Annotated in this window: 240 protein-coding genes, 2 pseudogenes and 1 riboswitch (2 of these 243 running past the window's edge); of the genes and pseudogenes, 112 read left to right on the top strand and 130 right to left on the bottom strand. The window is 68.6% G+C overall.

Features of this window, described 5'->3' with window-relative positions:
* Positions 1-505, top strand: partial view of an ABC transporter permease gene (locus ABZW96_RS06765; RefSeq protein WP_355071999.1) — the 3' portion only. Its footprint begins 329 nt before the window's first position; 505 of the gene's 834 nt are visible here — the last part of the coding sequence; its start codon lies off the left edge, out of view; the stop codon is at positions 503-505.
* Between the two features lie 110 nt (positions 506-615).
* On the opposite strand, the gene ABZW96_RS06760 is transcribed toward ABZW96_RS06765, so the two are convergent.
* Positions 616-3,954: a BTAD domain-containing putative transcriptional regulator gene (locus ABZW96_RS06760; protein WP_355071998.1), complete on the bottom strand. Its 3,339-nt coding sequence runs from the start codon at positions 3,952-3,954 to the stop codon at positions 616-618.
* Between the two features lie 131 nt (positions 3,955-4,085).
* Between ABZW96_RS06760 and ABZW96_RS06755 the strand changes: the two genes are divergently transcribed.
* Positions 4,086-4,550: an SRPBCC family protein gene (locus ABZW96_RS06755; RefSeq protein ID WP_355071996.1), complete on the top strand. Its 465-nt coding sequence runs from the start codon at positions 4,086-4,088 to the stop codon at positions 4,548-4,550.
* 126 nt (positions 4,551-4,676) lie between these two features.
* Positions 4,677-5,546, top strand: a complete 870-nt coding sequence (locus ABZW96_RS06750) for a 1,4-dihydroxy-2-naphthoate polyprenyltransferase (protein WP_355071994.1) — start codon at positions 4,677-4,679, stop codon at positions 5,544-5,546.
* Positions 5,547-5,635: 89 nt separating this feature from the next.
* Here ABZW96_RS06750 and ABZW96_RS06745 read toward each other — a convergent pair whose 3' ends face one another.
* The 5 genes from ABZW96_RS06745 to ABZW96_RS06725 all read right to left on the bottom strand — a co-directional run bounded on the left by ABZW96_RS06745 (position 5,636) and on the right by ABZW96_RS06725 (position 8,382).
* Positions 5,636-6,019, bottom strand: coding sequence for a phage holin family protein (locus ABZW96_RS06745; RefSeq protein WP_355071993.1), 384 nt, complete (start codon positions 6,017-6,019; stop codon positions 5,636-5,638).
* A gap of 74 nt (positions 6,020-6,093) precedes the next feature.
* Complete coding sequence (locus ABZW96_RS06740) at positions 6,094-6,675, bottom strand: Clp protease N-terminal domain-containing protein (RefSeq protein ID WP_355071991.1); 582 nt, start codon at positions 6,673-6,675, stop codon at positions 6,094-6,096.
* Positions 6,675-6,896, bottom strand: coding sequence for a helix-turn-helix domain-containing protein (locus ABZW96_RS06735; RefSeq protein WP_355071989.1), 222 nt, complete (start codon positions 6,894-6,896; stop codon positions 6,675-6,677). The genes ABZW96_RS06740 and ABZW96_RS06735 overlap by 1 nt, the downstream gene beginning before the upstream one ends.
* A gap of 116 nt (positions 6,897-7,012) precedes the next feature.
* Complete coding sequence (locus tag ABZW96_RS06730; protein WP_355071987.1) at positions 7,013-8,098, bottom strand: PLP-dependent cysteine synthase family protein; 1,086 nt, start codon at positions 8,096-8,098, stop codon at positions 7,013-7,015.
* Positions 8,095-8,382 (bottom strand): DUF4229 domain-containing protein, encoded by a 288-nt coding sequence (locus ABZW96_RS06725; protein WP_355072142.1) that lies wholly within the window; start codon positions 8,380-8,382, stop codon positions 8,095-8,097. Before ABZW96_RS06725 ends, ABZW96_RS06730 begins: the two co-directional genes overlap by 4 nt.
* A gap of 260 nt (positions 8,383-8,642) precedes the next feature.
* Here ABZW96_RS06725 and ABZW96_RS06720 point away from each other — a divergent pair, with 260 nt between their 5' ends.
* Entirely contained in the window at positions 8,643-8,855 is a 213-nt protein-coding gene (locus tag ABZW96_RS06720; protein WP_039802103.1) for a BldC family transcriptional regulator, read from the top strand.
* A gap of 117 nt (positions 8,856-8,972) precedes the next feature.
* Positions 8,973-9,179 carry a hypothetical protein gene (locus ABZW96_RS06715; RefSeq protein ID WP_355071985.1) on the top strand — a complete coding sequence of 69 codons (207 nt, stop codon included), beginning with the start codon at positions 8,973-8,975 and terminating at the stop codon, positions 9,177-9,179.
* Positions 9,180-9,371: 192 nt separating this feature from the next.
* Here the strand turns inward: ABZW96_RS06715 and ABZW96_RS06710 are convergent, their stop codons facing one another.
* Positions 9,372-9,980, bottom strand: coding sequence for a hypothetical protein (locus ABZW96_RS06710; protein WP_355071983.1), 609 nt, complete (start codon positions 9,978-9,980; stop codon positions 9,372-9,374).
* A 309-nt stretch (positions 9,981-10,289) separates the two neighbouring features.
* Between ABZW96_RS06710 and ABZW96_RS06705 the strand changes: the two genes are divergently transcribed.
* Positions 10,290-10,940: a hypothetical protein gene (locus ABZW96_RS06705; RefSeq protein ID WP_355071981.1), complete on the top strand. Its 651-nt coding sequence runs from the start codon at positions 10,290-10,292 to the stop codon at positions 10,938-10,940.
* 292 nt (positions 10,941-11,232) lie between these two features.
* Here ABZW96_RS06705 and ABZW96_RS06700 read toward each other — a convergent pair whose 3' ends face one another.
* Entirely contained in the window at positions 11,233-12,303 is a 1,071-nt protein-coding gene (locus tag ABZW96_RS06700; protein ID WP_355072140.1) for a GNAT family N-acetyltransferase, read from the bottom strand.
* Positions 12,304-12,624: 321 nt separating this feature from the next.
* Between ABZW96_RS06700 and ABZW96_RS06695 the strand changes: the two genes are divergently transcribed.
* The 7 genes from ABZW96_RS06695 (at position 12,625) to ABZW96_RS06665 (ending at position 17,180) form a co-directional block, all read left to right on the top strand.
* Positions 12,625-13,860, top strand: coding sequence for a helix-turn-helix transcriptional regulator (locus ABZW96_RS06695; protein WP_355071979.1), 1,236 nt, complete (start codon positions 12,625-12,627; stop codon positions 13,858-13,860).
* 191 nt (positions 13,861-14,051) lie between these two features.
* Complete coding sequence (locus ABZW96_RS06690) at positions 14,052-14,513, top strand: hypothetical protein (RefSeq protein WP_355071977.1); 462 nt, start codon at positions 14,052-14,054, stop codon at positions 14,511-14,513.
* A complete protein-coding gene (locus tag ABZW96_RS06685; protein WP_355071975.1) occupies positions 14,510-14,998 on the top strand; it encodes a DNA-directed RNA polymerase subunit beta in 489 nt (162 codons plus the stop codon). The genes ABZW96_RS06690 and ABZW96_RS06685 overlap by 4 nt, the downstream gene beginning before the upstream one ends.
* Positions 14,995-15,261, top strand: coding sequence for a hypothetical protein (locus ABZW96_RS06680; protein WP_355071973.1), 267 nt, complete (start codon positions 14,995-14,997; stop codon positions 15,259-15,261). Before ABZW96_RS06685 ends, ABZW96_RS06680 begins: the two co-directional genes overlap by 4 nt.
* Before the next feature lie 250 nt (positions 15,262-15,511).
* Positions 15,512-15,979 carry a hypothetical protein gene (locus ABZW96_RS06675; RefSeq protein WP_355071972.1) on the top strand — a complete coding sequence of 156 codons (468 nt, stop codon included), beginning with the start codon at positions 15,512-15,514 and terminating at the stop codon, positions 15,977-15,979.
* Positions 15,966-16,319, top strand: coding sequence for a hypothetical protein (locus ABZW96_RS06670; protein ID WP_355071971.1), 354 nt, complete (start codon positions 15,966-15,968; stop codon positions 16,317-16,319). The genes ABZW96_RS06675 and ABZW96_RS06670 overlap by 14 nt, the downstream gene beginning before the upstream one ends.
* 279 nt (positions 16,320-16,598) lie before the next feature.
* Positions 16,599-17,180, top strand: coding sequence for a hypothetical protein (locus ABZW96_RS06665; protein WP_355071969.1), 582 nt, complete (start codon positions 16,599-16,601; stop codon positions 17,178-17,180).
* Positions 17,181-17,196: 16 nt separating this feature from the next.
* Here ABZW96_RS06665 and ABZW96_RS06660 read toward each other — a convergent pair whose 3' ends face one another.
* The 8 genes from ABZW96_RS06660 to hemL all read right to left on the bottom strand — a co-directional run bounded on the left by ABZW96_RS06660 (position 17,197) and on the right by hemL (position 24,637).
* Complete coding sequence (locus ABZW96_RS06660; protein WP_355071967.1) at positions 17,197-17,850, bottom strand: Uma2 family endonuclease; 654 nt, start codon at positions 17,848-17,850, stop codon at positions 17,197-17,199.
* A gap of 71 nt (positions 17,851-17,921) precedes the next feature.
* On the bottom strand, positions 17,922-18,887 hold the full coding sequence (gene ccsB, locus ABZW96_RS06655; protein WP_355071966.1) for a c-type cytochrome biogenesis protein CcsB: 966 nt from the start codon (positions 18,885-18,887) through the stop codon (positions 17,922-17,924).
* A 2-nt stretch (positions 18,888-18,889) separates the two neighbouring features.
* On the bottom strand, positions 18,890-20,536 hold the full coding sequence (locus ABZW96_RS06650) for a cytochrome c biogenesis protein ResB (protein WP_355071964.1): 1,647 nt from the start codon (positions 20,534-20,536) through the stop codon (positions 18,890-18,892).
* Positions 20,533-21,360 carry a cytochrome c biogenesis CcdA family protein gene (locus ABZW96_RS06645; protein WP_355071962.1) on the bottom strand — a complete coding sequence of 276 codons (828 nt, stop codon included), beginning with the start codon at positions 21,358-21,360 and terminating at the stop codon, positions 20,533-20,535. Before ABZW96_RS06645 ends, ABZW96_RS06650 begins: the two co-directional genes overlap by 4 nt.
* A gap of 40 nt (positions 21,361-21,400) precedes the next feature.
* Entirely contained in the window at positions 21,401-21,655 is a 255-nt protein-coding gene (locus ABZW96_RS06640; protein ID WP_355071960.1) for a hypothetical protein, read from the bottom strand.
* Positions 21,652-22,293: a TlpA disulfide reductase family protein gene (locus tag ABZW96_RS06635; RefSeq protein WP_355071959.1), complete on the bottom strand. Its 642-nt coding sequence runs from the start codon at positions 22,291-22,293 to the stop codon at positions 21,652-21,654. The genes ABZW96_RS06640 and ABZW96_RS06635 overlap by 4 nt, the downstream gene beginning before the upstream one ends.
* Positions 22,290-22,940 (bottom strand): histidine phosphatase family protein, encoded by a 651-nt coding sequence (locus ABZW96_RS06630; protein WP_355072138.1) that lies wholly within the window; start codon positions 22,938-22,940, stop codon positions 22,290-22,292. Before ABZW96_RS06630 ends, ABZW96_RS06635 begins: the two co-directional genes overlap by 4 nt.
* Positions 22,941-23,299: 359 nt before the next feature.
* On the bottom strand, positions 23,300-24,637 hold the full coding sequence (gene hemL, locus ABZW96_RS06625) for a glutamate-1-semialdehyde 2,1-aminomutase (protein ID WP_355071957.1): 1,338 nt from the start codon (positions 24,635-24,637) through the stop codon (positions 23,300-23,302).
* A gap of 174 nt (positions 24,638-24,811) precedes the next feature.
* Here hemL and ABZW96_RS06620 point away from each other — a divergent pair, with 174 nt between their 5' ends.
* The gene (locus tag ABZW96_RS06620) at positions 24,812-25,198 is read left to right on the top strand and encodes a hypothetical protein (protein ID WP_355071956.1); all 387 of its coding nucleotides are present in this window, start codon (positions 24,812-24,814) and stop codon (positions 25,196-25,198) included.
* 21 nt (positions 25,199-25,219) lie between these two features.
* Here the strand turns inward: ABZW96_RS06620 and ABZW96_RS06615 are convergent, their stop codons facing one another.
* From ABZW96_RS06615 to hemB, 6 genes are all read right to left on the bottom strand, one after another.
* Positions 25,220-25,441, bottom strand: coding sequence for a hypothetical protein (locus ABZW96_RS06615; protein WP_355071954.1), 222 nt, complete (start codon positions 25,439-25,441; stop codon positions 25,220-25,222).
* Positions 25,442-25,610: 169 nt separating this feature from the next.
* The gene (locus ABZW96_RS06610) at positions 25,611-25,841 is read right to left on the bottom strand and encodes a hypothetical protein (protein WP_355071952.1); all 231 of its coding nucleotides are present in this window, start codon (positions 25,839-25,841) and stop codon (positions 25,611-25,613) included.
* 57 nt (positions 25,842-25,898) lie between these two features.
* Entirely contained in the window at positions 25,899-26,159 is a 261-nt protein-coding gene (locus ABZW96_RS06605; RefSeq protein WP_355071951.1) for a hypothetical protein, read from the bottom strand.
* Positions 26,156-26,638, bottom strand: coding sequence for a hypothetical protein (locus tag ABZW96_RS06600; protein WP_355071949.1), 483 nt, complete (start codon positions 26,636-26,638; stop codon positions 26,156-26,158). Before ABZW96_RS06600 ends, ABZW96_RS06605 begins: the two co-directional genes overlap by 4 nt.
* A 321-nt stretch (positions 26,639-26,959) precedes the next feature.
* The gene (locus ABZW96_RS06595) at positions 26,960-27,475 is read right to left on the bottom strand and encodes a hypothetical protein (protein WP_355071947.1); all 516 of its coding nucleotides are present in this window, start codon (positions 27,473-27,475) and stop codon (positions 26,960-26,962) included.
* Between the two features lie 5 nt (positions 27,476-27,480).
* Positions 27,481-28,458 (bottom strand): porphobilinogen synthase, encoded by a 978-nt coding sequence (gene hemB, locus ABZW96_RS06590; RefSeq protein WP_355071945.1) that lies wholly within the window; start codon positions 28,456-28,458, stop codon positions 27,481-27,483.
* Between the two features lie 206 nt (positions 28,459-28,664).
* On the opposite strand from hemB, the gene ABZW96_RS06585 reads away from it, so the two are divergent.
* The 3 genes from ABZW96_RS06585 (at position 28,665) to ABZW96_RS06575 (ending at position 30,685) form a co-directional block, all read left to right on the top strand.
* The gene (locus tag ABZW96_RS06585) at positions 28,665-29,450 is read left to right on the top strand and encodes a hypothetical protein (RefSeq protein WP_355071943.1); all 786 of its coding nucleotides are present in this window, start codon (positions 28,665-28,667) and stop codon (positions 29,448-29,450) included.
* A 36-nt stretch (positions 29,451-29,486) separates the two neighbouring features.
* Positions 29,487-30,296, top strand: coding sequence for a tetratricopeptide repeat protein (locus tag ABZW96_RS06580; protein WP_355071941.1), 810 nt, complete (start codon positions 29,487-29,489; stop codon positions 30,294-30,296).
* A gap of 116 nt (positions 30,297-30,412) precedes the next feature.
* A complete protein-coding gene (locus ABZW96_RS06575) occupies positions 30,413-30,685 on the top strand; it encodes a hypothetical protein (protein ID WP_355071939.1) in 273 nt (90 codons plus the stop codon).
* Between the two features lie 167 nt (positions 30,686-30,852).
* On the opposite strand, the gene ABZW96_RS06570 is transcribed toward ABZW96_RS06575, so the two are convergent.
* The 5 genes from ABZW96_RS06570 to ABZW96_RS06550 all read right to left on the bottom strand — a co-directional run bounded on the left by ABZW96_RS06570 (position 30,853) and on the right by ABZW96_RS06550 (position 36,370).
* On the bottom strand, positions 30,853-32,415 hold the full coding sequence (locus ABZW96_RS06570; protein ID WP_355071937.1) for a bifunctional uroporphyrinogen-III C-methyltransferase/uroporphyrinogen-III synthase: 1,563 nt from the start codon (positions 32,413-32,415) through the stop codon (positions 30,853-30,855).
* A 61-nt stretch (positions 32,416-32,476) separates the two neighbouring features.
* Positions 32,477-33,532, bottom strand: a complete 1,056-nt coding sequence (gene hemC / locus ABZW96_RS06565) for a hydroxymethylbilane synthase (protein ID WP_355071935.1) — start codon at positions 33,530-33,532, stop codon at positions 32,477-32,479.
* Positions 33,529-34,971 carry a glutamyl-tRNA reductase gene (locus ABZW96_RS06560; protein WP_355071933.1) on the bottom strand — a complete coding sequence of 481 codons (1,443 nt, stop codon included), beginning with the start codon at positions 34,969-34,971 and terminating at the stop codon, positions 33,529-33,531. Before ABZW96_RS06560 ends, hemC begins: the two co-directional genes overlap by 4 nt.
* Before the next feature lie 70 nt (positions 34,972-35,041).
* Positions 35,042-35,869, bottom strand: a complete 828-nt coding sequence (locus ABZW96_RS06555; RefSeq protein ID WP_355071931.1) for a redox-sensing transcriptional repressor Rex — start codon at positions 35,867-35,869, stop codon at positions 35,042-35,044.
* A gap of 240 nt (positions 35,870-36,109) precedes the next feature.
* A complete protein-coding gene (locus ABZW96_RS06550) occupies positions 36,110-36,370 on the bottom strand; it encodes a glutaredoxin family protein (RefSeq protein WP_355071929.1) in 261 nt (86 codons plus the stop codon).
* A 223-nt stretch (positions 36,371-36,593) separates the two neighbouring features.
* On the opposite strand from ABZW96_RS06550, the gene ABZW96_RS06545 reads away from it, so the two are divergent.
* Positions 36,594-37,541, top strand: a complete 948-nt coding sequence (locus ABZW96_RS06545) for an HAD-IB family hydrolase (protein ID WP_355072136.1) — start codon at positions 36,594-36,596, stop codon at positions 37,539-37,541.
* Positions 37,542-37,549: 8 nt separating this feature from the next.
* Here ABZW96_RS06545 and ABZW96_RS06540 read toward each other — a convergent pair whose 3' ends face one another.
* From ABZW96_RS06540 to ABZW96_RS06500, 9 genes are all read right to left on the bottom strand, one after another.
* Positions 37,550-38,557: a lysophospholipid acyltransferase family protein gene (locus ABZW96_RS06540; protein WP_355071927.1), complete on the bottom strand. Its 1,008-nt coding sequence runs from the start codon at positions 38,555-38,557 to the stop codon at positions 37,550-37,552.
* Positions 38,554-39,627, bottom strand: a complete 1,074-nt coding sequence (locus ABZW96_RS06535) for an NAD-dependent epimerase/dehydratase family protein (RefSeq protein ID WP_355071925.1) — start codon at positions 39,625-39,627, stop codon at positions 38,554-38,556. Before ABZW96_RS06535 ends, ABZW96_RS06540 begins: the two co-directional genes overlap by 4 nt.
* Positions 39,628-39,836: 209 nt before the next feature.
* On the bottom strand, positions 39,837-39,938 hold the full coding sequence (locus ABZW96_RS06530; RefSeq protein ID WP_003402602.1) for an AURKAIP1/COX24 domain-containing protein: 102 nt from the start codon (positions 39,936-39,938) through the stop codon (positions 39,837-39,839).
* A 226-nt stretch (positions 39,939-40,164) separates the two neighbouring features.
* The gene (locus ABZW96_RS06525) at positions 40,165-40,353 is read right to left on the bottom strand and encodes a helix-turn-helix domain-containing protein (RefSeq protein WP_039802155.1); all 189 of its coding nucleotides are present in this window, start codon (positions 40,351-40,353) and stop codon (positions 40,165-40,167) included.
* Between the two features lie 259 nt (positions 40,354-40,612).
* The gene (proC, locus tag ABZW96_RS06520; protein ID WP_355071923.1) at positions 40,613-41,431 is read right to left on the bottom strand and encodes a pyrroline-5-carboxylate reductase; all 819 of its coding nucleotides are present in this window, start codon (positions 41,429-41,431) and stop codon (positions 40,613-40,615) included.
* Between the two features lie 32 nt (positions 41,432-41,463).
* Positions 41,464-42,351: a thioesterase family protein gene (locus ABZW96_RS06515; RefSeq protein ID WP_355071921.1), complete on the bottom strand. Its 888-nt coding sequence runs from the start codon at positions 42,349-42,351 to the stop codon at positions 41,464-41,466.
* A 139-nt stretch (positions 42,352-42,490) separates the two neighbouring features.
* On the bottom strand, positions 42,491-43,369 hold the full coding sequence (locus ABZW96_RS06510; protein WP_355071920.1) for a sugar phosphate isomerase/epimerase: 879 nt from the start codon (positions 43,367-43,369) through the stop codon (positions 42,491-42,493).
* A 110-nt stretch (positions 43,370-43,479) separates the two neighbouring features.
* Positions 43,480-45,084, bottom strand: coding sequence for a hypothetical protein (locus ABZW96_RS06505; protein ID WP_355071918.1), 1,605 nt, complete (start codon positions 45,082-45,084; stop codon positions 43,480-43,482).
* Positions 45,081-46,112: a Ppx/GppA phosphatase family protein gene (locus tag ABZW96_RS06500; RefSeq protein WP_355071917.1), complete on the bottom strand. Its 1,032-nt coding sequence runs from the start codon at positions 46,110-46,112 to the stop codon at positions 45,081-45,083. The genes ABZW96_RS06505 and ABZW96_RS06500 overlap by 4 nt, the downstream gene beginning before the upstream one ends.
* A gap of 65 nt (positions 46,113-46,177) precedes the next feature.
* On the opposite strand from ABZW96_RS06500, the gene ABZW96_RS06495 reads away from it, so the two are divergent.
* Positions 46,178-47,050: a hypothetical protein gene (locus ABZW96_RS06495; protein WP_355071915.1), complete on the top strand. Its 873-nt coding sequence runs from the start codon at positions 46,178-46,180 to the stop codon at positions 47,048-47,050.
* A 109-nt stretch (positions 47,051-47,159) separates the two neighbouring features.
* Positions 47,160-47,489, top strand: a complete 330-nt coding sequence (locus tag ABZW96_RS06490) for a hypothetical protein (RefSeq protein ID WP_355071913.1) — start codon at positions 47,160-47,162, stop codon at positions 47,487-47,489.
* 73 nt (positions 47,490-47,562) lie between these two features.
* On the opposite strand, the gene ABZW96_RS06485 is transcribed toward ABZW96_RS06490, so the two are convergent.
* The 3 genes from ABZW96_RS06485 to ABZW96_RS06475 all read right to left on the bottom strand — a co-directional run bounded on the left by ABZW96_RS06485 (position 47,563) and on the right by ABZW96_RS06475 (position 50,033).
* Positions 47,563-48,252: a response regulator transcription factor gene (locus tag ABZW96_RS06485; RefSeq protein ID WP_355071912.1), complete on the bottom strand. Its 690-nt coding sequence runs from the start codon at positions 48,250-48,252 to the stop codon at positions 47,563-47,565.
* The gene (locus ABZW96_RS06480) at positions 48,249-49,484 is read right to left on the bottom strand and encodes an ATP-binding protein (protein WP_355071911.1); all 1,236 of its coding nucleotides are present in this window, start codon (positions 49,482-49,484) and stop codon (positions 48,249-48,251) included. Before ABZW96_RS06480 ends, ABZW96_RS06485 begins: the two co-directional genes overlap by 4 nt.
* A gap of 111 nt (positions 49,485-49,595) precedes the next feature.
* Positions 49,596-50,033, bottom strand: a complete 438-nt coding sequence (locus ABZW96_RS06475; RefSeq protein ID WP_355071910.1) for a helix-turn-helix domain-containing protein — start codon at positions 50,031-50,033, stop codon at positions 49,596-49,598.
* Positions 50,034-50,124: 91 nt separating this feature from the next.
* Between ABZW96_RS06475 and ABZW96_RS06470 the strand changes: the two genes are divergently transcribed.
* Positions 50,125-50,784 carry an NAD(P)-binding domain-containing protein gene (locus ABZW96_RS06470; RefSeq protein WP_355071908.1) on the top strand — a complete coding sequence of 220 codons (660 nt, stop codon included), beginning with the start codon at positions 50,125-50,127 and terminating at the stop codon, positions 50,782-50,784.
* 87 nt (positions 50,785-50,871) lie between these two features.
* Here ABZW96_RS06470 and ABZW96_RS06465 read toward each other — a convergent pair whose 3' ends face one another.
* The 6 genes and pseudogenes from ABZW96_RS06465 to ABZW96_RS06440 all read right to left on the bottom strand — a co-directional run bounded on the left by ABZW96_RS06465 (position 50,872) and on the right by ABZW96_RS06440 (position 57,768).
* Positions 50,872-52,926, bottom strand: a complete 2,055-nt coding sequence (locus ABZW96_RS06465) for a CocE/NonD family hydrolase (protein ID WP_355071906.1) — start codon at positions 52,924-52,926, stop codon at positions 50,872-50,874.
* Positions 52,927-53,133: 207 nt separating this feature from the next.
* Complete coding sequence (locus ABZW96_RS06460) at positions 53,134-53,871, bottom strand: phosphoglyceromutase (protein ID WP_355071904.1); 738 nt, start codon at positions 53,869-53,871, stop codon at positions 53,134-53,136.
* Positions 53,872-53,953: 82 nt separating this feature from the next.
* Positions 53,954-54,856, bottom strand: coding sequence for an ROK family protein (locus tag ABZW96_RS06455; RefSeq protein WP_355072134.1), 903 nt, complete (start codon positions 54,854-54,856; stop codon positions 53,954-53,956).
* Positions 54,857-54,923: 67 nt separating this feature from the next.
* Positions 54,924-55,427: a YbjN domain-containing protein gene (locus ABZW96_RS06450; protein WP_355071902.1), complete on the bottom strand. Its 504-nt coding sequence runs from the start codon at positions 55,425-55,427 to the stop codon at positions 54,924-54,926.
* Positions 55,428-55,630: 203 nt separating this feature from the next.
* Positions 55,631-56,869 (bottom strand): annotated as a pseudogene (gene mshA, locus ABZW96_RS06445) (D-inositol-3-phosphate glycosyltransferase); the annotation flags it as partial.
* 77 nt (positions 56,870-56,946) lie between these two features.
* Positions 56,947-57,768: an alpha/beta hydrolase gene (locus ABZW96_RS06440; protein ID WP_355071900.1), complete on the bottom strand. Its 822-nt coding sequence runs from the start codon at positions 57,766-57,768 to the stop codon at positions 56,947-56,949.
* 70 nt (positions 57,769-57,838) lie between these two features.
* Here ABZW96_RS06440 and ABZW96_RS06435 point away from each other — a divergent pair, with 70 nt between their 5' ends.
* Both ABZW96_RS06435 and mscL read left to right on the top strand, forming a co-directional pair.
* The gene (locus ABZW96_RS06435; RefSeq protein WP_355071899.1) at positions 57,839-58,576 is read left to right on the top strand and encodes an SDR family NAD(P)-dependent oxidoreductase; all 738 of its coding nucleotides are present in this window, start codon (positions 57,839-57,841) and stop codon (positions 58,574-58,576) included.
* 110 nt (positions 58,577-58,686) lie between these two features.
* Positions 58,687-59,175 carry a large conductance mechanosensitive channel protein MscL gene (gene mscL, locus ABZW96_RS06430; RefSeq protein ID WP_355071897.1) on the top strand — a complete coding sequence of 163 codons (489 nt, stop codon included), beginning with the start codon at positions 58,687-58,689 and terminating at the stop codon, positions 59,173-59,175.
* Between the two features lie 6 nt (positions 59,176-59,181).
* On the opposite strand, the gene ABZW96_RS06425 is transcribed toward mscL, so the two are convergent.
* Entirely contained in the window at positions 59,182-60,405 is a 1,224-nt protein-coding gene (locus ABZW96_RS06425) for an Ig-like domain-containing protein (protein WP_355072132.1), read from the bottom strand.
* Between the two features lie 83 nt (positions 60,406-60,488).
* Complete coding sequence (locus ABZW96_RS06420) at positions 60,489-61,586, bottom strand: UDP-N-acetylmuramate dehydrogenase (protein ID WP_355072130.1); 1,098 nt, start codon at positions 61,584-61,586, stop codon at positions 60,489-60,491.
* 198 nt (positions 61,587-61,784) lie between these two features.
* Between ABZW96_RS06420 and ABZW96_RS06415 the strand changes: the two genes are divergently transcribed.
* The 3 genes from ABZW96_RS06415 to ABZW96_RS06405 all read left to right on the top strand — a co-directional run bounded on the left by ABZW96_RS06415 (position 61,785) and on the right by ABZW96_RS06405 (position 63,689).
* A complete protein-coding gene (locus tag ABZW96_RS06415; protein WP_355071896.1) occupies positions 61,785-62,270 on the top strand; it encodes a DUF2505 domain-containing protein in 486 nt (161 codons plus the stop codon).
* Between the two features lie 121 nt (positions 62,271-62,391).
* Positions 62,392-62,913 carry a DUF2505 domain-containing protein gene (locus tag ABZW96_RS06410; protein ID WP_355071895.1) on the top strand — a complete coding sequence of 174 codons (522 nt, stop codon included), beginning with the start codon at positions 62,392-62,394 and terminating at the stop codon, positions 62,911-62,913.
* Positions 62,883-63,689: a class I SAM-dependent methyltransferase gene (locus tag ABZW96_RS06405; RefSeq protein WP_355071893.1), complete on the top strand. Its 807-nt coding sequence runs from the start codon at positions 62,883-62,885 to the stop codon at positions 63,687-63,689. The genes ABZW96_RS06410 and ABZW96_RS06405 overlap by 31 nt, the downstream gene beginning before the upstream one ends.
* Before the next feature lie 10 nt (positions 63,690-63,699).
* Here ABZW96_RS06405 and ABZW96_RS06400 read toward each other — a convergent pair whose 3' ends face one another.
* Positions 63,700-64,308 carry a hypothetical protein gene (locus ABZW96_RS06400; RefSeq protein ID WP_355071891.1) on the bottom strand — a complete coding sequence of 203 codons (609 nt, stop codon included), beginning with the start codon at positions 64,306-64,308 and terminating at the stop codon, positions 63,700-63,702.
* A 99-nt stretch (positions 64,309-64,407) separates the two neighbouring features.
* Here ABZW96_RS06400 and ABZW96_RS06395 point away from each other — a divergent pair, with 99 nt between their 5' ends.
* Positions 64,408-65,130 (top strand): DUF2993 domain-containing protein, encoded by a 723-nt coding sequence (locus tag ABZW96_RS06395; protein WP_355071890.1) that lies wholly within the window; start codon positions 64,408-64,410, stop codon positions 65,128-65,130.
* A gap of 42 nt (positions 65,131-65,172) precedes the next feature.
* Here the strand turns inward: ABZW96_RS06395 and deoC are convergent, their stop codons facing one another.
* Positions 65,173-65,841: a deoxyribose-phosphate aldolase gene (gene deoC, locus ABZW96_RS06390; RefSeq protein ID WP_355071888.1), complete on the bottom strand. Its 669-nt coding sequence runs from the start codon at positions 65,839-65,841 to the stop codon at positions 65,173-65,175.
* Between the two features lie 154 nt (positions 65,842-65,995).
* Between deoC and ABZW96_RS06385 the strand changes: the two genes are divergently transcribed.
* Together ABZW96_RS06385 and purU are read left to right on the top strand one after the other, a co-directional pair.
* A complete protein-coding gene (locus tag ABZW96_RS06385; RefSeq protein ID WP_355071887.1) occupies positions 65,996-66,538 on the top strand; it encodes an N-acetyltransferase in 543 nt (180 codons plus the stop codon).
* Positions 66,539-66,838: 300 nt separating this feature from the next.
* A complete protein-coding gene (gene purU, locus ABZW96_RS06380) occupies positions 66,839-67,729 on the top strand; it encodes a formyltetrahydrofolate deformylase (RefSeq protein WP_355071886.1) in 891 nt (296 codons plus the stop codon).
* 22 nt (positions 67,730-67,751) lie between these two features.
* Here the strand turns inward: purU and ABZW96_RS06375 are convergent, their stop codons facing one another.
* From ABZW96_RS06375 to ABZW96_RS06355, 5 genes are all read right to left on the bottom strand, one after another.
* Positions 67,752-68,795 carry an alpha/beta hydrolase gene (locus tag ABZW96_RS06375; protein WP_355071884.1) on the bottom strand — a complete coding sequence of 348 codons (1,044 nt, stop codon included), beginning with the start codon at positions 68,793-68,795 and terminating at the stop codon, positions 67,752-67,754.
* A gap of 92 nt (positions 68,796-68,887) precedes the next feature.
* Entirely contained in the window at positions 68,888-69,193 is a 306-nt protein-coding gene (locus ABZW96_RS06370) for a DUF2516 family protein (RefSeq protein WP_350906782.1), read from the bottom strand.
* Between the two features lie 67 nt (positions 69,194-69,260).
* Entirely contained in the window at positions 69,261-69,935 is a 675-nt protein-coding gene (locus ABZW96_RS06365; protein WP_355071883.1) for a heparin-binding hemagglutinin, read from the bottom strand.
* Positions 69,932-70,438, bottom strand: coding sequence for a helix-turn-helix transcriptional regulator (locus tag ABZW96_RS06360; RefSeq protein ID WP_355071881.1), 507 nt, complete (start codon positions 70,436-70,438; stop codon positions 69,932-69,934). The genes ABZW96_RS06365 and ABZW96_RS06360 overlap by 4 nt, the downstream gene beginning before the upstream one ends.
* A 104-nt stretch (positions 70,439-70,542) precedes the next feature.
* Positions 70,543-71,886 (bottom strand): DUF445 family protein, encoded by a 1,344-nt coding sequence (locus tag ABZW96_RS06355; protein ID WP_355071879.1) that lies wholly within the window; start codon positions 71,884-71,886, stop codon positions 70,543-70,545.
* A 249-nt stretch (positions 71,887-72,135) separates the two neighbouring features.
* Here ABZW96_RS06355 and ABZW96_RS06350 point away from each other — a divergent pair, with 249 nt between their 5' ends.
* The 4 genes from ABZW96_RS06350 to ABZW96_RS06335 all read left to right on the top strand — a co-directional run bounded on the left by ABZW96_RS06350 (position 72,136) and on the right by ABZW96_RS06335 (position 76,366).
* The gene (locus ABZW96_RS06350; protein ID WP_355071877.1) at positions 72,136-72,804 is read left to right on the top strand and encodes a TetR/AcrR family transcriptional regulator; all 669 of its coding nucleotides are present in this window, start codon (positions 72,136-72,138) and stop codon (positions 72,802-72,804) included.
* A gap of 213 nt (positions 72,805-73,017) precedes the next feature.
* Positions 73,018-74,430, top strand: a complete 1,413-nt coding sequence (locus tag ABZW96_RS06345) for an AarF/ABC1/UbiB kinase family protein (RefSeq protein WP_355071875.1) — start codon at positions 73,018-73,020, stop codon at positions 74,428-74,430.
* A 36-nt stretch (positions 74,431-74,466) separates the two neighbouring features.
* Positions 74,467-75,717 (top strand): saccharopine dehydrogenase NADP-binding domain-containing protein, encoded by a 1,251-nt coding sequence (locus tag ABZW96_RS06340; RefSeq protein WP_355071874.1) that lies wholly within the window; start codon positions 74,467-74,469, stop codon positions 75,715-75,717.
* Between the two features lie 13 nt (positions 75,718-75,730).
* Complete coding sequence (locus tag ABZW96_RS06335) at positions 75,731-76,366, top strand: methyltransferase domain-containing protein (RefSeq protein ID WP_355071872.1); 636 nt, start codon at positions 75,731-75,733, stop codon at positions 76,364-76,366.
* Here ABZW96_RS06335 and ABZW96_RS06330 read toward each other — a convergent pair.
* Together ABZW96_RS06330 and ABZW96_RS06325 are read right to left on the bottom strand one after the other, a co-directional pair.
* Complete coding sequence (locus ABZW96_RS06330) at positions 76,363-76,911, bottom strand: TetR family transcriptional regulator (RefSeq protein WP_355072127.1); 549 nt, start codon at positions 76,909-76,911, stop codon at positions 76,363-76,365. The two genes, ABZW96_RS06335 and ABZW96_RS06330, sit on opposite strands and share 4 nt — an antisense overlap.
* 124 nt (positions 76,912-77,035) lie before the next feature.
* A complete protein-coding gene (locus tag ABZW96_RS06325) occupies positions 77,036-77,806 on the bottom strand; it encodes a hypothetical protein (RefSeq protein WP_355071870.1) in 771 nt (256 codons plus the stop codon).
* Between the two features lie 318 nt (positions 77,807-78,124).
* Here ABZW96_RS06325 and ABZW96_RS06320 point away from each other — a divergent pair, with 318 nt between their 5' ends.
* Positions 78,125-79,015 carry an SDR family oxidoreductase gene (locus ABZW96_RS06320; protein WP_355071869.1) on the top strand — a complete coding sequence of 297 codons (891 nt, stop codon included), beginning with the start codon at positions 78,125-78,127 and terminating at the stop codon, positions 79,013-79,015.
* Positions 79,016-79,156: 141 nt separating this feature from the next.
* Here the strand turns inward: ABZW96_RS06320 and ABZW96_RS06315 are convergent, their stop codons facing one another.
* Both ABZW96_RS06315 and ABZW96_RS06310 read right to left on the bottom strand, forming a co-directional pair.
* Positions 79,157-79,348 carry a hypothetical protein gene (locus tag ABZW96_RS06315; RefSeq protein WP_355071867.1) on the bottom strand — a complete coding sequence of 64 codons (192 nt, stop codon included), beginning with the start codon at positions 79,346-79,348 and terminating at the stop codon, positions 79,157-79,159.
* A 61-nt stretch (positions 79,349-79,409) separates the two neighbouring features.
* On the bottom strand, positions 79,410-80,156 hold the full coding sequence (locus ABZW96_RS06310; RefSeq protein ID WP_355071865.1) for a GntR family transcriptional regulator: 747 nt from the start codon (positions 80,154-80,156) through the stop codon (positions 79,410-79,412).
* Between the two features lie 177 nt (positions 80,157-80,333).
* Between ABZW96_RS06310 and ABZW96_RS06305 the strand changes: the two genes are divergently transcribed.
* The 4 genes from ABZW96_RS06305 to ABZW96_RS06290 are packed head-to-tail and all read left to right on the top strand — an operon-like array spanning position 80,334 to position 83,035.
* A complete protein-coding gene (locus tag ABZW96_RS06305) occupies positions 80,334-80,726 on the top strand; it encodes a hypothetical protein (protein ID WP_355071864.1) in 393 nt (130 codons plus the stop codon).
* A gap of 41 nt (positions 80,727-80,767) precedes the next feature.
* Positions 80,768-81,430: a hypothetical protein gene (locus ABZW96_RS06300; RefSeq protein WP_355071862.1), complete on the top strand. Its 663-nt coding sequence runs from the start codon at positions 80,768-80,770 to the stop codon at positions 81,428-81,430.
* A complete protein-coding gene (locus ABZW96_RS06295; protein WP_355071861.1) occupies positions 81,427-82,152 on the top strand; it encodes an ESX secretion-associated protein EspG in 726 nt (241 codons plus the stop codon). The genes ABZW96_RS06300 and ABZW96_RS06295 overlap by 4 nt, the downstream gene beginning before the upstream one ends.
* Before the next feature lie 34 nt (positions 82,153-82,186).
* A complete protein-coding gene (locus ABZW96_RS06290) occupies positions 82,187-83,035 on the top strand; it encodes a polyphosphate kinase 2 family protein (RefSeq protein WP_355071859.1) in 849 nt (282 codons plus the stop codon).
* Positions 83,036-83,037: 2 nt separating this feature from the next.
* Here the strand turns inward: ABZW96_RS06290 and ABZW96_RS06285 are convergent, their stop codons facing one another.
* Positions 83,038-83,901, bottom strand: a complete 864-nt coding sequence (locus ABZW96_RS06285) for an LLM class flavin-dependent oxidoreductase (protein WP_355071858.1) — start codon at positions 83,899-83,901, stop codon at positions 83,038-83,040.
* A gap of 194 nt (positions 83,902-84,095) precedes the next feature.
* Here ABZW96_RS06285 and ABZW96_RS06280 point away from each other — a divergent pair, with 194 nt between their 5' ends.
* A complete protein-coding gene (locus ABZW96_RS06280; protein ID WP_355071857.1) occupies positions 84,096-84,875 on the top strand; it encodes a thioredoxin domain-containing protein in 780 nt (259 codons plus the stop codon).
* Complete coding sequence (locus ABZW96_RS06275; RefSeq protein WP_355071856.1) at positions 84,872-85,438, top strand: vitamin K epoxide reductase family protein; 567 nt, start codon at positions 84,872-84,874, stop codon at positions 85,436-85,438. Before ABZW96_RS06280 ends, ABZW96_RS06275 begins: the two co-directional genes overlap by 4 nt.
* A gap of 6 nt (positions 85,439-85,444) precedes the next feature.
* On the opposite strand, the gene ABZW96_RS06270 is transcribed toward ABZW96_RS06275, so the two are convergent.
* Positions 85,445-86,569 (bottom strand): trypsin-like peptidase domain-containing protein, encoded by a 1,125-nt coding sequence (locus tag ABZW96_RS06270; RefSeq protein WP_355071855.1) that lies wholly within the window; start codon positions 86,567-86,569, stop codon positions 85,445-85,447.
* Positions 86,570-86,727: 158 nt separating this feature from the next.
* Here ABZW96_RS06270 and ABZW96_RS06265 point away from each other — a divergent pair, with 158 nt between their 5' ends.
* Entirely contained in the window at positions 86,728-87,780 is a 1,053-nt protein-coding gene (locus ABZW96_RS06265) for an NAD(P)-dependent alcohol dehydrogenase (RefSeq protein ID WP_355071853.1), read from the top strand.
* Between the two features lie 72 nt (positions 87,781-87,852).
* Positions 87,853-89,049: an AI-2E family transporter gene (locus ABZW96_RS06260; RefSeq protein WP_355071851.1), complete on the top strand. Its 1,197-nt coding sequence runs from the start codon at positions 87,853-87,855 to the stop codon at positions 89,047-89,049.
* Between the two features lie 121 nt (positions 89,050-89,170).
* Here ABZW96_RS06260 and ABZW96_RS06255 read toward each other — a convergent pair whose 3' ends face one another.
* Complete coding sequence (locus ABZW96_RS06255; RefSeq protein ID WP_355071850.1) at positions 89,171-90,466, bottom strand: hypothetical protein; 1,296 nt, start codon at positions 90,464-90,466, stop codon at positions 89,171-89,173.
* Positions 90,467-90,583: 117 nt separating this feature from the next.
* On the opposite strand from ABZW96_RS06255, the gene ABZW96_RS06250 reads away from it, so the two are divergent.
* Complete coding sequence (locus tag ABZW96_RS06250; RefSeq protein ID WP_355071849.1) at positions 90,584-91,150, top strand: TetR/AcrR family transcriptional regulator; 567 nt, start codon at positions 90,584-90,586, stop codon at positions 91,148-91,150.
* 112 nt (positions 91,151-91,262) lie between these two features.
* Positions 91,263-92,588, top strand: a complete 1,326-nt coding sequence (locus tag ABZW96_RS06245) for a tetratricopeptide repeat protein (protein WP_355071847.1) — start codon at positions 91,263-91,265, stop codon at positions 92,586-92,588.
* On the opposite strand, the gene ABZW96_RS06240 is transcribed toward ABZW96_RS06245, so the two are convergent.
* The 8 genes from ABZW96_RS06240 to ABZW96_RS06205 all read right to left on the bottom strand — a co-directional run bounded on the left by ABZW96_RS06240 (position 92,578) and on the right by ABZW96_RS06205 (position 100,138).
* Complete coding sequence (locus ABZW96_RS06240; protein WP_355071845.1) at positions 92,578-93,144, bottom strand: TetR/AcrR family transcriptional regulator; 567 nt, start codon at positions 93,142-93,144, stop codon at positions 92,578-92,580. The genes ABZW96_RS06245 and ABZW96_RS06240 overlap by 11 nt on opposite strands.
* Positions 93,144-93,566, bottom strand: a complete 423-nt coding sequence (locus ABZW96_RS06235) for a VOC family protein (protein ID WP_355071843.1) — start codon at positions 93,564-93,566, stop codon at positions 93,144-93,146. The genes ABZW96_RS06240 and ABZW96_RS06235 overlap by 1 nt, the downstream gene beginning before the upstream one ends.
* A gap of 106 nt (positions 93,567-93,672) precedes the next feature.
* A complete protein-coding gene (metE, locus tag ABZW96_RS06230) occupies positions 93,673-95,979 on the bottom strand; it encodes a 5-methyltetrahydropteroyltriglutamate--homocysteine S-methyltransferase (protein WP_355071842.1) in 2,307 nt (768 codons plus the stop codon).
* 286 nt (positions 95,980-96,265) lie between these two features.
* Positions 96,266-97,138 carry a 3-hydroxybutyryl-CoA dehydrogenase gene (locus ABZW96_RS06225; protein WP_355071840.1) on the bottom strand — a complete coding sequence of 291 codons (873 nt, stop codon included), beginning with the start codon at positions 97,136-97,138 and terminating at the stop codon, positions 96,266-96,268.
* Positions 97,139-97,360: 222 nt separating this feature from the next.
* Entirely contained in the window at positions 97,361-98,650 is a 1,290-nt protein-coding gene (gene aceA / locus ABZW96_RS06220; protein WP_355071838.1) for an isocitrate lyase, read from the bottom strand.
* Positions 98,651-99,165: 515 nt separating this feature from the next.
* Positions 99,166-99,297, bottom strand: a complete 132-nt coding sequence (locus tag ABZW96_RS06215; RefSeq protein WP_355071836.1) for a hypothetical protein — start codon at positions 99,295-99,297, stop codon at positions 99,166-99,168.
* Positions 99,298-99,503: 206 nt separating this feature from the next.
* Entirely contained in the window at positions 99,504-99,875 is a 372-nt protein-coding gene (locus ABZW96_RS06210; protein ID WP_355071835.1) for a hypothetical protein, read from the bottom strand.
* Positions 99,875-100,138 carry a hypothetical protein gene (locus tag ABZW96_RS06205; protein ID WP_355071833.1) on the bottom strand — a complete coding sequence of 88 codons (264 nt, stop codon included), beginning with the start codon at positions 100,136-100,138 and terminating at the stop codon, positions 99,875-99,877. The genes ABZW96_RS06210 and ABZW96_RS06205 overlap by 1 nt, the downstream gene beginning before the upstream one ends.
* Positions 100,139-100,499: 361 nt before the next feature.
* On the opposite strand from ABZW96_RS06205, the gene ABZW96_RS06200 reads away from it, so the two are divergent.
* The 3 genes from ABZW96_RS06200 to ABZW96_RS06190 all read left to right on the top strand — a co-directional run bounded on the left by ABZW96_RS06200 (position 100,500) and on the right by ABZW96_RS06190 (position 102,384).
* Positions 100,500-101,393 carry a helix-turn-helix transcriptional regulator gene (locus tag ABZW96_RS06200; protein ID WP_355071831.1) on the top strand — a complete coding sequence of 298 codons (894 nt, stop codon included), beginning with the start codon at positions 100,500-100,502 and terminating at the stop codon, positions 101,391-101,393.
* On the top strand, positions 101,390-101,599 hold the full coding sequence (locus ABZW96_RS06195; protein ID WP_355071829.1) for a DUF397 domain-containing protein: 210 nt from the start codon (positions 101,390-101,392) through the stop codon (positions 101,597-101,599). Before ABZW96_RS06200 ends, ABZW96_RS06195 begins: the two co-directional genes overlap by 4 nt.
* A gap of 386 nt (positions 101,600-101,985) precedes the next feature.
* The gene (locus ABZW96_RS06190) at positions 101,986-102,384 is read left to right on the top strand and encodes a hypothetical protein (protein ID WP_355071827.1); all 399 of its coding nucleotides are present in this window, start codon (positions 101,986-101,988) and stop codon (positions 102,382-102,384) included.
* Between the two features lie 84 nt (positions 102,385-102,468).
* On the opposite strand, the gene ABZW96_RS06185 is transcribed toward ABZW96_RS06190, so the two are convergent.
* Positions 102,469-103,317, bottom strand: a complete 849-nt coding sequence (locus ABZW96_RS06185; RefSeq protein WP_355071826.1) for an alpha/beta fold hydrolase — start codon at positions 103,315-103,317, stop codon at positions 102,469-102,471.
* Between the two features lie 72 nt (positions 103,318-103,389).
* Here ABZW96_RS06185 and ABZW96_RS06180 point away from each other — a divergent pair, with 72 nt between their 5' ends.
* Entirely contained in the window at positions 103,390-103,830 is a 441-nt protein-coding gene (locus ABZW96_RS06180) for a helix-turn-helix domain-containing protein (protein WP_355071825.1), read from the top strand.
* A gap of 85 nt (positions 103,831-103,915) precedes the next feature.
* On the opposite strand, the gene ABZW96_RS06175 is transcribed toward ABZW96_RS06180, so the two are convergent.
* From ABZW96_RS06175 to uraD, 10 genes are all read right to left on the bottom strand, one after another.
* The gene (locus ABZW96_RS06175; protein ID WP_355071823.1) at positions 103,916-104,107 is read right to left on the bottom strand and encodes a hypothetical protein; all 192 of its coding nucleotides are present in this window, start codon (positions 104,105-104,107) and stop codon (positions 103,916-103,918) included.
* Between the two features lie 207 nt (positions 104,108-104,314).
* Entirely contained in the window at positions 104,315-105,217 is a 903-nt protein-coding gene (gene puuE, locus ABZW96_RS06170; protein WP_355071821.1) for an allantoinase PuuE, read from the bottom strand.
* 157 nt (positions 105,218-105,374) lie between these two features.
* Positions 105,375-106,352 carry an allantoicase gene (gene alc, locus ABZW96_RS06165; protein WP_355071820.1) on the bottom strand — a complete coding sequence of 326 codons (978 nt, stop codon included), beginning with the start codon at positions 106,350-106,352 and terminating at the stop codon, positions 105,375-105,377.
* A gap of 44 nt (positions 106,353-106,396) precedes the next feature.
* A complete protein-coding gene (locus ABZW96_RS06160) occupies positions 106,397-107,611 on the bottom strand; it encodes an aldolase/citrate lyase family protein (protein WP_355071819.1) in 1,215 nt (404 codons plus the stop codon).
* Positions 107,608-110,370, bottom strand: coding sequence for a molybdopterin cofactor-binding domain-containing protein (locus tag ABZW96_RS06155; RefSeq protein WP_355071818.1), 2,763 nt, complete (start codon positions 110,368-110,370; stop codon positions 107,608-107,610). Before ABZW96_RS06155 ends, ABZW96_RS06160 begins: the two co-directional genes overlap by 4 nt.
* A complete protein-coding gene (locus ABZW96_RS06150) occupies positions 110,370-111,212 on the bottom strand; it encodes an FAD binding domain-containing protein (RefSeq protein ID WP_355071817.1) in 843 nt (280 codons plus the stop codon). Before ABZW96_RS06150 ends, ABZW96_RS06155 begins: the two co-directional genes overlap by 1 nt.
* Positions 111,213-111,776: 564 nt before the next feature.
* On the bottom strand, positions 111,777-113,138 hold the full coding sequence (locus ABZW96_RS06145) for an 8-oxoguanine deaminase (protein WP_355071816.1): 1,362 nt from the start codon (positions 113,136-113,138) through the stop codon (positions 111,777-111,779).
* A complete protein-coding gene (gene pucL, locus ABZW96_RS06140; RefSeq protein ID WP_355071814.1) occupies positions 113,126-114,031 on the bottom strand; it encodes a factor-independent urate hydroxylase in 906 nt (301 codons plus the stop codon). Before pucL ends, ABZW96_RS06145 begins: the two co-directional genes overlap by 13 nt.
* A gap of 2 nt (positions 114,032-114,033) precedes the next feature.
* The gene (uraH, locus tag ABZW96_RS06135) at positions 114,034-114,351 is read right to left on the bottom strand and encodes a hydroxyisourate hydrolase (protein ID WP_355071813.1); all 318 of its coding nucleotides are present in this window, start codon (positions 114,349-114,351) and stop codon (positions 114,034-114,036) included.
* A complete protein-coding gene (uraD, locus tag ABZW96_RS06130) occupies positions 114,348-114,851 on the bottom strand; it encodes a 2-oxo-4-hydroxy-4-carboxy-5-ureidoimidazoline decarboxylase (protein ID WP_355071811.1) in 504 nt (167 codons plus the stop codon). Before uraD ends, uraH begins: the two co-directional genes overlap by 4 nt.
* 136 nt (positions 114,852-114,987) lie before the next feature.
* On the opposite strand from uraD, the gene ABZW96_RS06125 reads away from it, so the two are divergent.
* Both ABZW96_RS06125 and ABZW96_RS06120 read left to right on the top strand, forming a co-directional pair.
* Entirely contained in the window at positions 114,988-115,584 is a 597-nt protein-coding gene (locus ABZW96_RS06125; RefSeq protein WP_355071810.1) for an NTP transferase domain-containing protein, read from the top strand.
* Between the two features lie 13 nt (positions 115,585-115,597).
* Positions 115,598-116,629 (top strand): XdhC family protein, encoded by a 1,032-nt coding sequence (locus tag ABZW96_RS06120; RefSeq protein WP_355071809.1) that lies wholly within the window; start codon positions 115,598-115,600, stop codon positions 116,627-116,629.
* Here ABZW96_RS06120 and ABZW96_RS06115 read toward each other — a convergent pair whose 3' ends face one another.
* From ABZW96_RS06115 to ABZW96_RS06100, 4 genes are all read right to left on the bottom strand, one after another.
* On the bottom strand, positions 116,630-117,718 hold the full coding sequence (locus ABZW96_RS06115; protein ID WP_355071807.1) for an ABC transporter substrate-binding protein: 1,089 nt from the start codon (positions 117,716-117,718) through the stop codon (positions 116,630-116,632).
* A gap of 69 nt (positions 117,719-117,787) precedes the next feature.
* Complete coding sequence (locus ABZW96_RS06110) at positions 117,788-118,585, bottom strand: ABC transporter permease subunit (RefSeq protein ID WP_355071806.1); 798 nt, start codon at positions 118,583-118,585, stop codon at positions 117,788-117,790.
* A 46-nt stretch (positions 118,586-118,631) separates the two neighbouring features.
* Entirely contained in the window at positions 118,632-119,378 is a 747-nt protein-coding gene (locus ABZW96_RS06105; RefSeq protein ID WP_355071804.1) for an ABC transporter permease subunit, read from the bottom strand.
* Positions 119,379-119,493: 115 nt separating this feature from the next.
* Positions 119,494-120,297: an ABC transporter ATP-binding protein gene (locus ABZW96_RS06100; RefSeq protein ID WP_355071802.1), complete on the bottom strand. Its 804-nt coding sequence runs from the start codon at positions 120,295-120,297 to the stop codon at positions 119,494-119,496.
* A gap of 143 nt (positions 120,298-120,440) precedes the next feature.
* Between ABZW96_RS06100 and pnuC the strand changes: the two genes are divergently transcribed.
* The 3 genes from pnuC to ABZW96_RS06085 all read left to right on the top strand — a co-directional run bounded on the left by pnuC (position 120,441) and on the right by ABZW96_RS06085 (position 122,686).
* Positions 120,441-121,136, top strand: coding sequence for a nicotinamide riboside transporter PnuC (pnuC, locus tag ABZW96_RS06095; RefSeq protein ID WP_355071800.1), 696 nt, complete (start codon positions 120,441-120,443; stop codon positions 121,134-121,136).
* Between the two features lie 258 nt (positions 121,137-121,394).
* Positions 121,395-121,871 carry a hypothetical protein gene (locus ABZW96_RS06090; protein WP_355071799.1) on the top strand — a complete coding sequence of 159 codons (477 nt, stop codon included), beginning with the start codon at positions 121,395-121,397 and terminating at the stop codon, positions 121,869-121,871.
* Positions 121,868-122,686 carry a hypothetical protein gene (locus tag ABZW96_RS06085; RefSeq protein WP_355071797.1) on the top strand — a complete coding sequence of 273 codons (819 nt, stop codon included), beginning with the start codon at positions 121,868-121,870 and terminating at the stop codon, positions 122,684-122,686. The genes ABZW96_RS06090 and ABZW96_RS06085 overlap by 4 nt, the downstream gene beginning before the upstream one ends.
* A gap of 4 nt (positions 122,687-122,690) precedes the next feature.
* On the opposite strand, the gene ABZW96_RS06080 is transcribed toward ABZW96_RS06085, so the two are convergent.
* The 5 genes from ABZW96_RS06080 to ABZW96_RS06060 all read right to left on the bottom strand — a co-directional run bounded on the left by ABZW96_RS06080 (position 122,691) and on the right by ABZW96_RS06060 (position 127,444).
* Complete coding sequence (locus ABZW96_RS06080) at positions 122,691-123,482, bottom strand: DeoR/GlpR family DNA-binding transcription regulator (RefSeq protein WP_355071795.1); 792 nt, start codon at positions 123,480-123,482, stop codon at positions 122,691-122,693.
* A 111-nt stretch (positions 123,483-123,593) separates the two neighbouring features.
* Entirely contained in the window at positions 123,594-124,328 is a 735-nt protein-coding gene (locus ABZW96_RS06075) for a TetR/AcrR family transcriptional regulator (RefSeq protein WP_355071793.1), read from the bottom strand.
* Positions 124,329-124,420: 92 nt separating this feature from the next.
* The gene (locus tag ABZW96_RS06070) at positions 124,421-125,314 is read right to left on the bottom strand and encodes a carbohydrate ABC transporter permease (protein ID WP_355071791.1); all 894 of its coding nucleotides are present in this window, start codon (positions 125,312-125,314) and stop codon (positions 124,421-124,423) included.
* On the bottom strand, positions 125,311-126,192 hold the full coding sequence (locus ABZW96_RS06065; protein ID WP_355071789.1) for a sugar ABC transporter permease: 882 nt from the start codon (positions 126,190-126,192) through the stop codon (positions 125,311-125,313). Before ABZW96_RS06065 ends, ABZW96_RS06070 begins: the two co-directional genes overlap by 4 nt.
* Position 126,193: 1 nt before the next feature.
* On the bottom strand, positions 126,194-127,444 hold the full coding sequence (locus ABZW96_RS06060) for an extracellular solute-binding protein (RefSeq protein WP_355071787.1): 1,251 nt from the start codon (positions 127,442-127,444) through the stop codon (positions 126,194-126,196).
* A 160-nt stretch (positions 127,445-127,604) separates the two neighbouring features.
* On the opposite strand from ABZW96_RS06060, the gene ABZW96_RS06055 reads away from it, so the two are divergent.
* The 5 genes from ABZW96_RS06055 (at position 127,605) to ABZW96_RS06035 (ending at position 133,308) form a co-directional block, all read left to right on the top strand.
* Complete coding sequence (locus ABZW96_RS06055) at positions 127,605-128,516, top strand: sugar isomerase (RefSeq protein WP_355071785.1); 912 nt, start codon at positions 127,605-127,607, stop codon at positions 128,514-128,516.
* Between the two features lie 160 nt (positions 128,517-128,676).
* A complete protein-coding gene (locus ABZW96_RS06050) occupies positions 128,677-129,747 on the top strand; it encodes an ROK family protein (RefSeq protein ID WP_355071783.1) in 1,071 nt (356 codons plus the stop codon).
* A gap of 385 nt (positions 129,748-130,132) precedes the next feature.
* Positions 130,133-131,290: an amidohydrolase family protein gene (locus ABZW96_RS06045; protein ID WP_355071781.1), complete on the top strand. Its 1,158-nt coding sequence runs from the start codon at positions 130,133-130,135 to the stop codon at positions 131,288-131,290.
* Positions 131,287-132,240 (top strand): hexose kinase, encoded by a 954-nt coding sequence (locus ABZW96_RS06040; RefSeq protein ID WP_355071779.1) that lies wholly within the window; start codon positions 131,287-131,289, stop codon positions 132,238-132,240. The genes ABZW96_RS06045 and ABZW96_RS06040 overlap by 4 nt, the downstream gene beginning before the upstream one ends.
* Before the next feature lie 243 nt (positions 132,241-132,483).
* Complete coding sequence (locus ABZW96_RS06035; RefSeq protein WP_355071778.1) at positions 132,484-133,308, top strand: class II fructose-bisphosphate aldolase; 825 nt, start codon at positions 132,484-132,486, stop codon at positions 133,306-133,308.
* A gap of 241 nt (positions 133,309-133,549) precedes the next feature.
* Here the strand turns inward: ABZW96_RS06035 and ABZW96_RS06030 are convergent, their stop codons facing one another.
* The gene (locus ABZW96_RS06030; RefSeq protein ID WP_355071776.1) at positions 133,550-133,750 is read right to left on the bottom strand and encodes a DUF397 domain-containing protein; all 201 of its coding nucleotides are present in this window, start codon (positions 133,748-133,750) and stop codon (positions 133,550-133,552) included.
* A 10-nt stretch (positions 133,751-133,760) separates the two neighbouring features.
* Positions 133,761-134,621, bottom strand: a complete 861-nt coding sequence (locus tag ABZW96_RS06025) for a helix-turn-helix transcriptional regulator (RefSeq protein ID WP_355071774.1) — start codon at positions 134,619-134,621, stop codon at positions 133,761-133,763.
* Positions 134,622-134,805: 184 nt separating this feature from the next.
* Between ABZW96_RS06025 and ABZW96_RS06020 the strand changes: the two genes are divergently transcribed.
* The gene (locus ABZW96_RS06020; protein ID WP_355071772.1) at positions 134,806-135,108 is read left to right on the top strand and encodes a hypothetical protein; all 303 of its coding nucleotides are present in this window, start codon (positions 134,806-134,808) and stop codon (positions 135,106-135,108) included.
* Between the two features lie 49 nt (positions 135,109-135,157).
* A complete protein-coding gene (locus ABZW96_RS06015) occupies positions 135,158-135,598 on the top strand; it encodes a DUF4254 domain-containing protein (RefSeq protein WP_355071770.1) in 441 nt (146 codons plus the stop codon).
* Here ABZW96_RS06015 and ABZW96_RS06010 read toward each other — a convergent pair whose 3' ends face one another.
* From ABZW96_RS06010 to ABZW96_RS05985, 6 genes are all read right to left on the bottom strand, one after another.
* A complete protein-coding gene (locus tag ABZW96_RS06010) occupies positions 135,599-135,883 on the bottom strand; it encodes a DUF3349 domain-containing protein (RefSeq protein WP_355071768.1) in 285 nt (94 codons plus the stop codon).
* A gap of 15 nt (positions 135,884-135,898) precedes the next feature.
* Positions 135,899-136,234, bottom strand: a complete 336-nt coding sequence (locus ABZW96_RS06005) for a DUF3349 domain-containing protein (protein ID WP_355071767.1) — start codon at positions 136,232-136,234, stop codon at positions 135,899-135,901.
* A gap of 11 nt (positions 136,235-136,245) precedes the next feature.
* A complete protein-coding gene (locus ABZW96_RS06000; RefSeq protein ID WP_355071765.1) occupies positions 136,246-136,524 on the bottom strand; it encodes a hypothetical protein in 279 nt (92 codons plus the stop codon).
* An 11-nt stretch (positions 136,525-136,535) separates the two neighbouring features.
* A complete protein-coding gene (locus ABZW96_RS05995) occupies positions 136,536-137,774 on the bottom strand; it encodes an inorganic phosphate transporter (RefSeq protein ID WP_355071763.1) in 1,239 nt (412 codons plus the stop codon).
* A gap of 90 nt (positions 137,775-137,864) precedes the next feature.
* Entirely contained in the window at positions 137,865-139,121 is a 1,257-nt protein-coding gene (locus ABZW96_RS05990) for a lipase family protein (RefSeq protein WP_355071761.1), read from the bottom strand.
* A 156-nt stretch (positions 139,122-139,277) separates the two neighbouring features.
* Positions 139,278-140,789: an ATP-dependent DNA ligase gene (locus tag ABZW96_RS05985; protein WP_355071759.1), complete on the bottom strand. Its 1,512-nt coding sequence runs from the start codon at positions 140,787-140,789 to the stop codon at positions 139,278-139,280.
* A gap of 93 nt (positions 140,790-140,882) precedes the next feature.
* Between ABZW96_RS05985 and ramB the strand changes: the two genes are divergently transcribed.
* Together ramB and ABZW96_RS05975 are read left to right on the top strand one after the other, a co-directional pair.
* Entirely contained in the window at positions 140,883-142,289 is a 1,407-nt protein-coding gene (ramB, locus tag ABZW96_RS05980; RefSeq protein ID WP_355071757.1) for an acetate metabolism transcriptional regulator RamB, read from the top strand.
* Between the two features lie 26 nt (positions 142,290-142,315).
* Positions 142,316-142,600: a hypothetical protein gene (locus ABZW96_RS05975; protein WP_355071755.1), complete on the top strand. Its 285-nt coding sequence runs from the start codon at positions 142,316-142,318 to the stop codon at positions 142,598-142,600.
* A gap of 53 nt (positions 142,601-142,653) precedes the next feature.
* Here the strand turns inward: ABZW96_RS05975 and ABZW96_RS05970 are convergent, their stop codons facing one another.
* Positions 142,654-143,877, bottom strand: coding sequence for an MFS transporter (locus tag ABZW96_RS05970; protein WP_355071753.1), 1,224 nt, complete (start codon positions 143,875-143,877; stop codon positions 142,654-142,656).
* 74 nt (positions 143,878-143,951) lie between these two features.
* On the opposite strand from ABZW96_RS05970, the gene ABZW96_RS05965 reads away from it, so the two are divergent.
* Positions 143,952-144,797, top strand: a complete 846-nt coding sequence (locus ABZW96_RS05965) for a TetR family transcriptional regulator (RefSeq protein WP_355071752.1) — start codon at positions 143,952-143,954, stop codon at positions 144,795-144,797.
* Between the two features lie 237 nt (positions 144,798-145,034).
* On the opposite strand, the gene ABZW96_RS05960 is transcribed toward ABZW96_RS05965, so the two are convergent.
* Positions 145,035-146,864 carry an acyl-CoA dehydrogenase gene (locus ABZW96_RS05960; protein ID WP_355071750.1) on the bottom strand — a complete coding sequence of 610 codons (1,830 nt, stop codon included), beginning with the start codon at positions 146,862-146,864 and terminating at the stop codon, positions 145,035-145,037.
* Between the two features lie 373 nt (positions 146,865-147,237).
* On the opposite strand from ABZW96_RS05960, the gene urtA reads away from it, so the two are divergent.
* The 6 genes from urtA (at position 147,238) to ABZW96_RS05930 (ending at position 153,230) form a co-directional block, all read left to right on the top strand.
* Positions 147,238-148,512, top strand: a complete 1,275-nt coding sequence (gene urtA, locus ABZW96_RS05955; protein WP_355071748.1) for an urea ABC transporter substrate-binding protein — start codon at positions 147,238-147,240, stop codon at positions 148,510-148,512.
* Between the two features lie 451 nt (positions 148,513-148,963).
* Positions 148,964-149,848 (top strand): urea ABC transporter permease subunit UrtB, encoded by an 885-nt coding sequence (urtB, locus tag ABZW96_RS05950; protein WP_355071747.1) that lies wholly within the window; start codon positions 148,964-148,966, stop codon positions 149,846-149,848.
* Positions 149,845-150,984, top strand: coding sequence for an urea ABC transporter permease subunit UrtC (urtC, locus tag ABZW96_RS05945; protein WP_355071746.1), 1,140 nt, complete (start codon positions 149,845-149,847; stop codon positions 150,982-150,984). The genes urtB and urtC overlap by 4 nt, the downstream gene beginning before the upstream one ends.
* Positions 150,981-151,835, top strand: a complete 855-nt coding sequence (urtD, locus tag ABZW96_RS05940; RefSeq protein ID WP_355071744.1) for an urea ABC transporter ATP-binding protein UrtD — start codon at positions 150,981-150,983, stop codon at positions 151,833-151,835. The genes urtC and urtD overlap by 4 nt, the downstream gene beginning before the upstream one ends.
* The gene (gene urtE, locus ABZW96_RS05935) at positions 151,828-152,520 is read left to right on the top strand and encodes an urea ABC transporter ATP-binding subunit UrtE (RefSeq protein WP_355071742.1); all 693 of its coding nucleotides are present in this window, start codon (positions 151,828-151,830) and stop codon (positions 152,518-152,520) included. The genes urtD and urtE overlap by 8 nt, the downstream gene beginning before the upstream one ends.
* Positions 152,521-152,528: 8 nt before the next feature.
* Complete coding sequence (locus ABZW96_RS05930) at positions 152,529-153,230, top strand: GntR family transcriptional regulator (protein WP_355071741.1); 702 nt, start codon at positions 152,529-152,531, stop codon at positions 153,228-153,230.
* Between the two features lie 4 nt (positions 153,231-153,234).
* On the opposite strand, the gene ABZW96_RS05925 is transcribed toward ABZW96_RS05930, so the two are convergent.
* Positions 153,235-154,107 carry an NERD domain-containing protein gene (locus ABZW96_RS05925; RefSeq protein WP_355071739.1) on the bottom strand — a complete coding sequence of 291 codons (873 nt, stop codon included), beginning with the start codon at positions 154,105-154,107 and terminating at the stop codon, positions 153,235-153,237.
* Positions 154,108-154,335: 228 nt separating this feature from the next.
* Here ABZW96_RS05925 and ABZW96_RS05920 point away from each other — a divergent pair, with 228 nt between their 5' ends.
* Entirely contained in the window at positions 154,336-154,869 is a 534-nt protein-coding gene (locus ABZW96_RS05920; protein ID WP_355072125.1) for a carboxymuconolactone decarboxylase family protein, read from the top strand.
* Here ABZW96_RS05920 and ABZW96_RS05915 read toward each other — a convergent pair.
* Complete coding sequence (locus tag ABZW96_RS05915; protein WP_355071737.1) at positions 154,866-155,642, bottom strand: TetR/AcrR family transcriptional regulator C-terminal domain-containing protein; 777 nt, start codon at positions 155,640-155,642, stop codon at positions 154,866-154,868. The two genes, ABZW96_RS05920 and ABZW96_RS05915, sit on opposite strands and share 4 nt — an antisense overlap.
* Positions 155,643-155,770: 128 nt before the next feature.
* Between ABZW96_RS05915 and ABZW96_RS05910 the strand changes: the two genes are divergently transcribed.
* Positions 155,771-156,148 (top strand): VOC family protein, encoded by a 378-nt coding sequence (locus ABZW96_RS05910; protein WP_355071736.1) that lies wholly within the window; start codon positions 155,771-155,773, stop codon positions 156,146-156,148.
* Positions 156,149-156,274: 126 nt separating this feature from the next.
* Here ABZW96_RS05910 and ABZW96_RS05905 read toward each other — a convergent pair whose 3' ends face one another.
* Positions 156,275-157,126 (bottom strand): SDR family oxidoreductase, encoded by an 852-nt coding sequence (locus ABZW96_RS05905; RefSeq protein ID WP_355071734.1) that lies wholly within the window; start codon positions 157,124-157,126, stop codon positions 156,275-156,277.
* A 96-nt stretch (positions 157,127-157,222) separates the two neighbouring features.
* On the opposite strand from ABZW96_RS05905, the gene ABZW96_RS05900 reads away from it, so the two are divergent.
* Together ABZW96_RS05900 and ABZW96_RS05895 are read left to right on the top strand one after the other, a co-directional pair.
* Positions 157,223-157,621, top strand: a complete 399-nt coding sequence (locus ABZW96_RS05900) for a helix-turn-helix domain-containing protein (protein ID WP_355071732.1) — start codon at positions 157,223-157,225, stop codon at positions 157,619-157,621.
* Between the two features lie 36 nt (positions 157,622-157,657).
* Positions 157,658-158,086 carry a PPOX class F420-dependent oxidoreductase gene (locus ABZW96_RS05895; protein ID WP_355071731.1) on the top strand — a complete coding sequence of 143 codons (429 nt, stop codon included), beginning with the start codon at positions 157,658-157,660 and terminating at the stop codon, positions 158,084-158,086.
* Between the two features lie 376 nt (positions 158,087-158,462).
* On the opposite strand, the gene ABZW96_RS05890 is transcribed toward ABZW96_RS05895, so the two are convergent.
* The 3 genes from ABZW96_RS05890 to ABZW96_RS05880 all read right to left on the bottom strand — a co-directional run bounded on the left by ABZW96_RS05890 (position 158,463) and on the right by ABZW96_RS05880 (position 161,749).
* A complete protein-coding gene (locus tag ABZW96_RS05890) occupies positions 158,463-159,170 on the bottom strand; it encodes a polysaccharide deacetylase family protein (RefSeq protein ID WP_355071729.1) in 708 nt (235 codons plus the stop codon).
* 127 nt (positions 159,171-159,297) lie between these two features.
* Positions 159,298-160,701: a dihydrolipoyl dehydrogenase gene (gene lpdA, locus ABZW96_RS05885; RefSeq protein WP_355071727.1), complete on the bottom strand. Its 1,404-nt coding sequence runs from the start codon at positions 160,699-160,701 to the stop codon at positions 159,298-159,300.
* 73 nt (positions 160,702-160,774) lie between these two features.
* On the bottom strand, positions 160,775-161,749 hold the full coding sequence (locus ABZW96_RS05880; protein ID WP_355071725.1) for a membrane dipeptidase: 975 nt from the start codon (positions 161,747-161,749) through the stop codon (positions 160,775-160,777).
* Positions 161,750-161,971: 222 nt separating this feature from the next.
* On the opposite strand from ABZW96_RS05880, the gene ABZW96_RS05875 reads away from it, so the two are divergent.
* Both ABZW96_RS05875 and ABZW96_RS05870 read left to right on the top strand, forming a co-directional pair.
* On the top strand, positions 161,972-162,514 hold the full coding sequence (locus ABZW96_RS05875; protein WP_355071724.1) for a hypothetical protein: 543 nt from the start codon (positions 161,972-161,974) through the stop codon (positions 162,512-162,514).
* 33 nt (positions 162,515-162,547) lie between these two features.
* Positions 162,548-164,605 carry a prolyl oligopeptidase family serine peptidase gene (locus ABZW96_RS05870; protein ID WP_355071723.1) on the top strand — a complete coding sequence of 686 codons (2,058 nt, stop codon included), beginning with the start codon at positions 162,548-162,550 and terminating at the stop codon, positions 164,603-164,605.
* Between the two features lie 21 nt (positions 164,606-164,626).
* Here ABZW96_RS05870 and ABZW96_RS05865 read toward each other — a convergent pair whose 3' ends face one another.
* From ABZW96_RS05865 to ABZW96_RS05855, 3 genes are all read right to left on the bottom strand, one after another.
* Entirely contained in the window at positions 164,627-165,484 is an 858-nt protein-coding gene (locus ABZW96_RS05865; protein WP_355071721.1) for an alpha/beta fold hydrolase, read from the bottom strand.
* A 48-nt stretch (positions 165,485-165,532) separates the two neighbouring features.
* Positions 165,533-166,165 (bottom strand): TetR/AcrR family transcriptional regulator, encoded by a 633-nt coding sequence (locus ABZW96_RS05860; protein WP_355071720.1) that lies wholly within the window; start codon positions 166,163-166,165, stop codon positions 165,533-165,535.
* Positions 166,166-166,473: 308 nt separating this feature from the next.
* Positions 166,474-167,298 carry an HAD-IIA family hydrolase gene (locus ABZW96_RS05855; protein WP_355071718.1) on the bottom strand — a complete coding sequence of 275 codons (825 nt, stop codon included), beginning with the start codon at positions 167,296-167,298 and terminating at the stop codon, positions 166,474-166,476.
* A 54-nt stretch (positions 167,299-167,352) separates the two neighbouring features.
* Here ABZW96_RS05855 and ABZW96_RS05850 point away from each other — a divergent pair, with 54 nt between their 5' ends.
* Entirely contained in the window at positions 167,353-168,036 is a 684-nt protein-coding gene (locus ABZW96_RS05850) for a ZIP family metal transporter (RefSeq protein ID WP_355071716.1), read from the top strand.
* 13 nt (positions 168,037-168,049) lie between these two features.
* Here the strand turns inward: ABZW96_RS05850 and ABZW96_RS05845 are convergent, their stop codons facing one another.
* Positions 168,050-168,370: a helix-turn-helix transcriptional regulator gene (locus ABZW96_RS05845; RefSeq protein WP_355071715.1), complete on the bottom strand. Its 321-nt coding sequence runs from the start codon at positions 168,368-168,370 to the stop codon at positions 168,050-168,052.
* On the opposite strand from ABZW96_RS05845, the gene ABZW96_RS05840 reads away from it, so the two are divergent.
* A complete protein-coding gene (locus tag ABZW96_RS05840) occupies positions 168,330-169,589 on the top strand; it encodes an MFS transporter (RefSeq protein ID WP_355071713.1) in 1,260 nt (419 codons plus the stop codon). The genes ABZW96_RS05845 and ABZW96_RS05840 overlap by 41 nt on opposite strands.
* 60 nt (positions 169,590-169,649) lie before the next feature.
* Here ABZW96_RS05840 and ABZW96_RS05835 read toward each other — a convergent pair whose 3' ends face one another.
* Entirely contained in the window at positions 169,650-170,102 is a 453-nt protein-coding gene (locus tag ABZW96_RS05835) for a MarR family transcriptional regulator (RefSeq protein WP_355071711.1), read from the bottom strand.
* A 122-nt stretch (positions 170,103-170,224) separates the two neighbouring features.
* Here ABZW96_RS05835 and ABZW96_RS05830 point away from each other — a divergent pair, with 122 nt between their 5' ends.
* Positions 170,225-171,223, top strand: a complete 999-nt coding sequence (locus tag ABZW96_RS05830) for a superoxide dismutase (RefSeq protein ID WP_355071709.1) — start codon at positions 170,225-170,227, stop codon at positions 171,221-171,223.
* 75 nt (positions 171,224-171,298) lie between these two features.
* Here ABZW96_RS05830 and groL read toward each other — a convergent pair whose 3' ends face one another.
* Together groL and ABZW96_RS05820 are read right to left on the bottom strand one after the other, a co-directional pair.
* Positions 171,299-172,924 (bottom strand): chaperonin GroEL, encoded by a 1,626-nt coding sequence (groL, locus tag ABZW96_RS05825; RefSeq protein WP_355071708.1) that lies wholly within the window; start codon positions 172,922-172,924, stop codon positions 171,299-171,301.
* A gap of 212 nt (positions 172,925-173,136) precedes the next feature.
* Positions 173,137-173,430, bottom strand: a complete 294-nt coding sequence (locus tag ABZW96_RS05820; RefSeq protein WP_355071706.1) for a hypothetical protein — start codon at positions 173,428-173,430, stop codon at positions 173,137-173,139.
* Positions 173,431-173,619: 189 nt separating this feature from the next.
* On the opposite strand from ABZW96_RS05820, the gene ABZW96_RS05815 reads away from it, so the two are divergent.
* The gene (locus tag ABZW96_RS05815; RefSeq protein ID WP_355071704.1) at positions 173,620-175,677 is read left to right on the top strand and encodes an NAD(+) synthase; all 2,058 of its coding nucleotides are present in this window, start codon (positions 173,620-173,622) and stop codon (positions 175,675-175,677) included.
* A 59-nt stretch (positions 175,678-175,736) separates the two neighbouring features.
* Positions 175,737-176,411, top strand: a complete 675-nt coding sequence (locus ABZW96_RS05810) for a suppressor of fused domain protein (protein WP_355071702.1) — start codon at positions 175,737-175,739, stop codon at positions 176,409-176,411.
* Here ABZW96_RS05810 and ABZW96_RS05805 read toward each other — a convergent pair whose 3' ends face one another.
* From ABZW96_RS05805 to ABZW96_RS05775, 7 genes are all read right to left on the bottom strand, one after another.
* A complete protein-coding gene (locus ABZW96_RS05805) occupies positions 176,412-176,648 on the bottom strand; it encodes a hypothetical protein (RefSeq protein WP_355071700.1) in 237 nt (78 codons plus the stop codon).
* Between the two features lie 5 nt (positions 176,649-176,653).
* Complete coding sequence (locus ABZW96_RS05800; RefSeq protein WP_355071699.1) at positions 176,654-177,379, bottom strand: Clp protease N-terminal domain-containing protein; 726 nt, start codon at positions 177,377-177,379, stop codon at positions 176,654-176,656.
* A 55-nt stretch (positions 177,380-177,434) separates the two neighbouring features.
* Entirely contained in the window at positions 177,435-178,523 is a 1,089-nt protein-coding gene (locus tag ABZW96_RS05795; RefSeq protein WP_355071697.1) for an FAD-dependent oxidoreductase, read from the bottom strand.
* Positions 178,524-178,605: 82 nt separating this feature from the next.
* Positions 178,606-179,535 (bottom strand): RNA polymerase sigma-70 factor, encoded by a 930-nt coding sequence (locus ABZW96_RS05790; protein ID WP_355071696.1) that lies wholly within the window; start codon positions 179,533-179,535, stop codon positions 178,606-178,608.
* 135 nt (positions 179,536-179,670) lie between these two features.
* Positions 179,671-180,615 (bottom strand): phosphatidylcholine/phosphatidylserine synthase, encoded by a 945-nt coding sequence (locus ABZW96_RS05785; RefSeq protein WP_355071694.1) that lies wholly within the window; start codon positions 180,613-180,615, stop codon positions 179,671-179,673.
* Entirely contained in the window at positions 180,615-181,343 is a 729-nt protein-coding gene (locus ABZW96_RS05780; protein ID WP_355071692.1) for a phosphatidylserine decarboxylase, read from the bottom strand. Before ABZW96_RS05780 ends, ABZW96_RS05785 begins: the two co-directional genes overlap by 1 nt.
* A 103-nt stretch (positions 181,344-181,446) precedes the next feature.
* Complete coding sequence (locus tag ABZW96_RS05775) at positions 181,447-181,719, bottom strand: GlsB/YeaQ/YmgE family stress response membrane protein (RefSeq protein ID WP_355071690.1); 273 nt, start codon at positions 181,717-181,719, stop codon at positions 181,447-181,449.
* Between the two features lie 219 nt (positions 181,720-181,938).
* Between ABZW96_RS05775 and ABZW96_RS05770 the strand changes: the two genes are divergently transcribed.
* Positions 181,939-182,967 carry a beta-ketoacyl-ACP synthase III gene (locus ABZW96_RS05770; protein ID WP_355071688.1) on the top strand — a complete coding sequence of 343 codons (1,029 nt, stop codon included), beginning with the start codon at positions 181,939-181,941 and terminating at the stop codon, positions 182,965-182,967.
* A gap of 77 nt (positions 182,968-183,044) precedes the next feature.
* Here the strand turns inward: ABZW96_RS05770 and ABZW96_RS05765 are convergent, their stop codons facing one another.
* On the bottom strand, positions 183,045-183,500 hold the full coding sequence (locus ABZW96_RS05765) for an SRPBCC family protein (protein ID WP_355071686.1): 456 nt from the start codon (positions 183,498-183,500) through the stop codon (positions 183,045-183,047).
* Between the two features lie 209 nt (positions 183,501-183,709).
* Between ABZW96_RS05765 and ABZW96_RS05760 the strand changes: the two genes are divergently transcribed.
* The 13 genes from ABZW96_RS05760 to mnhG all read left to right on the top strand — a co-directional run bounded on the left by ABZW96_RS05760 (position 183,710) and on the right by mnhG (position 197,914).
* Complete coding sequence (locus ABZW96_RS05760; RefSeq protein WP_355071685.1) at positions 183,710-183,910, top strand: hypothetical protein; 201 nt, start codon at positions 183,710-183,712, stop codon at positions 183,908-183,910.
* Between the two features lie 53 nt (positions 183,911-183,963).
* Entirely contained in the window at positions 183,964-185,631 is a 1,668-nt protein-coding gene (locus tag ABZW96_RS05755) for an FAD-dependent oxidoreductase (RefSeq protein WP_355071683.1), read from the top strand.
* Positions 185,632-185,645: 14 nt separating this feature from the next.
* The gene (locus ABZW96_RS05750; RefSeq protein ID WP_355071681.1) at positions 185,646-187,136 is read left to right on the top strand and encodes an ATP-binding protein; all 1,491 of its coding nucleotides are present in this window, start codon (positions 185,646-185,648) and stop codon (positions 187,134-187,136) included.
* On the top strand, positions 187,133-187,486 hold the full coding sequence (locus ABZW96_RS05745; RefSeq protein WP_355071680.1) for a UBP-type zinc finger domain-containing protein: 354 nt from the start codon (positions 187,133-187,135) through the stop codon (positions 187,484-187,486). Before ABZW96_RS05750 ends, ABZW96_RS05745 begins: the two co-directional genes overlap by 4 nt.
* Positions 187,487-187,559: 73 nt before the next feature.
* Positions 187,560-188,000 (top strand): hypothetical protein, encoded by a 441-nt coding sequence (locus tag ABZW96_RS05740; RefSeq protein ID WP_355071679.1) that lies wholly within the window; start codon positions 187,560-187,562, stop codon positions 187,998-188,000.
* A gap of 75 nt (positions 188,001-188,075) precedes the next feature.
* Positions 188,076-190,340: an AAA family ATPase gene (locus ABZW96_RS05735; protein WP_355071677.1), complete on the top strand. Its 2,265-nt coding sequence runs from the start codon at positions 188,076-188,078 to the stop codon at positions 190,338-190,340.
* 131 nt (positions 190,341-190,471) lie between these two features.
* Positions 190,472-191,773: a hypothetical protein gene (locus ABZW96_RS05730; RefSeq protein ID WP_355071676.1), complete on the top strand. Its 1,302-nt coding sequence runs from the start codon at positions 190,472-190,474 to the stop codon at positions 191,771-191,773.
* Between the two features lie 110 nt (positions 191,774-191,883).
* Complete coding sequence (locus ABZW96_RS05725) at positions 191,884-194,787, top strand: Na+/H+ antiporter subunit A (RefSeq protein ID WP_355071674.1); 2,904 nt, start codon at positions 191,884-191,886, stop codon at positions 194,785-194,787.
* The gene (locus ABZW96_RS05720) at positions 194,784-195,161 is read left to right on the top strand and encodes a Na(+)/H(+) antiporter subunit C (RefSeq protein WP_355071672.1); all 378 of its coding nucleotides are present in this window, start codon (positions 194,784-194,786) and stop codon (positions 195,159-195,161) included. The genes ABZW96_RS05725 and ABZW96_RS05720 overlap by 4 nt, the downstream gene beginning before the upstream one ends.
* The gene (locus tag ABZW96_RS05715; protein ID WP_355071671.1) at positions 195,158-196,762 is read left to right on the top strand and encodes a Na+/H+ antiporter subunit D; all 1,605 of its coding nucleotides are present in this window, start codon (positions 195,158-195,160) and stop codon (positions 196,760-196,762) included. The genes ABZW96_RS05720 and ABZW96_RS05715 overlap by 4 nt, the downstream gene beginning before the upstream one ends.
* Positions 196,759-197,325 carry a Na+/H+ antiporter subunit E gene (locus ABZW96_RS05710; protein WP_355071670.1) on the top strand — a complete coding sequence of 189 codons (567 nt, stop codon included), beginning with the start codon at positions 196,759-196,761 and terminating at the stop codon, positions 197,323-197,325. The genes ABZW96_RS05715 and ABZW96_RS05710 overlap by 4 nt, the downstream gene beginning before the upstream one ends.
* Complete coding sequence (locus ABZW96_RS05705; protein WP_355071669.1) at positions 197,322-197,582, top strand: monovalent cation/H+ antiporter complex subunit F; 261 nt, start codon at positions 197,322-197,324, stop codon at positions 197,580-197,582. Before ABZW96_RS05710 ends, ABZW96_RS05705 begins: the two co-directional genes overlap by 4 nt.
* Complete coding sequence (gene mnhG, locus ABZW96_RS05700; protein WP_355071667.1) at positions 197,579-197,914, top strand: monovalent cation/H(+) antiporter subunit G; 336 nt, start codon at positions 197,579-197,581, stop codon at positions 197,912-197,914. Before ABZW96_RS05705 ends, mnhG begins: the two co-directional genes overlap by 4 nt.
* 14 nt (positions 197,915-197,928) lie before the next feature.
* On the opposite strand, the gene ABZW96_RS05695 is transcribed toward mnhG, so the two are convergent.
* The 5 genes from ABZW96_RS05695 to ABZW96_RS05675 form a co-directional block, all read right to left on the bottom strand.
* Positions 197,929-199,287 carry a DUF5933 domain-containing protein gene (locus tag ABZW96_RS05695; protein WP_355071665.1) on the bottom strand — a complete coding sequence of 453 codons (1,359 nt, stop codon included), beginning with the start codon at positions 199,285-199,287 and terminating at the stop codon, positions 197,929-197,931.
* Between the two features lie 76 nt (positions 199,288-199,363).
* Positions 199,364-200,509, bottom strand: coding sequence for a glutamate--cysteine ligase (locus tag ABZW96_RS05690; protein ID WP_355071663.1), 1,146 nt, complete (start codon positions 200,507-200,509; stop codon positions 199,364-199,366).
* An 11-nt stretch (positions 200,510-200,520) separates the two neighbouring features.
* A complete protein-coding gene (locus ABZW96_RS05685; RefSeq protein ID WP_355071662.1) occupies positions 200,521-201,207 on the bottom strand; it encodes a superoxide dismutase family protein in 687 nt (228 codons plus the stop codon).
* A gap of 162 nt (positions 201,208-201,369) precedes the next feature.
* Positions 201,370-201,927 (bottom strand): LytR C-terminal domain-containing protein, encoded by a 558-nt coding sequence (locus ABZW96_RS05680; RefSeq protein WP_355071660.1) that lies wholly within the window; start codon positions 201,925-201,927, stop codon positions 201,370-201,372.
* Positions 201,928-201,975: 48 nt separating this feature from the next.
* Positions 201,976-202,329, bottom strand: coding sequence for a DUF3263 domain-containing protein (locus tag ABZW96_RS05675; RefSeq protein ID WP_355071658.1), 354 nt, complete (start codon positions 202,327-202,329; stop codon positions 201,976-201,978).
* Between the two features lie 181 nt (positions 202,330-202,510).
* Between ABZW96_RS05675 and ABZW96_RS05670 the strand changes: the two genes are divergently transcribed.
* The 10 genes from ABZW96_RS05670 to ABZW96_RS05625 all read left to right on the top strand — a co-directional run bounded on the left by ABZW96_RS05670 (position 202,511) and on the right by ABZW96_RS05625 (position 211,989).
* On the top strand, positions 202,511-203,101 hold the full coding sequence (locus tag ABZW96_RS05670; RefSeq protein ID WP_355071656.1) for a peptide deformylase: 591 nt from the start codon (positions 202,511-202,513) through the stop codon (positions 203,099-203,101).
* Positions 203,091-204,092, top strand: a complete 1,002-nt coding sequence (locus tag ABZW96_RS05665; RefSeq protein ID WP_355071654.1) for a GNAT family N-acetyltransferase — start codon at positions 203,091-203,093, stop codon at positions 204,090-204,092. The genes ABZW96_RS05670 and ABZW96_RS05665 overlap by 11 nt, the downstream gene beginning before the upstream one ends.
* 32 nt (positions 204,093-204,124) lie before the next feature.
* On the top strand, positions 204,125-204,955 hold the full coding sequence (locus ABZW96_RS05660) for an exodeoxyribonuclease III (RefSeq protein ID WP_355071653.1): 831 nt from the start codon (positions 204,125-204,127) through the stop codon (positions 204,953-204,955).
* Positions 204,956-205,026: 71 nt separating this feature from the next.
* A complete protein-coding gene (locus tag ABZW96_RS05655) occupies positions 205,027-205,653 on the top strand; it encodes a TetR/AcrR family transcriptional regulator (RefSeq protein ID WP_355072123.1) in 627 nt (208 codons plus the stop codon).
* A 65-nt stretch (positions 205,654-205,718) separates the two neighbouring features.
* Positions 205,719-206,915 (top strand): homogentisate 1,2-dioxygenase, encoded by a 1,197-nt coding sequence (locus tag ABZW96_RS05650; RefSeq protein WP_355071651.1) that lies wholly within the window; start codon positions 205,719-205,721, stop codon positions 206,913-206,915.
* On the top strand, positions 206,912-208,090 hold the full coding sequence (fahA, locus tag ABZW96_RS05645; protein WP_355071649.1) for a fumarylacetoacetase: 1,179 nt from the start codon (positions 206,912-206,914) through the stop codon (positions 208,088-208,090). Before ABZW96_RS05650 ends, fahA begins: the two co-directional genes overlap by 4 nt.
* A gap of 160 nt (positions 208,091-208,250) precedes the next feature.
* Positions 208,251-208,697, top strand: a complete 447-nt coding sequence (locus ABZW96_RS05640) for a hypothetical protein (RefSeq protein ID WP_355071648.1) — start codon at positions 208,251-208,253, stop codon at positions 208,695-208,697.
* A gap of 88 nt (positions 208,698-208,785) precedes the next feature.
* A riboswitch (TPP riboswitch) is annotated at positions 208,786-208,908 on the top strand.
* Positions 208,898-210,550: a phosphomethylpyrimidine synthase ThiC gene (thiC, locus tag ABZW96_RS05635; protein WP_355071646.1), complete on the top strand. Its 1,653-nt coding sequence runs from the start codon at positions 208,898-208,900 to the stop codon at positions 210,548-210,550. Its footprint overlaps the riboswitch before it by 11 nt.
* 325 nt (positions 210,551-210,875) lie before the next feature.
* Positions 210,876-211,313: a helix-turn-helix domain-containing protein gene (locus ABZW96_RS05630; protein ID WP_355071645.1), complete on the top strand. Its 438-nt coding sequence runs from the start codon at positions 210,876-210,878 to the stop codon at positions 211,311-211,313.
* A gap of 52 nt (positions 211,314-211,365) precedes the next feature.
* Positions 211,366-211,989, top strand: a complete 624-nt coding sequence (locus ABZW96_RS05625) for a PIN domain-containing protein (protein WP_355071643.1) — start codon at positions 211,366-211,368, stop codon at positions 211,987-211,989.
* A gap of 75 nt (positions 211,990-212,064) precedes the next feature.
* On the opposite strand, the gene ABZW96_RS05620 is transcribed toward ABZW96_RS05625, so the two are convergent.
* Positions 212,065-212,466, bottom strand: a complete 402-nt coding sequence (locus ABZW96_RS05620; RefSeq protein WP_355071642.1) for a VOC family protein — start codon at positions 212,464-212,466, stop codon at positions 212,065-212,067.
* Positions 212,467-212,523: 57 nt separating this feature from the next.
* Here ABZW96_RS05620 and ABZW96_RS05615 point away from each other — a divergent pair, with 57 nt between their 5' ends.
* Positions 212,524-212,985 (top strand): MarR family winged helix-turn-helix transcriptional regulator, encoded by a 462-nt coding sequence (locus ABZW96_RS05615; RefSeq protein ID WP_355071640.1) that lies wholly within the window; start codon positions 212,524-212,526, stop codon positions 212,983-212,985.
* 300 nt (positions 212,986-213,285) lie between these two features.
* On the opposite strand, the gene ABZW96_RS05610 is transcribed toward ABZW96_RS05615, so the two are convergent.
* The gene (locus tag ABZW96_RS05610; protein ID WP_355071639.1) at positions 213,286-213,843 is read right to left on the bottom strand and encodes a TetR/AcrR family transcriptional regulator; all 558 of its coding nucleotides are present in this window, start codon (positions 213,841-213,843) and stop codon (positions 213,286-213,288) included.
* A gap of 39 nt (positions 213,844-213,882) precedes the next feature.
* On the opposite strand from ABZW96_RS05610, the gene ABZW96_RS05605 reads away from it, so the two are divergent.
* Together ABZW96_RS05605 and ABZW96_RS05600 are read left to right on the top strand one after the other, a co-directional pair.
* Positions 213,883-215,127 carry a KasA/KasB family beta-ketoacyl-ACP synthase gene (locus ABZW96_RS05605; RefSeq protein WP_355071638.1) on the top strand — a complete coding sequence of 415 codons (1,245 nt, stop codon included), beginning with the start codon at positions 213,883-213,885 and terminating at the stop codon, positions 215,125-215,127.
* A gap of 149 nt (positions 215,128-215,276) precedes the next feature.
* Positions 215,277-216,071, top strand: coding sequence for a thioesterase family protein (locus ABZW96_RS05600; RefSeq protein WP_355071637.1), 795 nt, complete (start codon positions 215,277-215,279; stop codon positions 216,069-216,071).
* Positions 216,072-216,108: 37 nt separating this feature from the next.
* Here the strand turns inward: ABZW96_RS05600 and ABZW96_RS05595 are convergent, their stop codons facing one another.
* Entirely contained in the window at positions 216,109-216,516 is a 408-nt protein-coding gene (locus ABZW96_RS05595; RefSeq protein WP_355071635.1) for a VOC family protein, read from the bottom strand.
* 62 nt (positions 216,517-216,578) lie between these two features.
* Positions 216,579-217,223, bottom strand: coding sequence for a TetR/AcrR family transcriptional regulator (locus tag ABZW96_RS05590; RefSeq protein WP_355071634.1), 645 nt, complete (start codon positions 217,221-217,223; stop codon positions 216,579-216,581).
* A gap of 86 nt (positions 217,224-217,309) precedes the next feature.
* Here ABZW96_RS05590 and ABZW96_RS05585 point away from each other — a divergent pair, with 86 nt between their 5' ends.
* Positions 217,310-218,392: an epoxide hydrolase family protein gene (locus ABZW96_RS05585; RefSeq protein ID WP_355071633.1), complete on the top strand. Its 1,083-nt coding sequence runs from the start codon at positions 217,310-217,312 to the stop codon at positions 218,390-218,392.
* A gap of 106 nt (positions 218,393-218,498) precedes the next feature.
* On the top strand, positions 218,499-219,122 hold the full coding sequence (locus ABZW96_RS05580) for an SDR family oxidoreductase (RefSeq protein WP_355071631.1): 624 nt from the start codon (positions 218,499-218,501) through the stop codon (positions 219,120-219,122).
* Positions 219,123-219,167: 45 nt separating this feature from the next.
* On the opposite strand, the pseudogene ABZW96_RS05575 reads toward ABZW96_RS05580, so the two are convergent.
* A pseudogene (locus ABZW96_RS05575) lies at positions 219,168-219,329 on the bottom strand (GTP-binding protein); the annotation flags it as partial.
* Positions 219,330-219,479: 150 nt separating this feature from the next.
* Between ABZW96_RS05575 and ABZW96_RS05570 the strand changes: the two are divergent.
* The 3 genes from ABZW96_RS05570 to ABZW96_RS05560 form a co-directional block, all read left to right on the top strand.
* Positions 219,480-219,713, top strand: a complete 234-nt coding sequence (locus ABZW96_RS05570) for a hypothetical protein (protein WP_355071629.1) — start codon at positions 219,480-219,482, stop codon at positions 219,711-219,713.
* A 368-nt stretch (positions 219,714-220,081) separates the two neighbouring features.
* Complete coding sequence (locus tag ABZW96_RS05565; RefSeq protein WP_355071627.1) at positions 220,082-220,333, top strand: hypothetical protein; 252 nt, start codon at positions 220,082-220,084, stop codon at positions 220,331-220,333.
* 101 nt (positions 220,334-220,434) lie between these two features.
* A protein-coding gene (locus ABZW96_RS05560) for a hypothetical protein (protein ID WP_355071626.1) crosses the window boundary here: on the top strand, positions 220,435-221,006 show its start. The gene runs 787 nt beyond the window's last position; only the first 572 of its 1,359 coding nucleotides appear in the window; it begins with the start codon at positions 220,435-220,437; the stop codon falls past the right edge of the window.

The raw sequence follows: 221,006 nt of genomic DNA, 5'->3' as shown, positions 1-221,006 counted from the left end.
GGGCGTCTTCGACCGGTTCAAATCCCTCCCGATCGCCCGCGTCTCGGCGCTGGCCGGCGCTCTGCTGGCGGATATGGTGCGCTACGCCCTCGCCACCGTGCTCACCATCGTCGTCGGCGTCGCCATCGGTTATCGCCCGGAGGGCGGTGTGCTCGGGGTCGTCGCGGCGGGTCTGGTCATCGTCTTCTGCTCGTTCGCGATCAGCTGGATCTGGGCGCTGGTCGGGGTCACCGGCAAGAGCGCGGCGGGCGTGCAGGGCATCTCGATGATGATCATGTTCCCGCTGACCTTCATGTCCGGCGCCTTCGCGCTGGTGAGCACGATGCCGGGCTGGATGCAGGGCCTCAATCACGTGAACCCGGTGTATTACATGGTGAACACGTGCCGCGGGTTGATGAACGGCGCCGCCTTCGGCAGCGATCTGGCTTGGTCGCTGATCGGCTCGCTGGTCGTCATCGCGATCTTCGCCCCGCTCACGGTCAAGGCGTACATGCGCCGCGCGTGACCGATCACCGCACCACAGCGGGCCGGGTGACATCGTCACCCGGCCCGCTTTCGCTGTGCTGCCGCGACGGTTCGATTCCTCGCGCAAACCAGATCACCGCCGTCGACTGATCAGCGAGCGTCGACCAGGCCTTGCAGCAATTCCATGATGCGATCCGCGGACCTGTTCCGGCGCAGGTGGCCGAGGCGGCGGCGGGCTTCGGCGACCGGGCCGGGACCGAGCTTCGCGGTCGCCGCGTCCAAATGCCGTTGCCACCGCATCGAGGGAAAGTCCTGTCGGCAGACGACGTTCGGGGCCAGGATGAGCAAGTCGAGCCCCACCGTGACCTCGCGGTCGACGGCGATGAGATACGAGCCGATCGCGCAGGCGACGCCGCCGATCTGCGGCAGGTCGCGGTACTGGGTCATCGTCGGCACAGCCGTCTCGGCAAGCTGCGTGGGCAGAGTCGCGTCCGGGTCGGCAGCGCCGTTTATCACCTGCGCGGCGAGCGCCGCCGCGGCCAGCATCAGGGCGCCGGGCCCGGGGCCGAGCGCGTTGTCCGGCCAGCCGAACAGTTCCAGCGCGCGTTCGTAGCGAGTGAACCCGCCCGCGATGTCACCTTCCGCGAACGCCAACTCCGCCGAGCTCTGCATCACGGTGGACAGCAGCCGGTTCTGTCCGAGGGACGAGTTGTCCAAGTCCGGCGTGCCGAACGCGAGATCGAGTTCCCGCCGCGCCTGCTCCAGCTCGCCGATTCCGACCAGTGAAGCCACCAGCAGGCTGCGGATCTCCACCGTGTCCTCGTAGGCGCCGAGCCGCTGCAACACCTCGAGCGCGCGGCGGTAATAGGTCACCGACTGGTCGTAGCGGGCGATCTGTCCACAGACCTGTCCGAGGTGCCTGCTCACCATGGCCACGCTCCAGACGTTCTCGCGCCCGAGCACCTCCAGCGCCTTGATCGCATCGATGGTGGAGCCGCGCACATCGCCGAGGTTCTCCCGGATGTTGGCTCGCAACAACAGCGCCGAACCCCTGGTCTCCGGATCTGCCGAACGCGCCGCCTCGGCGAGCAGCCTGCTGAAGCCGCGTCCGTCGGCCCTGGTGAGCACGACCCGGGCGATGAATCGGCTGTTCTCGGTGAGTTCGACGGGAAGATGAAGCAATCGGCGCACGCGCCTGCGGAGCACGGCGATCTCCCTGGCGCTGCCGTTGGTGTAAGCGAGATGCAGGAACGTCATCTGGTAGGTGACGAGCACCAGATCCGGACGCGGACCTTCCGGCCCGAAGTCGGCCGGCTCCAATTCGATGACCCGCTGAGCCCAGGCGATCACTTCCAGGTGCGATCCCCGGATGATCCACAGCGTGGCGACGACCGGGAACACCGTGTAGGCCGTCGCGGCATCCCGCCTTTCGATCGCGCAACGCAGCGCGGCGAGCAAGTTGTCCACCTCCGCCGCCACGGAGAGCGCGAGGTGGAACTGATCGCCGGTCATATACCGGCTCGCCACGTCATCGGCGTAGTCCTTGGCCCACCGCATCATCCGGGTATCGACCGATTCCGGCTCTCCCGCCGCGGCGGCCAGCTGCTCTTCACCGTATTCCCGCACCGTCTCCAACATCCGGTAGCGGGTGCCGAGCACTTCGTCGTCCAGCACGGTGAGCAGCGATTGGTTGACCAGGCCGTCGACGGCCGCGGCGACATCGACCACGTCGGCTCCGCCCGCGACCGCCTCGGCCGCCGACAGCGTGAAACCGGCGGGAAATCGGCACAACCGGCGCAACGTGGCTTGCTGTTCGGTGTCGAGCAGGTTCCAGCTCCAGTCGATCACCGCGTGCAGCGTGCGATGCCGTTCGGGCGAACTGCGATCGCCGTGGCGCAGCAGCGCGAACCGATCGGCCAGCCGCTCGTTGATCTCCTCGACGCTCATCACGCGCACGCGGGCCGCCGCCAGTTCGATGGCCAGCGGCAGCCCGTCGAGGGTGTGGCACAACTGGGCGACCACGTCCGGATCCAGCCGGACGCCGGGCCGCACCGCCCTGGCGCGCGCAGCGAACAGCTCGGTGGCGGGCGAGCCCGCCGGATCGATGGTCAGCGGCGGCAAAGGATAGACCGTCTCGGCGGTGATGGTCAGCGGCGAACGGCTCGTGGTGAGCACGGTCAGCCTCGGTGCGACGCCGATCAGATCGGCGACCACCACGGCGACGGCGTCGATCAGATGCTCGCAGTTGTCCAGGATCAGCAGCATCGAGCGCGCCGACACCGCGTCGTGCAGCCGCCCGCGCAGATCGACGATCTGCCCGGAACGCAGCGTGGCCGCGTCGAAGGTGACCTCGCTGAGCCCGAGTACCGCGGCGATCGCCGCCTCGATCTCGACCCTGGCTTCGTCGCCTTCGGCGCGCACCGACGCCAGCTCGACCAGCGCCACCGGACAGGTGGCCGCCGCCTGCCAACCGATCTCGTTGGCGACCCTGGTCTTGCCCGCACCGCCGGGGCCGAGCACGGTCACCACCCGGGCATCGCGGAGCAGCTCGATCAGCTCGGTGATGTCGGCGGCCCGGCCGAGCAGTGCGTTGGGCGCGGCACGCAGGCCGATCGCGGCGAGGTGCGGTGTCGGTACGTCAGCGGCCGAGGGTGTCGCCTCGGCCGCGAGCGCGCTTCGGGAACCGCCGTCTTCGCTCGCCGCGCTGCCCGAGCGCGGCGGCGCGACGCGGCCTATCCGCTCCCCACGCAGGATCGCCGTATGCATCTCGGTGAGCGCGGGCCCCGGGTCCGTGCCGAGTTCCTCGGCCAGCCGGGAGCGGAAAGCGGCGAACGATTCCACCGCCTCGTTGGGCCGCCCCGCCGCCGCCAACAGGCGCATCAGGGTCTGCTGCGCGGGCTCGTCCAGCGGTTCCGCGGCGGCGCGCAGCCGAGCGAGACGCAAGGCTCCATCGACGTCGCCGCCGTCCTCGCGTGCGGCGAGTTCGAGTTCGTCCAGTTCGGCCAGACGCCGCCCGGCCGCTGCGCGAAGCTCGTCGGCGAGGTCGCCCGGCGGCAGATCCGCACCGGGATCCCCGCGCCACAGCCCCCGCGCCCGGGTGATTTCCGCCAGGCACCCCGGAAGGTCTCCCGCCGCGCGCAGCCCGTGCGCCCGCGCCACGCGCTCGCCCACCGAGGACAAGTCGACCTGATCGGCGCCGAGGGTCAACCGATAGCCCGCAGGGCCGATTTCCAGCGCGCCCTCCGGCAGCGCCGAACGCAACCGGGAAACCTGGGTGTGTAGCGCGTTCATCGGCGAGCGCGGCGGCTGCTCGCCCCAGACCTCCTCGATCAGGGCCTGCGCGCCGCGGCTGCGACCCGGCCGCAGGGCCAGGGCGGTGAGCAGCAGCCGGGAGCGCGCACCGGGCAGCGGCGTCAGCGTGCCGTCGCGGCGCAGCGCGACCTCGCCCAGCAAGGCCACCACGACCGATTCGCCTGCGGGCGTCGTCACTGCTCGACTGTGGCCGTGCGGGCCGCTGTGCTCCGGAAACATCCCGCGGTCATCGTAGGCGAGCAGACCCGAGAAGCTCGACACGAATTCTTTGCCGCGACTGCGAGCGGTCGGTCGCATAGTGTGACCCCATGGCTGAGTTCGAGGTGGTCCGATCGGCCGTGATCACGGCCGACCCCGCGCGCGTGCACGGGCTGATCAACGATTTCCACAAGTGGGTCGAGTGGTCGCCGTGGGAGGACCTCGACCCGCAGCTCCAGCGCAGTTACTCCGGCGCGGAATCCGGCGTCGGCGCGCGCTACGCCTGGAGCGGCAACCGCAAGGCGGGAGCGGGCAGCATGGAGATCGTCGGCAGCGCCGAGCGCGAGATCGGCGTGCGCCTGGAGTTCATGAAGCCCATGAAGGCCACCAACATGGTGACCTTCATCCTGGACCCGGTCGAGACCGGCACCGAAGTGACCTGGCGGATGACCGGCCGGCAGACCGGGCTGATGGCCGTCATCGGCAAGCTCATCCCGATGGACAAGTTCGTCGGCCGGGATTTCGAGAAGGGACTCGCGCGGATGCAGGAGGCGGTGACGGCCGAAACGGCCTGATCGCCGCGCGCGGGCTGAGGACGGACTGCGTCCGACTGCGCCGATTATGCGGAACCTCCGCCTTCGCTGCGGCCATGCGCGAGCTGAGGACGGACTCCGTCCGACTCTGCCGATTATGCTGCGAACATGGCTACTGCAGCGCAATGGATCGAGGGCGCGCGACCCCGTACCCTGCCGAACGCGATCGCCCCGGTGCTCGCCGGGACCGGCGCCGCCGCGTCGATCGATGGTGCGGTGTGGTGGAAAGCGATTCTCGCGCTGTTCGTTTCGCTGGCGCTGATCATCGGCGTGAACTTCGCCAACGACTACTCCGACGGCATCCGCGGCACCGATGACGTCCGGGTCGGCCCGCTGCGCCTGGTCGGGCAGAAATTGGCCTCGCCCACCGCGGTGAAGACCGCCGCGATCGTCAGCTTGGTCGTCGGGGCCATCTTCGGCCTGGTGCTGGTGCTCACCAGCGCCTGGTGGCTGCTGCTCGTCGGCGCGGCCTGCCTGGCCGGCGCCTGGTACTACACCGGCGGCAGCAAGCCCTACGGCTACAGCGGATTCGGTGAAGTGGCGGTGTTCGTCTTCTTCGGCCTGATCGCCGTGCTCGGCACCCAGTTCGTGCAGGCGGGCCGGATCGACTGGGTCGGTGCGCTGCTGGCGATCGCGGTGGGCGCGTTCTCCAGTGCCGTGCTCGTCGCGAACAACCTGCGTGACATCCCCACCGACACCGGGTCCGGAAAGGTCACACTCGCGGTCAAACTCGGCGATCCGCGCACCCGCACGCTGCACCTGGCCCTGCTCACCGTCCCGTTCCTCGTGACGTTGGCGCTGGTCGCCCGCACGCCATGGGCACTGGCCGGGCTGCTCGCGATACCGCTCGCCGTCCGCGCCAACGCGCCGGTGCGCGGCGGCAAGGGCGGGCTGGAACTGATTCCCGCGCTGCGGGATTCCGGCCTGGCGCTGCTGGTCTGGTCGGCGGTCACCGCGCTGGCGGTCGGGCTGGGTTAGCGCGGCCCTCGCGGTCGCGGATCGCGCCGACCAGGTGGACTCGATGGCGCGATGCGCGATCGAGCGTCGTCCGTTCGCGGCGGCGCGGACTAATCCTCGTCCGGAACCAGGATGCCGAGCACCCAGTTCACCAGCGAGACGATGATGCCGCCGAACACCGCGGCCCAGAAGCCCTCGACGCGCAGGCCGTAATGGCTGAATGCTCCGGTGATCTCGGCGGTCAGCCACAGCATGAGCGCGTTGATCAGAAGCAGGAACAGGCCGAGCGTCACGATCACCAGCGGTAGCGACAGCAGTTTCACTATCGGCTTGACCAGGGCGTTCACCGCCGTGAACACCGCGGCCACCGCGAGGACCACACCGATCTTGGCGCCGTTGCCGCCTTCCGGAGCGAGAATGTCGATCTTGTCGACCCAGACGGCGGCCAGCCAGATGGCCACCGCGTTGATGATCAACCGAATCACGAGCTGCATGGCCCAATGCTAGGCGTCGGAGGCGGACACACGCCGCTGGAAAACACGAACTCCCGCAGCGCATGTCCGCCTGCTCAAGCCGCACGGTCGAGCAGGGCGTGCACCTTGGGCCGCAATTCACCGATCGCGTCGGAGCCGCCGAGCAGGCGCACCGTCGTCTGGTTCGGGGCGCGCAGGATGCCGAGCAGCATGTGCCCCGACTCGATGGTCTTGTCCTTGCGACCGAGCGCCTCACGCAGGGAGAGCTCGAGCACCTTCTTCGCTTCCTTCGTGAACGGAATGTGCCCGTAGTACCCACCGCGGCTCCACGGGAACGGCCCACGGCGCGGGTCCGGCGCGGCGCGGTCGAGCGCGTCCTCGCCGAAATGCGTGTCCAGCGACTCCCGGACGGCGTCCAGATCAATGCCGATGGAGCGCAAGGCCTCGGCGTCCTCGGGGCCGAGCGGTATCCCGTTGCCCTGCTCGGCCAGCGCGCTGCGCACGCCGTCGCGAGTGAGTCCCGCGTCCGCGAGCAACGCTGCCAATTCCGGCTCGGCATGCGCGAGCACACCGAGCAATACGTGCTCCACCTCGATATTCGACGCGTGGAGTTCGCGCGCGTCCTCCTGGGCGACGATGATCGCCGTGCGCGCAGACCTGCTGAACCGCTCGAACATCAGTGGATCCTGCCTTTCCGGTTGTACTTCTGGTGGACTGCTTGCCTGCTGACCTCGAGCGCCTCCGCGATCGCTTGCCACGACCAGCCCTGAGCACGGGCGTTGGCCACCTGGATCGCCTCGAGACGTTCGAGCAGCCTGCGTAGCGCGAGCACCGCGCGCAGCCCGACCTTCGGATCGGGGCTGCCCGCGGCTGCCGCGAGTGTGGTTGCTTCCGTCATGACGTCAATTTTGATTGACACATGCTCGCGATGTCAACAAAAATTGACAAGCACGGACGCGATTCAACCCCGTTCCGCCTCAGGCGAACAAAACCCCTGGCCGGGGCACGAACCGATCAGGCGTCCCAGATTCCGGTCGCCACGAACTTCTCCAGGACAGCGGTGGGCTCCGCGAGCTCCAGCCCCTGGGACGCCACCCACGCGTCGTCGAAATACGTTCCGGCATAGCGATCCCCGCCGTCACACAGCAGGGTGACGACACTGCCGCCGCGCCCTTCGGAGAGCATCTCGGCGATCAAGGCGAAAACGCCCCACAGGTTGGTGCCGGTGGAGCCGCCGACCCGGCGACCGAGCCGCACACTCGCGAACCGGGCCGCAGCGATGGACGCCGCGTCGGGCACCTCGAACATGCGGTCCACGATCTGGCCGACGAACGAGGGTTCCACGCGGGGGCGGCCGATGCCTTCGATCCGGGAGGGCATTCCGGTCTGGTAACCCGCATCGCCCGTCTCGTAGCCGCCGTAGAAGGCGGAGTTCTCCGGATCGACCACGGCCAGCTTGGTCGCATGCCTGCGATACCGGATGTAGCGGCCGATCGTGGCGCTGGTGCCGCCCGTGCCCGCGCCGACCACGATCCACTCCGGCACCGGATTGGTCTCCAACGCCATCTGCTGGAAGATCGACTCGGCGATGTTGTTGTTGCCGCGCCAGTCGGTGGCGCGCTCGGCGTGGGTGAACTGGTCCATGTAGTGACCGCCGCACTCGGCCGCCAGCCGCGCCGCCTCGGTGTACATGTCCGGCGGGCGTTGCACGAAATGACAGCGCCCGCCCTGCGCCTCGATGAGCGCGATCTTCTGCGGAGAGGTGCTCGCGGGCATCACCGCGACGAAGTCCAAGCCGAGCAGTTTCGCGAAATAGGCCTCGCTGACCGCCGTCGAACCCGAGGACGCCTCCACCACGGTCGTCCCCTCGCCGACCCAGCCGTTGCAGATCGCGTACAGGAACAGCGAGCGAGCCAGGCGGTGCTTGAGGCTGCCGGTGATGTGGGTGGACTCGTCCTTGAGATAGAGCTGGATGTTCCACTCGGCGGGCAGCGGGTAGCGCAGCAAGTGGGTGTCCGCGCTGCGCTGGGTGTCGGCGTCGATCAACCGCACCGCGTTGTCGACCCAGTCGCGCGGAGCGGTGTGATCGCAGGACTTCACGAAGAAGTCCCGGACTCCGGCGGAGCGGGCGGCTCGTCGCCGCGCAACCGCGCCCGTAGCTCGGCCTTGTCGCGGCGCCTGCGCTCGTCGACCAGGGCGATGTCCTCGTTCACCTTGGCCCGCAGCCGCTTGAACAGCACCAGCGACAGCGGCATCGCGATGATGAGCGCGAACAAGGCTGCGACCACGATGGGGATGTCCACCGACACCAGTCGCGCGGCCAGCACGATCAGCGCGGCGAGCACTACCACGAGACCCAACCTGGCGACGGTGTAAAGGGCCAGATTGCGGGCCAGACGACGACCAGCGCCAGCCGTTTGCTGTCCGGAAGCACCTTTTGGTGGATTCGCGTCACGCACATCCCTCAGCCTATGCGAAGCTGTTGCCCGCCCCCGGTGCACGCCCAACAGCCGGGGGTGGGGCGCGCATCCGTTTTGTCTATTACCTCCCCTTTACCAACTGTAGGTGGTTCGAGTACCTAGGGGTTTCAGTGCGACGATGGCGCCATCTGATGAGGGAACTGTCGAGAACGGAGAGGTTTGCTATGACTGCGATCACCGTCGGCGGCCAGGACACCCTGCTGACTCCGGGCCAGGTTGCTGCCCTGTTCCACGTCGACCCCAAGACCGTGACGCGCTGGGCTCACGCCGGGCGCCTCGGGTCGCTTCGCACACCGGGCGGACATCGCCGGTTCCGCGAATCGGAAGTACTCCAGCTGCTCAAGTCGCTGACCACCGAAGCGACCGCAGCACGCTGATCGCAGGGCGCGCGGACCTGTCGTGCTCGGGTCCGCGCTCGCCCGCAGACCATTTTCGCGTCTGCGGTGTGCTGGAGTCACGTCCGCGGCTACCCTCGTAATCAGGAGGTGAGCGACGTGACGTACCTGTTGGCACTCATCGCGGTGGTGGCTATAGCGGTGTTGTGCTGGAAGGCGTTCGGCCCCGAGCGGACTGGACCCACTGCCCCGCAATCGCGTTCACCACGGCGCAAGCGCGTCATCGGACCCGACGACGACCCGGAGTTCCTCTGGCGACTATCTCGCCAGCACCGTGACGGCGAGTCCGGTTCCGCCGAGCGTTGATCTTCGCAGTACCCGCGCGATAGCACGCGTCCAGCGGTATCCGGCGTTCGCGCGATTTCATCGCTCTGCCGTGGCGCCGTCCCGGCGGGGGCCGACCCTCCGCCCTCGACGAACGCCACGACGATCGACAACCCGGTCCGGGTGCGGCAGGCGCGCTGCGGTGCGCCTGCCGCATCCGATCCGCGCCATCGATCAGGGTTCGCCGTTGACGACCGCCATCAGCGCGTCGGTGAACGGCTGTCCACCCTGAATGGCTCCGCCCGCGATCGCGCCGACGACCAGGCCGATCGGGCCGGTGATGATGCTGAAGAAGCCCAGGCCGATCAGGGCCCCGAGCAGTCCGCCGAGCAGCGCGCCGCCGACCACGCCGACCACGTTCTGGTTCAACTCGGCGATGAGACGGTTCATCGAGCTGATCGGCTGCATCTCGCCGATCTCCTTGGCGCCTGCCACCGGGGTGAGCGCGAGACGCCGTCCGCTGTCGCTGATTTCGTGCGCGACCGACAGCTTGCTGCCGGAAACCTGGAAGGTGAGCGGCACTTCGGCCACCACGGCCCCGGTATCGGAGGTCAGCTTGATCTTGGTGCCGTCGTCGGCCACCGCGAAGGTGCCGTGCTCGACGGCGGTCGAGATGGCTCCGGTCTCGCGTGAGACCGTGGTGTGGTAGTCGACCCCCTGCTCTACCCCGGTTGTCGTGATCTCACGCTGCGGTTCTACGGGTTTCGCGTTCGCGGCCCCCGCTGTGATGCCCACTGCGGCAACCGCGCCGAGCGTAATGGCGGCAATAGTGCCGAACTTCATTCTGGAATTCCTTCTCACCGAGACACCGGCTCCGGAGGCCGGATGGCGTGTGACTGTACAGCGCCCGTGACTAGTTTCCAGACTTGGCGACCGGCACACCTGATCGCGAAGTTCGTTATCCGATCGTGATCACACCGGGCCCGGATACCGACACGTACGTGAATTCCCAGCGCGGATCGCTACGCCTGGGAAGGAAAACTCGACGCGGACGTGCCGCGTAGTGTAAGCATGGCGTGGTCTTCAATCCGCAAGATTCACAACTTCGGGTCGCTAGGTGGGTCGAAGGGTTCACAGCTCTGGAGGACGTACGTGTCGCGCCAACGTGTCCGCGCCGGTATCACCCTGGCCGCCTTCATGGTCGGGACCGGACTGGCGGCCACCATCGTGGTCGTCGCCGCGCTATCGATGTCCGGCCCCGCCGATGAGCCGGCCAAGGCCGCCGCTCAGAACGCCGCCGCGGCAACAACCTCGGCTCCCCCGCCGACCACCGAGGAGCCGCTGCCGACCACCACGGAAGCGCTGCCGACCACGTCGGCGATGCGCGGCGCGTCCAACAAGAGCGCCACCAGCATGCAGGTGAACATCGGCGACTGCGTACAGCTCGGCGGAGCAGGCGCGATCGACAAAACCGCTTGTGGCAGCCAGAACTCCGTCTACAAAGTCGTCGATAAGGCACCGGCGAACGCCACCTGCCCCACCGACGCCGACCACACCTACAACGAAACTTTGCACGGGGCGACACAGGCCGCGCTGTGCCTGGACATCGACTGGGTCGTCGGCGGCTGCATGGAACTGACACCCGGCAGCCCCAAGCGTCTCGACTGCGCCGCCCACACCCCTGGCGCGGTCCGGGTCATCGACATCAAGCAGAACACCGTCGACGTCAACGCGTGCGGGTCGGCCGACAGTGGAATCGTCTACCAGCAAAGGCATTTCGTGGTTTGCGTGGCGCGGCTGTAGGCGCCGTTACACCTCCGCGATACGGACTTTCCGCCCACGGGGGAGCCGCGACTTTGCGGCCGATTAACAGACATGCGAAGTCTTGTGTCCCTTAAGGCGAGGCTCGGAACGTTATTTGTTCTGCCGGTGGTGAATTCGCGTGCTGCCACTCGCGCGTTACAAGCGTCGTAAACCAGCGGCGATCTCACACAATTCGGGCCGCACAGTCTGAAACGTGCGCATTCAATTATTTCCGCGCAATCGCGCCAATAAAAACCCTAGTTTTCCGCGAAATACTCCAGGCGTGCGCTCGTCAGCCCACACCGTCGAGTGACAGGCCCATGAGCACCGCGTCCCACAGCTCGCCGCTGCGGCGTCGGTAATGCCCGCGCAAGACGCCCTCGACCTCGAAACCCGCTCGGTCGTAGAGCGTCATCGCGCGCTGATTGTGCGGCCATACTTGCAGACTCACCTTGTGGGCGCCCCGATCCCGCGACCAACTGATGACTCGCTCGAGCAGCGCCGACCCGATGCCACGTCCCCGCCGGTCCGCCGCGACCATCATGCCGAAGGCCGTGACGCCAGGTGTGCCGAAGTAGACCGTCGCCGTGCCCACGACGCATCCGTCGATCTCCGTCACGAACACACCGCGCTTCTCGTCGCCGAGATTCGCTCGTATCTGCCGTGCGGCGTCTTCCTCGTCCAACGGCGCTTCGGCCCCGATCCATTTGCCCTCCGCTGCCACCGCGACGCGCAGTTGGACGATCCCGTCGACATCGGCTTCCTCGGCGACACGAGCCGTGGGGCCGGTCAGCGACCGCGGTCTCGCCGACGGGCGGCTCGGGGCGAGCCGCGCGTACACGAACATGTCGCGACGACTTTCGCCGACTTGCCGCCACCCGCGCAGCAGCCCCTCACGCCGGAATCCCGCCCGCTCGGCAGTCCGGATGGAGGCGGTATTCCACGGTTCCACGTAGAGCTGCACCCGGGCAACGGCCAGTTGCTCGAACGCCCAGTCCGCGACCGCCCGCAGCGCGTGGGCGGCCACACCCTGCCCACGAGCGGACCGCACCAGCCAATACCCGACCGATGCCCGGTCCTCTCCGAGATCCTTGGTCCAGATTCCGATACTGCCGAGCGGCTTACCGTCCGTCGCTCGCGCGATCACGAAGGGGTACCCGCTTCCGCTCCCGGGTCGTTCCCACTGCCGCTCGACGAACTCCGTCGCCGCTTCCTCGGTGTACATCGACGGCACAGTGGTGATCAACGGGATCGTGTCGTCGTCCGACGCTTCCCGAACCAGGTCGAGATCCGGAGACGACATCGACCAAGGTCGAAGTACCAATTCGTCTGCTGCTGCGGTCAATTCCGGTACGCGGCGCATCCGGACCGTATCCGAGCTATTCCCCACCAGATGATGATCACCGTCCGCGATCGCGACGGCTAGTGGATTCGGCCGTACCCGCGCAGCTCCGGCTCGGCATCAGCCGCGCCTGTGTAGATCATCCTCGCGTTGCACCCACGCGTTGGCGCGTCGGCCAACTGGTCAGCGCGTAACTTGCCTTGGTTCTATGCCGCTTGTCGGAAGTCGCTTGGTGGCTGATGCGAGAAGACCCGCCCACATTGTCTTGCCTGCTTGCCACCTGCACGGCGGATATCGACAGGTACCTTCGGAAGTGGATAGCCATCGGCGGAGGAGTACGCCATGAACGACATCCCCCCGAACGAAGTCGGGCGGAGACTGCGTGAAATCCGCGTTTGGCGCGGGCAAAGCCTCGAGGTAGTCGCTGGCCTAGCAGGTATCAGCTTCGGATATCTCGGCCGCCTCGAGCGCGGCGAGCAAGCCTTGTCCAACCGCGCCACCCTGGAGGCGCTGGCGCGGGCGCTACGCGTCTCCCCGGCAGAGTTCTATCCGGCAGCTGGACAGTCTGGTTCGCGAGCCGAAGGCAACGAGTCCGCCCATGCCGGAGTCGTCGCGATCGAACGCGCACTAGATGTATACGAACTCGGCGACGACCCCGGCGGCGCAGTACGCGAATGGCCCGCCATCGCCACGGATCTAGAGCGTCTGACCGATCTTCAGCAACGCGGCGACTACGCTGGACAAGCACGAATGACTCCCGACCTGCTTGCCGAGTTGCATGCGGTCTATGCCCGATCGCCGGAATACCGTCGCAACACGCTCCTTGGCCTGATTCTTTGCTATTCGTCGGCGATGTGGATCACAAAACGGCTTACTGGGCGTGGCCTTCCGCTGCTGGCCGCCAAAGCTGCACAAGAGTGTGCCGCCGCGCTCGATTCGCCCGCGTGGATCGGGTTTGCCACGTGGCTTCGTGGCGACGCTACGGGCGGTTTGTCCCGGCCTGAACAGTACCGGCGCGCTGTACGGTGCATTGATGCGCTAAGCCCGCACTTGGACGACGGCCAAGTCCTGCAAACGGCCGGAATGCTGCATCTTTCGGCCGCGCTCGCTTCGGCTGTGCAGCGCGATCGGTCCACGGCTGAGACGCATTTGGACGAAGCCGCCGCTCTGGCAGGACGCATGGATACCGAGACCGGAACATTCGGCCGCATGTGGTTCGGCGCGCCGAATATTGGGATCTGGCGCGCGTGCATCGGCATGGAGTTCGGCGACGGCGTGAAAGTGGCCGAAAGCGCACGCGGAGTCAACGTGCACAGTATTCCCAGCAAGTCGCGGCAAGCTGAGTTCTACATGGAAGTCGGCCGTTCCCTGTTGACCGATCCCACTCGCCGTGAGCAAGGCGTGCAAGTACTCCTGCGCGCCGAGCACCTTGCGCCGCAGCGTGTCCACGCCGATGTGCTGGCCCGTGAAGCCGTGGCCGATGTGCTCCGCGCTGCACGGCGCGATGCGGGCGGACGTGAATTGCGCGGCTTAGCATGGCGACTGGGTATCGCTCCCGAACACGCGCCCAAGAACTGATCGTGTCCTCGCGTTTGTCCTTCGTGGACAAATCTGTTGTGGCCCAGCTCATAACGTCTGCTCCGGCCCCGACGCCGGGGTGAGCCGGCCACCTCGTCATCTCGGCCGCGCCAGTACGGCTATGACCGCTGGCTGGTGCTGCGCCCTCGGCGTCGGGTGCTTTCCAATCGGATCGCAGGGAGGCGCAGGGGATGGATGCGAGCAGTCGGCAGGGGTTGTATCGGGCGGGAGTTCCTGAGCTGGAGCGGATCGCGGCGTATCTGAAAGACGAGTCGACGCCGTTGCGCGGCTCGCTGACAGATACGCACGGCGCACTGGCCATCGGGATGCGGTGCGCGGCGGTCGCGGGGGCGGCCGCCGTGCACGATCGAGCGACGATCGAGGCGCTCGCACGGCGGCACGGTTACACACTGGCCGCGATCTATGTGGTTGCGCCGCACACGGTATCGCCGGTGACGGCGGCGCGTGTGTTGGAAATGGTGCACGTCGCCCGCGCGAGTGCGGTGATAGTTCCGGGGATGACGCATCTGGGCGGCTCGGTTCCGGCCGACTTCACGCGAGTGTGCAGCGTGATCATGCCGGGACACGTGATGCTCGGCCGCGCCCTGTACCCCACCCCGGCACCGTCGGGGGACGCGGAGGCTCAGTCATGAGCGCGCCAGGTATCGAAGGCTTCGATCTGGCAACCCCATCCGGGCGGTGCGCGTACTACAAGATGATCTGTCAGCTGCCTGCCGAGGTAGAACCCGAAGCACTCGGCCGAATCGTGGTGCGAGCAGGTTCGCTGGTGTGGGGTGTCTCGGTGCCGGAGCCGTTGGGGCGGGCAGCGACGGACCGGTTGCGCAGCGGCGGATACGGTCTCGGCCCGATCATCACGCACCCGCATTCCCTGACCTGGACATTCCTGGTGCGGCCTGATCTGCCCGACGAACCTCGAATCTTCGCGGGCCTGTTCCGGGATCGCGTGAAGGTGATCCGCGACGGCGGATTGATCGCCCTCCCTTCCCCGGCCGACAGCAACGCCGCATACCGCGCATGGCTCGAGGTTCCCTGCGACACCTACCGGCCCTCAGGACGGCTGGTGGTGGATGCAGTGCAAGCATCCCTGCTCACAAGCGCGGTCAGGACAGGCCGATGAACTCGCACGGCGAATCGATCACGCCGCCGATTCGCAGTCTCATGACCGGCCGCACCCAGTCCCCGCACCCAGAGGAACCCGACGTACACCTTTCGGTCTACCTGCACGACCAGCGCATGGACTTCGCCGCATGCCTCACCGCCGCATTGGTATTCGTCCAGGACTGGAACGCCTGCCACCGCCCCGGCGCGGTAACCGTCCTACCCGGCGACCCCACCGGCCTCCCCCGCCTCCCGAACGAGCGGCTCTACCTCGAATGTTGATAAGGCCAGCCGGGTGCCCGTCGACACCAGAGAAGGGATCGAGTCACTCAAGGGAACCGATCGAGGGAACCAAAGTCGTGGCCGGTGCGTCAAAGCATGTTGAAAAGCAATGAAGTTGGCAGTCAGGACGGCGCGCTACCACCACCCGCTGGAGGCGATTGAGCCGTATCGGGCCGCTGACGCGCCATCACCGGGGAAGCAACGAAATTTCAGATAGGCACCGATCCGGTGCGACTACGTGGGGGTTGAGATGAAGATACGCACATTGATCGTCGCCGCAGCAGCGGTGTTCAGCCTGATCGGCGGGGCGGTCCAAAGCCCACTGGCTCATGCGTCATTCCCCTGGGGAGCGTGCGGAATCAGCTCGCCTGCGGACAAGGTCGTCACAACCTTCGGCGACTGGAAACTGCTGTGTGGAGACGAAGAATCAGGCTATCGACACATCCAGCAGAGACACATGAGCGAGTGGGAAGGCCTTGCAGGAATCGAAGGTCGCAATTGGAGGGACATCGCCGACATGGCGATCGCCAAAGCTCACGACGCACCCGACTGGCATGGCTCGGTCGGGAGCGGCAAGTACTGTTACACGGGGCAGATCTATCTCGTCAACCGCACCACGGGAGCGATAGCCAAGACGGTTCAGCCCACCGTGATCGTGAACGAGAGAGGCAAGATCATCACCGCCTACCCAGGAGGAGCCTGTGGTGGAAAAGTCTGATCCGAATCTGGCTGAACTCACCGATTCGGTGATTCGTGCCGGTAACGAGTGGGGATACCAGATCGGCCGCGGCAGCGCAGGTCGGCTGCTACTCACGGCTGTAGGCGAATCACCGGTGGTTCCCCCCGTAGAGTTCCGCTTCACCGACCAGGAACTTCATGACTACTATTCGCGCCTCGCGGCGAAAGCTGGAACTCCCAATGGCGAGAGCACGCCGTGGAAGACGTGGATGGTTCTGATGTCGACTCACCTCAGCGAGGCCGTCTACAAGGCGGGGGTGCTCAACCAGCCATGCGCCATCGTGATCGATAGGGCTGGATTCTGGGCCGAACCGGCATAGCCAGCGGCTCGAAGTGTCTCAGAGGAATGCTTGCGGCAAGCCGTCCCCTGCGACGACCCCAGAATCACCGCGACAGCAGGCTCTATTCGAGCGCACGAACATGTTCCCGGAGGGGCATCCGCTGACCAAGGAGGTGACTCGGTGCCCAACGCAGACGCGGATGGCCGGTTCGATCTGCTGCTGTGCCGCACTATCTCGCTGATCCTCGCTCCGGCCGGTACTGCAGTCGGTCCGCGGGTGCGGGGAGTCGTACGCGCGGACTCCGGACATGCCCGCATCGTGCTGTCGCCGGACGCAGCGATGGTCTCAGGAATCGCGGTTAACTACGAATTAAATTTTGGCACAAGACTATTCGATGTCACCGGCGCTATCGACCACGCGCGGATCACCCTCGCGCCCGCTGTCACACAGCTACTGGCTGACCACGAGGACCAACCGCGTGACAGCCACGGCAACACCGTCCTCGCCGCAGCCGATACCGGGTTCGACTACACCGCCGGAGCCGATTCCGGTGACCAACGCCTGTTCAGTCTGTTCAGCCTCCTGGTCGGCGGCGGCCTGCCCTGGTTCGCCGACGAGTACACGTTCGCAGGATTCTTTTACACCGACGCCGACACCTGCCGCATCTACATCCATGTCACCCGCGCGGACCGCACCTACGGCATCGACCTGACCGTCAGCGGCGACGACGGCCGCCCGACCGGATACGCCTACCTCGCCCAAGAGTTGGCACCGCTGGCCAGTACAGGCGACATCGCTCGACAGCCAGTTCTCGATGACACCGACGACTATTGCAACAGCGTTGTGGATTTGAGCGCCTGGATGGGACCGGCAGGGTCCCGCACCGCTACCACTGTCTGAGGTTGAGTGTTCGACGTCAGTATTCGAGTTCATCCCATGGGATGGTGATCGGGAACGGGCGGTCGAACTCGATACCGTCCAGGTTCTGGTGGGTCCATTCGGCGGCGACGATGTAGTTGGCGGCACGGAGCGGATGAACCCCGTCCGGGAGTTGTGCATGGCCGATGTCGAGACCGTACGCGCGAACGGTGGCGATCGCGCTGACCTCACGAGCCAACGTCACTTCCCAGTACCAAGGGATGCCCGCGCTGGCGTACCGTCCCTTCTTGGCTTCGATATCGGTCTGCGTGTTGCCGGGCGACAGGACCTCGCCGACCAAGACGACGTCACCGCCGCGCACGTCTTGATAGGCGGATCCGAGACAGCGGTGGACCAGAAAATCCGGAGTCAGGAAGTTGGACTTGCCGGCGTCCCCAAGGAATACGTTCGTCTCGGTGGTCACGCGCCAACACTGTTCGGGATTCTCCGACATGTCTTTCCGTGCGCAGCGCTCGAGCGTGGCCCAGAGCCGGTTGGAGAAAGTCTGATGCTCGGCCGGACCGCGGCGCACCCAGACCACATGTCCGTCCCACAACTCGATCTGCGCCGCGAGCTCCTCGGGGAGCCGCTCCAGCTCCTCCCAAGTCATGAACTCTGGGAGGTCAGAGCGTCCTGTGTTCGGAACAGACATGCCGCAATGGTAGTGGGCGAAGCTGTCCCGCTGGATGGCTATTTACCCCGGCAGGGGCTGATCAAGCCCGGTTAGTTCAACCCCGCATACGAATGCAACCCGCTGATCACCATGTTGATGATGAACAGGTTGAACAGCATCGCGACGAAGGCGGCGATGTTGATCCAGGCGGCCTTGGTGTCGCGCCAGCCGGAGGTGGCGCGGGCGTGGAGGTAGGCGGCGTAGAGGACCCAGGCGATGAAGGAGCAGGTTTCCTTCGGGTCCCAGCCCCAGAAGCGGCCCCAGGCGGCTTCGGCCCAGATGGCGCCGAGGATGACGCCCGCGCCGAACAGCGGGAAGCCGATGATGGTGGCCTTGTAGGCGAGCCGGTCGAGGGTGCGGGCGTCGGGCAGGCGGCGGGCGATGGCGCCGAGCACATTGGCCGACTCCTGGCCGTCCGGCTGACGCAGGCGGTAGAGGAAGAGCATGCTCGCCACGCCCGCGAACAGGAAGACGCCGCTGCCCACGCTGACGATGGTGACGTGCACCGGCAGCCAGAACGACTTCAACGCGGGCACCACGGGTGCGGCGTCGGCGTAGAGCACCGTGCCTGCGAGGAACAGCAGGATCAGCACCGGCACCAGCAGGAAAACCCACATGGCGCGGTAGCGCTGCTCGCGCAGGAGCGCGATCCCGACCAGCACGGCGGCCGCCGTCGCCATGGTGACGAACTCGTACATGTTGCCCAGCGGGAAGCGGTGGGTCGCGAAGCCGCGCAGCACGATCGCGCCCACGTGCAGCGCGATGGCCACCATGAGCACCGAGAACGCCATGTTGCCCAGCCGCTCCGACAGCGGCCGCCCCTCGGGCTCGCTGACGCGGCCGGGTCCCTGCGGTGTCGATCCGCCGCCCACCGTCACCAGCTCGCGCTCGGAGACCTGGCGGCTGCGCGCCGTCGCGTACTGCCAGATCAGCAGCACCAGCACCAGCGCGTACACCACGATCGCCGTCTTGAAGGCGAAATCGCTGTACCTGGCGATGGTCTCGTCGATCGGCATCGTCACTCTCCCGTGGTCTCGGCGTGCTCATCGAGCAGGCGCGCGCGCAGCCGGTCGAACTCGCCGCCCCAGCCCGCCTGGTCGGTCCTGGCGAGCCCGCCCATCTCTACTACAGTGCGTCGTTGGTCCACGGTACCGGCTGTGTCCTCGGCCGGGTAGACCCGCACCCAGATCCGCCTGCGCTTGATCAGCAGCGAGACCAGCAGGCCCGCCATCATCAGCAGCGCGCTCACCAGCACCCACTGCTGGGCCGGGTCGTGCGAGACCTGGAGATTCACGAACTCCTGCGCGCCGTCGAAGGTGACCTTGGTGCCGTTCGGCAGCGTGGTCGACTCGCCGGGGCGGAGATTGACCCTGGCCTCCTTGGCGAGCCTGCCCTGCTTGACCTGCTCGGGATCGAGGGCGAACAACGATTGCGGCTTACCGGTGTCCAAGCCGGTGTCGCCGCGATAGATGTCGACCGCGACAGCGGGATCGTTCATCGCGGGGTACGCGGAGGACAGCAACGATCCGTGGAACATCGCCGTGGGCGCGAACAAGCCCTCGATCGCGATCTGGTTCTTGCGGCGCTCCTCGTCGGTGGCGTACATCCCACCGGGCGGGTCGATCCGCAGCACGCCGCTGGACAGGAACGTCGAGGCGTCGTCGGGCCGCCACTGAATGGACTCGGTGCGGGTCTGGCCGTTGGGGAAGGTCACCGTGAAGGTCGGCGCGTAGCCGTGTCCTTGCAGGTAGAGCCGGTCACCCGCGACGCGGAGCGGATGGTTGACCTGCACCCTGGTGTCGCGCCAGGTGTTCGTCCGCAGATCGTCGCCCGCCTGGTAGGAGAGGTTCGCGGTGAACATCTCCGCCTGCCCGTTGGTCAGGTAATCGGCCTGGAAATCCTTCACCCGCACACAGACCGGGGTCATGCCGGTGCCGTCGTTGACGTTGCCCGCCTTGAACGAGTCGAACACCGCGGGCGAGGTGGTGCAGAAGCCGGGGCCGTTGTTCGCCAGCACGATGACGCTGCCCTCGTAGCCGAACAGCTTGCCCATCGCGATGGCGACCAGCAGCCCGACCAGCGCGAGGTGGAACACCAGATTGCCGAGTTCGCGGGTGTAGCCCTTCTCCGCGGACAGCGCCAGTTCACCCTCGCGGGGGCCGGGGCGGACCTCGCTGCGCCAGCCGCGCAGCTGGGCGCGGGCGTGGTCGATCAGCTCCTGCGGCGACCGCTCGACCCGGGCCGCGTAGTGGTGCGGAAGCCTCGTCAGATTGCGCGGCGCGCGCACCGGCGGTGTACGCAGAGCGCGGTAGTGGTCGAGCGTGCGCGGCAGGATGCAACCCACCAGTGAGATGAACAGCAGCACGTAGACGGCCGTGAACCAGAAACTGGAGAACACGTCGAACAGCTCGAAGCGGTCCATCCACGGGCCGAGCGTGGGCCGGCTCGCGATGTACTGCTCGACCTTCTGCTCGTTCAGGTTCCGCTGCGGCAGCAGCGCGCCGGGAATCGCGGCGAGGGCGAGCAGGAACAGCAGCACCAGGGCGGTGCGCATGCTGGTGAGCCCGCGCCAAGTGTTGCGCAGGAACGCCCAGGCCCGCCCGATCAGCGATTGACGCGGCGGACGCTCGGGGCTTTCGATCGTGGGGTGGTCGGTCACGGTCATATCGGCAGGGTCACCTCGGAGACGAACGCGTCCCGCACCCAGGCGACGAACTGGTCCCACGCCCCGGTGACCAGCGCGGCGCCGACCGCGACGAGCAACATGCCCCCGATGATCTGAATGGTGCGGGAATTGCGGCGCAGCCACCCGACCCCACGCAGCGCGCTCGCCGACCCGAACGCCAGCACCACGAACGGCAGACCGAGGCCGAGACAGTAAGCGACGATCAGCGCGACCCCGCGCACCGCCGTGGTCCCGTCGGTGCCCGCGGCCACGGCCATGACGCCCGACAACGTGGGGCCGAGGCACGGCGTCCATCCCAGCGCGAACACCCCGCCCAGCAGCGGAGCGCCCATGAGGCTGGTGAGCCTGCGCGGTTCCATCCGGGTGTCGCGCTGCAACGCGGGCACCAGGCCGATGAAGACCAGGCCCATCAGGATCGTCACCACACCGCCGATGCGTTGCAGCAGTTCCCGATTCACGTTGAGGGTCTGGATGACGCCGAACACGGTCGCGGTGGCGAGCACGAAGACCACGGTGAAACCGGCGACGAACAAACCGGCCGCACCCGCGACCCGCATCCGTCCCGACCGAAGCGGCCGCGCGGCAGTCGCGACGCGTCCGCCGGTGGCCTCCGCCACCGTGGCAGGCGGCGCCTCCGCGCCGACGAGTCCGGCCAGATAGGACAGGTACCCCGGCACCAGGGGCACCACACACGGCGAGGCGAACGACACCAGACCCGCGAGCAGGCACGCGCCGAGCGCCAGCAGCAGCGGCCCGGAGGCCGCCGTCTGCTGGAACGAATCACCGACTGCGGCGAGCACCATCACAGGTCCTCCCCGGTACGCGGCGCGGTGCGCGCGAGGGTCACACCGAGTCCTCCTGCGTGTCCTCGGACGATCGTCCGGCGCCGCGGCGTGGCGCTACCGTGCGCTCGGTGGCCGCGGGTTCCTCGGCCGCGTCGAACGCCGGGAAGTCCAGCAACGACTCGGCCGCGACGCTGCGCGGCACGGTGGCGATGCCCGCCCACCGGTCGTCGACGGCCCATCCGCCGCCGATTCGTCGGGCGCCCTGCCGTGGCCGACAGGCACGCAGGTGGCGGGTACGACGGTCGCGATTCACTGTGATTCCTCCGCGGCGATACTTTCGACCACTGACTGCAGATCTTCGGCCAGCAGGGACCGCAGGAATACCGCGGCGACCCGGTGTTGCCGGTCGAGGACGAGCGTGGTGGGGATGACACTGGTAGGGAAATTCCCGCCGAGCGCCAAGAGCGTGCGCATCGACGGGTCGTAGACGGACGGGTAGCCGACCTTGTTGTCGACCACGAAATCTTGGGCCTTGTCCTGTTGCGGGTCGCGGACGTTGATGCCGAGGAAGGCGACGCCTTTGTCCTTGGTCGCTTCGTAGACCTTTTCCAGGGCGGGCGCCTCGGCGCGGCACGGACCGCACCACTGGCCCCACAGGTTGAGTACCACGACCTTGCCCGCGTAGTCCTCCACCGAGGTGGTCTTGCCCGCGATCATCAGGTCCGGACCGGCGAGTTTGCCGATGGTGCCGCGCGCGGCGGGCGGGTCGTAGCGGATGTCGGTCTTGCCGCCGGGCGAGACGAATTCGAAGGTGCCGCCCGAGGCCACCGCGTCCGAACCGGTCGAACAACCCGCGAGCGCGGCGATCAGCGCCACGCACGCGAGCAGAGCCGGCAGCACCCGCCCGGCGCGCGCCGAAGGCGGGATGGGGAACGCGGTGCGGTGCGTCATGCGCCGTGTACCGAGGGGTCCGAGCCGCCCGCGGGCTCGGAGTAGACGATGTCGACCAGCGTGTCGCCGTGATAGACGAGCGAGGTCAGCGAAGCGAGCGAGCACTGCCGTTGCCGGGGGTCGTGCCATAGGCGCTGGCCTTGGAGGAACCGCCGAAGCGTCCAAACGGGTAGCTGGTGGGAGACGAGCACGGCCTCCCGCCCGGCCGCTTCGACCCGGGCTTTGTTCACGGCCGCCAGCATGCGGTGCGCGATCTGGAGGTACGGCTCGCCCCAGGACGGGGTGAAGGGGTCGCGCAGCTTCCACCAGTGCCGCGGCTTGCGCAGCGCGCCGTCGCCGACCGAGACGCGCAGGCCTTCGAAGGTGTTGCCCGCCTCGATGAGGTTCTCGTCGGTGCGCACGATGACGTCGTGCTGCGCGGCGATCGGCTCGGCGGTCTCCTGAGCACGCTGCAGCGGCGACGCGATGACCACGGCGATGTCGTGATCGGCCAGGGTCCGCGCGACAGCGGCGGCCTGCGCACGGCCCGCCACCGAAAGGCTGAAGCCGGGCAGGCGGCCGTAGAGGATGCCGTTCGGGTTGTGCACCTCGCCGTGGCGCAGGACGTGCACGATCGTCTCGATCGCGGCGGCGCCGCCGTCGTGCACCCGGTCGGTGGCGCTGGTCCGCGCGTCGGCGTGCTCCGCCGCCTCGGTTCCATTGGTCTCGGTCTCGGCCGGAGCCGGCTTGTCCCCTTTACGCGCCGCGACGACCTGCGCGTCCGACGACGCGGCAGCCGCCGCGAACTGGGCGCCCGCGTCGACCAGGCTGGATTCCTCGGATCCTGGCTCGGCGGTCTGCGTCCCGGCGCTCGCGGCGGCGAACTGCTCACCAGCGTCGATCACGGTCGCGTCCGCGGCCGGATCGACCGCGACGGCGGTCGCGCCGTGCGTCGCGGTCACCTCCGGCGCGGCGGACGGCTTGGCCGGCTCGCGCCGGTCGGCATCGGGCTGATCGAGGTCGGAGGTCACGCGCGGGATCCTTCGGGGGTGGCGGCCGCCGCCGCGTGCGCGGCGGCGGGCAGGGCGGCAGCGATACGGTCGAACGCGTCCTCGTCGAGCGCCGCGGAGACGAACCACGCTTCGAACGCGCTCGGCGGCGCGTACACGCCACCGTCGAGCAGGGCGTGGAAGAACGCTGGATAGCGCCAGGTCTCGCTCGCCTTGGCGGCGGCGTAGTCGGTGACCGGGCGTTCGGCGAAGAACACGCTCACCATATTGCCTGCGAACTGGACCTGATGCCCGACCCCCGCGGCGGTCAGCGCCGAGGTGAACAGCTCGCCGAGCCGCCGCGCGTTGCGGTCCAGCGCGGCGTACACCGCCTCGTCGGCCGCGCGCAGTGTGGCGAGGCCCGCGGCCACCGCGACCGGGTTACCGGACAGCGTCCCGGCCTGGTAGACCGGCCCGAGCGGCGCGAGGTGGTTCATGATCTCGGCGCGACCGCCGAACGCGGCCGCGGGCAGACCGCCGCTCATCACCTTGCCGAAGGTGTAGAGGTCGCCCGCGACGCCTTCCCGGCCGAACCAACCCGCGGCGCTGACCCGGAATCCGGTCATCACCTCGTCCATGACGAGTAGCGCCCCGTGCTCGGCGGTGAGCGCGCGCAGTCCCGCGTTGAATCCGGGCAGCGGCGCCACCGCGCCCATGTTGCCCGCCGCCGCCTCGGTGATCACGCAGGCGATCTGACCCGGGTTCGCGGCGAACGCGGCGGCGACGGCGTCGATGTCGTTGTAGGGCAGCACGATGGTGTCGGCGGCCTGCGCGCCCGTCACGCCGGGCGAGGTGGGCAGCCCGAGCGTGGCGACGCCGGAGCCCGCGTCGGCGAGCAGCGCGTCGACGTGGCCGTGATAACAACCGGCGAACTTGATGATCTTGGTGCGTCCGGTGTAGCCGCGGGCCAGCCGGACCGCGCTCATCGTCGCCTCGGTGCCCGAGTTCACCAGCCGTACCCGCTCCACCGGCGTGACCCGCCGCACGATCTCCTCGGCGAGTTCGATCTCGGCTTCGGTCGGCGCGCCGAAGGACAGACCCCCGCTCGCCGCGCCGCGCACCGCCTCGACTACCGCCGGATGCGCGTGGCCGAGGATCATCGGCCCCCAGGAGCAGACCAGGTCGACGTACTCGTTGCCGTCCGCGTCGACGAGCCTCCAGCCGTCGGCCGAGGCGATGAATCGCGGTGTGCCGCCGACGGATCGAAATGCCCGCACCGGAGAGTTGACGCCACCCGGAATCACCGAACTCGCCCGGTCGAAGAGCTGAGCGGAAACCGGCACAGCGGCACTGGTCACGCGCGGAGAAGAACTCACGAGTTCCAGTCTCTCAGCACCGGAAAATCGGCTTGACGACAGGGTGTAGTGCAGTGATGCAGGCCGCAGCCGCCCGGCAACACGCCGAGGTGGGGTTCGCGCGGATTTCGATCGCTGAACGGTTGCCGGTGCGTAGTCTCAGCTCACATTCGTCCATCGTTCGGGAGGGTCTGCATGCGGATTGCCATCGTCAGCGTGGGTGTGCTCGCCGTCGTCGCGGGGGCCGCAATGGCACTCGGCGCCGGATCCGCCGCCGCGCAGCCGCTCGATCAAATCGATGACGTGCGGCTGGCCATCCCCTTGGACCACACGGCGACCGCAGCGCTGGCCGGCGGGCCGATTCCCGCCGTGGTCACCATGTTCGTCCCGCCCAGCCGGATCGGCGCCGGACTGAAGAACGACTCCGCGATCTACCGCGACGACCGCGGTGCGGTGCACGCCACACTGCGCCAGGTGGTGCTGGAGGCGGCGGGCCATCCGGACGGCACGGTCACCGTCTACCTGAACGCCCCCGGCACCCGCGACGGCCGTGTGCTGGACATCTACCAGCACTGGAACTGAACGGGCGCCGGGCCGCCGCAGTCAGGCGTACATGCAGGGGACCTGCGCCGACATCGTGTGCAGGAAGCACATGAACCCGTTGTAAGGGCCGGCGGATCCGGAATCCGGCACCAGGATCGGCGCATCGACCGGGTTCGCGTCCTCCAGTGGCAGTCCCGGGGTCGCGCCTGCGGGCGCGGCCCCGAGTCCGAGGGCGGCGGCCACGGCAAACGCGGCACAAATCTTCACGGCGAACCGGTTCATCGAACACTTTCCTTCATCGACGCACGTACCAGATACGGCCGAAATACTAACGGCCCCAGGGCCATTCCAACCAAAGCGCACGGTCGGCGGGCGTCGGGCGCCGAACCGGGGGCGGTAGCACGGTAACCCGCCTGCGCGCGGTCCGCAGCGGTTAGCAGGCAATCCGTGGCTACGTGATGCCCAGACAGAACGCGGCGAAGCCGGTCGTCACCAGGCACGCCAACGGCGTCGGCAGCGCGTGCAGCAGCGGTGCCGGCGGCGTGGCCGCGAAGGCGGGTGTCACCGGAACAGGCTCTTGCGGAACGGTTTCGGCGGACGCGGTGGCTGGTACGGCTGCGGCCGCGCCGATCACACCGGCCGCCACCGCACCGAAAAGTGTTCGCTGGACAGTTGGTTTCATGTGATCGGCGTTCCCGCTGCGCGCGGCATGAAACGATCGCAGACGAATTCGCGTCGATCAGCGCACGGCTCCGGCGCCACGCAGTCCACGCGCGAGCCGGGCCGCGGCGTCGATGGCGAGCACACCGGCCACCGCGACGAGCAGCGTGGCCAATAGCCACCAAGGCGCGGCATAGCGGATCGCGGTGAAACCCGGGGCGTCGCCGGACGGCGGGAAATCGGTGGTGCGCATGCCCGCGCGTGCGCTCAACGCCGCCCCGATCAGCGCGAGCACGAACAGATCCACTTCCACCAGCACCGCGACCAGCCAGCGCCTCATCGGTCCACTCCGTCCGAACTGCGTTGAACGGCCTCGGTCAACGCCGCGCGCAGCGCCTTGTGGTCTCTGGCCCAGGCCTGCACCAGGCTGCCGTCGGCCAGCCGCAGCCCGATGCCGGTACGGCGGCGCGGCACGCCGCTCAGCTCACCGAGCGCCCTGGCCGACTCCCACTCTTCGTCGTCCCAGGAGTTCTCGTCCCGTTCCGGCATGACCTCCGCGATCGAGCTCAGCGGGAGCGACTCGGTGCCCGAACGCAGCGTCTCCGCGGTGAGTTCGACGCCGACGTGCCGTTTGCCCGCGACCACTTGCAGTGCGACGAAACCGGCGATCAGCGCGGCACAGAACAGCAGGGCGAACCAGTGCACGTCACCACCGGTGACGAGTTCCAGGACGAGAACGGCCAGGCACAGGATCGGCCCGTAGGCCACGGCGCGCCAGCGGGCGCCCGGCTCGGTGAACAAGACGGCTTCGGCGGTCACGCCGGAGCCCCCGCGGCAGCGTGGACCAAGGCGGAGAGCGGAATCAGCGACTCAAGCCGGGCAGCAACAGCACGGCGACGGTCAGCACGGCGAACAGAATCAGCAGACTCAAGACGGCCAGATCCCGCCGAATGCTGTGCGGCTGCTGGATCACCACTCGCATCGATGCCTCCGATCCTCCGGAGCCATTTGCCGAGTTCGCGCGCGTAATAAGCGCCAACGAACGGCAGACGACTACCGGTTTCCACGTCCACTGTGACAACCCTCACCATACATGCCGGACTGTCTCGGACAAATTGGAAACCTGTTCCATTCAGAGCCTCAACGCCTGCCCGGCTGGAAGTAAGCGGTGGCTTCGGGTCGGTGGGACAGATAGATGGCGCCGACCGCGAGCACGCCCTGCACGATGGAAGCACCGCCCGCGACGAGCGAGGCCGTCCCGGTCACCGCGTCGATTGCCAGCAACGCGCCGACGCCGATCACCACGGACCAAGCGCCGAGGACCGTCAGCACGGTGCGCGCCCACGGTTTGCCACGCCCGAACTGGTGCACGATCACCAGAGCGAGCGCGGACAGACCGAGCCCGATCAGCACCACGACTACGTAGACCAGCGACACCATCAGCTCGGCGCTTGCCATCGTGACCTGCGGATCTTGCGTCCTGGCCTGCTCGAAGACCTGCTCGGCGAACGTGCGCCGCTGATCCAGGGCAGCGACGATCGAGGCGATCAACTGCACCACGCCGAATCCGACGACACCCCACCACAGCTGCCGCGCGGTACCGACATCCTCCGGCATCGGGGGCCGGGCCGAGCCCGCGGCGAACGGTCCCGCCATATTCGTCACGACAGCCAGTTCGCGGCCTCGGTCGCCCAGTAGGTGAGCACGAAGTCCGCGCCGGCCCGGCGAATGCTCAGCAGCGACTCGAGGACGGCGCCGCGGCGGTCGATCCAGCCGCGCTCGGCGGCGGCGGTGATCATCGCGTACTCGCCGGAGATCTGGTAGGCGGCGACCGGGACCGTCGAGTGATCGGCGACCTCGCGGAGAATGTCCAGATACGACATGGCCGGCTTGACCATGACGATGTCCGCGCCCTCGGCCAGGTCCAGTTCGAGCTCGCGGATCGCCTCGCGCCGATTTGCCGGGTTCTGCTGATAGGTGCGCCGGTCGCCTTCCAGCGAGGAAGCGACCGCTTCCCGGAACGGTCCGTAGAACGCCGAAGCGTATTTGGCGGAGTAGGCCAGGATGCCGGTATCGATGCGCCCGGCCGCGTCCAGACCGCGCCGGATCGCGCCTACCTGGCCGTCCATCATGCCGCTGGTGCCGAGCAGGTCGGCGCCCGCATCGGCCTGGGCGAGCGCCATCTCGACGTAGCGGTCCAGCGTCGCGTCGTTGTCGACCGCGCCGTCGGCCGCGAGCACACCGCAGTGCCCGTGATCGGTGAACTCGTCCAGGCAGGTGTCGGCCATGACCACGGTCGAGTCGCCCACCTCGTCGGCGAGGGCGCGCAGGCCGCGGTTGAGGATGCCGCGCGGATCGCTGGCCGCGCTGCCTACCGCGTCCTTGTCCTCCGGACGCGGCACGCCGAACAGCATGATGCCGCCGACACCCGCCGCGACCGCCTCGACCGCCGCCTTGCGCAGCGAGTCGAGCGAATGCTGCACCACGCCCGGCATGGAGCCGATCGGACGCGGCTCCGCCAAGCCGTCGGCCACGAACATCGGCAGCACCAATTGCCGTGGTTCGAGCGTGGTTTCGGCCACGAGACGGCGCAGAGCGGGAGTACGGCGCAACCGCCGTGGGCGGTCCATTCCGGTCATGAATCGCACGATACGCCCGGCGCGATCCGCTGTCGCGAGCGCCCGTGGCCCGCTCCGCGACGCCGGGCCCGACCCTCTGGGACAGCTGCCGCGCGTTACCCGGCGATCACTCATGCCATCCGAGTGATAACAGTGTGCGAAATCACACATTACCCCCCTGACGAAGGCGCATACTCCGACTAGGCGAGACCCGCTGGGGGACAAGCATGACCGATCCGCACATCGACATCTCGCTGGCCAGAGCCGCCGACTTCGAGTCGTGGGCGGCGGTGTTGCTGGCCGACTGGTGGCCCGTGCTCACCGACGGTCTGCCTCCGCCCGCGTTCATGCTGCGGGTCTGGCGTGCCACCGACGCCACCGGGCAGAACTTCGCCGTGGAGTTCGTCGCACGACAATCGGCCGCGCCCGAGGTGATGCCGGGCGCGCACGTCGCCTTCCGGATGCTCGGCATCCGGCCCGACGAGCCCGAGTGGATACGCAGCCGGGGGACGCACCTGGCCGGCGGCACCGAGGACGCCATCGTCCAGTTGCGCTTCTCCGACACCGCCCGCTGCGTCTTCCTCCGCCTGCAGAGCAGGCCGTGCCAGGTGACGGAGGCGGCGGGCCGACGACTGTGCGCAGGGGCGGAGACCAGCCTCCGGTTTCCGGACACCGCTTCGGGGCCGCTGGACGTGCGCGTGGCCCGCAACAGCGCACGGCATCTGCTCGCCCAGCACAGCGCACGGCATGCCACCCCGGTCGACCCCTTACAGCTCGGGCCGCCGCAGCGGGTCGCCGACATCGGCTGGGCCTTCATCTTCCCGTGGTCGACCACGTCCTGGTACCTCGACGGCTCGGTACCCACGCTTCCGCCGGGCAGCCGGGGGCCGATCGTGGTGGTCAAGGACACCGGACACACCTGGCTGCTGGACAGCCTCCGCAACTACGACGCGCAGCTGACCGCTTACGCGCACGCGAACGGGTACCGCGTCCCGATGGAACAGGCGCGATGATGGACGGCGTGGTGTTCCGCGAGACGGGCTGTTGAGATGACCGAGCCGCCGAGCGAGGTCGAGTTGGTCGCCATGCAACGGCGCGCCGAAGCGCTGTGGCACGCGGGCGACGCGGCGGGCGCCGAACGCTGGCTGCGCCGGGCCGCCGCGGGTGGCAGCGCGCCGGCGATGGGCATGCTCGGCGCGCTGCTGGGAGCCGACGGGCGGATCGGCGAGGGGATCCACTGGCTGGAGACCGCCGCCGGCCGCGGCAACGAAGCGGCGGGGATGCAGCTGGGCCTGCTGCACACCGAGCGCGGGAATATCGATGAGGCGGAGCGCTGGTTGCGGCCGGCCGCCGAGCGCGGGTTGCCGGAAGCCCTCTGCAATATGGGCGTCATCGCCAACCGGCGTGGACGCGACGAAGAGGCCGAGCAGTGGTACGAACGAGCTGCCCGCGCCGGAAACCCCACGGCCATGCGCAGTCTCGGTTTGCGCTTGGCGCGCCGCGGCGAATTCGACCGCGCGATCGACCTGCTCACCGAGGCCGCGCGGCGGGGAAGGACCGATGCGATGGCGGTGCTCGGCGCCTTGCATCTGGACCGCGGCGAGCCGATCGAGGGTGAGCGGTGGTTGCGCAAGGGCGCCGAAGCGGGCGACCCGGACTCGATGTTCCACCTCGCGCTATTGCTGCGCGCCGCCAACACCCCCTACCTCGCAGGCGATTTCGCCGACCCCGAGGTGCTGCGGACCGCCGCCGCCATCGCGACCGGCCGCACGCCGGCGCAGCGGGAAGCCAGGCAGTGGCTGGAACGCGCGGCCGCGCTCGGCCATCCGCAGTCGATGCGACTGTTGCACGATCTGTGAGCCACTGGACGCTCGAAAACCCTTCTGGCCAGCCAAGTTTGTCGGTCCCCCCGGGTACAATCGAAGGTACGTTCGAGGGGGCTCGCCCGCCCCCGATCGCCACGGGAGGGATGCCAATGCGCACACCACAAACCGTTCTCATCGATCGCCCCTACACCCCTTTGCAGAAGCGCCCGCTGCCTCCGGGCCGCCCCAAGGCGTGGTACGTCCTGCACAACCGGCGGCTCAAGGCGATGCGCCTGGCGATCGCACTGCTCGACTCCGGCGTCTACGCACCGAGTTACGCCACGAACAAGCGAATCAGGCACACCGCCGAGGTAATCGGCATCCGCCCACCCTCCGACGCCACCTGCTCCATGGTCCGCACCTTGATGCGCAGACGGTACTGAGATCCGATCGCTGGTTCGGGTCGCGGTCGCGAAGCCGCATAAGCGAGCCTTCGCGACCGCGAATCACCCCTGGCGCCCAGCGCACCGCAACCACGTCTTTCGAGCGAAGCGAGACCGGGCCGCGAACACCCAGCGCCGCAGGCGCTGGAAAGACCGACACAGCAAAACTACCTACTGCGGCGGCTCTTCTTGCGCGGCGGCGGCAGGAGTCCTTCGGCGCGCAGCCGGGCCGCGTGCTCGGCCAGCGCTTCGACCAGGGGACCGACTTGGGCCACATCGGGCTGCACGTCAACGCGCAAGCCGAATTCGATGGCGGTTTCGGCGGTCTTGGGGCCGATGCAGGCCACGATGGTGCGGGCGTGCGGCTTGCCCGCGATGCCGACCAGGTTGCGCACCGTGGAGGACGAGGTGAACAGGACCGCGTCGAAACCGCCGGTCTTGATCATCTCGCGGGTCTCCGCGGGCGGCGGCGAAGCGCGCACCGTGCGGTAGGCCGTGACGTCGTCGATCTCCCAGCCGCGATCGCGCAAGCCCTCGGCCAGCGTCTCGGTGGCGATGTCGGCGCGCGGCAGCAGCACCCGGTTCACCGGGTCGAACACGTCGTCGTAAGGCGGGAAGTCGGCCAGCAGGCCCTCGGAGGACTGCTCGCCGCTGGGCACCAGCTCGGGGTTGATGCCGAACGACCGCACCTTGTCGGCGGTGGCCTCCCCCACGCAGGCGATCTTCACACCGGAGAACGCCCGCGCGTCCAGACCGAATTCGGCGAACTTCTCCCACACCGCGCGGACCGCGTTGGTGGAGGTGAACACCACCCACTGGTAGCGACCGTCGACCAAACCCTTGACCGCGCGCTCCATCTGGGCGGGGCTGCGCGGCGGCTCGACCGCGATGGTCGGCACCTCCATCGGGATGGCGCCGTGCGTGACGAGCCGTTCGCTCATCTCCGCGGCCTGGTCCTTGGTGCGCGGCACCAGCACGGTCCAGCCGTACAGCGCGCGCGACTCCCACCAGGACATCTTCGAGCGCTGCGCGACCACCTTGCCGATGGTCACCACCAGCGGGCCGACCAGTTCGGAGGCGGCGCTGTTCAGCGTGGCCAGAGTGGCCTCGATGGTGCGCTGCTGACGGGTGGTGCCCCGTACCGTCACCGCGACCGGGGTCTGCGGCGCCATGCCGTGCTCGACCAGGGCGCTCGCGGTCTCCGCGAGATGACCCGAGGTCGAGTGCAGGACCAGCGGGCCGGGCGCGGCCGCGAGCGCGGCCCAGTCGACCTCGCCGCGCACGTCCGCCTCGGTGTGCCCGGAACCGAGCGCGATGCCGGCGTAGCTGGGCACCGCGGAACCGTTGGGCAGGCCGGGCAGCACCTCGAAGACCATGTGCGAGCGGGTGACGGCGTTGACCTCGGCGATCACCGAATCGGTGGTCAGCGGGTCGCCCGCGACCACGCGCACCACGTCGTGCCCGGCACGCGCTTCGGCGATGAGCGTCTTGGCCACCTCGGCCGGCTCGCCGAGCGCGGGCCGCACGTCGACGGGACGTTCGCCGTCGGGCCCCGGCTCGACCGAGGTGCCGATCAGGGCGAGCACACCCTTGTCGACATCCGGGTCGGTGAACGCCAGCGTCGCCCGCCCGATGACCTCACGGGCCCGCACCGTGAGCAGCGCCGGGTCACCCGGACCCGATCCGACGAAAAGGATGCGACCGGGGTGCTTCTTCGTGGCTCGGCTCATGCCTGCACCTCGCTTGCGCTCGGCTCCGGCATACCCGAAGGCACGGTGCCTATGCTTCCGCTCATCGGCTGTTCTCCATTGGGCTGGGGTTGGGCAAGTCTGTGGCGGGCGAACTCACCGCCCGGGTGGGGGAACCATCGTCCGGTTCGGTGGCGAGCAACTCGCGCGCACCCATGTCGAGCAACTCGCGGGCAAGTGCGCGGCCGAGCTCGGCGGCGTCGTCCGGGGCGCCGACCACCGATGCGCGCAGCACGTCGGATCCGTCGACGGCCGCCGCGCACGCGCGCAGCGACAGTTCGTCCACGATCCGCCCTTCGTCGTCGAGCGATTCGACCACCTCGGCGAGCGCACCGATCGGTGCGGTGCAGCCCGCCTCGAGTTCGGCCAGCAGCGACCGCTCGGCGACGACCGACGCGCGGGTGGCCGCGTCGTCGAGGCCGGAAAGGATCTCCACCAGCGCGGTGTGGTCGCTGCGGCATTCGACCGCGAGCGCGCCCTGCGCGGGAGCGGAGAGCATCTGCACCGGCTCCAGCGACTCGGTGACCGCGTCCAGCCGATCGATGCGAGCCAGTCCGGCTCTGGCCACCACCACGGCGTCCAGCTCGCCCTCCCGGACCTTGCGCAGCCGGGTGTCCAGGTTGCCGCGCAGCGGGACGATGTCCAGGCCCAGCCCGAGCGCCCGCAACTGAGCGGCGCGACGCGGCGCGGAGGTGCCGACCTTCGCGCCCGCGGGCAGCTCGCCGAGGACCAGTCCGTCGCGCGCGACCAGCGCGTCACGCGGGTCCTCCCTGGGCGGGATGGCGGCGATGGTGAAGCGCGGGTCCTGCGCGGTCGGCAAATCCTTGTAGGAGTGCACGGCGATGTCGATCGCGCCCGCCGCCAGCTCGTCGCGTAGCGCGGAGGTGAACACGCCGACGCCGATCTTCTGCACCGGGTCCGACGACAGGTCACCGGCGGTCTTGATGACGACCAGCTCGGCGGGCTGACCGGCCGCGATCAGCGCGTCGCGCACCGTGCCCGCCTGGGTCAGCGCGAGCAGGCTCCCGCGGGTGCCGATCCGCCACGGGGCACGAGTGCCTTCCGCGGTGGCGTTGCCTTCTCGGTGAACCATGGTCATGCCGTCTGCCCCTGTTCCTCGCCGCGATGGCCCGCGGTGAAGTCGTCGGCCAGCGCGATCTCCCCGTCGGCCAATGTGATCTCGGCGCGGTCGTCCGCGAGCGCGGTGATCTCCATCGGCGCGGCGACCGCCTGGGCCGCGCCCGGCTTCAGTTCGAACAATTCGCGCAACGCCTCGGCGTAGCTGTCGCCGCCCGGCGTGGAGGCGAGCTGCTTGACCCGCACCGTCGGCGCGTGCAGCAGCTTGTCGACCACCCGGCGCACCGTGCGCGCTACCTCGTCGCGTTCCGGGTCGGCGAGGCCGGGCAGCCGCGAATCCAGACGCAGCAGTTCGGCCTCGACCACCTCCGCCGCACGCTGGCGCAGCGCCGCCACCGTCGGGGTGACCTCGGCCATCCGCTGTCCGGCGAGATACTTCGCGAGCTCGTCGGCGACGATCGATCGGGCGGCTGCCGTGTCGTCGGCGGCGGCGCCCGCGGCCGGATCGCGCTGCAAGGTCTCGATGTCGATGAGTGTGACGCCGGGCAGTCCGGCCACGGCGTGCTCCACATCGCGCGGCAAGCCGAGATCGCAGAACACCAACGGCCGGTCCACCGTGGCGAATTCCTCGCCGCGCTCGCGGTCGGTGAGCGCGCGGTGGGTGTCGGCGAGCGTCACGACCGCGCCGACCGCGCCGGTACAGGTGACCACCACGTCGGTCGCGGACATCGCCTCGGTGAGCCGCGACAGCTCCATGGCCTCGGCCTCGACGCCGTGCGTCCGCGCGGTCTCGGCGAGCCTGCGCGCCCGCGCGATGGTGCGGTTCACCACGATGATCCGGCCGATCCCGGCTCGGGAGAGATGCGCGACCGCGAGACCGCCCATGGCCCCCGCTCCGACCACCGCGGCGGTCCGGCCGGCCAGGGGGCCGAGCACCTGCTGCGCGCGATCGAGCGCGACCGACACCACCGACGCGCCCGCGCGGTCGATGCCGGTTTCGGCGTGCACCCGCTTGCCGACCCGCAGCGCGTGCTGCGCCAGCTCGTGCAGGGTCCGCCCGACCGCGCGCTGCGCGTCGGCGGAGGCGTAGGCCCCGCGAATCTGGCTGAGCACCTGCTGCTCGCCGACCACCATCGAGTCCAGGCCACTGGCGACCGCGAACAGATGCTCGGCGGCGGCCTCGGAGTAGCGGACGTAGGCGTGCTTGGTCAGATCCGGCATCGGCAGGCCGGAGTGCTTGGTCAGCAGATCGCCGATCTCGGCGAGACCGCCGTGGAAGGCGTCGACCACCGCGTAGACCTCGACCCGGTTGCAAGTGGAGACGATCATCGCCTCGGACACATGACTCGAGGAGATCAGGCGGTCGATCAGCTTCGGCCGGTCGGTGTCGGTGACGGCCACCTTCTCCAGCACGGGAACCGGCGCGCTGCGGTGCGAGATGCCGACGAGGAGAACGCTCATGCCGTCACCGTCCCGGCACGAACGGAATCCTCCGCCGTGCTGAACTGCATGATTCGCTCGCTGCGCTCACTCATGGTGTGACCACCGATCCCTTGCTGCTTGGCTCCGTTGCCGTATGCGAGGTTGCCGTATGCGGGGTTGCCGAGTGCTGGAGTGCCGGATGCGAAGTCGGCAGGCGGTGCGCGATGCGACCCGACCCGGCGTGCGCGACCGGCAGCGGAGCCTGCTCCGCGTTGCGCACCCGTTCGAACGACAGCATCTGCATCTCGACGGCCAGGTCGACGCGACGGACCTCGACCGTGGCCGGTGCGACCAGCTCGCAGGGGGCGAAACTCAGAATCGACTGCAGTCCGAACGCGACGAGCCGATCGCACACGTCCTGGGCCGCGTCGTCGGGAACGGTGATCACCGCGATGGTCGGCTCCAGCTCGGCGACCGCCGCGGCCAGCTCCGCGACGTCGCGCACCACCAGTCCGGCGACCGGCATGCCGATCACCGCGGGGTCGCTGTCGAGAATGCCGACCACGGTGAAACCGCGCCGCTGAAACCCGCCGTAGCCAACCAGTGCCCGGCCCAGGTTTCCCGCGCCGACCAGCACGACACGGTGGCCCTGCGACAGACCGAGCACATCCTCGATCCGGGAGCGGAGCTTGGCCACGTCGTAGCCGACGCCGCGAACGCCGTTGGGGCCGAGGAAGGATAGATCCTTGCGCAATTTGGCCGAATTGACACCCGCCGCGACAGCCAGTTCCTCACTCGATACGATGGCAACACCGTCGTCGGCCAACATGGCGAGGACCCGAAGATAGGTAGCCAGCCGCGCGACGGTGGCCTGCGGGATGTCCTTCTGCAGAGCCCTGCCGGAGACGCCGCCTGGCGCCTCATGCTGCTCTGTCACGTCGTCGGCTCCTCGTCCCGGGCCTCGGGCTCCGGTTCGTCGCTCGACCCTTCTGACCCGGGGGCGGTCCGGTGCCATGGTGTCGAAGTTTCGGATTTCGGGGCGGCTCCGCAGCCTCGGCATGCGGGTCGCGTTGCCACCACCGTAACTGCTTGTGAAGCCCTGCACAAAGTCGGTGAAATTGGCCTCATTTTCCGCCGCGACCAGCACAGTGGCCGAATCGGACGGAAAACGGCGCGCTCAGCGCTCCAGGTCGGCCCGCAATCGAGTCTCGTCGACATCGAAATAGCTGTGTTCGCGGCCGTCGAGCAGGACGACGGGAAGCCGGTCGCCGTACTCCGCGCGCAGGCCAGGGTCGGTAGCGGCGGCTTCGTCGACGTCGACGGTCGCCGGTTCGAAACCGAATTCGGCGCAGATCACGCGCAGCTGTTCCAGTGCCGTCGCACACAGTCCACAGCCCGCGCGAGTCAGCAATGTCACCGAATGTGTGTGATTGGTCATGACCGGAATTCAATCAGCGGCCGGAACGCCATGCGGGCTCGGTGCGCGCCACGCGATTGTGTCGCGCGCCGCCTTCTGCCGTGACTGTCGGCCGATCCGGCTACTGTTGACATGGTTCGCGCGACGGGCGGAGGTACTGGTGCCGGAACGATCGAAGGTGGCGAGGGCCGGATTCATCGCGGGACGATTCGGTGAGTTTCCGGCGCGGTGGAATCTGAGCCAGATGGGCCAAGGTCTGCAGGACCAGCTCGCCCGCATCTCGCGCAGCCCCTTCGGCCCGACTGAAGAAGAATTGCGGGCCAATCTGGCCGGTGAGGCGAGCGCGGACGCGGCGCTGACCCTGCACGACGCCGAGCTCGCCGCGGGCGAGGTGGAGGCCGCTGGTCCCGAGGCGCCGCGCGACCTGACCGCGGCGGCGTTCTTCGACGTCGACAACACGATGGTGCAGGGCGCCTCGATCGTGCATTTCGCCCGCGGTCTGGCGGCGCGCAAGTACTTCAAGACCTCCGATCTGGTGGATGTCGCCTGGAAACAGGTGAAGTTCCGGGTCACCGGCAAGGAGAGCAGCACCGACATGGCCAGCGGCAAGGAGAAGGCGCTGGCGTTCATCGCCGGGCGCTCGACCGCCGAACTGGCCGCGCTGGGCGAGGAGATCTACGACGAGATCATCGCCGACAAGATCTGGCCCGGCACCCGCGCGCTCGCGCAGATGCACCTGGACGCGGGCCAGCAGGTGTGGCTGGTGACCGCGACCCCGGTGGAGCTGGCGCAGGTGATCGCGAAGCGGCTCGGGCTCACCGGAGCGCTGGGCACCGTGGCCGAGAGTGTCGACGGGAAGTTCACCGGCCGCCTGGTTGGCGACATCCTGCACGGACTCGGCAAAGCGCATGCGGTGCGCACCCTGGCGATCCGCGAGGGCCTGAACCTCAAGCGGTGCACCGCGTACTCCGACAGCCACAACGATGTGCCGATGCTCTCGCTGGTCGGCACCGCCGTCGCGATCAACCCGGACTCGGATCTACGCGAGGTCGCCAAGAACCGCGGCTGGGAGATCCGCGACTTCCGAACCGGCCGCAAGGCGGCAAAGATCGGCGTACCCACCGCCCTGGCCCTCGGCGCAGCGGGCGGTGCCGTAGCGGCGGCGGTAACCCGCCGCCGCGACGGTCACTAGCGCATCCGCTACCCCGTGAAAACGTTGCGGCGTTTGGTGAGCAGTTTGTAGAGCGTCTGCTGGATGGTCTCGCGCACTTGGTCGGTGACCTCGAACATGGTCATCGGGTCGTCGGCGGCCTCGGGCTCGTACGGCGCGGTCGGGATGGGGGCGCCGAATTCGATGTACCACTTCGACGGCAGCGGCACCGCCCCCAGCGGGCCGAGGTGCGGGAAAAGCGGCGTCACGGGGAAATACGGGAGACCCAGGAGCCGGGCCAGCGGCTTGAGGTCGGCCAGCTTCGGGTAGATCTCCTCGGAGCCGACGATGGAGCACGGGATGATCGGCACGCCGGTGCGCACCGCGGCGGCGACGAAGCCGCCGCGACCGAAGCGCTGCAGCTTGTAGCGATCGGTGTACTGCTTGCCGACGCCCTTGAACCCTTCGGGGAACACGCCGGTCAGCTCGCCGGAGCGCAGCAGCCGTTCGGCGTCCTCCCGGCAGGCCAGCGTGTGGCCCGCCCGGCGAGCCAGCACCCCGAGCACGGGCGTCTCGAAGATCAGGTCGGCCGCCAGCAAGCGCAACGCGCGCTGCTTGGGATGCCGATCGTGCACGGCCAGCTGCAGCATCAGACCGTCGATCGGCACGGTGCCCGCGTGGTTGGCCACGATCAGCGCGCCGCCGGCTTCCGGGAGATTGTCCATGCCGCTGACCTCCACCCGGAACCACAGGTCCGACAGCGGACGCAGGGCGGGCAGGATGACCGACTCGAGCAGATGCTCGTCGAAACCGAACTCGTCGACCTGGTAGTCGCCGGTGAGCCTGCGGCGCGCGAAATCCGCGGTCTTGGAGATCTGCTTGCCGAGCGCGCCGCGCAGCATTCCCGACAGCGACTGGGGCGCGGCGGGCGCGACCGCCGCGCGCCGCTCCACCAGCGACGTCACCGGACTCGGAGCGGCCAGCCTGCGTGGCGCCGGCCGCTGGCGCGCCTCGGTCTGGAGGTCGTGGAGTCGGATGACTTTCGCTACGTCGTTCATTGGTGTGCTCCCGTACCGGCCCCGAGCAGGCCGAGCAGTTTGTGTTCTGCGGCGTCGATCCACGCTGGATCGACCACGGGCCGCAACGCTGCGCCCCCGATGAAGTCGTCGAATGCCTGCACGGTCGTCCAGCGCGGCACGAACCCGAATTCGGTGCGCATGCGCGTGGTGTCCAGGCCACAACCGAAGTGGAAATAGTCGAGCTGTTCGGCGGAGAACTCCCGCAGCACCGGGCCCATGAGCAGGCGACCCGCGGTGCGGAACACCGTGAAGGGAACGGGCAACTCGATCCGGCCCGCCCGCCGGACCGCCTGCGACAGCGACAGCGCGCCGTCGCCCGCGATGTTGTACGTGCCACCTGCCGCGCCGCGCGCCGCGTGGGTCAACGCGGCCACCGCGTCCTCCTCGTGCAGCAGCTGCATTCTGGCGTCCCGGCCGAATACGGTTGGGGTCACCGGCGAACGCAGATATTGCGCCCCGCGGGCGGCCAGCCGCGGGCCGACGATGGGGGCGAATCGCAGAATTGACGTGGCGATATCGGGGCGCCGCCGGGCCAGCCCGCGAACATAACCCTCTATATCGATCATGTCCCGCGCGAAGCCACCGCGCGGCGGTGTGCGCGCGCTCATTTCCTCGGTGAATTTCGCGGGATCCTTGGCGCTGCAACCGTAAACCGCCGACGAGGAGCGCAGCACCACCCGGCGCACCGAAGCCACCTTCTGGCACACCGCGAACAGCTGCATCGCGCCGAGGACGTTGTAATCCTTCATCACCGCGCGACCGCCGCCCGCGGGCGGGCGCGTCAGCAGCGCGGTGTGCACCACGGTATCCACCTCGCCACCATCGATCACCTTACGGATCAACGGATTTCGAATGTCCGCCCGGACGAATTCCGCGCGGCCCATGCGCCGCTGCAACTCTCGGCTCGGCGTCATCGTGTCGACGGCGAGGATCCGTTCGATCGCGGGTTGCTGGGCGAGGCGGGCGACGACCGTGCCGCCGAAGAACCGGCTGGCCCCGGTGACCAGCACGACCTTCGGCGCGTACACTTCCCGACCCTCAGAACTCACCGGCACCCGCTTTCCCTTGCCAGCCGCCCTTGTGATTATTCCCAGTGCCCAGCGTAGCGGTTACCTACCCGCGCACCGAGAGTATTAACCAGGATCTAACGATGACTTCAGTCACGTGATACAAACGGTGATTCCAAAATTTCAAGTTTCAAATAAAAGAGCCCGTCACCTATTGGTGACGGGCTCGCGCAGCTACCACGCAGCGATGCCTACTTGCCGAGTTTGCGCCGCTGAACACGCGTGCGGCGAAGCAGCTTGCGGTGCTTCTTCTTCGACATGCGCTTGCGGCGCTTCTTGATCACAGAACCCATAGGGTTGTCCTCGCGTTCTCTCTACTCGGCGCGCACGCTGCCCGTGCGCGATTGCCGGACGCCCGTCTGCCGCGCCCCGGCCGACGGGCCGGGGTCACTCGGCAAGCCTCACGCCCCGTGTTCGCGCCGCCGGATACCACGGGGCAACGAACAACGATGCCACCGGCGGGCGAACACGAACCGAGGAGCTATCGTACCGTCACGCCCCAGCGGTACCGAAACCGCCTCATCCGGCGTCGAAATAGGACGTTTCCAGATAGTCGTGCACCGCCTTGGCGTGCACCCGGAACGATCGTCCGACCCGCACGGCGGGCAACTCGCCCGAGTGCACGAGCCGGTAGACCGTCATCTTGGACACCCGCATCAGACTCGCCACTTCGGCGACGGTGAGAAACTGGGTGCCGCCGCCGAGCACAGGTTGCCCCTGTGTCGCGGCTTCACGTTGTGCGCGGGAATTCCCCCGACTTGCTGCGGAACCGGAGCCGCCGGACGCTCCGGAATTCGCAGACATCTTGTTCGCAGACATCATTGCACCATTGACCTCCGGCACGTCCGCGCCGCCGGCTTCCCCACCGGCGGAACAGACACGCACGTGCTCCTTGAAGCTTAGCGGGACCAGTGGTGTTACTGCGACGGGTGTGAGAAATCGGGTTTTCCGATTTTAAACAGACCGGTCACTCCGCTGATGCGCCCTGTTCGACCGACCGTTCCTTCGATGCGAAGAGGGCTTCCCAGAATGCCGAGCGTAGTCCTCCGCGCTCGAGTTCGCGGATCGCGGCCGCGGTGGTGCCCGCGGGCGAGGTCACCGCGGCGCGCAATTCCGCCGCGGTCTGGGTCGAACTGTCCAGCAGGGCGGCCGAGCCGACCATGGTCTGCACGACGAGCTGGGTGGCCACATCCCTGGTGAGCCCGAGCCCGACGCCCGCGTCCACCAAGGCCTCGACGACCAGGAAGAAGTAGGCGGGCCCGGATCCGGACACCGCGGTGACGGCGTCCATCTGGCTCTCCGCCACGGTGACCACCTTGCCGACCGCGCCGAGCACCTCGGTCACCAGTTCCAGATGCCGCTCGCGCGCATAGCGCCCCGGCGCGATGACGCTCATCCCCTGCCCCACCAGCATCGGCGTATTCGCCATCACCCGCACCACGGGGAACCCGGCGGGCATTTTGCCCTCCAGTCGAGCGGTCGGCACACCGGCGGCAAGCGACACCAGCACCTGATCGCGGTCGCTGCCGATCTCCGCCTTGCCCAGCGGCGCGAGCACGGCGTCCACATCGCCCGGTTTCACCGCGATCACCAGCAGATCCGCGCCGACCGCGGCATCGGCGAGGTCGTCGGTGACCCGGACGCCGAAGCGGTCGGCGAGCTGATGGGCCCGTTCCCGATGCGTCTCCACGACGACCAAATCCTTGGTCAGCCGCCCGGACTCCAGCAACCCGGCGACCAACGCCTCCCCGATGCGCCCGCCACCGATCACCGCAATTCTCGTCATGGGCCTCAAGGCTAGACGGCGCGCGCGGCGGCTCAGCGCTGGGGAACGAGCGCCAGCTGACGACTCTGCGCCACGACCGCGCCGGTCGAGTCCAGCACCAGCTGATCTTCGTCGAACATGCGCTCGCCCACCTCGTGCGTGGTGGCGACGATCCGCAGCCAGCCCGGCGCGGGCCTACGACGCAGGTAGGTGGTCATCTGCACGGTGGGCGCCCAGCCGAAGTGGCCGAGGTTCATCGGGACCGGCGGGCTCATGTCGGCGCTCATCATGGCGAAGTACATCGCGACGTCCGGGTCCTGCTCGTCGCCCGGTCGCGGACGAATCCACAGCCGCAGGCGCGGCTCGCCCTTCGCGCCCGCGAGGAAGCGGGCCCAGTCGCGGTCGAGATAGATGTCGGCGCCTCGGCCGACGTGCACGATGTCGCCCATCTGGGAGCCGGGCTCGTAGCCGATGGCATCGGCGGGCGGCTCCGTGGGCATGTCGGAGTGCTCGGGCGCGTAGATCGGGTTGGCGTCGTCGAGGCGGCTGAACGTCAGCGCCGTGCGCACCAGGACGCGGCCGTTCTGGACGAGGTCGGCGTCGGCCAGGCAGATCTGGCGACCGATCTTCCGCAGGCGCACCTCGTATTCGACCTCGCCGGGGTTCGGCGCGCCGAGGAAATCGGAACTCGCGGCGACCGGCGCCATCCCGACCAGCGCGGGATCGGCGGCGCGCAGCCAATTTGTCGCCGCGGCCGCGCTGCCCGCGACCATCGTCCCGCCGTGCACCTTCGGGCCGATGGTCCAGATGTCGTCGATGAAGCCCAGGTAGCGGCCGGTGTCCGGCGTCCGCGGTGGCGCCGGTTCCAGCGCGCACACCTGGCTGAACGGTGCGTCGGTCGTGGCCGCCGGGCCGAATTCGGCCGTCAGCTCCGTCGTCATCCTCACTCCTGTCCTGCGTCGACCGCACCCGATGGCGTCGTTCGCGGCCTCGCGACCACACTGTCGGCAACGGGTTCGTACAACGTACAACGCAACCGGCGACCAACCCCATGGCCACATACCGGAGTAGCGACGAGCGTCACATCGGCGGTTCGGGCGAGCTGTGCCGCGCGCCGGCGGGAGTGGGCGCGGCGGCCTCGGTCAGATGCTTGCGGGCGAAGGCCAGCGTGCGATGCAACATCTCGGCCCGCTCCTTGGTCGTGCGCGCGTTCTGCGTGTTGATCTCGGCGACGACCTGGCCGGTGAAACCGCTGCGGACCATGCTCGCGCACACTTCCACGCACGGCTGGGTGCCATCGCCCGGAACGAGATGTTCGTCGTGCGCGGCGCCTCGGCCGTCGGCAAGGTGCAGATGGACCAGACCCGCGCCCATGCGGGCCGCCAGCGCCAATGGGTCGGCTCCTGCGGTGGCGGTATGGGACAGGTCCAGGGTGTAGTGGCGGAACCCGGTGTCGGTCGGGTCGTAGGAGGGGCTGAAGGCGGTGAGCGCCGGACCCGGGCCACCACGGCGCTCCAGTCGGCGCACCGCGCCTTCGCGTCGGCCGAACAGCGTGTCCGCCCGCATCGGGAACATGTTCTCCACTGCCACGATCACCGGGCTGCTCTCCTCGAGCTCGGCCACCTGCGCCGCGAACCCGGCCGCATAGCGGCGCTGCCAGCGGAACGGCGGGTGCACGACGACAGTGCCCGCGCCGAGCGCCTGGGCGGTGTGCACGCTGCGCTCGAGCTTGGCCACCGGATCCGAACCCCATACCCGCTGCGAGATCAGCAGGCACGGAGCGTGCAACGCGAGCACCGGAACGCCGTATCTGCGCGAATACGCCTGCACGGTGGCGATGCTCTGGCTGGCGGGCTCGGCCCAGACCATCAGCTCGACGCCGTCGTAGCCGAGTTCGGCGGCGTAACGGAACGCGGCCTCCGTGTTCTGCGGGTACACCGAGGCGGTCGAGAGCCCCACCCGGATCTCCTTCGGCCGGGATGCGCCCCCGGTATCTCCTGGCGATCCCTCGCCCGTACGCGACCCGGTCTCGTTCGCCTGCCCGATATTCGCCACGACTTGCTCCATGCTCAGTTCGTGCTGAGAAGAAAGGCCAGTGGCCCCAGGGTGACGAAGATGCCCACGACGACGGCGATCACCGTGCTGAGGATGTCGTCGGTCCTGCGCAGGATCCGCACGAGGGCCACCAGGCCGAGAATCACGATCATCGCCAGGGCCAGCGCGACCCAGGGCAGCATCTCCCACATCCGCTCGAAGCCCTTGAACAGCAGCATGCCCGCGACGGCGGCGCCGGTGCTCTGGCCGCCGAGGATCATCCACTGGCGCCGGTTCTCGTCGTCCTCCGCCTTCTTGACGGCCCGGGACCGACGCGAGGTGGCCCGGCTGGTGACGCGAGGTTCGTCGACGATGTCGTCCTCGTCGTCTTCGTCCTCGTCCAGCGCGATCGGCTCGTAGACGTCGGTGACGCCGTCCAGTTCCGCGGCCTCGGCCGCGGCACGCCTACCGCGACCGCCTCTGCCGTTGCGCGCCGCCGCGCCGCGTTCGGCCCGGTCGACGCCGTCGCGCAGCAGGTCGCCCGCGACCGTCTGGCCGGAGAGCAACTGCTGATCCTGGCTAGCCAGCGACCACGCGGCGGTCGGGATGCCGACGGATTCCGGCGCGGAATCGGCCTGCGGCTTGTGCCGGCGGGCCGACCAGGCCGGTAGTCCGTTCTCGCCGACGCCCTCGCGGCGGGCTGATCTTCGATGTGCCTCCTGCTGCGGCTCGGGCGGAGCGGGCCTGGTCGGCTTCGGTCTCGGATCGGGCGGCGGCGGAAGGGGCAGCGGTTCCGATTCCGGGGCGAAACCGCCGGTGGACGGGGACCAGGCCGCGGTGGACGGACCGAGATCCTCGGCGGCTTCCGCGGCCTCCGCCGCTCTGCGCCTGGCCGCGCGCCCGCCCCTGGCGCCGTTGCGTTCGGGCAGCGGCGAACGGCCGAAGCCGGGTGCGTCCCGCTCTCCGTGGCCGTTGCGGCCCGGTTCACCGACCCCGCGGTCGGACAGCGCGTCCCGGCCGAACGGCTCGTGCGGGGCCTCGTGCCAGGACCGTACCTGGGTGGCCTCTTCTTCGGGTTCCTCCCGCCTGCGCCTGCGCCCCGAGCGCGGGGGCGTCTCGGGCACACCCGCCAGCGGGTCGGGGGCGTACGGACCGGGCGCGACCGAGAACAGATCGGACACCGGAGTATCCGGCGACAGCGGATCGAAGGACGTGCCGTGCCGCGAAGAGGGCATCTCCCGGCCGGGCATGACCCGGTTGGATCGCCCGGGCGGCGGATCGGCCTGCGGCGGGTTCGGCTGCGCGTAACCGGCCAGCGGGTCGTACATCGAAATCGGGCCCGACATGGGCGAATACGACGACGGATCGGGCTGTGGCTCGGGTGAGTAGGAAACCGGTTCCGGCGCGGGCGGATCGAACGAGGGGGGCGCGTAGGCGGGCTCCTCCGCGTCGGAATCCGGCGCCGCGTGCGCGGAGTGGCCACCGCCGTCCCGGATGACCGGCAGGTCGCCGGTCAGTTCGGCGACGGAGATGCCACGGCCACTGCGGCGACGTCTGCCACCGCCGGACGAGCCTCCGCTCTGCTGGCCGTTACGCGCCAGCAGTTCCGCGACCGACAGCTGTTTGGAATCCTCGCTCATGACGACACCGTCCCGATCGAGCCCGGCGAAGGCGCGCCGCCGGGCGCGGGCCGACCGTCACCGGTCGCCGTGCCCGCTGAGTACGTTGCTTCGGGTCCACCATTCATATCGGTATCCAGTTTGCGCAGGATCAGCCCTTCACGCAGCGCCCACGGGCAAATCTCCAAAGTATCGAGCGAAAGTGCCCGCATACTCGCCTCCGCGACCAGTGCGCCGGCCACCAATTGCTGTGACCGATCGGAACTTACGCCTTCCAATTCTGCACGGTCCGCCGCCGTCATCCGCGAGATGAACGCAATCAGTTGGCGCAGACCCGAGCTCGTGAGTGTACGACGCACCCGCGGACCCGCCGCGGAGGGTGCCGCTCCGGTGAGCCGTGCCAGCGACCGGAAGGTCTTCGAGGTACCAACGGCGAGATCGGGCTTGCCCGGCTCGAGCAGCTTCTTCGCCGGTACCACCAGCTCGGCGTCGAGCCAGTCCCGCAGCACGGCGACCCGGCGCTTGCCCGGCGGGTCCTCGCGCAGCCACTCCCTGGTCAACCGGCCCGCACCCAGCTGCAAGGACAGCGCGACGTCGGGTTCCTCGTCGCCGCCGTTGGTCATCTCGAGCGATCCGCCGCCGATGTCCAGGTTGAGAATGCGCCCGGCGCTCCAGCCGTACCAGCGGCGCACCGCGAGGAAGGTCAGCCGCGCCTCGTCGACGCCGGACAGCACCCGCAGGTCGACTCCGGTCGACTCGCGCACGCGACCGAGTACCTCCTCGGAATTGGCCGCCTCCCGCAGCGCCGAGGTGGCGAACGGCATCAGTTCGACGCATCTGGACGTCTCGGCGATGCTGGCGAATTCGGCCACGGTGTCGATCAGCCGCTGCGCGCCCGCCTCGGTGATTCGACCGGCGACGTCGATGTTCTCCGCGAGCCGCAAGGTGGCTTTCGTCGAGCTCATCGGCAGGGGGTGACCGCCACGATGCGCGTCCACCACGAGCAGGTGAACGGTATTGCTTCCGACATCGAGTACCCCAAGCCGCACATGAACACGGTACTGGGTGGTGTGGCACTTCAGCCCAGGCGACTGAACTGTTAGCGTCCTATTTCGTGACGGTAGGCGCATCACCGAGCAGCCCGACCCGGCCCCGACCAGCGGGGAAGATCGACCCGGCCCCGGAAGTCGATCCGGACTTTCCCCGTGAGTGGATCGAGTTCGTAGATCCGGCAAATGACGAGCATCTGATCGTCGCGGATCTGACTTGGTTGCTGTCGCGGTGGACGTGCGTGTTCGGCACCCCGGCCTGTCAGGGCATCCTGGCCGACCGGCCGGACGACGGCTGCTGCTCGCACGGCGCGTTCCTCTCCGACGAGGACGACCGCAAACGACTGAGCCGCGCTGTGAAGATGCTCACACCCGAGGACTGGCAGCTGCGGGACGAGGCGACCAACGCGCAGGGCAAAGTCACCAAGAGCGGCTACCTGGAACTCGACGAACTGGACGACGAGCCCGCGCTGCGCACGCGCCGGTTCGACGGCGCGTGCGTCTTCCTCAACCGTCCCGGCTTCGCAGGAGGCATCGGCTGCGCCCTGCACTCCATGGCGCTGCGGCGGGGCATCGAGCCGCTGGAGGTGAAGCCGGACGTGTGCTGGCAGCTGCCGATCCGCCGCACCCAGGACTGGGTGGACCGGCCCGACGGCGTGCAGATCCTGCGCACCGTGATCACCGAATACGACCGCCGCGGCTGGGGGCCGGGCGGCGCCGATCTGGACTGGTACTGCTCCGGCTCTCCCGACGCCCATGTCGGCTCCAAGCCGGTGTGGCAGTCCTACGCACCGGAGCTGACCGAACTGATCGGCGCGCCCGCCTACGCGGAGCTGGCCAGGCACTGCAAGCGCCGCGAGGGCCTCGGCCTGATCGCCGTCCACCCGGCGACGGTGCACGCCGAGCGGATGCGCGAATCCACGGATCCGTTCGCCTGACCAGTTTGCCGGTCGGGCGCTCGGTCGGCCGCGGTCGGCGGACCGATTCGCCGGGCGGTTCACCCCGTCGCCATGCGAGCTTTACCCGGATCGGGTTTGATGTGCCGTTATGTCCAAGAAAGTTCTCACCGCGGCCACCATCGCCCTGGGCGCCGCCCTCTCGCTGACCGGAGTAGCCCACGCCGAGCCGAACGGCGACCCGCACAAGTTCTTCGACTTCACCACGGAGTTCGTGTCGGCCACCGATCCGGCCGCGGTCAACGCCAAGGCCGCGGGCAAGCTCCTGATCGCGAGCCCGTACGGCACCTCCCACACCATCGCCTGCCGCGGTACCAACACCGTCGATCTCTACGACTGCATGCAGGAAGACGATCTGGGCTGGATCACCCTGCAGAAGACCGAGACCCCCCTCGGCACCACGTGGATCTACGTCCCCTGACACACCGCTGAACGCAACGGCCGAGAGCACCGCAGTGCTCTCGGCCGTTGCGGGTTCTCGCCGCGCGGAGCGCTCACGCCTCCAGTTTGTAGCCCAAGCCGCGCACGGTGACCAGGTGTTCCGGCTTGGCCGGATCCGTCTCGATCTTCGAGCGCAGCCGCTTGACGTGCACGTCGAGGGTCTTGGTGTCGCCGACGTAGTCGGCGCCCCACACGCGGTCGATCAGCTGGCCGCGGGTGAGCACCCGCCCGGAGTTGCGCAGCAGGTATTCGAGCAGGTCGAACTCCTTGAGCGGCAAGGTGACCGGCTTACCGTTCACCATCACGGTGTGCCGGTCGACGTCCATCCGGACCGGACCCGCTTCCAGCACGCCGCTCTCGTTGGAGCCCTCCAGCTCGTCGCCCGCGCCTCGGCGCAGTACGGCGCGGATGCGCGCGATGAGCTCGCGGGCGGAATACGGTTTGGTGACATAGTCGTCGGCGCCCAGCTCCAAGCCGACCACCTTGTCGATCTCGCTGTCGCGCGCGGTGACCATGATCACCGGGACGCCGCTGCGGGTGCGCAACTGCTTGCACACGTCGGTGCCGCTCATGCCGGGCAGCATCAGGTCGAGCAGGACGATGTCCGCACCGGACCGGTCGAACTCGGCGAGCGCGGATGGCCCGTCACCGACGACGGTGACCTCGAAACCCTCCTTGCGCAGCAGGAACGCGAGCGGATCGGCCAGCGACTCCTCATCCTCGACGATCAGAACACTCGTCATCTGCGTGCCTCCACACCATTCGGTCGGCCCGGTCCCGGAGGACGCGGGCTTGTTTCATTCGTGCCAACCACGGCGTCGTCGTGGTCGTCGTCGGCGCCTGCTTCGTGATGGGCGGGTATGCGCAAGGTGAACGTCGATCCGGTGCCCAACTTGCTCCACAGGGTGATCTCCCCGTTGTGGTTGGCGGCCACGTGTTTGACGATAGCCAGGCCTAGACCGGTGCCGCCCGTCTGGCGCGAACGCGCCTTGTCGGACCGGAAGAATCGCTCGAACACCCGCTCCTGGTCCTCTTTGGCGATGCCGATGCCGCGGTCGGTGACCGCCATCGCCACGTGATCGCCGCGCAGTGAGCGGCTCACCGACACGTGGGAACCGGCCGGCGAGTAGGCGATCGCGTTCTCCACCAGGTTGGACAGGGCGGTGACCAGCAGGGTTTCGTCGCCGAGCACCTCGAGCCCGCTCGGGCGGTCGGTGCTGACCGTGATCCCGGCGGCTTCGGCGGCGGTGCGGGAACGGTCGACCGCCTGCATCACCACGGTGTCCACGTCCACCACCTCGAGTTCGGGCAGTTTCTCCGCGCCTTGCAGGCGGGAGAGCGCGATGAGCTCGGTCACCATCTTGCCGAGGCGGCGGGATTCACCGAGCACGCGCTGACCGAAGTGTCGCACGGCGTCGGGGTCTTCGGCGGATTCCAGCAAAGCTTCGGCCAGCAGGCTCATGGCGCCGACCGGGGTCTTGAGTTCATGACTGACGTTGGCCACGAAGTCGCGGCGGGTGGCCTCCATGCGCGCCTGTTCGGAATCGTCGTCGGCGAACAGCACGGTGAAGGTGGTCTCCTCGCGCGACAGTTGCCTGGCGACGCCGCGCACCGCGATGCGGCCGCGGCCGGGGACCGGATTCTTGGCGGTGAGGTCGAACTCCGCGGATTCGCCGGTGGCCAGCACCTTCTCCACCGCGGCCCAGGCCCGCTCGTCGAGCAGGCGATTGCGGACCAGGCCGAGTTCCTCCGCGCGCGGATTGACCAGCACTACGTCGCGGTACTCGTCGACGACCGCGATCCCGCTCTCGGAGGCGAGCACGATCAGGTCGAGAACCTGGGACATGGTGAGACCGGAGTCGGCCTGCCTGCGCGCGGCCTGCCTGGCATTCACATACGGGATCAGTAGCCCGCCGACTGCCAGGCCGACGACAGCCGCCAAGATGGCCAGCAGCACGGCCTGGGGAACACTCACACTTGAATCGTACGGTCGCCGACCGGTCGGCCAACGCGGGGTACACGAAGTTTCGCGCAGGTCATAGGCCCTTCCGGCCCCGTTAGCCGCATGTTTACGCGCTGTTCGACGTCACGTATCCGCCTCGTATTCACCGAGCGGTCGGTTTTCTTCGTCGTCGGCCTCGGCCTGGGCCGCGTTCACCGACGCACCGTGCTTGTCCACCCACTCGCCCAGGGCGTAGATCGGGGTCAACAGGTCCACGCCCGCCTCGGTCAGCTCGTATTCGACCCGCGGCGGGGCCTCGGCGTAGCGGTGCCTGCGCACCAGCGTCATCTGTTCCATCCGGCGCAGCGTCTGCGTCAGCATCTTCTGACTGATGCCGCCGATGGCCGCGCGCAGCTCGCCCGGACGCATCGGCCCCTCGCGCAGCAGGTAGACGAGCACCGGTAGCCAGGAGTTGCCGAAGATGTCCACACCCATCCGGGCCGGGCAGTCGGATTCGAAGTCGCCGTAGGGCGCGTATTCCACCCGCTCGGCGCTGACCGGGTCGATCGGTGCTGCGTTCACGGCTCCAGCTTGCCAGCGCCGTTGCGCACCTCCGGGTGCCTTTCGGATTTCCTAGCGTCGTCGTCGAACACATTTCGAGTCAGGAGTTCGAATGCGAATCGGAATCATCGGCGCGGGCGCGATGGCGCGGGCGCTCGGCGGCGGCTGGAGCGCGGCGGGGCACGAAGTACTCATCGGCGCCCGCACCGCCGCCGCCGCGGCGGAATCGGCGGCCTCGATCGGCGGGCGCGCCGGGAACATCACCGACGCGGCGACGTTCGGCGACGTCGTGCTGCTCGCGTTACCGGTGCCCGCGCTGTCGGAGGTGCTGCACGCGACCGGAGAGCTGCTGGCCGGACGCACGGTGGTCGACTGCACCAACGCCTTCGCCCCGGATGCGGCGGCGCCGGAAGGAGCCACCGCCTTCGTCCTGGCGGAAGACGCTGTCGCGGAACGGGTCGCTGCGCTGGCGCCGGGAGCGCACGTGGTGAAGGCCTTCAACCTGTGCGCCGCCGAGGTGTGGCAGGCGAAGGCGCGCGTCTTCGACGAGCGCCGCCTGGCGGTGCCGCTGTGCGGTGACGACGAGGCCGCGCTGCGGGTGGTCGCGGGGCTGGCGGAAGACCTGGGATCGCGGGCGCTCCCGGCGGGCGGGCTGCACCGGGCCCGGTACCTGGAGGCGATGTCGGTGTTCACCGTCGGTCTCTGGTTCGCCGGGCACGACGCCCGCGCGATGTTCCCGCCCGTGGAGGCCGCGTTCGCCGTCGTCGACTGACCGCACGACGATGAGGCCGGAGCGTGCACCCTCGCCCATACCCCGCGACGTCGATGCGCGGAGTGCACGCCCGGACCCGCCCCGGATCTACCAGCCCGGATTGCCGCTGACCGGGATGTTGACGAAGCTCGGACGGCCGGGGTCCAGCTCCAGATGCTGAGGCCGCAAGCCGGTGTCGATCAGCATCGGCAGGATCGGCAAGCCCTTGGGGAAGTTGCCCGCGTAGACGTCGACGCGCAGACGGTGACCGGGTTGCAGGATCGCCTCGGTGGCGGGCAGCGCGATGTCCAGCGTGGTCACCTCGCCGGGGACCGTGGGCTGCCGCTGCTCCAGCGAGGTGTACGGCCGCGGATCGGTGTAGTCGCCGTTGGCCGACTTGCTGCTGTTCGCCTCATCGATCGCCCGCAGCGAAGCCATGAGCTGACCGGACGACAGCACGCTGGACTGCCCGTCCGGCGCGACATCGTTCACCGTGACCACCCAGTACCCATCGGCGGCATCTTGAACGGTGTTGAGCCGCACCGCGATCCGCCCCGAAATCGTGGTCGGCTCGCCGACCGGGGCGCTGGTGAAGGTCAGCCCGTTGAGTTCCTCGACCCTGGAGTCCTTCGCACAGCCGTCGATGACCGAAAGCACACCGGCACTGCCCTGGGCGGCGTCGTTGGAACACAGGCTGGTCAGGCCGGGCGCCACGGTCAGACGCGCGGGCTCGCCGGTGCCCGTGGCATCGAGCGAACCGTCGTAGCGGCTGTTCGCGGTGCCGCTGGCGGCGGCGGACAGGTACATCCTGCGATGCACCGCCTGCCCCGGATTCGCGGCGGTCGACGCGGCGAACGAGTCGGTGGTGATCCAGCCACCGCCCTGCTGACGCAGGGTGATCGGGCCGTACTGCTCGATGCCGTTGTCGATGTCTTTGAGCCACCGGTCGAACCACGCGCGCTGCAACACGTCCAGCCGCGGCGGCAGGCCCGGCTTGCCGTACTCGTTGCCCGAGTTGAGGTGATAGGTGTTGCCCATCAGCAGCTGCTTCTGGCCCGGCGGCAGCGGAATCTCGTTGTAGATCTTGGATTCCGAGTAGGTGAACAGGTCGTGCCAGCCGCCGGTGACGAAGGTCGGCGTCCGGATACCGCTGGGATCACCGAGCCAGTCCTGGCGCGGGCCGGAGCCGTCGGTCAGCAGTTCCTTGGCGCGCGGGTCGAGATCCTCGATGCGCGCGGTGGTATAGACGTTGAGCAGGACGTCCATGAAGGTCAACGGATCGCGGGCGCGGTCGGCCAGCCACGTGGTGTCCAGTTGCCCGTTGAGCACCGAGGCGAGATCGGGAATCAGCTTGAGCCCGTTGACCGCGGTGAGCCACAGCGGGATGAAGTTGAAGCCGAAGCCGCCGCCGGGTGCGAGCACGTCGTTGACCAGGTCGCTGCCCGGCACGACCGGGAAGATCGCCTGCAAGGCGGGCGGGCGCTTCTGCGCGACCTGCACCTGATTGATCCCGGAGTAGGAGATGCCGTTCATGCCGACGCGTCCGTTGGACCACGGCTGCCGGGACGCCCAGTCGATCACCTCGAGCGTGTCCTGTTGTTCGCGTCCGCGCAGCATGTCCCAGACGCCCTGAGAGAAACCGGTGCCGCGCACGTCGACGACCACCTGCGAGTAGCCGCTCTTGATCAGTTGCCGGTCGACGGTGAAGTTGCGCAGTTCGCCCCCGCCGAACGCCTTCGTCAGGTCGGTGACGCCGGACAGCGGCGTGCCGCTCATGTCGATCTGCCGGAAGAATTCGATCAGCGCGTCGGACAGGCCGGGGATCGACTGCGCGTGATCGGCCAGATTCGACACCAGCTTGGTGTACGGCGTGAGATTGACGATCGTCGGCGTAGGGGTGTCGACGGGGCGGCCGGAGGCGTCCGCGGGCCGGTAGACGTTGCCCTTCAGGACCGTTCCGTCACTCATCGTGATGGGGACGTCCCACTGGATGTTGATGTTCGGGTACTGCTGCGGATCATCTTGGGTGGCAGTCCAAGCCGCTCCGGCAGCGCCGCCGTCCGGGCCGGTGGGCGGCACGACGGCATCGGCGCCGGCGGCGAGCAAGGGGACGAGCATCGTGACGGCAACCGCCGCCACCGTGGCCCGCAGCGCGTTCTTCATCGGACGTGATCCACCTCTCGGCTGGTCGAACGACCAGAGTGTACCTACTTACTTGCCGGTAGAAATAGTGGGTAACTTAAATCGCCGACATAGCGCCGCGGATCGACCGGCATCCCTCCGGCGTGTCGCACGGCAACACCTCATCGAAACGACGACGCGCTGCCACCCGGGCGGGTGACAGCGCGTCGAGAGTGCTCGGTATGCGGGTTACTTGCCGCCCTGACCGGCGACGGCGGCGGCGCCCGCGGCGGCCGCCTCCGGGTCGAGGTACTCGTGCGGGCGCACCGGGCGCAGGTTCTCGTCCAGCTCGTACCGCAGCGGGATGCCGGTGGGGATGTTCAGGCCCGCGATGTCCTCGTCGGAGATCTGGTCGAGGTGCTTGACCAGCGCGCGCAGCGAGTTGCCGTGCGCGGCGACCAGCACGGTCTTGCCGGACAGCAGGTCCTTGGAGATGGTCGACTCCCAGTACGGCACCATCCGGTTGACCACGTCGAGCAGGCATTCGGTCTTCGGGACATCGATGCCCGCGTAGCGCGCGTCGCCCTCTTGGCTGTACTCGTTGGCCGGGTCGATCGGCGGCGGCGGGGTGTCGTAGCTGCGGCGCCACAGCATGAACTGCTCGTCGCCGTACTTCTCCCTGACCTGCGCCTTGTTCTTGCCTTGCAGCTCACCGTAGTGGCGCTCGTTGAGCCGCCAGTCCCGGATCACGGGGATCCAGTGCCGGTCGGCGGCGTCCAGCGCGATGTTCGCGGTGGAGATCGCGCGACGCAGCAGCGAGGTGTAGACGACGTCCGGCAGGATGCCGTGCTCGGCCAGCAGTTCCCCGGCACGCTTGCCCTCGGCGATGCCCTTGTCGGTCAGGTGCACGTCCACCCAGCCGGTGAACAGGTTCAGGGCGTTCCATTCGCTTTCGCCGTGGCGCAGCAGCACGAGGGTGTACGTCATGCGGCCATCCTCCCATGCGCGCTGCGCCGGGTCGCATCGGTTCCCGCCTCCGCCGCCCCGGTCCTGGCGCGAAAGCGCGATGTCAGACCGGTTCGTCGGCGGTGTGCTCCGCGGCGAGCACGCCCGCGCCCGCCAGGGTGGCCCCGTGGGTGATCTCGGAGAGTTCCACGCGCAGTCCGCGCAGGAATTTCAGCCCGGCGTGCGCGTCCACCGCGGCCCGCAACGGATCCCACAGCGGCGCACCGGATTGCGCGAACCCGCCGCCGATCACCACCCGGTCGACGTCGAGCAGGGCGGCGGCCGAGGCGACCGCCGCGCCGAGCGCGGTGCCCGCCCGGTGCAGCGCGGCGACGGCGATCTCGTCGCCCGCGTGCGCGTCCGCGGCCAGCCGCACCCCCGTGGCGCCGGGCCAACCCTGCTCGCGCGCCCAGCGCACCGACGACATGCCACTCGCGACCGCCTCGACGCAGCCGCGGCCGCCGCAGCCGCAGGGCGTGTCCCACCCGGGCACGACGATGTGACCCACGTGCCCGGCGTTGCCGGTGCGCCCGAGCAGCACCTTGCCGCCCGCGACGATCCCGCCGCCGATGCCCGACGACACCGTCATGGCCAGCGCGTCGGGCACCCCGCGCAGCGCGCCGAGGCGATGTTCGGCCAGCGCGAGACAAGCGCCGTCGATGGCGAAACGAATCGTGGCGGCGGGAAAGAGTTCCCGCACGGCGGCGACGATCGGGAATCCCGTCTTCCACTCCGGGATGTTCAACGGACCCGTGACGCCGGTGCGCACATCTACCGGCCCGGCCGCACCGATACCTACGGCGCTGACGCGTTCCGGCCCCGCGACCGTGCGCAGCAGTTCGCGACAGACGTCCCACACACCCGCGTCCGGCACGTCCACCCGGCGCACGTCGCGCACCTCGGCACCGGGGCCGACCACCCCGGCCGCGAACTTCGTCGCGCCGATGTCCAGAGCGAGAATCGCCAATGCCGTCCCTTCGCCGATCCGAGCCACCTGCGATTGTCACCCGGGAGCCGGACGGCGCGACGACCGGCTACGGCTTGTCGGCGGAATCGACCAGATGCTCGAAGGCGCGCAGGTTCTGCAGCGACTCGCCGCGCGAGACGCGCCACTTCCATTCCCGCCGAATGGATTCGGCGAATCCGAGTTCCAGCAGCACGTTGAAGTCGGCGTCGACGGCCTCGAGAATCTGGCCGAACACCCGGTCCAGTTCGTCGGCGGTGACGGCGTGCGCGGACATCCGGCCCACCAGATAGATGTCGCCGACCCGGTCGAGGGTGTACGCGACGGCGTAGAGCCTGCGGTTGCGGCGCAGCAGGAACTTGTACACGCCTTCGAAGTTCTCGTCGGGCTTGCGGCAGACGAACGCTTCGAAGCGGACCCCGTGCTTGCCCACCGTGACCATCACCGTGGTCTTCAGTTTGCGCTCACCGGGCAGGACGACGACGAAGGTCTCCTCCCCCGGCCGGGTGTATTCGATCTCCCTGTCCCGCAGCGTCTCATCGATGAGCCGCGCGGTCGTCTGTACCTCGTTCACCGGCGCACTCCCATCCGGCGCCGCCACAGCGCCCGCGATCTCGCCTGACTGTTCTCGCCGAGCAGGGCGGCCGTCCGCTCCGCGGCGAGACCGGTGTGGTCGTCGGACACCCGGTCGTAGGCATCCTCCCGCACAGCGCTGTGCGCCAGGCCGCGTCCGCCGAAAGCCGCCCGCTCGTCCCGGAAACCGGCCATGGCCGCGGCGTAGCTGGCGAGCAGCCCGTCGGCGGTGTGCGCCCAAGAGAAGTTGGCCGCGTGCGCGACGGCCTGCTCGCCCATCCGGTGCAGCCGGTCCGGGTCGTCCAGCAGGTGGCGCAGCGCGTTCGCCCAGTCCACGGTGCGGTGGCCGGGGACGAGCAGGCCGGACACCTCGTGCCGTACGGCCGTGCCGAGACCGCCCACGTCGGCGGCGAGCACCGGGGTGCCACTGGCCTGCGCCTCGATCGCGACCAGGCCGAAGGACTCGTTGTAGCTCGGCACCGCGACCAGATCGGCGGCGCGGTAGACCAGCACCAGCCGTTGCGGCGGCTGCGGGGGCAGGAAACTGACCCGCTCGGCGATGCCGAGTTCGGCGGCCAGATCGATCAGCGCGTCCGGCCGCTCCAGCCCGCTGCCGGACGGGCCGCCCACTATCAGCACGCGCAGTTTGCGCTCCGGGTCGGCGCGCAAGACCTCGGCCGCGGCGCGCACCAGCACATCGGGCGCCTTCAGCGGCTGGATCCGGCCGACGAACGCGACGATCCGCTCGTCGGCGGCCAGCCCGAGCGCGGCGCGGGCGGCGGCCTTGTCACCGGGGCGGTAGCAGGTCAAGTCGGCACCCGGCGGGACGACATCGATGCGCTCGGGGTCGGCGCCATAGAGTTCCACCAGCTGGCGGGCTTCCTCAGCGGTGTTGGCGACCAGGCGGTCGGATTCGGCGATCACCTGCTTCTCGCCGATCTCGCGGGTCGCCGGTTCGGGACAGTCGCCCTCGGCCAGCGCGGCGTTCTTCACCGCCGCCAGGGTGTGCGCGGTGTGCACCAGCGGCACCCGCCACCGGTCCCTGGTCAGCCAGCCGACCTGGCCGGACAACCAGTAGTGCGAGTGCACCAGGTCGTAGTGGCCGGGCAGGTGCCTGGCCTCCTGACGCAGCACCTCCGCGGTGAAGGGGCACAGCTGGGTGGGCAGATCGTGCTTGTCCAGCCCCTCGAACGGGCCTGCCACCACGGTGCGCACCAGCACGCCGGGCGCGGCCTCCTGGACCGGCGGGACGTTCGACGCGGTGGCCCGGGTGAAGATCTCCACCTCGGTGCCGCGCCGGGCCAGCTCGACGGCCGTTTGCAGGACGTAGACGTTCATGCCGCCCGCGTCGCCGGTGCCCGGCTGAGCGAGTGGTGAGGTGTGCACCGATAACACGGCGATACGGTTCGGCCGTAGGTCCAGGCGCTGACTCACACTATCCATAGTGCACGTTGCGTTCCCCGGCCCAGACACGCTATCCGCGGCAAGTGAGAGCTATCACAGAGCAGACATGAATCCGATCACAGACTCTCGATAAACGCGCGCACCTCGGCGACGAACCGGGAACGGTCCTCGATGAACAGGCCGTGCTGGGCGTCCTCCCAGAACGACACACGCGCGTCCGGCACGGCCTCGGCGATGTAGCGGCCGTTGTCGACGGGAACGACCCGGTCGGCGGTCCCGTGCAGGACGAGCACCGGAACGTCCAGTGTGCGCAGGGTCTCGGTGTTGTCGACGGTCCGGTAGAACAGCGCTTTGCGCACCGCGGGCGGGGTGGCGAGACTGGCCCCGAACAAGCGCTGCGCGTCCGGCCCCTTGTCCGCGCCCGGTCCGGTGTTCGCATTGCCGAACACACCGAAGGCGCGCACCGCCCGCCCCGCGCTCTCCTCGAAGACGCCCGGAATCGCCTCCCGCATCATGCTGCCGGTCGCCGCGCCGGGCACACCGGGGCCGATATTCGCCATCGAGCCGGTGTAGACGACGCCCGCCACGGCGCCGGTGCCATAGGCGGTCAAGTAGTCGGTCAGCACGATCCCGCCGTAGGACCAGCCGAGCAGCACCGCCCCGGACGCGATGCCCTCGGCCGCCAGCACCGCCGCGACGTCGGCCGCCCAGTTCTTCGGATCGTCGTAGCCCGCCGCGGGCGCGTCGGAGTAACCGTGGCCACGCAGGTCGACGGCGACCACCCGCATGTGCGCGGCGAGGTCGTCGGCGGCTCCACCCCAGCAGCGCAGATTCGCCGACCAGCCGTGCAGCAGCACCAGCGGCCTGCCGTGCGCCGGGCCGCTCACCCGGTAGACGATGTTGGTTCCGTCCGCGCTCACCACGTCCCGAATAGCCATGCACCGAGGCTAACCGTGCTCGCGGGACCGCCAGGACCCGGCAAACCTCGCGCACCTAGGATCTGTTCGCATGAGCACTCGCACCGCCGTCGTGACCGGAGCCAGCTCGGGGATCGGGGAGGCCACCGCCCGTGAGCTGGCCGAGCAGGGCTATCACGTCTACGTCGGTGCGCGCAGGCTCGATCGCCTTGGCCGCCTCGCCGACGAGATCGGCGGCACCGCACTGGAACTCGACGTCACCTCGGACGAGTCGGTGCGGGCGTTCACCGAAGCGGTCGAGCGCGTCGACGTGCTGGTCAACAACGCGGGCGGCGCGAAGGGCCTGGCTCCGGTGGCCGAGGCCGACCTGGACGACTGGCGCTGGATGTGGGAGACCAACGTGCTCGGCACACTGCGCGTCACCAAGGCGCTGCTGCCGAAGCTGATCGCCTCCGGTGACGGGCTGATCGTCACCGTCACGTCGGTGGCCGCGTTCACCGCCTACGACAACGGCGCCGGGTACACCTCCGCCAAGCACGCGCAGGCCGTGCTGCACCGCACGCTGCGCGGAGAGCTGCTCGGGCAGCCGGTGCGCCTCACCGAGATCGCGCCCGGCGCGGTGGAGACCGAGTTCTCGCTGGTGCGTTTCGGCGGCGACGCCGAACGCGCGGCCAAGGTGTACGAGGGCATCGATCCGCTGGTCGCCCAGGACATCGCGGAGGTCATCGGGTTCGTCGCGTCGCGACCGGCGCACGTCGATCTGGACCAGATCATCATCAAGCCGCGCGACCAGGCCGACGCGGGTCGGTTCGCCCGCCGCACTTCATAGCTGAAGCGCATTACTCGTTCGGCAGCGCTGGCCCGGCCGCGAATCGCTGGGCCTTCGCTGTTCGCCCGTAGCCGTTAACATCCGAGAAGCCGCACGCGTAAGGACATCGGATGGGAGTGATTCGGCTCATGTTCAAGGGCTTCAAAGAGTTCCTGATGCGCGGGAACGTCATCGATCTCGCGGTCGCCGTCGTCATGGGCACCGCGTTCACCTCCGTGGTGACCTCGGTGACGAAAGGTGTCGTCAATCCGCTACTCGCGGTGTTCGGCAGCACCAACCAGCTGGGCCTCGGCGTGCAGCTGATCCCCTCCAAGCCCGCCACCTTCATCGCCGTCGGCCCGATCATCACGGCCGCCATCGATTTCTTCATGGTCGCCGCGGTGCTGTACTTCGTGCTGATCCTGCCCATGAAGACGATCAAGAATCGCTTCGGCACGCCGAAGGCGGCCGAGCCCACCCAGATCGAACTGCTGACCGAGATTCGCGACCTGCTCGCCGAGCGGCACGAGGCGGTCCGCGCCCAACGCCAGGCCGACCGAGAGGTCGAAGAGGAACACGCCGACGACGCGACCGAAGAACAGAACGTGAAGGTGCGCTAGACCCGGTCAGCGCGCCCCCGCGGGCTGCGGGGGCAGGGGTGTGGCGGAGACCACGGCGGACGGCGCGCCCCGCAACGCCGACATGGTTTTCCAGGTGTCCCAGTCGATGGTCCAGTCGTAGAGGTCGCCGTCGGCGGCCGAGAGCGGGATCGAGGTTCCGGTCACCTCGACCGGATCGCCGTACAGGGACGTGGGGAAATAAGCCTGGGCATCACCGGGCGACAGATTGATGCAGCCGTTGGTGACGTTCGCCGACCCTTGCGCCGACAGCGATTCCGGGTTGGCGTGGATGAATTCGCCGTTGTTGGAAATGCGTACCGCCCAGCGTTCGCGAACATTGGTGTAGAACGGCGGGTTCGACATCATGAAGTCTTCGTACTTCTCGGTGACCACGTGGACACCGGAACGAGTCACGTTGCGCGCCTCGTTGCCCTCGCCGTAACTGACGGCGAAATCGAAGACCGTCCGTCCGTCGCGGACGACCTGCATGCGGTGACTCGGGGCGCTCGCCTTGACGATCTGGCTGCGGCCGATGCGGAAATCGGTGGTCAGATCGGAATCGCCGTAGTTGCCGCCACCGAGGTCGAGGCCGTAGAGCCGGGCCGAGACGTGCACGGCGGTCCCCGGTGTCCAGTAGTTTTTCGGACGCCAGTGCAGGCGGGAGCCGCCGTCGTCCGGGAACCAGGCCCACGCGCCCTCGGTGGGCGGGTCGGTGGTGATCGTGAGCGCCTTCTCCACCGCCGCCTTGTTCGTGACGGAGGACTTGAACTGCAGGATGATCGGCGCCGCGATGCCGACCTCCTGGTTGTCGCCGATGTTCAGGGTCGCGGGGACGGTGCTCTTGGGCTTCAGGGTGTGGAACGAGCCGTCGATCGGGATCGGCTTGCCGTCGGCGCCGACGGCGGTGCCGGACCAGGCGTAGGTGGCGTCGTAGCCGAGCGGCTCGGTGATGGTGTAAGCGCGCCGGTCCGGCGCGAGTTCGCCGCGGACCTGCTTGCCCGCGACGTTGGTCAGCGCGACCTGATCGATCGTGCCGTCGCTGATCGTCACCGAGACCGGCGTTGTCGGGTTGACGTTCGTGGCGTCGGCGGCGGGGGTCAACGTCGCTTTGGCGATCGGACCGGCAGCGGCACGCGGCTTTCCGGAGCCGCGGTCTATCGTGCAACCGGCCACCAGAGCGACGACCACGAGCAGGAGGGCCGACACCACGGCAACCGATCGGCGGATCATCGTGCGGTGGTTCACTTCGTCGAATCTACGCGCGGCGCGCGCGCCGACCCGTCGACGCAGCGTGTGGTGTCGGCCTCAACGGGTCAGAGGGTGAGACCCACCGTGACCGGTTCGGGTTCCAGCCGGATCCCGAAACGCTCGGCCACGCCGTCGCGGACCGTCCTGGCCAGCGCCACCACATCGGCCGCACTGGCGCCGCCGCGATTGGTCAGCGCCAGTGTGTGTTTCGTCGACAGCCGGGCGGGCGCACCGTCGCCGGGGAAGCCCTTGGCGAAACCGGCCCGCTCGATTAGCCAGCCCGCGGAGAACTTGACTCCGTCCGGCGCCGGATAGGTCGGGACCGCGACGTCGCCCAGATGAGCGGCGATCGCGGCGCGCACCTGGGCCACCCGCTCCGGCGCGACCACCGGATTGGTGAAAAACGAACCCGCGCTCCAGGTGTCGTGGTCGGCCGGATCGAGAACCATGCCCTTGCCCGCACGCAACCGCAGCACCGCTTCCCGCACCTCGGCCGCGGGGCGGGACTCGCCGTCCGCGGCGTCCAGCGCCGAGGCCAGCTCGCCGTAACGCAGCGGCACGCTGGAACCGTCTGCGCGCAGCGCGAAATCGACCGCGAGCACGACGGCGTCGTCACGGTGCTTGAGCACGCTGGTGCGGTAACCGAAACCGAGTTCCGCGGGCTCCACCCACCGGATCTCACCGCTGGCGCGATCCAGCAGGCGCACCCGGCGCAGCAGATTCGCCACCTCCGCGCCGTAGGCGCCGACGTTCTGCACGGGCGTCGCACCCGCCGAACCGGGAATGCCGGACAGACACTCCAATCCTCCGAGACCCGCCTCGACCGTCGCCCGCACCACGGCGTCCCAGTCCGCGCCCGCCTCGGCGACCACGCCGCCGTCGCCGATCTCGACGCCGCCGGTGGCGATCCGCACAACGACGCCGTCGAAGCCGTCGTCGCCGATCAGCAGATTCGAGCCACCCGCGAGCAGCAGCACCGGGACACCCGCCGCGTCCAGCGCACGGACCGTCGCGACCAACGCTTCGGTCGTCGCGCATTCGGCGACCAGGGCGGGTCCACCCACTCGCAGCGTGGTCAGCTCCGCCAACCGCACGTCGGCGCATAGCCGCGCGCCGGTATCGGCGAGGAGATCCGACGGCACCACTCGTGAAGTTCGCACGATGCTAAACGGTAGCGTGCGCGCCGACAGCTACACGCTGGTGTATCAGCCCGCGAGCGGATCGGATAGCACCGCTCGGGTAGCTCGAATGCCGAACAGCAGCGGGTGCGCTGACAGCTACACGCTGGCATTCTCCGCCCGCTAGCAGATCCGACAGCATGACTCGTGTGACTCGAGCGCCACACGGTAGCGTGTGGACCCATGGCTACACCGCTGGCGTACACGGCCCGCTACACCCATCCGACCGCCGCGGTGCGCGCGGCGTTCGCGAACGACCAGTACTGGAAGGATCGCATCGCGGAGGTCGGCGGCCCCAATGCCCGGCTGGAGTCGGTCACCATCAGCGGTGACGAGGTGCGCGTCGAGATGGTGCAGGCCATCCCCGCCGAACAGCTCCCCGCCGCGATCACCGCGGTGCGGCCCGGCGATCTGATCATCCCGCGCGTCGAGCACTGGACCGGGGACCAGGCCACCTTCGAGGCCCGCGTCGAGGGCGCGCCCGCCGAGGTCCGCGGCGCCATCGCCTTGGCCGCCGACGGCTCCGACGCCGTCACCACGGTCGACGGCACCATCGAGGTGAAGATTCCGCTGTTCGGCAGCAAGATCGAGAAGGCGATCGCCGAGCACCTCACCGAGCTGCTGAAGAACGAGGCGGAGTTCACCGGCAAGTGGCTCACGGCGCACTGACCGGCCTCGAGAGCACGGTCACTGTTCGACGTCACATCGCGCGGTCCCGGCCTTCGTGTCAGTTCCGCACTCCACCCGCCCATCGAGGTCGGCGCCGCCGGACCCAGTAACGTGTGAGCCCATGGCACGCCGATTGGACTACTCCGCCCGCTATCCGCTGCACACCACAAAAGAGCTGTACGCGGCGCTGTCGAACCGCGATTACTGGGACGCGCGGATGGGCGAGATGCGGAAGTACACCCCCGGCAACGAGGTGGTCCGGCTGGAGGCGGGCGACGACGGGATCACGGTCGAGCTGCACCACGTCCTCCCCCGCGACATGCTGCCGGAAATCGCGCAGACGGTGATGCGCAAGGACATGGTGATCACTCGCAAGGAGTTCTACAGCCCGTACGCCGCGGAGGAGACCACCGGCAAGTACTCGGCGTCCATTCCCGCAGGCCCCGGCAGCCTCGGCGGCACCATCCGCCTGTTCCCCACCGACACCGGCTGCACCATGCGCTTCTCGTCGGAGGCGAAAGTTTTCATCCCCATGGTGGGTCCGCGCCTGGAACAGCTGATGCTGGTGAACCTGGTCGACCTGTTCCGCGGCGAGGCCGAGTTCACGGTTCAGTGGCTGGAAGAACAACACCCCACTCGCTGACCAAGCCGGTCGGCAATATCACTCGTGGCACCACCGCCGTCAATCGTCTCCGCCGCAGCGACCGCTGGCTGATCAACGACGAATTCGTCGCCGACCGGTTGCGCGGTGCGCCCGATCCGCTGGTCGTCGATCTCGGGTACGGCGCGAGCCCGTGGACCACGTTCGAGCTGGCCGCTCGGCTGCGCACGATCCGCGCCGACGTGCGAGTGGTCGGATTGGAGATCGACCCGCAGCGCGTGGTGCCCGGCCGCGACGGCGTCACCTTCGCACGGGGCGGATTCGAATTGGCCGGGCTGCGGCCGGTTCTGGTGCGCGCCTTCAACGTCCTGCGGCAGTACCCGGAAGCGGCGGTCGGCGAGGCATGGTCGACGGTGCTGGCCGGGCTGGCGCCGGACGGGGTGCTGGTCGACGGCACCTGCGACGAATTGGGCAGACGCTGCGCATGGATCCTGCTCGACCGGGACGGGCCGCGCTCGCTCACGCTGGCCTGGGATCCTTTCACCGTCGAGCGTCCCTCCGACCTCGCCGAACGCTTGCCGAAGGCGTTGATCCACCGCAACGTTCCCGGTGAACCGATTCACGCGCTGCTGACCGCCGCCGATCGCGCGTGGGCCCACGCCGCGCCGATGGCACCATATGGCCCCCGGATCCGCTGGCGCGCGGCGGCGCGGGCGCTGCACGCGGAAGGCTTCCCGATCCGCCACTACCGCCGCCGCCTGCGCGACAGCGTGCTCTCGGTGCCGTGGTCGGCGGTCGCGCCGCTCGGTACGAGCTAGCGCGGTTTCGTCACGCTACGGCAAGCGCCTGATATACCCGTCGCGCGGCGCGCGGCGACAAGCGCGCACCCGCGTCGGTGATCTCCTCGCCCGCGCACCGGTGGATCGCGACCGCGTCGGCCACCACCTCGTTCAAGGCGGACTGCCCGATATCGGCCTCGGCCAGGTCGAGCACCGTGCGGACCGGCGTCGTCACCAGGAACGCACCCGCCGATTCCACGTCGGCGCCTGCCAGCGTTCGGCGCACGACCACCAGCCGCGGCGTCACCGGCGGACGTCCCGCGCGCGCCGACAGGTGCAGGAACCGCGGGCACAGGCTGCCGAGCCCGTGCAACTCCGCCGCACTCTGATGGGAGACGACCGCGGCGCCGTCGAACCAGGCCGCCCACATCGCGTACTCGTCGAGCGGGCCGTCCGGCCACCCGGCCAACCGGAGCATGCCGACTCCGGCCCTCGTCACCGAACCATCACCAAGGGCTGCTCGCACCCGCGCTCCGCACCCGGTGCGCAGCACCTGGCGAGTCGTGAAGAAACCGGCGTGCCGACCGGCCCAGCGGCGCAGAACACGCCATCCTTGTTCCGCGGATCCGATCGCGCGGCTTGCCTCATCGCCGGCCATGGGCATCAGGCTACGCTCGATTTTTGTGCTTCATGTCACATTCGAACCCCTCACGACCTCCTCAGAGACGGCACAGAAAGGTCGGGAAGAATTTTGGCCATGAGTACGAACGCAACCTCGCCCTCGACGATCAACCGGCGGACCCTGCTGATCGCCCTGACCGTGGTAGCGATTCTGCTCGCCACGGTCTTGGTCGGCGGCGAGGCCTACGCCAGGCACACGGTGTCGAACTGCATCAGCTCGCAGTTCGAGAAGGAGATGGGGTCGAAGATCGATGTGAGCTTCGGGCCCAAGCCGATGCTGCTCACCTGGATCGACGGCAAGGTGCCGACGGTCAAGGTGAACAGTGCCGACACCAAGTTCGGTCCCGCCGTCGGGATGGTGGTGCACGCCGTCTTCCGCGACGTCGACGTCGCCGACCAGAACGGCAGCGAGATCGGCAGTTCCTCGGCCGACGTCACCTGGAGCAACGAGGGGATCAAAGAGACCCTCGGCGGCATGGTCAGCGGGGTGAGTTCCTCGGCGAGTACCGGCATGCTCACCCTGTCGGTGCTCGGCGGCTTCGCCGAACTCCAGTTGAAGCCGCAGATCGTGAACGGCATGGTCAAGGTGGAGACGATGTCGGCGGAGTTGCTCGGCATCGGCCTGCCCTCCGACCTGGTGCAGAGCATCGTCGACCTGTTCACCAAGAGCCTGCAGAGCTACCCGCTCGGCATGGCGGCGACCGACCTGAAGGTCACCGACTCCGGCGTCGACGTCCACCTCTCCGGCGGGCGTACCCAGCTCGAGCAGGCGGGCAACGGCTCCGACACGCGCTGCTGAACGCGCACCGCCGCACGGCCTCCGGGCCTTGCGCTTTGACGGTCAGCTCGGGAAACCATCGAGCACTTCACGCGATTTCGACAGCCCGAGCCGGGTCGCGCCCGCCGCGATCAGCTCCGCGGCCGCCTCGGCGGTCCGGATGCCGCCACTGGCCTTGACGCCGAGCCTGTCGCCGACCGTCTCGGCCATCAACCGCACCGCGTGCGCGCTCGCGCCGCCCGCGGGGTGAAATCCCGTGGAGGTCTTCACGAAATCGGCGCCCGCGCGTTCGGCGACCCGGCACACCTGCACGATCGCTTCGTCCGGCAGCGCGGCGGACTCGATGATCACTTTCAACAGCGCCCGATCCCCGATCGCCTCGCGGACCGTGACGATGTCGGACAGCACCGCCGTGTAATCACCCGCGCGAGCCGCGCCGACATCGATGACCATGTCCACCTCGGCGGCGCCCTGATCCACCGCGAGCCGCGCCTCGGCGCCTTTGACCAGCGAATGATGCTTCCCCGAAGGGAATCCGGCGACCGTCGCGACCACCAGTCCGGGCGCGCGCACCGGCAACATGGACGGCGACACACAGATCGCCAGGACGCCAAGCGTCCGTGCGTCTTCGATCAACGCGCCGACCTGCGCGGGCGTCGCCTCCGGGGCGAGCAGCGTGTGATCGATCATGGCGGCCACTTCGGCCCTGGTCAGCGACGTGGAACTTGCCATGGGGTGAGAGTCTGGCACACCGGAATCGAATTCCGTTGCGCGCCTGGCGGCAGTTCGCGCACACTCGTAGCTGATGGCGCATCGGACAACGTGACGCCACGGTCGCTGACTAACGTGTGCGGATGGGCCCTACTTCGTTCGGGAGGAGACGACCGTGCTGATCCGTCGCGAACGCGTCGACGACGCCACTGCCATCGCGGCGGTGCATCGCAGCGCATTCGCACCGCGCTATGCCCCCGCCGCCGCGTCCGGTGGCCGCCCCGGCGCCGACCCGCCCGAGGTCGACCTGGTCGCCCAGCTGCGCAGTGACGAGGGTTGGATCCCGACGCTCTCGCTGGTGGCGATCGAGCACGACAGCGTGGTCGGCCACCTGTGCTTGACCAGAGCCGCCGTAGGCCCGTTCCCCGTGCTGGCGCTCGGCCCGATCGGCGTTCTCGCCGACCATCAGGGCGCCGGAGTCGGCTCCGCCCTCATGCACGCGGCGCTCGGCGCCGCGGACGCCCTCGACGAACCACTGATCGGCCTGCTCGGCAGCCTGGAGTTCTACCCGCGCTTCGGTTTCGTCCCCGCCGCCCGCCTCGGCATCACCCCCGACGACCCGTCGTGGATCAGCCACTTCCAGGTCCGCTCCCTCTCGGCCTACGACTCCCAGATCGCCGGCGAATTCCACTACGCCGAACCGTTTTACAACCTCTGAGCACCACCGCTCGACTCGGACGCATACTGCACAGACGGCCTGCGCCGCAGCCGACCTGATGCTCAGCTTCCGGCTCACCCTGCGGGCGAACGGTCCCGGCGCTAGTCCCACGGGTCGATGACAGACACCCCGGCTGCTCGGAACGGCGCGGTATCGCGAGTGGCGACGGCCATCCGAGCGGCGCCGGCCGTCGCGGCGATATAGCCGTCGGCAGTCGGCGATCGCACTTGGGGACACCTTGTCGAGCGCTCGGCGAAGGCGCGGCAAATGCCCGGCGGTGCACCTGGGAGGATGAACCCCATGAGTTCCGCTCCACCCGTCTCGGACGAACGCCGCTACGTGCTGACTCTCGGCTGCCCGGATCGGCCGGGCATCATCGCCCGGATCACGTCGTTCATCGCCGAGTTCGGCGGCTCGATCGTGGAGGCGGGGTATCACTCCGACGCGGATACCGGCTGGTTCTTCACGCGTCAGGCGATCAGGGCCGCGACGGTGCCGTTCGGCATCGCGGAGCTGCGTGACCGGTTCGCCGGGGTGGCGGCGGAACTGGGGCCGGAGAGCGAATGGCAACTGCTGGACTCCGGCGCGCGCCGTCGCGCGGTCCTGCTGGTCAGCAAGGACGGCCATTGTCTGCACGATTTGCTCGGACGCGCCGCCAGCGGTGAACTGCCCGCCACCATCGAGGCGGTGATCGGCAACCATCCGGATCTGGCGGCGATGACCGAGGCGCACGGGGTGAAGTTCCATCACGTGCCGTTCCCGAAGGACCCGGCCGAGCGCGGTCCCGCGTTCGAAGAGGTCCGCGCCCTGGTGGACGCGCACGATCCGCACGCGGTGGTGCTGGCGCGGTTCATGCAGGTGCTGCCGGCCGAGTTGTGCGAACACTGGGCGGGCAAGGCGATCAACATCCATCACAGCTTCCTGCCCTCGTTCGTCGGCGCTCGCCCGTACCACCAGGCTTTCGCCCGTGGCGTGAAGCTGATCGGAGCAACCTGCCACTACGTGACCCCGGAACTGGACGCGGGCCCGATCATCGAGCAGGACGTCATCCGCATCGACCACGCGGACGAAGTGCGCGACATGGTCCGCCAAGGTCGCGACATCGAGCGGGTGGTTCTGGCGCGCGGGCTGCGCTGGCATCTGGAGGGCCGCGTCCTGGTGCACGGCCGCCGGACGGTCGTCTTCTCCTGACCGGCGCGAGCGCCTGGGCGCGTCAGCCCGCGAGGTCGGCGCGGCTGGACTTGCGCGTGGCGGCGAGGACGCGCGCGAGTTCCTCGTTGAACCGCCCGTAGGCCTCGGCATTGCCGAGATGCCCCGTGGGCAGCACCTGATAGCGCGCGAGACTGCCGGTCTGCCGGAGCATTTCGACGATCCGCTCGGAGTGCACCGGCGGCGTCATGTCGTCGAACTGCCCCGAGATCACCGTCGTGGGGACCACCAGATTCCGGGCCGACTCCCCGACATCCATCGTGGCCAGCAGGAAACCGAACTTGGCGCGCACCCGCGCGGGACACGACCGCACGATGGCCATGCTGAAATCCAACAGCTCGCCTTTGGCCGCGGTGCTGAGGATCTGACGCGCGAACAGCCAGCGCACCGGCGCGATGGGCGGGAAGACCATCGGGGCGCCGAGCCCGAGCCTGCCGAACAGGAACGGCAGCGGCACCTTCAACTGCAGCAGCCGCAGCGGACGGTTCAGCAGCGGCACGACCGTCGTCTCCAGGATCAACCGGTCCGCCGCGGTATTGGTCAGCAGCACCGCGAGCGCCTGATGCGCGACCCGCTCGGGATAGCGTCCCGCCCAGGCCTGCAGTGTCATGCCGCCGAGGCTGTGGCCGACGAGCACGGCCCGCTGCCCGGGCGCGAGCGCGGCGTCGAGCACGGCGGCCAAGTCGTCGGCCAGCAGCTCCATGGTCAGCTCGCTCGACCCGTATTCGCTTTCGCCGTGACCGCGCTGGTCGTAAGCGATCACCCGATAGTCACCGGCGAACGCGTTGATCTGCGGATTCCAGTATTCCAGGCAGCAGGTCCACCCGTGGACGAGCACGATGGCGGGGGCATCCGACGGGCCGTAGGCGTGTACGCGCAGCCGGACGCCGTCACCGGTCTGGACCGGAATCACCTCGCGAGGCGCGGTCGGCGGGTTGAACGCGGCGGTCTGGTAGGTACGCGACCGCAAGTCGGCGCTGTGCGCGTCGCGCCAGCTCCGGAGCAGGCCCCGGAAGCTCGTCAACGCGGTCGGCAGCATGGCACGCATCGGACACTCCTTTGTGTTACTGCTAGATACAGTAACCCCGATTTGCGCCGCTTGCTAGTGCAAGCACCCTTACCTGTCGGCGAACTCCGCCCTCACCAGCGCGGACCCCGCTGCACCTCGTCCACCTTGGGCCGGACGTCGGCCAAGTAGACGCCCGTGGCGATGATCGCCGCGAAGGAGAGCAGGCCCAGACCCGCGGGGGAGAGCAGGAGCACGAGCACAGCCGCCCCGAGAATCGCCAGCCAGATCGGCTTGGTCAGTTTGTCCACCGCGGTGAACGCGTCCGGACGCTGACGCACGGCGTGGATCAGCGCGAAAATCGTCGCACCGAGCGCCGCCAGCCACAGCACCAGCAGGATCATCCCGGTCAATCCGTGCACCATATTCACCTCACCCATCATAGAAGCAACGCCCTCGCACACCAGGGGTGCGCGAGGGCGTCGAATCGCTTCAGCCGCGGGCCGTTCAGGGCTTCTTGGGAGCGGCCTTCTTGGCCGGAGCCTTCTTGGCCGCGGGGGCCTTCTTGGCCGGAGCCTTCTTGGCCTCACCGTTCACGACCGGAGCCGGGGTGGCCTCGGTGGTCACCTCGACGACCTCGGCCTCGACGACCGGCGCCGGGTCGATCTCTTCGTCGGCCGCGAGCTCGGCCTCCTTCGCCGGGCGGCCGATCAGTCCGTTGACGCGCCCGAGCACGTCCTCGGCGCGGCTGACCGCGTCGCCGTACAGCGTCTCGACCTTGCCGATCCGCTCGTCGACGACCTGGTTGGCGCGCAGCCGCTCGATCGTCTCCTCACCGCGGACGGCGAGGTCGGCGTAGATGTCCAGCGCCTGCCGGTAGTACTTCTCGGCCAGCGCCCGCAGCTCCTCGGCGGTGAACCGCTCGCGCAGTTCGGCGAGGTCGTCCGGCAGCTCCGACGGCAGGCCGGACAGCCGCTCACGCAGCGACTCGAACCGGTCCTGGACGTCGGCGGGAACGTTGGCGAAGCGCTCGCGCGCCTCCTCCACCCGGGCCTGCACCTCGGTGGCGGCCGCACGCTCGCGCACCTGCGCGAAAACGTCGTTGACGGCGGCGTAGAGGGCGTCACCCGCGCCGACGGTGGCGAGCAGGGGCTTGGTGACGGTGGCGTTCTTCTCGGTCATGGTGTTTCGTTCTCCTGGCGTGGCGGAGTTTCGGTTGTCGTGCGCGGAACGTCGCTGTCCCATACGTCCCCCCCTACCTCGTTTCCTCCGTTTTCCCGGCGAAACGATTCATAGATGTCCAGCAGCACCTGCTTCTGCCGCTCACTGATGAACGTGTCGGCGAGCAGTGCGTCCCGGACCGGACTGTGCGGCCGCTGCTCGAGATAGCCAGCCCGTACGTACAAGACCTCCGAGGAGACCCGCAGCGCTTTCGCGATCTGCGTGAGCACTTCGGCGGATGGATTTCGCAGTCCGCGCTCGATCTGGCTGAGATACGGATTGCTCACCCCCGCCAGCTGGGCGAGTTGACGCAACGAGACTTGCGCGGCTTCCCGCTGCGCCCTGATGAAGCCTCCGATGTCGTGCGCCGCACTGACGACGCGACCCCCTCGTTCGCCGATGCCGGACGAATGCTCGTCCGATCTCTCGGTGTACTCGGCGGAAACCTCGGGCTGGTCAGCCATCACTCACCTTCTGGCGGTTGTACGAATTCGATTCTAGGTCAGGGTGCTAGCTATTGCAAGCAGTCTGCTAGCAGCGTTTCGGCAAACGTTCCGCACGCCGCGGATCAACCGCCGAACATCAAGTGGGAAATCGTGTAGATCGTCAGTCCGGCAAGCGAACCGACGACGGTTCCGTTGATGCGGATGAATTGCAGATCCCGGCCGACCTGCAATTCGATCTTCTTGCTGGCTTCCTCGGCATCCCACCGGGCAACCGTGTCGGTGACCAGGGTGCTGATCTCACCGGCATAGTTTTCCACCAAGTAGCGCGCGCCGCGATCGATCCAGTTGTCGACCTTGGCCCGCATGTCCGCGTCGTCGCGCAAGCGCTCGCCGAGCTGCTGCACGTTCTCGGCGACCTTGCGCCGCAGCGTGCTGCTCGGATCGTCGGCGGACTCCAGGATCAGCCGCTTCGCCGCGCGCCAGGTGGCCGACGCGAGTCCGGTGATCTCCTCCCGGCCCATGATCTGCGCCTTGATCCGCTCCGCCTTTTTGATCATGGCGTCATCGAATTGCAGGTCCTCGGCGAATTCCTCCAGGAACCGGTTCGCGGCGAGACGAACCTCGTGCTCCGGATTGGAGCGGACTTTCCAGGTGAACTCGACCAGTTCCCGGTAGATCCGTTCGGAAAGCAAGATGTTGACGAATTTCGGCGCCCACTGCGGCGCGTCCCGCAAGACGATCCGATCGATCGTCTCCTGGGATCCGAGCGCCCACTGGTGCGCGCGCTCGGCGAGCAGATCCAGCAACGCCAACTGCCGGTTGTCGGCGAGCAGTTCCGCCAGCACCCTTCCGATCGGCGGACCCCACAGCGGCTCGGCGATCCGCTTGACGATGGTGTTGTCGATGACCTGCTCCACGTCCTCGTCGCGCAGTACGCCGACGACGGCGCGCAGGATGGTCGAGCTCTCCTGCGCCACGCGCGCGGCATGACCCGGATCGGCCATCCAGCGCCCGACCCGCCAGGAGATCTGCGCCGAGTTCACCTTGGCAGACACCACCTCGGGCGCCAGGAAGTTCGTGCCGACGAACGTACCGAGACTGGCGCCGAGCTGGTCTTTCTTCCGCCGGATGATCGCCGTGTGCGGGATGGGCAGGCCGAGTGGATGACGGAACAGGGCGGTCACCGCGAACCAGTCCGCCAGGGCGCCGACCATGCCCGCCTCCGAGGCCGCCCGCAGGTAGCCGACCCAGTCGCCGCCCGCCCCGCGCGATTCGGTCCAGCGGCAGAACAGATAGATCGCGGTGGCCAAGGCGAGCAGCCCGGTGGCGAACGCCTTCATCCGCCAGAGGTCACGACGCTTGGCCGCCTCGTCGAGCACGGCGGCGAAGCCGAGGGGCGCGGCGGCGTCTCCGGCGCGGTCGCCCCGGGCGTTCAGCACCGCGGTGTTGCCGGGAGCTTTCTCCATGCCTCCCATTCTGCTGTGCGCGGCGAAGTGAGCGAGCGGGGTGAGTGCCTGCGCACAAACCGGACGTGCCGGGCGCCGGACACGCCCGGACTGTGGTTCCTACCGCATCCGGGCTCAAAAGCGCATATCACGGGTATCGGGGACCTAAGCTGGTAGCTACCGGAGCACTTACGAACGAGGGAGCCCACGCTGTCCACCGAAGACCTTGTCGATGTCGGCGAGCGACCGTCGGCGGTGCGCGGCGGCCGGATGGACGGCCGCAAGCGCCGGTGGCGGCAACACAAGATCGACCGCAGGGAGGAACTCGTCGACGGCACTCTCGCCGCCGTGCGCGCCCGCGGCAGCAACGCGGGCATGGACGAGATCGCCGCGGAGATCGGCGTCTCCAAGACCGTGCTCTACCGCTACTTCTCCGACAAGAACGACCTCGTCCACGCGACCATGCAGCGGTTCATCGAGACCACGCTGATGCCGCGGGTGTACGGCGCGATCAGCCTGGACGCGGACGAATACCAGCTGGTGCGCTCGGCCCTGGCCGAGTACGTCGGCACGGTCGACGAGGACCCCGAGGTCTACCGCTTCATCATGGGCAACGGCTCGGCCGACCAGTCCTCGCTCGCGGAGTTCGAGAAGCTCTTCGCCGAGGTGGTGTGCGCGGTGATCACCGATCGCGCCAAGGACCGGGGCGTGGCGACCGAGGGCGCCGCGCTGGCGTCGTACGTGCTGGTCGGTGGCATCCAGCTGGCCACGCACTGGTGGACCACCAACAAGTCGCTGTCCCGCGAGGACGTGATCGATTACCTCACCATGCTCGCCTGGAGCGCCATCGAGGGCATGGCCCGCGCGGGCGGTTCGCCCGCCGCGTTCAACGCGCAGCAGCATGTGCTGCCCGCCCCCGAGACGCCGGCGCAAGACTGAATCGAGCCATCGACCCTGGTGCTAGCTGGAGCGCTTGCAAAAGTTCACCAGCACTCTCGACTTTGCCGAATCCTTGGCTAGTCTGAACCCGAGCGGTGCGCCGAGTGCGTTGCGTCACCGCAGGCGCCGTACTCGACGGCGGTCCGTGCGGGTGTCCCGCACGCTGCCGCCCGCGTCCGTCGCTCCGACCGCGGCACCAACGGAGGTACCTCGATGGCGAAGCAAGTACCGACCTCTCGGCTTGCTCGTGGCACGAAGCTGGGCGCGGTGGCAGCCAGTTCGGTGCTTCGCACCCAGCGCGCGCGGTTGACCATGCGGGGCAGATCCGAGGCCGTCCGGGCGAAGATGGCCGAGGAATCGATGATCCGCACCACCGAGCAGGTGGTCACGGTGCTGGGCACCATGAAGGGCGTCGCCATGAAGCTCGGCCAGATGATGTCGGTGCTCGATCTGGATCTGGTGCCAGAGGACCATCGGGAGCGGTTCCAGAAACGCCTGGCCGTGCTGCGCAACGCGGCCCCGACGGTCTCCTTCGCGGCCATGCGCCAGGTGATCGAGGACGATTTCGGAAAGCCGCTCGACGCGGTCTTCGCCGAGTTCGACGCCGAGCCCGTCGCCGCCGCCTCGATCGGCCAGGTGTACCGGGCGCGACTACACGACGGCCGCCAGGTCGCGGTGAAGGTGCAGTATCCGGGCATCGATGCCGCGGTGCGCGCGGATCTGAAGAATCTCGCGATGTTCCGGCGCGTGCTCCAGTCCGCGATGCCGTGGGTGACGCCCGCGGTGCTGGACGAGCTGCGGCTGAACATGGAGGCCGAGCTGGACTACCGGGCCGAAGCGGCCACCCAGTTGCAGATCGCCGAGTTGTACGCCGGGCATCCGTTCGTCATCGTCCCGCGCTCGCTGCCGGAGTTCTCCACCACGCGGGTGCTGGTCACCGAATACGTGGAGGGCAAGGGCTTCGAAGAGATCCGGCAGCTGCCCCAAGCGGAGCGCAACCGGATCGGCGAGATCATCTACCGGTTCTACGTGGGATCGCTGTTCACCTTCAACGAATTCTGCGGCGACCCGCATCCGGGCAACGTGCTGCTGGCCGACGACGGCCGGGTCGGCTTCCTGGATTTCGGATTGTTCAACCGCATGGACGCCGAGCACGTGCAATTCGAGCTGGTCTGTCTGCGTGCCGCGGCAGAAGATCGCGCGGAAGACCTGCGCGAGTTGATGATCCAACGCGGCGTCATCGATTCGCCGCAGGAGATCGGCGCCGAGGAGTGCCTGGAATACGTACTGGCCGCCTCGGAATGGTGTCTGATCGACGAGGAACTGACCATCACTCCCGAGCTCGCCAGCGGCGCCTTCCTGCTCGCGGTCGATCCGAGGGCCAGCGAGTTCACCGGTATGAAGCAACAGAATCTGCCGCCGGAGCACCTCTTCTCCCGCCGCGCCGACTTCCTGACCTTCGGCATGCTCGGCCACCTCGGCTGCACCGCGAACTGGCATCGCATCTCCAGGGAATGGCTCTACGACGAACCACCGGTCACCGAGCTCGGCCGGGCCCATCACGCCTGGCTTGCCGACCGCCCGCGCGCCGCGCCGCAACGGCCGCGCAAGAAGACCACCAAGTAGCCGCCGAACGGCGGCACGACCGCAGAACGGAAGACCATGGCAGACACACGGGAATTCGACCTAGTGCTCTTCGGCGCGACGGGTTTCGTCGGCAAGCTGACCGCGGAATATCTCACCGAGGCCGCGCCGGAATCCGCGCGAATCGCGCTGGCGGGACGATCGCTGGACAAGTTGACCGCCGTACGCGACGACCTCGGACCGACGGCCGCGAACTGGGGTCTGGTGGTGGCCGACTCGACAGACCAGAGCTCGCTCGACGAGCTGGCGGCGCGCACCAAGGTCGTGGTCACCACCGTCGGCCCGTACCTGCGCTACGGGATGCCGCTGGTAGCGGCGTGCGCGAAGGCGGGCACCCATTACGCCGACCTCACCGGCGAGCCGCTGTTCATCCGCGACGCCATCGACAACTATCACGAACAGGCCGTCGCCACGGGCGCGAAGATCGTGAATTCCTGCGGCTACGACTCGATTCCGTCCGATCTGAGCGTATATCAGCTCTACCGCCGCACGGTCGAGGACAACACCGGTGAGCTCGTCGACGTCACGCTGGTGGCTTCGCTCAAGGGCGGCGTCAGCGGCGGCACCATCGATTCCGGCCGCGCGATGATGGAGGCGATCGCCGCCGACCCGGCCAAGGGCAAGGTGATGTCGCACCCGTACTCGCTGAGCCCGGACAGGTCGATGGATCCCGACGTCGGCCGCCAGTCCGATCAGGCGCTGTCGCGGGCGAGCGCGATCGACCCCAGCCTGGACGGGTGGGTCAGCACGTTCGTCATGGCCGCGCACAACACCAAGATCGTGCGCCGCAGCAACGGCCTGCTCGGCTGGGTGTACGGCAAGAACTTCCGCTACCGCGAAGTGATGAGCGCGGGGAAGTCCCGGGTGGCGCCGCTGGTAGCGGCGGGCATGGCGGGCGGCATCGTGGCGGGCATGACCGCGGGGGCCCTGCTGTCGCGGGCATCGGCGGGTCGCAAGCTGCTCGATCGCGTGCTGCCCAAGCCGGGCACCGGACCGAGCGAGCAGGCCCGCAAGAGCGGCTGGTTCAGCATGAAGACGTTCGCGCACACCACCTCGGGCGCGAAGTACGTGGCCACCTTCTCCGGCACCGGCGACCCGGGATACCAGGCCACCGCCGTACTGCTCGGCGAGAGCGGTCTGTGCCTGGCGTTCGACACGGAGAAGCAACCCGAGCTCGCGGGCATTCTCACCCCGGCCGCGGCGATGGGCGACGCCCTCACCGAGCGACTGCGCGCGGCGGGCATGACGATCACCGTCGACCGCGCCTGAGGGACGCGCTCCGGTGAATCTCGCACGCAAGACGATGAATGCCCCCGCGCTCGCCGCGGTGTACGAGCGCGCCTGGCGGCCGGCGCTGTTCTATCTCGCCAGTGGGCGGACGACCGCGTCCGACCGCCGCGACGCGGTCACCTCCCTGCGGCTCGGCGGCGCGCAGAAGGTGCTCGACATCGCCTGCGGACCGGGCAATTTCACCAGATACCTGAGTGAGGCGCTGTCCGGCGAGGGCTATGCGATCGGCGTGGACTATTCGGAGCCGATGCTGGCGCGCGCCGTCGCGGACAACGCCGGACCGCGCGTCGGGTATCTCCGCGGCGACGCGCGCAGGCTCCCGTTCGCGGACGGAACCTTCGACGCGGTCTGCTGTTTCGGCGCGCTCTACCTCATTCCGGACCCACTCGTCGCCGCTCGCGAGATGATTCGCGTTCCCGCTCCCGGTGGCCGGATCGCCATCACCACCAGCCACCGGGCGGCCAACCCCATCGGTGAGATGAGCCGCGTGGTCGGCGGTTTGAGCGGGCTGCGGGTGTTCGGCGCCCGGACCTTTCCCGCCCTGTTCGCCGAGGAGGGTTTGGTGGAGATCGACCAGCGGGTCCATCGCCTGCTCCAGTACGTCAGCGCGACGAAGCCCGCGCACTAGACCTCCGCGGTGACGGCCCGGATCAGGAACTCGAGCTTGTCCACGGTCCGATCGAGCGCAAGGGTGCTGCGCTCCACCCGGCACATCGCCACCGTGCCCTCGACCGCGGCGACGATCAGGGTGGCGGTCCGCTCGGCGTCGGCCTCGCTCGCGCCGTGGTCGCGCAACGACCGCGTCAGCAGGCCGGTCCAGTTCTCGAACGCGGCCGCGGCGGCCCGCTGCGGCTCGTCGTCGTCCCCCGGGCCCTCGATCGCGACCGCGAGCACCGGGCAGCCGGCCTGGAAATCATTGTCCGCCAGAACCTTCCGCCACATGTCGACGAACGACCGCAATCCCGCGACCGGCCCGGCGGGCAGCCCTTGCGCGAGTTTGCGGGCGGCCAGCGCATCGGCGAAGCGCACGGCTTCGGCCGCCAGCTGCGCTTTGCCGCCGGGGAAGTAGTGGTAGGTGGATCCCAGCGGAGCCTGGGCGTGCTTGGCCAGTTCCCGCACGCTGGTCGCGTTCAGACCGCGGCGGCGGATCATGTCGGCCGCGCCTGCCACCATTCGATCCCGCGCCTGCGGCGTTTCGGCCACCTTTCTCCTCCCATGTTCATGACGACTGTCATAGCCTATCGCGCGCAGGCGTGCGCGCGGCCGTGCGCGGTGGAACGTGACCCGCCGCGCGCGGTCAGCCGATGTCCTGCAATACCCGGCGCTGCGGGTCACCGGTATCGCAGCCGGTTCCGACGACCAATGCGGTGACGGCGGGCGGGTGCGGGCCATTGAGCAGGATGAGCACCGCGTCGCCGCCCTGGAACGCGATGTCGGCCGAGCCGAGGACGGTGCGGTCGAGCCCGTTCGCGTGGACACAGCGTTGCAGCGCTTCGGGGTCGGCGAGGGAGCCGCTGACGGTGTGGCGGCCCAGCGCGCCGAAGGCCATGGTGGCGGTGACTTCGTCATTTCCGATGGCGGGTCGCGCGGTGGGGGCTGGGCGGTCACGGCCGTCCATCGTCGAGATGGCCGAGCCGGCTGCGGCAAGGGCGACGATCGCCGCGGCTGCCGCGGCGAACCAGCGCGCCCTGGCGCGGCGATGCTCGTCGACAGCGACCGAAGGAGCCGCGCCGCGTTGGGAATATCCGATATCGAGCCGGGCCTCGCCCGCCCGCCCGCGCGCGATCGCGTGGACCGTGGTGTCCTGGGGTGATCGGAGCGCTTCGATGAATTCGGTCAGCCGGGCGGTGACGTCCTCGGGCATGGAGTGGATGACGCGTTCCTCCCGGCTCAGTGCACCCAATTCCGCGCTGATCTCATCCAGCCCGCGCAGATACCGCACCGCCTGCGGATCACGCGAGACGATCGGCCACAACTGCTCGCGCTGCGCGGCCGTCACATTGCCGGCATGCAGATCGGCCAGCAACCCCGGCGGGAACGGAGGCTGCGGCACCGTCCGGGTCGCCATCGCACCTCCGTTGTTAGCGTCCGACATCGCACCGATCCCCTCACCCCCAGGCCCGCCTGTGCATCGTTCAAAAGGTCGTCACTGTTATTGGACGCATCCCGACTGCTCTCGGTTCCCCGGATCGCCGAGAAAATCCAATTGCATTTTCAACCACTGCCGCGTATGAACGCACCGTCTTCGATCGTCCCATCGGGCACGGCGAGCAACCGCCCGCAAGCCGCTGTAAACAGCTCGGGGACAACGGATCTGTCACGCTCCCGGCGGATGCCAGCTAGCCTCACTCCACAAGATCGCGTATTCCAGCCAGAGGACCCCGCCATGAACAGTCCCCTACCCACGCCCGCGTCCACCCGAGGAGAGGCCACCGGGGATCTGCTCGCGGGAAGGACCGCCGTTGTCACCGGGGCGAGCCGTGGCATCGGCCTGGCGATCGCGATCAGGTTCGCGTCGGAGGGCGCGAACGTCGCGATGATCGCCCGCACCCAGGAGCCGCACCCCAAGCTGCCCGGCACCATCCACACGGCCGCCGCGGAAGCGGAGGCCGCGGGTGGCGCGGTACTGCCGCTGGTGGCGGATGTCCGCGACGACAAGGCGATGGCGGAGGCGGTCGATCGGATCGCCGAGCGCTTCGGCGGCATCGATATCCTGGTCAACAACGCGGGATCGGTCGATCTCACCGGCGCCGAGCAGATCGGCATGCAGCGTTACGACCACATGCAAGCCGTCAATCTCCGCGCGCCGTTCCTGCTGTCCAAGCTGGCGCTGCCGCATCTGCGCGCCTCGGCGACGGCCGGGCGGAATCCACATATCCTCACCCTCTCTCCGCCGCTCAACATGAACCCCGAGCACGTGGGCAACGGCGTGGCCTACACCGTCTCCAAATACGGTGTCAGCATCGCCACCGTCGGTCTGGCACACGAGTTCCGGCCCTACGGCATCGCCGTGAACTCCCTGTGGCCGCGCACGAAGATCGACACCGCCGCGGTGCGCAATCTGCTCGGCGGTGCGGAAGCCGTCGCCGCGTCCCGCAACCCGTTCATCTGCGCGGACGCCGCTTTGCTGATCGTGACCAGCCCCGCCGCGACCTACACCGGCCGGCTGCTCCTGGACGAGGATGTCCTCGCTTCCCATGGCCGCACCGACCTGGACCACTACCGAGTCGTACCGGGCTCCGGCGCACTCGCCAACGACCTTTTCATCGACGCGTAGAACACACCGCGGAGATAGCCGAAGCACGCACCCGCACTGACTTTTCGGCCTCGAGATCAGCTTGTTCCGCAGGCGTCGGCAGGAACCGCCGCGACCCACGGTGCGCGTAAGGCGATCCGCCGCGGTGGTGGCTCGCCGATGTCACGGCGCGGACGGGGCGGTCCCGAGATCGACCATGCGGTGCAGGATCGCGGGCGCCAAGGCCAATTCGAATTCGGTTCCGCTGCTTTCGAACACGAAGGCCAGGAAGTCGTCGCGCGGTACCGGGGCCAAGCGGACCGAGCACTGCTCCCCCACGACCACCCAGCCGCCGACGGTCAACCGATCGGACATCGCCCCTCCCACCCTTCGATACTTCCGACAAGTGGACTATGCCAGTTGCGGCACAGGGGTGTCAACGGCGGAAATCGGTCGCTGACCTGGCCGGATACTCGTGCTCCATGATCGGGCGGCCGGGCGGGTGGACGCTCTGGCGGTACTCCAGCGCGACGCCTCGGACGTCCAGACCGATGCGGTGCACGACCAGCACCGCCGCCGGATGCGGGAGCGCGAGACGGCGGCGTTCGTCATCCGTGGCCAGCCGGGCGCCGACGCTCTCACGCACGACTGCGGCGGCGCGGCCGATCACGGCCTCCAGATACCGCACGACTCCGCCCGGCACGGGCACCGTCCCGTGCACCAGCGTGGCGGCCGCGGCGAATTCACCGGGATACCAGCATGCGACCAGCCGAACTGCCCCGGAGCCGTTCTCGTACAACAGCTTCACACTGATCACCGGACTCGCCGTTGGGAGACCGAGCGATTCGGTGACCTCCTGCGGTCCTTCCACCATTTCAGCTCCCAGCACGGTCACCGAATCGGGCTGGGACGCGGACGGTCCGTATCGGGGCGCGCTCTCGCGCATCAGCGCCGAGCGTTCGGCCACGTAGGTGCCCGACCCACGACGTGACGTGACGAATCCCTGCTGCCGCAGCGTGTTCAGCGCCTTGGCGGCGGTGGGCCGGGCGACCTTCCAGCGGACGGCGAGTTCGCGCTCGGACGGCACCTCGGCGCCGGGAGCCAACTCCCCGCGCTCGATCAGATCCCGCAGATGCCCCGAGATCTGCAGATACTTCGGGACTACGCCATCGATTCCGGCCACCGGTCGCCTTCCCCACACCGCCCCTCGGACCGCTGGTCAGTGTAACAACGGCGGAGACGGGCGCAGAGGCCTTCACACAAGCCCGTACCGAGGCGGTCCGCCGCGCTGAACCGCCCGGTAAAGTGCGAATCCAGTACAGCGCGGTACGAACAGGACCGAGCGGAAGGGGGCTTCCACGTGGCGGTACCCGATACCGGACAGGGGACGGCGCGCGAGCTGTACGCGGCGGCCATCGGCGCGGGCGGGAGCGAAAGGTTCGAGCTGGACACGGCGGTCGCGGAGAATCTCGCCGCCGCGTGCGACCAACTGGTCGACGATCTGGGCCGCGCGATGGCGGGCGAACACCTCGTCACCGAGGTGACCGGCTTCCCCGATCTGCCGACCGGGCACGGCCTCACCCGCGGGTTCTCCGCCAAGGGAAGGCAATACCTGGACACCCTGGCCGCGTTCCAGGAAACGGCGCTGCTGTTCAAGGCCGCGTATCTCGCCGCGGCCAATCGGCTGGCCGACGCCGAGGCGGCGAATCAGGCCGCACTGCGGCTGGTCGCCGACTATCTGGAGCCCCGTTGAGCGCGCACCCGCGCGCCGGGACCGACTGAGGGGGACGACGGATGGCAGACTCCACGGCACGCGCCGCCGCCGACGGCATCCGGCAGGAACTGGCCGGATTCACCGACGACGCAACAGATCCCGCCTACGCGCCGGATCGGGAACTGTTCGGCGCCTACACCCACCAGCAGATCTGGGAGCTGGTGCACGAAGCGCTCGATCCGGCGGCATTGGGCCGGATCGCCGCGGCATGGCAGGCCAACGCGACCGCGGTGGCCGAAGCGTTCCAAGCCTTCTCCGATGCCACCAACCGGGAATTCGCGCGCTGGTCGGGCCGGGCAGCCGACGCCGCGGTGAGCGCGACCAGGCAGTTCGTCCGCGCGGGCGGGGATACGCACGACGTGTGCCGGGCGGTCGCTCGGCTGATGGAGTTGAATAGCGATGCCGCGCAGACGGTCCGGGGCGCGATCGCGCCGCCGCAGCGGTATCGGCCGCTGGCGGACCCGGCCGCAGAAGCGGTTTACGGTGGCAAACGTAGGATGGAACACGATAGTGCGGCGGCAGACATCGAAGCGGATGTCCGGGACACGATGACTTACGTCTACACCCCGACGATGCCCGCCACCGGCGACCGCGTTCCCCGATTCCCCCGGCCGCAGGAAGGTTCGGCGGCCGACAACGCACCCGGCGATCCGGATTCCGCGCGCGGAGGCGGCGCACGGTGAAATGGGTGCTCACCCCGGACGAGTTCACGCATGTCTGGACGAACGAAACGAGCCTGGACCGTAGGCCCTACCCGGTCAACATGGTCCCTTCGGCCACCGCGCGGACCGAGTCGGAGTACCACGCCCTCCATCTGCCGCAGCGCTTCGCCCGCCAAGCCGATCCTGATCTCGCCGCCGCGCTGGTGCTCTGCGCGCGCAACGACGCGACCACCATCACCGTCTCGGGCGAGCGTTCGGCGCTCTCACGCAACGGCAGCGGGTCCGAGACCGAACGGATCCTCGCGTTCGCCGCGGTGGTGCACAACCACGCGGGCATCCTGGTCGCCACACCGGACCGGGTGACCGTACAGATGTGCCACGCCCGTGCCGTGGGCGAACGCTTGGTGCAGATCATCGGCTCGGCGCGACCGGGCAAGCTCGCCCCGATGCGGGAGCCGCAGGACGCGGTGCTGAATCCGGATCGCACCGAGCCGTTCGTCACCAACGGTCATCGCGGCGCGGCGAAGTTCCGCCAAACCCTGCGTAAGCCGGTGGACGGGCGTGGCTTCATCACCGTCACGGTGGAGCCGGAGAACCCGATGTCCCCGCCCACCCGCCATCGCACCTGGCTGGACTTCACCGGCGACGGTCGCTACTTGCTCACCACCGCGCACGATCTCATCCTCACCCCGGTGGCGGACGAGGAATTCGCCACCCAGTTACTGCGGCTCGCGCAAGTGTGACGTGGCCGAACCGCCACGCGGTTAGGTTGGAGCCATGCCGAAATTGTGGACGGTGCCGCCCACCGAGGCCATGCGAGCCGATGGCTTGCGCGTAGCCGAGCTGGACACCTCCGGGACGCCGGGGTTCACCGGCGGCAAGAAGGCGGGCGTGCCCTTGCTCGCCGAACGCGCCCAGGTGCTGTCGGATCTGCAGGAGAAGCTGTACGCCAACGGCCGGGCCGGCGGCGACCGGCGCAACGTGCTGCTGATCCTGCAAGGCATGGACACAGCGGGCAAGGGCGGCATCGTCCGGCACGTCATCGGATCGGTCGATCCGCAGGGCGTGGACCACGCCGCGTTCGGGGTGCCGACGCCGGAGGAGAGCCGCCATCACTATCTGTGGCGCATCCGGAAGGCACTGCCGCGCGCGGGTCAGCTCGGTGTGTTCGATCGCTCGCATTACGAGGACGTGCTCGTGGTGCGGGTACACAATCTGGTGCCGCCGACGGTGTGGGAGCCGCGCTACGACGAGATCAACGCGTTCGAGCAGGAATTGGTGGACGAGGGCACCTCGCTGGTGAAGGTGGCCATGTTCGTCTCGCTCGACGAACAGAAGCGGCGTCTGGCCGAGCGGCTGGAACGCACGGACAAATTCTGGAAGTTCAACCCGTCCGACATCGACGAGCGCGCGTTCTGGCCCGCTTACCAGGACGCGTACCAGGCGGTGCTGGACCGCACGTCCACCGAGTACGCGCCCTGGCATGTCGTGCCCGCCGACCGCAAGTGGTTCTCCCGCCTCGCCGTCACCGAGTTGCTGATCGCGGCCCTCGAGCGGCTCGACCTCGACTGGCCCCCGGCGACCTTCGACGTCGAACAGCAGAAGCGGCGGCTGGCGCGGGCATAACGTCAGCGGACCAGCGGCCTGACCTCCTCCGCCACGAAGCGGATGAACGCGGCCGGGTCGGTGTCGTCGGCGGTGGTCTGCAGGACGACCGTGTCGGCGCCCGCCTCGGCCAGCCGCGTGACGGCTCCGGCGACCGCGTGCGCGTCACCGGCGACGCCCGCGCCGGGCGCGTGCTCCGGCGTCCGTTCGGCGGCCAGGCGAGCCTCGGCGTCCGGACCGGTCACCGCGAGTAGATTCGCGATCACCTCGTGCCGGTCGGTGCGGCCCGCGGCGGCGCGACCCGCATCGATCAGCGTGCGGGCGGCGCGTACGCCGTCGGCGTCGGTGACGGAATCGAGCAGGGTGCCGTCGGCGTGCTCGCCGGACAGCCGGATCGACCGTGGGCCGCGCGCGCCCGCGTAGACCTTCGGCGCTCGAGCGGGCGGCCAGTCCAGCGCGACGGCGTCGAGGTGCACGTAGCGCCCCGAGGTGGTGACCCGCTCACCGGCCAGTAGCGCGCGCAGCGCGGACAGGTGCTCGCCGAGCAGGGTCACCGGCGACTCCACCCGTGCGCCGACTTGCCCCATCCAGCTCTGGACGCCGTGCCCGACACCGAGGATCAGCCTGTCGGGGAACAGCCGATGCAGCGTCGCCGCTTCCATGGCGGTGAGCGCGACGTTGCGCAACGGTACGGGCAACAGCCCGATGCCGACGCGCAGCCGTTCGGTCCAGGCCAGCGCGGCTGCGGCGGTGGCGATCCCGCTTTCCAGAAAGCAGTCCTCCCACAGCCACAATTCCTCCAGCCCCGTCGTCTCGGCCACGCGGGTCGCCTCGCGGAGCAGTTCGGGGGGATTTTGCGGGCGGAACACAACACCGAGAACAGTCATCCCACCATTCATACCGCCTGCCCCCGGCCGGTATCGGCGCCTTCCGAAGCGCCGCTACGCCCTGTTTTACGGAATCTCTCAGGTAGGCCGACGATGATGGCGGCTGTGGGCCGATCACGCGGGGAGATGGTCGGCGGATCTACGATCGTGGCGGCAGAAACCGTCCGGCGAGCGAAAGGCGTGGTGAGCGCACGGTGAGCAAGAACCAGGGTGGGAAGTCGAACCCGCTGCTGGCGGCGGAACGCGCCGACCGCAACCGCAAGATCTTGATCCAGGTGGGCGTCGCCGCCGTGCTCGTCGCGCTGATCGCGGCGATCGGCATCGGCATCGCGGTGAAGAAGGCGCACAAGGACGATCCCGGCCCCGCTCCGTCCATCGCCGCCACCGGCACCGCGAATGCGGGCCCCGTACCCGCCTCGATCACCGATAACGGCGCCGTCCGCGTCGGCAAGCCGGACGCGAAGGTCACCGTGCGGGTCGTCGCCGACCTCCAGTGCCCCGCGTGCAAGGCCTTCGAGGCGGCCAATGGACAGGTGCTCGAGGACGCGGTGGCCAACGGCACCGCGGTGGTCGAGTACAACATCATCGCCTTCCTGGACAAGGCGTCCACCACGCGCTACTCCTCGCGCGCGGCCAACGCCGCCTACTGCGTCGCGGAGGCCGACCCGTCGAAGTACCAGGCCTGGCTGAAGACGATGTTCGCCCAGCAGCCCCCGGAGGGCGGCGCGGGCCTGACCGACGATCAGCTGGTCCAGATCGCCAAGAGCGCCGGTTACACCGACGACGCGATCGCCCAGTGCATCACCGACCACAAGTACGACAAGTACGTCCAGGCCCGCACCAAGGAAGTGCTGGACAGCGGTATCCAGTCGACCCCGTCGGTGTTCGTCAACGGCAAGAAGGTCGAGTCCAGCCAGCAGGTCTTCGGCGCAGGCGGTCTCGCACCCGTGATCAGCGCCGCCGCGGGCCAGTGATCACCGCGGGGCCCCGGGCCGCGTGGGTCCTGTTGATCGGTGGGCTGGCCGGCTGGCTGGCCGCCGTGGCGCTGACCGTGGAACGGTTCAAGCTGTTCACCGATCCCGGCTACACGCCGTCGTGCAGCATCAACCCGATCCTGTCCTGCGGGTCGGTGATGGTGACCGATCAGGCCGCGGTTTTCGGGTTCCCGAACCCGCTGATCGGCATCGTCGGGTTCACGGTCGTCGTCACGCTCGGCGTGCTGTCGGTAGCCGGGGTCGGCTTCCCGCGCTGGGTCTGGGGCGGGCTGTGGCTGGGCACCCTGCTCGGGGTCGGCTTCATCTGCTGGCTGATCTTCCAGAGCCTGTACCGGATCAACGCGCTGTGCCCGTACTGCATGGTGGTGTGGGCGATCATCACGCCGCTGCTCGCGGTGTGCACCGATCAGCTGTGGGGGCGCTCGCGCGGTCCGCTGGGGGTGCTCGCCGAGTGGCGCTGGACGATCGTCGCGCTGTTCTACGCGGTCGTGCTGCTGCTGGTGTTCCTGCGCTTCCAGGACTACTGGCTGTCGCTGGTCTGATCCGGATCAGTTCGGCGGCCCCGCGATCAGCGCCACCGGCACCGTGCGCGCGCCGCCCGCGCCGGTGACGCCCAATCGGACGGTCTCGTTGGGCTTGCGCCTGTTCAGCGCGATGCGCAGCGACTGCGCGTTGCTGACGGTGTGGTCGTCGAGCGAGGTGATCACGTCCCCGGCGGCCAGACCGGCGGTATAGGCGGGCATGCCGTAGATCGCCATGTCCACACGCGCTCCGGTACCGGCCGGAAGCGCGTTGGAGACGAGCACGCCGAGCGTGGCCGTTGGGCCGATGTGCACGGTGTCGGTCGGGGTGCCGGAGCGAATCTGCTGGACCACTCGCATCGCGGCATCGATCGGCACCGCATAGCCGTTGGCCGGGTGGTCGGCCGTGCGCGCCCCGTCGCCCGACGCCGCCGCGATGACGCCGACGACGGACGCCTTGTGATCGACCAGGGCTCCGCCGGACTGTCCCGGCGTGACCGCCGCCGCGACCTCGAGCATCCCGTTGAGCGCCTTGCGCGACAGATCGGCGGCGTTGATCGCCACGATCGCGCTGTCCAGGTCGGTGAGCGGGCCGTGCACCGCGGTGGGCGTGCCGCCGGTCCCGCCCGCGTTGCCGATCGCCAAGAGCTCCTCACGCAGCCGCAATCCGGCCGAACTGCCGATGGTCGCGGTCGGCAGCGCGTTGGCCGCGGCCAAGTCCAGCAGGGCGATGTCGGCGTCGGCGTCGTAGCCGAGCACCGCCGCGTCGTAGACCTTGCCGTTGCCCACGTCGGTGACGGTCACGGTGTCCGCGCCCTTGACCACGTGGTGGCTGGTGAGCACCTCGCCGTCGGCGGTGAGGACGATGCCGGAGCCCGCGGCACCTGGCCCGGATCGCTCGGCAGAGGCGTTGATGTTGACCAGCGCCGGGCGCACCGCCGCGGTGACGAGTCCCGCGTCGAGCGGCTCGGGCGGGACGAACGCGACCGAGGCCGCCGTCCCGGCGGGGCCGGGCCGGTCGCGGTCCGGGAGATCGCCGCGATACCCGAGGAACGCGGCGACCACGAGCATGAGGGTGACGACCAGCACGAACACCCGGCCACCACCGGGCGCGCGACGCGCCCCGATCCACTGCTGCCGTTTTTCGTCCATGGCTCTCCCGCCTCGGCCGAACCTCCCGAATCCATTGTCGCCGGTGCGCGCCGCCGAAGATCATCGAACCGTGCAGCCCGCCGGAAAAATAGCTCGTGAGCGTGCCTTTTCCGTGTCACAGTTGGCAACCGCACCCATGCGACGGTAGGCATGTCCTCATGAGTACTGCCGCCGCCTATGCCCTGTCCACCGCCGATGGCTCGTTCGAGAAGGTCACGATCCACCGCAGGGACCTGGGTCCACGCGACGTGCTGATCGACATCAAGTTCGCGGGCATCTGCCACTCCGACATCCACACCGCCCGCAACGAGTGGGGCAGAACCCGCTACCCCTGCGTGCCGGGCCACGAGATCGCGGGCGTGGTCGCCGCGGTCGGATCCGCGGTCACCAAGCACCGGGTCGGCGACCGCGTCGGCGTCGGCTGCATGGTCGATTCCTGTGGGGTCTGCGCGCCCTGTCTCGCCGACGAGGAGCAGTACTGCACCGCGGGCGCGACCATGACCTACAACACCCCGGTCGATCCGGCGGTGGAGCCCGGCGGCCACACCCTCGGCGGGTACGCCACGCAGATCGTGGTGACCGAGAACTTCGTGGTCGCCATCCCCGAAGGGATCGGCCTGGACGTCGCGGCGCCACTGCTGTGCGCGGGCGTCACGCTGTACTCGCCGCTGCGGCACTGGGGCGCTGGGCCGGGCAAGAAGGTCGCGATCATCGGCATGGGCGGACTCGGCCACGTCGGGGTCAAACTCGCGGCCGCGATGGGCGCCGAGGTCACGGTGCTGAGCCACTCGCTGAGCAAACAGGACGACGGCAAGCTCTTCGGCGCCACCAACTACTACGCGACCAGCGACAAACAGACCTTCCGCGAGCTGCGCGGCCGGTTCGACCTGATCCTCAACACGGTGTCGGCGAACCTGCCCATGGACGACTATCTGCGCCTGTTGAACCTGGACGGCACCCTGGTGGTCCTCGGCCTGCCCGAGAAGCCCCTGAGCGTCAAGGCGCTCAACCTCGCCGGGTACCGCCGCTCCCTGGCGGGCTCGATGATCGGCGGCATCGCGCAGACCCAGGAGATGCTGAACTTCTGCGCCCAGCACGGCATCGGCGCCGAGATCGAGCTGATCGCCGCCGACGAGATCGACGGCGCCTACGACCGGGTGGTGGCCAGCGACGTGCGCTACCGGTTCGTCATCGACGTCTCCACCATGTGAGCCCGCTCGCTCCACCGGTGCGGCCGCGCGGTGTCGTGCGCGAACCGGTCGTCGCGTGGGTACCTTGGCCTTGTGCCTGCGGAGGACGAAGACGAGACGCCACGACCGGCCATCGCCGCAAGCGGCATGCCGCCGTGGCTGCCGCGCGCGTTCCTGCTCGCCGCGGCGACGGTCACCGGGTTGCTGGCGGCCTTCTGGGTGCTCGAGCGACTGCGGAGTCTGCTGACGATTCTGCTCGTCTCGCTGTTTCTCGCCTTCGCGATCGAACCGGCGGTGAACTGGCTGGCGCGGCGCGGCATGCGGCGTGGTCCGGCGACCGGATTGGTGTTCCTCGTCCTGACCGCACTCGTCGTCGGCTTCTTCTGGACGCTCGGAGCGCTGCTGGTCGAGCAGGTCACCACGTTGGTGCAGCACGCCCCCGAATACGCCGACCGCGGCGTGGACTGGATCAATCACACCTTCCACAAGGACCTGTCCAGTACGGACATCCAGAAGTACGCCACCGACTGGAGCTCGACCCTGGAGGGCTACCTCACCGGATTGGCGGGCAACGTCTGGGGCATCGGCACGGCCGCGATCGGCGCGCTCTTCCAGATCCTCGGCATCCTGCTGTTCACGTACTACTTCGCCGCCGACGGCCCCCGGATCCGCACCGCCGTCTGCTCGCTCCTGCCGCCGCGCCGCCAGCGGCATGTGTTGCGCGCCTGGGACATCGCGGTGGACAAGACCGGCGGCTACATCTACTCGCGCGCACTGCTCGCGCTCGCTTCGACACTCGCGCACTACGTCATGCTGCGGCTGCTGGACGTGCCGTCGGCGTTCGCCCTCGCGCTGTGGGTCGGTGTGGTCTCGCAGTTCATCCCCACGGTCGGCACGTATCTCGCCGGTGCGCTTCCGGTGATCGTCGGTCTGGTGCACGGGCCGAGCACGGCGCTGTGGATCCTCGGCTTCATCGTGCTCTACCAGCAGTTCGAGAACTACGTGCTGCAACCGCGCATCACCGCGACCACCCTGGACATGCACCCCGCCGTGGCCTTCGGCGCGGTGCTGGCGGGCGCGGCGCTGCTCGGCGCCACGGGCGCGTTGCTCGCCATTCCGGTCACCGCGACGGTGCAGGCGTTCTCCGGCGCCTACATCCGCCGCTATGACGTCCCGGCCGACGTAGAGGCCGACATCGATCGCCGGACCGGCTCACCCAAGCGCCGCCGGAAGTTCGCCAGGAAGTTGACCATTCGCCTGGCCGACCGTCACGAGCCGCCCGCGGAGTGAGACCGCGACCGGTGCCGATCGCGGGCGTCGCCGGCCCGTCGAGTTCGAACCCGCCCCATCCCGGTTGCGTCGCGGCATCTGCACTGGCAGGCCATCGGAGGGAACCGGCGACGGCGCGTGGCTAGGCGGCGCGAACGGCGGCCAACGTCCGGGTCAGCGCCTGGCTCACCGCGCCCAGCTGCGACCGACTGTGCCGTGCGGTGTCGTACTCCACCTGGATGGTCATCCGGTCGCCGACCGTGAACACCGTCAGCTTCGGCGGCATGCCCACCGTCATGGCGAAGACGTCGTTGCGGACGATACGCAGTCCCGGTGGGGTCGAGAACGCGGGCAGGCGACCGATATTGGAGATGGCGAAGGTGTTCGGCGAGGAGAACAGCGCGGCGGTCACCGGGTCGGTGACCCGCTGGGCGGCGAGCATCACCAGCAGCGCTTCTCTGCGCTCGACCGAGGCGCGCATGCCCGACGCCACCGTATGCGCCAGCGCGATCGGATCGGCTTCCGGTTCTACGAGCGCGTAGGTGCCCACTCCCGACACGCAGTTCAGCACGGTGCTCGCGGGCAGCCGCGGCACGAGTTCCGCGCGCACGTCGACCGCGTGACCGCAGATCATCGGCAGCGCTCCCGCCGACGGCTCCAGCTCCGCGCGGAAGGCGGCGAGCGCCGCTCCGGTGACCAAGCTGTTCACCGAGACACCGTGGAGGCGGGCGGCGGCGATCACCGCGGCGGTCTCGCTCTCATCCAGTTCGATCCGGTCCAGGGTCAACCGGTTCGGCCGGTGCGCGCCGTCGCCGAGCTCGGGCAGGTGCCGTGGCGCGAGATCCGGGCTCATCATGGCCGCGCCCGCGCTCATCAGGTCGAGCAGGCCCGCGACCTCCTCGTCGGAGACGATCCGCGCCAGCCCGGTGTCCATTGCCTCGGGCAAGCGTTGATCCGGATTCGCCTGTGGCGCAGGCGCGCCCGTCACCTGCGCGGTGTAGCGCTCCCACAGCTCGGCGAGCAGCGCGAAAGCGGATCTGCCGTCGGCGATTCCGTGGTGGATGACCAGCACGATCCGATCGTGGTCGCCGTCGCGCAGGAGATGCGCGTGGAACAACCCGCCGGTCCAGTCCTGGTGGGTGTTCACCAATTCCAGGTACTCCGGCTCGCCGCCCTCGGTGATCGTCAAGCGCGGCCGATAGGACTCGTCGCGCCGGAAGCATTTCGCGCCTTCGGCGTCGATCACCTGGCTGCGCAGTAGTGGGTGCGCGGCCGCCAGTTCGGCGAGGACGCGGCGCAGCGCGGACACGTCGAGGACGCCTTGCACGGTCGAACCGATGAACAGCGGCATGCCACCCACCGGGATGCTGCCGATTCTGGTGTCGGAGCCGAAGTAGCTGCTTTCGAAGGGGGACAGGGGGCGGTGATCGGTCATCATCTCGTTCCTTCTCGTGCGGACGAACCCCACCATACGTACGTTTCAAACGCTTGTCACATACGCCTGTTTGAAACGTACGTTATAAACGCACGTATGGCCCCTTGCTAAGGTGCTGGAGTGGGAACCCGCGAAGACCTGCTCGCCGCGGCCAAGCAATGCTTGGCCGAGCGCGGCTACGCACGCACGACCGTGCGCGAGATAGTCGCCGCCTCCGGCAGCAACCTGGCCGCGATCAACTATCACTTCGGCACCCGGGACAAGCTGCTCAACCAGGCGATGATCGAATCGAGCGCGGAGGCGGTGCAGCGAATCGCCGAGGCATTGCCGCAGGACGACCTCGTTAAGCCCGCGGCGCGCCTGGAAGTCTTCTGGCGCAAGCTCATCGCGTCGTTCACCGAGGACCGGCCGCTCTGGTCGGCGAATATCGAAGGCCTCGCGCAGGCGCTGCACTCCCCCGAGGTACGCGCGGAGCTGGCGACCGCGGAGGAACACGCGCGCCAGCAGCTCTGGCAGTTGTTCGGCCCGAGCCGCGGCGCGGAGGCCGACCGTGCCGTGGGCGCGGTGCTGCACGCGTTGATCGGCGGTCTCATGGCCCAGTGGCTGGTCGATCCCGACCACGCGCCGTCGCCCGACGAGCTGATCGCCGGATTGCGCACGTTGGCCACCGAGATCGCCCCCGACTGAACCGTCTCGCACCGGGCCTATCCCACGCCACGGGTAGCCATGAATCGCGCGCCGATGTAGAACTCTCGGAAAAGGATCCGCACCACTCGGTGCCGAGGCTGGAATGGGAACAATGCTGAAGCGGCCGCCGGACCTGGCCTTCGACCTCGGCAAGATGCACCGCAGGCGCAACGACGTGGCGGCCGCGCGCGAGGCGTTCCAGATCGCGATCGCCTCCGGCCATCCGAACTGGGCGCCGCTGGCCGCCGCGGAGCTGGGCGGACTGCTGAGCGCGGCGGGTGACAAACCGGCCGCGGAAGGCGCCTACCACGTCGCGGTCGATTCCGGCCATGAGGACGCCGGGCCGCGCGCGGCCTACAACCTGGGCCTGCTGCTGGCCGAGCGCGGCGACACGGCGGCAGCCGAGGCGATGTACGAGCGCGCCGCCGAATCCGGCCATCCCGACGCGGCGCCGCGGGCGTGGATCAATCTCGGCTACTCGCGCGCCAAGCGCGGGGACTCGGATTCGGCGCGCACGGCCTACCAGCACGCGATCGACGCGGGCCCCGGCGACATCGCCCGGCTCGCCTTGTCCAACCTGGCCTACCTTCTGCGCTCCGAGGACGATCTGGACGGCGTGAAGGCCGCCTACCGCGCCGTCATCGACGGCTGGCCGGAGGATCAGTCGCTCATCGTCGCGGGCGATCTCGTCCAGCATCTGAGCGAGGCGGGCGATCTGCCGGGGGCCAGGGAGGTGAGCCGGTCCCTGGCCGGTTCGGACGATCCCGCGGTGGCCGCGCGGGCCAGTTTCGATATCGGGGTGTTCAGCGAACAACTCGGCGAGCCGGACGTGGCGCTGGCGGCCTTCCAGCGCGCACTCGATTCGACGGACGCGGAAGCTCGCGTCCGGGCGGCGGCCGCGCTCGCGCCGATCTACCACGAACGCGCGGCGACCGTGCTGCGCGAGACGGACTGGGCCGGGCTGGCGCACGCCCACGGATCCGCGAGCGATGCCCCCGCCATGCTCGCCGACCTGATCAGCGCGGCTGTCGAGGACCAGGCGCGCGGCATCGTCTTCCTGTACTCCGCGGTGCTGCACCAGGGTTCGATCTACTCGGTCACCGCGCCCGCCGCCGAAGTCGTGCTCGGCGCCCTGCTGCACGAGCGCACCGACGTGACCTATGTCCGCGCCTGGCTGCGCGATCCGCAACCGCTGCGCTTGGAGCTGCTCAACTGGTTGCACGAGGTGATCGCCACCGCGGCATGGCAATCCGCCGCCGAGGAAGACGCCGAGCTCGCCCCGGCCGACCGTACCGCCGCAGCGGCCTGCTTGGCACTGCTGCCGCGCGTGCGGGCCGCCACGGCGGCCGCGCTGGCGATGGCCGAGGTCGAAGCGGTGGCCAATGCCGCGACCGAGGTGCTCGCGACGCTCAGCGCGCTGCCTGCCGTCAACGAGTGATCGCGCGCAGCACTGCCGTGACCGACTGTTCGGCGAGTTCATCAGTCAGCGGTAAGTGTCCGAACAACGCCCGGTAATAGATCGGCGCGGCGACCGCGTCCAGCACGAAATCCGGATCGATGCCCGGGTCCACTTCGCCGCGCGCGATGGCCGAGCGCAACGCCGTCGCCGTGGTCCGCCGCCGCGGTTCGAAGACCGTGGCCAGGAAGTGGGCGCGCAACCGCTCGTCACCCGCCAGGTCCGCGACCAGCGCGGGCAACACCCGGTGCAGCGACGTATCACGCAGTGCCGCGACCAGATCCCGCATGGCGCGGTTCAGGTCGGCGCGCAGGTCGCCGGTGTCCGGGGTCGGTCGCAAGCCGAGCATTTCGGCGACGACGTCGACCACCAGGTGCCGCTTCGACGGCCATCTGCGGTAGATCGCGGGACGGTGCAGACCCGCACGGGCCGCGACCTGCCCGATGGACAGGTCCGCGTATCCCACCTCGTCGAGCAGTTCCCGCGCGGCGGCGAGCACCGCGGCGTCGATGCGGTCGTCGCGGGTTCGTCCCGCCATCAGAAGACCGGTCGCGGCATCAGCACGACGCGCCAACCGTCCGGATCGGGAAAGGTCAAGCCGCCGTTGGCCGCCCAGAACGGATTCTCGGCGGGCACCGGCTCGACGCCGAACTCACCGAGCCGCTGCGCCACGTCGTACATGTGCGACTCGCTTGTGAAGTAGAGCACCAACAGGTTCTCCCGGCTCGGCGCATCGCCGGGGCTGCCGTCCACATGCGTGGTGAATTCCAGGTGGTATCCGGCCCCGGGCAATCCGAGCATCACGCCGTCGTAGCCCGCGTGGTCGCGGAATCGGTAGAGCTCGCGCAGGCCGAGCCCGTCGACGTAGAACCGCACCACTTCCTCGAGCCGGTCGGTCGGGCGGGCGATCCTGACGTGCGCGACGCGCAGTGACTCCGGCCAGCCGTTGTCGGTGTCCATAGTTCAACGATACAGTACGAACTGTACTGAAATATGTCTCGGAAAACACCGAGGGCCGCCCCCGTTCGATCGAACGAAGACGGCCCTCGGCGCGTTCTGCCTCAGCTCACTCGGCGGACTCCACCCGTCTGCGGATGCGGCGCGCCGCCGCGACCAAGTTGCGCAGCGACGGCTCGAGCTGCCAGTAGTGCCTGGTCTTCAGGCCGCCGTCCGGATTCGCCCACAACCGCTGCGGCGTCACCGCTTCGGCTGCCGCCGTGAGCAATTCGTCCAGCTCGTCGATGTCCGGGATACGCGCGGACCGGCTCTCGTACACGCCGGGGCCGACGCCGTGGCTGAGCCCGTGCCCCGAGCCGCAGTCCTCCTTCAACGCACGCAGCACCCATTCGATCGAGCGCGTCGCGACGATGGCGGTGACGTCGGCGTCGAGTTCTTCGATCGCCTCGACCACCTCGGCGCGGCCGGAATACCCGATGTGCGTGTGGATCTGCGTTTCCGCCTGCACCCCCGAGGTGGCCAGACGAAACGCGCCGATCGCCCAGCGCAGGTACTCGGCGCGCCCCTCCGGGCGCAGCGGCAGCATCTCCCGGATCGCGGGCTCGTCGACCTGGATGATCGCGATGCCCGCCTTCTCCAGGTCCACCACTTCGTCGCGGATGGCCAGCGCCACCTGGTCGGCGGTCTCGTGCAGCGGCTGGTCCTGCCGGACGAACGAGCGGGCGATCATGGTGACCGGCCCGGTCACCATGCCCTTGACCGGCCGGTCGGTGAGCGACTGCGCGTAGGTGATCCACTCCACCGACATCGGCGCCGGGCGCGACACGTCGCCGTAGATGATCGGCGGCCGCACACAGCGCGATCCGTACACCTGCACCCAGCCGAAGCGGGTGGTCGCGAAACCGTCGAGCAGCTCGGCGAAATACTGGATCATGTCGTTGCGCTCGTGCTCGCCGTGCACCAGCACGTCCAGGCCGATGTCCTCCTGCAACCGGATCGTCGCCTCGATCTCGGCTTCGATCCGCTTGCGGTACTCCTCGTAGGACAACCTGCCCTCGCCGAGCTCGTAGCGCGCCTGGCGAATCCGGGCGGTCTGCGGAAAGGAGCCGAGCGTGGTCGCGGGCACCGGAGGCAGGTTCAGCTTGCGCTGCTGGGCTTCCCGGCGCACCTCGTAGGGCTCCCGCGAGCGCATGTCCGAGGTGATCGCGTAGACCCGTTGCCGCACCGCGTGCTTCTGCTTGAAGTGCACCTCGGTCGGCCGCTTGCGCCACTTGTCCGACGGGCCTTCGGTGAGCGCCTTGGCGAGCGAGACCACCTCGCCCACCTTCTGTTTCGCGAACGCGAGCCGATCGGCGACATGCCCCTCGATGTCGTATTCGACCAGCAGGTCGTAGGGCACGTGCAGCAGCGTGGTCCCGGTCGAGACGACCAGGTCCGGGCACACCTGCGCCAGTTCGTTCAGGTATTCCAGCGTGACGTAGCGGTCGGCGCGCCACACGTTGCGGCCGCTGATCACGCCCGCGTACAAGCGCTTGCGGCGGATGCCGGGCACCTCGGCCAGATCCTCCGGGCGCATCCGGTGACTGGCGAGGTCGAGGCCGATCGCCTCGATGTTCGTGCTCGCGAGAATGGCCAGCGCCTCACCGAAATCGCCGTACTGTCCGGTGACCAGGATGCGCGGACGCAGCGGGGCCCTGCCCAACCGGTGATAGGCCGATTCGAACGCGGCCAGTTCCGCGGGCGTGCGCTCGCTGGTGAACGCGGGCTCGTCCAGCTGCACACAGGTGGCGCCGCGCTTGGCGAGGATCTCGAACAGTTCCTCGTAGACCGGCAGCAGCTTGTCCAGCAGGCTCAGCGTGTCGAATCCGCCCGACTCGCCGGGGATGTGCCCGGCCTTGGACAGCAGCAGCAGCGACACCGGTCCGAGGACCACCGGCCGCAGTTCGATGTCGACCGCCTTCGCGCGGTCGAATTCGTCGAGCAGCGCCTCGGGGTGCAGCGAGAACTCGGTGTCGGCGTCCATTTCCGGCTGGCGGTAGTGGTAGTTCGTACCCAGGAACCGGACCAGCTCGAGCGGCGGCAGGTCCGGACGGCCGCGCGCCATCAGAAAGTAGAAGTCCAGCGGATGCAGGCCCTCGCGATACGGCTCGAACCGCTTGGGCACCGCACCGAACAACAGCGCGTTGTCGAGCACGTGATCGTAGAACGAGAAGGTATTGCCCGGCACCTGGGTCAGTCCGGTAGCGGCCAGCTCGTTGAACTGGGTCTCCTGGATCTCACGGCCGACCGCGAGCAACTTCTCTCGGTCGAGCGAACCGTGCCAGTAGGCCTCCAGGGCCCGCTTGAGTTCGCGGTGCGGCCCGATCCTGGGATAGCCGAGGATGCTCGACCCGTAGCCGTCGGTCACGTTCACCATGAGCGGGATACCTTCTTTCGATCACCTGCGCGGCCCTTGCCGGGATCGACGGATCGATCCGGCGCTGCGCTCCGGATACCCAGCCGAGCCGTCACCATGGCCCGGCTGTTGTGCAGCTTATGCCGATTGCCGTCAACGGCCCGGCGACACCGATTTCTGGTCGACTCCGCGTCGAGGTTCGCCGGTGCCGTTTCCTACCGGTCGCGGCCCGTCTCACGTCCGAGTGTCCGTTGCGCCTTCGCCACGGGCGCGGGCAACGGACGCTCGGACGCGAGACTTCAGAGATCTAGCGATTGTTGTATTGGTAGAAACCCGCGCCGGTCTTCTTGCCGAGCAGTCCCGCCTCGACCATGCGCATCAGCAGCGGCGGTGCCGAGTACAGCGGCTCCTTGAACTCGCCGTACATCGAGTCGGCGATGGACTTCACGGTGTCCAGGCCGACCAGGTCGGTCAGCGCCAGCGGGCCCATCGGGTGGGCGCAGCCGAGCACCATCGCCTTGTCGACGTCCTCCTTGGTGGCGAAGCCGGACTCGACCATCCGGATCGCCGACAGCAGGTACGGCACCAGCAGCGCGTTGACCACGAAACCGGAGCGGTCGGCCGAGCGCACGACCTGCTTGCCGAGCACGTCGCCCGCGAACGCCTCGGCCCGCGCGGAGACCGACTCACTGGTCTTGAGCGTGGTGACCAGCTCGACCAGCGGCAGCACCGGGACGGGGTTGAAGAAGTGCATGCCGACCACGCGCTCGGGGTTCGCCGTGGCGACCGCGATCTTCATGATCGGGATGGAGGAGGTGTTGGAGGCCAGCACGGCCGAAGGGTCGGTGACGACCTTGTCGAGCTCGGCGAAGATGCTCGTCTTCACCTTCTCGTCCTCGAGCACCGCCTCGACCGCCAGCTGACGGTCGGCGAAGTCGCCGAGGTCGGAGGTGAACCGCAGCCGCCAGGCGGCCTGCTCGCGTTCGCGCTCGGTGATCTTGCCGCTGCTCACGCCGCGATCGAGGGACCGCAGGATGCGCGCGCGGCCCGCCGCGGCCAGTTCCCGGGTCTGCTCGTACACCAGTACGTCGACGTGCGCCCTGGCACACACCTCCGCGATTCCGGCGCCCATCTGGCCGGCGCCGATGACACCGACGCGTTGGATCTTTTCGCTGCTCACGTCCCGCTCCTGCTGGGTTGTCTGGCTCTGGGGTGGCTGGTCTGCGAAGGTGTCGCTCCGGTGTGAGCGCGCCCTTCGATGGTCCAAGGTATAGGGATGCCCTCCCCGCCGGGGCTGTTCAGCGGGGAGGGCAGTACACCCCTACCGGAGTAGAGGATTGTCGGTTTTCACGTCGGGAACCTCACTTCCCTTGGCGAGCACCAGTTGTGTTTTTCGAACGGCTCAGTGGAACTGGCCCTCTTCGGTGGAGCCCTTGAGCGCCGCGGTGGAGGTGTTCGGGTCCACGGTGGTGGCGATGGTGTCGAAGTAACCCGCGCCGACCTCACGCTGGTGCTTGATGGCGGTGAAGCCACGCTCGGCGGCGGCCTTGAACTCGCGCTCCTGCAGGTCGACGAAGGCGGTCATGCCCTCGCGGGCGTAGCCGTAGGCCAGGTCGAACATGCCGTAGTTGAGCGAGTGGAAGCCGGCCAGGGTGATGAACTGGAACTTGAAGCCCATCGCGCCGAGCTCACGCTGGAACTTCGCGATGGTCGCGTCGTCCAGGTGCGCCTTCCAGTTGAAGGACGGCGAGCAGTTGTAGGCCAGCAGCTGGTCCGGGAACTCGCCACGGACGGCCTCGGCGAACTTGCGCGCGACCTCGAGGTCCGGCACGCCGGTCTCCATCCAGATGAGGTCGGCGTAGGGGGCGTAGGCCTTGGCACGCGCGATGCAGGGCTCGATGCCGTTCTTCACACCGAAGAAGCCCTCGGGGGTGCGGGTGCCGTCCAGGAACTCACGGTCGCGCTCGTCCACGTCCGAGGTGATCAGGGTGGCGGCCTCGGCGTCGGTGCGGGCGATGATCACCGACGGCACGTCGGCGACGTCGGCGGCCAGACGCGCGGAGGTCAGGGTGCGGATGTGCTGCTGGGTGGGGATCAGCACCTTGCCGCCCAGGTGGCCGCACTTCTTCTCGGAGGCCAGCTGGTCCTCCCAGTGCACACCGGCGGCGCCGGCGGCGATCATGGCCTTCTGCAGCTCGTAGGCGTTCAGCGCGCCACCGAAGCCGGCCTCGGCGTCGGCGACGATCGGGGCCAGCCAGTTCTGAACCGAGGTGTCGCCCTCGACCTTGGCGATCTCGTCGGCGCGCAGCAGCGCGTTGTTGATGCGGCGGACCACGGACGGAACCGAGTTGGCCGGGTACAGCGACTGGTCGGGGTAGGTGTGGCCGGACAGGTTCGCGTCACCGGCGACCTGCCAACCCGACAGGTAGATGGCCTTCAGGCCGGCGCGGACCTGCTGGACCGCCTGGTTGCCGGTGAGAGCGCCGAGGGAGTTGATGTAGTCCTCGTTGTTGACGAGATCCCACAGGATCTCCGAGCCGCGGCGGGCGAGGGTGGCCTCCTCGACGACCGTGCCCTGGAGCTTCGACACCTGCTCCGCGGTGTAGTTACGGGTGACGCCCTTCCAGCGCGGGTTGGTGTCCCAATCCTTCTGGATTTCCGCGGTGGTCCTCGGGGTGCCGGTGGTCGACATCTGTGACTCCACTTCCTCGTTCGGTGCTGCCGCCCGGTCGAGCTACGAAACAGCTCGTACTGCTGGAGCGGCGATTTGCAGGCTTGCTAGGCCCTTGGGGTGTACTTCCACACGATGGCACATGAAGAAATAGGCGTCTACCTGTTGTTAGTGTGAATCTGAGCTAGGTTTTCCGCCCTCTTTGCTAAGTCTGCAAAATTTGCCCTCGAATTGCAGTAGTGCAATCTACCGGCCGGTAGCTCTGACGTGGGATTTTAGCGTAACGCTCGTACTGTTAGCGATCGGCGAGCGGCCCCCTTATCCCGGCTCCGCCATTCCCAACTGTGAGGACCTTCACAGGACCACTGTGGCCTACGCCACGCGTCGATCACCGGCTCCGATCGCCCGGCTTCCTCGGTTCCGAACCCGGAGCGTGTCTCTCCGCCCGCCATGCGCGCTCCACAGCTGCCCGCCATGCGCGCTTCAGCACCCGACCATGCCCGCTTCGGCACCCCACCATGCGCCCCCGAAAGCCGTCAGTCGGATTCCTCGGACCATCCCCATAGCCGGTGTCGTCGCGCGGAGTCCGGCGTCATCCGCCCGGCCGCGACCAATGCCGCGAAGGCGGCGCGCTTGCGGGGACAGTCGTGTTCACGATGCAACTGCATCGCGCGATGAGCGTCCGCGAGCGTGAATGTTCGCCCCGGCCGGTTACACGTCCACGCCTCGGGCCAGGTCACCGACCGCAACGAACAACGGGCTCGGGTGGCCCCGCGCGCGGGGCCGGGACGGCGCGGCCGGGCGATCGGCCAGACACACGCGATCCCGACCGCGGCGAACGCGCCACCCCCGACCACGGCGAGAACGCTCTGCACTATGTGCCACACGCCCACGGCCGCTCGCCTTCCACGGCGCAGCTGTTGTCTGCGTCCGGTGTAGACAGCGCCGGCCGCGCGAGCCCGTCGAGCACCTGTTGAAAGGTCACCACGTCCGGCGTCCCCTCGAGCGCCGGTCCACGCTCGCTGTGGTCGATGGGGAAGGCGATACCGCGACGATGAGCCCGCTCTCGCGGGCTGAACTGCTGCGGCACCATCCGGCCGCTCTGCACCAACGTGCAGTAGGCGACCCACTTCCAGGCGCACTGCTCGATCCGGCAGGCACGATGACGCCGCATCTGCTGGTGCGCCACCTCGAGATCAGCGGATGCGCAGGCGCGCGGCGGAACGACGATCACGTGTCGATTCATCACGCCGCCCCCGCTCCGACCCTCGGCCCAGCCTGCGCCGACCGCGCCCAAGTGCACTGCGGGCAAACAGTTTCCAGATCGAACCCCGCGTCACAGACCAACGCGGGCCGGTTGTCCACATGCTCGAGATCGAAAACAACGATCACCTCGATCTCTAGCCCGCCCGCGATCGCGAGCACGTACCCGATCGGATCATCGACATCGACCGGTGGACGAACCGTGTAGACGTATCGGTAGCCGAGTGCGAGAGCATGCCGCTGCACTGCATCGGCATGCCGTGCTGCGTCCGGGCCGGACACGTCGTTGCGAACGAGCCCGATTGCTTTCGGCTTACCACTTACCTCGTTCCGTGATGAAACGACGCTACGCGCATGTGTCATGGTGCCCCCAGAACCTCGTCGATGTGTTGACTTCGGGGCGTCCGGATGACCAGTAGTTCCAGAATGTTTCGGCATGGTTGGCACCCGAACGCTGTGATTCAGCACACCATCGCCCGATACAATGAATCGAGCTGATCTGGGATTCCCAAGCGAACTCGTCCCAAGTCGCAGGATCGGTCCCAGATCGCAGCTGCGGAGCGTTCCAACTCCGCCTTCCATCAATCCCGAATCCGCAGGGGGTGCAATGAGTTCGACCGGTGAAGACGAGGCCTCAACCCTGCCCAGGCGACAGCTCGGGCGGTTTCTCCGGGAAACGCGCGAGGGACAGGGGCTCACAATCGACCAAGCCGCGCAGCTGGCCGAACTGAGCAAGAGTGGACTGCACCGCATCGAAACGGCACAGGTAGCAAAAGTGAAGATCCGCGAGGTCAAAGCCCTCTGCGAGATCTACGGTGTGGATCCCCCGGCCACTCGCCGCGCGGTGGAACTCGCCGAACAAGCGCAAGTCAAAGGCTGGTACACAGCTTTCGGCGGTCTGTTCACCGACACCTTCAACATGTACGTAGGACTCGAGGCGTCTGCACGTCGACTGGTTATTTACCACGAGCAGATTCCAGGGCTACTGCAAACGGCCTACTATGCGCGAGCGGTGATCAGCGCGTTCTACGCGGATGACGCACCAGAACATATCGACCGGCGCGTAGAACTTCGGATGAAGAGGCAGGCGATCGTCACTCGCAAGTCCCGCCCGCTCGAGTTGGAGGTTTTGCTGCACGAGTCGGCGCTGCACCGGGTCATCGGTTGTCCGCGAGTCATGGCGGCTCAGCTGCGGCATCTGGCCGAGATGAGCAAGCTGCCGAATGTCACCGTGCGGGTGCACCCATATGCCGCTGGCATGGTGTGGGGCATTCTGCACGGTCAGTTCGTTGTCCTCGACTTCGGCGTCGATCACAAGGGTAGGCCTGCGGAGCCGCCGATCGTCTTCCTTGAAGGCGGCCCGAGTGCGGACGTTTACCTCGAAAAGGCGGATGAAGTGCGGAAGTACTATGAACTCGCTGCGGCCATCCGGACGTCGTCGCTGGATGGAACCAGATCGCGAGACCTGCTGAGGCGGGTAGCAAGGAGCTACGAGGCGTGAAGACCGACCTATCCGGGGCGAAGTGGTTCAAAAGCAGCCACAGTGAGAGCGGGGGCCAATGTGTCGAGGTCGCCTGGCTGGGCAACACCCATGTCGGTGTCCGTGACTCCAAGAACTCCACTGGGCCAGCGTTGATCTTCACGCCCTCCGATTGGGACGCCTTCACGGCAACCATCACCGATGGTGGGTTCGATTTCCCAGAGTGAGCACGGTTCCTGCTCGCCAACACGCGGCCCGTACCAGGACATGCATTCTCAGGTACGGGCCGCTGTCGTATCGCGAGAACTCCGCAGCACTCGCACGACGAGATCCTGCACATAGACGAAGCAGTCCGAGCCGCCCGGCTGCCGGCGGCGATGGCAGAGGAGTACGAAGCTCGAGCGTCGACCTACCCGCGTCAAAGTGGTTCAACACCAGCCACAGCGGCACTGGCAACCTCTCCGACTATTCCGGCTCACGAGTGGCACATGAGCGAGAGCCCTTCTCGCGTTTTGCCACAGCCTTGTGCCACTCGTGGCGGAAGATGGCCGATCCGAAGGGGGCGTGTTCTCTCGAGGAGTGTTCGGCCCTATGGGCGAATGGCAGGATGGGCATGGGTATAGACGAAGCAGTGCGAGGCGCACGGTTGCTGGCCGCTGATATCGAAGAATCCTTGGGGTTCTCGGCACAGATCAGCACCGAGTACACCGAGGACTGGCGGAGATTCGGCGAGCAGTCCGGTCGCCCGGTACCGAAAGCTTGGGTGAGCATTGGAGTGCCGGATGCAGGCACCTCCGCGGCGCTCGACCCCACCAAGTCGGGCAGCGGCACGGCAGAGGGCTTCGCGATGGAGTTGGTGCGAATCCTTCAGGACGACATGCAGATTCACATACGCGAGCCGTGGCCGAAGGACCCCACTGCCAGCGGCCGGGCGCTGGAACCGACCGAGCGCGGTTGGCGAAGCCGAACGGATCCCGGGTATCTCGTGCCGTACGGCAGGCTGGGCCGCTGAGCGGGCATGCGCACGGGCATTCTCCCCAGCCTGGGCGCAGGATCAGTCCGTCTGCGGCAATGATGTAGCGAGCCGGACCAGGCTCTATCCCGCCAATGCCGTGTGGTCTGACAAGATTTCGCCGACCCGCGCGGCCCATCCGGCCGGATGCGTCAGATTCCCGTTGTGGCCGCCGGGAAATTCCATCACCGGCACGCCGCGCAGTGCCGCCAACTCGTGGGCGGCCTTGTAGTCGAAGACGTGCTGTGGGGTGGTGTGCCCGCAGGCCGGGACGACGCGCACCGGCGAGTGGCGCAAGGCCGCGACGTCGAGGTGGTCGGCGCGGATCGCGGCGAAGTCGTGCCCGAGGAAATATTCGAAATTCGCGGCGCGCTCGGGGCCGAGCGGCGGTGCGGTCACGTCGGGTTCGCGATCCTGGCTCTTCGGATCGATCCCCAGCGTCCGCACCATCGGAGCGAGCGCCGCCTGCCAGCCGAGCTCGGCGAACACCTGCTCGCAGTGTTCGAGTTCGCCCATTTGGGCGGCGCGGTCGGCGGCGGCGAGCAGCCACGGCGTGACGGGCTCGTGCGCGACGAGAGTGTGCAGCCGGTCCGGGTGCTCGACCGCCAGATGCAGGCCGATGGCCGCGCCCATGCTGCACCCGAGCATTCCCACGGGCTCGTCGGTCAACGTGTACAGCAGGCGATAGACGTCGTCGGCGTGCGTCGCGACCGAGGCGGGAGCGCTTGGATCGCGAAGGACGCTGCGGGACAGTCCGCGCCGGTCGTACGTGACGACGGTGAAGCGCCGCTCGAGATGACGCACCAGATCTTCGCTGCGCCGCGCGTCTCCCTCGCCGCTCTGCGAGATCAGGAGCATCGGGCCGCTGCCGCGAACTTCGTAGTAGAGGTCGGCTCCGGGGACTTCGAGAGTGCCGGTGGCAATCGTGTTCATGCGGACAAGGCTAATCCATCAATTCAGATACATCAAGTCTGATGCATCTGAATTGATGTAAAGTTCTCCGTCGTGGACGGAGTCGAACTGTTCCTGCTGGGCCGGACGTTGATGAAGATCGGCGAGGAGGCGCTGCCGACGGCGGGACTCGGCGGCGGACACCGCCCCGTGCTCGTCGTGTCGAGCGACATCCTCGAGCATCCGGACAGCACCGTGGGCGAGATCGCCACCCGCACCGGATTGCCGCAAAGCGCGGTATCCACCGCCGTCGCCAGACTCAAGGAGGCCGGTGCGGTCACCTCGACGGTCGACCCACGCGACCGCCGCCGCACCCTCGTCCGCGCGGCCGACCAAGCCTCACCCCGAGTCGCCGAAATACGAGCAACACCCGTGGACGACGCGGTGGCAGCGGCACTGGCCGACAACGACCCGGCCGCACTACGCGAGGTGCTCGACGCGCTCACGACGCTGACCCGCCACCTCCGACCACGCGAACCCCGCGCCGACCTCTGACGCCCGCCACGAGCCGCCCGACGACCGGCACATCAGCGAGAGGTCTTTTCGCGTTTCGCCACAGCCATGTGCCACTCGCGACGCGTCAGGGAAGGTAGACGCAGCCGCCCATGCCGAGGTAGCTACGGATCGAGCAGATCAGATTGTTCACTGTTTTGCCTGAGCCGGAGGATGAACCAGTGCTGAGCGGGTCGGCTATCGCGGCGGGCGCGGTGGCCATGACCGGCAGTGATAGGGCGGCGGTGACCAGCACGGTGGCCGCGATTTTCTTCGTCATGTTTTTTCCTGCCGTCATGAACGCGAGAACTAGTTCCGGCACTCGTCTTCACTGTCGCCACGAAGCATATGAATGACTGAATGCCGGTGATAGCCCCCACTTTTCGCGTCTCACCTCGGCGTGCGCACCTATCGCTTTCCGGCTCTGAAAGCCAACGCTCATATGATGGTTCGGCTACTTCGTTGCTGGGTTGCGGTCCGGGCGAACTCAAAAGGATGAAACCGGCGGGTGCACCGCGCGCCAATGTCGCGCTATGTCGATGCGGCGGGTGATCCAGACCTGGTCGTAGGACTGGATGTGGTCGAGTAGGCGTTCCAAGGCGGCGGTGCGGGCGGGGCGGCCGATGAGGCGGCAGTGCAGGCCGATGGACAGCATTTTCGGATTACCTTCCGCCCCTTCGCGGTAGAGGACGTCGAAGGCGTCGCGGACGTGTGCGAAGAATTGTTCGCCGGTGGGGAAACCGGCGGGCGAGGCGAATCGCATGTCGTTGGTGTCCAAGGTGTAGGGCACCACCAAGTGGTCGCGGTCGAGCACGCGCACCCAATAGGGCAGGTCGTCGGCGTAGGAGTCGGCGTCGTAGGCGAAGCCGCCGTGCTCGACCACCAGCTCCCTGGTGTTCGGCGAATCGCGGCCGGTGTACCAGCCCAGCGGCGCGGAGCCGGTCAGTTCGGTGAGGACGCGCACCGCCTCGGCCATGTGCGCACGCTCGGTGTCGCGGTCGGTGAGCTGGTAGGACTTCCAGCGCAGACCGTGGCAGGCGATCTCATGGCCCAATTCGCCGAAGGCGGCCACCGCCTCCGGGTTGCGTTGCAGAGCTCGGGCGACCGCGAAGATCGTCAGCGGCAACGCGCGCCGTTCGAAGACGCGCAGCACTCGCCACAACCCGGCGCGTGAGCCGTACTCGTAGAGCGACTCCATGCTCATGTGGCGGTTCGGAAAGGCTTCGGCGGGAGTCATTTCCGACAGGAACGTCTCAGAGAACTCGTCACCGTCGAGGACGTTGTTCTCGCCGCCCTCCTCGTAGTTGAGCACGAACTGGACCGCGATCCGCGCCTCTCCCGGCCACTGCGGGTCCGGCGGACGCGGGCCGTAGCCGACGAAGTCCCTCATCAGCGCGCCTCACGAAAACACGGCTCGGTACGCGCTGCCGATGCCCGCGTGTTCATGTGCCGAGCTCGCCCCGCAGGCGCAGCTCCACACCGTGTGGACGCCCACGCGTACATACGCCGAGCAGGCGCGGCCCGACACACTGCCGACATTCGCCCGCTCATGCGCCGAGCTCTCCGTACAGGCGCAGCCGCGCCAGCCCGCCGTCCGGGTAGATGTCCAGCCGCACCTCCTCCACCGACGCCGCCATCGGCGCGATCGGGAACCGGTGCCTGGTGTCGGGTTGGAGCGGGGTGCGCGGCAACAACTCCAGCTCGGTGCCGTCGTTGGTGCGACCGGTCAGCCGGGCGGCGCCCGGACTGTTGCCCAGGAAGTAGGACGTATCCAGCTCGGCGAGCCGGATCAGTCCCGGCCCGGCCAGGCGGATGCGCACCCAGTCGTTGCCGTCGTCCCTGCGGCGGGCGGTCTCCCAGCCCTCACCCATGGACCGGGCCCAGCCGGGATACAGCAACTGGTTCGGCGAGCTGTAGAAGCGATTGGAGCAGTCCAGCACCAGCGCGCCGTTCTCCAGCGCGGCCAGGTCCAGCGGACCGAGGCCGAGCAGGCGCGGGTCGGGCCGTCCTTCGCCGTGCACCCGCAGCCTGGCCACGCCGCCGTCGGGGTGCATGGTGAGTTTCACATGCGTCCAGCGCTTCTCGTTCTCGACGGCGAAAGGATTGCGGTGGTCGCCCGCAATCGGCGAGCGATCGACCAGCATCACCCAATCGTCGCGTGCGGCGATGGTTTCCGCGGGCGGATAGTCCTCGACCTCCAACGCGGACACCGAGACGGCGGGCGGGTAATTGCCCTTGAACCACGCCGTGTCCACCACGATCCCGCGGATCACGCCGGGCACGCCGAGCCGCACGATCGCGGCGTCGTCGCCGGGTTGCCCGCGGTGTCGGCGGGTCTCCCAGCCGTCGTAGATCTGTCCTTTGTGCCCGAAGTCGGACGGCCGGTACTGGGCGGGCCCCGGATTGATCAGATTCTCTTTCTCCGCGAAGAATTCGTCGTTCGCCCAGATCACCGAACCGCCCAGCGGCCGGACCGCCAGGTCCGGCAGCAGCGTGAATTCGTCGTCGTCGCCCCGGTCACGCATCGCGTCTCCTGTGTCGTGCGGGATCGTCCCGTTCGGATGGCCGATCACGGCGCCTCCGGTATCGGCGCGCGTGCCGCCAGGGCTCGCAGAACCGTCTCGGTGAGTTCCGGAGTCCCCGCGTCCGGGCGGGCACCGCAATCGATGCCACGGAGCACCGTGGCGGCCAGCGCTTCCGCGGTGGCGGGCTCGTCGACGATGTCGCCGCCGCGTCGAGCGAGGTAGTCCCGCAGGCGCGGCACCGCGACGTCGATCGCCCGGCGGAAGAAGTCGTAGGTGGCCAGCCAGCGGGTGACCAAGTGACCCGGATGCATGTCCCAGCCCTGGTAGTACCCGCGCCGCAACGCCCGGGCAACCAATCGGTGGTGGTTGCGCAGCGCGGCCTCCGGGTCGGCGTCGGGCACGATCTGGGTGGAACCATCGCATACCCACACCCCGGTCTGCGCGGCCGCGACTTGCATGACCGCCTTGGCGTAATCGGCGGCCGGGTGGTCGAGCGCCTGATCCGGTGCGGCGACCCCACAAGCGGCGGTGTAGTCGTACGTACCGAAATGCAACGCGCTGCATCGTCCTTCGGAGAGGGTGAGCATGGCGGCCACCGGCGCGGTGCCATCCGCGGCCAGGATCGCCTGCGGGCTCTCGATCTGTAGTTCGAAGCACAGGCTGCCCTCGGCGATGCCGTACCCGCGTTCCAGCCCTACGCACAGCTGCACCAGGGCGGGAACCTGCTGCGCCGCACGGATCTTCGGCACCGTGAAGACGAACCCCTCGGGCACGCCGCCCGCGCCCTCCAACACGAGGCCGAGCGTGCGCAGCGCGCGGCGACGCTCGCCGCCGCCCAAACCCTTCATCCGGATGCCGCTGCTCGCCGGGCCTCCGGGGCGCCGTGCCCAGGCAGCCAGCACCGCGCCCGCCGCCGTGGCCGCGCGGTCCTCCTCGGCGTCGGCGCGCAGGCCGTAGCCGTCCTCGAAGTCGATGCGCAGATCCTGGACCGGGTCGGCTTCCAGCCGTTTGCGCACGTCGGGAAGCGAATCGGTGCCGTCGAGAGTGGTCAGCAGATCGTGGTGGCGGTCGAGTAGTTCGACCGCGGTCGCGCCCCATTCCCCGGGAGTCTCCTCGGTGACCCGGTCGGCCGGGACGTACACGGTGTGGATCGGTTGCGAGCGACCGTTCGAGCCGGGGTATCGGCGGCGCAGCTCGGTGTCGACCGCGTCGAGCATCGCCTCGATCCGGGCGCGGACGTTCTCCGGCACCTTCGTCATCGTGATCCCTTCTCCCGCAGGGCGGCCCAGACCCGGTCCGCGGTCATCGGCAGCCCGTACAGCCGCACGCCGACCGCGTCGCGGATCGCGTTGGCCAGCGCGGGCGCGACCGGGTTGTACGGCGATTCGCTCATCGACTTGGCCCCCAACGGACCGAGCGCGTCGGACGTCTCGGCGAAGTAGACCTCCGTGCGCGGTACGTCGGCGAATTGCGGTATGTGGTAGTGCCGCAGGGTCTGCGCACCCACCACACCGTGCGCGCTGCGCATGTCCTCGTACAGCGCCGTGCCGATGGCCTGAGCCGCGCCGCCCTCGATCTGCCCGCGGCACTGCACCGGGTTGAGCACCGTCCCCGCGTCGGCGGCCTGGATCGATTGGAGGATGCGCACCGCCCCGGTGTCCGGGTGCACGGCGACGCGGAAAGCGTGCACGTTGAAGCTCACCGACCTGGGACTGCCGTCGTGCTCGGCGCGCGCGGTGAGGTCGCCACCGGTCAGCAGTTCGGCGGCGGTGAGCAGCCGGTCGCCGCAGTGCACGCCGCCGGAGTTCAGCGCGCAGTCCCGCTCGGCGACGCCGGTCAGTTCCGCCGCCCTGGCCAGCAGAAGCCCGCGCAACGCGCACGCCGCCGCGTAGACGGCCTTGCCCGCGACCACGATGCCGGTGGAGCCGAACGCGCCGGTGTCGTGGTCCACCAGGTCGGTGTCGCCGTGCCGGACCACGATGCGGTCCACCTCGGTGTCCAGCGCGGTAGCGGCGAGCTGCGCGTGCACCGTCGTCGTTCCGTTGCCGAATTCCGCCGTGCCGACCCGGATCTCGTAGCGGCCGTCGGGCAGCAGCGCGGCCGTCGCGGTCGACCGGTGACCGCGCGGCGGGACGGTCGCGATCATCGCGGCGGCCATGCCCGTGCCCACCCGCCACTCCGGGCCGGGCGCGTGCACGTCGTTGCCGCGCAGCAGCGCTCGTTCGGCGAGGTCGAGGCATTGGTCCAGGCCGTAGCTGCCGAACATGAGGTCGCTCTCGTTCACTGCGGCGCCGACGAACCGGTCGCCCGGCACTACCGCGTTGGTGCGGCGCAGTTCGAACGGTTCCATGCCGAGCGCGTGCGCGAGTTCGTCGAGAGCCGACTCCACCGCGAAGATCACCTGCCCGAGGCCGTATCCGCGGAACGCGCCGGAGGGAACGTTGTTGGTGTACACCGCCTGCGCGTCGACCCGCTTGTTGGCACAGCGGTACAGCTCCACCGACTCACCGACGCCGTGATACATCACCCCGCCGCTGTGATTGCCGTACGCGCCGGTGTCGGCGAGCACGTCGACGGCCAAGGCGGTCAGTACACCGCGCGCGTCGGCCCCCGCCGTCACCGCGACCCGCATGGGATGGCGGCAGGTCGCGGCGGTGAATTCGTCGGAGCGCGTGAACTCGTATTGCACCGGTCTGCCGGTGCGCAGCACGGCCAGCGCGATCAGGTCCTCGGCCAGCATCTCCTGTTTCGCGCCGAACCCGCCGCCGACCCTGGCCGCGAATACCCGCACCTGCGCGGACGACCGGCCGAACAGGCGGCACAATTCGTCGCGGACCAGGAACGGGACCTGGGTGCTGCACCGGATGACCAGGCGTCCGGCGTCGTCCAGCCAGCCGACGCCGCCGTGTGTCTCCAAGTGCACATGCTGACCCCGCGGCGAATCCCAGACGCCGCGTACGACATGCGCCGCGGCAGCCAGACCCGCGGCGACGTCACCCACCTCGCCGTGCAGTTCGGCGACCAGGTTGCGGCCGGGATCGACGATCCGGGCCGAGGGGGGCTTGTCGCCGTGCAGTTTCGGCGCGTCGGGGCGCAGCGCGTCCTGCGGATCGAACACCGCGGGCAGGACCTCGTAGTCGACCTCCAGCAGACGGCATCCCTCGCGGGCGATCGCGACGCTGTCGGCCACCACCGCGGCCACCCGCTGCCCCACGAAGCGAACCGCGCGGTCGAGCACGTAGGTGTCGTCGGGGTCGTCGGTGCGCAGCTCGTGCCGCGCGGTGGAGAACGGCACGTCCGGCGCGTCGGCATGGGTGAGCACCGCGTGCACGCCGGGTAGTGCCTCGGCGGTGGTGGTGCCGATCGAGCGGATTCGCGCATGCGGGTGCGGGCTTCGCAGCACCGCGATGTGCAGCGGCGCGGACGGTGGCGCGGTGTCGGCGTCGCCCGGTCGCGGCAAGTCGAAGGTGTACGGCTCGCGTCCGGAAACGATGCGCGGCCCGGCCGGGGCGCACGCTCCTACGATCGCCGCGGCCGGATCCGGTGCGACGGCGGCAGGATCGTCCGGAGTGAGCTGCTCGCCCAGCGCGGCGCGGATGGCGCGGTAACCCGTGCAGCGGCAGAGGTTGCCCTTCATCAGCTCGGCGAGTTCGTCGCCCGACACGCCGGCCTGCTCGTCGGCGGCACACCCGAGCCCCGCGGCCGTGACCACCATGCCCGCGGTGCAGAACCCGCATTGGAACGCGGCGTCGGCGACGAACCGGCGCTGCACCGGGTGCGGATGCTCGGGCGTTCCGAGTCCGGCGGCGGTGGTGACAGCGCGTCCGGCGGCGCGAAAGGCGGGAAAGACGCAGGAGTGCACCGTCATTCCGTCGACAAGCACCGAGCAGGCCCCGCAATCGCCCGTGTCACAGCCCTTCTTCACCGCCAGGTTGCCGCTGTCGCGCAGCGCCGTCCGCAGGCACTGACCCGGCCGCGCCGCGATGTCGACGGTCCTGCCGTCCACTTCGAATCGCATCAGCTTCCCCGCAGTTCCGCGGCGACCTCGTCGGCGAGCACTCCCGAGACATGCCTGCGCCACTCCGGCGACCCGTGCGGATCGTCGAACCACAACGCCGAGTCGATCGTGTGCATGGCATCGCGCATCTCGCCCTCGGAGGGCGGGGCGGCGAAGTCCAGGACGACGGGCCTGATCGTGGCGGCCGTGATCGTGACCGCGCTACGGCCACTGCCTTCCCTCCGCCCCATCACGACGGTGCCGGAGCGGCCGAGCGGGGCGAGCGCGATCTTTCGAAAGCTGGTGCGGGCCAACAGACTCGAGCGCGGTAGGCGAATCGAGCGCAGCACGTCGCCGGGCCGCAGCGCCGTACGACCCGGACCGAGGACGAACTCCCGCATCGGAATCTCCCGATCGGCGCCGTCCGCGGCCCACACCAGCGCCGTTCCGTCGAGCGCCACCAGCGCGCCGAGCACCGCACCCGCGGGCAACGCCAGGCAGACGTTGCCCCCGACGGTCGCGGTGCGCCAGATCTTGTGCGAGGCCAGCAGCGCCCGGCAGGACCGGGCGAACAGCGCGGTCCCCGGCCACGCGTCGCGCAACACCCCCGTCCCCAACTCACGGCCCGGCGCGGCTCCGGCGAACTCGGCCAGGGTGCAAGTCGCGGCGATGTCCAGTCCGCCATCCACTATCTCGAACGCGGGCCACCCCAGGCCGGTGATGTCGACCAGGCGCAGCAGCTGATCCTGCGGCTCGGAGAACAGGAAGGTTCCTCCGGCGAGCACCGCGGTGGACGCACCGAGTACGGCCAGGTCTTCGCGCTCGCGAGCGACCACCACCTCGCGAATCGTGTCCAGGTCCACGTCTCACCTCGTTCCTGCCTCTCCGTCACCGTAGAGCCAGTCGGTTGCCGCCGTATTGCGCGCGACGCACGTCAGATTGCGCGGCCGTTACCTCGCCGCGCGACGGCCCCCGCGACCGGGAAACCGTCCCGGCCGAGCGCTTACGCGGGCGTGCCGTCCACGACACCACGGCTCGCGCCCGCCTACCGGCCGTCCGAGCCGACACTGCTTCAGTATTGCTCGTCCGGCCTGACCAGGCACGACACCCCGCCCAGATCAGCGTGACGATTCTCCTCGACGAACGGCTGGGCGACGATATCGCCACCGCACCCGGCATTCCCGCCACGCCCAACTACGCGGCTGGGCGAGAGTGCCGCGCGCCGCGGCACCAACTCCCGGCCCGGCCACACCGACAGCACCGCCCGGTTCCCGATGCTGCTCGCGGCACAGTAAGGCAGGTGGGCGAACTCCCCCGGCCCGCGTCCCCGCCTCGACCGGCACAGGCCGTCCGCCGACAGCACCGGCTGCCGGTAGGCCGATCCCGCACTCCGGCAGGGCCGGCGGCGGCTGCTCCGCGCGAGTCGCTCACCCCGCCTTCGCGAGCAGCTTCGCCTGCGCCCGTGCCACCTCGGCGGCGACCACGTCGGTGTCGACCGTCCGCACCTCGCCGTCGCGCACCACCTCGCGCCCGTTCACCAGCAGCGCCGCCAGCGGTGGAGGCGAGCCGAGCACCAGTGCGGTCACCGGATCCGCGATCCCGGCGTGCGCGGCGGTGTCCAGCCGCCACAGCGCCAGGTCCGCCAGCTTGCCGACCTCGATCGAACCGATGTCGGCGGCGCGGCCGAGCACCCGTGCGCCGCCCATGGTGGCCAGTTCCAGCGCGGTGCGCACGGTCATCGCGTGCGGGCCGCCCCGATTGCGCGCCCACAGCAAGGCGTGGCGCGGCTCCTCGATCATCGAACCGGCCTCGTTGCTCGCCGCGCCGTCCACGCCGAGCCCCACCGCAACGCCCGCGCGGACCAGGTCGGCCACGCGGGCGATGCCCGCGCCGAGCCGCGCGTTCGACGTGGGGCAATGCGCCACGCCGGTACCGGTCTCCGCGAGGGCGGCGAGCGCGTCGTCGTCCAGGTGGACGGCGTGCGCGTACCAGACGTCCGGACCGAACCAGTCCAGCCGCTGCAGGTACCGCGCGGGCGTACAGCCGAAAGTCGCCAGGCAATAGTCCTGCTCGTCGATGGTCTCGGCGAGGTGGGTGTGCAGCCGGACCCCGAGCTCGCGGGCCAGCGCCGCCGACTCGCGCAGCAGGTCGGGGGTGACCGAGAAGGGCGAACACGGCGCGAGCGCGATCCGCAGCATGGCGTCGGACGACGGGTCGTGCCACCGCGCGACGGCCTCCGCGCTCGCGGCGAGGATGTCGTCCAGGCGTTCCACCAGGTGATCGGGTGGCAGGCCGCCCGCGCTCGCGCCCAGATCCATCGAGCCGCGACAGGGATGGAACCGCAGGCCCACCTGCGCCGCCGCGGCGATCTCGGCGGCGAGCGGGTCACCGCCGTCGCGCGGGAACACGTAGTGGTGATCGGTGGTGGTGGTGCACCCGGTGCGCGCGAGAGTGGCGAGCGCACCGGTGGCGGCCACGCGCACCCCGTCCTCGTCGATGCCCGCCCAGACCGGATAGAGCGTGGTGAGCCATTCGAACAGCGTGTGGTCGGTGGCCAGGCCGCGGGTGATCCATTGGTAGAGGTGCTGGTGGGTGTTCACCAACCCGGGCGTCAGCAGGCAGCCGCGCCCGTCGACGTGCCGCGCGTCCGCGCCGAGGTCCGGCGGATCCCCCGCGCCGACCGCGTCGATCCGGTTGCCCCGCGCGACGACGTACCCTCGGGCGTACTCGGTCCCCTGGGCGTCGACGGTCGCGACGGCGCAGTCCGCGATGACGGTCACCTGCTCCACGCGGGACCCGCTTCCGGCGCGTCGGCCCGCGCAACGGTGGCGTGGATCAGCCCGTAGGGGCGGTCGTCGGCGTGGTAGACCTCCCCGTGGTTCTCGATGCCGAAGCGGCCCAAGTCGTAGTCGAAGTGATGCTTGTTCGGCGCCGCGAGCCGGATTTCGGCCAGCACCGGATACGCGGTCAGCGCGGCCTTGCCCATCTCGAACAGCGTCTGCTGCAACGCCTTCGAATGCAGCGTCGCGAAGGTCTCCACCAGCCGCGCCCGCACGCCGGTGTAGACCTCGTCCCAGTCGATGCCCGCGCTGCTCGCGAAACGCCATTCGGCGATCAGTGACGTGGCCAGCATTCGATCACGGGTCGGGGCGAGCACGGTGAACTCGTCGTTCAGGAAGTCGGCGAACTCCGAGCCGGTCGACTTGAGGATGGTCAGGTCCTTCACCCCGCCGACGACCCAGGCCCGCCGCTCGGCGCCCTTCCCCGCCACGGTGACCGCCGCGGTGCGCACTTCCGGTCCCTGCCGCACCCAGGTGTGATCATGTTCCACACCGTCGACCGTCACGCGCTGCCAGGCGTATTCGTCGACCTCGATACGCGCGCTGCGCACCGGTTCGATCTCGGCGACGAAATGATCGGCCAGCGCGAGCGCGTAGTCCTCGATGGCCCGCAGCCCGGGCCGTTTCGCGAAGGCATAGGCCGTCTGCTTCTGTGAGTCGGTGGGCAGGACCTTCGCCTGGTCGCCCGCGACGTACGCGTCGGCGAAATCGCCGCGCAGCACCGTGGACACGTTCACGTCGCGAATCTCGTGCCGTGCGCTCTGCCGGTGGATCCGGACGACCCGGTTCTCCGCCTTCCCGTATCGGTGGTCGGTCAGCACGATGGGCCCGGTCAGTTCCATGCTCAGCTCCCTCGATAGGTGGAAAAGGCGAAGGGCGACAACAGCAATGGGACGTGATAGCGCCGTTCCTCCGTCACGGCGAACGCGATGCTCACCTCGGGATAGAAGGTTTCCACCCCCTGACCCGCGAAGTAGGCGCCGGTGTCGAAGACCAGCCGATAGGTTCCGGCTTCGAGCGCTTCGCCCAATGCCCGGATTCGCCCGTCCGCGCCCGTTTCGCCCGAATCGAGCTGCCGCTCCTGCTGGTACAACGTCACCGTGACGCCCGCGGCGGGCACGCCGCGCACCGCGTCCAGCACATGCGTGCTCAGCGTGCTCATGACAGCTCCGCCAGCAGCGCCCGCAGCCGGATCCGATTGATCTTGCCCAATTCTGTTCGCACGACCTGCCTTTCGGTCTCGGGATCATTGCGTAACCGGGCAGTGAGCAGCGCGAGCAGCTCCTCACCCGACTTTCCGCTCGCACACACCAGGTAGATGTGCCCGAACCGTTCCTCATAAGCGCGGTTGCCCTCGGCGAGCGCCGCGCGTACCGCGTCGGCCGCACCCGCCACTCCGGCCTGCTCCCGTGCCGAAGCGGCGGAGTGCGGTCGTTCGCCGATCCTGGGGTGACCTGCCAGGGCCGAGTCGAGCTCGGACTCCGGCAGCCGTGCCAACGCTCCGTCCGCCGCATCGAGCAGCGCCTCGACGCTCCGGTACGGACGGCCCGCGACCAGCGACCGCGCGAACTCCGGCGACGAGCAGCAGCCGAGCGCCGCCCGGTAGGCCGCGTCGGCGGACAGCGCGTCGAACGCCGCGATACCGCGTCGCTGATCCGTCATCGGACCAGCATCGAATACGACCGGACGAGCCGCCACCGGAAGCGGAGGGATCGCCTTCGGCGTGTCGCTCCGGAACCACGCCTGAGCACCGGTTTCCCATCATGCGGCGCAGACCGGCCGGTATTACCTTTGAGGCATGGCCGACCCTGATCGCCCCGCCGTCGCACCCTGCGCGGGCGTCGTGCTCGCCGCGGGCGCCGGAACCCGCTACGGAAAACCCAAAGTGCTCGCCGAGGACGGCGCCTGGCTGCGGTCCACGGTCGCCGCGCTGCGCGGCGGAGGTTGCGACCCGGTCATCGTGGTCCTCGGCGCGACCGGCCCGACGCCGGGGATCGTCGACCTGCCGCCGGGCGTACGGCACGTCTGGGCGGCGGACTGGGCGACCGGACTGAGCGCATCGCTACGGGCGGGCCTGATCGCCGCGGCCGGCACCCCCGCGCGCTACGCCGCGATCATGCCGGTGGACACCCCCGATGTCGGCGCCGACGCGGTCGCCCGGGTGCTCGCCGCCGCGCTCGCGGCACCCAGCGGTCTGGCACGCGCTGTGTTCCACGACACACCTGGACACCCTGTTGTTATAGCCCACAAGCACTGGAATGCGGTTTGTGGGTCGGCTGCAGGAGATTCCGGCGCCCGCACCTATTTGACCGGCAGAAACGATATGGTGTGCGTCACGTGCGACGATTTGGCGACGGGCGTCGATCGTGACTTCCCGGCCACGACCGCACGGTGATCGGAGCTAGCTGATGCGGGACATCGTCGACGACCTGTTGCGGGTGTGGTACTCGGGCCGGACCGGCGGACTCGGCACCATCGTGCGCACCGTGGGCGCCGCGCCCTTACCGGTGGGCTCGGCGATGCTGGTCGACCCGGACGGGGGCGTCTACGGATCGGTCGCCGCGGGCGGGCTGGAGGACATCGCCTACGAGTCCGTGCTCCAGGCCGCGCGGACCGGCCGCCGCGCGATGCACCGTTTCGGCGTGGCCGGCGGCGTGGACGGGGGCGCGCACGGCGAGGGAATGATGGACGTCTTCACCGAACCGTTCTCTCGAAGACACTTCCCGGAGTTCCCGGAGGTCGCCGCCGAGATCGCGGCGCACCGCAGGGTCACCGTCTTCACGGTGGTGTGGAACTCCGATGCCGACCTGATCGGCCAGCACCTGATCACCGACAAGCGGCACGCCACCGAATTGGTCGCGCTACCCGATTCCGATGTCTTCGTCGCCTCGTTCGCTCCGCCGCCGCGCCTGATCATCTTCGGCGCCAATTCCTTCGCCGCCGCACTCACCGTGCAGGCCAGGTTGCTCGGTTACCGAGTGACCATCTGCGACTCTCGCCCCAATTTCGCTACGCCGGAATCGTTTCCCGGCGCCGAGGTCGTGGTCGACTGGCCGCACCGCTACCTCAACATCCTCTCCTCGGCAGGTGAAATCGACAGCAGCACGGCCATAGTCGTGCTGTCGCACGATCCCACCTTCGAAATTCCACTACTCACCGTGGCGCTGCGACTACCCGAGGTCGGCTATCTCGGCGCCATGGGGTCACGCCAGGTGCACATCCGGCGCATGGAGGACCTGCGCGCAGGCGGTTTCGGCGAGGAGACGCTGTCGCGGCTGCACTCGCCCGCGGGATTCGACATCGGCGCACGCACCGCGCCCGAGATGGCCGTCGCGATCGCGGCCGAACTGCTGGCCGCCCGCGCCGCGCAGCCGGTGCGAGCGGTCGATCCGTACAGCGGCGAAATCCCGATCACGCCGAAAACCGCTGTGGGTCTCTGATCATTTCAGGCCGGGGTGCTCGGCATACACCTCGCGCAATACGGACAGGTCGAACAGTTGCGCGGCCTTGATGTCTATTTTCGCGGCACGCAGCGCGGCGATGTTCTGTTCGATCAGGGCGTCGGTCATCGAGAGCAGTCCGCCCGTGGCGGTATCCGCCGAAACCACTAGATCGTTCTGCGCGACAGCCTCTTTCGTCTGCTCGGCGAGATCGAGCTTCTGATCCTTGCCGTACACCTCGACCGCGAGCCGGGCCGCTTCGGCCGGATCGGCCACCGCGTCCTTCCAGCCCTTGATCTCGGCGGCCAGAAACGCCTTCAACTTGTCGCGCTCTTTGTCGATGGTGGACTGCGCGACCGTGAGCGTCTCGGCGACCAGCGGCAGATTGAAGTCGGCGAACAAGAAGTGTGTGTTCTGGAAGCCCTTGGCCGCCAGCGTGATCGGTTCGTTCGTCACGTAGCTGACCCATCCGTCGACCTCCCCGTTGGCCAGCGGGGTCGGGTCGAATTGGGCGGGCACGACGGTGACATCGCCCGGCTTCAACCCGTTGGCGGTGAGCAGCGCGTTGAAGATCAACTGGTTGGTGTCCTGCACACCGATCTTGCGGCCCTTCATGTCCTCGGGCGTCTTGATCGGTTTCGCCGCGGAGGACACGATCGCGAACGGGTTCTTCTGATACGTGGTGGCGACGATCTTGGCGGGCAGGCCCTCCAGGATCGCGGGTGCGGTGGTCTGCGGCGCGGACAGGCCCAGCCACACCTTCCCGGTATCCAATCCGGCCTCTACCGACGTGCTGGCCGCGCCGCCCGCGATCAAGTCGACCGAGCCGAAACCCGCCTCCTTGAAATAGCCTTTCGAGTCGGCGAAGTATTCGCCCGCGAATTCGATGTTCTTCAGCCAGGAAAGCTGCACCGCGACGCCGCCGTATTTCGATCCGTCCGCGGTGGTGCCGCCCGGCGAATCACCGGAGCTCCCTCCGCAGGCGGCCAGTGCGCCCGCACCGCCGAGCGCGGCGCCGGCGAATGCGGAGTAACGGAGGAAGGAGCGTCGGTTCAGGTGCCCGAACGTGGAGCGGTGCGCGGGTGTCATGGGCCGAATCTAAGCGCAGCGCGTTTCATTTTCTTTACTTTGGCGTTCCGAGCGAGGAATTCGGTTCGGTCAGAGTCGTCCCGCTTCCGGTCCGAACCGGGCCAGCACCAGGTTCTCCACGACACCGACGATCGCGTAGAGCGCCACCGAGACCAGCGTGACGATGACGATCGATGCCCACAACTTGCTGTACTGGAACGTGGGGATCGCCCGGATCAAGCCGGCGCCCAGGCCGGTGCCGCTGCCGAGCCACTCACCGAGCAACGCGCCGATCAGCGCACCCGGCACCGAGATCCGCGCGGCGGCGAACACCGAGGGCAGCGCCGCGGGCACGGCCACCATGCGCAGCCCGGTCCACCGCGATCCGCCGTACGCGGCCACCAGTTCCAGCGCCTGCCGCGGCGCGTTGCGCAATCCCGCCATGATCATGACCAGCGCGGGGAAGAACACCACGATCGCGGCGAGCACCGCGACCCCGGCCTGGCCGCGGCCGAACACCAGCACGATGATCGGCGTGAGCGCCACCAGCGGAACCGAGCGCAGCAGCATCGCCACCGGCAGGAAGGTCTGCTCGATCGCGGCGAACGACACGAACAGCGCGGCGACCACCAACGCGGCGAGCATGCCCGCGCCGAACCCGAGCGCCGCGTCACGCAGCGTGATCTGCAGGTCGTCCAGGATCGCCTGCCGCGCGGTCGCGGCGTTGGGCGCCGTCACCAAGTAGGTCCAGATATCGCCGGGCGTCTTGCCCACCCGCGGGCCGACCTGCGGAAACGCTTTCAGGAAGACGTACCAGATCACCAGCATCAGCACCAGCGATGTGCACAGCGGGAAAAGGAAGATCCCGATCCGTCGCAGCAGATTCATCGGACCTCCCCCGTGACCTGGTGCAGCGCAACGCGCGTGGAGATCTTCATCGCGCCTCCCGGACGGTCCAGGGCGCGGCCAGGCGGGCGGCCAGCGCCACCAGCGCGTAGCCGAGTCCGGCCAGCGCGGCGGCCGCCAGCGCCATGCCCCAGGTGCGTGGCACGTTGTAGGAGGTCTGGGCGGCGGTCAGCGCCACCCCGATGCCGCTGTCCACGCCACCGAGGTACTCGCCGATGATCGCGCCGAGCACGGCCGACGGCGCGGCGATCTTCAACGCCGCGAACGTGCTCGGCAGCGCCGAGATCGCCTGCACCCGGTACAACTGCTGCCAGCGTCCGCCGCCGTAGGCGCGCACCAGCTCCAGGCTGGTCCGGTCGGCCGAGCGCAACCCGGCGACGGTGCCGACCATAGTGGTGAAGAAGCAGTACATCGCGGCAAGGAAGACCGTCGGGGTGCGTCCGCCGAACACCACAAGGATGATCGGGCCCAGCGCGAGCAGCGGAGTGCAATAGCTCAGGATCGCCAACTGGGTCGCCAGCGACTCGATCGGCGGGACCAGCACGATCAGGACGGCCAGGGCGATGGCCAGGCCGTTGCCCCAGACGAATCCCTGCAGCGCGCCGAGCGCGGTGATCCGGAAATTAGGGCCGTACAGGCCCCATCCGTCGGAGTACATGGTGTGCAGCACCTGCCAGGGACTCGGTATGGTGCCGCCCGCTACCTCGAACGCCGCGAGCGCCCACCACACCGCGACCAGCCCCAGCACGCCGAGCACGCCGCCGAAGCGCTTCACGCCGTATCCCCTGTCCGCCGGACGCACGGCTGCCGCCGCAGCGGCCCAGTGCGCACGCTCGCCCGCTGCCAGCCCGGCTTACGGTGCCGCACACAGCGTTCCGGTTGGTGCTCGTTCATGCGACGCCTCCTTTTCCGGCAGTCCCGAACAGCAGCTCGGACAGATAGTCGTGCAGCTTGTGGAATTCCGGTGTCCGCATCATCTCGGGCAGCCGTGGACGCGGCAGATCGATCTCGACCAGTTCCAGCACCCGCCCCGGCCGCGGGCTCATCACGGCCACCACGTCGGACAGGAACACCGCCTCCGCGATGCCGTGGGTCACCATCAACGTCGTCGCGGGCTTCTCGGTCCAGATCCGCAGCAACTCCAGATTGAGCCGCTGCCTGGTCATGTCGTCCAGCGCTCCGAACGGTTCGTCCAGCAGCAGCACGGTGGGCTTCACCACCAGTGCGCGCGCGATCGAGACGCGCTGGCGCATGCCGCCGGACAGCTGCGCGGGCTTGGCCTTCTCGAAGCCGTCCAGCCCGACCAGGCGGATCAGGTCATCGATCTGCCCCGGCTCCGGCGTGATGCCCGCGACCTGGAGCGGCAGCGCGATATTCGACGCCACCGATCGCCACGGCAGCAGCGCCGAATCCTGGAAGGCGATGCCGAACGCGTGCTTGCCGCGCAGTTCGGCGGGCGTCGAGCCGTCGATCAGCGCCTTGCCCGCCGTCGGCGTCTCCAGGCCAGCGAGAATGCGCAGCACCGTCGACTTGCCGCAGCCGGACGGACCGAGCAGCGACAGGAACGCGCCCTGCTCGGTGTGCAGATCGACGCTCGCCAGCGCCTGCACGGTTTTCCGCCCGACCCGGAAGGTCTTGGTCAATCCGCTGAGATGAATTCCGGTCCCCCCGGCGGTATCGCTCTCCGTGCTCATGACGGCCACCATAGGAGCACCCCGTTGCACGGACATTGCGAATGGCGTCGCCAGATTGCGCAATCGTTACGGTCCGCACCGCGCATTTCCGATCGCGGCGATCCGAACGGATGAGATACGCCCCGCCGCGGGTTACACGACAGGTGAACCCGATCCTCACGCTGCTCGACGCCAAGCTGCACATCGCGGGCTCGGAGATCCTCTGGCGCGAGGTGGTCGGCAACGGCTTCGGCTTGGCTTCCGCGATCGGCGGCATGCGGCGGCGGGTCTGGGCCTGGCCCGTCGGCATCGCCGGGAACGCGCTGCTGTTCACCGTATTCGTCGGTGGGGTGTTCCACACTCCGCAGCAGCTGAACATGGCCGGACAGGCCGGACGCCAGCTGATGTTCATCGCGGTCAGCGTGTACGGCTGGTGGAGCTGGTACCGGCACGCGGCACGCGGGACCGCGCTCGAGCACCGCGGCGTCGACCCGCGCTGGGCGAGCACGCGCGAACGCGTCGTACTGGTGGTGGCGATGCTCGCGGGCACGGCCGTTTTCGCCCAGCTCTTCGAATGGCTCGGTTCCTACGGCCCGTGGGCCGAGGCATGGATCTTCACCGGCTCGGTGCTGGCCACCTACGGCATGGCCAGGGGGCTGGCCGAGTTCTGGTTGATCTGGATCGCGGTCGACCTGGTCGGCATTCCACTGCTGGTGCGTGCGGGCTACTACCCGTCGGCGACGCTGTATCTGGTCTACGCGGGATTCGTAGCCTGGGGATTCCTCGTTTGGGCGCGAGCCATGCGCCGACCCACCGGCGCCGATACGCCGCTGAATCGGTTCAGCACCGCCGATCGGTAACCGACCGACACTTGGTCCAGCTATCAGTAATTCGTTCGCTACCAGCCTGATCCGGGCTTCAATTTATTCCCAATGGTGGGAATAACTGTGGTGCCACGTGTTTGCCACACTTGCGAAGAAGCCCAAAACCGCACAGAGCCCGAGCTGCTCGACATCCTGATGACCGCGCCACACCACCGCTGGTAGGAACGATTTTCCGGCATGTGAGCGTCATGATCCGCGGGCCTGAGCACTTCGGCCCGCGGAGGAACAGCCAGCATGACATCGCCATACATCCGCGAGATCCGACTGATTGCCGATCATGTACTGGCGGTCCCGGAATGCTTCACGCCACACTATGTCTCCTCGGCGTGCGGGACGGAGTTCAGTGCAGTACCCTGCGCCGATCCGCAGGCACGCGAATTCGTGGCATACCCAGACGTCGGGCCGTTCTCATCAATCGTGTTCCGCGCCCCGCGCACGGGGGCAGTCGGCTCACATGCCCTGGTGATCATGCACGTCGCGATGGACGTCCGCATCACCCGCGCGGATATGGCCGGGATCTTCGAACTCCCGATGGAAAACACACGGGTCGACCCGAGGATTCCGCCCGAAGGAGCGGTTTCGTTCACCTCTGAGCATGGGGCGAGAAAGCTGCGCATCAGATTCCATGCCCGCTCGCAACTCCTCAGAGATATATCCGTACACGAGAACCGTGGACGAGCTCGGAGCCTCGGCAGCGGTAGCCCGGAATGAGACGTCTCCGCGAACTGTTCCTGAACCTGACGACCGGCCTACGCCGCGATCTATCGAGATACGCGAATGCCGCATCGCACAATGTCCATAATCTCAGCGGAGAAGTCAACCTGACCGTCGCCAAGACAATTGACGCCGATCTCGCCGGTCGGGATGCCATCCGAAGGGAAACCCTGGAAATCCCGGAATACCAGAAACGCCTACAGCGGCTCGGCTACTCGACGTCCGTAGAGACCGGGCTGGGCGGAGAAGTCGACGAAATCGCCGGGTTATCCGAGGACCTCATTCGTCAGATCCAGGACGTACAGCAGTTCGGATGGACCATTCGCTACGGAAAGAGAGGGGACGGAACCTATGCCGACTACGACGAGAAGGCTGTTGTTCTCGATCGCAATATGGAAGGCAACGCCAGAGCCTCCGCCGATGCGCTCGCACATGAGATCGACCATGCCCACCCCGGTAATCCGCATAACGACGCCCCCTCGCCGCCGATGGGCCGAACGCGGGAGCAATGGGTGGTCGATCATGTGGACCGGTCGCTGCGGAACGAGGGCCATGCCGTCATGTCACAGCTCGCCATACGCCGCCAGATACTCGAAAATGGCGGGCCGGACATCAATCACAGCGTCTCGGGGAAATACCGCAGGATTTATGAGAGATATCGCGGTGGAGAGTTCTCCCACGACGAGGCGGTACAACGAATAGCTGATCACTATCGCTTCGAGAGAGGAAGCCACAGCAATATGTCGTACGGCCAGAACTTCCGTCAGTGGTACGAAGATTATTGGGACACTTGGATCGCGCAGACGGCGTGAGCGCCTACACCACGTCGACCCGCACGCCCGCCGCCCGGATCGCCTGCACCGCCCCCGGATCCGCGCCGGTATCGGTGACCAGCACCTGCACCTGCTCGATGCCGCAGATGCGGGCCAGTGCGGTGCGCTCGAGCTTGTCCGCGGTGGCCACCACCAGCACCCGGCCGGAACGCCGCACCATCTCGGTGGTCACCCCGGCCTCGTCGATGTGCCTGCACTGTGCGCCGCCCTCGACGGAGATCGCGTTCACGCCGAGCACGAGATCGTCGAGCCGCAGTTCGGCCAGCGCCCGTTCGGCCAGCGGCCCGTGCAGCTCATAGGACTCGCGCCGGGCCACGCCGCCGAGAACGATCGTGCGCACGTGTGGCCGCAGCACCATCTCCCCCGCGATGTTCAGCGCGTTGGTGACCAGAGTGAGCTGCTCGTCACCGGCCGATCCGAGATCCGTGCGCACGGCCAGCGCCCTGGCCACCGCCGTGGTGGTGGTGCCGCCGTTCATCCCGACCACCGCGCACGGATCGACCAGCGACGCGGCGTGTTCGGCGATGCGCTGCTTGGCCTCGCCCGCACTCTGCCGGTAACGCGCGGGCAGATCGTAGGCCACCGAGGTCGCCACCACACCGCCGTGCGTCCTGGTGGCCAGCTGCTGTTCGGCGAGCGCGGTGAAATCGCGACGCACCGTAGCGGCGGACACACCGAGCCGCTCGGCGGCCTCCTCCACCGAAAGCCGCCCGGATTCGGCGAGCAATTCCAGCAACCGGTTCCACCGTTGCGGACGATCCGACGGCCCGGTCATCTCACACCGCCCCGCTCGCGCGGGCAACCTGCTGTTTCGGCGAACACGCGAACAATATGAACACACGCACCCACCGACCGCGGAAATCCGCACGGCCGACACCGACCCCGCTCAGAACACATCGGCCTCGACGGTGGGCCGGGCCGGAAGCGCCGCGGTAGCGGGAAGACGCCCGTCTTCCGCACCCGGATCGCGCGCCTGGGAAAGACCGGAATTCACGAAGTAGGCGATCTCTTCGCAGATCTCGTCCAGACTCACCGCCGAACCCGGCGCCGTACCCTGCACCAATTCCTGGGCGAGTGAGGTGACCGCGCCGATCACGGCCAGCGCGAAGAGATCGAAACGCCGCGGACCGGTCTCGCCACGGCCGACAGCGCGTTCGGCCTCGCTGATCAGCAGCGCCGACAGCAGGCCACGCTGCTGCCTGCGCCACTGCTCCACCACCGTGCTCACGCCGACCACCTCGACATAACAGACCCGCGCGGACCGGGCGTCGGCGCACGTGACGCTCAGATAAGCGCGGAAACTCGCTACCACGCGGGCGGGCAAGGGCTCGTTCTCGGTGGCCGCCAGTGCGGTCAGCGCGCGTTCCAGCGCACGGGAGGTGATGCGATTCGCCAGGGCGATGAGCAGCGCTTCGCGGCTGCCCATGTCCTCGTAGAAGCTGCGCGTGGAGACGTTCGCCACGGCGCAGAGGCGCTCGATCGAGGTGGCCGCGTATCCCTGGGTGCCGAATAGTTCGAGAGCGGCATCGATCAGGCGGGTCTGCCGCTGGGCAACCCGCTGTTCCTTGGACAGCCCGCCGTAGCTGCGACCGTCCTTGGGTCCGTGATCCCGCCGTGTCACCTCTCGATGCTACCGCGCGGCTACCTTCCATCAGCGCGCCGAACGGTGGCGGCGCGGCGATTCCGTCATCCCGGTGCGCCAGTTCTCGCAGGCTATTTCACGCTTCCCGCGGTCAACCCCGCCACCAGACGCTTCTCGATGAGAGCGAACAGCAGCACCACCGGGACGATGCCGACGGTGGAGATCGCGAACACGTATTGCCACGCGGTGTCGTACTGGCCGACGAACTTGGTCAGCGCCACCGACAGCGGTTGGTTCTCCGGCGTGGTGAGCACGACCAGGCTGGCGGCGAATTCGTTCCAGCACGCCACCACGACGAAGATCGTCGCCGTCACGATGCCGGGCCACACCAGCGGCAGGCTCACCCGGACCAGGATCTGCCCGCGCCCGAGCCCGTCGAGCATCGCGGCTTCCTCGATCTCCACCGGGATCGCGGCGAAGAAACTGTGCAGGATCCACACCGCGAACGACAGGTTGAACGCGGCGTTCACCAAGATCATCGCCAGCCAGGTGTCGTTGATGCCGAGCGCGAAGAACTCCCGGATCAACCCGGTGACCAGCACCGTCGGCTGCAACATCTGGGTCACCAGCACCACGCCGAGAAACACCAGGCGCCCCGGAAAACGGTGCCGCGCCGTGTAATACCCGGCCGGAATCGCCACGGCCAGCACCAAAGCGGTGGCGCAGACCGCGATGATGATCGTGCTGGCCAGGTTGAACGGAAGCGGAGTCTCGGGGGTGTCCCACATCGTCGCGTAGTTGTCCGGATGCCAGGACTGCGGCAGATACGTCGGCGGGATGCGCAGGATCTCGGCTCTGCTCTTCAGCGAACCGAGCACCATCACGACGAACGGCAGCAGGAACACCGCGGCGAGCACCACGCCGACGGCGGTGAGCTCCCAGCGGCGTCGTGCACGCCGCGCGGGCGCCGCCGGGGCGGGCGGCGTCGCCGTGGTCTGCTCGCGTACCTCCACCCGCGTCGTCATCGGTCGATCTCCGCGGTCGGACGGACCAGCTTCACGTAGATCGCGATGACGACGACGATCAGCGCGAAGTTCAGCACGCTCATCGCCGCGGCGGTGTCGACCTGCTGGTTCTGCCGGATCAGCTTGAAGGTCAGCGTCGTCGTGGTGTCCGCCGAGAAGCCTGCGATGCTTCCGGTGATCACTTGCAGGATCGGCAGCGAGTTGAACACGTTGATGATGTTGATGATGGTCGCCACCGCGATCGCCGGACGCAGCTGCGGCAATGTGAGATGGCGGTAGCGCTGCCAGGCGCTCGCGCCGTCGACCCGCCCCGCCTCCTCGATCTCCGCCGGAATGGCTTGCAGTCCGGCCAGAATCGTGTAGGTGGTGAACGGCACCGAGACGAACACCGCGACGCCCATCGCCACGAGGAACGCCTGCGTCGGCTGCTTGGTGAACCCGTATCCGCGGTCGAGCAGGCCGATGTCCACCAGGAACCGATTGGCGATGCCCACGTCCGGATCGAGCATGTAGTAGAAGATCGTGGTCGTCATCACGACCGACGCCGCCCACGGCACCAGGATCGCCATCCGTACCACGGCGCGGCCGGGGAACTCCTTGTTCAGGAATTGGGCCAGCGCCGCGGACAACGCCAGCGTGACCAGCACGACGCCGACCACCCAGACCACCGTGTGGACCAGCACCGAGCCGAGTTCCGAGATGTCGAACAGCGCCCGGTAATTGGCCAGTCCGGCGGCACCCCGGTCCTGGCCGTAGGCGCTGAGGTCCCTGGTGCTGGTCCACAGCATGTAGCAGGCCGGGAAGGCGACAACGGCCGCGATCAGGACCAGTGACGGCCCGATCCACGGCAGTGCCGCCAGTACTCCTCTGCGCCGCACGCTATTTCGTTGCTTCCTGGATCCGTTGCAACACCTGAGCGGGGTCGGCGCCCTGTGCGATGGTGCCCATCTGCTGGCGGATCACCCCTTGCGCCACGGCCCATTTCGGGTTGTTGCTCGGATAGAACCTCGCGACCGGAAGCGTGGCGGCGAACGCCTTCGTCACCGGGTCCTCGGCGAGGGCGGTGGCGGCACTGTGGGTGATCGGGATGAAGCCCTCGTGCTTGACGAAGTCCGCGTATACCGCCGCCGAATAGAAGTAGTCGAGGAACTTCTTGATCGACTCGGCCTTGGCGCCGTCCTTCTTGAACGCCATCAGATGATCGGCCACCCCGAGCGTGACCGGGTTCCCGGTCTTGGTCGGCGAAGGCGCGGTCGCGTACCGCAGACCCGGATTCTTCGCGGTGATCTGACCGATGGTGGGCGGCAGGGCTTCGATCATGCCGATCTTGCCCTGGATGAAGGCGTTGATCACGTCCTTGCGGTCGGTCGCGCCCGGATTCGGCTGCGTCGCACCGGCGTCGATCAGCTCACGCATGGCCCGCACCCCTTCCAGGTTCTCCGGGGTGTCCACGGTGACCCGGTCGCCGTCGGCCCACGAGCCACCCGCGCCGAAGGTCCAGATGGAGGTTTCGCCCTGCGCCTCCTCGCTGCCCAGCGGGAGCCCGTACCCGGAGACGCCGCCGCCCAGCGCCTGAATCTTCTTCGCCGCGTCGGTCAGCTCGGCCCAGTTCTTCGGCGGCCGGACGATGCCCGCTTTCTCGAACAGTTCGGTGTTGTAGAACAGGGTTCGGGTGGAGGCGAACAGCGGCAGCGCGTATTGCGTGCCGTTCAGCGCCGCGTTCTGCGCGAAAGCGGGCTGGATGTCGGCCAGCACCGGCGCGGAGACGATGTCGGTCGCCGGGTAGAGCAGGCCGTCGCCCGCGAAGCTGGCGTAGGCGTCGATGTTGAGGATGTCCGGGGTGGTCGACTGCGACTGGAGCTTGGTGCGCACCACGTCGTTGATCGAGTTCCACGACTCCATCTGCAGATTGACGGTGATGCCCGGGTTCTGCTTCTGGAATTCGGCGATGATGCCGTCCCACAGCGCCTTGGTGCCCGTGGCGCCGTCGCTGTAGGCGGGAGCGAGGAAATTGATCGTGGTAGCCGAGTCCGCACCACTTTTCGAACCGAACCCACAGGACGACAGGGCCAGCGCGACGCCGGTGACCATCGCGACTCCGGCAAGCACGCGGTGGAATGGTCTTTTCACGAGCAGAACCTTTCAGATTTACCCACCCGGCGCCAGCGGAGCCGCCGATGATGGGAGGACACACCGTCGGTGCACCTCAATCTAGCCCGAATTGTGATCATATGTGACCGTTTTGGAGCGAAATTTGACATAAACGATCATTCGGAGTGAAGCTGATTGCGTGCCTACGCCTGCCGACCACACGCCGCAGCCGCATCTGGTCACCGAAGTGGCCACCCAGCCGGACGATTGGACGCACGCCGCCGCCGTCGCGGCGGAACATCGCGCCGTACTGCCGAAACCGGGCGAGCGGGTCGCGGTGATCGGTTGCGGCACGTCGTATTTCATGGCGCGCGCCATCGCGGCACTGCGCGAGGGCGCGGGTCATGGCCTCACCGACGCCTGGCCCGCCAGCGCGGTCCGCGCTCGCGAGTACGACCGCTACCTGGTGATCTGCCGCTCCGGCACCACCACCGAAGTGGTGCGCGCGATGCGGGACATCCCGGCGCACGTCCCTCGGACGGTGATCTGCTCCAGTCCCGGCACGCCCGTCCTCGAACTGGGCGACCCGATCCTCATCGACCAGGTCGACGAGCGGTCGGTGGTGCAGACCCGCTTCGCGACGACCACCCTCGCCATCCTGCGCAACCACCTCGGCGAAGACCTCACCTCGGTGATCGCCCGAGCGCGCGCGGTGCTCACCGAGGATCCCGCCGCGTCGCTGGCCGCGGTCCGCCACGCCGAGCAGATCAGTTTCGTCGGTATGGGATTCGCGGCGGCCATCGCCGAGGAGGCGGCGCTCAAGCTGCGCGAATCCTGTCAGTCCTGGACGGAGGCGTATCCGGCGACGGAGTACCGCCACGGCCCGATCGCCATCTCGGCGCCCGGCCGGGCGGTCTGGGCGTTCGGCCCACTCGAGCCGGGCTTCGCCGACGACGTCGCCGCCACCGGCGCCCACCTGGAGCATCGCGACATCGACCCGATGGCGGACCTGGTCCGAGTGCATCGGCTCTGCCTCCTGCGTTCCGCCGACCTGGGATTGGACCCCGACCACCCGCGCGGCCTGAATCGCTCGGTGGTTTTGAAGTCGTGACCGAGGGCCTGCGGTGAGCATTCGCCGTACCGCGCCGGGTGCGGACGGCATCGTCGCGCCCGCAGCCACACCGTCGGCCTCGAGTCGACTCGAACTCGTGACATCACCACAGGCCGCATGCGCACCGTCGCGGGAGCCACCACGAACTACTGTGCCGAGGATGGGAACCGAGCAGCCGCGTGCGCCGTCGGGTGCGTCCGTGTCCGGATCGCGCGGCACGGGGACGGACCGCGCCTGCCCCGGCGACCGGCCGACCGCGCGGCGAGGTTCGGCCGGGCAGCCCACGGACATACTCGGCGCAGCGGCGCGGGCGCTGCCGGACGACGTGCTCGTGCTCGGCATGGATGTCGGCGGCACCACCATCAAAGGCGAGATCACCGACGCGGGGGGCGCTGCGCTGGCCGTGGGCACCGTGGCTACACCGCATGGTCCGGCCGCGTTCGATGCCATGGGCGAGCTGGGCGATCGGTTACTCGGGGGACTCCCGGAATCCGACCGCCGCCGGGTACGTCGCGCCGCCGTCGTGCTGCCCGGCATCGTCGACACCGCCCGGTCGGTCGCCGTGTTCAGCAGCAACGTCGGCTGGCGGGACGTGCACGTGGGCGACCGCTTCCCCGAGCGCTGGGGTGTACCGACGCTGATCGAACACGATGTCGCCGTGGCCGGTTGGGCGGAATGGCGGTACGGCGCAGGGCAGGGCCACGAGAATGTGTGCGTCGTCATTCTCGGCACCGGTATCTCGGGCACGCTGTCGGTCGGCGGGAGGCTGGTGCGCAGCAGCTACGGCCAGGTCGGCGAGTACGGGCACGTGCCGGTGCGGCGTGCGGGCGGATTGCCCTGCCCCTGCGGCAATACCGGATGCGTCGAGACGGTCGCCTCGGGCGCGGCCATCGCGCGGGCCTACACCCGACGCACCGGACGCGAGACCAGCGGCGCGGCGGAAGTTTTCGCACTCATGTCCACCGACCCCGACGCCGCCGCCGTCGTGGCGGACGCGGTCGACGCGCTCGCCGACGGTCTGGTCGGCATCGTCCACGCGGCCTGCCCCGAACTCGTCGTCCTCGGCGGCGGGCTCGCCGGAGCGGGCGCGGCGCTCACCGACCCACTGCACCGCGCCCTGTCCGACCGGCTCCGCCTGGTCCCCGCTCCCCGAGTCGTCCTCGGCCGGTTCGGCGCACGCGCGGGCTTGGCAGGCGCCGCCCTCTTCGCCCGCAGCGGAGCGTTGACATGACGTCACCCGCGCGGCCGGCGAACCGAGGACCCCACGTCTCGCCGAGCGTGCCTCTCGACAAGGGCCCCGCGCGGGTCTTCAGGGCCGGATCGTCGTACGGGCGACCGCGCGGCGGCTCGGTGGCAGCACAGCCCGGCCACATGGTCGGCACCGCGAGTAGCGCCAGTGATCCTGGGTCCAATCCCGTCGAGACGGTTGCCGCCGGACACGGTGACCACCTGCGCGCCTCGAACCCGTGCGGCGCGGTCCCGCACCCGACGACGTACCGCTTCCGGATCATCCCGGCCGCCCGGCCGTTCGTCGACAGTCGCGCACGGCAAACTTCAGCCAGCACAGTGGACATCCCTATCCAGCGGCCGGTCCGCGCGAGCCGAGGGGCACTCGAATGACAGCACACACACAGCTCATCCGGGGGCGCATCGTCTCGGCGAGCGTCACGGTGGACGACGGCGTAGTGATGGTGTCCGGGGATCGGATCGACGCGGTGCGGTCGTTCGCGCAGTGGCGCGCGACGCATCGCGATTTACCTGAGCCGCCATTTTCGGGAACCGTGCTGCCGGGGCTTGTGGACATTCACAATCACGGCGGGTTCGGGTACCGGTTCGATACCGTGCGCGGTGAGCAGGCCCGCGCGGCGGCGCAATCGCACCATGCGCGCGGCTCGACCACCGTGGTGGCGAGCGTGGTCACCGGCCCCGCCGCGGAAATGGTGGCGCAGACCGCCACCTTGCGCGAACTCGCCGAGGAAGGCGCGCTCGGCGGTATCCACGTCGAGGGACCCTTCCTGTCCGAGGCGCGCTGCGGGGCGCAGGACCCGCGATATCTGTGCGACCCCGATCTCGGGTTGACCGACCGGCTGCTGGAAGCGGGTGGCGCGCACCTGCGCGCGATGACGCTCGCGCCGGAACGTCCCGGCTACGCGGCCGTCGCGCGGCGGCTGACCGACAACGGCGTGGTGGTCGCGCTCGGCCACAGCGACACCGACTACACGTCGTTCCGGAACGCGCTGGCCCCCAAAGGATCAGGAAGCCTCGTGACGCACTTGGCGAACGGCATGCCACCGCTGCATCACCGGAACCCGGGCCCGGTCGCCGCGGCGCTGGCGGCCGCCGCGGGCGGTGACGTGACGGTGGAGCTGATCGGCGACGGCGTGCACGTGGATCCGGGCTTCGCCGCGCTGGTGTTCGCGACCGCGCCGGGGCGAGTCGCGCTGGTCACCGATGCCATGCAGGCCGCGGGGCTCGGCGACGGCGAGTACCAGCTCGGTCCGCAGCCGGTGACGGTCCGTGCCGGCGTGGCGCGCATCGCGGACGGCTCGATCGCGGGCGGCGTCAGCACCCTGCTGGAATGCGTCGCGCGGGCCGTGCGCGACGCCGGCGTCCCGCTCCGCGCGGCGGTCCTGGCGGCCACCTCCGTTCCGGCCGCCGCGCTCGGGCTCGCCGACGTCGGTGACCTGCGGCCCGGCTATTTCGCCGACATATTGACAGTCCGTGACAATCTCCACTTGCGTGGGGTGCTCAGACGTGGACAGTGGTTGAAGTGATCCTCACCGTGACAATGAATCCCGCGTACGACATGACCTATCGCGTCGAACGCTTCGAACGCGGGCAGGCCCACCGGGTCCGGTCGGTGGAGCAGCGCATCGGCGGCAAGGGCATCAACGTGACCCGGGTACTGAATCAGCTCGGCAAGTACGCCAGGGCCACCGGGTTCTCCGACCACGCCTTCGCGGCCGCCGCCGAACTGGAGATGCCGGTCGACTTCGTGCACGCGCTGCCCTGGGTGCGCCGCACCGTGGTGATCAGCGAATCCGAGGACGGCACGGCCACCGCGCTCTGGGAGCCGGGTGCGCGAGTCTCCAATCCGCATGCCGCCGAACAGTTGTCGGTCCGGGTGGCGGGACTGCTCCCGGAAATCGCCGGATTGGTCATCTCCGGGTCGCTGCCCGGCGGCATCGAACCCTCCCTGCCCGCCGAGATCGCCCGCACCGCCATCGCGGCCGACGTGCCCACCATCTGCGACGTCGACGGCGAAGCGCTGCGCTTGGCCGCCCAGGTGCCCGGCATCGTGCTCACTCCGGACGAGACCGAATTACAGCGCCTCATCGGCACCCGGCCGACGACCGCCGACGACATCGTCATCGCCGCGAAGCCGCTGATCGACAACGGAGTGCGCGCCCTGATCGCGACCCGCGGTCCCGAGGGGATCGTCGCGGTGACCGCCGACGGCGCGTGGACCGGGGCGCTCGCCGAACCGCTCGCCGGAAACCCCACCGGCGCGGGCGATGCCGCGGTGGCGGCGGTGATCGCCGCCCTTTCCTCCGAATCGCGCCCGGACTGGGCCGCCCTGCTCGCCGACGTGGTCGCGACCTCCGCGGCCGCCGTGGTGGTTCCGGTGGCCGGCGAGATCGACCGCTCCCTGCGCACCCGCCTCGCCCCGACCGTCCAGGTTCGGGAACTGGACATCTCCACACCGCAGAAGACTTCTCCATGACGGCCGAGCCGGTTCGCCGCTGCGCGCGAACGTGCGGAACGCTCCCGCGATGCGGGCGAGCCGGGCGATCCCGCGACCCTGGTCGCTTACGCGGCTCGGATGGCGAACCACATGCCGCGTTCACCCGCCGACGACCTCGGCATGCGGCGAGCCGGCCACGGACGCGCAAGCCGGTCCCCAACGCATCCGGTCGCGCCTCCGCCGTAAACCCTGTACGCCGCTCGCCCTTGAAAGCACGCAACCATGCCGCTGACCTCGATACCGGATCTGATCGCCACGGCCCGCCCCGGCGGACTCGGCGCCTTCAACGTGATAGCCCTCGAGCATGCCGAGGCGATCGCGGCCGCCGCGGAATCGGCGAGAAAGCCGGTGGTGCTGCAACTGTCGGAGAACACCGCGCGCCATCACCGCGGCATCGCCCCGCTGGCACTGGCCTGCCTGCGCATCGCCGCCGACAGTGAGGCCGCGATCGCGGTGCATCTCGACCACGCCACCAGCACCGAATTGATCCATGCCGCCGTCGATCTCGGCATCCGCTCGGTGATGTACGACGGCTCGGCCCTCGACTACGCCGACAACCGCGCCGCCACCGCCGCGATCACCGCTTGGTGCCACGAGCGCGGTGTGCACATCGAGGCCGAGCTCGGCGAGGTGGGCGGCAAGGACGGCGCCCACGCGCCCGGCGCACGCACCGATCCCGACGAGGCGGTCGAATTCGTGACCGCTACCGGCGTCGACGCACTCGCGGTCGCCGTCGGCTCCTCGCACGCCATGCACACCCGCACCGCCGAACTCGACAACGACCTCATCGCCCACTTGGCCGCGAAGGTCCCGGTCCCCCTCGTGCTACACGGCTCATCCGGCGTCCCCGATCACGGCCTGCGCGCCGCCGTCGAACACGGCATGACGAAGATCAACATCGCCACCCGCCTCAACATCCGGATGACCGCCGCCATCCGCGCCCGCCTAGCCGCAGCCCCCGACCTCTCCGACCCACGCGAATACCTCACCCCCGCCCGCACCGCCATCCAGTCCGAAGTCGAACACTTCCTCCACCTCCTCGCCTGACTCACGAGTGGTACACCACGAAGAGGTCCTCTCGCGTTCTGCCGCAGCCATGTGCCACTCGTGGACCTGAGCGGCCGGCGACGCATGCGAGGGGGCTGCGCCGCCGGCCGGTTCCAGTGGTGGGCAGGGCAGTTGCCCACCGGTGAAGCTGTCGATGGATCGCTTCGCATCGACGGGAACACTCTTCCGGATGGAGCTGTGTTATGGGTGTCGTGAAGCTGAGAGTCTGCTGGGAGACGTGTCAGGTGAGGTCGGCGGTGCGGATCGCGGAGGTGAATCCTTCCCACTGGGTCGGCGTGAACGCCAGCGTGGGCGACGCGTCCGGCTCTCCTCGGAACTTACTGTCCCGAACCAGCACCAAGGCGCTGTCGAAACACACTTCGACACAGGCGGTGCTGTCGTTCGAATGTGATGACTTGAACCAGCGGCCCGCGCTCCCCATACCGATCACGCTACAACGCGGCGAGTCTGCGTTCGATCAACGTTATGGACTCGTTCTGCGAGAGGGCGTGCTCGGCGAGAGTGGTAGCGAACATGGTCGCGAGGTGGCGCACCGGTTCGCTCTCCTCGATCACCCCGAGATGGATCAGCGTCTCGGTCCACGCCACGTCGGGTAGGAGTGCATTCTCGAACCCGAGGAGGTGGAACGACGCACCGCTGAGCAGCACGCCGCCCGGCGCGTCGAAGGGTATGACACGAATGTCGACCGTGTCCGCATGCGTCTCGGTAATCGATAGCAAGTGGCGCAACTGGCCTTCCAAGACAGTCTCGCCTCCGGTGCGCTGAGTCAGCGCGGCCTCGTTGACGATCGCGGTGACCTGCAGCGGCTCTAATTCGGTAAGTCGTTTCTGGCGCCGCAGGCGGACCTCTACCCAGCGATCGATTTCCACTTGCCGAATCCGCGCGCGGTCGTTGGCGATCACCGCCCGCGCGTAGTCCTCGGTTTGCAGCAGACCTGGGACCAAGATGCTCGTGTAAGTCCGAATGCTCTGCGCCCCATGCTCCAACCCGTAGAGGCGGATCACCTCGTCCGACAACAACTCCGCGTACTCCGACCACCAGCCGCGTCGCTTCGCGATGTCGCGGAGCCGCAACATCTCCGCACGTTCGTCCTGGTCGAATTCGAGCAAGCTCATCAACTTTCGCAGCTTGTCCTCGGCCAGGACGCGTTCTTTCTCCACCTTCGACCAATACGACAACGTGAAGCCGAGTTCCTTGGCGATGACGGACGCGGAGACGTCGAACTCGGTGCGGCGGCGCTTGATCCGGAGCATGAGCTCCCAGCGCGCCACCGTGGGCGAGAGTGGTGCCATCGTCCGATGCGTCCTTCCGGCTCCGGCTGTTCGTGCAGATGACCGTACCCGGATCCACAGGCGGTCGAGTTTGTCAAATGGACTGGTCAACTTGACCTATCGCACTGTCGCGCCTACGCTTCTTGTGTTGCGCATCACAGCGGGGGCTTTCGACAGAACCCGCTCCGGCGGGGAGGGGGTTCTGATGTCCGTGCACGTCGTCGACCGCATGTGGATCGTGAGCGATCGGACGCCGCATCAGGCGCGGCGGGTCAGTGACGACGCGTGGGTGGTGTCCTATCTGCGTGGCCGGATGGTGAACACCGAGCAGGCGACGGCGGCTATCCAAGCGGCGGAGATGGTTTCGCTGACGGAGGAGTTGGTGCGCCCCGTCGGGCTCACCGCGCTGGAAGCGGTCGGCCTCGTCGTCCTCGAATCGCCGTGGGACACCGCGCCGTTGCGCACTCGGTTCCGATTGCCGCGTCCGGGCGGGCGGCATCGCCGATGATCCTTCAGGTGACGCCCGGCGCGAAAATTCGATCCAGGGGGTTGACGCAGTGGAACCGCTGCCCACCAAAGAGCTCGTCCTGAAGGCTTGCCGCATCGCGCCGCATCGCGCCCACCCAGTCCTGGAGTCGGCTCACCTACTCGCGGGATTACACCAGCGCCGCCTGCGCTGTGCACCGGGCGGGACGAACGAGATCGACCGGCACCGCGCCCGCCTCGTGCTCGTCATCGACCGCTGGGTCGCCACCGAGACGTCACCGCCGCACGGCGGCGCACACATGCACACCGAAACCGTGGGCATGGTGGTCGATCGGCTCGCGCAGTTCTCCGCCAGCGCGTACGACATCCTCTCCGGCGCGCCGGAATGGGCCGTGCACAACGCCTGGGAGCGCCTCGCCGAACTGTCGCTGGGCTATGAAGATCTCGCCTACGAGGTCGCGGCGGGCGTGCGCCGCCTCCCCTATCTCAGCGGCCCGCGCGGACACCCGTGATCAGTCCTCGCCCGGCCACGCATTGGCCTCGACCCGGGCGCGCACCCGCGCCACGTCGGCTTCGGACGGCATGTCGTTGGTGATCTTGGTGATCATCACCTGGATGTCGGTCTGGTCGATGTCCGCGCCGCCGGAGCCGGCCAGCTCGGCGGCGATCCGGGCCACCTCCGCGTCGGACAGGCGGCGGCGCAGCAGGGCGAGCAGCGGGATGTAGTCGGCTTCCGGGACCCCGTCCGGGTATCCCACCCGCAGCCAGCTGATGATCGCGTGCAGGAAGGGAGGCATCGGCGGCGGCTCGGGTCAGTCGGAATCGGCGGGCGGATCGGCCAGCGGCCAGCCGCCGGCGGCCAGATGGGACGCGACGCGAGCCACGTCATGCTCGTCCGGCTGCTCCTTGGCGAGCCGCGCGATGGCCTCCTCGATCTCGGTGTGCGTGATCTCGCTGCCCGAGTTCGAAGCGACCAGTTCCTCGGCGATCGCGACCACCTCGTAGTCGGTGAGGTGCCGGTGCAGCACGGCGAACAACGCCACGTAGTCCGACTGCGGCACGCCCTGCGGGTAGCCCGCGCGCAGCCAACCCACGACTTTGCCGAGCAGTTTCGGCCGAACCGGGGCTGGTTTCACTGGATCGGTCACGCTGGCACTCCTTACGCCTGCCCGAACAGATGGATGCCGAATTTGGCCGCCAGGAACGCCTTCGCCGTGTACAGAATGCCGGTGACGATCGCAACGACGACCAGCACGAAGCAGGCAAGCGCGACCGCGAGGGCCGGATAGTTACGCCGCACCGTGCCCGCGTCGGTGGTCGCGGTCATCGACCAGAACCGCACCCCGATCGCGAAGATCATCGGCAGACCGGCGCCCAGCACCAGCCCGGCCACGATGACTTTCCACAGGGCGTTCAGATTGGTGACGAGAGTGTGCACGCCTGGTCCTCCTACACCTGGGCGGAGCGGTTGGAGTCCGCCGACGTGGTCCGGCCGCCCGCAGGCGGCGCGGTCCGATCGTCCGTGACCGGCGTGACCGCGGACGGGTCGGCCCCCTCGCCCGGCCACTCGTTGACGTTGCCGGTGTGCACCGGATCGCGCCGCGACCGCAGGTACATCAGCGTCGACAACCCGACCAGCAGGGCGAAGACCACCAGCACCCCGGCCAGTCCGCCGATGACGTGGGCGATGCCCCAGCAGATCGCCCCGGCGACCGCCGCCAGCGGCAACGTGAGCAGCCATGCGACCACCATGCGCCCCATCACGGCCCAGCGCACCTCGGCACCCTTGCCCAGGCCGGTGCCGAGGATGGAGCCGGTCGCGGTCTGCGTGGTGGACAGCGGTAACCCGAAGTGGGCGGAGGTCAGGATGATCGCGGCCGAGGCGGATTCCGCCGCGAGCCCCTGGGGCGAGTCGATCTCGACCAAGCCCTTGCCCAGCGTCCGGATGATCCGCCAGCCGCCGAGGTAGGTGCCCGCCGCGATGGCGAGGGCGCACGCGGCCATCACCCACAGCGGCAGGTCGTCGTCCTTGGTGAGCGTCCCGTGCGCCACGAGCGCGAGGAAGATCACGCCCATCGTCTTCTGCGCGTCGTTCGTGCCGTGCGCCAGCGAGACCAGCGAGGCGGAGCCGATCTGGCCCCAGCGGAATCCCTCGGTGACCTTGCCCTCCTCGGCGCCGCGCGTGATCCGGTACACCAGCCACGTGCCGATCGCCGAGATCAGCGCGGCGACGATGGGCGCGAGTACCGCAGGCAAGATGATCTTGGTGACCACGCCGTCCGACCCGGACGCCCAGATCACCCCGCTCCAGCCGAGCGCGGCCAGCGTCGCCCCGATCAGACCGCCGAACAGCGCGTGCGACGAACTCGACGGCAGGCCGAACAGCCAGGTGAGCAGGTTCCACAGGATTCCGCCGACGAGGCCGGCGAACACGATGACGATCAGGTCCTGGCCTCCGACGGCGTCGAGTCGCACGATGCCCTTCGCCACGGTGGCGGCGACGGCCACCGACAGGAACGCGCCGACCAGGTTCAGCGCCGCCGAGAGCGCGACCGCCACCCGCGGCCGGAGCGCGCCGGTGGCGATCGAGGTCGCCATGGCGTTGGCGGTGTCGTGGAAGCCGTTGGTGAAATCGAATGCGAGCGCCGTGACGATGACGATCAGGAGAACCAGTAATTCGACGGTCACGCCTCCAGTGTGCTGCACCCCCGGACGGCACAGTCATGCCGGTTACCGGAACTTCGTCCGGCCTCCGTGTACTAGTCTGATCCGTCCTGGTCAGCCGGTCCGGGTGCAGTGTGGGGCGACGGGCCGACCGGCGAACCGGTCATCGATCCACGAGTTGGCGCCGGGGATGCCGCTGAGTCCGACGAGGAAGTGCTCGCCGAAATGGACCTGGAAATCCACCTGCGTTCCGGCGCCACACCAGTCCGCGTAGAGCTTCTCCGCACCGGCCAGCGGCACCCACGGATCGTGCGTGGCGTGATACAGGAACACCGGCACCGTCGGCGCGCTCGCACCCAGCCGATTGGCGGCCAGGATCTCCCTGACCATCGGCAGGTCGGTGGGCGCGGCGGCATGGGTGAGCGCCTGCACCGGAATGGGCGCCAGGGCGCCGCCGAATTCCTCCGCGGTCATGCACAGGTCCTTGCCGACCTGAGCCAGCCGCCAGCCGTCGTCGTTCATCAGGCCGAGCAGCTCGGGGTACTCTCGCGCCAGTCCGAGGGTGGCGGCCAGGAAAACTCCGGACGCGGCGTTGCGTCCGTTCATGGTGGACAGCAGCATGTCGAAGTCGGCGGGGACACCGCCGAACGCCGCACCCACCAGATTCAGCTCGGGCGCGTATCGCGGGGCCAGTTGTGCGGCCCATCCGCTCGCGATGGCGCCGCCGGAGTATCCGGTGACCACGGTCGGCGCTTCCGGTCGCAACCCGAACTCCGGCGTGTTCACCACCGCCCGGATCGAGTCGAGCACCGCGTGCCCGGCCATCAGTCCCGCCGCGTACGCCTGCCGCGGGCCCTGATGGTCGGGCACGAGCACGGCGTAGCCCTTGGACAGCGGAATCTGGGCGGCCCAGAACTCGGCTGTCGGCTCGTTCCTGAGTTTGTAGGACGGTGCGCACCGATGCCCGAGCGAGTCGATCGCGGCATTGAACGACAGCACCGGACGCGGCCCCGGTCCGTTCCACGGGGCCTGCGGCACGAGCAATGTCGCGACCACGGGCACCGGCAGGTCCTTCGAATCGGTGGACCGGATCAACAGTTCGGTCGACCGCAACGGGAACGCGGTCAGGCCCGTTCCGCCCGCACGGGACGCGAGAATCGCTCCCGGAGGCAGGCTCTCGAAGCCCGGCGGCGGCGTGTAGAAGGGATCGTCCAGCGGCGTGGGCAGGATTCCCGGATACTCGCGCGACGGCGTGAGGAACTGCTCGATCGGATTCGCCCGCACGGGCGTACCGACCGCACTCACCGCCAAGGCGCCCAGGAGTGCCGCCAACAGCAGGACATACCGTCCGCACAGCGATTTTCGCATCATCCCACCCGCCCGCCGATTCCTTGTCCGGAAGCACGAACCGGCCGGACCACTGCGTTGTGGGGGCCATCCGGAACCTTGCGCTGCCCATACTTACAGTGGCTCGACGTGCTCGGCACGCCCGACACGCGCCCGGCGCGGGAGCGACCACGCTTCACATCACGGCAGTAGTGCCCGAATGGTATCGATGGTGTCCGCGTCGGCGGGTTCTTTGTCGGGGCGATACCGCACCACACGAGCGAAACGCAGAGCGACACCGCCGGGGTAGCGGGAACTGACCTGCACGCCGTCCAGCGCGATCTCGACGACGAGTTCCGGCCACAGGTACACGGTGTGCTGATCACGCGAGCGCTCGTGGCGGGGGAATTCGTCGGTCTGCCACCGCAACAGCGCGTCGGTGAGTCCTTTGAAGGTCTTGCCCACCATGACCGGCTCGCCGCCCTCCGGGTCGCGCGCGCCGAGATGCAGGTTCGACAGATAGCCCGTGCGGCGGCCGTAGCCCCATTCCGCGCCGAGCACGACCAGGTCGAGGGTGTGCGTCGGCTTGATCTTCTGCCAGGCCCGGCCCCGTCTGCCCGCCGCGTACGGCGCGGTCAACGACTTGACCATGACGCCCTCGTGCCCCGCGGCCAGCGCGGCGTCGAAGTATTCCGCGGCCGCATCGGCATCCGGCCGCAGCAGCGCGGGAATGGTGTGCTCGGCGGCCACCTTCGTCAGCGCGGCGCGCCGCTCGGACAGCGGAGCGTCGAGCAGGTCCTGCCCGTCCAGGTGCAGACAGTCGAAGAAGTACGGATGCAGCAGCAACTCCCTAGTGGAGCTCACCTCGGCGAACCGGCTCATGGTCTCCTGGAACGGACGCGGCCGTCCGGCGTCGGTGAGCGCCAGCGTCTCCCCGTCCAGCACGACGCTCGTGCAGTCCAGGCCCGCGACCAGCTCGACGAGTTCCGGAACGCCTGCGGTGATCTCGCGCAGCGTCCTGGTGAAGATCCGGACCCGGTCGCCGTCCCGGTGCACCTGAATGCGCGCGCCGTCCAGTTTGTGCTCGACGCTCACCTCGCCATGGAACTCGAGCAGCGCCTCGTCCAGCGTCGCACCGGGCGAGGCGAGCATGGGCTGGATCGGACGACCGACTTCGAGCCGGAACTCCGCGAGCGCCGCGGCCCCGCCGGTGAGCGCCGCGACGGCGGTGACCGGCAGGCGGCCCGACAACATGTACGCCCGGCGCACCGCATCGGGCGGCACGTCCGCGGCGACCGCCACGGCTTCGGCGACCAGGGCGGTGAGCGCTCCTTGGCGCAGTTCCCCGGTGAGCAGGCGTACCAGGAAGCCCTGCTCGTTCGCCGTCGCCGCGGACCACAGCGCCGCGAGCAGCTCCTTGCGCCTGGCCGCGGAACCGGCGCCGGAGACAACGGCCAGCTCGCTGAGCGCCGCGTGCACCGCCGACACGGTGAGCGTGGGCACCGGCGCGGGTGCGTGGTCGAGCGTGGTGAGCGTGCGCCACCCCGTACCGATCCGCCCCTGTGCCAGTTCGCCGGACGCCCAGGCGACCACGGGCACGAGCTCCTCCGGCGCGGCCGCGGTCAGCAGCGCGGCGAGCGTCGCGATCTTCGTCTTGCGTGACCTGGTCGCCCGCACGGTCTCCGAGGCCAGCACGACATCCGAGAACAACACCCTGCCGACGGTAGCCGCCGGGTACGACACCTGTCCGCGAGGAGTGTTAATCGGAAATTGGCACGGATGCGAAAGCACCCATAAGCTGGACGCATGGCCAAGACTTACGTCGGCGCTCGGCTGCGTCAACTGCGGACCGAACGCGGACTGAGCCAGGTCTCGCTGGCCCAGCAGCTGGAGATCTCGGCGAGTTACCTGAACCAGATCGAGCACGACGTGCGCCCGCTCACCGTGCCGGTGCTGCTGAAGATCAGCGACGTGTTCGGCGTCGACACGACCTTCTTCTCCGCTCAGGACGACACCCGGCTCATCGCGGAACTGCAAGAGGTCGTGATGGACGAGGAGCTGGGCATCGAGGCCGACGCCCAGGAGATCGCGGATATCGTCTCGGCGCACCCGAGCATGGCCCGCGCGCTGGTCAACATGCACAACCGCTACCGCAACACTTCCGCCCAGCTGGCCGCCGCCACCGAGGACCGGTTCGCCGACGGCGCGGGCAGCGGCGCGATCAGCAAGCCGCACGAGGAGGTGCGCGACTACTTCTACCAGCGCCAGAACTACATCCACGAGCTGGACACCGCCGCCGAGGATCTCACCGCGCGCATCCGTTTCCACGGCGGCGACGTGAACAGCGAGATCGCCAGGATTCTGCGCGCCCACGACGTACGGATCATCGAGCGCATCGATCTCGGCGAAGGCGTGCTGCACCGCTACGACCCGCAGACCCGCACCCTGGAGATCGCGCCGCACCTGTCCGGCGGGCAGCGAACCTTCAAACTGGCCGCCGAGCTGGCCTACTTCGAGTGCGGCGAGCTGCTGGAGAAGCTGGTCGAGGAAGGCAATTTCGCCTCCGAGGACGCCCGCAAGCTGGCCATGCTGGGGCTGGCCAACTACTTCGCCGCGGCGACGGTGCTGCCGTACACGCATTTCCACGAGGTCGCCGAGGACTTCCGCTACGACATCGAGCGGCTGTCGGCGTTCTTCACGCAGAGCTACGAGACCATCTGCCACCGGCTTTCCACGCTGCAACGGCCGTCGCTGCGCGGCGTGCCGTTCTCGTTCGTGCGGGTGGACCGGGCGGGCAACATGTCCAAGCGCCAGTCCGCCACCGGTTTCCACTTCTCCGCCAGCGGCGGCACGTGCCCGCTGTGGAACGTCTACGAGACCTTCGCCTACCCGGGCAAGATCATGACCCAGATCGCGCAGATGCCCGACGGCCGCAAATACCTCTGGGTGGCGCGCACGGTGGAACGCCGCGCCACCCGCTTCGGCCAGCCGAGCAAAACCTTCGCCATCGGTCTCGGCTGCGAATTGCGGCACGCGGCCCGCGTGATCTACGCCGACGGCATCGATCTCGACGAAGTGCAGCCGACGCCGATCGGTGCGGGCTGCCGAGTCTGCGAACGCGCCAATTGCCCGCAGCGCGCCTTCCCACCCCTGGGCAAAGTGCTCGACATCAGCGAACACCGCAGCTCCGTATCGCCGTACGTGCTGAAGTAGTCCCACCGGTTCCGTAGGTTGTCGCTATGGCCGGCGATTCGCGGTACCCCATGCCCGCGTCGATCGTGCTGATCGCGACGCCGGAAGGTTGGCGGCACAGCGTCCTGGACACGCGGGGCGGGATGCTCTGCGGTCGGCTGGCGCAGATCGCCGCTGATGCCGCACCGGAGCAGGCGCGCGCCGCGGCGGTCGCGATGCTGCGCGACGTGGCCCGGGAATATCACGACACCGAAATCGAAGTGGTCTGGAATGGTCCGGAGCCCGAAAAAATGCTGACAGCTCAGGTGATTTCGTTGCGGCACCGTCCCTGAACGAACATCCGGCCGGTATCGGAGCACCGATACCGGCCGGACATCCTGTTCGCTCAGGCGGCCGTCGACCTCTGCATGCGGAGACCGATCCCCGTCATACCCAGTGCGGCGACGAGCAACAGGGCCAGCGTCCAGGCGAGGGTCGCGAAGCCGTGGGGCGCCGCGGCGGCAGCGACCAGCGGGCCGATGGTCGCGCCCACGTAGAAGGAGAACATCGCGACGGACATCGCGGCCGCGCGGGATTCACCGCCCAGTTCACCCGCGCTCTGCAGCACGGCCGGCGCGATGATGCCCAGGCCGCCGACCAGAACGGCGAGCAGCACGGCCAGCACGGCCGGGTGAGTTCCCTCGAAGGTCGCGACCACCATCGCCGCGGCGGCGATCAGCACGCCCAGCGCGATCTGACCGTGCTTGGACAGCCGGGCCAGCGGCACCGCGAGCAGGGGAAGCGCCACCATCACCGGCAGCGCGCCCGCACGCAGCGCGAGTAGTTCGCCCGCGCCTCGAACCACTCCGGTCAGTTCGAGGCCGGTGTACACCCCGACCATCACCGCCATGCTCATCGCGCCCGCGATCAGCATCGGCACCAGCGCCCGGATGCGCAGCACCGCCGGAATGGCGGCGTAGCTGTGCCGCAGCGGCTTGTCCCGGCCGGTGGGCGCGTCGGCCAGCAGCGCGGACCGCAACACCAGCGCGAGCACGGCGAAAGCGGCCGAGGAGGCGACGAACACGGTGCGCCACGGCAATGCGGCGACCATCCACTGCGACACGATCTGCGCGACCACCGTCGCCGCGAGGAACGACGTGGCCACGGACATGGTGGCCACGGCACGGTGTGCGGGAGCGATGCGGGTCGCCACGTAGGCCATGATCGCGGGCGGGATCGAGCCGACCACCAGCCCCTGCGCCACCCGCAGGCCGACGGCCAGTGGAGCGCTGAACGCCAAACCGGTCAATAGTGTGACCGCTGCGGCCACCAGCATCCCGGTGACGAGCACCCGGCGGTGCCCATAGCGATCCGACAGCGGCCCGAACAGGACGAAGCCGCCGGCGTAGCCGAAGGCGAACGCGCTGATGATCCAGGTCATCACGGCGGGACCGACGCTCCAGTCGGCCCGCATGGCGGTGAAAAGTGGGATCGGAACGTACATCTGGCCGGTCGCCAGCAGTGCGGCCAAGACGAAGAAGGGCAGGGTGCGCCCGGTGTGGGCACGCGACGAGACGACTCGGGTGCGCGTCCGGACCGGAGCCACGGACTGAAGAGTGGGCATTGCCATGGGTCGAAGGTAGGCCCTGGCGAGCCGCGTTGTCAACCAAATAGTTGGTTTAATGGAATGGTAAAGTGTCCGTCATGACCGCCACGATGAAACGCAGTGACGCGACCAGGCAGGCCCTGTTGCGCGCCGCCCGCGACGAGTTCGCGCAGCACGGGCTGGCCGGCGCGCGGGTCGACCGGATCGCGGACGCGGCGGGTGTCAACAAGGAACGCATCTACGGACTGTTCGGCAGCAAGGACAAGCTGTTCGACGTCATCCTGATCGACACCCTGCGCGAGTTCATCGACGTGGTGAAGCCGCTGGCCGACACCGAACCCGGCGCGTACGTCGGCAAGCTGTACGACTATCACCGGGACAACCCCCAGCTACTGCGCCTGATGCTCTGGGAGGCACTGCATCGCGGCGCCGACGCGCACGACATCGACGGCTGGCGCGCCGCGCACTACGTGCGCAAATTCGATCGCGCGCAGGAACAGTTCGACGTGGACTCCGCGAACGCGGGCCGCCTGCTGCTGGCCCTGTGCGGCCTGGCCAATTGGTCACTCGCCGTTCCGCAGACCACCAAACTGCTGCTCGGCGAGGCCGCCGCGGAGGATGGGAACGCCACCCGCGCGTTCCTGATGGAGTTCGCCAGGGCGGCGATGCGCCGCGACGCGGCCCCCGGCGAACGGGAAGCACGCCTGCCCGAGGTCGAGCTGGTCAATGACTTGACCGCCGACGACGAGGCGGCCGGAGTCGACCGAGCCGCCCAGCGTCTCCGCGACGCCCAAGCCGCCGCCGACGCCGCCCGCGAAGAACTCGCTACCGCCCTACGCGCCGCCCACGCCGCGGGCGCGAGCGCCAACCACCTCGCCCGTCAGGTCTCCGGCACCCTGTCCCGTCCCGTGGTGCTCAAACTCCTGTCCCAGCCCGAACCCTGAACCCGCCGCGAGCGACATCACCCGCCCGAACAGCGCACTCGATGCCGAGGCCCGAGACTCGACGCGCCCAGCGCACCACAACTACGTCTTTCGAGCGAAGCGAGACCGAGCATGCGCCGTTCGCGGCCCGGCTCGCGTTTGCGGGGCCGTCGCGTAGGCGACGAAGGAGCAAGCGGCGGCTGCGCAAACGCGAGCCACAAGAGGGCCGCGAACACGCCGCGACGAAGTCGCGGCCGATTAGAACGCACTTTCTTCGAGGTTCATGATGTCGTTGTCCAGCGTCGCGACGATTCCGCGCACCGCGCTCAGCGTCGGCAGCACGTTCTTGACGAAAAAGCTCGCGACGGCGACCTTTCCGGCGTAGAAAGCGCGGTCCTTCTCCGGTGCGTCGGCGGCCAGCGCGGCGGCCGCGATCTCCGCTTGGACCAGCAGCCGCCAGCCGATGAGCAGATCGCCGACCGCCAGCAGGAAACGCACCGAACCAAGACCCACCTTGTACAACTCGGTGGGCTGCTGCTGGGCGGCCATCAGGAAGCCGGTGAGCGAGGCGGCCATGGCCTGTACGTCCTCGGCGGCCGTGCGCAGTAGTTCGCGTTCGGTGTCGAACCGCCCGGTCTTGGCGTCCAGGAACGCCGCGATCCGCGCGTTGACGTGGCCGAGCGCCACACCTTGGTCGCGAATGACCTTGCGGAAGAAGAAGTCCTGCGCCTGGATGGCGGTGGTGCCCTCGTACAGCGAGTCGATCTTCGCGTCCCGGATGTACTGCTCGATCGGGTAGTCCTGGAGATATCCGGATCCGCCCAAGGTCTGAAACGATTCCGTCAGGTACTGGTAGGCCCGCTCCGAACCGACTCCCTTGACGATCGGCAGCAGCAGATCGCTCACCCGGTGCGCCAGCTCGGGGTCGGCGCCCGAAACGAGCTGCGCCACATCGGCGTTCTGATGGGCGGCGGTGTACAGATACACCGCCCGCAAACCCTCCGCGTACGCCTTCTGCATGGCCAGCGAACGTCGGACGTCCGGGTGCTGGGTGATGGCCACACGCGGCGCGGCCTTGTCGGTCATCTGCGTCAGATCCGCGCCCTGAACGCGCTCCTTGGCGTAGGTCAGCGCGTTGAGGTAACCGGTCGACAGGGTGCCGGAGGATTTGACGCCGACCATCATGCGCGCGTTCTCGATCACCTGGAACATCTGCGCGATGCCGTTGTGCACGTCACCGACCAGCCAGCCCTTGGCGGGCGTGCCGTGGCCGCCGAAGGTCAACTCGCAGGTGGGCGAGGACTTCAGGCCCATCTTGTGCTCGACCCCGGTGACGTACACGCCGTTGCGGTCGCCGAGTGCCAAAGTCTCGGGGTCGAAGAGGAACTTGGGCACGTAGAACAGCGACAGCCCCTTGGTGCCCGGCCCGGCGCCCTCGGGACGGGCCAGCACCAGATGGAAGACGTTCTCGGCGGTGTCACCGACTTCCGCGCCGGAGATGAAGCGCTTGACACCCTCGATGTGCCAGGAGCCGTCCTCTTGCCTGATCGCCTTGGTGCGCCCGGCGCCGACGTCGGAACCGGCGTCGGGCTCGGTCAGCACCATGGTGCCCTGCCAGCCCTTCTCGAATCCGAGCGTGGCCCAGTGCCGCTGCTGCTCGGTGCCGACCTCGAACAGCACGGACGACATGACCGGGCCCATGTTGAAGAACGACGCCGACGGATTGGCGCAGGTGATCATCTCGGCGACCGACCAGACCAGCGTCGCGGGGGCCGGGGTGCCGCCCATGCCCTCCGGCATGCCGAGCCTGCTCCAGTCCGCGTCGCGCACGGCGACGACGGTCCTACGGAGCGGCTCCGGAACAGAGATCGAGAAAGTGGCGGCGTCGTAGACGACCGGATCGCGGTCGGCCGCCGCGAAGGAGTCCGCTACCGGCCCCTCGGCCAAGCGCTTCACCTCGGACAGGATCTCCCGGACGGTGTCGGAATCGAGGTCGCCGTAGGCCCCGGTATCGAGCAGCTTGTTCAGCTCGAGCACTTCGAACAGGTTGAACTCGATATCCCTCAGGTTCGCCTTGTAGTGGCCCACCTGGTCCTCCTCGACTCGAGTCCGCGGCCCGCCGCCGCGGCATGGGACGGTTCAGACGTCGTACGAATCGAAGCGTGCCGTATCGCGGCGACGCTACGCAACCGTAGCCACATCCGCCCCGGCCAGCGGGTTTGCCGGGATCTCACAACTGTTCACCAGCCGTTCGCAGGAAAGGTTCACATCGGCGAAACAGACGAAACGGACTTGTCATCGAGAGATATTCCGGCGCAACAACTCCTGTCTACCGTTCCTTCACGAATACAGCCGTTGTATACAGCCCCGTCTACAGCCGTGAGCGGGGCGAAGACGGCGGTGTTCGACGCGGCGTCCTGCCGACGCCGCCGCGATACCTGATGAGGAAAGGGCTCGCCCCATGCCAAGTTTCCGTGCCACCCATCGCTCCGGGCGTTTGGTGCGAGCGATGGCGGTACCCACCGCGGTCGCGCTCGCCGGCCTGTTGCTGACCGCCTGCGGCGCGAAGGACGACGCCTCGACCACCGGCTCGGGCGCCGCGTCCTGCGTCGACACGTCGAAGGACACGATCAAGGTCGGTTCACTGCACTCCCTGTCCGGCACGATGGCCATCTCCGAGGTCACCGTCGCCAACTCGACCAAGCTCGCGGTCGACCAGATCAACGCCGCGGGCGGCGTGCTCGGCAAGAAGATCGACCTGGTACTAGAGGACGGCGCCTCGGACCCGAAGACCTTCGCGGAGAAGGCCGAGAAGCTGATCAGCTCCGACTGCGTCGCCGCGGTGTTCGGTGGCTGGACCTCATCGAGCCGCAAGGCGATGAAGCCGAAGTTCGAGAGCCTGAACTCGCTGCTCTACTACCCCGTGCAGTACGAGGGCCTGGAGGACAGCAAGAACATCTTCTACACCGGCGCCACCACCAACCAGCAGATCGTCCCGGCCCTGGACTACTTGAAGCAGAAGGGCATCACCTCCCTCTACCTGGTGGGCAGTGACTACGTCTTCCCGCAGACCGCCAATCGCGAGATCAAGGCGTACGCCGCCGCCAACGGCATCGAGATCAAGGGCGAGGACTACACCCCGCTCGGCTCCACCGATTTCTCCACCATCGTGAACAAGGTTCGCGCCGCGAAGGCGGGCGCGGTGTTCAACACTCTCAACGGTGACTCCAACGTCGCGTTCTTCCGCGAGTACACCAACGCGGGCCTGAAAGCCGCCGAGATGCCGGTGGTCTCGGTCTCGATCGCCGAAGAGGAAGTGGCGGGCATCGGCGCGCAGAACATCGCAGGCCAGCTCACCGCGTGGAACTACTACCAGACCGTCGACAGCCCGGTGAACCGGAAGTTCGTCGCCGACTACAAGGCCGCCTTCGGCGCCGACAAGCCGACCTCGGACCCGATGGAAGCCGCCTACGCGTCGGTCTATCTGTGGAAGAACACCGTCGAGAAGGCGAAGTCGTTCAAGGTCGAGGACATCCAGGCCGCCGCCGACGGCGTGACGTTCGACGCGCCCGAGGGCCTGGTCACCATCAACGGCGCCAACCACCACATCACCAAGACCGCCCGTATCGGCGAGATCCGCCCTGACGGACTGATCTACACCGTGTGGGACTCCGGCAAGGCCGTGACGCCGGACCCCTACCTGAAGTCCTACGACTGGGCCAAGGGCCTGAAGTAGTCCGCGGCTGTCCGCGGCCCAGCTACCGGTGCCCGCCCGGCGACACAGTCGCGACGGCGGTCACGCGGAGCGCGTAATGAGGGGGGCCGCGGACAGCATCGGACCGGCGCAGGCATCGCAGGCCCTGCGGCAACTAGCCGCAGGGCACGGCCACCGATTCCGCGCATGCCGCTTTCGGCCATACCGCTTCCGGCACAGCTTCGGTCCCTGGTCACAAGCGCTCAACGCGCACCGCGCTAGCCACGGAGGTGAACGAAGAGAGCCACTGGTAGGCGAACACCAGATCCTCCGGCGCACACCGAACGCGCCCAGCGCACCTCAGCTCCAGGTTTCGAGCGAAGCGAGACCGAGCATGCGCCGTTCGCGGCTCGGTCGCGCAAACGCGAGCCACAAGGGGGCCGCGAACACGCCGCGACGAAGTCGCGGCAAATCCAACACAGGAGCCTTCCCCATGGATGTTGTGATCGGACAGCTCTTCACCGGGCTGAGTCTGGGATCCATTCTCTTGCTCGCCGCGCTCGGTCTCTCGCTGACATTCGGTCAGATGGGCGTGATCAACATGGCGCACGGCGAGTTCATCATGGCCGGTTGTTACACCACTTATGTTGTGCAGAAGGTGGTCTCGTCGGCGGGCGTCTCGCTCGTCATCTCCCTGCTGATCGGTTTCCTCGTCGGCGGACTGTTGGGCGCCGCGTTGGAGATGGGCCTGATCCGCTGGATGTACGACCGGCCGCTGGACACCCTGCTGGTCACCTTCGGTGTCGGCCTGGTGCTGCAACAATTGGCCCGCGACATCTTCGGCGCACCCGCCAAGAACGTGATCGCGCCGGAATGGCTCAGCGGCGGCGTCACGATCCTGGGCGCGGTGGTGCCGAAGACGCGCATCTTCATCCTGGTCCTCGCGGTGGTCGCGGTGACCGCGCTGGCCGCGGTGCTCAAGACGACGCCGCTGGGCCGCCGTATCCGAGCGGTGGTGCAGAATCGCGGCCTGGCCGAAACCTCCGGCGTATCCAGTCGTTTCACGGATATCAGCACGTTCTTCATCGGCTCGGGCCTGGCGGGCGTGGCCGGTGTGGCGCTGACGCTGATCGGCTCGACCAGCCCGACCATCGGCCAGAGTTACCTGATCGACGCGTTCCTCGTGGTGGTCATCGGCGGGCTCGGTCAGATCAAAGGCACGGTGATCGCGGCGTTCGCGCTCGGGCTGCTCAATTCCTACATCGAATACTCGACCACCGCGTCCATCGCGAAGGTCATCGTCTTCGTCGTCATCGTGATCTTCCTGCAGGTCCGCCCGCAGGGTCTGTTCACCGTCCGGACAAGGAGCCTGGCATGACCACGCTGATACAACGGTGGCGCGCGCACTCCTCGCTCGGCGCGCTGGCCGGATTCGCCGTCGCCGCCGTTCTGTTGTTCGCGATCGCGCCCGCCCTGCTCAGCGATTTCCGGCTCAACCTGCTTGCGAAGTTCCTGTGCTTCGCGATCGTCGCGGTCGGCATCGGATTGGCTTGGGGCCGAGGCGGAATGCTCACCCTGGGACAAGGTGTGTTCTTCGGCATCGGCGCCTACATCATGGCTATGCACCTGCAGATGGCCGACGCCGCCCGGCTGGGCAACGACGTGCCGGAGTTCATGGAGATCGCGGGCATTCGCGAATTGCCTTCGTTCTGGAAGCCGTTCGCGTCGGCTCCGGTTGCGCTGATCGGCATCCTCGTGCTGCCCGCTCTGATCGCCGCGGTGCTGGGCTACGGCGTTTTCAAGCGCCGCGTGAAGGGCGCCTACTTCGCCATCCTCAGCCAGGCGCTGGCCGCCGCGCTGGCCATCCTGCTGACCGGTCAGCAGAGCATCGGCGGGTTCACCGGCCTGTCGGATTTCCGCGCGTTCTTCGGGTTCAAGCTGTCCGACCCGGTCAACCGGCGCATGCTGTTCTTCTTCGCCGCGGCCGCGCTGCTGGTGGTGGTCGCGCTGGTGCGGCAGTTGATGCACAGCCGCTACGGCGAGTTGCTCGTCGCGGTGCGCGATCAGGAGGAACGGGTACGTTTCCTGGGCTACGATCCGGCGAACGTCAAGATCGTCGCCTACGTGGTCGCCGCGTTCTTCGCGGGCATCGCAGGCGCCCTGTTCACCCCGATCGTCGGCATCATCTCCCCCGCCGACATCGGCGTCGTCCCGTCCATCGCGTTCCTCATCGGCGTCGCGATCGGCGGCCGGACCACGCTGCTCGGGCCGGTGCTCGGCGCGATCGGCGTGGCGTGGGCGCAGACGGCGCTGTCGGAGGAGTTCCCCTCGGGGTGGACGTATCTGCAAGGCGTGCTGTTCATCGTGGTGGTCGGTTTCGTTCCGGCGGGTCTGGCCGGATTGTGGCCGATGCTGAAAGGCCTGCTGGACAGCAGGCGTTCCGCGCCCGCACCCGCGACGGTGGTGGTCGAGGCGCTGCCGGAATCCGCGACGGAGAAGGTGGAATCGCGATGACCGAGACGACGCACGAACCGAAGCTCGGCGGCAACGCCGGAATGTCCAGCGAGTACCTCGAGATCCGCGGTCTCTCGGTGAGTTTCGACGGTTTCAAGGCCGTCACCGACGTCGATCTGACGGTGTTGCAGGGCGATCTGCGCTTCCTCATCGGCCCCAACGGGGCGGGCAAGACGACGCTCATCGACGCGATCACCGGACTGGTCCCGGCGACCGGCTCCGCGCAGAAGACCGGCGTGGAACTGCTCGGCCAGAAGGTACACCGGATCGCCCGGCTCGGTGTCGGAAGAACGTTCCAGACCGCGAGCGTGTTCGAGCAGCTCAGCGTGCTGCAGAACCTCGACATCGCCGCGGGCGCCGGCCGTTCGGCGCTCACCATGCTGCGCCGCCGCAAGACGGTGCTGCCCGCGATCGAGGAGGCGCTGGAGACCACCGGCCTTGCCGACCTGCGCGACAAACCCGCAGGGGTGCTCGCACACGGGCAGAAGCAATGGCTGGAGATCGGCATGCTTCTGGTGCAGAACGCGTCGGTGCTGCTGTTGGACGAACCGGTGGCCGGGATGAGCGCCGAGGAGCGCGAGGAAACCGGCAATCTGTTACGCCGCATCGGCGGCGACCGGGTGGTCGTCGTGGTCGAGCACGACATGGATTTCATGCGCGCCTTCGCCACCTCGGTCACCGTCCTGGCCGGCGGCAAGGTGCTCAGCGAGGGAACCGTCGAACAGGTGCAGGCGGACCCGAAAGTCCAGGAGGTCTACCTCGGCACCGCAGCGGCCGTCGGGACCGAGCTGGAGGACGCGTCGATCGCGCCGAGCCCGGAGTCACCCCAGAAAGGGGACAGTGATGCTTGAACTCACCGATATCCACTCCGGTTACGGCCGCACCGAGGTGATCCACGGCGTCTCCGTGACCGTCCCGGACGACAGCGTGGTCGCCATCATGGGGCACAACGGCGCGGGGAAGACCACGTTGCTGCGCACCGCCGTCGGGCTGATCGGCACGAAGTCGGGCCGGATCGAGTTCGACGGGGAGACCATCACCAAACTGTCGCCGTCGCGCCGGGTGCGCCGCGGGATCGCGTATGTGCCGCAGGGACAGCAAAGTTTCCCGCAACTGACCACGGCGGAGAATCTGCAAGTGGTCGCCGACGGCCGCAAACGGGGCAAGGCGTTGATCGATGAATCGCTGGACCTGTTTCCCGCGCTGCGCGAGCTGCTCACCCGGAAGGCGGGCCTGCTGTCCGGTGGCCAGCGCCAGCAACTCGCCATCGCGCGGGCGCTGATCACCGAGCCGAAGCTGCTCATCCTGGACGAGCCGACCGAGGGCATCCAGCCGTCGGTGGTCGCCGAGATCGAGCGCACCATCATCGATCTCACCCGGCGCGGCGGGCTGAGCGTGCTGCTGGTCGAACAGCACATCGGCTTCGCATTGCAGGCGGCGCAGCGCTACTACGTGCTGCGATCGGGCCGGGTGACCTCCACGGGCGCGGGTGGGGCGGGCGCCGAGCGCGAAGTCCGCTCGGCGATGGCGATCTGAGCGCCGCCGTGCCCCGCGACAGGGGCCGGATTCCGTTGCGCGAGCAGGTGTACGACTCGTTGCGCCGGGATCTGGCCACCGGAGCCATCGTGCCGACCGAACGGCTCGGCGAAGAACGCCTCGCCGAGGCGTACGGCGTGTCGCGCACGCCGGTGCGCGAGGCGCTGGCGCGACTGCAAGCGGACGGACTGGTCGAGCGGCTCGCCGACGGCCTCTACCCGTACCGTCCCCGGCTCGACGAACTCGATCACCTCTACGAGTTGCGGCTCGTACTGGAAGCCAGGGGCATGCAACGCGTGGCCCCGCCCGGCGAGGCGCCCACGCACGATCTGGATCTCGTGCGCACGGAACTCGACACCTGGCGCGCACTGCGCGACGCCCCACCCGAACCGGGCCCCGCGCTGGTGGCCGCCGACGAACACTTCCACACCACCCTGCTCACAGCCGCGGGCAACGCCGCGCTCGCCGACGCGCTCACCGCCGTGCACGTCCGGGTGCGTCCGGTGCGCACGCTGGACATGCCGACTCCGGAACGCATCGCCACGATGACCGCCGAGCACATCGCGATCGCCGAACACCTGGTGTCCGGTGCGGTGGACGCGGCGTTGGCGACGCTCACCGCCCATATCGACACCTCGCGAACGCATGTGCTGGCCCGAGCGCAGTACGCCATGCGCCTGACCAAACTGGGCCGTGCCGTGCGGGATTGACCGTTCAGCAGTGCTGCTGGAAGGGGTAGCACTGGGTGGGCCGGTACGCCGGCGGCGACGGCGTCGGACTCGTCGTGCCGGTCGCCGGGATCGGCTGGGCCGAGTCGTGCGCCAACGCGGTGGCGATCACGCCGAGCACGAACAGGACCCCGACAACGGCGATCACGATGACGGACCAGCCCGCATAGGCCTGGCTTTTCGTCGCGACGCCCGCCGTCGGCTCGACTCGCGGCTTCGGTGTGCGCGGGATGGTGGTGACCGGTTCCGGCGCGTTCTCCTCGAAGCCCGCCTCGAGGAGCTCCGCACGGGACGGCGCGGTTTCCGCCAGGCCGAGCGCGCCGCACGCGCCGATCACCCGGTCCGCGGTCCAGTCGCGCGGTCCCGCGGAGAAACCCTCCAGGTAGATGCGTAGTTCGGTCGCGTCGGTGACATTCCCGACGACCACGTCCAACCCCGGACGCAGATTCGTGCGCGCCGGGCGCACCACGGCGCCGCGGAAGGGGACGAGCACGACGGCGCCGCTGATGTGTCCCGGGTCCTGCAACGCGCGCTGGAGCATGTGCTTGACCGCGTAGATGCCGTGTTCCACGCGCTCGGCGGGGCTTCCGTTCTCCGGGTCGTCCAGCTCCACCGGCGCGTCGCTGATCGTCCACGGCCCTTCGGCCGGTGTGCTCAGGATGCCGCTCTGCCTGCGCTGGAACCCGTGCACCTCCAGCACGGTCAACCCGCGCGGGGTCCACACCACCGCGTCGACACGCCGGTTGTCCGCCTCGAGATCTATCACGGCGAGGCCGGTCGTCGGATACGACCTCAGGCACGCGACGAATTCCCGCTCAGCGCCGGACAGCTCCGCTCCCGGCCTGATCCTCACCAGCATCTTTTCCCCTGACGACCTGTTGTCCACACCTGACGCCGCGGAAACGCGCTGCGACCGCGGCGACCCGCACCGGTACTGATGATGACGGGGTACCCCGCTGAAAACCACTGGAAAGCAAAAGAATGGTGGCGCGCCGGACGGGATACTGCCAAGTAGGCTCTCATCTCGGTCGGCACCGACGCCGGCCGCACAGACCACGCGGAGGTGGCAACCGGCATGGTTTCAGCGCTGCAACCACGCATCTCGCCCGGACGGCTCCGGGAACTCGGGGCGCTCAATTGGGTTGTCTGGCAGGTGCTCTCCCGCGCCGCGGGCACCCACGACGCCCATTTGTTCAGCACGCTGGGCCGCACCCGCGGCCTGTTCCGCGGTTGGCTGCACTTCTCGGGCAAGCTCATGCCAGGCGGGCGGCTGCCCCGCCACGAGTCCGAGCTGGTCATCATCCGGGTCGCACATCTGCGCGGGTGCGAGTACGAGATGGACCATCACATCCGGCTCGGCCGGCGCGCCGGGGTGACGAGCGAAATCCTGGAGCGGCTGCGCAAAGGCCCCGAGGCGGCGGAGTGGTCGGACAAGCACCGCGCGCTGCTGGCCGCCGTGGATCAGCTGGTGGAGACCCGTGACCTCGACGACGACACCTGGGCCGAGCTGGCGAAGCACTACGACGAGCGCAGTCTGATCGAGATCGTCCTGCTGATCAACCAATACGACGGGCTGGCCGCCACGATCACCGCCCTGCGCATCCAACGCGACGGCCTCTAGTCGGACCGGCCCTCGATACGGCGGGCCAGACCGTCCAGCACCAGCGTCAACCCGAACTCGTAGGCATGGTCGGCGCTGTAGGCGGCGTCGTGCGCCTGGCCCGCGGCTGTCCCGACGCGCGCGGCGAGCGGGTACCGCCGCGCGTCGAAGACCTGCGCCAGCACCGGCGCGGCCCGCTCCCACCACTGACCGTCGGACATGGCGCTGTCGGCCGCCGCCCGCGCGCTGTCGATGGCGATGCGGGCGACGGACGTGACGAAGCCGAGCACGAAGGTCAGAGCGGCGTCCATCGCCAGGTCGTCGAGGCCGAGGTCCGCGAAGGCCTCCAGCTCGTGGTCGTATTTCGCGGCGAGGCCCGGCCCGAGCGGTGGCCGGGTGGTCGGCAGATACGCCACCCACGGATGACGGGCCAGCAGGGCGCGGTTCTCGGCGGCGATCCGGGCGACCCGCTCGCGCCAGGGCAGACCGGTGAGGTCGGCGCGCTCCATCCGCGCGTACACCGTGTCCAGCATCAGGTCGATCAGTTCGGATTTGCCCGGCACATAGGTGTAGGTGGCCATGGGGGTCAGGCCGAGCCGGTTGGCGACCGCACGCATCGTGACCGCTGCGATTCCCTCCACGTCGGCAATCTCGATCGCGGCGGCGACGACCGCATCGACGCTGCTGCGCTGTTTCGGCCCCCGGCCGGTGCCCGGCTCCGACGGAATCCGCCACAGCAATTCCAGCGTGCGCACCGGGTCACCGGCGCCGCTGCGCTCCTTCGGCTGTCTCATCGCTCGCCTCCTCAACCGCCTCGCTTCCCGATGGTATCGATGTGACGCACCTCATAATGCGCAGTGCCCATTAACTCCGTACAAAGTACAGTGTACTTAGTACGGAGTTTTTCCGCCGAGGAGGGCCCATGCACATCACCGCTTCCGCCATCTCGCTCAACGTTCCCGACCCGGCCGCCTCGGCGCGGTTCCTCATCGAGCACCTCGGCTTCGAGGAGAAGATGTCGGCCGACGGGTTCGTCTCGCTGGACCGCGACGACGCCGGACTGAACGTCATCTACCTGCGCACCGGACTGGCGAGCTTCAAACCGCGGAGCGCGGCGGGCAGCGCGGGCGAAGGCCTGCTCGTCGTCTTCGTCGTCGACGACATCGATGCCGAATACGCCCGGCTGCGAGCCGAGGGCGTGCCGATCGTGACGCCCATCGAAACCGAGGAGTGGGGCGAGCGGTACTTCCAGATGAGCGATCCGAACGGGATCATCATCCAATTGGTGCAGTGGGTCTGAGTTGTGTCCGAGTGGCCGCCGCTGGCGACTTCGTCGCGCACGCGGCGGCCACTCGGACGCCAGCCGGGCCGCGAACAGCGCCTGCCCGGTCCCGCTTCGCCCTCTCCTCGAGCGGCTCGGATGATGTCAGGCGAGCGCAGCGCGGAAGACGTCGACGGCGGGAGTCACCGGGCGGCCGAGCAGTCGCGCCAGGTCGCCGGAGCGGACGTCGAGGATGCCTTGTGCGATACCGGCGTCGGCGTCGGCAAGTGCCTCGGCGAACTGGGCGGGCAATCCCGCCCCGGTCAAACCAGCCGCATAGTCGGCCTGCGGAAGGTTCTCGTAGCGCACCGGCTTGCCCGATGCCTCCGAGATCGCCTCGGCCAGTTCGGCATAGGTGAGCCGTTCGTCGCCGCCGAGTTCGTATACCCGGCCCGCGTGGCCGTCGGTGGTCAGCACCCGGGCGGCGGCTTCGGCGTAGTCTGCCCGCGCCGCGCCCGCCACGCGACCTTCACCCGCCGCGCCGTGCAGCACGCCGGACTCCACCGCGTGCGCCAGACCGCCCAGGTAGTTCTCCCAGTACCATCCGTTGCGCAGCACTGTGTGTGGCACAGCCGATTCGGCGAGCACCGCTTCGGTGCCCTTGTGTTCCTGCGCGAGAATGAGCGGATTGTCGGTCGCGCCGGGAATGCTGGTGTAGGCGAGCAATTCCACACCGGCCCGCTCAGCGGCGCGAATGACGTTGGTGTGCTGCGCCACGCGCGCGCCGAACTCGTTACCGGAGACCAGCAGCACCCGGTCGACACCCGCGAGCGCCCGGTCCAGCGCGGCCGCGTCGTCGTAGTCGGCCTGCCGGACGTCCACGCCACGCTCGGCCAGGTCGGCCACCTTCGCCGGGTCGCGCACGATCGCCACGACCGGTGTCGATCCCACCTTCAACAGCGCGTCCACTACGAGCCGGCCCAGCTGTCCGCTGGCCCCGGTCACCGCGACGGTCATGACTACCTCCAAGTTCGGCATGTTCGAATAGCACTAACTATTCGTAAGCACTATGCACCTTGTAGCCACTATGGTCAAGTTGGGTACTATCGAAGTATGTCCACCCAGCGCATTGCCTCGGCGGACGCCGACGATCCCACGCTGGAAGCCGACGTCTTCGCCCGGAACTGCACGTCGCGGCCGGTCCTGCAGAACGTCGCCAGTCGTTGGGGCACCCTGGCGCTGGTCGCGCTGCGCGAGGGGCCGTACCGGTTCAGCGCCTTGCGGCGGCGGGTCGACGGCGTCAGCGAGCGCATGCTGTCGCAGACCCTGCAGGCCCTGGAACGCGACGGCATGGTGCACCGCGAGGTGCAGGAAACCATTCCGCCCCGGGTCGAGTACACCCTCACCAACCTGGGTGTCGAGGTGGCCGACCGCTTGGAGGCGCTCATCCGGGTACTGGAAACCAACATGCCGCGCGTGCGCGAGGCGCAGGCCGCCTACCACCGCGACTGACGGGAAGAGACCAGCGTCACCACGGGTTACACGGGCATGGAACTCGCCGCCGCAGTCGATTTCGCCCGCGACCACCGCAGGTCCGTGCTCACCACGATTCGCCGCAACGGACGACCGCAACTGTCCAACGTGCTGCACGTCGTCGGCGCGGATGGCCGCATCCGCATCTCCATCACCGCCGACCGGGCGAAGTACTACAACCTCGTCCGAGACCCGTGGGCGGCGCTGCACGTGACCCGCGACGATTTCTTCGCGTATGCCGTCCTCGAAGGCACGGTCGAACTCACCCCCGTCGCCGCCGAGCCAGACGACCCCACCGTCGACGCACTCGTCGACTACTACCGCACCGCCACCGGCGAGCACCCGGACTGGGACGAATACCGCGACGCGATGGTCACCGACCGCCGCGCCTTGGTGTTGTTCACCCCGACTCACGCCTACGGCATGCTCCCGGCCGCCGGGTAGCCGAACGAATCCTGCGCCACGAACACCGACGCTACGGCGCATCGCCTCCGTCGGCGCCTGCGGCCGCGCGGGCATAGCCCACTTGCCCCGCACAAGGCGAAGCAGGGCGGCCCGTCCGGCTGAGAGCCGGGCCGAGAGCGCCCACGACTGGGTGGCCAGAACAGACGCCGGATCGGGGCGTGGGCGCGCGTAGCAGTAGCGGATACGCCGTGCCCCGCCCCACCTCGCGGCGGCTGATGCGCGCCGCCGACCGGACCTCGCCGCGCCGACCGATCGGCCCCGGCTCCCGGTCGGCGCGGGCTGCGAAATCCGCCGTCGCCCAGCAGCCCCGCGCATCGACCGCCGTCGACGACGGCCGTGCGCCGGGCCGGTCGGATCAGCGGGACATGAGATCGGACACCGTGACGAATTGGTATCCCGCGGCACGCAATTCGGTGACGATGCGCGGGATGGCGGCGATCGAGGGCTCGGCGTTGCCGTGCATGACATGCAGCAGAACGATCGACCCGGGGCGGACCTTGCCGAGCGTCTCGGCGACGATGTCGTCCGCGGTAACGCCGGCCCGGCCGGAATCGGGCTCGACGTCCCAGGTCACGGTGACGCGGTCGTGCTCGGCGAGATAATGCGGCAGCACCCACAACTTCTTGCCGTAAGGCGGACGGAAGGTGATCGGGCCCACGTAACCCGTCTGCATGATCTCGGCGTCCGTGCGCTCCACTTCGTCGCGGACCGTGCCGGGCGTCACGAAGACCATCCGCCGATGCGAATAGGTGTGATTGCCGATCTCGTGGCCCGCCGCGGCGATCGCCCGGCCGTACTCCGGGTGTTCGGCGAGATCACGCCCGTTCAGGTAGAAGGTCGCCGGAACCTGCGCGTCGGCGAGGACTTTCAGCACCTCGGGCGCGCGATCGGACGGCCCGTCGTCCAAGGTCAGCGCGACTACCCGCGCGTCGGTGTCCACCCGGCTGACCACGTGACCGGCCAACTGGAAGGTGCGCGCCTTCATCAGGTAGAAGGTGCCCGTCCCCAGCAGCACCACCACGACGAGCACCGGCACACTTCCGATCAGCCACCTGCGAAACATGCACGCTGTATAGCAGAACGCTCGCACCGATGCCGACCGCCGACGGCCCTACCGGCGCGGAAAACTTTGCCGGACAGCGAAAAAGGGCGTGCGATCATCGAACGCACGCCCTTTCGACGCGATGGGATCAGAAGTTGATCATGTGGCCGGCCAAGCCGTGGAAGGCTTCCTGGAGGGCCTCGCTGAGCGTCGGGTGAGTGTGGACGTTGCGGGTCAGCTCGTTGACCGTCAGGTCCCACTTCTGCGCGAGGGTGAGTTCGGGCAGCAGTTCGGAGACGTCCGGGCCGATGAGGTGCCCGCCGATCAGCTCGCCGTACTTGGCGTCGGCGACGAGCTTGACGAAACCGGTCGGGTCGCCGAGGCCGTGGGCCTTGCCGTTGGCGGTGAACGGGAAGGTCGCGACCTTCACGTCGTAGCCCTCGTCACGGGCCTGCTGCTCGGTCAGGCCGAAGCTGGCGACCTGCGGCTGGCAGAAGGTGGCGCGCGGCATCATCCGGTAGTCGCCGAGGGGAACGGTCTCCGCACCCGCGATGGTCTCGGCCGCGACCACGCCTTGGGCCTCCGCGACGTGCGCGAGCTGCAGTTTTCCGGTGACGTCGCCGATCGCGTAGATGTGCGGCACGTTGGTGCGCATGTAGTCGTCGATCCCGATCGCGCCCCGGTCGGTGACCACGACGCCCGTGGTCTCCAGGCCGTAGCCGTCGACGCGCGGGGCGAAGCCGACGGCCTGCAGCACCTTGTCCACGGTGACGGTCTCGATCGACCCGGTCTTGTTGTCCTTGATCGCGACGGTGACCTTGGCGCCGTCGTCCTCGATGGACTGCACGGCCGCACCGGTGGTGATGGTGATGCCGAGCTTCTTGTACTGCTTGGTGATCTCCTTGGAGACGTCCGCGTCCTCGTTCGGCAACGCGCGATCGAGGAACTCCACGATGCGCACGTCGACGCCGTAGTTCTTCAGGACGTAGCCGAACTCCATGCCGATCGCGCCCGCGCCGACGATGAGGATCGAGCCGGGCAGGTCACGGGTGAGGATCTGCTCCTCGTAGGTGACCACGTTGGCGCTGAGCTGAGTGCCGGGCAGCAGCTTGGTGACGGTACCCGCCGCGATGATCGCGTTGTCGAAGGTGATCGACTCGGTGCCGCCCTTGGTGAGCTCGACCGAGAGCGAGTTCGGGCCGGTGAAGGTGCCCTTGCCGTCGAACTCGTCGATCTTGTTCTTCTTCATCAGGAAGTGGACGCCCTTGACCCGGCCGTCGGCGACCTTGCGGCTGCGGTCGAAGGCGACCCCGAAGTCGAAGTTCACCTCACCGGAGATGCCGAAGGTCTTCGCCTCCTTGGTGAAGATGTGGGCGAGCTCGGCGTTGCGCAGCAGCGCCTTGGACGGGATGCAGCCGACGTTGAGGCACACACCACCCCAGTATTTCTGCTCGACGATCGCTGTTCGCAGGCCGAGTTGAGCGGCGCGGATAGCGGCGACGTATCCGCCGGGACCAGCGCCGAGAACGACGACATCGTAGTGGGAAGTCACGACCCGAGCCTAACTCCGCAGCGGGTAGTTCACCCACCCATCCCCCACCACAGTGAGGCGTGGGCCACACCCGTCAGCTACGCCAGACCTGACGGGCGACGCGGCGGAAGTTTTCACCGAAGATCGCGGCTCGGTCGGCGGAGGTGAAGCCACGCTGGGAGAGGGCCGCGTCGAGGGTGGGGACTTCGGAGGGGCCGAGGAGGTCTTCGGGCGGAGTCCAGTGGAGGGGCCCCCATTGGGTGTACGCCTCGGAGAAGGCCTCGGGGTTCTGCTGTAGTTCGGCGTTGAAGTCGTCGGCGTCGAAGGAGTAGTCCGAACCTATGCCGATGTGTTCGATCCCGACGAGCTCGACGCCGTACTCGATGTGGCGGGCCATCGCCGCGATCCGCTCGGCGCGCTCGTGGGGCGCGTTGCGGCCGAGGAAGATGCCGACGCCGTTGATGCCGATGACACCGCCGGTCGCGGCGCAGGCGCGCGCTTGGTCGTCGGTGATGTTGCGCGGGTGGTCCCACAGCGCGGCGAAATTGGAGTGGCTGTAGATCATCGGGACGACGCTCAGCTCGGCCAGCTCCAGCCCGGTGCGCCGGGAACAGTGCGAACCGTCGGCGAACATGCCGACTTCGTTCAACGCGTGAACGAGATCGCGCCCGTAACCGGTGAGCCCGGTGTCCTCGGTGTCCAGGCAGCCGCAGCCCGCGGCGTTGGCGTGGTTGTAGGCGGGCAGCAACGACCGCACGCCGAGGTCGTAGAAGCGAGCGACGTTGTCCAGGTCGCCGCCCAGCGGCCCGGCGTCCTCCAGATCGAAGGCCAGCGCGATGGTGTCCGCGGCCCCGATGTCCGCCACGGTCTCGACGAGGCGGAACCGACCGTCCGCCATGGCATCCCGGCGGAATCGATCCAGCAGCGCCATGGAGTCCGCGGTCGATTGCCGGGAGTAGCCGACGTTCACCGACAGATACGATCCGGCCGGGTAGCGCGCGAGGTCGCCGATGCGCGCGGCGGGCGACAGCGGCAGACAGCAGTGCTGTTCCCAGAGAAAGGGGGGCAACCTCGAACCTCCTGGTCGGATCCAGCCTCGGAGCAGCGATCCTACTGTTGGCGCCGAGCGAGCACAGGCGCGCAGCGAACGCCGGGCCGCCGAGCCGCCGTGCCGTGACCGAGTTGCCGCGACCGCCAACACTTTTCGCCCTCACCCACCGGTAACGAGGCATCCACCTGGACCGATGCATGTTATACATCAATCCCTCCTGTGCCCGAAGGCGGTGCGACCATGCGTCGCTTGCTTCTCCTGTTCGTCTCCTTCGTGACCCTCGCCGGTCTTTTCGTCGCCCCCGCCCCGGCTTCCGCCGCCCCGGCGTGCGCCTCCGGCTGGGGTTCGATACCCAAGGTGAGCCGAGCCCGGATGCTCACGCCGCTGACCGGGATCCGCGCCGGACGGCACGACTGCTTCGACCGCCTGGTGCTCGACATCGCCGGTCCGGTGACCGGTTATCACGTCGGCTACGTCGAGCGAGTGGTCATGGACGGCTCCGGCGCACCCGTCACGCTGCGCGGCGGCGCGTTCCTGAGCATCGCCGTCTACGCCCCGGCCTACGACGACGCGTTCAACCCCACCTACACCCCCGCGAATCGGGCCGAACTCGCCGACGTGCGGGACTACCGGACCTTCCGCCAGGTGGCCTGGGCCGGTTCCTTCGAAGGTCAGGCCAACGTCGGATTGGGCACGCGCGCGCGATTGCCGTTCCAGGTGTCCACCCTGGCCGGGCCGGGCAGCGGATCGCGCATCGTGATCGACGTAGCGCACTCCTGGTGACCCCGCGCCGCGCGGCTCGGCAACAATGTGGGGATGAGCGGCGTTGAGCGGAATGTGACCGATCCCTACCTCTGGCTGGAAGAAGTGACCGGCGAGCGCGCTCTGGACTGGGCTCGCGCGCACAACACGGTCGTGCGCGCCCGGTTCGCCGACTCCGATCGCTTCCGCGACCTGGAGCGACGCATCCTCGACATGCTCGACACCGACACCAAGATCGCCTACCCATCCCGCCGCGGGCCCTGGCTCTACAACTTCTGGCGGGACGCCCAGCATCCGCGCGGCCTCTGGCGGCGCACCACGTTCGCCGAGTACGCCGAGGACGCGCCGGACTGGGACGTGCTGATCGACCTGGACGCGGTGGCCGCCGACGAGGACGAGAACTGGGTGTGGGGCGGCGCGGCGGTGCTGCGCCCGGAACAGTCCCGCGCGCTGATCAGCCTGTCGCGCGGCGGCGCGGACGCGAAGGTCGTCCGCGAGTTCGACATGGAGCGCAGGGTGTTCCTCGATCCGGCCGATGGCGGGTTCTTCCTGCCCGAGGCCAAGTCGGAGATCCGCTGGATCGACATCGACTCGGTGTACGTGGGCACCGACTTCGGCCCTGGCACACTGACCGATTCGGGATATCCGCGCATCGCGAAACGCTGGCGGCGCGGTACCGCGCTGGAGGAGGCGACCACCGTCTTCGAGGGCGAGAGCGGCGATGTCGCGGTCTCGGCGGGTTACGACCGCACGCCGGGTTACGAACGGCACTACGTCGGCCGCGCCACCGACTTCTTCAACGAAGAGGTCTACCTGTTGGAGGACGACGGCGCCCTGCGGCACCTCGACATCCCCACCGACGCCAGTGAGTCCTGGTACAAGGACTGGCTGCTGGTGCGGCTGAAGTCGCCGTGGGAGGTCGGCGGCACGAGCTATCCCGCAGGCGCGCTGCTGGCCATCGACTTCGAGAAGTTCCTCTCCGGCGCACGGGAATTCGAGGTGATCTTCACCCCGGACGCGCACACCTCGCTGCACGGCTACGGCTGGACCGAGAACCACCTGCTGCTGGTCACGCTCGAGGACGTGCAGACCAAGCTCTACGTGCTGACGCCGGGATCCGACGGCTGGCGCCGCGAGCCGCTTGCCGATACCCCGCCGATGGCCACCACCAGCGTCCTCAATCTCGACCCGCTGGAGAGCGGCGACGAGTTCATGCTCAACACCAGCGGCTTCACCACCCCGGCGACGCTGCTGGCCAGTGCTGTCGGTGGGCGCACCGAGCGGCTCAAACAGGAACCCGGATTCTTCGACGCCGACGGGGTGGAGACCGAGCAGTTCTTCGCCACATCCGACGACGGCACGCCGGTGCCGTACTTCGTGATCCGCCATCGTGACCGGAAGGACGCGCCGGGGCCGACGGTGATGTCCGGCTACGGCGGTTTCGAAGTGTCCCGAACCCCCGCATACAGCGGCGCGTCCGGCATGGGCTGGTTGGAGCGCGGCGGGACGTGGGTGATGACGAACATCCGTGGCGGCGGCGAGTACGGACCGCAGTGGCACACCTCGGTGCAGAAAGCGAACCGGCACAAGGTGTACGAGGACTTCTCCTCGATCGCGAAAGACCTCGTCGCGCGCGGCATCACCACCGCGGACCAGCTCGGCGCGGTGGGCGGCAGCAACGGCGGACTGCTCATGGGTGTGATGCTGACCCGCTACCCCGAATTGTTCGGCGCCATCGTCTGCCAGGTGCCGCTGCTGGATATGAAGCGCTACCACCTGCTGCTCGCGGGCGCTTCGTGGATGGCCGAGTACGGTGACCCGGACAAACCGGAGGAATGGGAGTACATCGGCAAGTACTCGCCCTACCAGAACGCGCACGCCGACCGCGCCTATCCGCCGATCCTGCTCACTACCTCGACCAGGGACGACCGGGTGCACCCCGGCCATGCCCGCAAGATGGCCGCCCTGCTCGAGGAGCAGGGCCACGAGTTCTGGTACCACGAGAACATCGAAGGCGGCCACGGCGGCGCGGCCGACAACAAGCAGTCGGCCTTCCAGGCGGCGCTGATCTACGAGTTCTTCACCCAGATGCTGATCGAACGACGCGGCTGACGGATCGGCGCGCAGGAACGCTCAGCGGTCGCGCAACCACTTCTCGATCTGGTCGACGGTGCTGGTGTACTGCCGGATCCAGCCGTTGTGGCCTAACGGTTCCGACTGGCGCCAGCGCGTCACCTCCGCGTTGGGCAGTTTCTCCAGCAGATGCTCGGCGGAGCTGGGCGGGGTGAGGTCGTCGCCGGTGATCGTGATGGACAGCACCGGGAGTTTCAGCCGCGCGATGCGCTCCTCGTAGTCGATGTCCGCGCCGACCGGAACGAACCGGCCGGTGCGCGCCAGCCGGGCCCAGTCGGAGATCAGCACCTTGGACTGGCGGCCGAAACCCATCGAGACACGGTCACCGGGCCAGAAGCCGGCCAGGTTGGCCGTCAGCGAGATCGCCGCGGTGCCGACCAGCATGCCCGGACCCGAAAGTCCCCGATAGCCACGGTAATAGGGGGTGCCGGAGGCGACCAGGATCAGCCCGCCGAGCCTGCCACGGACGCGCGCGGCGTACATGACGCCGAGCTGGCCGCCCATGCTGTGACCGAGCAGGTACGGCGTGCTGTCCGGGAACTGCTCGCGGACCACCTCGAAGATCGCCGGGAAGTCCACCGAGACCAGTTCGTGGTAGCCGAAGGTGCTGGCGGAGCTCGGCTTCGGCCTGCTGTCGCCGTTGCCGCGCAGCTCGCCGATGGCCACGTCGAACCCGCGCGCGGCCAATCCCGAGGCGAACAGTTCGTAGTAGCCCCCCGGAACGCCGAGCCCGGGCACGATCACCAGCACCGGTCGCGGCGTGTCCGGACCCACCGCGTGCCGGTGCGGGCCCCCGGCGGGGATCAACCGCACCGGGACCGTTGTGCCGTCCGGCATCTGGATCGGAACTGTTTGCATCCCCGCACGTTACCGCGCTCATCGCGCCCGATCCCGCAGGCCGGGACGCTATGCGCGGACCGCGCCGATGATCACCCTGCTGAGCACCCGGATCACGTCGTCGAGCGGCGGGCGCGGCTCCGCGCCGCTCCACGAGTCGACCACATAGTTGACACCGCCGATGATGGCGAGCATCCGCATTTCGTAGTCGCCCGCGGGTATCTCACCGTGCAGGGCGGCGTCTTCGGCAGCGCCGGCCAGCAGCGAACCCCACTCCCGGCGCACCGCGAGACGGAACTTTTCCACCTTCGGGCCCGCGCCGACCACTTCCACCAGGGCGACGCGTGCCTTGCGCGGATCGGAACCGATGGATTCGACGTAGGCGCGAACCGCGGCGTCGATGACGTCCAGGGCCTTCGCGCCGGACTTCGCGTCCAACGCTTTCTTCACGGCGTCCCGCGACTCCCGGTCGATCTGCTCGTACAGCTCTAGGAGCAGGGACTCGCGCCCGGTGAACTCCTCGTAGAACTGTCGCGAGGAGAGTCCGGCGTCCTTGCATATGGCGCCGACCGAACTGTTGGCGTAGCCGTCCCGCGCGAAGACCGTCAGGCCTGACTCCAGAAAACGCGCACGCCGCTGACGTTGCCGGTCCTCCACGGGTTGCCCGGCATACATTCGACCCGTATTCGCATCCTGTGACATTGGGGCAGACAATACAGAAGGGCCCGAACTCATCGTCACGGATCGGGCCCTTCGTTACAACCCTCGACCAATCTACGGTTAGCCGAAAGTTGGCTGAGCAGTTGCTACCTCATCAAATGGTCGCCGGACAGAAGCCCGGCGACCATAGTAGCTTGCGCACAAGCACTCTTTTCCACGGATCGAGCATTCGGCAACTCCGATCTGGGCCGTAGGGGATTTCTTGTCACTGGCTATTTGCCGGAACAGACGATACCTAGCAGCGTCGCGCTTGCGGGCAATTTTAGAGGGAAACTGTAGAATTTTTTGTTTCATTCCGATTCGTCGGTTACGGCGAGTTCGCCGGCTCCCACCGAACCGCCCAGCAATTCCGGCAGATCGACCACGGAATCGATGACGTGATCCGGCGCGCGGTCGGCCGACGCCAGCACGCCCGGCCGGAATTTGCCGGTGCGCACCAGCACGCCGGTCAACCCGACGTCCTGCGCCGCAAGCACATCCGAGTACAGATCGTCACCGATCATCACGACCTCCGCCGGCTCGAGGCGCATCAGCCCCGCGGCGGTCCGGAAACCGGGGGCCGCGGGCTTGCCCACCACCTCGATGCGGGCATTGCCCGCCGCCTCCAAGCCGGGCAGATACGCCCCCGCGTCGATACGCAATCCGTCCGCGGTCGCCCAGGTCAGTCCGCTGTGCATGGCGACGACGGGCACGCCGTCCAGCATCAGTTCCGCCACTCGACTCAGTGCGGCATGGGTGAATTCCGCTCCCGCACCGCCGATCACGACCACGTCCGGATGTTCCTCGTCGAGCCGGAGACCGGCGAGGTCGGCATCGATGTCGCCGTGGTTGAGCACCCAGACGGCGGCGCCGGGGTAGCGCCCGCGCACGAACTCGGCGGTGAGTCTTGCGGCGGTGACGATCTCGGCGGGTTCGACCTCGATACCCGCGCCGCACAGGCGTTCCGCGATCTCGGCGCAGGTACGCGAAGTGGTGTTGGTCAGAAACGCCCGGCGCAGGCCGCTCTCCCGGATCCGGCGCACCGCTGCGGCGGCGCCCGCGATCTCCCGCCAGGAGGTCACCAGGACGCCGTCGATGTCGTAGAGCACGCCTCGGATCCGGACGCGGTCAGGCATGGCTTCAGCGTACGACCGAACCGATGGCCCGGCATGCCGACTTAGGGTGTTCCCATGATGAAGGCGCTGCTCTACGGACTCGGCACGGCCGTACCGCTGGTCTTGGGCGCTGCCATCGGGTCGCGGTGGCAACTGCCCAAGGCGGTGCTCGCCTCCCTGATGGCCTTCGGCGCGGGCACGATGATCGCGGCGGTGTCCACCGAGCTGTTCGAGCCCGCCTTTCGCCAGAACGCGACGATCGCCGCGATCGCGCTGCTCGCGGGCGCGGGGGTCTACGTGGTGGCCGATCACCTCATCGAGAACAAGCTCGGTCCCCGCGCGCTCGGCTGGGCGCTGATGCTGGGCGCGGTGCTGGACGGCGTCCCGGAGAACACGGCGCTCGGCGTCACACTGACCGGTGGCGGCGGACTGGTGCTGCTGGTGGCAGTGGCCGTGGGCAACGTGCCCGAGGCGATCAGCGGAGCCGCGCTGATGCGCGACCAGCACGGCGTGGCGCGGCACCGCGCCCTCTGGCTGTGGACGGCGACCGGCGCGGTGCTCGTACTGGTCACGATGCTCGGAAACGCGTTGTCGGACAACTTGTCCGAGACCCACATCGGCGCGGTGCAAGCGTTCGCCGGCGGTGCCACGATCGCGGTACTGGCCGACTCACTGATGCCGGAGGCCTACCGAGAAGGCGGCTGGTGGGTCGGAATGGCCACGGCGGCCGGGTTTCTCGTGGCTTTCATCTTGCGCTGACCGGCGGCGGTCGTCAGCGCCGCGCGCCGCTGATGACCGCGTCCAGCAGGCCGGGGAAGCGCTGATTCAAATCTTCGCGCCGTAGCGCGACCAGCCGATTGCGGCCGGAGACGAACGTCATCGTGACGCCCGCGTCCCGCAGCACCTTCCAGTGGTGCGAGGCGGTGGCCGCCGTGATCTCCACATCGAACTCTCGGACATTGCAGCTCAACGGTTCCCGTTCCCCGGCGAGCGCGCGCACCAGTTCCAGGCGCACCGGGTCGGCGAGCGCGCTCAGCACGCGGACCAGATCGATGTCGGCGGTACTCGGCTGCGGCAGCGTACGCATCTCCATTCCCCGATCATTTGACAACAATCGAATTGTATCTCACGCTCATCCTATGATGTTTCGACAATCATCAAATAATCTCTACCGGTCGCTCCTCCCGCTCGCCGTAGGCACTTTCGTGCTCGGCACCGACGGCTTCGTACTCAGCGGCCTGCTTCCGCTGATCGCCGCCGATCTGCACGTCTCCGTGTCCACCGCCGGGCAGCTGACCACGATCTTCGCCTGGACCTACGCCATCGCCGCACCGCTGATCGCGGCGGCGACCGGGTCCTGGGATCGCCGCGTGCTGCTCGGTGGCGGCGCCGCGCTCTTCGTGGTCGGCATGATCGGGCAGGCCGCCGGGGAGAGCTTCGGCGTCATGGCCGCGGCGCGCGTCGTCGCGGCCATCGGGGCGGCGGCCTTCCAGGCCAACGCGTACGCCGTCGCCGGCGTCGTCGCCGATGAAGCCCATCGGGGGCGGGCACTGGCGATCGTGACGGCGGGTATCACGCTGTCCAGCGTCGCGGGCGTGCCGATCGGCATCTTCGCCGAGCGCTGGATCGGCTGGCGCGGCGTGCTGTGGGGCATCGCGCTCGGCGGAGCCATCGCCGCGCTGCTGGTATTGCTACTGCCACGGGTGACCCTGCCGAGCACGGGACTGCGCGCCCGGATCGGCGTGCTGACCCGTCCGCCGGTGCTGCGGGTGCTGATCGTGACGACAACGCAGATCACCGCCGTCTACACCACCATCGTCTACCTGCCCGTGGTGGTCGCGGCATCGGTGCCGCAGAACATGCTCGCCTGGCTGTTGCTGGCCATGGGCATCGGCCAGGTGATCGGCAACGCGCAGGCCGGGCGGGCGGTCGACCGCTACGGCCCGCAGCGCACGCTGACGGTGGGACTCGCGGGCGCGCTGGTCGGCCTCGCACTGCTCGGCGTGGCCGTACATGCCGCGTGGGCGGTGTTCGTGGTGCTCGCCATCACCGGACTGTTCGGTTCGGCGATCCTGGTTCCGCAACAGCATCGGCTGTTCGGCATCGCCCATGACGCGCCCACCGTCGCCCTCGGCCTGAACGGATCGGCCATCTACCTCGGCGCGGGAATCGGGTCGATCATCGGTGCGACCGTGCTGGATTCCTCCGGCAGCCAGTGGCTCCCGTGGACCTCCACGCTCATCGCATGCCTCGCCCTCGCCCTCGCGCTCCAGAAGACCCAATCCCCCACCAGGGCTCCAGTTCCGGCATGAGCTACCCGTCGCCGGGATCGGGCGGGGCACTCGCCATACCGCGTGCCCCGCTACCGGCGACTAAGCGGCAGGGCCGGGGCGGATCGAGTCCAATCGGTCGGCACAGCGAGTCAGCAAGTCCTGCAAGGAGGCTCGCTCGGCGTCGGTGAATTCTTCGGCCAAGGCGCGTTCGACTCGGACGGCGCGGGCGTCCGCGTCGCGCATGACCGCCGCGCCCTTCTCGGTCAACGTGGTCTCCAGGACGTTCTTGTGCCACGGGTGCGGGGTGCGCTCGATGAGCCCGCGGTCCTGCAGATTGCCCAGCACGGTGTTCATCGAGGGCGGGGTGACGCCGCAGAGCCGGGCCAGGGCGGCGGCGGAGATACCGGGATTCTCGGCGAGGAACAGCAGCGCGGCGTATTGGGGCACGGTGACGCCCGCCGGTTTCAACGCGGCGTTCTTGGCCGTGTTGAGGGACTGCTCGGCCCGTTTGAGGTACGAGCCGATCCGTTCGGCGGCGGGCATCGACGTCATAAGCGCATGGTATCCGCACGTCTTCTTGTTTCAGTCTTGACTGATATTAGAGTTCTAACTTAGATTCGAACAAGATGCTTGATGTGAGCACATTTGCATGCATGATCTCTAAGAGGTAATCGATGCCCCACGCACTACCCCTCCGCCTGCTGTCGAGCCTGGCCGCAGCCAGCGCCTGCCTCCCGCTCGTCGCCTGCGGCACCAGCGACGAACCGAACACTGCCGTCCACACCGCCTACGAACTGCCGGGCGACCGGGCCTACCCCGAGGGCATCGCGGTGGACGCGCGGACGGGAGACAGCTACGTCGGCTCCTACACCACCGGCGCCGTCTATCGCGCGACGCAAAACGCGCACCGAGCCGAGGTCTTCCTGCCCGAAGGCGCGAACAACCACAAGACCGCCAACGGCTTGAAAGTCGACGCGGCCGGACGGCTGTGGGTGACCGACTCGACAACCGGCGTCGCGGTGTACGACATCGCGACCCGCGCGCTGCTCGCCGACTTCACCGTGCCCGGAAGCGAGCCCCGCTTCGTGAACGATCTCGCCATCACCCCGGACGGCACGGCGTATCTGACCGACAGCACACGTGCGCTCGTCTATCGCGTGACACCCGATCAACTGGCCGCCGCCAGAGCGCAGGGTGGGCGAGCCGAACTGACCCCACGGTTCGACCTGCACTCCGCGCTGCCGCCGATCGAGCCGGGCGGCTTCAGCCTCAACGGCATCGTCGCCGATCCGGCAGGCCGCTATCTGCTCACGGTCGACATGCCGCGCGGCGACTTGTACCGCATCGCGTTGACTCCGGACCCGAATCCGATCCGCAAGGTGGCCTTGCGCGGTGGCGATCTGCGTCAGGGCGACGGACTGGAACTGCGCGACGACACCCTGTGGGCCGCGCACAACACGACCAACACCATCAGCCGCTGGACCCTCTCCGACGACGGCGCCACGGCCACGCTCGCGCAGCAACGCACCGACGAAGCCCTGTCCATCCCCACCACCCTGGCCCGCGCCGGTGACCGGATCCTGATCGTCTCCTCCCAATTCGACAAGGGCGGCCCGATGGCCCCCGGCACCCCGAAGACGCCTTTCACCGTCGTCACTCTCGACGGAATCTGACCCGGAACGCCGGAAGCCGGCCCACCTCGCGGTGGACCGGCTTCCGGTTCGAAATGTGTTGCCGGGTAGCCGGACTCAGAAGTCCATGCCGCCCATGCCACCGGTCGGGTCGCCGGCGGGAGCGGCGGCCTTCTCCGGCTTGTCGGCGACAACGGCCTCCGTGGTCAGGAACAGAGCCGCGATCGAGGCCGCGTTCTGCAGCGCCGAACGGGTGACCTTGACCGGGTCGGCGACACCGGCGGCCAGCAGGTCCTCGTACTCGCCCGAGTCGGCGTTCAGGCCGTGACCCGCGGGCAGGTTGGCGACCTTCTCGGCGACCACGCCGGGCTCGAGGCCCGCGTTGAACGCGATCTGCTTCAGCGGAGCCGACAGCGCGACCTTCACGATGTTCGCGCCGGTGGCCTCGTCACCGGTGAGCTTCAGCTCCTCCAGCGCCGGAGCCGACTGCAGCAGGGCCACGCCACCACCGGCGACGATGCCCTCCTCCACGGCAGCCTTCGCGTTGCGGACGGCGTCCTCGATGCGGTGCTTGCGCTCCTTGAGCTCCACCTCGGTGGCCGCGCCCGCCTTGATCACCGCGACACCGCCGGCCAGCTTGGCCAGACGCTCCTGCAGCTTCTCCCGGTCGTAGTCCGAGTCGGAGTTCTCGATCTCGGTACGGATCTGCGCGACCCGGCCCTTGATCGCCTCCGCGTCGCCCGCGCCCTCGACGATGGTGGTCTCGTCCTTGGTGACGACGACCTTGCGCGCCTGGCCGAGCAGCTCGACGCCGGCGTTCTCCAGCGACAGGCCGACCTCTTCGCTGATGACCTCGCCACCGGTCAGGATGGCGATATCGGCCAGCTGAGCCTTGCGGCGGTCACCGAAGCCGGGAGCCTTCACGGCGACCGACTTGAAGGTGCCGCGGATCTTGTTGACCACCAGGGTGGACAGGGCCTCGCCCTCGACGTCCTCGGCGATGATCAGCAGCGGCTTGCCCGCCTGGATGACCTTCTCCAGCAGCGGCAGCAGGTCCTTGACGGTGGAGACCTTCGAGCCGACCAGCAGGATGTACGGGTCCTCGAGGACCGCTTCCTGACGCTCCGGGTCGGTGACGAAGTAGCCGGAGATGTAGCCCTTGTCGAAGCGCATGCCCTCGGTGAGCTCCAGCTGGAGACCGAAGGTGTTGCTCTCCTCGACGGTGATGACGCCTTCCTTGCCGACCTTGTCCATGGCCTCGGCGATCAGCTCACCGATGGACGCGTCGCCTGCCGAGATACCGGCGGTGGCGGCGATCTGCTCCTTGGTCTCGACCTCCTTGGCGGTGTCGAGCAGCTTGGCGGTGACGGCCTCGACGGCCTTCTCGATGCCGCGCTTCAGGCCCAGCGGGTTCGCGCCGGCCGCGACGTTGCGCAGGCCCTCGCGCACCAGCGCCTGGGCGAGCACGGTCGCGGTGGTGGTGCCGTCGCCCGCGACGTCGTCGGTCTTCTTGGCGACTTCCTTGACCAGCTCGGCGCCGATCTTCTCGTACGGGTCCTCCAGCTCGATCTCCTTGGCGATGGACACACCATCGTTGGTGATCGTGGGGGCGCCCCACTTCTTCTCCAGGACAACGTTGCGACCCTTGGGGCCCAGCGTCACCTTGACCGCGTCGGCGAGGCTGTTCAGACCCCGCTCGAGGCCGCGGCGGGCCTCTTCGTCATACGCAATTGTCTTGGCCATGGCGTTGTTGAGATCCTCCATGTGTATGGCTGACACACAGGACGACCGCCGGTTGGGTCGCCCCAGTTACGCTGGCCAGGTTCGGTGCCCGCGACGGACGACCGAGGGTGTCTAGGGAACCCGGTCTCACCGTCCCGACCTGGCACTCACAGGTCGAGAGTGCCAAAAGCATTTTTAGCACTCAGGGGTGCCGAGTGCAAGGTCCGCGCGGGCTAGGGGCGGTCGTCGACACGGAGCACCAGCGCGACGAACGCGTCGGTACGGCGTTCCTCCGGGGTGCGGGGCTCGCCGTCCTCGACGGTGACGAGCTCGGCGTCGTGCAGCAGCAACTCCGCCTCCACCCGCATGATCGCGCGAATGAACGGCGGGGCGACGTCGGGCGGCAGGTCGCCGTTCACCACGTAGCTGCCGTCCGGTTGGGACTCGGTGGACACATACGAAAGCGCGCGCAGCAGATCTGCGCGCCGTTCCCCCGCTATTAGGTCGGAATCCGTTTCATCCGCCATTGCTATAGCTTAGCCGCCAGTGGTTCACATCTTCGGCCGGACGATTCGCGCCGCCCGGCGCCGACGATGAAAGCGCAGGTCACAACACCCCTCCTGGGGACAGGGTGAACCAGGCACCGCGCCGAGGCGGCCGGGGCGGCGTAGATTCCGGGTGGACCATGATCAACCTCAGCCCGGAAGGGGACGCGGGTGGACGACCTGCCGTTCGATTCGCTCTACCGGCACGGCTTCGCCCGGGTGGCGGTCGCGGTACCCCGGATCCGGGTGGCCGATCCCGCCTACAACGTGGAACAGACCGTCGAGCTGGCCACGCAAGCCGCGGCGGCCCGGGCGGTGCTCACGGTGTTCCCCGAGCTGGGCCTCTCCTCCTACACCGCCGACGACCTGTTCCACCAGGACGCGCTGGACGCGGCGGTGGAGGCGGCGCTCGCCAGGGTGGTCGCGGCGAGTACGGACATCGACACGGTGCTCGTGGTGGGCGCGCCGCTGCGGGTGCACCACCGGTTGTTCAACTGCGCGATCGTGATCTGCCGGGGCATCGTGCTCGGCGTGGCGCCGAAGAGCTACCTGCCGAACTATCGGGAGTTCTACGAGAAGCGTCAGTTCGCGGCGGCGCGGGAGGCGCTGGAGGATCACGTCACCGTCGCCGGGCACCGGGCGCCGTTCGGATCCGACCTGTTGTTCCGCGCGAGCAATCTGGACGACTTCGTCTTCCACCTGGAGATCTGTGAGGACGGCTGGGTTCCGTTGCCGCCCAGCGGCTTCGCCGCGCTGGCCGGGGCGACCGTGCTGATCAACCTGTCCGCGAGCAACATCGTGATCGGCAAGGCGGACTACCGGCGGTCGCTGTGCACCTCGCATTCGGCGCGCTATCTCGCGGCATACCTGTACTCCGCCGCGGGGACCGGCGAGTCGACCACCGACCTCGCCTGGGACGGCCAGGCACTGATCTGCGAGAACGGCGACCTGCTCGCGGAGGGCGAGCGGTTCTCCGATCATCCCCAGCTGGTCACCGCCGACCTGGACCTGCGCCGCCTCGCCGCGGACCGGCTGCGCACCACCAGCTTCGCCGACAACGTGCACGACCACCGCGACCGGCTGACCTCGCTGCGGCACATCGACGTGCGGCTGCCCGTCCCCGAGGCCCCGGTGGCGCTGGAGCGCGAGCTCGCGCGCTTCCCCTACGTCCCCGCCGACCCCGCCTTGCGCAACGAGCGCTGCGCCGAGGTGCACCACATCCAGGTTGAGGGCTTGAGCACGCGATTGCGCGCCACCGGCACGCAGCGCGTGGTGATCGGGGTCTCCGGCGGCTTGGACTCCACGCAGGCGCTGATCGTGGCGGCCAAGACGATGGACCGGCTCGGCCTGCCCCGGGAGAACGTGCTTGCCTACACCATGCCCGGCTTCGCGACCAGCACCAGGACCAGGACCGACGCGCACCGCCTGATGGCCGCCCTCGGCGTCACGGCGCGCGAGATCGACATCACCCCATCGGCGACGCAGATGCTGCGCGACCTCGGCCATCCGGCCGCCGACGGCGCGCCGGTGTACGACATCACCTACGAGAACGTGCAGGCGGGCGAGCGGACCTCGCACCTGTTCCGGCTGGCCAATATGCACGGCGCGCTGGTGGTCGGCACCGGCGACCTCAGCGAACTCGCGCTGGGCTGGTGCACGTTCGGCGTCGGCGATCACATGGCGCACTACAGCGTGAACGCGTCGGTGCCCAAGACGCTGATCAAGTACCTGATCGCCTGGGCGGTGGACACCGAGCAGTTCGGCGCCGAAGCGAACGAGGTGCTCTCGTCGATCCTGCGCACCGAGATCTCGCCGGAGCTGATTCCGCACGAGGACTCCTCCGCGCCGGCCCAGAGCTCCGAGGCCACCGTCGGTCCATACGAATTGCAGGACTTCCACCTCTATTACCTGTTGCGCTTCGGCTACCTGCCCAGCCGTATCGCCTACCTGGCCTGGCACGCCTGGTCCGATCCGGCGACCGGCCGCTGGCCCGATCTGGTCCCCGCCGACCAGCGCAACGCCTACGACCTCGCCACCGTCAAGCACTGGCTGGGCGAGTTCCTACGCCGCTTCGTGCAGACCAGCCAGTTCAAGCGCTCGACGCTGCCGAACGCGCCGAAGGTCGGCTCCGGCGGCTCGCTCTCGCCGCGCGGCGACTGGCGCGCGCCGAGTGACGCGTCCGCGGCTGCCTGGCTGGACGAGCTCGCCCGCAACGTGCCGGATGCCTGACCGGCGCGGTGTCCGACGCCCCGGATAGGGCCCGACGCACCCCTGCCTATGGTGGCTGCGTGAGTGAGAGATCCGGCTGGGATGCCATCGACGGTGCGTTGCGGCCGCTGTACGGCGACATCGAACCCTTCCATTGGGCCTCCGACCACCCGTGGTCGCTGGGCGGGTCCGACCCTCTCGACGGGATCAGCGCCTACTCCCGCACCGATCCGGTGCCGCACTGGCACTACGTCAGCTATGGGATGACCGAGCTGTACGAGAAGGAATGGGACAACCCGGCGGAGTCCGGCTGGGGCTTCGAGTTCACCTTCCGCTTGGCGCGCGGGCCCGAGAACACCGAACCGCCCGCGTGGCCTGCGAACTTCATGCAGAACCTCGCCCACTACGTCTTCCAGTCCGGCAAGTGGTTCGAACCGGGGCACACCATCAAGACGAACGGGCCGATCGCGGCCGACCACGCGGACTGCACCAATCACGCGGTCTGCTTCACGACGGACCCGGAACTGGGCGCCATCGACAGCCCGCACGGCCGCGTGCTGTTCCTGCAGATCGTCGGGTTGACCATGCGGGAGTACCGCGCAGCGCAAGGCGGGCGCGCCCTCGCACTGCTCGCCGAGCTGGAACCGCGACTACCTTTGTTCGTCACCGACATTCATCGCGAACCGTTGGTTCCCGAGCCGAAACCGCAAGCCCGCTGGCCCCGATGGGGCGGCGGCCTGGCCGGACGAGGGTGATCACGCCGCCCAGGTCGCGTGGTGTGCGACCGGAACGGCCGCGCGTGGTCCGCGGATACCGGCTCCCCGCGTGCGCAGCGCCCGGCGATGGCGCGCCCGCGCGGCGTGCGCGCCCCGCAATCCGTTGACGACGTTGCGAATCTCGTGCGCGGCAACCGATCGCCGGGCCACGCCGATCACCAGCAAGAGCACCGCGAGGGCGAGCGCGGTCCACGCACGAAACTTCCCGTCGCCCATCGGAATCAGGACTTCTCGGTCTTGATAACCGCGAGCAGCTCGCCCAGATGCGCTTCGGCGCTCGCCTTGTCGACGCCGAGATCACTGAGCAGACCGGCGCCGTTCTCCTGTTCCAGCAGCGCCAGCAGCATGTGCTCGGTGCCGATGTAGTTGTGCCCCAGCCGAAGCGCCTCACGGAAGGTGAGTTCCAGGACCTTCTTGGCCTCCGCGCCGAACGGGATCAGCGCGGGGATGTCCCCCTCGGCCTGCGGCAACGACGCGGAAGCGGCGGCGGCGATCACGTCGACGGACACGCCCTGGTGGACGAGTTCGTGCACCGCGAGACCTTGGGGTTCGGTGAGCAACCCCAGCACCATGTGCCCGAGGGAGATCTCCCGATTGCCCGCGGTACGCGCGGCCTCCTGCGCCGCCATCACGACCGCCCGCGCTCGCGGGGTGAAACGGGCGAAGCCCGCGTTCGGGTCCATGGCCGCCGCGGCGGCCGGATCGGGCACCTTGGGCACGAACCGCTTCTGCGCGGCCTGCTTGGTGACGCCCATGCTTGCGCCGATATCGGTCCACGAGGCGCCGGAGCGCCGGGCCTGGTCAACGAAGTGGCCGATCAGGTGGTCGGCCACTTCACCCAGGTGATTCGCCACGACGACGGCATCGGACAGCTGTTCGAGCACATTGTCGGGACGGGCTTTCTTGATGCCGTCGATCAGGTCGTCGAGGCGGAATTGTTCGGTCATGCGTCAACCATAAGTTGACGATGACCCATCGTCAACCGTTAGTTGACGATGCGACTCACGGGCGCGCAGACCAGGCCGCGCCGCGCACGATGCGTTCCTTCACCCACGCGGCCGTGCGCCCGGTCAGCACCGTCCTGGCCGGTGCGTCGTCGGCGCGCACCGCTTGGACGACCCCGTCTCCGCGACCCAGGCTGAGGCACTGGAGCACATAGCGGAACCGCAGCTCCTTCGGCTCACGACCACGCATCAGGGCGACGGCGGAGTCCGCCGCGTGCTTGCCGGTCGGCAGCGCCGTGGCACACGCCATGCGCAGTTCGCGTCCGCCGGGCCCTGCGACCACGGCGGCGTCACCTGCGGCGAAAACGTCCGGGTGCGACACCGAACGCAACGTGGCGTCGGTGAGCACCCGACCGTCGGGATCCACCGCCAGACCGGAGCGGGCGGCGAGGTCGGGCACCCGGAAACCGGTGGTCCACACCGTCGCGGCGGCCGCAACCAGTGAGCCGTCGGCCAAGCGCGGCCCTTCGGCTGTCACCTCGATCACCTTGGCGCCGGACCGGATCTCGACTCCGAGTCGCTCGAGCGTCCGCGTGATGTGCGCCTGCGCCCGCGCCGACAGCCAGGCGCCCGGCTCCTCCGATCCGAGCAGCACCACCCGGGACTCCGGATGCGATTCGGCCAGTTCCGCCGCCAGCTCGATGCCGGTGGCTCCGGCGCCGACGATCGCCACCGGTCCGCCCGCCACGGCCAGACCGCGCACGTCTTCCTGCGTGGCGACCGAAAAGGCGTGTTCGGCGACGCCGGGGACGCTCGCGAGATCGGCGACGCTACCAAGGGCGTAGATCAAAGTGTCGTAATCGAGTGCGGGCGCAGTGTCGAGCACCACCCGACGCGCGACCGTATCGATCTCCGTCGCCAGGGCTTGCACGAAGGCGATGCCCTTGCTTTCCAGCGATTCCCGCAGATCCCATGCCGCGATCCGCTGCCCGGCCGCCTGCTGATGCAGCCGTACCCGCTCGACGAAGAACGCGTGCGCGTCCACCACGGTGATCCGAGCGTCCCGCGCCGTGCGAGCGAGCCTGCGGGCCGCCGCCAGTCCCGCGTACCCCGCGCCGAGAACGACGATCCGATGCTGTCCGGTCATTGCTGAGGCTCCTTTCGATCGGCCATCAACACTCAGACCGGACAGGGCCCCGATCCCTGACAGACCGGTGCCGTGAAGCGCGTCACAGCGGACGGCGAAGCCGGTCCGGCATTGTGTCCACCGCGCCCGCCGACCCGCTCGCCCCGGCGAAATAGGCGAGCTTGTCCGGATTCACGATCAACCGCAGCGCGGTGACCGCACCGTCGGCCACGTCCACCGCGACCACGAGCAGTGGCGCACCGTTCACCCGTGCGACCGCGGCGGGCGCGCCGTTGACCTCCTCCACGACCAGCCGCATGCCGGGCACCTCCCAGCGCATGAGCCCGACGAGGTACCGCGCCACCTGCGCCGCACCTCGCACGGGACGGCGCGCCGCGTTCACCTTGCCGCCGCCGTCGGCCGTCGCGCTCACGTCGGCGGCGAGCATCCGCTCCAGCGACGCGACGTCGCCGTCGCGCGCCGCCTTCAGGAACCGCTCGACCAACTCGCGGGCATGGTCGGGCGTGATACCGAAGCGGGGGCGGTCCTCTCGTACCCGCAGGCCCGCCCTGCGGAAGATCTGCTGCGAGTTCGTCTCGGTGATATCGAGCATGTCGGCGATCTCGCGGTGCGCGTATCCGAACGCCTCGCGCAAGACAAAGACCGCGCGTTCGAGCGGGGTCAGCCGCTCCAGCGCGGTCAGCAGCGCGAGCGAGACCTGTTCGCGCTCCTCGACGGTCTCCAGCGGTCCGAGCTCGCCTCGCGCGGTCGGCACCGGTTCGGGCAGCCACGGCCCGACGTAGCTCTCCCGCCGGGCCCGCGCCGAAACGAGCCAGGTGCGGCACAGATTCACCAGCGCCGTGGTCAGCCAGGCCTCGGCGGAGCGGATACCGCCGCGGTCGGCGCCGTCCCAGCGCAGATAGGTCTCCTGCACCGCGTCCTCGGCCTCACCTGCCGAGCCGAGCATCCGATAGGCGAGCGCGAACAAGCGCGGTCGATGCCCCTCGAATTCCCGCAAACCGTCCGGCTCCATACGCACCTTCCTCCACCCGCCCGACGGACATGACCGTACCGCTCCCAGCGCAGCGCGCGGAGGTGCCGATGCGCCGATCCGGCGACACGGCGCATTGGCACGGCGAAGTGGAAGCGGCCGCTCCGGAAGCCGCCGCTAGAGCTCGGCGCGCGGCGGCCCATCACCGTTCTGGCGTTGCTTCGCCCCAGGTCGGCGCAGCCGCAGCCGGGCCGAGCCACGGATCGCCGGACGCGGGATGGTCGGACGCGGAATCGCCGGACGACGGATGCCTGGCAGCCGCCGGTCCGCCCGTCGTTGCGCACGCCGCTCGGCGGGTTTGTGCGTCCAGGTCTCCGGACGCGCGGCCACCCAGCGCTGGGAATGCCAGGCGAACGGGATGTGGCCCAGATATAACGCGACCAGCACCAGCAGCAGCACGATCGGATACGTGACCAGCGCCGCGGCGGCGAGCGCGACCAGCACCAGCAGCCCGGCCGCGGCCTGCGGCGCCACCGACACCGATTTCATGGCCAGCGTCGGGATGGTGCTGACGCACAGCGCGGCCGAGAACACCGTCCACGCCGCGACCTCGTAGAAGCCGACCCACCAGCCGTCGCCGAACTGCACGAACAGGGCCACCGGCACCATCGCGATGAGCGCGCCCGCCGGAGCGGGCACACCGACGAAGTACTCCCGCGACCAATCCGGCCGGGTGTCGTCGTCCATCAGGGTGTTGAACCGGGCCAGGCGCAGCACGATGCTGACGGCGAACAGCAGCGCGACGATCCAGCCGACGCTGTTGCTGCTGAGCAGGGTCACGTACAGCACCAACGCGGGGGCGACGCCGAAGGAGATGGCATCCGACAACGAGTCGAGCTCGGCGCCCATCTTCGTGGTTGCGTCGAGCATTCTGGCCAGCCTGCCGTCGAGGGTGTCCAGCACGGCCGCCGCGCCGATCATGGCCAGCGCGATACCGAGTTTGCCGTCGAGGCCGAACTTCACCGCCGACAGCCCGGCGCACAGCGCCAGGATGGTGACGATGCTCGGCAGCAGGCGGACGGACCGCCGCCTGCGCCGCTGGGTGGATACCGCCGCTTCCATCACGCGTCAGCGGATGTGCCGAGCACGGCGAGCACTGTCTCGCCGCCGATGGTGCGCTGGCCGGGCTGCACGAGCAGTTCGGTGCCCGCCGGGAAGTAGGTGTCGACCCGCGAGCCGAAGCGGATCAGGCCGTAGGTGTCGGCGATGGTCAGCACGTCGCCGACCTGGGCGTCGCAGACGATCCGGCGCGCGAGCAGCCCGGCGATCTGCACCACGACGACCTGGTCGCCCTCCGGCGTCTGGAGCACCATGCTGTTGCGCTCGTTCACCGAGCTCGCCTCGGGCAGGTCGGCGGAGCGGAATTGGCCGGGCTGGTGCAGCACGGTGCGCACGACGCCGGAGACCGGTGTGCGCTGCACGTGGACGTCCAGCACGGACAGGAAGATGCTCACGCGCGGCAGCGGCGCGTCGCCGAGACCCAGCTCGGCGGGGGGAGCGGCCGTGTCGACCAAGGCGATCTCGCCATCCGCCGGGGCGACCACGACGCCCGGCCGGTTCGGCGGCACGCGACGCGGGTGACGGAAGAAGGTCGCACAGGCCGCGGCGGCGAAGAGTCCGGTGCGCCGCACCCATTTGCGCTTGCCGCCGACCACGGCGACCGCCAAGGGTGCGGCGACGAACGGAAGCCCGGCGGGATGCAACGGAGGGATCGCGTTGCGGACCAGATCGACGACGTGGCCGACTCCGGTGCGTTCAGGCGTGCCGGGCGGGGTGGGACGGCGGGCCACAGGCTCCTCTTTCGTGCTCGATGCAGACGGTTTGCGCCATACCGACGATAGGACCGGCGCAAGCGTTCACACCTTACGGGAAAGGAGCCTGTGGCACGCGGGGTCAGGACCTGACTCGGGCGCCGGTGACCAGTCGAACCAGGAACAACAGGATGATGGCACCGCCCAGACAGGTGAAGAAGCTGAACCAAAGGCCGCCACCCTCGACGTCGACTCCGAGCAGCTTCAGCAGGAACCCACCGAGCAGACCGCCGACCACCCCGACGACAATATTGAGCAAGATGCCCTGTTGGGCGTCCGTCTTCATGAACTTGCTCGCGATCCATCCGGCAAGACCGCCGATGATGATCCATCCGATAATCCCGAGACCGAGCATGGTGTCCTCGCATTCAGTTGGGCCACGCCTCGTGCAGCAGTGGCGTGCTTCGACGTGATACCCACCGATTGTCGGAATACGCGCGGCAGATGAGCGACTTTCAAGCTAATATGAGGAAGCCTCATGTCTGTTCGCCAATGGACAGTGGCTGATGAGGGACCGATTTCGATGCTTCGGGGCACCCCCGGCGGCGTCGCCGCAGGTACATAGGAGACGCAGATGGCTGCTCGAATCGCCCAGACCACCGGCGCTGAGCACACGGCGATCCTCGGGCTCGGCGTTTACCGCCCTGCTCGAGTGGTCACCAACGACGAGGTGGCCGGCCCGATCAACTCCAGCGACGAGTGGATCAGGACCAGGTCGGGAATCAGAACCCGCCGGTTCGCCGACGAGTCGGAGACGATCCAGAGCATGAGCGTCGCGGCCGCGCGCGGCGCGCTGGAATCCTCCGGTATCGCGGTCGACCAAGTCGATTGCGTGATCGTTGCTACATCCACCCACCTGTTGCTGACGCCGGCCGCCGCCCCGCGCATCGCCACCGAACTCGGCATGAACGGCTCCGCCGCCTTCGACGTCTCGGCCGGGTGCGCGGGCTTTTGCCACTCGATCGCGCTGGCGTCGGATCTGGTCCGGGCGGGCACCGCTTCGCACGTCCTCGTGATCGGCGTGGAGAAGCTGACGAACACGGTCAACCCGAAGGACCGTTCCACCGCCTTCCTCTTCGCCGACGGCGCGGGCGCGGTGATCGTCGGCCCCTCCGACGAGCCGGGCATCGGCCCCACCGTATGGGGCTCGGACGGCACCCAGCACCACGCCATCCGGCAGGACAAGGACTGGATGGAGTTCTTCCACGAGATCGACGAGAAGGGCCTGGACGCGGTGCGGCCCTATCTGGCCATGGAGGGCACCGCGGTGTTCCGGTGGGCCGCGCACTCGCTGGAGAAGGTGTGCCGCGACGCCATCGACCGCGCGGGCCTGTCTCCCGAGGACCTGGACGCGATGATCCCGCACCAAGCCAACGGCCGGATCATCGAGATCATGGCCAGGGTGCTGAAGCTGCCCGAGCACTGCGCGCTCGCCAACGACATCGAGGAGGCGGGCAACACCTCGGCCGCCTCGATCCCGCTGGCCATGGAGGCGTTGCTGCGCAAGGGTGAGTCGAAGCCGGGCGACACGGCGCTGCTCATCGCGTTCGGCGCGGGCCTGTCCTACGCCGCTCAGGTCGTGAACCTGCCGAACTGGAAGTAACCGCTCCCACTCGCCGCGGCCGGGTCACGACATCTCGTGCACCGGCCGCGGCGAGCACCGCGCGCGGCGCCCCGCGCTCAGGCGCCGGCTTCGACCGCCGCCTTGACCTTGCCCAGCGTCTCATTCATGCCGCGCACCAACGCCTCCTCGAACGGGATCTCGCCGCCGAGCGCGGCCTCGATCGCCTTGCGGGAGAACCAGGTGGTTCCGTTGGGCACGTCCCGCCGCTCGATCAGCCGCGTGCCGGACTCGGTCGGCTCCAAGGTGTAGCTCCACACCGTCCGGTTCTCGGTGATCCGGAACGCGAACGCCTGGTTCGGCTCGAACCGCACGATGCGGGACGTGGTCGGCCAGAATTTCTTGCCGTCGCGATTGAGGTTCAACGTCCAGGTGCCCGGCGCGAGCGAGCCGAGCGGCACCATGCGCACGCACTGCGGACTGAACTCCCGCATCCGCTTCAGATCGGAGATCACCGCCCACACCTGCTCCGGGGGCGCGGAGATGTCGATGCTGGCTTCGAGATTTTTCGGCAACGCTGCCTCCGAGATACGAGCGACGGACCGACGACCATCCGTCCGAACGCGATGTGACGAGTCGCGCACATTTTAAACGCGCCGACAGTTGCGTCACATTTTCGCTACTCGCGCACCGGCCGGTGTAATGATCGGCGCACAATAACAGATACATGAAGCACAGACACCGCCTCCAACATTTCGGCGTCCCAACGTGAGGTGAATCGGCCGTGAAACTGCGCTCCCTGCTCCATCGTCGACCGGCGGACCCGGTTCCGCTGCTTCCCGCCATCGAGCCGGTGGACGGACGAAAAGCGCACGGCGCGTCGGTCTTTCCGCCACGTAGTGTTCGCGGGGCCGCGCAGGAAGAACGTCTGGAGCGTCTGCTCACCCCGCGTGAGCTCGATTTCGTCTTGCACCATCGGCTCTGAGCCCTCGGCGAACGCCCACGACAGACCGCGCCGCGAGGCTCCATACTCGACAGGTGACTTCACCCGCTGCCACGAAACCGGCCATCCTGAGCGTCGACGACGACCCGGGCGTCTCCCGGGCGGTCGTCCGCGACCTGCGCCGCCGCTACGGCGCCGATTACCGGATTCTGCGCGCGGAATCGGGTCCGCAGGCCCTGGACGCGCTGCGTGAGATGAAGCTGCGCGGGCAGCCGGTCGCCGTGTTGATCGCCGACTATCGGATGCCGGGCATGGACGGCATCGAATTCCTCGAGCAGGCGATGGACCTGCACCCCTACGCGCGCCGCGTGCTGCTGACCGCCTACGCCGACACCAATGCCGCGATCGACGCGATCAACGTCATCGACCTCGACCACTATCTGCTCAAACCGTGGGACCCGCCGGAGGAGAAGCTCTATCCCGTGCTCGACGGGCTGCTCGACGCCTGGCGCAGCAGCGAGCATCGGCCCGTCACCGAGACCAAGGTGGTCGGCAATCGCTGGTCGCCGCGGTCGTCGCAGGTGCGGGAATTCCTCGCCCGCAACCAGCTCCCCTACCGGTGGTACCTGGCCGACGAGCCGGAGGGCGCGCGCCTGCTGGAAGCGGCGGGCGCCGACCCGGAGCGCTGTCCGGTGGTGATCACTTCCGCGGGCGACGCGCTCGTGCAGCCCACCGACAGCGAACTGGCCCAGAACGTCGGCCTGACCGTCGACCCGGCGGGCGAGTTCTACGACCTGATCGTGGTGGGCGGCGGTCCCGCCGGTCTCGGTGCGGCGGTCTACGGCGCGTCCGAGGGTCTGCGCACCGTGCTCGTGGAGCGGACCGCCACCGGCGGACAAGCGGGGCAGAGTTCGCGCATCGAGAACTACCTCGGCTTCCCCGACGGTTTGTCCGGGGCGCAGCTGGCCGACCGGGCCCGGCGGCAGGCGGCGAAATTCGGCGCCGAAGTGATCACCACGCGCGAGGTGGTGGGGCTGGAGGTGAACGGGTCCGCGCGCACCGTGCGGTTCGCCGACGGCGGCAGACTGTGCGCGCACACCGTGATCATCGCGACCGGCGTCGACTACCGCCGCCACCCGGCGCCGGGCGTCGACGACTTCACCGGGCGCGGCGTCTACTACGGATCGGCGATGACCGAAGCGTCCGAGTGCGCCGACCACGAGGTCTACATCGTCGGCGGGGCGAACTCCGCCGGCCAGGCCGCGGTGTTCCTGTCCCGCAACGCGCACACCGTGCACCTGGTGGTCCGGGCCGATTCGCTGGAACAGTCCATGTCGCACTACCTCATCCAGCAGATCGCGCAGATCGCGAACATCGAGGTGCACACCAACACCGAGGTGATCGCCGCCGACGGTGACGATCACCTCCAGCAGATCGTGCTGCGCAACAACAAGTCCGGCGCCGAGGAGAAGGCCGACGCGGAGCGGCTGTTCCTGTTCATCGGCGCGGCGCCGCAGACCGATTGGCTCGACGGCGTCGTCATCCGTGACGACGCAGGTTACGTGCTCGCCGGGCCCGACCTGATGGTCGAGAGCGCGCGCCCCGCGGGCTGGGAGCTATCCCGGCCACCGCATCACCTCGAAACCAGCGTGCCCGGCGTGTTCGTGGCGGGCGACGTGCACGCCGAGTCGGCCAAGCGCGTCGCCTCCGCCGTCGGCGAGGGCGCCATGGCCGTCATGCTCGTGCACCGCTATCTCGCGTAACCAGGAGGCCGCAGATGACTTCGAACCAGACCGCGGACCGCAGCAGCAGGTCGGTGTGCGACCCCGCCGAGCTGCGCACCCTGTTCCTGTTCGAGAAGCTGAACGACGAGCAGCTCGAATGGCTGTGCGCCGACGGCCGGATCGAGACGATCGAACCCGGTGTCGTCTTCCGCGAAGGCGAACCGGCCACCTGTTTCTACGTGTTGATGGATGGCGAGCTGATCCTCACCAAGCAGTCCGGCGGCGCGGAGATCGAATTGGTACGCACCGAGCATCACGGCGCCTACGCGGGCGCTTGGATGTCCTACATCGGCGACAAGGTCGACCAGACCTACAGCGGGACGATGCAGGTGACGCGGCCTGCGCGGTTCTTCGTGCTGGACGCCGAGATCTTCGCCAGGATGATGCACGAGTGGTTCCCGATGGCCGTGCACCTGCTCGAAGGGGTGTTCTTCGGCAACCGCAACACCAACGCGCGCATCGGTGAGCGCGAACGACTGCTCGCGCTGGGTTCGCTGTCGGCCGGCCTCACCCACGAGCTCAACAACCCGGCCGCCGCCGCGGTGCGCGCCACCGCGGGCCTGCGCGAGCGGGTCGCGGGCATGCGGCACAAGCTCGCCATGATGGCGGAGGGCAAGTTCGATCCGTCGTCCTTGGGTTCCTTGGTGCGCCTGCAGGAGGAGGCCGCCGCCCAGGTCGCGAAGGCTCCGGAGCTGACGCCGATGGAAGCCGCCGATCGCGAGGACGTGCTCGGCGAATGGCTGGAGGACCACGGGATCGCCGACGGCTGGAACCTCGCGCCGAACTTCGTGCAGGCCGGGTTCGACACCGACTGGCTGGAGCGGGTGGCCGCCACCCTGGACGGCTCGCCGGAGCAGGTGTTCCAAGGGGCCATCCGCTGGCTGAACTACACCATCGAGACCGAGCTGCTGATGAACGAGATCGCCGACTCGACGACGCGCATCTCCGCGCTGGTGGGCGCCGCGAAGCAGTACTCGCAGATGGACCGCGCCCCGTTCCAGGTGGTCGACATCCACGAGCTGCTGGACAGCACCTTGGTGATGCTCGGCCGCAAGATCGGCGACGGCGTGCACGTGGTCAAGGAGTACGACCGGACGCTGCCGGAAGTGCCGTGCTACGCGGCCGAACTCAACCAGGTGTGGACCAATCTCATCGACAACGCGGTGTACGCGATGAACGGTGAGGGCACGCTGACCATTCGCACCAGGAAAGAGAACGACTGCGCGGTCGTGGAGATCGGCGACACCGGGCCTGGCATCGCGCCGGAGGCCCGCAACCGGATCTTCGAGCCGTTCTTCACTACCAAGCCGATGGGCGAGGGCACCGGACTGGGGCTGGACATCTCGTTCCGCATCGTGGTCAAGAAACACAACGGCGACATCAGGGTGGACTCGGAGCCGGGCGACACCAGGTTCACCGTCTGGCTGCCGCTGCACCGCCCAGAACAGGATCGAGCCGGAATCGACACGGAAGGGCAGTCATGACCGAGCAGCTCGCGGGCATCGATCCCGCGGTACCGCCCAGTGGGCCGGGTTGCGCGGAGTGCGAGCAGCACTCCGGCTGGTGGGTGCATCTGCGCCGGTGCGCCCAGTGCGGGCATATCGGCTGCTGTGACACCTCCCCCGCGCAGCACGCCACCGCGCACGCGAAGAGCACCGGTCACCCGTTCATCCAGAGCTTCGAGCCGGGTGAGGACTGGTACTACAACTTCGAAACCGAAGAGATGTTCAGCGGCGGACCGGAATTGGCGCCACCGCACAGTCATCCCGCCGATCAGGGCGTCCCCGGCCCGCGCGAGCGGGTTCCCTCGGATTGGCAGGCACACATCCACTGATGCCGCCGGAACCGGTACGCTGCTGCCGACGCCGGGGCCTCCGGCGCCACGATCCACCCGGGAAAGCATCGGTATGAAACGAACTTCCGCCATCGTCCTGATCGCCGGGACGGTGGGTTTCCTGCTGGCAGGCTGCGGCGGAGGGGACGAGTCCACCGACGCGAACGGATTGCGCCAGGGCTCCGTGACCGCGACCGCGGCCGCCTCGGCCGCCCGCACGACGACCGCTCCCGGCACCGCGACGCCGAGCGGCCCGGCGGATACGGACGCCCCCGCCACGACGAAGCAGCGCGACCCGGCGCTCGGTCCGGCGTCGAGCACCACCTGCGGTGAGTTCCGCAAGCTCGACACCGACGAAGAGAAGGTCCTGATCGAGCAGATCCTGGCGGAGAACCCGGGCGGCCCGTTCGACGGCAGCCCGAACGTCGCGCTCGGCACGGCCAAACTGGTGTGCCTGGCGCCGAGCGTCGCCGACAAGTCGGTCGCGACCGCCGCGGGACTCGTCAAGAAATAGCCGAAAGCGTCGTCGTCCACCATTCCCGGACGGCGGACCGTGACCGAACGCGGGGCCGCGCGGCAGAATGGCACAGTGGCAGAACTGGCACTCACCGCCCGTCTGAACCCTTCGGCCGCCGATGCCCGGCGCGGGGTGGTCCGGCTGCATCCGGAGGCGCTGACCGCGCTGGGGTTGCGGGAATGGGACGGGATCATGCTGGTCGGCTCCCGGCGCACGGCCGCGGTGGTCGGCGTCGCGCGCCAGGGCACGCCCGCCGGGGTAGCCCTGCTCGATGACGTCACGCTGTCCAACGCCGGGCTGCGCGAGGATGCGACGGTGGTGGTCTCCCCCGCGACCGTCTACGGCGCGAGACAGATCACGGTGAGCGGTTCGGTGCACGCCACCCGCACGATCCCGGCCGCGACACTGCGGCAGGCGCTGCTGGGGAAGGTCGTCACCGTCGGTGACGCCGTCTCCCTGCTGCCGCGCGATCTCGGCCCCGACATCAGCTCCACGGCGGCCACCCAGGCACTGTCGCGCACCTTCGGCATCGCCTGGACCACGGAATTGCTCACCGTCACCGGCACCGATCCGCGCGGGCCGGTGAGCGTGCAACCGAATACCGCGGTGAGCTGGGGCGCGGGCGCGGTCGCCGCGCGGGACGCCGCCGATCTGGCCTGGGCCGGAACCCCGATCCCGGTGGGCGAGGCCTCGCGGGCCGCCACCGAAGCCGCCGCGTTCGACACGGCCGCGGGTAACAACGGCGCCGCGATGGTCCGGGCCACGGCGGCCGTCGACATGCAGAGCGTCTCGGTCGAAGTCCTGGCGGGCGGGCGCAGCCAGGCCGCGAAGCTCGAGGAGTGGCTCAGCCTGGCGTTGGACGAGCCCGAGCTGTTGCGCACGCTGGGCGCACGACCTCATCTCGGCGTGCTGATCACCGGCCCGGCCGGCGTCGGCAAAGCCACGCTGGCACGTGCGGTCGCGGGATCGCGGCGACTGGTGGAGCTGGACGGCCCCAGCATCGGCGCGGCCGAGAGCGGTGCGCGACTGCGCGAGGTCGCCGAGGCGGTGGCCGATATCGGCTGCGGCAGGGGCGGCGTCCTGCTGATCACCGACATCGACGCGCTGCTGCCCGCCGACCCCGAACCCGTCGCCACACTCATCCTCGACCAGCTGCGCGCCGCGATCGCGGGTCCCTGCGTCGCGTTCCTGGCGACCACCGCGCACCCGGCAGGCGTCGACCAGCGCCTGCGCGCCCCCGACCTGTGCGATCGCGAACTCGCGCTGCCGTTGCCCACCGCGGGCGTGCGCAAGGCGCTGCTGGAGTACCTGCTGCGCCGGGTGCCGACCGCGGAGCTGGAACTCGACGAGATCGCCTCGCGCACACCCGGATTCGTGGTGTCCGATCTGGCGGCGCTGTGCCGGGAGGCGGCGTTGCGCGCGGCGTCGCGGGCCAGAGAGCACGGCGAGCCGCAACTCACCCAATCCGACCTGCTCGGCGCGCTCGAGGTCATCCGGCCGCTGTCCCGCTCGGGCATGGAGGAACTCGCCATCGGCAGCCTGAGCCTCGATGACGTCGGCGATATGGCGGAAACCAAGCAGGCGCTCACCGAAGCGGTGCTGTGGCCGCTGAAGCACCCGGACTCCTTCGCCCGCCTCGGCATCGAGCCGCCGCGCGGGGTGCTGCTCTACGGCCCGCCCGGCTGCGGCAAGACCTTCCTGGTGCGCGCGCTGGCCGGTACCGGTCAGCTCAGCGTGCACGCGGTCAAGGGCGCCGAACTGCTGGATCGGTGGGTCGGCTCGTCGGAGCGCGCGGTGCGCGAATTGTTCCAGCGCGCCCGGGATTCCGCACCCTCGCTGATCTTCCTCGATGAGGTGGACGCGCTGGCCCCGCGCCGCGGCCAGAGCGCCGACGCGGGCGTGGGCGATCGGGTGGTCGCGGCGCTGCTCACCGAACTCGACGGCGTGGAGCCGCTGCGAGACGTGGTGGTGCTGGGCGCGACCAACCGGCCGGAGCTGATCGATCCGGCGCTGCTGCGCCCGGGCAGGCTCGAACGGCTGGTGTTCGTGCCGCCGCCGGATGCCGCCGCCCGCCGGGAGATCCTGCGCACCGCGGGCCGCGCGGTGCCGCTGGCCGACGATGTCGACCTCGACGCGCTCGCGGAGGAACTGGACGGCTACTCCGCCGCCGACTGCGCCGCGCTGCTGCGCGAGTCCGCGCTCGCGGCGATGCGCCGGGACGTACACGCGGCCGACGTCACCGCCGCCGATGTGCTGGCCGCCAAGACGGTGGTGCGGCCCTCGCTGGATCCGTCGCAGATCGACACACTGCGCCGCTACGCCGACAGCCGCGGGTAGGTCGCGGGCGACCCGCTTCGGACAATCTCCGGCAATCCGGCTCTTGTTGCCTTTTTCGCACCGGAGACATTTTCGGGCGAATCGTCGGCAATCACAAGATCACGTCGCCACCACGGGTATGTTCGACAACCGTGCGCAGGGTCGGCGACATTGTCGACGCGACCACGGCCTTCACCGGAGCCGCGGTCGCGGGCGTGACGCTGTTCCTGCCGGTCACCGTCAACACACAGGGGCAAGCCACGTCGTACCGGATCGCCGGGCTGCTCAACAGCGTGCCGCGCAGCGCGGCACTGGGCGTGATCGCCGCCGTGGCGGTCGCCGTGCTGGTCGCCACCACCTCGCGACCGCTGACCGGGTGGGCGACGGCCACTGCCGCCGCGCTGGCGCAGCTGATCAACCACTTCACCGGACGCCACGTGGCCACGGCCGAGATACTGACCACGCAGAACTACATCGACTCGATCTGCGCCGCCGTGCTGCTCGGCGGGCTCGGCGCGGTGGTGCTGCGCAGACCCTTGCCCGCCGCGGCGTTCGCGGTGGGCGGCGTCGGCTTCTTCGGCTTCGGCGATCTCGCCGGCCTGCTGAACATCAACGCGGATCCGTACGCGGTTCTGGAGACCCCGACGCGCTGGATGATCGGCGTGAGCTTGATCCTGCTGATGATCAGCACCTTGCACAACTGGAAGCGAACCGAGGACGCGAAGGAGCCGCACATGGCGATCGCGCTGCCGGTGACGCCGATCCTCGCCGCCATGGTGCTCGCGCTGGTGGTCCTGGCCGGCACCGAATGGCTGGGCAGGCAGTACAGCAAACTGCCGGGGGAGAGTCACGTGGTCGAGATCGTCATCGTCGTCGCGGCGACGATCGTCAGCGCGACCGCGGCCGCCATGCTGCTGCCCGGCCGCGACGGCACCGGTGTGTACCTGGCCGTGAGCCTGACCGCGGCGGTCGACGCGGTCGGCTACGCGGTGCGGCCCGGCTGGACCGCGCCGGTGCTCATCGCGCTGACCGCGGCCGGACTCGTCATCGGCGCCCGGATGCCATCGACCGCCCTCGCCATCCTGCTGCTGCTGGGCATCACGGTCTTCGCCCTCGTCACCTCGACGTCCGCGAGCACCGTCGCGTTCGCCGTGATCAGCGGGGTCATCGCGTTGACGGCGGGATACTGCTGCGGCACCGCGCGGCCGCACTACGCGCCCAGCGGCGTACTCGCGCTCAGCGCGCTGTATCTGCCGTCGGCGGTCTCGGTGATGCCTGACCGCGTCAAGGACTGGCGCGAGGACGTGGCGGCGCACGACACGACCCCGGGCGGCACCGCGCTCGCCATCGTCATCGGCAGCGCCGTCGGGCTCGTCATGCTGCGTAAATTACGGCCACGCAGCAGGCCGCAAACAAATGGGCAACCAGAGAGCGAATCATTAGCGGACATATAGCTTCGGTTCGGGCGGATGACGGACACCATACTCAGCCCTTCCACGGAAAAAGCACGCTTTCCGTAGGCTTGTGCCGGACACCCCGCCGCCCCTACCCGACGGAGTGAAGTTTGCTCGCAATCCTGCTCGCTCATGCCGCGGCCGCCCTGCTGGCTCCGCTGTGGGTGCGGGCACTGGGGCGCAACGCATTCTTTCTACTGGCTGTGGTCCCGCTCGGCGGCTTCGCCTGGGTGATCGCGAATTGGTTCGAGCCGCAGCGAGTTCGGCTGACCTGGGCGCCGAGCATCGCCCTGAACATCGATCTGCGCTTCGACACCCTCGCGGCGGTATTGTGCGCGCTCGTACTGGGCATCGGGGCGCTGGTGCTGATCTACTGCGCCCGGTACTTCGAGGACGACGAACCGCGGCTCGGGGTGTTCGCCGCCGAGCTGGTCGCGTTCGCCGGCGCCATGTTCGGGCTGGTCACCAGCGACAACATGCTCCTGCTCTATGTGTTCTGGGAAGCGACAACGGTGCTGTCGTTCTTGCTGATCGGTCACAACGCCGAGCAGGCGGCCAGCCGAAGGGCCGCGATCCAGGCGCTGCTGGTGACCGGAGCGGGCGGACTGGCGATGCTGACGGGCATCGTCGTGCTCGGCACCGTGAACGGCAGCTATCTGCTGTCGGATCTCCTATCCGGGACCAACTCGAGCGGGACCGCGGTGAATGTCGCGGTGGCCCTGATCCTGGTGGGCGCGCTCACCAAATCCGCCGTAGTGCCCTTGCATTTCTGGCTGCCCGGCGCGATGGCCGCACCGACCCCGGTGAGCGCGTACCTGCATGCCGCGGCGATGGTGAAAGCCGGCGTGTACCTGATCGCGCGCCTGGCACCGGCGTTCGCGCAGAACCCCGTGTGGCATCCGCTGGTGCTGCCCCTCGGCCTCGCCTCGATGCTGCTGGCCGGGCTGCGCTCGCTCCAGGTGGTGGATCTGAAACTGGTGCTGGCCTTCGGCACGGTGAGCCAGCTGGGATTCCTGATCGTGCTGGTCGGCATCGGCACACCCGATGCCGCGCTGGCCGGAGTCGCGCTGGTCGTCGCGCACGCGCTGTTCAAGGCGTGCCTGTTCCTGGTGGTCGGGATCATCGACCACGGTGCGGGCACGCGCGATCTGCGCCGCTTGTCCGGGCTCGGCCGTCGGGCTCCCGTGCTGTGCGCCACCGCGGTCCTGGCCGCGCTCAGCATGGCGGGCATACCGCCGCTGCTCGGCTTCGTCGGCAAAGAAAGCGCGCTGAACGCCGTACTGGACGCGGACGTGCTCACCGCGCCCGTACGCGGCGCGGTGTTCACCGGAGTGGTGCTCGGGTCGATGCTGACCGTCGGCTACAGCATCAGGTTCGTCTGGGGCGCTTTCGCGGACAAGGACCGCGAGCCGGAACCCGCGGCAGGCGCCACGCCCGTCGCCCACCACCCGAGCGAAGTACCCGTCGCCGAAGATCAGCCGGAAGCCGAGCGTCGTCTCCGCTGGCATCCGCCGGGTGCTCTGTTCCTCGCGGCACCGGTGATCCTCGCCGTCGCGAGCCTCGCGGCCGGTCTCGCCCCGTCCTGGCTCGACGCACGATTGCGCCCCTACGCCGAAACGCTGGCCGCCGTTCCGTTTTCGCATCTGGCGCTGTGGCACGGTTTCGATGCCGCGCTCGCGTCGACACTGTTGATCGTCGCGGTCGGCGTCGTGTTGTGGCGGCTGCGCGGCCGCTTCGCCGAATCGGCGCACCCGCGCCTCGGCAACGCCGACCGCGCCTACGACGCCACGCTGCGCGCGATGGACACCCTCTCGCTGCGGATGACCGGCGCGGTGCAGCGCGGGTCGCTGCCGCTGAGCCAAGCCGCGATCCTGGTCACGCTCATCGTCCTGCCGACCGTCCTGCTCGCCCTCGGCACCCGCACCGGAGTCACGCTGCGGTTGTGGGACTCGCCGCTGCAAGCGGCCATCGGCGCGATCATGGCGGTGAGCGCGCTCGCCGCGACGGTGCTGCGCAACCGGCTCGCGAGCGTGCTGGTCGTCGGGGTGACCGGATACGGCAGCGGCGTGATCTTCGCGCTGCACGGCGCGCCCGACCTCGCGCTGACCCAATTCCTGGTGGAGACGCTCACGCTGGTCATCTTCGTGCTGGTGCTGCGCGCTTTCCCCGCGACGATCGAGCCGAGCCGGACGGCCGCGTTCAAGCTGCGCAGAGCGGTCCTGGCCGTCGGGACCGGGACGGTGGTCGCGGTCCTGGCCGGGTTCGCCGTGGCGGCCCGCACCGCCGAACCCATCTGGCTCAGAATTCCCGATGCCGCCTACGAATTCGGCGGGGGGAAGAACGCCGTCAACGTCCTGCTCGTCGACCTGCGGGCGTGGGACACCCTCGGTGAGATCTCGGTGCTCGTCGTCGCCGCGACGGGGGTGGCCTCTTTGGTGTTCCGCAGCAGGCGCTTCGGCAGCGCGCCGCGCGCGACGGACTCCCCCGACTACGATCCGGAGCTGGTCAGCTGGCTGCCCGCGGGCCGATTGGTGGCCCGGGCCGAACGCTCGATGGTCCTGCAGATCACCACGCGGCTGGTGTTCCCGACCATCATGGTGCTGTCGGTCTACTTCTTCTTCTCCGGCCACAACGCGCCCGGCGGCGGGTTCGCGGGCGGGCTCACCGCTGGGCTCGCGCTGACCCTGCGGTACCTCGCGGGCGGCCGCTACGAATTGGGTGAGGCACTGCCCGTCGACGCGGGCCACATCCTCGGCGCCGGCCTCACCTTGGCCGCGGGCACTGCCGTCTCGTCGCTGCTGCTCGGCGCGCCGCCGCTGTCCTCGGCGATCATCGAGGTTTCGCTGCCGGTGATCGGGCACGTCAAGGTGGTCACCGCGCTGCTGTTCGATCTCGGCGTCTACCTCATCGTGGTCGGCCTGGTGCTGGACGTGCTGCGCAGTCTCGGCGCGCGCCTGGACAGCGAGCTGGCCGACGCCGAGACCCCCTCGGCGAACGGAGGTTCCGCGACGTGACCGCGAATCTGACCCTGCTGGTGGTGATCGGCATCCTCGTCGCGTGCGGGGTATACCTGCTCCTGGAACGCGCCGTGTCGAAGATGCTGCTCGGGCTGATCCTGTTCGGCAACGCGGTGAACCTGCTGATCCTCACCGCGGGCGGCGGTCGCGGCAAACCGCCCATCCGCGGCACGGCCGACACCGAGGAGATGGCCGACCCGCTCGCCCAGGCGATGGTGCTCACCGCCATCGTGATCACCATGGGCATCGCGGCATTCGTGCTCGCCCTCGCCTACCGCGCCTACATGCTCACCACCAGCGACGACGTCGCCAACGACCAAGAGGACGTGGATGTCGCCCGGCGTCGTATCGGAGAGGACCCGGAGACATGAGCCTTTCACCCGGCCTGCTGCCGGTCCTCACCCCGCTGCCGGTGCTCGTCCCCCTGCTCGGCGCTGCGGCCACGCTGGTGTTCGGGCGCAGGCCGCGCATCCAGAGCGCGGTCAGCGTCGGGGCGCTCACCGCTGTCGTGGTGATCTGCGGGTTGCTGCTGTTCCTGGTCGACCGGGACGGCACCACCGCGTTGCAGGTGGGCGACTGGGCAGCGCCGATCGGCATCACGCTGGTGGTGGACCGGCTGTCGGCGGCGATGCTGCTGGTCTCGTCCATCGTGCTGCTGTCGGTCAACCTCTACGGCGCGGGCCAGAACATCCGCGACGGCGACGAGCGGCAGCCCACCTCGATCTACCGGCCCACGTATCTGGTACTCACCGCCGGTGTTTCGGCCGCGTTCCTCGCCGGTGACCTGTTCAACCTCTTCGTCGGCTTCGAGATCCTGCTCGCGGCGTCGTTCGTGCTGCTCACCGTGGGCGCGACCACCGAACGCATCCGCGCGGGCGTGGCCTACGTGATGGTCTCGTCGGTCTCGTCGCTGATCTTCCTCGCCGGCATCGGGCTCACCTACGCGGCCACCGGAACGCTGAACCTCGCCCAGCTCGCGGTCCGGTTCGGCGCCGTGCCGGAGGGCACGCGCACGGCGATCTTCGCAGTGCTTCTGGTGGCTTTCGGCATCAAGGCGGCCGTCTTCCCGCTGTCGAACTGGCTGCCCGACTCCTATCCGACCGCCCCGGCGCCGGTCACCGCCGTGTTCGCCGGTCTGCTCACCAAAGTCGGCGTGTACGCGATCATCCGGACCCACTCGCTGTTGTTCCCCGACGGCGGCTTCGACTCGGTGCTGCTGGTGGCGGGCCTGCTCACCATGCTCATCGGCATCCTCGGCGCCATCGCGCAGAGCGACATCCGCCGTTTGCTGTCGTTCACGCTGGTCAGTCACATCGGCTACATGGTGTTCGGCGTCGGCCTCGCCAACGCGGCCGGGCTGTCGGGCGCGGTGTTCTACGTGGCGCACCACATTCTGGTGCAGACCACGCTGTTCCTGGTGGCGGGACTGATCGAGCGGCAAGCCGGATCCACCTCGCTGCGCAGGCTGGGCGGGCTCGCCGCGGCCAGCCCGCTGCTGGCCGTGCTGTTCCTCGTCCCGGCGCTGAATCTCGGTGGGATACCGCCGTTCTCCGGGTTCATCGGCAAGGTCGCGCTGTTGCGGGCCGGCGCCGAACGCGGCAGCGTGCTGGCCTGGGTGCTGGTCGGCGGCGCCGTGCTCACCAGCTTGCTCACGCTTTACACCGTCGCCAGGGTATGGAGCAAAGCGTTCTGGCGGCCCCGCGAGGACGCGCCGGAGGGCCATCTCACCGCGGCCAGGCCGCCGACGCTGATCGAGGAAGCGACCGACGTGCACTACGACGAGCGCACCGATCCCGGCCGCATGCCGCCGCTGATGGTGCTGTCCACCGCGGCCCTGGTGACGGTGGGGCTGTGCCTGACGGTGCTGGCCGGGCCGATCCTCATGATCGCCGACCGCGCCGCGGTGGACCTGCGCGATCCCGGCGTGTACATCGGTGCGGTGCTGGGCGAATCGCCGGGAAGCCCACGATGAGCGCCGAGCGGGGCCCGGTGCGCGACACGACCGTCCGCGTCGGCATCCTCGTATGGCTCACCGTGGTCTGGCTGGCCCTGTGGGGCGATCTGAGCATCGCGAATGTACTGGGCGGGCTGGCGGTCGCCGCGCTGATCATGGTGGCGCTGCCGCTGCCGCGCGTGCCGGTGTCCGGGCGGCTGAACCCGTTTCCCCTGCCCGAGCTGATCGTGGCGAGCGCGTATTACGCGCTGGAGTCGAGTCTTCAGGTCGCCTGGCTCGCGATCCGCCCCAAGCAGACCCCGGTGTCCGGCGTGTTGCGCGTGTACTCCGGCACGAGATCGGATCTGGTGCTGGTGCTGTGGGCCGACCTGCTCAACCTGATCCCCGGCACCATGGTGCTGGAGATCGACCGCAGGCGCTGCGTCGTCTACGTGCACGTTCTCGATGTCGGCAGCGATGCGGCGGTGGACAAGTTCTTCCGGACCACCCGGCGGCTGGAACGCCTGCTGATCGAAACGTTCGAACGCCCGACCGGATGGCCGTACTCCCGGCCGCCCTCTCCCCCGGAGGTGACATCGTGACCGTCGTCGCCGTCCTCGCCGCCGTCATCCTGACCGCGGCGGCACTGATCACCATGTATCGCGTCGTCATGGGGCCGAGCACGCTGGACCGGGTGGTCGGCATCGACTCGCTGATCGCCATCGCCGCCTCCGGGCTGGCCGTCTGGGCGGCCTACAGCGCCGACACCACCGTGGTGCCCGCGATCGTCGCGCTGGCGCTGGTCGGGTTCCTCGGCTCGGCCGCGGTGTCCCGATTCCGAGTGCGGGACGACACATGAACCTCTGGCACGTGCTCGCGGGCACCCTGATCCTGTTCGGCTCGACGCTGGCGCTCACGGCGGCGATCGGGATCGTGCGCTTTCCCGACACGCTGACCCGGATGCACGCCGCCACCAAGCCACAGGTCATCGGGCTGATCCTGGTGCTGGCGGGCGCCGCGATCCAGCTGGGCGGACACGGCAACGTCTGGGCGCTGGTGCTGGTCGGGCTGTTCACCCTGCTGACCGCCCCGGTGATCGCCCACCTGATCGGCCGCACCGCCTACCGCGAGCAGCGCCACCGCGACGGCCTGTTGCGCGTCAACGAGATGCGCGACGACGACGTCGATTAGCCGCGTGACCGGCCTCAGCGCGCGACGGGCTCGACCTCGCGGACGGCCTGCTCCGGCTGCCGCGCGGTCGCGAACCACGTCGCGTGGAACGCCGCGGCCAGTCCGGCCAGCAGTCCCAGCACGACCGTGCCCGCGAGCACCGGATACTCGGCCATCGGCACGGCGAGGTACCGGTAGGACAGCAGCAGCGTGGCCAGCACGACCGCGCCTGCGCCGACCAACCGGATCCGGAACCATCCCCAGCCGCGCTCCGGTGCGCGCAGCGCCGATTCGACGGTGAGGCACAGCACCGCGCCCGCGACCAGGTCGACGCCGTAGTGGTAGCCGAAACCGAGGGTGGCGGTGAGGGTGGCCAGCAGCCAGAACGCGCCGCCCCAGCGCAGCCAGCGCGGAGCGGGCTCGCCGTCGCCGTCGCGGCGGGTGTGCAGGAACACCGACAGCGCCCAGGCGGTGTGCATCGAGGGCATGCAGTTGCGTGGAACCGCCGCGTCGAACGGCAGCGGCAGCGGGTTGCGATCGATCGGCGGCACCACCCCCGGCCAGTAGTTGCCCAATTGCAGCCCGTTGCCGTCCGGGCCGTACGCGAACATCGGACCGACCACCGGGAAAAGGACGTACACCAAGGGACCGATCAAGCCGAGCACCAGAAAGGTGCGCACCAGGTAATGCGACGGCCACCGGCCCGACGACACCACTCGGCGCAGCTGCCACACGGCCACGACGATCGCCGCCACGGGCAGCTCGATGTAGACCCAGTGCAGCACCGCGTAGACCACCGGCCCGAGCGTGTCCACCGCCCGCCCGAGCACCCACGACGGATCGCCCAGCGCATGGTCGGCCAGGATCACGTATTCGTCGAGCACCGTCGGTCTGCCGATCACGGTGACGTGCAACCAGACATCGCCCACTTTGGTGGCCAGGACGAGCAGCGCGCCGAGCGCGGCGGCGTGCAGCGCGTCCCGCCGTTCGGTTCCGGACCAGCGCAGCCAGGCCACCAGCGCCAAGCCGGTCAGCACGATCACGGGGCCGTTCCCGATCGCGAACGGCTCTCCCGCCAGCAAGCGGACACCGGCCCACGCCACATCGATGGCAGCCGCGACACCCACCGCGACCAGCCTGCGACGGGCCGAAATGCCCACCAGCGCAAGGACCAGTCCGGCCCACGGCACCGACATCGATTTCGGTGTGCCGATGTAGTCCCGCCCCAAGCTCTCCAGGGGGCCTTCGAATCCCTGCCAGACGGCGACGCCCTGCAACACGATCAGCAGGACCGGCACCGCGGCCACCGCCGCGACGACCCGGATCCGAGTCCGCGGTACGCGACGGCGCGAGACCGCGCTTCCTGCTCTGGAACCCGGGTATTCGACAAGCATCCGACCATAGTAAACGTGGGGTGAACGTCATCCCCCTGGCCAGCTGAACAGCAACCGACCTATACGCGGCCGATCGCTACTGTTTCAGCTCCTCGACCAGCGCGTCGACCACCGCGACCAGATCTCCCTGCGACGCTGCGGCAACCCGGCGCTGCCGCTGGTAGGAGGCTCCCCGCTTGGGTATCTCGGCGACCAGCGCGAGTTCGTCCGCGCAGCCAAGCCGCGCAGCCGTCGGCTCCAGCCGGTTCAGCAGATCCGCCAGGTCGTCGGTGACCAACCGCTCGTTGCTGTCGGCGTCGGTGATGATGATCGCATCCAGCCCGTAACGTGCGGCGCGCCACTTGTTCTCCTGCACGTGCCACGGCGGCAGGGTGGGCAGTTCCTCGCCGTTCTCGACGCGGCGGTCGAGGTCGACGATGAGGCAATGGATGAGCGCGGCCATCGCGGCGAGCTCGGCGCGCGTGGAGATCCCGTCGCACACCCGGACCTCGATGGTGCCCCACTTCGGCGCCGGGCGGATGTCCCAGTGCATGCCCCCGAGCTGCGTGAAGACACCGGTCTTGATCTGATCGTGCACGAAATGCTCGAACTGGGTCCAGTTCTCGAACTGGAACGGCAGGCCCGCGGTCGGCAACTGCTGGAACATGAGCGTCCGGTTGCTCGCGTAGCCGGTGTCCGATCCCGACCACATCGGCGAGCCCGCCGACAGCGCGAGCAGATGCGGATACGACAGCAGCAACGAGTTGAGGATCGGAAAAACCTTGTCGCGGTGGGAGACTCCGACGTGCACGTGCACGCCCCAGATCATCATCTGGCGACCCCACCACTGGGTGCGCTCGATCAGCTCGTCGTAGTGCTCCGATCGGGTCAGCTGCTGGGCCGACCATTGCGCGAACGGATGGGTGCCCGCGCAGAACAAGTCGACACCGAGCTGCTCGGCCGCACGGCGCACCGTGTTCATCGTGCCGGTGAGGTCCTCCACCGCCGCGCCGACGGTCTCGTGCACCCCGGTGACGAGTTCGACGGTGTTGCGCAGCAATTCCTTGGTGACCTGGGGTGTGCCGTCGTGGGCACGGAGCTCACCGAGTGAATCGAATACCGCCGCAGCGGTATTCGACAGGTCGCGGGTCACCTTGTCGACCAAGGCGATCTCCCATTCGACCCCGATGGTGGGCCGGGGCGAACCATCGAAGGGAACGTGTTCGATTCCTGCCCCGGCCATATGCCACCGCGCTATTGGATCACGCCACAAGCGACACGGCCGCCCGCGTCGCCCGTCGCTAGGGTCGTCTCATCGGGACCCGCGACGCCATCGGCACGGGAGTAACGGTTGGGAATGTTGCCGAAGTTGTCGGCGTCGGCGTGGATGATGAGGGCCTTGCCCTTCACGTCGTCCAGCGTCACCGCGTCGGTGGTGGTGATCAGCTTGGCGACGCCGTCGCCGCGCACCTCGAGCGAGGTCAGATCGCCGCTGGCCGGATGCGCGTTGGCGCTGCCGACCTGCAGGTGACCACCGGCGGACAGGAAGTCGCCCGCCGGGCCGCCGGTCGGCGCGACGGAGTTCGGCTCGCACTTGCCGACCTGGTGCACGTGCAGGCCGTGGAAGCCGGGGCGCAGGCCGTGCGCCTCGACGGTGAGCTGCAGGTGGTTGCCGTCCTTGGCGAAGTTCGCGGTGCCGACCGAGGCGCCCGAGGGGTCCTTCAGCTGCACGTTCACGCCCTGCTCGGCGTTCGGCGAGCCACCGTGCTCGGTGCTCGACTGCCCGGCCGGAGCGGGCGACCCGCTCCACACCGGCGGGGTCGTTCCCTGGACGTCACTCGACTCCTGGCTGTTCGAGCATGCGGCGAGGCCGAAGACCGCGACCGCGAGCACCGGGGTCACAGTCCGCCAGGACGGGCGTCGAGTTGTGGACGGGGCCATCGGGGAACTCCTTTACGAGTACCGAGTTTACGAGTAAGGGCGGGTGGACACGTTCGTTACCGGACAAGATGATGCCACGCCGTCCCGCCGTGCCCCCGACAGGGCGGCGCGCCCTCACGCGTGTTCGCTGGTCCGGGCGTGCGACCAGCGGCCACATATGGGTCAGTTACCCGTGACGATCACCGTTACACCCGGCGCGGTATCCCCGATCGCACTCGACTTCGGTGCCACCGACGCGCCGAGCTGGTCCGCGATGGCCTGCGCGGCCTCCTTGTCGCCGGACGAATCGCCGTAGTACACCGTGGTTTTGGCGATGTTCGAGCCCGGGTAGTTGCCCGTTTCCGCGATCGTCCAGCCGCTCGCCTCCAGCTGGCCTGCCGTTTTCGCCGCGAGTCCGGCCACCATGCTGTTGTTGAGCACGCGCACCGGGACCGAACGCGCCGCCGTGGTGGTGGTCGACGCGGCGGCACCGGTCGGCGTCACGGTCGCCACCGCGGTGGACGAGGTCGGCGCCTTGGGCGCGGTGGTGCTCGCCGGGACCTGCGGCGCGGCGCTCGCGCTCGAGGTCTGCGATGCGCTGGTCCCCGAGGCGTCGGTGTCGGCGTCGGAACTCGACAGCGACATCGCCCCGAGACCGGCGAAGACGATGGCCAACGCGATCAGCACCATCGCCAGGGCACGCAACGGTGGCCCACCGGAGGTGGGGTTCGGGTAGCTCACCTTCGCGAGCCTAGTCGCACGGGACGGGTCCGGGTCCGCATCGCCGGGTCAGACCTGGAATCCGAGCCGCCGCGCCGCGCGCGCCTTCTGCCTGCTCGCTCGCAGCCTGCGCAGCCGCTTGACCAGCATCGGGTCGGCCGCCAGCGCCTCCTGCCGATCGACCACCGCGTTCAGCACCTGGTAGTACCGGGTCGGCGACATGGCGAACAGCTCGCGGATCGCCTCTTCCTTGGCTCCGGCGTACTTCCACCACTGCCGCTCGAAGGCCAGGATGTCGAGTTCGCGACGGCTCAGTCCGGCACCGTCGGCCTGTTCGGCCGAAGCGTGCTCCGTCGTGCCATCTTCGCTCGCGGAAGGGCCGTTGTGGGTCGCGGAAAGATTCCGTGCCGCTGCGCCGTCCATCTCGCTCCTCGCCGAGTGACCACCAGACGAAAATGGTGCTTGTACGTCGCGGAACATTCAACCACGCGGGCGAGGAATCGCCGGGCCCGCAGCGCGGCGTGTTCCCTACCGGCCGGTAGTCGCGGTCTCCACTTCGGCACCCGGGAAGCTGTGACGTGGCGCCCACGGCAATAATTGGCCCATGGCAATCCTCCCGATCGTGATCGTCGGCGACCCGGTTCTGCACAACCCGACCGAGCGGGTCACTCGATCGCCGGAGGAATTGGCTCCGCTCATCGCGGACATGTACGAAACGCTCGACGCCGCGCACGGCGTCGGGCTCGCCGCCAACCAGGTCGGCGTTCCGCTTCGCCTGTTCGTCTACGACTGCCCCGACCTCGGCGCGGACGGCACCGCGACCCGACGACGCGGGGTGGTGGTCAATCCGGTGCTGGAGACCTCGGAGATCCCGGAGACCATGCCCGACCCGGACGACGACGAGGAAGGCTGTCTGTCGGTGCCCGGGGAGCAGTTCCCCACCGGTCGCGCCGAATGGGCGAAGGTGACCGGCACCGACGAGAACGGCGAGCCGGTGGAGGTGGAGGGCAAGGGCTTCTTCGCCCGCATGCTCCAGCACGAGGTCGGGCATCTGGACGGGTTCCTCTACGTGGACGTGCTGATCGGACGGAACGCGCGGGCCGCCAAGAAGGCGATCAAACGCAACGGCTGGGGCACACCGGGTCTGAGCTGGCTGCCCGGCACCGACCCCGACCCGTTCGGGCATGACGACTGACCCCGCCGCCGGCCTGCCCGATATCCCGCTCGGCCGCCGCGTGGTGCTGCGCTATCAGCTGCCCGCGGGTTATCCACAACCGCTGACCGACGTGATCGGCGAACTCGTCTCCCTGGACCCGCCGACCGTGCGCGGCGCGGGCGGCGAGCTCGTCTCGGTGGCGCCGGAGCGCGTCGTCGCGCTGAAAGCCGTCGGGCCGAGGCCGATTCGCATCAGAGAGATCCGCGCGCTGGAGGCCGCGGCCGCCTATGGCTGGCCGGGCGTCGAACACGCGTGGATCGACGGCTGGCTGGCGCGCGCGGGCAACGGATACACCGGGCGCGCGAATTCCGCTGTGCCGCTGGGCAGCTCCGAGGGACCCGCCACCGTGTCGGCGGATACGCTGCACCGGATCGGCGAGTGGTACACCGCGCAGGGCCTGCCTGTGCAGCTCGCGCTGCCCGATCGGCTGGCCCCGGTGCCGCCCGGCTGGCACAGCTGGCGAGAGACGGCCATGCTGGCTCTCGATATCGACAATTTCGTGCTGCCCCAAGGCCCTTCGATGGTGCGGATCGCGCCCGCTCCCGACGCCGACTGGCTGGAGACGCACCGCTACGACGGCGAGGAACCCGGCGCGCGGACGATTCCCGCGCCCGATCCCGAGGTGCTGACCGCGGTCCTGAACGGTGAACTCGGCTTCGCCTCGCTCGGCCTGCCGCGTCCCATCGCGATCGGCCGCGGCGCACTCACCACCGCCCCGGACGGACGCCGCTGGATCGGCCTCACCTGCGTGGCCGTGGCCGCCGCGCACCGCAGGCACGGGCTCGGCTCGCTGGTCTGCGCCGAACTGATCCGCTGGGGCCGCGACCGCGGCGCGACGCACGCCTATCTCCAGGTGGAAGCCACCAACGAGCCGGCCCGCGCGATGTACCGCGAACTGGGCTTCATCGAACACCACACCTATCGCTACGCCGCGCCGGAACCGCTCGCCGGGCCCGGCGGCCTGCGGTAGAACAGACCTGTCACCCCCGAAGGAAGGCCGCAGTGCGTCTCGCCACCTGGAATGTCAACTCCATTCGCTCCCGGCTCGACCGCGTCGCGGACTGGCTCGACCGCCAGGACATCGACGTGCTGGCCATCCAGGAGACCAAGTGCCGCGACGACCAGTTCCCGTTCGAGCGCTTCGACGAACTGGGCTACGAAGTCGCCCACCTGGGGATCAACCAGTGGAATGGGGTGGCGATCGTCTCCCGCGTCGGTCTCTCCGACGTCGAGCTCGCCTTTCCCGGCCAGCCCGGCTTCGACAAGGACGCGGGTGAGTCGCTGATCAGCACGCCGGTCGTCGAGTCCCGCGCGATCGGGGCGACCTGTGGCGGCGTGCGGGTGTGGAGCCTGTACGTGCCCAACGGCCGTATGCTGGGCGACCCGCACTACGCCTACAAACTGGAATGGCTTGCCGCGCTGCGTGACAACGGCGCGCGCTGGCTGGCCGACGACCCGCAGGCCAAGATCGCGCTGGTGGGCGACTGGAACATCGCGCCGACCGACGACGATGTGTGGTCCGTGGAGTACTTCGCCGAGAAGACGCACACGTCGCAGCCGGAGCGCGATGCCTTCCAGGCCGTCGTGGACGCCGGATTCGCGGATGTCATGCGTCCGTTCGCGCCAGGACCGGGCGTCTACACCTACTGGGACTACACCCAGCTGCGCTTCCCGCGAAAAGAGGGGATGCGCATCGATTTCATCCTCGCCTCTCCCGCGCTCGCCGCCACCGTATCGGACGCGCCGGTCGATCGTGAGGCGCGAAAGGGCAAGGGCGCCAGCGACCACGCCCCGGTGATCGCCGAGTTCGCCGACGAACCCGGGCGCTCATGACCCGCCCGGCGCAGCCGCCTTTCCCCCGCCGCAGCAGCGGTAACCGGGCCACCGGCGGCAGGCTGGGCGGTATGGGCGCCGACCCGGCCGTGCGGCAACGGCAGCGCGCACAGCATCTCGGCCCGGAGCGCCGCCGTCCGCAGGTGCTCGACACCGCGCTCGCCATCGCCGTGGAGAACGGCATCGCCGCGGTCACCATGGCCGCCATCGCGGAGCGGATGAAGGTGACCAGGCCGGTGGTCTACGCCTGCTTCGCCGATCGCGTCGAGCTGATCGAGGCGCTGATTCAGCGCGAGGAGGGCTACCTGGTCAGCGGCGTACTCGAGGTGATGAAGCCACGGGACGTCGACGCCGACGAAACCGTGTTCGTCCAGGGATTCCGCGCCCTGCTGACGAAGGCCGCGAGCCGGCCGGACGCCTGGCGGCTGGTCTACGGCAATCCCGACCCCGCCGTCGCGAATTCCTTCGGGCGCGGGCGCGCGCTCGTCATCGAGCGCTGTACCAAACTCCTGCGCCCGACGCTGCGCGCCTGGGGCACGGCGGACGCCGAGCACAAGTTGCCGGTGCTGGTGGAGCAGTGGGTGTCCGCGGGCGAGGCCGCCGTACGCGCGCTGCTCGCGGACCAGGACGGCTGGACACCGGCGGATCTCGGCGCGTTCGTCGGGGCCGCGGTCTACCGAGCCATGCGAAACGCCTGATCGGGGATTCGGCCGCACTACGATGGTGATCAACTACCCGACCACCGGCTGGCGGAGGAACGGTCATGGCGTTCTATCGGCAAGTGGGTGCGGTACCGCCGAAGCGGCACACCCAGCATCGTGACGAGCAGGGGCGGCTCTACTACGAGGAGCTGATGGGCGAGGAGGGCTTCTCCGGCGACTCCTCCCTGCTCTATCACCGTGGCCTGCCGCCGGCACTGGTCGATTCGACGGTCTGGGAGCTGCCCGATCAGCGGACCACGCCGAACCATCCGCTGCGTCATCGCCATCTGCGCCTGCACACGCTGTTCCCCGGCGACACCCCGGCGGAGACCGATCCGGTGACCGGGCGCCGCTTGCTGCTGGGCAACGCGGACGTGCGCATCTCCTATGTGGTCGCGAAAGGCGGTTCGCCGCTGTACCGCAACGCGATCGGCGACGAGCTGGTCTATGTGGAGTCGGGCGCGGCGGTGGTGGAGACCGTGTTCGGCGCGCTGCCCGCACGGCAGGGCGATCAGGTGCTCATCCCGCGTGCCACCACACACCGCTGGCGGCCCACCGGCCCGGAACCTTTGCGGGCGTACGCGATCGAAGCGACAGGTCACATCACGCCGCCCAAGCGCTATCTGTCGAAGTTCGGCCAGCTGCTCGAAAACGCCCCGTATTGCGAGCGCGACCTGCACGGACCCACCGAGACCATCAGTGCGACCGGCACCGAAGTGGAAGTGCTGGTCAAGCACCGCCCCGGCGGCCAGGTCGTCGGCACGCGGATGGTCTACGCCGCGCACCCGTTCGACGTGGTCGGCTGGGACGGCTGCCTGTATCCGTTCACCTTCAATATCGCCGACTTCGAACCGATCACCGGCCGTATCCATCAGCCGCCGCCGGTCCATCAGGCGTTCGAGGGCGGCAACTTCGTCGTCTGCAATTTCGTTCCGCGCAAAGTGGACTACCACCCGCTGTCGATCCCGGTGCCGTACTACCACTCCAACGTCGATTCCGACGAGGTCATGTTCTATTGCGGCGGCAATTACGAAGCGCGCAAAGGCTCCGGAATCACGCAAGGCTCGGTGTCGGTGCACCCCGGCGGTTACGCACACGGTCCACAGCCCGGCGCGTACGAGAACAGCATCGGCATCGAGTACTTCGACGAGCTGGCCGTCATGGTGGACACCTTTCGCCCGCTGGAGCTCGGCGAAGGCGCGCTGGCCTGCGAGGATCCGACCTATGCGTGGAGCTGGTCGGGGCGGGGCCCCGCGTGAGGACCGAGGTGGAGGTAGCGCCGGAGTCGCTGTTCGGTCCGGACAACCTGCCCTACGGGGTGTTCGCGCCGACCGGAGAAGGCCCCCGCGTGGGGGTGCGGCTCGGCGAACATGTCATCGATTTGGCTGTGCTGCTCGATGATTCGGTTTTCGCCGAACCGAGCCTGAACGCCTTCCTTGCGCAGGGCCCCGTGCGCTGGCGGACGGTGCGCGACCGGATTCGTGCGGCGGTCGACGGCGAACTGGACCACGCCGCGGTGCATCGGCTGTCCGACGTGGTGTTGCGGCTGCCCGTGCGTGTCGGCGATTACGTGGACTTCTACGCCAGCATCGACCACGCGACGAACCTCGGCCGCCTGTTCCGGCCGGACGGCGACCCGCTGCTGCCGAATTGGCGCCATCTGCCGGTCGGTTATCACGGGCGGGCGGGCACCGTGGTGGTGTCCGGCACCGATGTGGCACGCCCCTGCGGGCAGCGCGGAACAGACTCCGGCGCACCGGATTTCGGCCCGTCGCGGCGGCTGGACATCGAAGCCGAGCTCGGATTCGTGATCGGCGTCGGCTCGCGGCTCGGCGTACCGGTGGAGATCGATGAGTTCGCCGACCGGGTCTTCGGCGTCGCGCTGGTCAACGATTGGTCCGCCCGCGACATCCAGGCCTGGGAGTACCAGCCGCTCGGCCCGTTCCTCGGCAAGTCGTTCGCGACCTCGATATCGCCGTGGATCACGCCGCTGGCTGCCTTGGAGTCGGCGCGGATACCGCTGCCCGAGCAGTCACCCGCGCCCCTGCCCTACCTGCTCGGCACCGAGCACTGGGGCCTGGACATCGAACTCACCGTGACGTGGAACGGACAACCGGTCACTTACCCGCCCTACTCCCGGATGTACTGGTCACCGGCGCAGATGCTGGCTCATCTCACCGCGAACGGCGCATCGACGCGTACCGGGGACCTGTACGCCTCTGGCACCATCTCCGGTCCCGAACCCGGCCAGCGCGGATCGTTCATCGAGGTGTCCTGGGGCGGCAGCAGGCCGGTATCGGTCAACGATCAGCAACGCACTTTCCTCGAGGACGGCGACGCGGTGACGATCACGGCATCGGCCCCGGGCCCGGGTTCGGCCAGGATCGGATTGGGCGAGGTCACCGGCCGGATCCTGCCGGCACACCCGCGCTGAACGCGTTCGGTCTCGTCCCACCGGATACCGGGTTCGACGACAGCCGCGCTTGAGAACGGCGTTCTCCGGGTACGCCGCTACCCGAGCGCCTCGATCTCCGCTGCCCGGCCGGACCGCGGAGTTCACGGCCGCACCCATCCTCCGGACAAGGAGCGAGGTCATGACCGATCGCCCGGCCGCTCAACACCGTCGCCCCGATGGCGTCGACGACGGCACCGTCGCCGCCACCGGCAAACTCTCGGAGGCCCTGGAGATCGTCGAACGCGCACGCGGCCACCTGTATTCCTTCCACCAACTGACCGGCGGGGCCGATCTAGCGCTCGACATAGCGGTGGAGCTGTTCCGCGCGGCGGGTCACGCGCACATCGCCGATCGGATCTCCGCCGAGTTGATCGGGCGCAACGTGTTGGCCGGACGCTGGACATTCCAGATCATCGAGGAATACGACGACGGTTACTACGACCTGTTCCGCGACATCGAGCGCGCCGCCCGCGACGAACTGCTCGACGGCCGCCGCCACATCTACGAGGCCGAGATGAAAGAAGCTCGCCGCACCCACGGCGCGCCGGGACATTCGGCCACCCCGCAGCCGGCGGAAGACGCCTGATCCCAACGCCGCTGCCTGCGTCTTCACTCGATCCACCGAATCGCCGGGCAGACGCTCGGCGGGTCCAGGTATGGTCGGGCGGGAAAATTTCACAACCAACGGGGGCTCGCACCAGCGGGCTGAGAGGACGGCTAGCCGAGAGGCGTCAGGGCCGTCGACCGTATGAACCTGACCGGGTAATGCCGGCGTAGGGAGGAAAAATGGCACGCGCCGCTGCGTCCGACGGCGGATCCGCACCCGTCGACAGCGTCACCACCGGCCCCATCGAGGGCAGCGTCAAGCACTATCTCGAGGTCGATGACCTGCGCATTCCGGTGCGCCGGATCAATCTGACCAATGGCGAGCACTTCGACGTCTACGACACGTCGGGCCCGTACACCGACGAGTCGGCGACAATCGATCTCGAAGGCGGTCTACCGAAACTGCGCGACACGTGGACCAGACCCGAGGGGAAGGGCCCGCGTACTCAGCTCGCCTGGGCCCGCGAGGGCCTAGTCACGCCGGAGATGCGTTTCATTGCCGCACGGGAAGGCGTCTCGCCGGAATCGGTGCGGGAAGAGGTCGCCGCGGGCCGCGCGGTGATCCCGGCCAACCACAAGCATCCGGAGCTCGAGCCGACCATCATCGGCAAGAAGTTCCTGGTCAAGATCAATGCGAACATCGGCAACTCTGCCGTGTCCTCCTCGATCGCGGAGGAGGTGGAGAAGATGGTGTGGGCCACCCGCTGGGGCGCGGACACCATCATGGACCTGTCCACCGGCAAGAACATCCACGAGACCCGCGAGTGGATTCTGCGCAACTCCCCCGTCCCGGTCGGCACCGTGCCGATCTACCAGGCGCTGGAGAAGGTGAACGGCGACCCGACCGCGCTGACCTGGGAAATCTACCGGGACACCGTGATCGAGCAGTGCGAACAGGGCGTCGACTACATGACCGTCCACGCGGGCGTGCTGCTGCGCTACATTCCGCTGACCGCCAAGCGGGTGACCGGCATCGTCTCGCGCGGCGGATCCATCATGGCGGCCTGGTGCCTCGCGCATCACCAGGAATCGTTCCTCTACACGCACTTCGCGGAGCTCTGCGAGATCCTGGCCCGCTACGACGTCACGTTCTCCCTGGGTGACGGCCTGCGGCCCGGCTCCATCGCCGACGCCAACGACGAGGCGCAGTTCGCGGAACTGCGCACCCTTGGCGAACTGACCAAGATCGCGAAATCCCATGGCGTGCAGGTGATGATCGAGGGTCCGGGGCACGTGCCCATGCACAAGATCGTGGAGAACGTGCGGCTCGAGGAGGAGCTGTGCGAGGAGGCCCCGTTCTACACCCTCGGCCCGCTCGCCACCGACATCGCCCCCGCCTACGACCACATCACCTCCGCGATCGGCGCCGCCATCATCGCGCAGGCGGGCACCGCCATGCTCTGCTACGTCACGCCGAAGGAACACCTCGGCCTGCCCAACCGCGACGACGTGAAGGTCGGCGTGATCACCTACAAGATCGCCGCACACGCCGCCGACCTGGCCAAGGGCCATCCGCACGCACAGCAGCGCGACGACGCGCTGTCCCAGGCCCGCTTCGAATTCCGCTGGCGCGACCAGTTCGCGCTGTCCCTCGATCCGGACACCGCGCGCGAATACCACGACGAGACCCTGCCCGCCGAACCCGCCAAGACCGCACACTTCTGCTCCATGTGCGGCCCCAAGTTCTGCTCGATGCGGATCTCCGCGGACGTGCGCGAATACGCCGAGCGCCAGGGCTTGAACGACGCGGAGGCACTGCAGGCGGGCATGGCGGAGAAGTCCGCCGAGTTCGCCAGCCACGGCAACGCCGTCTACCTGCCCGTGGTCTCGTAGTCACCGCCCCGCCCGCCGCATCGCGACGATGCGGCGGGCGGTGGGACGACAAAAGCCGGCTGAATTTTCGACGCTGGATCTCATCTGCTCAGAAGTTCCAGGTAGAGACGTTCGCATGGCAAGCACTCTCGGGCTGGCGAGGATTGGGGCCGAGTAGCGCGCCTAGAGTCGACGCGTCGTCGGACCCCTAGCGCTGCTGGTGTCTGTAAGCCTGGCGTCGCCCTTGCACTTATAAGTGCAAGCGCCTACGGTAAGTAGTACCTGCGAGAGCAGAAAGGAGTTCGAGTCGATGAGTCCGTCACTGATTCACGACGAGAAAGCGGTCGTGTCGATCACCGCAAGCGAAATCGAGCAGGCTCGGGCGTTCCAGGCCCACGTCGAGCAGGCTCGCGGCGTCGCGTCGGATGATGCAGAGGAGACCATTACTGTCGGTCTCCGAAGTGGGGACTCCGTGGAGATGCCCGCCCAGCTGACGGCGCTGATCTCTCAGATTCTCGACTTCATCAGCCGTGGTTGCACCGTGACTGTCGGCAGTGTCCCGAACGAGGTGACCACCACCGTCGCCGCAAAGATGCTGAGCATCTCACGTCCGACACTGATGAAGCTGGTCAACGAAGGCACGTTGCCCGCGCACAAGGTCGGCTCGCACACTCGACTTTTCAGCAGGGATGTTCTCGCGCACAGGGAATCCCAGCGGGCTGCGCAGCGTCAGGCTTTCGATGACCTGCGCGCTCTCGAAGACGAACTCGGCGTAGTCGACTGACTGCTCACGATGCCTGTTTGATCCGGTAAGTGGTGCCCCGTCCGCTTGTACCATGTCCGTCATGGTCAGCGGGTGGGGTACGAATGTGCTTGTCGATGCGAACGTCTTGTACTCCCGTACGCTCCGGGATTGGCTCGCACTGCTCTATCTCGAGCCGGACAATGAGATGTTCGAGGTCATGTGGACTGACGACATCATGGCGGAGTTCCATTACCACCTGAGGAAAAACAACCCGCTGCTGGATGACGCCCAGGTCGGAGGCATTCGCCGCAGACTCGAGCACACGTTCGAGACGGGCCACATAACCGGCTACACGATCGATAAGTCGGCGACTTACCCCGACGTGGGCGATGCCCACGTCCACTGCGCGGCGGTTTACGCCGCCATCGACATCCTGCTCACCGACAACGATAAGCACTTCACTCAGATGGATGAGCTTCCCTACGAGATCTACACAGCCGATGAATTCTTCGAGCTTGTCGATGACTCGGCCCCCCATATGGTTCGAGCCGTCACCGCGAAGCAACTCGTCTACCACGTTCGCAATAGCGATACCAGCAGCGCCGCACTCCCCGAACGACTGAAGGCGGCTGGAGCGCCCGCTTTCGCAGAGCGCGTCCGAAAGCATCTGCTGACACTTGATATCAACGCTCTTCTGCGCGAACCGGACTTGTAAAGTACAACGCCTGATACTCCGGTAGGCACCGGTTGGCGTGCGGGTGCGGCATGGAATCGTCGAACTACCTGGCGGTCAATAGGACTGGAGTTCGATGAGCGTGCCCTCCGGGTCGCGCAGGTGGGCGGTGCGCAGTCCGGGGCCCCACTGCGGGCGGTCGGTTGGGCCCGCGACAACGGTCGCGCCGTGGTCGGCGCACAGCTTCGCGCCCGCGTCGACGTCGGGCACTCGGCAGACGAACATCACCGTGTCCTGCGACGGTGCGGCAGGCAGCGTAGACGTGCCGATGACCTCCGCCATCGCGGCGCGATCGAAGAGCACTAGTACGCCTTGGTCCGCCACGTCCCAGTTCGCGTATGGACCGGCGGCGGTTCCCTTGACGAGGGTCGCCCCGATCAGCTCGGGTAGCACCGCCGCGTAGAACCCGAAGCATTCGGCGAAGCGGGTGACGAGGAGTCTCGGATGTAGCGCGTCCACGGTGATCTCCGATTAGTTGGTGCTGACCTATGTTAGGTTCGCTCCTACAATAGGCCCATGGGTACCGGACGCGCACTCCCACCGAGCCTGCTCGGCCTCGACATCTACCTCCTGTCGCGGGTCGGCAAGGCCGCGCGCACCGGGTTCGCCGACCGCCTCGCCGCTCGCGGCCTGCGCCTGTGGCACATGGCGATTCTCGCGGCGCTCGCCGATTTCGGCCCGCACGCGCAGCGGGACTTGGCCGAGCGCCTGGCCATCCACCCCAGCGACGTGGCCAAGATCGTCGACGAACTCGAAGCCGCCGGTAGGGTGGAACGGGCGCGGGACGAGCGCGACCGTCGCCGCATCACCGTGCGCCTCACCCGGACCGGCCGTACCGCGTTGCGTTCCCTCGATCGCGAAGCCGGTCGGGTCGGCGACGAGATCCTCGCCCCGCTCGACCCCGCGGAACGAAAGCAGCTGCATGCGATGCTCGAACGCCTCCTCGCGCATGCGTACCCGGAGTCCCGGCCCGAGTGATCGCCTCCGCGCGAGACCATCCGGGCACTACGATTGCCCCGCCCTCGTCGCAGAGCGAGTCGCACATGTGGGGCCACGGCCGTGCCGAGCAGCAGCGCCGCAAGCGTGGATACCCACGATTCCGCCTGTCCCGAGGTCACGGTCCAGCAGCGGCCGATCCGTTCGACTCACGATCGCCCCCGCCGTCACGGAACATTCAGCGCAGCCCGACGAACCGCAACAGCGTCGCTACCGGATTCCGCCGTCACCGGCCGCACCACCGCCCGGACGCCGCTCACTGCCGATGCGCCGACAAACTGTTCAGAGCACCGTCTGTTCGATCAGGCGGCGGGCCGCGCGATCGGTGCGCTCGACCTCGCCGGTGATCAGCCGGTCTTGCAGAATTCCGCGCAGACCCGAAATCAGCAGTGTGGCGACAATTTCCGGGTCATCAATGGAATCGATGACGCGCAGCCCGTCGGCCAGCGCCGATACGAAGATCGCGATGGCCGAGTTGGCGTAATCGGCATACGGACTGCGCGGCGCACAGGCCGCGCCGAGCACCTGAAGCATCACCCTGACGCTGGTGCGGCCGTCGCCCGAGGCGTTCGCGGTCCAGAAATCCCACAGCCGGTCGCGCAGTTCCGCAGCGTCACCGATGTCGGCGAACATCGCCGCGATGTCGGGGCGCTGCGTCGCCAGCGCTTGGACCAGCAATTCCTCCTTGGTCGTGAAGTAGTAGATCAGCATGCGGGAGCTGGTGCCGAGTTCGGCGGCCAGCGGGCGCAGCGACAGGTCCGCGAGACCGTGATCGGCGATGTAGCTCACGACGGCGGCGAGCAGTTCGGCGCGTTTGGCGTGGTCGAGGGGGCGGGCCATGGGTTGACTGTAGCGATCGGTACAGGTATTCATGACATCGTGACTGTAACAATCGCTTCAGAAACTCGGGATTCGGTCGTGGTCACCGGATACGCGGCGACCACGTCGCTGGCCGACGACATGGATACGACCTGGTCCGGTTTGCTGGCGGGGCACAGCGGGATCGGCGCGTTGGATGACGATTTCGTGGCCGAGTACGACCTGCCGGTCCGCATCGGCGGCAAGTTGAAGTCACAGCCCAGCGGGGAACTGTCCCGGGTCGAACAGCGCAGGCATTCCTACGTCGAACAGATGGCGCTGGTGCTCGGCCGCCGGGTCTGGCGCGCGGCGGGCGCGCCCGAGGTGGACGGCGACCGCTTGGCGGTGGCGATCGGCACCGGGCTCGGCGGTGGTGACGCGCTGATCTCCGCGGTCGACGCGATGCGCGCGGGCGGCTACCGCAAGGTGTCGCCGATGTCGGTGCCGATGGTGATGCCGAACGGTCCCGCCGCCACCGTCGGGCTCGAAATCGGTGCCAGAGCAGGAGTTTTCGCTCCGGTCTCGGCATGTTCGTCGGGTTCGGAGGCGATCGCGCACGCCTGGCGGCTGATCACCACCGGCGAGGCGGACGTAGTGGTGGCGGGCGGGGTCGAAGGACACATCGACGCCGTGCCCATCGCGAGCTTCGCCATGATGCGCGCCATGAGCACCCGCAACGACGAACCGGAACGCGCGTCCCGCCCGTTCGACCGGGACCGCGACGGGTTCGTCTTCGGCGAGGCGGGCGCGCTGCTGGTGCTCGAATCGGAGCGGCACGCACGCGCGCGCGGCGCGACCGTGCACGGGCGGGTGCTCGGCGCGGGCATCACCTCCGACGCCTATCACATCGTCGCCTCCGAGCCGGAAGGGCTCGGCGCTGCCCGCGCGATGCGTAAGGCCATCGAAACCGCGGGACTGCGGGCTTCGGATATCCAGCATGTGAACGCCCACGCCACGTCGACCTCCATCGGCGACGCCTCGGAAGCCAACGCGATCACCTCCGTCGCGCCCGACGCCTCGGTCTACGCTCCGAAATCCGCGCTGGGTCACTCGATCGGGGCGGTCGGCGCGTTGGAATCGCTCGTCACCATGCTCACCCTGCGGGATCAGGTCGTCCCGCCGACGTTGAACCTCGACAACCTCGATCCGGAGATCGATCTCGACGTCGTCGCGGGCGCGCCACGGACTCAACACATCGATTTCGCACTGAACAACTCGTTCGGTTTCGGCGGGCACAACGTCGCGCTCGCGTTCGGCCGGGTCTGATCCCGAGCCCGTTCCGGGGCGGGTTACCGTCGTTGTGCAAGCGACCGATCGGCCCGAAGGATGGACAGCGACGTGAGCGAGCGTCAGCGAAGCAACCGAGGACACCGTGCGCGGGCGCGCACTGAGCCGAGCGCGGGCGAGGCACGGTCATGACTGACGCCTTCTACCTACCCGATCCCGATCGGCCGGACCGATTCATCTCGACCGAGTTCACCCGTGGTCCCTGGTCGCCGGACGCCCAGCACGCCGGTCCACCGTCGGCGCTGCTCGCGCACGTGATCGAGCGGTGCGAGCCACGGCCCGGGTTCCAGGTCGGCCGGGTCGCCGTCGAGATCCTCGGCCCGGTGCCGTTGGAACCGCTCACCGCGCAGGCGCGCGTCGCGCGTCCCGGTCGCAGCGTCGAACTCATCGAGGCGACACTGTCGACCGAGCGCGGGCCGGTGATGCGGGCGAATGCCTGGCGATTCAAGCTGGCCGAACCGGAATTGCCGCTGCCGGAATGCTTCTTGCCGACGGGCTCGCGCCCCGGCCCGGAGCACGCGGACGCGCCCGAGCCGTTCCCGTCCACCCAGCCGATCGGGTTCCACACGGCCATCGATTACCGCTTCGTCAGCGGATCCTTCTCCGAACCAGGCCCGGCGATCTGCTGGATCAGGATCAAGCACCCGATCGTCGCGGGCACCGATCCGAGCCCGCTGGAGCGCACCCTCGCGGCCGCGGATTCCGGCAACGGCGTGAGCGCGGTCCTGGACTGGTCGAAGTACCTTTTCATCAACACCGACCTGACGGTCACCCTGTACCGCCAGCCGGCGGGCGAATGGGTCTGCCTCGACGCCGTCACCTACCCCCAACCCCATGGCATAGGTATGGCGGAATCAGCGCTCTACGACGAAAAGGGTCCCTTGGGCCGCAGCACGCAAACCCTCTTCCTCGGCAACCGATAACCGAGGCAGACCCACACGGCGTTCGTCACCGACGCGTTCACGGACGGGTCGAGATCTGTTGTACGGCCCAGCCGTTGCCGTCCGGGTCGGTGAAGAAGAAGAATCCGACGTTGTCCAAGGGGTCGGGCATGGGGGTCGGGTTTTCGCCGAGGACTTGGATTTCGGTGAGCTCGACGCCGCGGGAAGTCAGTTCCTCATGGGCTTTGCGCAGGTCGTTGACTACCAACTGGAGGCCTTGTTGGGATCCGGGGCGCATGTCCGGCACCGCGCCCTTGCCGATCACGATCGAGCAGCCCGAGCCGGGCGGGGTGAGCTGCACTATGCGCACCTCCTCGGCGATCTTCGTGTCGTGGTCGACGGCGAAGCCCAGTTGCTCCGCGTAGAACCGCTTGGCTCGGTCGATGTCCGACACGGGCACGATCACGACCTCGAGTGTCCAGTTCACGGCACTTCCTTTCGGCGGACTGCGGTATTCGTACCAGTGCGGACCGGTTCACCCCGGGAAATTCATCGCCGTGCCCACCGCCAGGAGAACTCGTCCGGCGCGGGCGGTGGGCCGGGGAGTTCGCCGTCGGAGCTCAGTCCGGCGACGAGCATCGCGAGCACGCGGCGGCGCAACTGGACGGTGCGCTCGGGGTCGGGCACCGCGACCGCCGCGCAGGATTCCAGGATCAGGCCGAGGTCCTGCGGGGTGACGTCGGGACGCAGCTTGCCGGTGGCGTGGGCGCGGCGCACGAGCTCCTCGGTCGCCTCGCCGGAGCGCAGGACGTCGGGGAGGATCGATTCGTCGGGAGTGAACGTGCCCGCGAGGTGCACGGCGAGGGAATGCACGTCCGCGTCCACCACGCGCTCCAAGAAGCCGACGAGTCCGCGCCATCCGTCCGAATCCTCCAGCGCCGCTTCGGCCTCCTTGTTGTATCGGCGCAGACCGTCATGGCAGAGCGTGCGCAGCAGCACTTCCTTGCTCGGATAGCGGCGGTAGAGCGCGCTGACCCCGACGCCCGCGCGTTCGGCGACGGCGGAGATCGGGGCCGTCGCGTCGGCGAGGAAGACCACGCGGGCGGCCTCCAGGATCAAGCCGTCGTTGCGGGCCGCCTGCGCCTTGCGGCCGGGCAGACCCTTCTGAGCTGGGGCGTCGGACGTTCTCGGCATGAATTCAGCGTAGCACTTGAAACGGAATGATCCGTTCTGTTACGGTTGGAACAGAACAGAGCATTCCGTTTCACTAGGAGCAGGACATGACCGCGATCACCCCCTTCCGCATCGACATCGCCCAGGCCGAGCTGGACGATCTGTGCGACCGGCTCGCACGTACCCGGTGGGCTCAGCAGATCCCAGGCTCGGGCGACACCTACGGGGTGAGCGTCGAGCGCGTCCGTCACCTGGTCGATTACTGGCGCGACGGGTTCGACTGGCGCGCGGTCGAGAACGCGCTGAACGCCTACCCGCAGTTCACCACCGAGATCGACGGTCAGAACATCCATTTCCTGCACGTGAAATCCGCACAGGAGGACGCGTTCCCGCTGATCCTCACGCACGGCTGGCCCGGCACTTTCGTCGAGTTCGTCGGCGTCATCGAGCCGCTCACCACGGCCGGATTCGATCTGGTGATCCCTTCGGTACCGGGATACGGCTTCTCCGGCCCCACCACCGAGGCGGGCTGGAACGACGCTCGCATCGCCCGCGCCTGGGCCGAGTTGATGCGGCGGCTCGGCTACGCCCGCTACGGCGCGGTGGGCAACGACGGCGGATCGCAGATCTCGCCGGAACTCGGGCGGGTGGCTCCGGAGAACGTCGTCGGCGTGCACGTCGCGCAGGTGTACTCGTTCCCGTCCGGCGACCCGGCCGAACTGGCCGATCTCGACGAGGACGAGCAGCGGTCGCTGGCCACCCTGGACTGGTTCGTGAAGAACAAGATGGGCTTCAACGTGCTGCAATCCCAGCAGCCGCAGACGCTGGCGCACGCGATCACGGATTCGCCCGCCGGATTGGTCGGCTGGAACGGCCAACTGCTCGGCCCGGATCTGGACGACGACTTCGTGCTGACCAATATCGCGATCCACTGGCTCACCGGCACCGCGGGCTCGGCGATCCGGCACTACTTCGAGAAGGACAAGGCCGAGCACCCCACCGCGCCGACCACGGTTCCGCTCGCGCTGTGCGGCTCCTCCGGCGATTTCCACGGCATCCGGCGCTTCGCCGAGCGCGATCACAACATCGTCTCGTGGCGCACGCACGATGTGTTCACCCATTACCTGCACCATGTGGCGCCCGCGCTCATGACGGAGGAGATCACGGAGTTCTTCGCGAAGCTGCGCTGAGACAGTCGCTTATGGCATCGAGAGTCGCGGCCATGGTTCGTCTCGATTCCCGCTGATGTACTGGATTCATCAACAGCACAACAGCTTTCGAACAAGGAGAGAAACCATGCGAATCGCGGTCTTCGGAGCCACCGGTACCGTCGGGCGTCTCGTCGTCGAGCGGGCGCTGCGGGAGGGCCACGAGGTGACGGCCTTCACCCGCAGCGCCGCGAGCGTCACGCAGCGGCACGAGCGGCTGCGCGTCGTGGAAGGCGATGTGCTGGACACCGATTCGGTGCAACGCGCGGTGGAGGGACAGGAGGCGGTGCTGATCTCGCTCGGCAACGGCCGCAAGGGCGTGGTCCGGGCGGGCGGCACCAAAGCGATCATCGACGCGATGCGGCGCACGGGCGTGAAACGGCTGATCTGCCAGACGACGCTCGGCGTGGGCGACAGCAAGGGCAACCTGAACTTCCTGTGGAAGTACGTGATGTTCGGCTTGCTGCTGCGCCCGGCCTACGCCGACCACGTCGAGCAGGAGAAGTACGTCATGGCCAGCGACCTGGATTGGACGATCGTGCGGCCGAGCGCGTTCACCGACGGACCGGCCACCGGCAGCTACCGGCGCGGGTTCCGGGCGGACGAGCCCGGACTCACCCTGAAGATCGCCCGTGCCGACATCGCCGACTTCATGATCGAGCAACTGACCGACACCACCTACCTGCGCCAGGCGCCCGGCATCTCGAACTGAGCACGTCATCCGGCGACGCCGAGGCGGCCTGGAGCGACACAGCCATCAGGCGTGCTCGTGCAGTTCACCCCACACCGGGAAGGGATCGGGATACTCGGCCCAAGCGCCCGGGCCCGCGGCGAACTCCGCGTCGGTGAGCAGGGCTTCGTCCAACAACGCGCGCACCTTCGCGCAATCCAGCTTCACCCCGATGAACACGATCTCCTGCCGCGTCCGCGCCGCCTGCACCGCCACGCCAACTGGACATGAGCCCATCCACCTCCGCCGAGGCGGAGCGAAGTCCGCTGATGAGGTTGGTGGCGGCCTGCTGCACGTAGAGCGCCCGGCATCGGACACTTCGTCCGGGACCACGGCGAGATGCGTCGCGCGGTGGCGGTGTCGGTCTCGCCCCGCACCGGCGGCTGGCCGTGCGCGCCGTCGACGCCGCCATCCGCGCCGTCGGCGCCGACGCCGGCCAACGGGCACTCCGAAGAGAAGATCGAGGGAACCGGCCGGGCCTACAACCGCAAAGACGCCGAGAAGCTCGCCGAGCAAGACGTCGTGGTCAAGGCGCATTTTAGGCCTTTCGATCGGCCTCTTTTGCACCCGTAGCAGGAGGAGCCGTGACCAGGGCTTCCACCTCGTCGTTTGCCGCGGAACCTCAAATCCGCCCGAAGTTCGGCGAGTCGGGAACCCCGGAACCCACACTTCGACGGCGGTGGGACCGGATCGGTTCCACCGATTCGCTGTGAGCTACGCGACACCCGAGCATCGCGTTCAAGTGGAACCGATCAGGCCGACACCGCGTACAACCGTGCATAGACAACAGTGCGGCGGACAACCATTCGTAGCATTTGTGGATCGGAATCTACTGCTGTACAGCAGATTCCGACTCACAGTTACCGCCGTTGTCGTTCGATGGTGAGAGGGGACACGAAGTGTGGGTAGATCCTGAACAACTGCGGGTGTTGGCCGGTTCGATGAGCGATATCGGTGTCGGGATCGAGGCGATCCGAACACAGGCCGACACTTCCGACATCGATGTGGCGCTTCCCAGCTCGGTCCTGGCACAGGCCGGGCTCACCGCGGGGTGTGTCGCGGCGCAGGTCTGGTCACAGATGGCCGCGGGGTGGACCGAAGTGGCGACACTCGTGGAGGCGAGCGCTTCGAGGTTGCAGGTGGTCGATGGCGTGTTCGCCGACGGAATCGGCGCTCTCGGTGGTGTCTCGTGAGGTCAGGGTCCACACCGACACCGACACTGTCGCAGGTCCGGTCGTGGCAGCTGGGCGAGGCCGGTAATGAAATGCAGCGTCGCAGTACCGAATGTGTGGCCTTGGTCGAGTACGCCGTCACCCGGATCCGTGACGCAGGCAGTTACTGGCAGGGCGATGCCTACTACGCGGCCTACGATCGCGTCGCCGGGGACCGCGACCAAGCCACGAAAGCCGCCCAGCAGATCGAAGCACTCGCGCAAACCTTGACCGACGGCGGTGACCTGCTGACTGGCTATCGGAAAACGTTGCTGGACAAGGTCACCGACGCCACTACCGCCGGCTTCACCGTCGCGGAGGACTGGGCGGTCACCGGCACCGGCAGCCCCGAACAGTTACGCACCCACCAAAGCGCGGTGTCGACCGCGCTCAACGAGATGCTCGATGTCCAGACCACCGCCCTGACCAAGATCGAGCAGGCCAACACCGACGTCTCGGCCCTCGCAGCCGCGTCGGCGCCTGCGTCTCCGATATCCCAGCTGACCGGGAGCGCCCAAGCCGACCCGAACAAGACGACCACGCCCGCGGCGACTTCACCCACATCGACACCGATGTCGACGGACACGAAAGCCGCCGACGCCAGCAAATCGAACAACGGCGCATCTAACACGGGCGACTCCAACACAGGCGCCGC

This window comes from Nocardia sp. NPDC004168 (assembly GCF_040610355.1).
Classification (GTDB): domain Bacteria; phylum Actinomycetota; class Actinomycetes; order Mycobacteriales; family Mycobacteriaceae; genus Nocardia; species Nocardia sichangensis.
The sequence above is the reverse complement of the archived record's forward strand: the minus strand, read 5'-3'. Positions and strand labels throughout refer to the sequence as shown.

Excerpts from the sequence above, each read along its gene's own strand:
- ABZW96_RS06345 (WP_355071875.1), top strand. The coding sequence starts at position 73,018 with ATGGCGAAGCAAGTACCGACCTCTCGGCTTGCTCGTGGCACGAAGCTG.
- ABZW96_RS06110 (WP_355071806.1), bottom strand. The coding sequence starts at position 118,585 with ATGAATCTGCTGCGACGGATCGGGATCTTCCTTTTCCCGCTGTGCACA.
- ABZW96_RS05690 (WP_355071663.1), bottom strand. The coding sequence starts at position 200,509 with ATGGCCGGGGCAGGAATCGAACACGTTCCCTTCGATGGTTCGCCCCGG.
- ABZW96_RS06045 (WP_355071781.1), top strand. The coding sequence starts at position 130,133 with ATGACAGCACACACACAGCTCATCCGGGGGCGCATCGTCTCGGCGAGC.
- ABZW96_RS06540 (WP_355071927.1), bottom strand. The coding sequence starts at position 38,557 with ATGAACGACGTAGCGAAAGTCATCCGACTCCACGACCTCCAGACCGAG.
- ABZW96_RS05790 (WP_355071696.1), bottom strand. The coding sequence starts at position 179,535 with ATGGAGCCGGACGGTTTGCGGGAATTCGAGGGGCATCGACCGCGCTTG.
- ABZW96_RS06440 (WP_355071900.1), bottom strand. The coding sequence starts at position 57,768 with ATGGCTATTCGGGACGTGGTGAGCGCGGACGGAACCAACATCGTCTAC.
- ABZW96_RS06700 (WP_355072140.1), bottom strand. The coding sequence starts at position 12,303 with ATGCGCCGCGTACCGGAATTGACCGCAGCAGCAGACGAATTGGTACTT.
- urtA (WP_355071748.1), top strand. The coding sequence starts at position 147,238 with ATGCCAAGTTTCCGTGCCACCCATCGCTCCGGGCGTTTGGTGCGAGCG.
- ABZW96_RS06490 (WP_355071913.1), top strand. The coding sequence starts at position 47,160 with ATGTCCAAGAAAGTTCTCACCGCGGCCACCATCGCCCTGGGCGCCGCC.
- ABZW96_RS06020 (WP_355071772.1), top strand. The coding sequence starts at position 134,806 with ATGTCCGTGCACGTCGTCGACCGCATGTGGATCGTGAGCGATCGGACG.
- ABZW96_RS05870 (WP_355071723.1), top strand. The coding sequence starts at position 162,548 with ATGAGCGGCGTTGAGCGGAATGTGACCGATCCCTACCTCTGGCTGGAA.
- groL (WP_355071708.1), bottom strand. The coding sequence starts at position 172,924 with ATGGCCAAGACAATTGCGTATGACGAAGAGGCCCGCCGCGGCCTCGAG.
- ABZW96_RS05785 (WP_355071694.1), bottom strand. The coding sequence starts at position 180,615 with ATGGAAGCGGCGGTATCCACCCAGCGGCGCAGGCGGCGGTCCGTCCGC.
- metE (WP_355071842.1), bottom strand. The coding sequence starts at position 95,979 with ATGGTGAACGTGACCGACGGCTACGGGTCGAGCATCCTCGGCTATCCC.
- ABZW96_RS06100 (WP_355071802.1), bottom strand. The coding sequence starts at position 120,297 with ATGAGCACGGAGAGCGATACCGCCGGGGGGACCGGAATTCATCTCAGC.
- ABZW96_RS06735 (WP_355071989.1), bottom strand. The coding sequence starts at position 6,896 with ATGACGGAAGCAACCACACTCGCGGCAGCCGCGGGCAGCCCCGATCCG.
- ABZW96_RS06580 (WP_355071941.1), top strand. The coding sequence starts at position 29,487 with ATGACCGAGCCGCCGAGCGAGGTCGAGTTGGTCGCCATGCAACGGCGC.
- ABZW96_RS06515 (WP_355071921.1), bottom strand. The coding sequence starts at position 42,351 with ATGACGACGGAGCTGACGGCCGAATTCGGCCCGGCGGCCACGACCGAC.
- ABZW96_RS06240 (WP_355071845.1), bottom strand. The coding sequence starts at position 93,144 with ATGGCGGGACGAACCCGCGACGACCGCATCGACGCCGCGGTGCTCGCC.
- ABZW96_RS05655 (WP_355072123.1), top strand. The coding sequence starts at position 205,027 with ATGGGCGCCGACCCGGCCGTGCGGCAACGGCAGCGCGCACAGCATCTC.
- ABZW96_RS05840 (WP_355071713.1), top strand. The coding sequence starts at position 168,330 with ATGTCGGCGGTACTCGGCTGCGGCAGCGTACGCATCTCCATTCCCCGA.
- ABZW96_RS06340 (WP_355071874.1), top strand. The coding sequence starts at position 74,467 with ATGGCAGACACACGGGAATTCGACCTAGTGCTCTTCGGCGCGACGGGT.
- ABZW96_RS06200 (WP_355071831.1), top strand. The coding sequence starts at position 100,500 with ATGAGTTCGACCGGTGAAGACGAGGCCTCAACCCTGCCCAGGCGACAG.
- ABZW96_RS05850 (WP_355071716.1), top strand. The coding sequence starts at position 167,353 with ATGATGAAGGCGCTGCTCTACGGACTCGGCACGGCCGTACCGCTGGTC.
- ABZW96_RS05965 (WP_355071752.1), top strand. The coding sequence starts at position 143,952 with ATGACCGCCACGATGAAACGCAGTGACGCGACCAGGCAGGCCCTGTTG.
- uraH (WP_355071813.1), bottom strand. The coding sequence starts at position 114,351 with ATGAGCACGCTGAGCACGCATGTGCTGGACGCGGTGCGCGGCGTGCCC.
- ABZW96_RS06595 (WP_355071947.1), bottom strand. The coding sequence starts at position 27,475 with ATGGCGGGACCGTTCGCCGCGGGCTCGGCCCGGCCCCCGATGCCGGAG.
- ABZW96_RS06070 (WP_355071791.1), bottom strand. The coding sequence starts at position 125,314 with ATGACGACGCGGGTGGAGGTACGCGAGCAGACCACGGCGACGCCGCCC.
- ABZW96_RS06675 (WP_355071972.1), top strand. The coding sequence starts at position 15,512 with ATGAAGATACGCACATTGATCGTCGCCGCAGCAGCGGTGTTCAGCCTG.
- pucL (WP_355071814.1), bottom strand. The coding sequence starts at position 114,031 with ATGGAACTGACCGGGCCCATCGTGCTGACCGACCACCGATACGGGAAG.
- aceA (WP_355071838.1), bottom strand. The coding sequence starts at position 98,650 with ATGTCGACCACCGGCACCCCGAGGACCACCGCGGAAATCCAGAAGGAT.
- ABZW96_RS05855 (WP_355071718.1), bottom strand. The coding sequence starts at position 167,298 with ATGCCTGACCGCGTCCGGATCCGAGGCGTGCTCTACGACATCGACGGC.
- ABZW96_RS05915 (WP_355071737.1), bottom strand. The coding sequence starts at position 155,642 with ATGAGACAGCCGAAGGAGCGCAGCGGCGCCGGTGACCCGGTGCGCACG.
- ABZW96_RS06270 (WP_355071855.1), bottom strand. The coding sequence starts at position 86,569 with ATGGACGAAAAACGGCAGCAGTGGATCGGGGCGCGTCGCGCGCCCGGT.
- ABZW96_RS06080 (WP_355071795.1), bottom strand. The coding sequence starts at position 123,482 with ATGACCGGGCCGTCGGATCGTCCGCAACGGTGGAACCGGTTGCTGGAA.
- ABZW96_RS06415 (WP_355071896.1), top strand. The coding sequence starts at position 61,785 with ATGGCTACACCGCTGGCGTACACGGCCCGCTACACCCATCCGACCGCC.
- ABZW96_RS06550 (WP_355071929.1), bottom strand. The coding sequence starts at position 36,370 with ATGACCAATCACACACATTCGGTGACATTGCTGACTCGCGCGGGCTGT.
- ABZW96_RS06175 (WP_355071823.1), bottom strand. The coding sequence starts at position 104,107 with ATGACGAAGAAAATCGCGGCCACCGTGCTGGTCACCGCCGCCCTATCA.
- ABZW96_RS06530 (WP_003402602.1), bottom strand. The coding sequence starts at position 39,938 with ATGGGTTCTGTGATCAAGAAGCGCCGCAAGCGCATGTCGAAGAAGAAG.
- ABZW96_RS06570 (WP_355071937.1), bottom strand. The coding sequence starts at position 32,415 with ATGAGCCGAGCCACGAAGAAGCACCCCGGTCGCATCCTTTTCGTCGGA.
- ABZW96_RS05975 (WP_355071755.1), top strand. The coding sequence starts at position 142,316 with ATGGCCGGCGATTCGCGGTACCCCATGCCCGCGTCGATCGTGCTGATC.
- ABZW96_RS05970 (WP_355071753.1), bottom strand. The coding sequence starts at position 143,877 with ATGGCAATGCCCACTCTTCAGTCCGTGGCTCCGGTCCGGACGCGCACC.
- ABZW96_RS06750 (WP_355071994.1), top strand. The coding sequence starts at position 4,677 with ATGGCTACTGCAGCGCAATGGATCGAGGGCGCGCGACCCCGTACCCTG.
- ABZW96_RS06680 (WP_355071973.1), top strand. The coding sequence starts at position 14,995 with ATGAACTCGCACGGCGAATCGATCACGCCGCCGATTCGCAGTCTCATG.
- ABZW96_RS06160 (WP_355071819.1), bottom strand. The coding sequence starts at position 107,611 with ATGACGAAGGTGCCGGAGAACGTCCGCGCCCGGATCGAGGCGATGCTC.
- ABZW96_RS06115 (WP_355071807.1), bottom strand. The coding sequence starts at position 117,718 with ATGACACCCGCGCACCGCTCCACGTTCGGGCACCTGAACCGACGCTCC.
- ABZW96_RS06030 (WP_355071776.1), bottom strand. The coding sequence starts at position 133,750 with ATGGGGAGCGCGGGCCGCTGGTTCAAGTCATCACATTCGAACGACAGC.
- ABZW96_RS05795 (WP_355071697.1), bottom strand. The coding sequence starts at position 178,523 with ATGACCGGACAGCATCGGATCGTCGTTCTCGGCGCGGGGTACGCGGGA.
- ABZW96_RS06050 (WP_355071783.1), top strand. The coding sequence starts at position 128,677 with ATGGGAACCGAGCAGCCGCGTGCGCCGTCGGGTGCGTCCGTGTCCGGA.
- puuE (WP_355071821.1), bottom strand. The coding sequence starts at position 105,217 with ATGAGGGACTTCGTCGGCTACGGCCCGCGTCCGCCGGACCCGCAGTGG.
- ABZW96_RS05750 (WP_355071681.1), top strand. The coding sequence starts at position 185,646 with ATGACTTCGAACCAGACCGCGGACCGCAGCAGCAGGTCGGTGTGCGAC.
- ABZW96_RS05925 (WP_355071739.1), bottom strand. The coding sequence starts at position 154,107 with ATGCTGGTGAGGATCAGGCCGGGAGCGGAGCTGTCCGGCGCTGAGCGG.
- ABZW96_RS06190 (WP_355071827.1), top strand. The coding sequence starts at position 101,986 with ATGGGTATAGACGAAGCAGTGCGAGGCGCACGGTTGCTGGCCGCTGAT.
- ABZW96_RS06425 (WP_355072132.1), bottom strand. The coding sequence starts at position 60,405 with ATGATCCGCCGATCGGTTGCCGTGGTGTCGGCCCTCCTGCTCGTGGTC.
- hemB (WP_355071945.1), bottom strand. The coding sequence starts at position 28,458 with ATGACCGGAATGGACCGCCCACGGCGGTTGCGCCGTACTCCCGCTCTG.
- urtE (WP_355071742.1), top strand. The coding sequence starts at position 151,828 with ATGCTTGAACTCACCGATATCCACTCCGGTTACGGCCGCACCGAGGTG.
- ABZW96_RS06460 (WP_355071904.1), bottom strand. The coding sequence starts at position 53,871 with ATGACGTACACCCTCGTGCTGCTGCGCCACGGCGAAAGCGAATGGAAC.
- ABZW96_RS05770 (WP_355071688.1), top strand. The coding sequence starts at position 181,939 with ATGGCTGCTCGAATCGCCCAGACCACCGGCGCTGAGCACACGGCGATC.
- ABZW96_RS05640 (WP_355071648.1), top strand. The coding sequence starts at position 208,251 with ATGACCGATCGCCCGGCCGCTCAACACCGTCGCCCCGATGGCGTCGAC.
- ABZW96_RS06610 (WP_355071952.1), bottom strand. The coding sequence starts at position 25,841 with ATGAAACCAACTGTCCAGCGAACACTTTTCGGTGCGGTGGCGGCCGGT.
- ABZW96_RS06325 (WP_355071870.1), bottom strand. The coding sequence starts at position 77,806 with ATGGCGACCCGGACGGTGCCGCAGCCTCCGTTCCCGCCGGGGTTGCTG.
- ABZW96_RS06125 (WP_355071810.1), top strand. The coding sequence starts at position 114,988 with ATGGCCGACCCTGATCGCCCCGCCGTCGCACCCTGCGCGGGCGTCGTG.
- ABZW96_RS06585 (WP_355071943.1), top strand. The coding sequence starts at position 28,665 with ATGACCGATCCGCACATCGACATCTCGCTGGCCAGAGCCGCCGACTTC.
- ABZW96_RS05710 (WP_355071670.1), top strand. The coding sequence starts at position 196,759 with ATGAGCGCCGAGCGGGGCCCGGTGCGCGACACGACCGTCCGCGTCGGC.
- ABZW96_RS05860 (WP_355071720.1), bottom strand. The coding sequence starts at position 166,165 with ATGTCACAGGATGCGAATACGGGTCGAATGTATGCCGGGCAACCCGTG.
- ABZW96_RS05670 (WP_355071656.1), top strand. The coding sequence starts at position 202,511 with ATGGCAATCCTCCCGATCGTGATCGTCGGCGACCCGGTTCTGCACAAC.
- ABZW96_RS05570 (WP_355071629.1), top strand. The coding sequence starts at position 219,480 with ATGCGTCGCGCGGTGGCGGTGTCGGTCTCGCCCCGCACCGGCGGCTGG.
- ABZW96_RS06620 (WP_355071956.1), top strand. The coding sequence starts at position 24,812 with ATGCGGATTGCCATCGTCAGCGTGGGTGTGCTCGCCGTCGTCGCGGGG.
- ABZW96_RS06025 (WP_355071774.1), bottom strand. The coding sequence starts at position 134,621 with ATGGCACCACTCTCGCCCACGGTGGCGCGCTGGGAGCTCATGCTCCGG.
- ABZW96_RS06300 (WP_355071862.1), top strand. The coding sequence starts at position 80,768 with ATGGCAGACTCCACGGCACGCGCCGCCGCCGACGGCATCCGGCAGGAA.
- ABZW96_RS06695 (WP_355071979.1), top strand. The coding sequence starts at position 12,625 with ATGAACGACATCCCCCCGAACGAAGTCGGGCGGAGACTGCGTGAAATC.
- ABZW96_RS06245 (WP_355071847.1), top strand. The coding sequence starts at position 91,263 with ATGCTGAAGCGGCCGCCGGACCTGGCCTTCGACCTCGGCAAGATGCAC.
- thiC (WP_355071646.1), top strand. The coding sequence starts at position 208,898 with ATGGCACGCGCCGCTGCGTCCGACGGCGGATCCGCACCCGTCGACAGC.
- ABZW96_RS06395 (WP_355071890.1), top strand. The coding sequence starts at position 64,408 with ATGAGTACGAACGCAACCTCGCCCTCGACGATCAACCGGCGGACCCTG.
- ABZW96_RS05740 (WP_355071679.1), top strand. The coding sequence starts at position 187,560 with ATGAAACGAACTTCCGCCATCGTCCTGATCGCCGGGACGGTGGGTTTC.
- ABZW96_RS06235 (WP_355071843.1), bottom strand. The coding sequence starts at position 93,566 with ATGGACACCGACAACGGCTGGCCGGAGTCACTGCGCGTCGCGCACGTC.
- ramB (WP_355071757.1), top strand. The coding sequence starts at position 140,883 with ATGGCCAAGACTTACGTCGGCGCTCGGCTGCGTCAACTGCGGACCGAA.
- ABZW96_RS05745 (WP_355071680.1), top strand. The coding sequence starts at position 187,133 with ATGACCGAGCAGCTCGCGGGCATCGATCCCGCGGTACCGCCCAGTGGG.
- ccsB (WP_355071966.1), bottom strand. The coding sequence starts at position 18,887 with ATGCCGATCGACGAGACCATCGCCAGGTACAGCGATTTCGCCTTCAAG.
- ABZW96_RS05600 (WP_355071637.1), top strand. The coding sequence starts at position 215,277 with ATGACTGACGCCTTCTACCTACCCGATCCCGATCGGCCGGACCGATTC.
- ABZW96_RS06410 (WP_355071895.1), top strand. The coding sequence starts at position 62,392 with ATGGCACGCCGATTGGACTACTCCGCCCGCTATCCGCTGCACACCACA.
- ABZW96_RS06355 (WP_355071879.1), bottom strand. The coding sequence starts at position 71,886 with ATGGAGAAAGCTCCCGGCAACACCGCGGTGCTGAACGCCCGGGGCGAC.
- ABZW96_RS05905 (WP_355071734.1), bottom strand. The coding sequence starts at position 157,126 with ATGACCGTCGCGGTGACCGGGGCCAGCGGACAGCTGGGCCGGCTCGTA.
- ABZW96_RS06320 (WP_355071869.1), top strand. The coding sequence starts at position 78,125 with ATGAACAGTCCCCTACCCACGCCCGCGTCCACCCGAGGAGAGGCCACC.
- ABZW96_RS05610 (WP_355071639.1), bottom strand. The coding sequence starts at position 213,843 with ATGGCCCGCCCCCTCGACCACGCCAAACGCGCCGAACTGCTCGCCGCC.
- ABZW96_RS06645 (WP_355071962.1), bottom strand. The coding sequence starts at position 21,360 with ATGGTGCTCGCCGCAGTCGGTGATTCGTTCCAGCAGACGGCGGCCTCC.
- ABZW96_RS05685 (WP_355071662.1), bottom strand. The coding sequence starts at position 201,207 with ATGGCCCCGTCCACAACTCGACGCCCGTCCTGGCGGACTGTGACCCCG.
- purU (WP_355071886.1), top strand. The coding sequence starts at position 66,839 with ATGAGTTCCGCTCCACCCGTCTCGGACGAACGCCGCTACGTGCTGACT.
- ABZW96_RS06090 (WP_355071799.1), top strand. The coding sequence starts at position 121,395 with ATGACATCGCCATACATCCGCGAGATCCGACTGATTGCCGATCATGTA.
- ABZW96_RS06185 (WP_355071826.1), bottom strand. The coding sequence starts at position 103,317 with ATGAACACGATTGCCACCGGCACTCTCGAAGTCCCCGGAGCCGACCTC.
- ABZW96_RS06615 (WP_355071954.1), bottom strand. The coding sequence starts at position 25,441 with ATGAACCGGTTCGCCGTGAAGATTTGTGCCGCGTTTGCCGTGGCCGCC.
- ABZW96_RS06740 (WP_355071991.1), bottom strand. The coding sequence starts at position 6,675 with ATGTTCGAGCGGTTCAGCAGGTCTGCGCGCACGGCGATCATCGTCGCC.
- ABZW96_RS05800 (WP_355071699.1), bottom strand. The coding sequence starts at position 177,379 with ATGACCGAACAATTCCGCCTCGACGACCTGATCGACGGCATCAAGAAA.
- ABZW96_RS06120 (WP_355071809.1), top strand. The coding sequence starts at position 115,598 with ATGCGGGACATCGTCGACGACCTGTTGCGGGTGTGGTACTCGGGCCGG.
- ABZW96_RS06400 (WP_355071891.1), bottom strand. The coding sequence starts at position 64,308 with ATGGCCGGCGATGAGGCAAGCCGCGCGATCGGATCCGCGGAACAAGGA.
- ABZW96_RS06545 (WP_355072136.1), top strand. The coding sequence starts at position 36,594 with ATGGGCCAAGGTCTGCAGGACCAGCTCGCCCGCATCTCGCGCAGCCCC.
- ABZW96_RS06745 (WP_355071993.1), bottom strand. The coding sequence starts at position 6,019 with ATGCAGCTCGTGATTCGGTTGATCATCAACGCGGTGGCCATCTGGCTG.
- ABZW96_RS06285 (WP_355071858.1), bottom strand. The coding sequence starts at position 83,901 with ATGACTGTTCTCGGTGTTGTGTTCCGCCCGCAAAATCCCCCCGAACTG.
- ABZW96_RS06660 (WP_355071967.1), bottom strand. The coding sequence starts at position 17,850 with ATGTCTGTTCCGAACACAGGACGCTCTGACCTCCCAGAGTTCATGACT.
- ABZW96_RS05585 (WP_355071633.1), top strand. The coding sequence starts at position 217,310 with ATGACCGCGATCACCCCCTTCCGCATCGACATCGCCCAGGCCGAGCTG.
- urtC (WP_355071746.1), top strand. The coding sequence starts at position 149,845 with ATGACCACGCTGATACAACGGTGGCGCGCGCACTCCTCGCTCGGCGCG.
- ABZW96_RS06085 (WP_355071797.1), top strand. The coding sequence starts at position 121,868 with ATGAGACGTCTCCGCGAACTGTTCCTGAACCTGACGACCGGCCTACGC.
- hemC (WP_355071935.1), bottom strand. The coding sequence starts at position 33,532 with ATGACCATGGTTCACCGAGAAGGCAACGCCACCGCGGAAGGCACTCGT.
- ABZW96_RS05835 (WP_355071711.1), bottom strand. The coding sequence starts at position 170,102 with ATGACGTCGATGCCCGCCGCCGAACGGATCGGCTCGTACCTCAAACGG.
- ABZW96_RS05615 (WP_355071640.1), top strand. The coding sequence starts at position 212,524 with ATGGGTACCGGACGCGCACTCCCACCGAGCCTGCTCGGCCTCGACATC.
- ABZW96_RS05875 (WP_355071724.1), top strand. The coding sequence starts at position 161,972 with ATGCGTCGCTTGCTTCTCCTGTTCGTCTCCTTCGTGACCCTCGCCGGT.
- ABZW96_RS06465 (WP_355071906.1), bottom strand. The coding sequence starts at position 52,926 with ATGAAGAACGCGCTGCGGGCCACGGTGGCGGCGGTTGCCGTCACGATG.
- ABZW96_RS05665 (WP_355071654.1), top strand. The coding sequence starts at position 203,091 with ATGACGACTGACCCCGCCGCCGGCCTGCCCGATATCCCGCTCGGCCGC.
- ABZW96_RS06210 (WP_355071835.1), bottom strand. The coding sequence starts at position 99,875 with ATGAATCGACACGTGATCGTCGTTCCGCCGCGCGCCTGCGCATCCGCT.
- ABZW96_RS06315 (WP_355071867.1), bottom strand. The coding sequence starts at position 79,348 with ATGTCCGATCGGTTGACCGTCGGCGGCTGGGTGGTCGTGGGGGAGCAG.
- urtD (WP_355071744.1), top strand. The coding sequence starts at position 150,981 with ATGACCGAGACGACGCACGAACCGAAGCTCGGCGGCAACGCCGGAATG.
- ABZW96_RS05895 (WP_355071731.1), top strand. The coding sequence starts at position 157,658 with ATGGAACTCGCCGCCGCAGTCGATTTCGCCCGCGACCACCGCAGGTCC.
- mscL (WP_355071897.1), top strand. The coding sequence starts at position 58,687 with ATGGGAGTGATTCGGCTCATGTTCAAGGGCTTCAAAGAGTTCCTGATG.
- ABZW96_RS06605 (WP_355071951.1), bottom strand. The coding sequence starts at position 26,159 with ATGAGGCGCTGGCTGGTCGCGGTGCTGGTGGAAGTGGATCTGTTCGTG.
- ABZW96_RS06470 (WP_355071908.1), top strand. The coding sequence starts at position 50,125 with ATGCGAATCGGAATCATCGGCGCGGGCGCGATGGCGCGGGCGCTCGGC.
- ABZW96_RS06710 (WP_355071983.1), bottom strand. The coding sequence starts at position 9,980 with ATGAAGTTCGGCACTATTGCCGCCATTACGCTCGGCGCGGTTGCCGCA.
- ABZW96_RS05865 (WP_355071721.1), bottom strand. The coding sequence starts at position 165,484 with ATGCAAACAGTTCCGATCCAGATGCCGGACGGCACAACGGTCCCGGTG.
- ABZW96_RS05695 (WP_355071665.1), bottom strand. The coding sequence starts at position 199,287 with ATGCTTGTCGAATACCCGGGTTCCAGAGCAGGAAGCGCGGTCTCGCGC.
- ABZW96_RS06690 (WP_355071977.1), top strand. The coding sequence starts at position 14,052 with ATGGATGCGAGCAGTCGGCAGGGGTTGTATCGGGCGGGAGTTCCTGAG.
- ABZW96_RS06485 (WP_355071912.1), bottom strand. The coding sequence starts at position 48,252 with ATGACGAGTGTTCTGATCGTCGAGGATGAGGAGTCGCTGGCCGATCCG.
- ABZW96_RS06155 (WP_355071818.1), bottom strand. The coding sequence starts at position 110,370 with ATGCGATTCGAAGTGGACGGCAGGACCGTCGACATCGCGGCGCGGCCG.
- ABZW96_RS06720 (WP_039802103.1), top strand. The coding sequence starts at position 8,643 with ATGACTGCGATCACCGTCGGCGGCCAGGACACCCTGCTGACTCCGGGC.
- uraD (WP_355071811.1), bottom strand. The coding sequence starts at position 114,851 with ATGACGGATCAGCGACGCGGTATCGCGGCGTTCGACGCGCTGTCCGCC.
- ABZW96_RS05565 (WP_355071627.1), top strand. The coding sequence starts at position 220,082 with ATGAGCGATATCGGTGTCGGGATCGAGGCGATCCGAACACAGGCCGAC.
- ABZW96_RS06650 (WP_355071964.1), bottom strand. The coding sequence starts at position 20,536 with ATGACCGTGACCGACCACCCCACGATCGAAAGCCCCGAGCGTCCGCCG.
- ABZW96_RS05890 (WP_355071729.1), bottom strand. The coding sequence starts at position 159,170 with ATGTTTCGCAGGTGGCTGATCGGAAGTGTGCCGGTGCTCGTCGTGGTG.
- ABZW96_RS06505 (WP_355071918.1), bottom strand. The coding sequence starts at position 45,084 with ATGAGCGAGGATTCCAAACAGCTGTCGGTCGCGGAACTGCTGGCGCGT.
- ABZW96_RS05900 (WP_355071732.1), top strand. The coding sequence starts at position 157,223 with ATGTCCACCCAGCGCATTGCCTCGGCGGACGCCGACGATCCCACGCTG.
- ABZW96_RS06575 (WP_355071939.1), top strand. The coding sequence starts at position 30,413 with ATGCGCACACCACAAACCGTTCTCATCGATCGCCCCTACACCCCTTTG.
- ABZW96_RS05580 (WP_355071631.1), top strand. The coding sequence starts at position 218,499 with ATGCGAATCGCGGTCTTCGGAGCCACCGGTACCGTCGGGCGTCTCGTC.
- ABZW96_RS05650 (WP_355071651.1), top strand. The coding sequence starts at position 205,719 with ATGGCGTTCTATCGGCAAGTGGGTGCGGTACCGCCGAAGCGGCACACC.
- urtB (WP_355071747.1), top strand. The coding sequence starts at position 148,964 with ATGGATGTTGTGATCGGACAGCTCTTCACCGGGCTGAGTCTGGGATCC.
- ABZW96_RS06265 (WP_355071853.1), top strand. The coding sequence starts at position 86,728 with ATGAGTACTGCCGCCGCCTATGCCCTGTCCACCGCCGATGGCTCGTTC.
- ABZW96_RS06435 (WP_355071899.1), top strand. The coding sequence starts at position 57,839 with ATGAGCACTCGCACCGCCGTCGTGACCGGAGCCAGCTCGGGGATCGGG.
- ABZW96_RS05590 (WP_355071634.1), bottom strand. The coding sequence starts at position 217,223 with ATGCCGAGAACGTCCGACGCCCCAGCTCAGAAGGGTCTGCCCGGCCGC.
- ABZW96_RS06560 (WP_355071933.1), bottom strand. The coding sequence starts at position 34,971 with ATGAGCGTTCTCCTCGTCGGCATCTCGCACCGCAGCGCGCCGGTTCCC.
- alc (WP_355071820.1), bottom strand. The coding sequence starts at position 106,352 with ATGCGTGACCGGGGCGACGACGACGAATTCACGCTGCTGCCGGACCTG.
- ABZW96_RS05845 (WP_355071715.1), bottom strand. The coding sequence starts at position 168,370 with ATGGAGATGCGTACGCTGCCGCAGCCGAGTACCGCCGACATCGATCTG.
- ABZW96_RS06685 (WP_355071975.1), top strand. The coding sequence starts at position 14,510 with ATGAGCGCGCCAGGTATCGAAGGCTTCGATCTGGCAACCCCATCCGGG.
- ABZW96_RS05820 (WP_355071706.1), bottom strand. The coding sequence starts at position 173,430 with ATGGCGGATGAAACGGATTCCGACCTAATAGCGGGGGAACGGCGCGCA.
- ABZW96_RS06755 (WP_355071996.1), top strand. The coding sequence starts at position 4,086 with ATGGCTGAGTTCGAGGTGGTCCGATCGGCCGTGATCACGGCCGACCCC.
- mnhG (WP_355071667.1), top strand. The coding sequence starts at position 197,579 with ATGAACCTCTGGCACGTGCTCGCGGGCACCCTGATCCTGTTCGGCTCG.
- ABZW96_RS06330 (WP_355072127.1), bottom strand. The coding sequence starts at position 76,911 with ATGGTGGCAGGCGCGGCCGACATGATCCGCCGCCGCGGTCTGAACGCG.
- proC (WP_355071923.1), bottom strand. The coding sequence starts at position 41,431 with ATGACGAGAATTGCGGTGATCGGTGGCGGGCGCATCGGGGAGGCGTTG.
- ABZW96_RS05990 (WP_355071761.1), bottom strand. The coding sequence starts at position 139,121 with ATGATGCGAAAATCGCTGTGCGGACGGTATGTCCTGCTGTTGGCGGCA.
- ABZW96_RS05910 (WP_355071736.1), top strand. The coding sequence starts at position 155,771 with ATGCACATCACCGCTTCCGCCATCTCGCTCAACGTTCCCGACCCGGCC.
- deoC (WP_355071888.1), bottom strand. The coding sequence starts at position 65,841 with ATGGCAAGTTCCACGTCGCTGACCAGGGCCGAAGTGGCCGCCATGATC.
- ABZW96_RS06010 (WP_355071768.1), bottom strand. The coding sequence starts at position 135,883 with ATGCCTCCCTTCCTGCACGCGATCATCAGCTGGCTGCGGGTGGGATAC.
- ABZW96_RS06375 (WP_355071884.1), bottom strand. The coding sequence starts at position 68,795 with ATGCGTGCCATGCTGCCGACCGCGTTGACGAGCTTCCGGGGCCTGCTC.
- ABZW96_RS05805 (WP_355071700.1), bottom strand. The coding sequence starts at position 176,648 with ATGGGCGACGGGAAGTTTCGTGCGTGGACCGCGCTCGCCCTCGCGGTG.
- ABZW96_RS06255 (WP_355071850.1), bottom strand. The coding sequence starts at position 90,466 with ATGATGACCGATCACCGCCCCCTGTCCCCCTTCGAAAGCAGCTACTTC.
- ABZW96_RS05625 (WP_355071643.1), top strand. The coding sequence starts at position 211,366 with ATGTCCGTCATGGTCAGCGGGTGGGGTACGAATGTGCTTGTCGATGCG.
- ABZW96_RS06365 (WP_355071883.1), bottom strand. The coding sequence starts at position 69,935 with ATGACCGAGAAGAACGCCACCGTCACCAAGCCCCTGCTCGCCACCGTC.
- ABZW96_RS06215 (WP_355071836.1), bottom strand. The coding sequence starts at position 99,297 with ATGCAGTTGCATCGTGAACACGACTGTCCCCGCAAGCGCGCCGCCTTC.
- ABZW96_RS06635 (WP_355071959.1), bottom strand. The coding sequence starts at position 22,293 with ATGACGCACCGCACCGCGTTCCCCATCCCGCCTTCGGCGCGCGCCGGG.
- ABZW96_RS05775 (WP_355071690.1), bottom strand. The coding sequence starts at position 181,719 with ATGCTCGGTCTCGGGATTATCGGATGGATCATCATCGGCGGTCTTGCC.
- ABZW96_RS06035 (WP_355071778.1), top strand. The coding sequence starts at position 132,484 with ATGCCGCTGACCTCGATACCGGATCTGATCGCCACGGCCCGCCCCGGC.
- ABZW96_RS05675 (WP_355071658.1), bottom strand. The coding sequence starts at position 202,329 with ATGGACGGCGCAGCGGCACGGAATCTTTCCGCGACCCACAACGGCCCT.
- ABZW96_RS05830 (WP_355071709.1), top strand. The coding sequence starts at position 170,225 with ATGCCCCACGCACTACCCCTCCGCCTGCTGTCGAGCCTGGCCGCAGCC.
- ABZW96_RS06350 (WP_355071877.1), top strand. The coding sequence starts at position 72,136 with ATGGACGGCCGCAAGCGCCGGTGGCGGCAACACAAGATCGACCGCAGG.
- ABZW96_RS06360 (WP_355071881.1), bottom strand. The coding sequence starts at position 70,438 with ATGGCTGACCAGCCCGAGGTTTCCGCCGAGTACACCGAGAGATCGGAC.
- ABZW96_RS06290 (WP_355071859.1), top strand. The coding sequence starts at position 82,187 with ATGCCGAAATTGTGGACGGTGCCGCCCACCGAGGCCATGCGAGCCGAT.
- ABZW96_RS05715 (WP_355071671.1), top strand. The coding sequence starts at position 195,158 with ATGAGCCTTTCACCCGGCCTGCTGCCGGTCCTCACCCCGCTGCCGGTG.
- ABZW96_RS06370 (WP_350906782.1), bottom strand. The coding sequence starts at position 69,193 with ATGGGTGAGGTGAATATGGTGCACGGATTGACCGGGATGATCCTGCTG.